Source organism: Pseudoflavonifractor phocaeensis, from assembly GCF_038439875.1.
GTDB lineage: Bacteria > Bacillota > Clostridia > Oscillospirales > Oscillospiraceae > Vermiculatibacterium.
Genome location: NZ_JBCDMT010000003.1, coordinates 51,903 through 275,702, shown reverse-complemented (window position 1 = coordinate 275,702; position 223,800 = coordinate 51,903). Strand labels below are relative to the sequence as shown.

The window sequence follows — 223,800 nt, the reverse complement described above, 5'->3', positions numbered from 1 at the left end:
ATCTTCGGCGGCAACGCGGAGAAGGACCCGCGCGGCCAATACATCACCCTCACCGACGACGTCACCCTGGGGCAAGAGGTGATGTTCAGCGGCGGCGACTGGACCTTGGACCTGAACGGATACACCCTTTCCCTGGCGGAAGGGCTGTTGGTGTCCCACGCCGTGAAGTGCGTGGACGGCACCCTCACCATCACGGACGGCTATGGCGGCGGCGGAGTGGACGGCGGCGAAGCGGGCGCGGTCTTTAGCACCGGCACCAGCCTGACCATCACCGGCGGCGCGTTCAAGGGCGAACCGGCGCTGGGCACCCTTGGCGCGCCTACCCTCACCGGCGGCGTGTTCGAGAGCGCCGGCGGTCCGGCCATCGTCTCTGAAACCGAAACCCTCCCGGCCCTCCTGGGAGACGGATGCCAATACGTGGACCAAAACGGCGACCCCGTGGCCGACGGCGATTTGGCCTCGGCCACCTACCTGGCGGTGAAGGATTCCATTACCGTCCCCGGCGGGAGCATCAACAACGACAGTACCGCCGATGAGATTCAGACCGTGTTCGGCAACAAGGTCACGGTGAGCGCCGACGGCAAGACGGTCACCCTTACCGGCAACATCCAGGTGAGGAGTGAAGTCGAGTTCGAAACCGGGACGTGGACCCTGGACCTGAACGGCCACACCCTCCTGGGGACGGGGGCCAGCGCCGCCTTGTCCCTGGACGGCGGCGACCTGACCCTGAAAGGGCCGGGGGCCGTGACGGGGGGCTCGGGCGAAGCGGCGGGCCCCGCCGTGTCGGTGGGGAACGCCAGCGAGCTCACCCTGGAGGGGAAATTGACCCTGACCGGCGGAGAAAGTACCGACGGCGCGGGGGGGAGCGGCCTTGCGCTGGTGTCCGGCTCGTTGCTGAACCTGTCGGAGGGCCTGGACCTCACCTGCGTCGGCGGAAACGGCACGGACAACGGCGGGATGGGGGTCAGCGGCGACGCCGCCGAGGTCGAGGGCACCCTCACCAAGGGCTACTTCCAGTGCGGCGACGGCTGGAACGGCAAAGCCTTCAGCGGGAACCCCCTTCCCCTGGAGGCAGGCTGTGGCTACTTCGAGCCGGGGGCGGACCAGGAGTATTTCTTCGGTCTGGGCGTCGACGTTCCCCCCGTCCTGGAGGTCCGGGCCTTTGACAAGAACGTTCAGGTGGACTACGAGGACCCGGAGGGGACCACCGCCTCCCGCTATTTCAGCAGCCTAAAGGACATGAACACCTATTTTGACTATGACTACGACGGCAAGGTCATCAATCTGCTGGCCAACCTGTCGGGGAGCCTGTCGGGCAAGGACACAAGTTATGGCGAAAGCGGCAAGAAGGGCTTATCCGGCTCCTTTACCGTGGACGGCGGGGATCTATACACCTTGTCCCGGGAGATGTGGGAGTTTGTGCCGCTGGTACAATTAGCGGGAGAAGGCCCCATTACCTTGAAAAATCTAACCCTGGACGGCACCGCCCCGGAAGAGCCGGGACCGTCCCAACGTCCCTTTGCGGTGGTGTACAGCGGCGAAACCAGCGGCCCGGAGGCACTCCTGGAGAACGTGGTGGTTCAAAACAACGGCGTCATTGCCCAGCCCCCGGCGGAGCCGGTGGAAAAGCTTCCCGAGGCAGCCATCACGTATACTGACAGAATGACCGTGAGGGACAGCACCATCCGAAACAACTTCGGTATGACGGGGGGCGTCTCGATAGATAATATTCTCGTCGAGAACAGCGAAATAAGCGGCAATACCGGCATCATGACGGGCGGCCTGGAGAATAACTTTGAGGCGATACTGAACGGCGTCACCGTGAAGGGAAACACCGGCGTTCTAACGGGCGGAATCGGGGTGATGGATGGAGATTCACTTACCCTCTCCGGCACGGCGGAACACCCCACCCTTATTACCGGGAACCGGGCCGCCGTGCCCCAGTTCCCGGCGTATTACGGGTTTGGTTCGGAAGAGTTGTCGAGGTTCCCCAACCTGGCGGGCGGTGTGTCCGCGAGGGAGTGCCCAGTCTACCTCTCCGGGGACGTGACCATCAAGGGCAACTACATCGGCCAGGGAACAGGCACCCCCTCCAATCTGGTGCTGGTGGGGGAGACCCCGCCGGACTCCAGACCTACTGGCTCCCCCGAGGGTAACTGGTGGGAACCGCAGCCAGCCGTGGTTACCGCCCCCCTCACCGGCGGGGCGGGTTCCATCGGCGTCAGCCGGGTACAGATAACGGACGACGAGCAAATTCTTCCCGCCCCCGGCGTGGTGGCCCGTGGGGCCACCGAGGAGGACGGCTTGACGCCCTATACCCTCACCCAAGCCGACCTGGCGGCCTTCTTCTCCGACAGCCCGGACTACGCGCTGACGCTGGACGAGGGGAACAACGCCATCGTCCTGACCTCCAAAGGCGTGGCAGAGGCGGGGGGCAGGTACTACCCCACGGTGGACAGAGCCCTGGACGCCGCCCCGGACGGCCAGTCCGTCCGGCTCTTGCAGAACTGTGTTCTGCAAGAAGCCCTGGTGATAAACAAGAAGGTGACCCTGGACCTGAACGGCTGTACCATCACCGCCGGGGCGGCGAAGAACGCCATTGAGGTGACCACCGGCGGCGTGCTGACCCTCCACGACGACAGCGGCGCGGGGGAGGTCATTGGCGGCGCGGGACAATACTCCGGGGTGTCGATAGAGGATGGCGGCAAGCTGATTTTGTCCGGGAAGGTCCGGGTCACCGGCGGCGCGAATGAGAGCGAGAACGGGGACGGCGGCTACGGTGTGTTCTGCGATGACGGCGGCACCCTGGCCCTGGCCCCCGGAGCGGAACCCACCCTCACCGGCGGCAGCGGAAAAGGGGCCGGCGGCAGTGCGCTTTGCCTGGAGGAGAACAGCGCGGTGGAGGGTTTTCTCACCGGCGGCACCTACGTCGGCGGTCATGGGGATTTAGCCACGGGCGTTGGCCTGGATATTGATTGGAAAGATATCCATGACGCCATCCCCCCGCTCCTTACCGGGGGCTGTTACATGGGGATCACGTTAAGAAGTGCCGCAAGTACATACCTGCCCGCCCTCCTGCCGGACTACTGCTACTACTCGGACGAGGACGGCGAAAAGCTGGACGACCTGACGGGGCAAATGAGCACCGCCGACACCGTCTACGTCGCCCGCCTGGGCGGGCCGGTGCGTAACATCTACGAGTTCCAGGCCGCCCTGGGCGGGGCGGACTACGCCCTTATCGACCCCCAGACCAACACCGTCACCCTGGACGACGATGTGGACCTGATGCTCCCCGTGGAAATCGCGGCGGGGACCTACACCCTGGACCTCCGCGGGTACAGCATCACCGGCGCGCCGGGGGTGGTTCTGGAGACCAGTGATATCGCTGGCGTCTCCAACGGCAAGCCCGCCCTGGTCCTGAACGGGGCGGACGCGGCCCTCACTGTCACGGACAGCTACTATGGTGGCCATGATGGGAACAACGCCGTCATCGGCGGCGCGGCGGGGACCTATTATCAATTCGAAGCGACGAAAAACGCCACCGGCGGGGCGGGCATCCTGGTGGAGGCCGGGGCCCTCACCGTGACGGGAGACGCCCACGTGGTGGGTGGAGATGGCACGGGGGACGCAAATGGCGGCTCCGGCGGCGCGGGCGTCCAGGTGTCGGGCGGCAGCCTGACCCTCACCGGGAAACCCTATATCACCGGCGGCTACGGGAAAGGCGGCGGCGGGAGCGCCGGCGGCGGCGACGGCATCCAGGTGGGGACGGAGGGGACCCTGCGGGTCCCCCAGGGGGCTTGGCCCACGGTGTCCGGCGGCGCCGGCCCTTCGGAGCTTTTTAGCGGGGACGGAGTGAGTCTGTCGGGAACGGCCCAAATCGCCGGCGGCAGCTACTCCGGGCGTACCGGGGGCCGCTTGTCAGACACGACGTCTGGCGCGGTCACCATTACCGGGGGGAGCTTCACCGGTACCCTCTATTCCGGGTTCCAGGCTGTGTATTATAAGAGCCTGGCGATTTCGGGCGGCGCTTTCAAAGGGAAGGAGGGACAGGCGGCCCTCTGGGTCATGCCGTTGGGAAGCGGCGCGTACAAGGGCATCCTCTCCGGCGGCAGCTTCCTGGGGGGGAAGGCCATCGAATTGAATACAAGTATTGAAGGGGACGAAACCGCCGTTCCGGCCGACCTGCTGGCCGAGGGCTTCCACTTCTACGACGGGGACCAGGACATCGCGGAGGGCCAGACGGGCGAAACCCTGACCGGCCCCGTCACCGTGGGCCGGGCCCGGTGGACCGAGTTCGCCGACACCGCCTGGTACGACGGGCAGAAGTCGGAATTCACCCTCACCACCGCCGAACAACTGGCGGGGCTGGCGAAGCTGGTGAACGGCGGGAACGACTTCGATGGAAAGACCGTCAAGCTGGGGGTGGACATCGACCTGAGCGCCCATGACTGGGCCCCCATTGGCATGTTCTTTGGCGAGTTTGACGGCCAGGGCCACGCCATCACCGGCATGAACGTGACGGGGGACTGGGAGTACGCCGGACTGTTCAGCGTGTGCAGGAGCACGATCCACGACCTGACCCTCTCCGGGAACGTGTCCGTCGCCAGGACCTCGGGCACGGCCTGCGTGGGCGGCCTGGCCGGGTTTGTATATGGCGGCGCCATCGAGGTCTACAACGTCCTGTTCACCGGCACGGTCTCCCTGGCCGGGCGGGATGGAATGGTGGGCGGACTGGTGGGCGAGATGGAGGCGTCCGACACGACCCTGAGCAACTGCGCCGCTCTGGCGGAGGTGTCCGTGGGGCCCGTCGGCAGTCCGGCCGGCGTCCGCAACGTATATATTGTGTACGCCGGGGGCCTGGTGGGCGGCGTGTCGGGTTTTGATGGTGACTCGAAGGTGGACCTGAGAAACTGCTACGCGGCGGGGACGGTGACCGTCCAGCCCGGCGTCAGACCTGTCCGCACCGCCGCTCTGGTGGGTGACGCGGAGGAGGCCGCCGGGGTCACCGGCCCGCTCTACTACCTGAACACCATGGGCGCTCCCTCGGGTTACGGCGCCTTCGACAACGTCCCCACCGCCATGACGGCGGAGGAGATGCAGTCCTCCGCCTTCGCCGACACCCTGAACGTCTGGGTGACCGCCCAGGACGAGGGCGCGGACTACGCCGCGTGGTACGCCCACGCCGGGGCCTACCCGGACTTCACCAAGTCCGGCGGCGGAAGTTCGGGCGGCACGGGCGGCTCCAGCGGTTCCACCACCACGACCAAGACGGAGACCAACCCGGACGGGAGCAAGACCACCACCGTCACGGACCAAAAGACCGGCACGGTCACCGAGACCACCAAGGGGGAAACGGGGTGGAGACCGTGGTAAAGACGGAGAAGGACGGCACGGTGACCGCCGCCGTCACGGTGCCCCAGACGGCGCTGACGCCGCCGAAGGAGGGCGGCGTGCCTCTGGTGGAGATCCCCGGCCAGAGCATTCCCACCGGTGGGAGCGGGACGGGGGAGGGGTCCACCGCCATTGCGGTGGACCTGCCCGGCGCGCTGGACACCCCGGTGATCGTGGCCATCCCCGTGACCGACGGCACGGTGGTGCTGCGGGGGGATGGCACTCCCGTCGCCCTGTCACTGGTGGAGGACGGCAAGGCCTACGTAGTGCTGGAGGCCTCGGAAGAGCTGAGGATCGTCACCGCCGGGGACTTCTTCGACGACGTGGAGGGGGCGGCCAAGGCGGCCGCCGACTTCGGCGCGGCCCGGGCCCTGTGGACGGGCACCGGGGAGCGGGAGTTCTCCCCGGAGATGATTATGAACCGGGCCATGCTGGCCACGGTGCTGTGGCGTCTGAACGGGGCGGAGGACCCGAATGGGCTGGAGCTGTTCCCTGACGTGCCGCCGGAGGCCTGGTTCGCCTCCGCCGCGGCCTGGGGTGGCGAGACCGGCGTGGTCCAGGGCACGGGGGCGGGCTTTGCCCCCGACGTGGCCCTCACCGCCGAGCAGATGTTGGTGATGCTCTACCGCTACACCACCTACGCCGATCTGCTGGTGCCCGTGGCGGACGACACCGGGGCAGGGGCGCCGGAGGGGACCTCCTCCTGGGCGGCGGAAGCCGTGGCCTGGGCCATCAACGCCGGTCTGGTGCGGCCGGGGGAGGACGGGGACCTGACCGCCCCCATCACCCGGGCGCAGGCCGCCGAGATCATGCGGGGCTACGTGGGGTATCTGGTCAGACGGTGATACCCCCGGGCTTCCGCCCCGGCGGAGGGATTGCCGGGCAAAGCGGTTGCGCGGCCGGAGAAAACTTGCTACACTGGGGCTGAGGTGAGCCCTATGGAATTTTTATACGAACCGGACCGTATCTTTGCCCAGGACCCGGAGGGAAAGCTGCTGGCGGAGGTCACCTTCCCCGCCGCGGACGGCGTGGCCACCATCGACCATACCTTCGTGGACGGCTCCCTGCGGGGCCGGGGGGTGGCCGGACAGTTGGTCTCCGAGGCGGTGGGGCGGATCAGGAAGGCCGGGCTCAGGGCCAGGCCCACCTGTCCCTACGCCGTCAAGTGGTTTTCGGAGCATCCTGAGGAAAGCGACCTGCTGTAAGGCGGAGCCGCCCCAGAAATGGGGCGGCTCCCAGTCTGTCGAAAAAGTCCTTCGGCCTTTCTCGACAGACTAAAAATGCCGTGATTTTTGCCCCGCCACGGCGAGCCAAAAGTCTGCCGCTGTGCGGCTCAAATGCCTGCTGCGCAGGCTTTTTGACGGCATTTGATCCCATTCGAGGCGGGCTGCCGCCCCCTCGAGCTTCCCCGCCCCGCTGGGGATGTTTCCTGCTTTTTTGAACAGACGAGAGCCACCCCAGAAATGGGGTGGCTCTCGTCTGTTCAATGGAAAGAAGGCGGTTCCAGCCCGGATTTGGCAGAGCCGCTCATTCCGTCATTTTATTTTCTCTTTTTTCCTGGTATAGCCGCCGTCCGCCGGTGGAACACTGGCAGAAAAGAAAGGGGAGAGCGCGTCATGATGAAGGAAGAAGAGCTTCTGCAATATATCCACAAAACCGCCGACATGGGATGCGAGGGGATCGTGGCCGTGCTGGACTATGTGGAGGACCAGCGTTTGAAGGATGCCTTGAAGGAGCAGATGGAGGAGTACCGGGAGTTGAAGGACGAGGCCCGGCGGCTCCTGGAGGAGAAGGGCGCGGAGGCCAACGGAGTGGGGGCCATGGCCAAAATGTCCACCGAGGTCATGTCGGCGGGAAAGCTGCTGATGGATCGCTCTCCCTCCAAGATCGCCGAGATGACCATCCAGGGGAACAACATGGGGGTCAGCAAGACCCTCCAGCACCTCCACGACTACCACGGCGGCGGGCCGGCCAAGCAGCTGGCCCAGCGGCTTTTGGCCACTGAAGAGGCCGGGGCCGAAGAACTCAAGGCATTTTTGTGAGGTGAGAGGGATGGAGACTTACACCGACCAGTATGCCCCGCTTCCCATGGATCCCAGGGCGGAGGCCTATTTCAGAAGCCTTCCGGGCCATATCCAGGCCCAGATCAACAACCGGAAGCACCGCCCAGCCACCTATGAGGAGATGGTAAAGGCAGCGGAAGAGGCGGAGCACATCTATTGAAAAAGCGGCGGGACACCCCGCCGCTTTTTCCTTGCGTCCCTATCTGTGATGTGGTATGATAGGCAAAAATGGTAGGACAAATTTTGACATAGGAGGGTGTTTCACATGTACACACCGGCAACCCTGGAGGCCCTGAAACGGGCGGAAAAAGAGTTCGTGTTCGACAAATTCGACCTGACCGACGCCCACGACCTGGGGGAGCGGCTCTGGCGGGACGGCCAGACCGAGCCCAAGCCCACCTCCATCCGCATCGTCCTGGACGACCTCATCGTCTACCAGGCCTTCCTCCCCGGCACCGGCGAGGACAACAACGGCTGGATGAACCGCAAGTGCGCCACCGTCAGCCGCACCCATCACTGCTCCCTCATGGCGGGGGTGGAGCGGGAGCTCTTCGGCGCCAAGGAGACCTGGCAGAACGACGAGGAGCATTACGCTTTTAAGGGCGGCGCTTTCCCCATCGTGGTGAAGGGGGAATACCGGGGCCTCGTGACCATCTCCGGCCTGCCCCACCTCCAGGACCACCGCCGCCTGACCCAGACCATCGCCGAGTACCTGGGCAAGGAGCCCATCCTTATCCCCGTGGAGGACTGAAACAAAACAAAAAGAGCGACGGGACAGTTGTCCCGCCGCTCTTTTCGTTTATCGGTAATGTCCCGTCAGGAGGGCGTTTTGCAGAATATGGCCCTCCATGGCGGCCAGCAGGTCTTTTTTTCGGGCTGTGGGCGGCAGGTCCAGGACACAGTCCAGCGCGTAGACATTGAAGTGGTAAAGGTGGGACCAATGAAAGGGCGGCTTGGGACCCCGGTAGCGGTTCCGTCCGTAGCCCCGCCCCTGTACCGCTCCGCCCAGGGCTTCCACCCGCTCGCCCTGGGGGATGCCCCCGGGAATGACGGGCTGGGGCGGCAGGTTCCAGATCGTCCAGTGGTTGTAAGCCGGGATGGGGTGGCCCATGTCGTCCAGAATGACGGCCAGGGACAGAGCCCCGGCGCACAGTCCCTCCAGCCGAAGCTCGGGGGAGCGGTCCGCCCCGAAGCCGGTATGCTCCACCGGGATGAGGCCGCCGTCGGCAAAGGCGGGGGAGGTGACACGCAGCGTTTCCATACCCTTACACCACCTGGAAGAGATAAAATTTGAGGTAGCTCGTCTCGGGCACGCCCCAGAGGATGGGGTGGTCGGGGGCCTGCTGCCGGGCCTCAATCTGCCGCAGCTGCACCCCCGCGTCCCGGGCCGCCGCGGCCACCACCCCGGCGAAGCGGTGCTCCTCCATGAAGTGGGAGCAGGAGCAGGTGGCCAGGTACCCGCCCCGGGGCAGCAGCTTCATGGCCCGGTAGTTGATCTCCTTATAGCCCCTGGCCGCCTGGTCCGCCGTCCGGCGGGACTTGGTGAAGGCGGGCGGGTCCAGGATGATGAAGTCCCAGTCCCGCCGTTTCTCCTGGGCCAGCCTGGGCAGCAGGTCAAAGACGTCGGCGGCCACGCACTCCATCCGGTCGGATACCCCGTTGCGCCGGGCGTTTTCCCGGGCCAGGGCCACGGCGGATTCGGACACGTCCACGGCGGTGACCTTCGCCGCCCCGCCCAGGGCGGCGTTGAGGGCGAAGGAGCCGGTGTGGGTGAAGCAGTCCAGAACCCGCTTGCCCCTGGCCAGCCGGGCCACCGCCCGGCGGTTCAGCTTTTGGTCCAGGAAAAAGCCGGTCTTCTGCCCGTTTTCAAAGTCCACGGCGTATTTGACGCCGTTCTCTACGATCTCCGTGACCGTCCCGGTGGGGGACTCCTCCCCGGGCAGGGGGAAGAAGCCCTTGCCCTGGGGCAGGCCCTCCTTGTCCCGGAGAGCCTCGTCATCCCGCTCATAGACGCGCCGGATGTCCTGCCCGTCCTCCCGGAGGGCCTTCACCAGCAGGGGGAAGAGCCGGGCTTTCCGCTGTTCCATCCCGTAGGAGAGAGTTTGGGTCACCAGCACGTCCCCAAACCGATCCACCGTGAGGCCGGGGAGGGCATCCGCCTCCCCAAAGACCACCCGGCAGCAGGCCAGGTCCTCCGGCGCCAGCACGGTCTTGCGGTAGGCCCAGGCGTACTGGAACCGCCGCAGCCAGAAGCCGTCGTCAAAGGCGTCGTTGGCGTTGCGGGAGAGGAGGCGCACCCGGATCTTGGACTGAAGGGAGAGCAGTCCCGCCCCCAGCCAGGTTCCCTTTTCTCCCAGTACGTCCACAATAGCGCCGTTGGGGGCGTCCGCGGGGCAGGAGAGGACCTCCCCCTCGTAGACCCAGGGGTGGCCTCCCTCAATGGCCCGCTGGCCCTTTTTGGTGATGGTGATGATGGGATAGTTCCGCTGTTGTTTCATCGCTTACTCCGTTGTGTAGTTGTCGAAATAGCCCTGGATGTAGACGATGGGCGTGCCCTTGTCCCCCGACCCGGAGGTCAAATCGCACAGGGAGCCGATGAGGTCGGTGAGCCGCCGGGGGGTGGTGCCCTCGGAGGCCATATTGCCCTTCAAGTCGGCGTCCTTCTTCTGGATGGCCCCGGCGATGGCGTCCCGCAGGGCGGCCCCGGAGAGGTCGGCGAAGTCGTTGTCGGCCAGGTACTTGAGCTTGAGCTCGTTGGGGGTGCCCTCCAGCCCGGGGGTGTAGGCGGGGGAGACCACCGGGTCGGCCAGCTCCCAAATCTTGCCCACCGGGTCCTTAAAGGCCCCGTCGCCGTAGACCATGACCTCCACGTGCTTTCCGGTGAGCTCCAGCAGCTTGGCCTGGATGGCCTCCACCAGGGCGCTGGGGTCCCGGGGGAAGAGCTTCACCTTGTCCTCGGTGGCCTTGTTGGAGCCCAGCAGGCCGTAGGAGGGGTTATAGCCGCTGCCGTTCACGGGCGCGGTGAGGATATCGTCCAGGCCGAAGACCCGCTCCCCGCCGGCGGCCTTTAAGAGCCGCTTGGAGCGCTGGCGGGTATGGATATCGCAGGTGAGGACGTCCTTGGTGTAAGCCAGCACCGCCCGGGGGTCGTTGGCGAAGATGATCTCCACCTGGGCGCCGCAGTCCCGGATCAGGTTTTCGTAGTACTCCACATAGTCCACGCCGGTAAAGGGGTGCTTCTCATAGCCGAAGAGCTCCCGATAACGCTCCAGGGTGAGCACGTCCTTGTAGGGGTCTACGCCCTTGGCGTCCACGGCGTCGGGAGAGATAAGGTGGTTGCCCACCTCGTCGGAGGGGTAGGAGAGGACCAGCACTACCTTTTCACAGCCCTTGGCAATGCCCCGCAGGCACACGGCGAAGCGGTTGCGGCTCAGAATGGGGAAGACCACGCCCACGGTGCCGCCGCCCAGCTTGGAGCGCACGTCGGCGGCGATGTCGTCCACGGTGGCGTAGTTGCCCTGGGCCCGGGCCACGATGGCCTCGGTCATGGCCACAATGTCCCGGTCCCGAAGGGCGAAGCCGTCCTCTTTGGCGGCGTCCAGCACAGACTGGGTGACGATGGAGACCAGGTCGTCCCCCTCGCGGATAATGGGGGCACGCAGGCCCCTGGAAATAGTGCCGACCATACGGCTCATAGAAAGCACTTCCTTGTTCTTTGATTTGCGGTTTTGGTCAATTAACACTTTATTATATCGGAAATAGACTGGATTGTAAATAAAAAGGTGAACGGGCCGCGGAGGGAAGAAAAACAGCCCCCGTTCCCCACAAGGGGAACGGGGGCTGCCATGTTTCAGTGCAGGTCGATGATCTCGTGGCGCTTGGGGCCGGTGGAGACGATCTTGACGGGGACCTCCAACTGCTCCTCGATAAACTTCACGTAGTCCCTGGCGGCCTGGGGCAGCTTGGCGAAGTCGGTGACCCCCCGCACGTCGCTCTTCCACCCCGGCAGGGTCTCGTACACCGGCTTGGCGGCGTCCAGCTTGGCGGAGACGGGGAAGTCCCTGGTCACAGTGCCGTCCACCTCATAGCCCACGCAGACCTTGATCTCATCCAGATAGCCCAGGCAGTCGATGGCGGTGAGGGCGATCTCGGTGGCCCCCTGGACCATACAGCCGTAGCGGCTGGCCACGGCGTCGTACCAGCCCACCCGGCGGGGCCGGCCGGTGGTGGCCCCGAACTCCCCGGCGTCGCCGCCCCGGCGGCGCAGCTCGTCAGCCTCGGGCCCGAAGAGCTCGGAGACGAAGGCCCCGGCCCCCACGGAGGAGGAGTATGCTTTGGTGACACACACCACGTCCTTGAGGGCGGTGGCGGGCACCCCGCCGCCCACGGTACCGAAACCGGCCAGGGTGTGGGAGGAGGTGGTAAAGGGGTAAATGCCCAGGTCCGGGTCCTTCATGGACCCCAGCTGGCCCTCCAGCAGGACGGTCTTGCCGTTTTTCAGGGCGGTGTGGACAAAGGTGACGGCGTCCCCCATGTAGGGGGCGATGGCGTCCCGCATGGGCATGAGCTGATCGAAAAGGACCTTGGGGTCCAAGGGCTCCTTGTGGTAGAGGTGGACCCAGAGCACGTTTTTCAGCTCGCACACGTGCTCCAGCCGCTCCATGAGCCGCTTCTCGTCGAAGAGGTCGGCCAGCTGCACGCCAATCTTGGCGTATTTGTCGGAATAGAAGGGGGCGATGCCCGACTTGGTGGAGCCGAAGGCCTTCCCGGCCAGCCGCTCCTCCTCGTAGGTGTCCTGGAGGACGTGATAGGGCATCATGATTTGGGCTCGCTGGTCCACCAGCACGTGGGGGGCGGGGACGCCGCCGTCAGCCAGCTGCTTGAGCTCGGCCAGGAATTTGTCCACGTCCAGGGCCACGCCGGTGCCGATGACGTTGGTGGTGTGGGGATAGAACACGCCGGAGGGGAGCTGGTGCAGGGCAAATTTGCCGTAGTCGCAGATGATGGTGTGGCCCGCGTTGGCCCCGCCCTGGAAGCGGATGACCACGTCGGACTTCTCCGCCAGCAGGTCGGTGATCTTGCCCTTGCCCTCGTCGCCCCAGTTGGCGCCCACGATCGCTTTGACCATGTTCGTTACCTCCATGTCCGGGATTCGCAACCCGTGGAGCGGGTTTGCCTTTTCCGGGACGTTATAACGAATGGATACATAGTAATTATAATCGGAACAAGGCTGGGACGCAAGGGCTTTTGAAAAAAATCCATACGGCTGATAACGGCAAAAAGCGACCCGGGGAGGAAAGACGGAGAGCTCGATATTGATTCGCGGGCGCGAATTTCAAAAAGAGGTGCTTTTGAAGCCGATGTCCCAAAACTCGGCCTTGTCAACGACAGGCCGAGTTATTATAATAATTTAAAAAAGGCCCCTAATGAGGGCAAGAAAAAAGAAAAGAGGAGTGTTTGGGGATGGACAAAGAGACCCTCAAATCAGTCAGGGAAAACATTCAGGAGAAGAGCGGGATAGGCCGTGATGAATTCTTGAAATTGATCGATTGTCCTAAAAGCACGTGGTATCGGATCGAAAAAGGTGAGACACGGCTGACGGTGGAACTGCTCAACCGCATTGTCGGAGCATTTGGGGATCAATATATTGACATACTCAGGCGCTGCTGTGGAGGAATGGAATAATGGCAAATATTATATTGGCTACGTTTGGGGCGACGAGTGAGAAGGAGCTGGATCTGATTCAAAGGCCAATCGTTTACCAGTCCGCGAAACGGTTTTCCCTCAGCAAGAAGGAGCCCTCACAGCTTCCTGGCAGCGCTGAAGAAATCCCTCGAGATTTGACAAAAAAGGTAGAAGAGATCCAGGGGAAATTTCTCCTGACACAATACAAGAGGAAGTATCGTAACATCAACGTCTATTCCAGGGACGCGGTGACGGTGGATGGGCTCAACCGCTTGTGTACGCTAAAATACGACAAAGAAGAAGCTGCTTTGTATCTGATAGAGGCAGGAAACCGGAGGAATTCAGGGTATAGCGGGCTTTATCGAGAACTATCCGAGCGATTGGAGGAGGCTGGGCTTGAGCGAAAAGAGGGCGGTTTCCTGATTCGGAGAGCAAGGATGGATTCATTTGTCGGCATTGTCAACCAGCTCATTAGGGATAAGGAGAACGGTCTGTTGGAGCTGATGCCGGTGGATGAGCTTGATGTTATGACCTTTGGAGGCGGGGAAGGCCACGGTACACCGTATTATTACTATAAGGCATACTGGAAGAGAAAGAGTGTGCTCCAACCGGTGCCTGCGCTGCCGGCCGAAGCTGTGCAGGAAGAGAAGCTGGAGGGCGATCTGCTGTTTCAAAAGATAGAACAGGCCATTCGGGCATATGCCGAGTACAGCTTGGCCAATAATGATATGGAAACCAGCAAAAAGATTCAAAGGCGGGTGGAAGAGCTTCGAGAAAAGATTGACAAGCTTGGCCAGCTGAATCAAGCAAAGATGGAGGCCTTGACACGGCTCAAAGAAATATAAACGGAAAGGGGCGGCGTTATTTTGGCGCGGCCCCTTTTCTGCCGCTATGATTGCCCTCTCTTTCCGGCGCCTGACCTTGTCATTCCCAAGGCCTTGTGTTACAATATAAAATCAAGCATAAAATGGAATCATCATGGAAATATGGGAGGGTCATCCCTTTGAAAATCGTAGTTTTGGCTGGGGGACTGTCGCCGGAGCGCAACGTCTCCCTCTCTTCGGGCACCAAGATCGCCGAGGCCCTGCGGGGCCTGGGGCATCAGACAGCCCTGATCGATATGTTTTTCGGCCTGGAGGATTATCCCGGGCTCACCGGGGAGGAGCTGTATAAAGCCCCCGCCCCCGAGCGGTGGCGGAAGGTGGACCGGGCCGCCCCGGATCTGGAGGCCGTGCGGAACAGCCGGAAGTGGGACGGCAAGGGGGACTTCGGCCCCGGTGTGCTGGAGCTGTGCCAGGGGGCCGATATCGTGTTCCTGGCCCTCCACGGCCAGTGCGGGGAGGACGGCCGGGTCCAGGCCGCCTTCGATCTGATGGATATCCCCTATACCGGCTCGGGCTACCTGGGCAGCGCGGTGGCCATGGACAAGGATATGACCAAGAAACTGGTGAAGGGGCTGGTGTCCACCCCCGAGTGGAGCTATGCCGAGTACACGGAAAGGGACGTGGACCGGCTCACCAGCAAGACCCCGGTGCCCTGTGTGGTGAAGCCGGTGGACTCGGGCTCCTCCATCGGCGTGGCCATCGCCAGGGACAAAAAGGAACTGAGGGCCGCCCTGCTGGAGGGCCTCAAATTCGGGGGGCGGTGCGTGCTGGAACGGTATGTCTCCGGCCGGGAGATCCAGGTGGGGGTGCTGGACGGCAAGGCCCTCCCCGCCATCGAGATCATCCCCAAGCAGGGTTTTTACGACTACGAGAACAAATACCAGGCCGGGGCGGCGGAGGAGATCTGTCCCGCCCCCATCTCTCCCGAGGCGGCCCGGCAGGTGGCCCGGGCGGCCGAGGCGGTGTACGCCGCGCTGGACCTGGGGGTCTATTCCCGGGCCGATTTCATCCTGGACGAAAGCGGGACGGCCTGGTTCCTGGAGATCAACACCCTGCCCGGCATGACCCCCACCAGCCTCATGCCCCAGGAGGCCGCCGCCGCCGGGCTGGATTACCCCACCCTGTGCCAGCACATCGTGGATGCTTCGCTGCGCCAGCGGCGGAAGCCTTGAAGGAGGACTCCCACATGGAAGCCTTGACCATCCGAGAGATCCTGGAGGCGGTAAACGGCCGCCTGCTGGGCGACTTCAACGACCTGGACGCCGCCGTCACCAAGGTGGAGACCGACAGCCGGACCATCTCCGACGGGGCCCTCTTCCTGCCCCTGAACGGGGAGCGGTTTGACGGCCACGCCTATATCAACGCGGCCCTGGAGGGGGGCGCCGCCGGGTGCCTGACCCAGCGGGAGCGGGAGAGCTATCTGCCGGGGAAGTTCTATATCAAGGTGGACTCCACTCACAGGGCCCTGCGGGACCTGGCGGTGTGGTACAAACACCGTTTCGACATCCCCGTGGTGGCCATCACCGGCAGCGTGGGAAAGACCACCACCAAGGACATGGTGGCGGCGGTGCTCAGCGAGAAATACGAGGTCCTCAAGACCGAGGGCAACAAAAATAACGATATCGGCCTGCCCCTGACCCTGCTGCGTTTGGAGAAAAAGCACCAGATCGCCGTGCTGGAGCTGGGCATGAACCATGCCGGGGAGCTGGATTACCTCTCCGCCATCGCCCAGCCCGACGTGGTGCTCATCACCAATATCGGGGATTCCCACATCGAGAATTTTGGCTCCCGGGAGAAGATCTTTGAGGCCAAGTGCGAGATTTTCCACTATGCCAAGCCCGGGGCCTACGCCATCCTCAACGGGGACGACCCCCTGCTGGCCACGCTCCGGGGCCACACCCCCGGCGACGCCGTGTTCTGCGGCAGTGGAGAGGGCCTGGACTACCGGGCCAGTGAGCTGGAGAGCGACTGGCGCAGCCAGGTCTCCTGCCGGGTGGACACCCCCCGGGGGACCTGCCGCATGGACATCCCCGCCCTGGGCGAGCACATGATCTACCCCACCCTCATGGCCGCCGCCGTAGGGGAGCGCTTCGGCATGAAGCTGGAGGAGATTGCCGCCGGGGTGCGCAACTTCGCCCCCACCAAGATGCGGATGAACATTCTCAACCGGGCCGACAATATCACAATCCTGGACGATGCTTACAACGCCAACCCCCAGTCCATGCGGGCGGCCATCGAGGTGCTGGACGGCTACACCGGGGATTACAAGATCGCGGTGCTGGGCGATATGTTCGAGCTGGGGCCTCTGGCCTCGGTGCTCCACACCGGCGTGGGGGAATTCCTGGGCCGCAGCCACGTGGACTGCCTGGTGGCGGTAGGGGAGCTGGCCAAACACATCTATGACGCCGCCGCGGCCCAAGACGTGCCCGAGTGCCACTACTTCGGGAGCAAGGAAGAGGCTTTGCCGGTGCTGGAGAAGCTCCTGCGGCCCGGCACCACCGTGCTGGTGAAGGCATCCCGGGGGATGGAGTTTGAGAGCATTGTCGGGTATTTGAAGTCCATCACCCGGGAGGGGTAGGACGGGGCCCCGCCTGCGGGCGGGGAAGCCAAAGAAAAAAGCCGCAACTAAATTTAGAGTTGGTAGCTTCTATCGACCGGTGCTCACGCCTGTCAACTCCTGCTCCTCTTAGCGCCACTGCCGCTGGGTACTGCTGTACAGGCAGGCTTTGCAACTCATTGGTGTGCCTGGGTAAATGGAAATTAGGCTTCCCCTGGGGGAAGCTGTCTGCGAAGCAGACTGATGAGGGGAACTTTTCTCTTTAGCAGAGCCTTTGCTGTTATCCCCAGTTCCCCTCATCCGTCAGCCCTCCGGGCTGCCACCTTCCCCCGAGGGGAAGGCTAAGGACCAAGCGGTATCAAGCACGTGTCAGCGGCAGCGGCGCAAGGGGGGCCACGTGTCGCACAGATGCTCCCGTGCTTTTCCCCCTAGCTTCGGGCAGTAGACCTTCTACGAAAGAGGGAATCTGCAGGCAGGTCAGCACCCAAGACTTTTCTTTGGGGGCCTGGGGGATGTTTCTTTTCCTCGGGAAAAGAAACATCCCCCAGAATCACGCACGTTTGACGTGCAATCAGCCGCCAATCAAACGGACCCCACTACACAAAACGAGGAAAACACCATCATGATCGACATCACAGTCACCGGCCTGTCAAAGGAATTTGAGGTCGGCAAGAAAATTTTAGACGGCCTCACCTTCCAGGTGGACCAGGGCGAGCGGGTGGGCCTGCTGGGCCGCAACGGCGCGGGCAAGACCACCCTCTTTAAAATCCTCACCGGCGAATTGGACGCCGACGAGGGCGAGGCCCGCACCGCCCCCGGCAAGGGGGTGGGCCTCATCTCCCAGATCCCCGTCTACCCGCCCGAGTACACCGTGGAGGACGTGCTGGCCACCGCCTTCGACCACCTGCGGGCCATGGAGCGGGAGATGGCCCAGCTGGCCGAGCAAATGGAAGAGGCCACCCCCGCCCAGCTCAAGCGCTACGACGAGCTGAGCGCCGCCTTCGAGTCCGGCGGCGGCTACCACACCGACATTGAGCTCAATAAGGTCTGCAACGGCCTGGACATCCCTCCCGCCATGCGGGCCCAGCTCTTCGACCAGCTCTCGGGCGGGGAGAAGACCCGGGTGAACCTGGCCCGGCTCATCCTCCGGGACACGGAGATTTTGTTGTTGGACGAGCCCACCAACCACCTGGACCTCCACGCCACCGAGTGGCTGGAGGACTACCTGTCCCGCTACAAGGGCACGGTGCTGGCCATCTCCCACGACCGCTGGTTCCTGGACCGGGTGGTCACCCGCTGCGTGGAGATCCAAAACGGCAAGGCCGAGTTCTACTCGGGCAATTACAGCTTCTACGTGGAGGAGAAGGAGCGCCGCTTCCAGGAAAAGCTGCGCCAGTACGAAAAGGAGCAGGCCAAGGTGGAGCAGCTCCAGGAGGCCGCCGAGCGGCTGCGGCTGTGGGCCTTCCTGGGCAACGATAAGCTCTTCAAGCAGGCCTTCTCCATGGAAAAGCGCATCGAGCGCATCCAGACCACCGACCGGCCCACCAAAGAGCGCAAGCTCACCATGGGCTTCGGGGAGCGGGAGTTCCGGGGGGACGAGGTGCTGGAGGCCAAGGACCTGGGCATGGCCTTCGACGGCCGGACCCTCTTCTCCGGGGTGAACCTGGAGGTGGCCGGCGGCGAGCGCATCGCCCTTTTGGGGGACAACGGCACCGGCAAGTCCACCTTCGTCAAGATACTGCTCGGAGAGCTGGCCCCCACCGAGGGGAAGCTCCGCTTCGGCCCCACGGTGCGGGTGGGCTACCTGCCTCAGCTGGTCACCTTCGACCACCCGGAGCGCAATCTAGTGGACACCCTCCTTTACGACCTCAACTGCACCCCCCAGGAGGCCCGGGACCGGCTGGCCGCCTTCAACTTCCGGGGAGAGGACGTGTTCAAGGTGGTGGCGAGCCTCTCCGGCGGGGAGCGAAGCCGCCTGAAGCTGTGCGAGCTGATGAGCCAGCAGATCAACCTGCTGATCTTGGACGAGCCCACCAACCACCTGGACGTGGACAGCCGGGACTGGATCGAGGGGGCGGTGTCCCAGTACGAGGGGAACCTCCTCTTCGTCTCCCACGACCGGTACTTCATCAACGAGTTCGCCGGACGCATCTGGATGCTGGAGGACGGCAAGATCAGCGATTTCAAGGGCACCTACCAGGAATATCTGGACTATCAGGACCGGCAGAAGGCCTTCGCCAAGGGGGCCCCGCCCCCGGTGAAAGAGGAGCCCAAGAAGGAGAAGCCCAAGCGCCCCGGCGGCACCAAGGAGCTGGAAAAGCAGGTGGCCGCCGCCGAGCGGGCGGTGGCGAAGGCGGAGGAGCGGCAGTTTGAGCTGACCCAGCGGGCGGAGGAGGTCGCCTCCAACTATCTGGAGCTGCAAAAGGTCTGCGACGAGCAAAAGGCGCTGGAGGAGGAGATCGCCCACCTGTACACGGTGTGGGAGACCTTGGCCGCCGAGCTGGAGGAGGCGAGAGGATGAGCGACAGACGGGTCTGGGACGGGCGCAGCGGCTACGCCGGGAAGCGGCACCCCCTGCGCAACACCCTGCTGCTGTTATTGGCGGCGGCAGTGCTCTTTTTCGCCGCACTGGAAATTTACATCGGCGTCCACAGCCGCACGAGGGTGGCCGGGGAGCCCGGCGTGATGGTGGTTTTCGGCTGTAAGGTGGAGACCTGGGGCCCCTCCATTCTCCTTCAAGACCGGCTGGACACCGCCCTAACTTATTTGAACGACCACCCGGACACGCTGGTGGTGGTCACCGGCGGCCAGGGGGACGACGAGCACGTCACTGAGGCCAGGGCCATGTACGACTACCTCACCGCCCACGGGGCGGACGGGGAGAACATCCTTCTGGAGGACCGGGCCAGCAACACCTGGGAGAACGTGAACTACACCCTGGACCTGCTGGCCGAGCAGGGCCGCGATACCACCGGCGGCGTGCTGCTGGTGTCCAGCGGCTTCCACCTCTCCCGCATCGGCCTGCTCTGGGACCGGGCCGGGGGGCCTACGGACAACCTGTCCACCCTGGCCGCCCCGGTGAGCCACGCCCCCTCCGCCGTCCAGATGTTCTTCCGGGAGCCCCTGGCCCTGGTGAAATCTTTCGTCTTTGACCGCGCCTAAAAAGGCTTCCCCTGGGGGAAGCTGTCAGCGCAGCTGACTGATGAGGGGAAACCCATTGTCCCGGAAATACCCCTAGGAAAGGAGTTGCCCCCATGCTGGACAAGCTGAAAACCATCGAGCAGCGCTACCAGGAGGTGGAGGCCCGGCTGGCCGACCCCGCCACCTACGACGACCACGCCCTGGCCGCTAGGCTCAACCAGGAGCAAAAGGAGCTCTCCCCGCTGATGGAGGCCTACCGGGCCTACGAGAAGGCCCAGGCGGACATGGCCCAGGCCCAGGAGCTCTTCTCCGACCCGGAGCTGGCCGAGATGGCCTGGGAGGAGTACGCCCAGGCCAAGGCCGCCCTCCCGGAGCTGGAGGAGCGGCTAAAGGTCCTGCTCCTGCCCAAGGACCCCAACGACGGCAAAAACGTCATCGTGGAGATCCGGGCCGGGGTGGGGGGGGAGGAGGCCGCCCTCTTCGCCGGGAGCCTCTACCGCATGTACTCCATGTACGCCGAGGGCCGCCGCTGGGGCGTGGAGGTGGACTCCGCCAGCGAGACCGAGCTGGGCGGCCTCAAGGAAATCTGCTTCACCATCCAGGGGGACGGGGCCTACTCCCGGCTCAAGTTTGAAAGCGGCGTCCACCGGGTCCAGCGTGTGCCGGAAACCGAGTCCGGCGGCCGGGTCCACACCTCCACCGTCACCGTGGCGGTGCTCCCCGAGCTGGAGGACGTGGACGTGAGGCTGGACCCCGGCGACATCGAGATGCAGGTCTTCCGCTCCTCCGGGGCGGGGGGCCAGCACATCAACAAGACCTCCTCCGCCGTGCGGCTCATCCACAAACCCTCGGGCATGGTGGTGGAGTGCCAGCAGGAGCGCAGCCAGTTCCAGAACCGGGAGAAGGCCATGCGCATCCTGGCCTCCCGGCTCTACGAGCAGGAGCGGGAGCGGGTGGAGGGGGAGCACTCCGCCCAGCGCAAAAGCCAGGTGGGCACCGGCATGCGCAACGAGCGGGTGCGCACCTACAACTTCCCCCAGGGGCGGCTTACCGACCACCGGGTGGGCCTGACCCTCTACAAGCTGGACGCGGTGATGGACGGGGACCTGGACGAGATCATTGACGCCCTGGTCACCGCCGACCAGGCCCGGCGCTTGGAGCAGGAGACGGCGGGCGGATAATATCCGCCCCTACAAGCTCCGTGTCATACCCCAAACCACACCGGCCCCGCCAATGCCCCACGGGACACCGGGAAACGATATCGGCCCACGCATTAATGGCGGGGGATACTAACCGCCTCGCCAATGCTCTGCGGAATACCGGGAAACAATACCGGCGCGCGCTACTGTAGGGGCGGATATCATCCGCCCGCACCCCCGTCCCATCTTGAAACCACCAACCGAAAGGAGCACACCCTCTTATGGAACTTCGCATCGACTTTCCCGCCCTTCCCCAGGGCAAGGACCTGGACCAATTCAAAAGTGACCTGGACGCCGTCCTGGAGGACGACGGCTGGCTCCTCTCCTCCGGCCGGACCGGCGAGGCCGGCTTCGTGGAGCTGGAGCTGGAGGACGAGAAGATGAACCCCAAGTACGGCATCATGGCCGTCCGGGCCTACCTCCAGCGGGAGGGTTTCGACAAGGGCACCACCATCGAGCTGGCGGGGACCCGTACGCCAATCTATTGAGAAATCGGGTGACCTGATTTGGAAACGAAGCGCCTGACCCCGGCCGACGCTGCCGCCGCCGCCCGGGTCATCTCTTCCGGCGGCCTGCTGGGCATCCCCACCGAGACGGTTTACGGCCTGGGGGCCAACGGCCTGGACGAGGCCGCCGTGGGGGCCATCTTCGCCGCCAAGGGCCGCCCCCAGGATAACCCCCTCATCCTCCACGTGCCGGACGACGGCTGGCTGGAGCGCTACTGCGGGGACATCCCGGCCGTGGCCTACGCCCTGGCCGACCAGTTTTGGCCCGGTCCGCTGACCATGATTCTGCGGCGGAAGCCCCTGGTGCCCGACGCCGTCACTGCGGGGCTGGACACCGTGGGGATGCGCTGCCCCGACTGCGCCGTCACCCGGGAGATCATCGCCCTGGCCGGCGTGCCGGTGGCCGCCCCCTCGGGCAATGCCTCCGGCCGCCCCAGCCCCACCACGGCGGCGGCCATGCTGGAGGATATGGACGGCAAAATTGACGCCATCGTGGACGCCGGCCCCTGCCAGGTAGGGGTGGAGTCCACCATCGTCGACCTTACCGTCACGCCCCCCCGCCTTCTCCGCCCCGGCGGGGTGACCCTGGAGGAGCTGGAGGACGCCCTGGGGGAGGTGGCGGTGGACGAGGCGGTCCGCCGCCTCATGGCCCCCGGGGAGCAGCCCAAGGCCCCCGGCATGAAATACCGCCACTACGCCCCCCAGGCCCCCGTCACCGTGGTGAAGGGCGACCCGGACGAGACGGCGGGGTACATCGTGGCCCGGATGGGAGACAAGAGCGGCGTCATCTGCTTCGACGAGTACGCCGGGTACTTCCGGGGCCACTTGGTGGAGGCCATCGGCCCCGCCGCCGACCAGGCCCAGCAGGCGCGGCGCATCTTCGACGCCCTGCGGGCCTTTGACCGGGCCGACGTCAACGACATCTGGGCCCAGTCCCCCACGGACACCGGCCTGGGCCTGGCGGTGACCAACCGCCTCAACAAGGCCGCGGGCTTTCACATCATCGAGTTATAAAAAGGAGTTTGACCAAAATGAAACTGGAACCGCTGAGCAAGACCATCACGGCGGTTCGGACCGACGAAATCGTGATCCGTTCCGCCCAGGACGCCCTGGACCTGATCGCCTCCGCCCGGTACGGGACGGAGTGTCAGGCCCTCATCCTCCCCAAGGAGGCCCTGGACGAGGACTTTTTCCGCCTGCCCACGGGGTTGGCGGGGGACGTGCTGCAAAAATTCGTCAACTACCAGACCCGGCTGGCAGTGGTGGGGGACTTCTCCCGCTACACCAGCAAAAACCTGCTGGATTTCCTGGGCGAGAGCAACCGGGGCAGAAGCGTCTGTTTCGTCCCCACCGAGGCCGAGGCCTTGGCGTGGCTGAGCAAATAAAGAGAAAGAGGGAAGCATGATGAGCACATTGTCCGCCGGAGTGGGCCGGGAAGAGGCCCTCAAGCTGCTGAAGGAGTACAATTCCGAGGCCTTCCACGTCCGCCACGCCCTCACCGTGGGGGCCGTTATGGGCTGGTTCGCCCAGGACCTGGGCTATGGGGAGGACGCCGAGTTCTGGTCCCTGGTGGGGCTGATGCACGACGTGGACTTCGAGAAGTGGCCCGAGGAGCACTGCGTCAAGGCGGTGGAGCTGCTCACCCAGGCCGGCTTCACCCCCGAGTTCGTCCACGCCGTGACGAGCCACGGCTGGGGCATGACCGGCGCCGCCGCCCAGCCTGAGCTGGAGATGGAGAAGGTCCTCTTCGCCTGCGACGAGCTCACCGGCCTCATCGGCGCGGCCGCCCTCATGCGCCCCTCGGGGAGCGTGTCAGATATGGAACTCAAGAGCCTCAAAAAGAAATTCAAGGACCGCAAGTTCGCCGCCGGCTGCTCCCGGGACACCATCATCCAGGGGGCGGAGCAGCTGGGCTGGGAGCTGGACACCCTGCTGGACAAGACTTTGACCGCCATGCGGGAAAAAGAGGCGGAGATCGAGGCGGACGTGGCCGCCAATACCTGAGAGGGCAGGGCGGTGAAAAAGAGCGCCTGGAAGCTCCTGCTGGCGGGCCTGGCGCCTGCGGCGGTGGGCTGGGTGTACAACGTCACATTTATGATATGGGCCACAATCCCTGTGCTGGGCATGTTCATTTGGTATGGCGTCCCCCTTGCGGTACTCGCTTTCTGGGGCCTGCTGGGTTACAACTGTCGGGCCAAGGGCCGCCGCTACCTGCCTACCCTGGCGCTGACCCACTGGGTGATGGCGGCGGAGGTGGCGGTCTACCTGTGGCAGTTCCTCCTGGTGGGAGACGAGGCCAGGAGCATGCTTCTGGCGGGGTTCAGCCAATGGTTCAACGTTTTCGCCATTTTTACCACCCGGCTGGCGCTCCTCTTTGAAAGTCAGGCCAACTACATCGGTCAGGCCACTATGACGGCCTCGGAGGTCATAGCCCTGGCGCTGATGGTCCTGGCCTTTTCCCTGGGGTGGCTGTGGCCCCACAGAAAGCCCATGAAGGTCATCGGCATCACCGGCCCCACCGGGGCGGGGAAGACCACGGCGCTGAACGCCCTGCGGGAGCTGGGGGCGGAAATCATCGATGCCGACGCCGTCTACCATGACCTGCTGGAGAGCAGCGATCTCCTGCGCCGGGACCTGGCCCGGGTCTTTGGGGACGGCATCCTGGACGGGGCGGGACAGGTGGACCGGAAGGCTCTGGCGGCGGCGGTCTACCCGGACGGGCTGGAGCGGCTCAACGAGATCACCCATCCCTATGTCATGACGGCCATCGACTACCGCGTCGCCGCCGCCCGCCGGGCGGGCCGCCCCGCCGCCGCCATCGACGCCATCGCCCTTATCGAAAGCGGGGCGGCGGCCAAGTGCGACACCGTGGTGGCCGTGCTGGCCCCCCTGGAGCTGCGGGTGAAGCGCATCATGGCCCGGGACGGCATCGACGAGGCATACGCCCGCCGCCGTGCCTTGGCCCAGCCGGACGACGGCTTTTTCCGCTCCCACAGCGGCCACGTGCTGGAAAACACCCAGGAGGACACCCCGGAGGAGTTCGGGAAACGGGCGAGGGCCCTCTTTGAGGAACTGCTGCGCTGAGGAGAAAATTTCCTTTTGGCAGTAGAAAAGTTCATAATTACATGGTAATTTGGAGACAGTGAAACTATAAGGAGGTATGTTCCATGGAAGAAAAGGAAAAGACTCCGGCCCAGCTGCGCCGGGAGGCGCTGATGGATGACCAGAAGAACGGGTATGACTGCCTGACCGCCGAGGATGAGGCGGCCATGAAGTCCTACTGCGAGGACTATAAGAAGTTCCTGGATGCCGCCATGACCGAGCGGGAGGCGGTGGACGAGGTGGTGCGCCAGGCCCAGGCCCGGGGGTTCGTCCCCTTCACCCGGGGCATGACGGTGAACCCCGGAGACAAGTTTTACCGGGTGAACCGGGGCAAGGCCGTCATGCTGGCGGTCATCGGGGAGAAGTCCCTGGCCGACGGCGTGTCCATCGGCGCGGCCCACATCGACTCCCCCCGGCTGGACCTGAAGCCCCAGCCCCTCTATGAGGACGGGGAGCTGGGCTTCCTCAAGACCCACTACTACGGGGGGATCCGCAAATACCAGTGGGTGACCATCCCCCTGGAGCTCCACGGCATCATCGTCAAGAAGGACGGCTCCACCGTGAAGGTGGCCATCGGCGCGGGGGCCGGAGACCCGGTGTTCACCGTGGACGACCTGCTGCCCCACCTGGGCGCCGAGCAGGGGAAGAAGCCCCTGAACGAGGCCATCCCCGGCGAGAATCTGAACCTGCTGGTGGGCTCCCGCCCCTTCAAGGACGACGAGGGCTCTGACCGGGTGAAGCTGGCCATTCTGGATATCCTCAATCAAAAGTACGGCATCGTGGAGCGGGACTTCATCTCCGCCGAGCTGGAGGTGGTGCCCGCCTTCCGGGCCAGCGACATCGGCTTTGACCGCTCCCTCATCGGGGCCTACGGCCAGGACGACCGGGTGTGCGCCTACGCCTCCCTGGCGGCCCTCTTCGATATCGAGCGGCCCGCCCACACCGCCGTGTGCATGCTGGCGGACAAGGAGGAGATCGGCTCCGAGGGGGTCTCCGGCATGAAGAGCGCGGCTTTCGATACCTTCATGAGCGATCTGTGCGACGCCCAGCGGGTGATGCTCAAGACCTGCTACGAGCACTCCTTCTGCCTCTCCGCCGACGTGACGGCGGCCTATGATCCCAACTTTCCCGAGGTGTTCGAAAAGCGCAACAGCGCCCGGGTGAACTACGGCATGGGCTTCTGCAAGTACACCGGCGCCCGGGGCAAGTCCGGCGCCTCCGACGCCTCCGCCGAGGTGGTGGGCTTCGTCCGCCGGACCCTGGACGCGGCGGGGGTCATCTGGCAGATGGCGGAGCTGGGCAAGGTGGACGCCGGCGGCGGCGGCACCGTGGCCGTCTATATGGCCGAGCGGGACATCGACACCCTGGACGCCGGGGTGCCCGTGCTTTCCATGCACGCCCCCTTTGAGGTCACCGGCAAGCTGGACTGCTATATGACCTACAAGGGCATGAAGGCGGTCTATCTGGCCCACTGAGCGGCAGAAACATCCGGCGGCCCTCCCCAATCAGGGAGGGCCGCTTTTTTTCTTGATATTATCGATATTCGATAATATACTGTAATTACGATAATCGATAATAAAAAAAGGGGGGAGGGGTATGGCCCGGGAAAAGTTCGGCACCCTGACGGAGCAGATGTTTTATATCCTGCTGTGCCTTCAGTCGGAGTGGTGCGGCATGGACCTGATGGAGCGGGTCAAGGAGATGACCGCCGGGCGGGTGGCCATCGGCCCGGGGACTCTTTACAATCTGCTGGAGAGCTTCCAGGAGGCGGGGATGATCCGCCAGACCAAGGTGGAGGGGCGCAGGCGCAGCTACCGCATCACCCAGAATGGGCTGAGGGCTTTGGATGAGGAGTACCGTCGGCTGACGGAGCTGGCGGGGGACTACCGCAGGTACCGGGAGGGGGGAGAGGCATGAGGAAAAAACGGGAGATGTGGACCTACTGCTTTTACGATTACGCCGGGGTCACGGCCCATTTGGAGCGGATGTCGGAGAAAGGCTGGGTGCTGGAAAAGGCGGGAACGGTTTGGTGGACCTACCGTCAGGCGGAGCCGAAAAAACGGGGGGTCGCCGTCACCTATTTTGCCGGGGCCTCCGAATTCGACGCCGGTCCAACTCCGAAGCAGCGGACCTTTTTGGACTACTGTGAGGAGGCTGGGTGGCATATGGCGGCCCAGTGGCTCCAGATGGATATCTTCTATTCGGAGGACCCCGGCGCGGTCCCCCTGGAGACCGACGAGGGGGTCAAGCTGAGCACGATCCATCAGGCCATGAAAAAGAACTTCCTGCCCTCCCAGGCGGTGATGGTGGTCTTGTCCATCTTCCAGATCTGGATGCAGACCCACAACGTCGGCGGAAGCGTGATCCAGGTCTGGTCCAACGGCATGGGGCTGTGGGCGGCGGCCATGTGGGCCCTGCTGCTGGCGAACTATGTCATGAACCTGGCGGGCTACGCCCTGTGGTACCGGGCCTCTCAAAAATCGGTGGAGCGGGGCGGAGCCTGCGTGGTGAGAGGGGCGGTCGTCCGGAGGACCAGCCTTGTCCTGATGGTGGTGGCTCTGGGTTCTCTGGCGGTATGGCTGGTCTATGTCGCCGGAATGGGCAATGGGTGGATCGCGGGGGCCGCCTTCCTCTACGTGGCCGCCGTGCTGGCGGCGGCGCTGGGGCTGAAAAGCCTTTTGAAGTGGTGCGGAGCCAGCCGGAGGACCAACCGGATCGTCACCTGTACCGGGTGTATCCTGGTGGCCGTGGTCGGCGTCTTTGCCATGGTGCGCTATGTGTCTGTCGCGGCCCTGGAGAGGAATTTCTCGGGGGCGGACGGGGAGACATACTCCGTTGAGATCGCCCCCGGAGAGACCAGAAGGTGGGTGATCCACCGCGATCCCCTTCCGCTGCGGGTGGAGGACCTGCTGGAGACGGACTATGAATACTATACCTATCAACAACAGCTGACGCAGAACTCCTTCCTGCTGGGCTACACGGCATATGACCAGCGGCAGACCGTCCTGGATGAGCCGATGGCCCCGGAGCTGAGCTATGAAGTCGTGGACGTGAAGTTCGGGCCGCTCTACGACGCCTGCAGGGCGGAGCTGCTGGAGATCACCGACTACCAAAAAGAGGATGGGGACCTTTGGCGGACGGTTTCCGCCGGGGATTGGGGGGCGGAGGAGGCCTACCAATATGACCGGGCGGGGGAGCCCAGGCAGGTTTATGTCCTGTGCTGGCCGGGCCGGCTGGTGAAGCTCCGGCTGAGCTGGGAGCCCACCCGGGGGCAGAAAGCCGCGGCGGGGGAGAGGCTGGCGGGCTGAAGAGGGCCTCAGAGCGGAAAGAGGACGGCCGTAAGGCCGTCCTCTTTCTGGTTCACTCTACCGCCCTGAGCTCAATGTAGCCCCGGGAGCCGACGGGCTCCAGCTGGATGCGGGGGCTGTCGTCGTCCCAGCGGCGGCCGATGACCGACGGGTCATAGCGGTCCATGGCGGTTTGAAGGGCCTGGATGGCCTGGCAGTAGTCCTCCTCGGCAAAGGGCTCCCCCTGGAACATCAGATAGTGGCAGGCGGGCAGGTCGATGACGTCGAAGCCCTCCGGCACCGGGCCGTCATACCCGGCGTCCACCTCCACCCCCTGTACATACTCCGAGGTGCCCGGCTTCCGGTAGCGCCGGGGCAGCCACAGACACACCGGCTCCCCCGAGATAGATCTCATGCTGGTGAGGATGCCCCACACATCGCACCCCACCTCCTGGCAATAGCTCCAGTAATCCGCTGCCCGGACGCCCCGTTTGCAGATGACCTTCCGGGCGGGCTTGTCCACCAGCTGGATAAATACGCTTTTAACCTCTTCCATGTGGCTCGTCTCCTTCCATAATTCCCTGAACTTGACGCCGTAGGGGGTGAAGAGAGGCAGGGGGCCCGGCTCTTCGGCGTAGGCCCGGGGGTTGCGGCCAAATTCCCGCCGGAAAGCCCGCTGGTAACCGTCCACACTGCCGAAGCCCATCTCGTAGGCCACGTCGGTGATCCGGCACCCCTCGTCCCGCAGCCGCAGGGCGGAGCGGGCCAGCCGCAGGCGGCGGATGTAGTCCGCCGGGGCCAGACCCGTGTGGGTCCGGAAGAGCCGGGCGGAGTACCAGGGGGAGAAGCGGGCGGACCCGGCCAGGTCCGCCAGGGTGATCTCCTCGGCCAGGTGGTCCTCGATATAATCCTGCATCCGCTGGACGGCCTCGATCTGATCAGTCATCTCTGTCACCTCCTGTGGACGTTCTCATCATAGCGGATCGGGGAAAAAGACGCTCGACCATTCTTGCTCAGTTGGGAGAGAGAGGAGGAGGGTGCCGGCAAAAATCGGAGGGGAAATGTGGTCTCTCCCTTTTTGAATTTTGCTGTTTCAAGCATTGTTTGCAGACCTGCCGTGGAAATGCGCAAAGCAGACGGGCACCCTCGCGGGGCCGCCTGCTGTTTGATGGCCTGCATCAATGAATAATTGCAGTTCAGGATGCGCACTTCATTTCCAGCATCTTTTGTATGTCACAGAAATGAGCCTCGCTGGTCACTCGGTAATGTAGCCAGCCGCCGTCACCACAGGGGTATCTGCTGTCGATGCAGGCCTGCGTTTCTTTTTCCATCTGGTCATATACCATATGAAATTGGTTATTTGACAACCGAATCATAACGGTAAAGGCGCCATTCTCTGCAAACACGTTGCAGATCAGCTTTTTCTTTTTTCTGTGAGCAACTGCCCAGCCATAGTTGTTTCCATAGGGAAAAGAAATCTCCTGGGTCGTGTGACACACATTTGACAGCCACTCATTGATTCGGACAAACAGCTCCATACCCTTGCCGCAGTATGCGGCCATATCATCAAAGGTTGGCCTGGTCTGCTTATCAAGCATTCTTTCATACATAATAATTCTCCCATGCGCATTTCCGGTTTGCCGCGTGTGCTTTTTCTGCCGGGGATGATGTTTGTTTCACTCAATACTAACATACAAACGGATTTCCCACAATGGACGGATTCAAACCGCCGGGGCTTTATCAGCGGAAAATATCGGGAAAGAAAGGGCGGTTTTGTCCGGTTGTCACCGGGAAAAAAATGTGATATGATAATATATCTCAATTTGTAGAAATAAGGGGGAACCCTCCATGAACGAGACAGAGCTGCAGTTCCGCACGGCGGCCTTCGGCGGCTTCCAGAAGCAGGACGTGCTGACTTATTTGGAGACCAGCGCCCGGGAACAGGCGGAGAAGCTCTCCGCCCTCCAGCGGGAGCTGGAGGAGGCCAAAAAGGGGAAGGCGGAGGCCGAGGAGAAGGCATCCGCGGAGGAGAAGCGGCTGTCTACCCTGGAAGAGGAGAACAAGCGTCTGGCCGCCGACCTGGCGGACCGGGAGGCCTCTTTGTCCAAGCTGAGCGCCGAGCGGGCCGATCTGGCCGCCCAGGTGGCGGGACTGACCCAGGAGGTCAAGAAGCTGACCCCCGCCGCCGCCTCATATGAGGCCATCAAGGACCGCACCGCCGGCATCGAGCTGGAGGCCCACGGCCGGGCTCAGGCCATCGAGCAGGAGGCCCAGGCCAAGGTGAAAAAGACCAAGGCGGAGATGGAGTGCTGGTTCGGCAAGCTCCAGTCGGCGTACAGCCGCCTGCGGGCTGATTTGGACGCCACCATCACCCACGCCTCCGGGGAGCTGGACCGGGTGAACCAAAGCCTGGAGGGCATTTCCCGGGAGTTCGATGCCCATGACGCGGCCCTGAAGGCCCTGCAGGAGACTGTGGAGACCCTGTCCGGCCCCAAGGCCCCCCAGCCCCTCCCTTTGGAGGAGAAATGAGCGGGGAGGCAAAGCGCCTGACCACCGCCGGGCTCCGCGCCGCCCTGCCCGCCCTCCGGGCCGGAGACCGGGTGCTGCTGTCGGGCGTCATCTATACGGCCCGGGACGCCGCCCATAAACGTTTTTTTGAGCTGTTGGACGCCGGCAGGCCCCTGCCCATCGACATCAGGGACGCCGTCATCTATTACGCCGGCCCCACCCCCGGCCAGCAGGGGATGGCGGTGGGCGCCTGCGGCCCCACCACGGCGGGCCGGATGGACGCCTTCGCCCCCCGGCTCCTGGACCTGGGTCTGGCGGCCATGATCGGCAAGGGGGAGCGGGATCAGGGGGTCATCGACGCTATCATCCGCAACCAGGCGGCCTATTTCGCCGCCGTGGGCGGGGCGGGGGCCCTTATCGCCAAGTGCATCCAGGCGGCGGAGGTGGTTGCCTTCGACGATTTGGGGTGCGAGTCGGTGAAGCGGATGAAGGTGCTGGATCTGCCCCTCACCGTGGCCATCGACGCCTCCGGCGCCAACCTTTACGAGAGCGGAAAGGCGCAGTACCGCAGAGTTTGAATCAGAGGGAAAAAGAGAGGACGCCCCGGACATCTGTCCGGGGCGTCCTTTGTGTCATTCCTCTCCCAGAGGGGGTTCCGCCTCCATGAGGGGGTCGTAATATCTGGCTTTGGCGGCGGCGAACATGAGCTCAAATTCCGGGTTGTGGCCGTGGTGGAGCTCGTGGGTATAGGCGTGGGTGTCGGTAAGGACCAGGTTGCCCTTGGGGGCGGTCTGGTGAAGGATGCCGATGGCGATGTTGGAGCAGTGGTCGGAGATACGCTCCAGATTGATGAGCAGCTCCAAAAACTGAGTGCCCAGCTCGATGGTGCAGGCGCCGGATTTGAGCCGTTCGATGTGCCGGGCCCGCAGGTCGTCCCGCATCAGGTCCACCACCTCCTCCAGGGGCTCCACCTGGAGGGAGAGGTCGTAAGAGCGCTCCCGGTAGCACTCCAGGGCCTTTTCAATGGTCTCGTCCACCGCGTCGGTGAGGGCTTTCAGCTCCCGCTTGGCGATGTTGGAGAAAACGATGCCCTTGTTGTGCAGGGCGGTGGCGCACTCGGCCACGTTCACCGAGTAGTCGCCGATCCGCTCGAAGTCGGACAGGGTGTGCAGCAGCTCGGAGATCTTAATGTTCTCCTGGGGGGTGAGGGCACGGTCGGTGAGCTTCACCAGATAGTTGTCCAGGGCGTTTTCCATCTTGTCCAGGGCGATCTCAGTCTCGTTGAGCCGCTCCAGCTTTTTGAGGTCGTAATGGCCCAGCAGTTCCACGGCAGTACGGTAATTCTCCTGGGCGTAGAGGCCCATCTGGATGACGGCGTCGTGGGCCCGCTCCAGGGCCAGGGAGGGGGAGGCGAGGAAGCGCTCGTCCAGGACGGAGACCTCCCGCACCTCGGAGCCGCCCGGGATGATCCGCTCCACCAGCCGCACCAGGACCTTATTGAAGGGGAGCAGCAGGGCGGTACAGGCCACGTTGAACAGCAGATGGAGGTTGGCGATGGAGCCCATGTCCATCACGTTCTCCCAGAAGGGAAAGGCCAGCATGGCGTTCCCGGCGTAAAGGACCACCAGGAAAAAGAGGGAGCCGATGATGTTGAAAAACAGGTGGATCATGGCGGTCCGCTTGGCGTTTTTGCTGGCCCCGATACTGGAGAGCAGGGCCGTCACGGTGGTGCCGATGTTCTGGCCCATGATGAGGGGGATGGCGATGTTGAAGCGGACCACGCCGGTGGTGGAGATGGCCTGGAGGATGCCCATGGAGGCCGAGGAGCTCTGGAGGAGGGCCGTGACCGCTGCGCCCACCACCACGCCCAGCAGGGGATTGGAGAAGGCGGTGAAGAGGGACTGGAACTCCGGCAGGTCTTGGAGGGGGGCCACCGCCACGGTCATGGTGTTCATGCCGATGAACAGGATGCCCAGACCCAGCACTATCTGCCCGATGTTCTTTTTCCGGCCGCCCTTGATGAACATGTAAAAGACCACGCCGACGATGGCCAGGATGGGCCCCAGAAAGGAGGGCTTCAAAAGGGCCATGAAGGCGTTGTCCGAGGAGATGTTGCCCAGACGGAGGAGCTGGGCTGTGACGGTGGTGCCGATGTTGGCGCCCATGATGATGCCCACGGTCTGCTCCAGCTTCATGATGCCGGCGTTGACGAAGCCCACGCACATGACAGTGGTGGCCGCGGAACTCTGGATGAGGCCGGTGACCAGGGCGCCCAGGAGGACCCCCTTGAACACGTTGTTGGTCAGCTTCTCCAGGATCCCTTCCAGCCGGCCGCTGGAGAGCTTTTCCAGGCCGTCGGTCATCGTAGACATGCCGAAGAGGAACAGCGCGATGGCTCCCAACATGGAGATCACATTTGAAATGTCCAAGAGCTAGCCTCCAGAACTGACAAAAATGTCAAGATTTGGTATGGTTCTTGTAAACGGCTGGAAATGCCGTTCACGCTAATTATATACGGCAAAGCCCGGTTCGTAAACAGGCGAAAGAAGGAGAAAATTCAAAATTTATGTTTTAAACAAAAAAGAGGAAGAACTTTCGGCGTTTTTGGCGAACGCGTGGGGGTAGAAAAGAGAGAGGGCGAAGCCCTCTCTCAAATTTCTTTTTCCAGCAGATCCAGAGGGACCCTGGAGCCGGGGGCCTGGCCGATCCGCACAAAGCCGTAGCGCTTGTAAAAACGCTGGGCCAGGTGGTTGTCGGGGGCGCAGCGCAGCCGCAGGCGGTCCCGGCCCAGGGCCCGGTAGGCGCAGACCGCCTCTCCGATGAGCTGGACCCCGATGCCCCGGCGTCGGAAATCGGGCTTCAGGTAGACGAAGGGGACGTAGCCCACGCCCTGGTCCGCGTCCCGCAGGGTGGCCATCTGGAGGACGCCGATGACCTGGTCCCTCAGCATGACGCACTCCACTGCCCGGCGGTCGGCGTCCCACTGGCCCCGGGCCTCCGCCAGGAAGCCGGGGCCGTCGAAGTTTTGAAGGCTGCCGTGGATGTCCTGCCAGGCGTCTTTCCTGGCCTCGAAATAGATTTGGGCCTCCCGGTCCATGTCCAGGGGGCGGAACCAGCACACGAGAGGGAAGGAGCCGGTGGACATGGCCCGCTTCTGCCGGGCCATGGTGGCGATCTCCTCGGGCAGGTGGGAGGCGTCGTTCTCGAAGAGGACGCTGACCCGCTCCCCGTCGGTCTCCAGGCAGGAGACGCCGGTGTTCTCACAGTGGCCCAGCTCCGGGGTCTCGTGGGGGTGCTTGCCCCGGAGGGAGGAGAGGAGGCAGCGGATGGCGGTGCCGTGGCTGAAGACCGCCACCGTCTGGTCCGGGTGGGCCCTGGCGATGCGGAAAACGGCGGTGGTGACCCTCTGGGCCACCTGGGCGAAGGTCTCTCCCCCCTGGGGGTCCCACTGGGGAGAACAGGTGACGAAAAGCCGCTGTCCCTTGGGATCGTGATAGGCCAGATCGCCGAAGGTCTTGTCCTCGTAGATGCCCATACCGATCTCCCTGAGGTCCGGCTCGATATGGAGCTCCAGCCCCTTGGGCCGGACCACGGCCTGAGCGGTGGTCTGCGTGCGCCGCAGGTCGCTGGCGTAGGCGGCGTCGATGTGGATGGACTGGAAGCGGTGCTCCAGGGCGGCGATCTGCCGCTTGCCGTTTTCTGTGATGCGGCTGTCGTACCAGCCGTGGATCCGGCGGTAGAGGTTGCCCTCGGCCTCCGCGTGGCGGATGATGTAGATTCGGGTCATTGCTTCAGGTTCCTCTCTGTGTTTGGATTGGCGCGGCCCTACCAGGGCTGTACGGCCCCGGTGAGCTCCGTGACGCTTTTCAGTCCTTGGGCGTCACAGATGGCCTCCAGCTCCTCCAGCACCCTGACAGGGGCGAAGGGATCGGCAAAGGTGGCGGCCCCCACGGCCACGGCGGAGGCCCCCGCCAGCATCATCTGGGCGGCGTCGGACCCGCTGGAGATGCCCCCCATGCCCAGGATGGGCACCTTCACGGCATTGTGGACCTCCCAGACCATCCGCACCGCCACGGGCAGCACGGCGGGGCCGGAGAGGCCGCCGGTGTTCATCTTTAAGATGGGGCGGCGGGTCTTTACGTCGATGACCATCCCCCGCAGGGTGTTGATGAGGCTGACGGCGTCCGCCCCCGCCCCCTCCACCGCCCGGGCAATCTCGGTGACGTCGGTGACGTTGGGGGAGAGCTTCACCATCACGGGCACGGCAGAGTGGGCCTTGGCCACGGCGGTGACCTCGGCGGCCAGCTCGGGCCGGGTGCCGTAGGCCAGCCCCCCCGCCTTCACGTTGGGGCAGGAGATGTTGACCTCGATCATGTCCACCCCCGCCGCCGACAGCTTTTCGCACATCTCGCCGTACTCCTCCGGGGTATTCCCGGAGATGTTGGCGATGACGGTGATGTCATGCCGCCGCAGCTCGGGCAGCTCGTGGGCGATAAAGGCGTCCACCCCCGGATTCTGCAGTCCCACGGAGTTGAGCATCCCCATAGGGGTCTCGGCGATGCGGGGGGAGGGGTTGCCGTTCCGGGGCAGGGGGGTCAGCCCCTTGACGCTGATGCCCCCCAGCCGGGAGATGTCGAAGAACGCCCCGTACTCCCGCCCGAAGCCGAAGGTGCCGGAGGCCACGGTGACGGGGTTTTTCAGCTCCACCCCGCAGAGGTTCACCCGCATATCAGCCATTCCAGTCCACCTCCGAAGCGTCAAAAATCGGCCCGTCCTTGCACACGTGCTTCATGGTCCCGTCGGCCATCTGGACCGCGCAGCCCAGGCAGGCCCCCACGCCGCAGGCCATCCGCTCCTCCAGGGACACCTGGCAGGGCACCCCGTGGGCCTTGGCCAGGGCGGCGGCCGCCTTCAGCATGGGCTTGGGCCCGCAGCAGAGGACGGCGTCATAGGAATGGGCGGCCAAAAGGGCCTCCATGGGCCCGGTGACGAACCCCTTTTCCCCCAGGCTCCCATCCTCCGTGGCCACGGCCACCGTGGGACAGTGGGCCTGGAACTCCTTGACCAGAAGGGCGTGGCCGGTGTCCCGGAAGCCCAGGACGGCGTCGCAGTTCCCGTTGGCGTACTGGGCGCAGCCCAGCATGGGGGGGACGCCGATGCCGCCCCCCACCAGGAGGCAGCGGCTCTTGGGATCCATCTGGAAGCCGTTGCCCAGCAGGCCCAGCACGTCCAGGGACTCTCCCACCTCCCGCCGGGCCAGCCATTCGGTGCCCTCTCCCCGGACCTCAAAGACGATGGTCAGCAGGTCGGCGGGATCGTCACTCTGGCAGGTGCAGACCGAAATGGGGCGGCGGAGGAGCCGGGAGTGGCCGCACTTGATATGGACGAACTGGCCGGGGGAGCGGAAGGATTGGGCCACCATCCGTCCCACCTCCAGCTCCATGCGGACGGCGTGGGCGCTGGGGGTATCTTTATAGACGATGGGGCATTTGGTTTCCACGATCAAAGGGGATCACCACTTTCCGAAGGTTTGTTGGGGAATGGGCCGGGGCTCAGAGCTCCCAGCCCGGCTTATCTTTGTCACGGCGGAAGAAGCCCTTCTTTTTGGGGGCGGGCTTCTCCCCGGAGCCCTGGCCCCTGGCCATGGTCTCGATCTCGGCTTCGGAGGGCAGTGGGCCGTCGGGGATCTCCGAAAAGGCCCCTTCCTCCGTCTCGGGCAGATAGAGCTCCACCTTCCCGCACTTGGGACAGGCGTATACGTCCACGGTGAGGCTTTCCGAGAGGACCGCCATCAGAGGGCTCCAGCCGTCGCTGCCCACATCCAGCTTTTGAAGCTTCAAGTTCAGCGCCCCGCCGCAGGCGGGACAGGTTTTTGTTTCCATAGAGACCTCCCAATCGGCGGTATGGGCTCAAAACTCCCAATCCGGTTTCTTTTTCCTGCGGAACGGCCCGCCCTTGTCCCAGGGGTCTCTGCCGGGCCGGGGCTTGGGTTCCGGGGCGGGCTCCGCCTTTCCTCCGGGCTTGTCTTCCCGAAGGGAGGCCATCACCTCGGCCTCGGTAGGGAAAAGGCCGTTGGGGACGTTGGGGAAGGGATCGTCAAAGGGGTCGTCAAAGGATTCCGCCTTCTGAAAGACGGCCACCGCCTTTTGGCAGGCGGGACAGTACCAGGCATCTGCCTGTGGGAAAGAGGAGAAGAGCTGCTCTGCCAGAGGGCGGGCATCCGCCCGCGCCTCCAAAGTTCCGCTCAAGGTGATGGCGGCATCCGCGTCCCAGGGGGCATATCCGGCTCCGTCAGCCGGGACCCAGCGGATAGGCTGGGGACGCAGGGGGAGATACAGCCCTCCGGGACGCATTTCCCCGCCGCAGAAGGGACAGGCTTGATGTTCCATACCGTTTCCTCCTCACAGCTCCCAGTCCGGCTTGTCCCCCCGCCTGCCCAATGGGCCGCCCTTGTCCCAGGGGTCGTTGCCGGATTTTCGCCTGGGCTTGGATTTTGGCTTGGCCGGCTCCTGATCGGGAGGCCTGTCCCAGGTCTGGGACAGGAGTTCGCCCTCGGTGGGCAGGGGGCCGTCTGGGGTGTCGGGCGTGGAGACAGGCTCCTGTATGTAGGGACCGAAGGCCTCAAAGACCGCCAGAGCCTTTTCGCACTTGGCGCACCTCCAGGCCTGGGCAAAATAGTCGCCCCCGGTGAGGAGCATATCCTTCAGGGCTTTCCGATCCTTTAAGGTCCGGGTCAGGGAGACGGCCTTTTTGTCGTCCCATTTCTTCTGGGTCCAGAGAATGTGGAGTTTGTCGTCCTCCGGCGGGTCCGCCGCCGGGGGCACAAAAGCGAAGTCGCTCTCATACCGCCCCCGGGACCGCAGGGCGCCCGGCTCCATCTCTTCCCCGCAAAATGGACACTTCATCGCCTTACAGGATGGTGACGAACTGCTTGATGTCGTCCCGCATGGCCTCGGCGGCGGCCCGGGCGGCGTCCTGGTAGTCCTGGCCGTCGTGGCCGGTTTTCTGCCAGGCGCACATGATGGAGCGGGAGGCGTTGATGATGGCCCCCCGGCCGTATTTGTCGAAGGCGAAGCGCACGTCCTCGGCGGTGCCCCCCTGGGCGCCGTAGCCGGGGACCAGGAAGAAGGTGTGTTCCAGCCGCTTGCGGAGGGCCCGCAGGTCGGAGGGGTAGGTGGCCCCCACCACCGCGCCGCACCGGCTGTACCCGTACTTGCCGATATCGTCCTTGCCCAGCCGCTGCACCAGATCGCCCATGACCTGATAGACCACCCGGTCCCCGGCCACCATGTCCTGGAGCTCCCCGGAGCCGGGGTTGGAGGTCTTGACCAGGGTGAACAGGCACTTGTCCTCTACCCGGCAGGTCTCCAGGAAGGGGAGGATGGTGTCCGAGCCCATGTAGCCGTTGATGGTCAGGCAGTCGGCGTCAAAGACGGGCAGGTCGGCGCTCCCCACCCGGGTCTTGCCCAGCCAGGCGTCGCTGTACGCCTGGGCGGTGGAGCCGATGTCTCCCCGCTTCACGTCGGCCATGACGAAGAGGCCCTTCTCCCTGGCGTAGCGGATGGTTTCCTCCAGGGCCCTCATGCCCTGCCAGCCCAGCCGCTCGTAGTAGGCCGACTGGGGCTTGACGGCGGGGACCACGTCGCACAGGGCGTCCATAAGGCCCTTGTTGAACTGGAGGATGGCGTCGGCGGCCCCCTCCAGGGTCTCGCCGTACTTGTCCAGGCTGGCGCGGAGGATATGGGGGGGGACGTATTCCGGCTTGGGGTCCAGGCCCGCCACGGTGGGGTTTTTCTTGGCTTTGATGAGCTCCTGCAGTTTGTCGAAGGACATAAAATCATTCCTTTCTATCCTTTTTTATGATGATAAAGAAACAAGAGAACGATGAGCGCGATGAGGGAGAGGCCTTGAACGACCAGCAGGGGAAGGCGGGCGGCAGGCCAAACAGAGGGCAAAAAGGCGCCGCACAGCTCGATTGGGCACAGGCACAGCATGGCAAGGCTAAGGCACTGCCGGACACGGGGCGGCGGGCAGTCCGCTTTCTGGGGGAAAAAGCCCAGCAGGTGGGCCAGCCCCATCCACCCCCACAGCAGGCCGGCGGCAAAATGGATGCCGTTGCCTTTGGGGAAGCGGGGGCCGAGGACCAGCCACCACAATGCCGCGCCCCCCGCCAGCAGCCCGGCGAAGGGGAGCCAGAAGAGAAGCCGCTTTTGGGTTTGCGTCATATATCTTCCTCCTTCTTGCTCTGGACCCACAGGAAAAGGCCGAACAGCACAAACAGCATGGGCAGGACCATCAGCTCAAGATAGAACAAAAGCCAATAGACGCCAAAAACCAGCATCAGGACGCCGTTGGCCCTGCGATAGTCCTTGGACCAGGACCGTGCCTTTTTGCTGGGATGGAAGTCCAGCAGGTAGGCCAGCCCCACCCAGAAATAGCCCGGGGCGAAAGCCAGATAACACCGGTTGTAGGGCCATTGGTCCGTAATGCTCCCGAGGAGCAAAAGAACGCTGATGATGAGCACAGGGGTCAGCACGGGCCAAAAGAGACGCCGCATGTTTGTTCGGACCACGTCAATCCGCCTTCTCTCTATCCTTCAGCGAATGGAGTTTCCTTTTTTGGTTATTGCCGTCACTGCGGCGGCGGAGAGCAGCGCCAGCAGCGCTGTGCCCAGCCCTATGGCCGTATAGCGGCGGTCCGAGATCACAAAGAAAAAGTAAAGACAGCCCAGAGCCAGGTTTATCACACCGGAGAACCAGCGTGTCCCCAGGGATTTTGACTGGACCGATCGATAGGGATGAAAATTCAGTAATTCGGCCCAGCCGACCCAGATCAGCAGCAGGCCGAGAACAAAATAACCCCCGTCCCTAGACCACCGGTTTTGGAAGGAGCCCAGAAGCAAAACGCACCCGGTGACCGCCAAAACCGCAGAGACCGGCCAATAAAGAAGGCGCCGTTTCCTTTGGCTCATGCCCCCGCGCCTTCTTCCCCCCGGTAGATGATCTCACCGTTCAGGACGGTATACCGCACCTTCCCCTTGAGGGTCTTCCCGGCGAAGGGGGTGTTCCGGGCCATGGAGCGGAACTGTTCGGGGTCCACCACCCACTCCTGGTCGGGGTCAAAGATGACGAGATCAGCGTCCGAACCGATGGCCAGACGGCCCTTGCCGGGGATCCGCAGGATGCAGGCCGGGTTGATGGTCATTTTCCGCAGGATATCGCTGAGGCTCATCTGTCCCGTGTGGTAGAGGGCGGTGAGGGCGGCGGCCAGAGCGGTCTCCAGGCCGATCATGCCGCTGGGGGCCTCGGTGAGGGGACGGGCCTTTTCCTCGGCGGAGTGAGGGGCGTGGTCGGTGGCGATGGCGTCGATGGTGCCGTCCTTCAGCCCCTCGATGATGCCCTCCACGTCCACGGGGGTGCGCAGGGGGGGATTCACCCGGGCCAGGGAGCCCTGCTGGAGCACCTCGTCCTCAGTAAAGGTGAAGTACTGGGGGCAGGTCTCGCAGGTGATGGAGACCCCCTTCTTCTTGAAGCGGCGGACGATGGCCACCGATTTGGCGGTGGAGATGTGGCAGATATGGACCGCCGCGCCGGTCTCCTCGGCCAGCATGGCGTCCCGCATGACCTGGAGCTCCTCGGCGATGGCGGGGCGGCCGGGGATGCGCAGCCGGCGGGAGACCCGGCCCTCGTTGACGGCGAAGTTCTGCACCATGTCGGCGTCCTCGCAGTGGGAGAGGATGGTCAGCTCCTGCCGGTGGGCCAGGATCATGGCGTCCCGGAGGAGGTTGGCGTTCTGCACCGGAACCCCGTCGTCGGACAGGGCCACCGCCCCGGCGGCCTTGAGGGCCTCAAAGTCGTTGACCTCCTGGCCCTTCTGGCCCTTGGACACGGCGGCGATGGGGAAGACCTGGGCGCCCCCCGCCTGGGCGGATTTCTCCTTGATGAAGACCACGCCCTCGGGGATGTCGATGACGGGCCTGGTGTTGGGCATACAGGCGATGGCGGTGAAGCCGCCCGCGGCGGCGGCCCGGGCGCCGGTGGCGATGGTCTCTTTGTATTCAAAGCCGGGCTCCCGGAGGTGGACGTGCATGTCCACAAGCCCGGCGCAGACGGTGAGGCCCTTGGCGTCAATGATCTGGGCGCCGGGAGAGCGCAGGTCGCTTCCGATGACGGCCACCTTGCCGTCCTCGATGAGGATGTCCAGCACCCCGCCGATGCCGCCGACGGGATCCACCAGACGGCCCTGGCGAATGAGCAGTTTCACACGGCTTCGCTTCCTTTCCCTGGGGAATTTTCAAAATAAATGAAGAAGTTTCTATTTGCAAAAAAGGGCCGAGGCCCATGCCCCCGCCCCTTCCAATTTACCTTTTTTATTATAAAGGAGAAGGCGGTTTTTAGCAACGGTTTTTTCCCGTTTCAGGGCAATAATAAAACCGGGAGCGAAGGCTCACTGAAAAAAAGAGAGGTGGAAGGTATGAAGGATCACGAATTTGCCAAGGGCATGGGACTGGGCGTCCTGGCGGGGGCTGCGCTGGGCGCGGCCATGATGCCCCGGAAGAAGCACTCCGTGAAGAAGGCCGCCGGAAAGGCTATGAAGACGGTGGGCCAGGTCATGGAAAACCTGTCCGAGGACATGGGATTTTAAAAACAGCGTGGGACGCTGTTTTCGGCGCGCATCCGTTCACTCCGTGAACGGGCGCTGAGACCCCAAGGCCGCGGACCGGAGAGGGCCCGCTTGGCCGTCTTGATGGCACTGTCGCGCAGAGCAATAAAGAATGGGAAGCGGCCTTCAAAAGACCGCTTCCCATTTTTGCGGGAAGGTCAGGGCTCGGCGGCGGTGACGGTCCCCTCCAGTGCCCCCTTCAGTTTCTCCAAGGCTTTCTTTTCGATGCGGGAGACATAGGAGCGGGAAATGCCGCATTTTTGGGCGATCTCCCGCTGGGTGAGGGGAGTCTGCCCCTTGAGGCCGTACCGCAGGGTGACGATCATGGACTCCCGCTCGTCCAGGCATTTGGCCACGCAGGAGCGGACCTTGGCGCAGGCATCCCGGGTGTCCAGCTCCTCCAGCATGTTGTCGTCCACCCGGATAACATCCATGAGGGAGAGGGAGTTGCCGTCCCCGTCGGAGTCCAGGGAGTCGGAGAGGGAGACCTCACCCTGAAATTTCCGCTGGGAGCGGAAGTGCATCAGGATCTCATTTTCGATGCATCGGGAGGCGTAGGTGGCCAGACGGACGTTCCGGTCGGGCTTGAAGGTGGAGATGCCCTTGATGAGCCCGATGGTGCCGATGGAGATCAGGTCGTCCTGGTCCCCGGTCTGGGTGTAGTATTTTTTCACGATGTGGGCCACCAGGCGCAGGTTGTGCTCGATCAGGGCGTCCCGGGCGGCCATATCTCCGGCGGCGTAGCGGTCCAGATAGTCCCGTTCCTCCTCCGGTTTCAGAGCCCGGGGGAAGGAGCCGGTGGCGCTGGACAGGCGCAGGGGGAAAAAGAGGGAGTGGAGCATCAGGACGAGCCAGGCGGAGAGCATGGGCGGGGCCTCCTTTATCAACGTTCTGCCCCTATCCTATTCTCCAAGGTGTTGTCCCGATACAAAATGGAGCGTTTTCCCGAGAAAAAGCCCCCAGAGCCTATGGCTCCGGGGGCAAAAGGCCCTCTGATCAAAGAAATTTTTCCTCGTACTCCCCGATGGGGATGGGCCTGCTGAACAAAAAGCCCTGGCCCAGGTCGACGCCGCAGGCGCGCAGGACGGAGAGCTGATCCTCCGTCTCGATCCCCTCTGCCACCACCTGGATCTCCAGCTTTTTGCAGGTATTGACGATGGACTCCACCACGTCCCGGGCCCTGGGGTTGACAGCCACGTCCTCCACCAGGCTCCTGTCCAGCTTGAGGACGTCGAACTCCGCCTTGGCGAGGAGGGCGACGTTGGCGTATCGGGTGCCGAAGTCGTCGATGGAGACGGTAAAGCCCGCCTGGCGCAGCTCTTGGATCAACCCATTGAGGTCGACGGTGTCCGCCTCGTGAGAGGTCTCGGTGAGCTCGATCTCCAGATAGCGCTGCTCCACGCCGTGCTTGCGGCAGAGCCGGACCAGGCTGTCCACGAAATCGGGCTGGGACAGGGAAGAGCGGGAAAAGTTGACCGAGATGGGAAGGAGCTGCTTTCCCTGCTCGATCCAGGCGTTGATCTGGAAGCAGACGCACTCAAAGACGTAAAAATCGATCTGGCTGATGAGCTGGCTCTCCTCCAGCATGGGGAGGAAGTTGCCCGGCAGGGTCAGGGAGCCGGAGCGGGACTGGTAGCGGATTAGGGCCTCGGCCCCCACCGTGGAGCGGTCGGAGGAGGAGAGCTTTGGCTGGAGGTAGACCACGAAGCGCTTTTGCCGGATCTCCTCCCGCAGCACCTCCGGGTCGGACAGGCGAAGGGCCTCGTCGCTGAGGTGGCGGTAGCGGTTGGAGACGGGGTTCTGGCGGTAAAAATTCTTCTTGTCCTCGTACATCTCCGCGTCGGCGGCGGCGATGATCTGATGGATATTGGCGAAATGCCCGGCCCACTGGGCGCCGATGGCGGCGCGGCAGAGCCCCCCGGCCTGAAAGCGGCGGCGCAGGGCCGCCAATTTCGTCTCGAAGCTGGACTGGGAGACCCCGGGGCAGAGGATGACGAACTCATCGCCGCCGATGCGGTAGAAATCCGCGTTCTGGAAAGCCTCCCGTATCATCTGGGCACACTCCGCCAGCACACGGTCCCCGTAGGCGTGGCCCCGCTGGTCGTTGATGTCCTTGAGGCCGTTCACGTCCAGATACACTACGCCCACCGGACCGGAGGCGCCGGTCAGGGCGTTGGAATCCTCAATGAAGCGGTTGCGGTTATAAAAAGAGGTCAGGGAATCGTAGTAGCTCAGCTGGGCCAACTGCTGCTCGCTCTCCAGCCGGCGGAAGGTCAGCATGAGGAAATAGCAAAGCGTCTGCAGGAGGGGGGCGATGCTTTGAATCCGCTCGGCGGGCGGGTTGATGACCACCAGGAAGCCCTTCAGGCGGCCGTCCTGGTCCAGGGGGGCCACCACAAGGCTGTGGGCGTTGTGGGAGAGCAGCAATCCGTATTCCTCCGGGTGGGCCTCCCGGAGGCGCTCGATGTTGTCGTAGGAGATGCACCCCTCCTGGCCGAAGGCGGCCCGCCAGCGCTCCAGGGTTTGGGGGGAGATATCTTCGATGGACAGCTCTTTGGTCTCCGACGCTTGAAGGGACCACTCGTAATCCGTGCAGAGCCTCCCGTCCCGGGCTACGGCCAGGTAAGCGCGGTCCGCCGAGAGGAAACGGCCCAGCTTTTCCAGCACCACGGGAAAGGACTGGGACAGGTCGTGGCCCTGGTACAGGGTCCGCACACACTCCATCACCATCTGTTCCACGTCCAGCGTGTGCCTGATCGCCTGCTTTTCCGCCTCCGCCTCGGTGATGTCGAAGGCGATCTCCAGCCGGGCGGGGCGGCCCTCCCACTGGATCAGCCGGTCCTTCAGGAGATAGTGCCGCTTGGTGATTTGGTTGGAATGCTCCCAGGTATAGGTCTCCCCGGGGACCAGGTGGGGGGTGGAGCAAAATTCGCAGGGGTGGTCCAGGCCTTGGAGGACCTCATAACACATCTGTCCGCAGGCTTTGGGAAGGTTCAGGGTCCGCTGCCCCGTCTCGTTGATGAACAGAAGCTCGTGGGTCACGATGTCGGATACGTAGATAAGCTCGGAGATCTCGTCCATGGGGGCCCGCAGATCCTCGGAGAGCTGGGCCAGCTGTTGGCGCTCCAGCAGGTTTTTTTCCTCGGCCTCCTGGAGAAGCCGCTGTCGCCGGGTCTGGGCCGCCGTGAACCAGGCCAGGGCGGCAGACAGCAGCAGGAAGAGGGCGGAGAGGAAGATCAACCCCAGTTCCGCGGTATGTACCTGCCGCTCGGAATAGTCCTCGGCGGCGGAGACCGTCAGGTCGGCCAGCGTGAAATAGTCCTCGCTCTGCTGATAGAGGCGGGCCCCGTCGGCGCCCGCCCGCACCCGTCCGATCTCCTCTTTTATCTGGGTCCACTGGGCCTGCATCTGGGAGATCAAATCCTGAAAGCTGTCGTCATCCAGCCGGACCAGGCCGTTTTGCCCGTCCCCGGTCTCCAGTTCCGCCAGAATGCCGTCCAGCCGCCGGATCAGCTCGTCGTCCGGCTGGCCGTTGAGCTCTTTTTTGATCAGCCTTTGGGTGGCGCCCCGGACCACGCCGGCGTAGTTGATGACCCGGGCGTTCCCCTGAAGGCCGTGGATGGATATGATGGAGATCACACCCGTAATCAACAGCGCTGCGGCCATGAGTGCGGGAATGATTCGCTTCTGCATGCCATTACCCCCTGATCCGGCCGATGGGCGTAGATCATTTTTTATTTCAAGTTATGCTATTATAGCATTTTTAGACGGGATATTACAATCTCTGTTTTCCGCGCTTGGCTGGAAAAGGATGGCGGACGGCAAAAAAAGACCGGACCGGGGTCTCCCGCGGTCCGGTCTTTTTCCGTTAATGGACGGCGTTCTTGACGCCGTTGCCCACGTCCCGGGCGGCATTGCCTACGCCGTCGAGGACGTCGCCCACGCCGTCCACAGCGCCCCGGGCCACGTCGCCGACTCCATCCACGGCGCCCCGGGCTACGTCGCCCGCGTCGTGAAGAGCGCCCCGCATGGCGTTGTCGCCGCGGTGGGCGGCGGTGCTGCCCTCGGTGGTCTCAGGCGAGGCCGCGGGCGTTTCCGCCGGCGTTGTCGCCTCAGGGGTGCTGGTGGCGGCCGGGGTGGGCGTCACCGCGGGGGCCTTGGTCGTGGAACAGCCCGCCAGAACCAGAGTCATCGCCATGGCCAGGGCGAACAAGCTGATGTTTCGCTTCATTCCCTCTCCTCCTGAACTTACATGGTTTTTGGCATGGTCGTCGGAATCTCCATCCGAGGCTAGTATGCGTCAAAACGGGTTTGGAAACCCCGGAAAAAGGCACCGGGAAAAAGATGAAAAAAAGGGTTGATTTTTTCCTAGCGGCATGGTATTCTAATAACGAGAATTATTCCTGTTATAAGGAAAGGAGGCGCCTATGGTAGGCAAACGATATTCCAGGCAGCGTGAGATGATCTATCAGGCGGTCTGCGGTACCGACCAGCACCCCACCGCCGAGATGGTCTATCAGTGGCTCAAACCGGCCAACCCCAATCTGAGCCTGGGAACGGTATACCGCAACCTGAACCTGCTGGCCGACGAGGGGATCATCATGCGCATGCCCTTCCCGGTGGAGCGTTACGACGCCAACACCGAGCCCCACACCCATTTCCGCTGCCGGGGCTGCGGCGGGGTTTTCGATCTGGAGCTGGCCTACGACCCGGAGATCGACGCTTCGGCCTGCGCCGCGGAGCCTGGCTTTCGGATCGAACGGCATGATCTGATCTTTACCGGCCTGTGCCCCCACTGCGGGGAACAGGAGGAGCGCGGGGAAGAATTGGTTTGATTTCCCAGGTCTTCCGTGATAAAATAAACAAAGATTCCGATCTTGAATTAGAAAGGAGAAATACATATGGAACTCAAGGGGAGCAAGACTGAGGCCAATCTGTGGAAAGCATTCGCGGGGGAGAGCATGGCCCGCAACAAGTATACCTTCTTCGCCAGCAAGGCCAAGAAAGAGGGCTACGAGCAGATCGCGGCCATTTTTGAGGAGACCGCCGGCAACGAGAAGGAGCACGCCAAGCTGTGGTTCAAGGAGCTGAGCGGCATCGGCGACACCGCCGCCAACCTGAAGGCCGCCGCCGCCGGGGAGAACGAGGAATGGACCCAGATGTACAAGGAGATGGCCGAGACCGCCAGGGAAGAGGGCTTCACCAAGCTGGCCTTCCTCTTTGAGGGCGTGGGCAAGATCGAGAAGGAGCACGAGGAGCGTTACCTCACGCTGCTGAAGAACCTGGACGAGGGAATGGTCTTCCAGCGGGGGGACGAGTACGTCTGGAAGTGCCGCAACTGCGGCCACATCCATGTGGGCAAGAGCGCCCCCGGCGTATGCCCCGTCTGCGCCCATCCCCAGGCCTATTTCGAGCTTCTGTCCAAGAACTACTGAGAGGGCTGGGGCCATGGCGAGCCCGGAGGAATTGGTCAAATTCGTCGGCCACCTTTATGAGATGGAGCGCTTCCTGCGGGAAAACATGAGGCACGCCCGCTACCACGACGGCGTGGAGCTGTTCGAGGGGGAGATCCACACCCTGCGGGAGATCTCCCTGCGGGAGGGGATCTCCCAGGCCGAGCTGTCCCAGCGGATGGTCCGCACCAAGGGTGCCACGTCTACCGTGGTGGACAAATTGGAGGGGAAGGGGCTGGTCCGGCGGGTCCGGAGCGACACCCGGTGCCTTCTCTACCTCACGGATCTGGGCCGGCAGGTCCAGCGGGCCCGGGAGATCCAGGAACAGCGGGAGGCGAACCGGGTGGTGGAAGAGCTGCCCGTGGAGCTGGAGGATCTGGCCGTGGCCAACGAGGTGATAGAGGCGCTGCTCTCTTATTGCAGGGACCGCTGCCCTCCCGGCGGCGGGGAGACCAGAAAATAAAAAAGGCGCCCGCCTGGTCCTTCCGGGCGGGCGCCTTTTTATACCTGCCTTCTTCGGCCCGGCGCTTCGCGGCGCTGTGATGTGTCAAAGGATTAGAAATGCGCTTGGCCAAAACTTGCAGGATTGTGAGTTCTGACAAAATGTCGGCGGGCGGGCGAAAAGCCCTTGACAGCGGCGGCCAGTTGGCGGTATACTCCACACAACAGTTGAGAACAAAGGCGTTCCGCTCCTTAAGGGAGGGAACGCCTTTGTTGCGTTTTACAGCTGCGGATTTTGGACGCTTTTGCAAGAAGAAAGGGGTAATCCATCATGGCGTACAGCAAGGAAGACATCGTCCGCATGGTCAGAGAGCAGGATATCGAATTCATCCGGCTCCAATTCACCGATATTTTCGGACAGCTGAAGAATGTGGCCATTACCGCGTCTCAGATCGAGAAGGCCGTAAACAATGAGATCATGTTTGACGGCTCCTCCATCGAGGGATTCACCCGCATCAATGAGTCCGACCAGTACCTCTATCCCGACCTGGACACCTTTGTGGTCTTTCCCTGGCGGCCTCAGCAGGGAAAGGTGGCCCGGCTGATCTGCGACGTATATAACCCCAACGGCACCCCCTTTGACGGCGACCCCCGGGGGGTGCTGAAGCGGGTGCTGAAAAAGGCAGAGGCCATGGGCTACGATTCCTTCTGCGTGGGCCCCGAGGCGGAATTCTTCCTCTTTCAGACCGACGAGGAGGGCAAGCCCACCGTCAAAACAAACGACGAGGCCGGCTACTTTGACCTGGGCCCCCTGGACCACGGGGAGGGCACCCGCCGGGAGATCTGCCTGGCCCTGGAGGAGATGGGCTTCGAGATCGAGGCCAGCCACCACGAGGTGGCGGTGGGCCAGCACGAGATCGACTTCAAATACACCGACGCCCTGCGTACCGCCGACAACATCATGACCTTCAAGCTGGCGGTCAAGACCCTGGCCCAGAAAAACGGGCTCCACGCCACCTTCATGCCCAAGCCCATCTTCGGCATCAACGGCTCCGGGATGCACACCAATATGTCCCTCTTTAAAAACGGAAAGAACGTTTTTTACGACCCCAACGGCGAGAAGGGGCTCTCCAGGGAGTGTTACAGCTTTATCGCGGGGCTCCTCCACCACGTGAAGGGGATGGCCGCCGTCACCAATCCCCTGGTGAACTCCTACAAGCGGCTGGTGCCCGGCTACGAGGCCCCCTGCTACCTGGCCTGGTCGGCCTCTAACCGCTCCGCCCTCATCCGCATCCCCGCCTCCCGGGGGCAGGCCACCCGGGTGGAGCTGCGCTCCCCCGACCCGGCCTGCAACCCCTACCTGGAGCTGGCGGTCTGCCTGGCGGCGGGGCTGGACGGCATCGAGAAGGGCATGACGCCCCCGGCGGAGATCACCGAGAACATCTTCAAAATGGACGCCGGGGCCCGGTCGGCCCACGGGATCGAGGCCCTGCCCGGCACCCTGGAGGAGGCCATCGCCGCCCTCCGGGAGGACCCGCTCATCCTCTCCGCCCTGGGAGAGCACGTGGCGGAGAGCTACATCGAGGGCAAGGAGAAGGAGTGGGACGAGTACCGCACCCGGGTCTCCTCCTGGGAGCGGGAGAAGTACATCATCAACTATTGAGTGCCGCCCGGATTCCGGCCGCTCCTTGGGGAAAAGGAGTTGAAACGTCATGATGGAAAAGGTCATCGTCGCCTTCGAGGGCGACAAAAGCTGCCGGCGGGTCCGGGAGATCCTGGAGTCCGGCGGCGCCGCCTCCTGTATCGTCTGCCGCAGCGCCGCTGAGGTCCGGCGGACGGCAAATAAGCAGCGGGTCACGGTGGTGGTCTGCGGCTACAAATTTCCCGACGGCTCCGCCGAGGAGCTGCTGGCCGACCTGCCCCCCTCCTGCGCCATGCTGATGGTGGCTGACCAGAGCATGCTGGACCTGTGCGGCAGCGACGATATTTTCAAGCTGGCCGCCCCGGTGCGGCGGGAGGACCTGACCGCCTCGGTGCGGATGCTCCTCCAGATGGGGCGGCGGCTGGAGCGGTTCTCCCGCCCCCACCGCAGCGGGGAGGAACGGGCCCTTGTGGAGCAGGCCAAGGCCCTGCTGATGGACCGCAACGAGATGACGGAGGAGCAGGCCCACCGTTTTTTGCAGAAGAAGAGTATGAACAGCGGCGTAAAGCTGGCCGAGACCGCCCGGATGGTCCTGGACAGCCTTTGAGAAAAAGAGCACAGATCACACGGCACTGGACAAGGCGGTCCTGCGGCTGAAAGCGGCGGCTGGGCCAATAGGGCCCGGCCGCCGCTTGTTCTGTTCCCCGGCGGGCCGCTCAGAGAAGGAGAGACTGGAATATGGAGAAATACGGACAAGAGGGGTTCCGGCCGGAGGGGCTGTACCGCCCCTGCTTCGAGCACGACGCCTGCGGCATCGGCGCGGTGGTGGACATCAAGGGGCGCAAAAGCCACCAAACGGTGGACGACGCGCTGAAGATCGTGGAAAAGCTGGAACACCGGGCCGGCAAGGACGCGGAGGGCCGGACCGGCGACGGCGCGGGCATCCTCCTCCAGGTCTCCCACCGCTTTTTTGCGAAGGCGGCGAAGGCGGCGGGCATCCCCCTGGGCGGGGAGCGGGACTACGGCGTGGGGATGTTCTTCTTTCCCCAGGACACCCGGCGGCGGAGCCAGGCAAAGCGGCTCTTCCAGGTGATCGCCGCCAAGGCGGGCATGGACTTCCTGGGTTGGCGGAGGGTGCCGGTGGAGCCCGGCATCCTGGGGCGCAAGGCCCTGGACAAGATGCCCTGCATCGAGCAGGGCTTTGTCCGCCGCCCGGCGGGGGTGGCTCGGGGCCTGGATTTCGACCGGAAACTCTACGTGGCCCGGCGGGAGTTCGAGCATTCGGCGGGGGAGGACACCTACGTCTGCTCCCTCTCCAGCCGCACCGTGGTCTACAAGGGGATGTTCCTGGTGGACCAGCTGCGGAGCTTTTACCGGGACCTCCGGGACGAGGACTACGACAGCGCCCTGGCCATCGTCCACTCCCGCTTCTCCACCAACACCAACCCCGCCTGGGAGCGGGCCCACCCCAACCGGCTGCTGGCCCACAACGGCGAGATCAACACCATCCGGGGCAACGCCGACCGGATGCTGGCCCGGGAGGAGACCATGTCCTCCCCCCTGCTGGAGGGGGAGCTGGAAAAGATCTACCCCGTGGTGGACCCCGGCGGGTCGGACTCGGCCATGCTGGACAACACCCTGGAATTTCTGATGATGGCGGGGATGGAGCTGCCCCAGGCTGTGATGGCCGCCATTCCGGAGCCCTGGGCGGGGGACAAGACCATCTCCCGGACCAAGCGGGATTTCTACCAGTACTACGCCACCCTCATGGAGCCCTGGGACGGCCCCGCCGCCGTCCTGTTCTCCGACGGGGACACGGTGGGGGCGGTGCTGGACCGCAACGGCCTGCGCCCTGCCCGGTGCTATATCACCGACGATGACCGCCTCATCCTGGCCTCCGAGGTGGGGGTGCTGGACCTGCCCCCGGAGCGTATCGTGAAAAAGACCCGGCTCCAGCCGGGGAAAATGCTTCTGGTGGACCTGCGGGAGGGGCGGGTGGTGGACGACGAGGCCCTCAAGGAGGGGTACGCCGCCCGCCAGCCCTACGGGGAGTGGCTGGACGGGAACCTGCTCCACCTCTCCGACCTCAGCATCCCCAACCGGCGGGCCCCCACCTGCGGCCCGGAGGAGCGGCGGCGGCTCCAGACGGCCTTCGGCTATACCGGGGAGGAGATCCGGGGGGTCATCCTGCCCATGGCCCGGGACGGGGCGGAGCCCACGGCGGCCATGGGGGCGGACATCCCCCTGGCGGTGCTGGACCGGGCGGACCGGCCCCTTTTCGAGTACTTCCAGCAGCGCTTCGCCCAGGTGACCAATCCCCCCATCGACGCCGTCCGGGAGGCCTGCGTCACCGACACCACCGTCTATCTGGGGGACGACGGCAACCTCCTGCGGGAGACCCCGGAGAACTGCCGGGTGCTCCAGATCCACAACCCCATCCTCACCACCACCGATATGCTGAAGATCAAGGCCATGGACCGCCCCGGTTTCCGGGTGGAGACGGTGTCCATCCTCTACTACAAAAACACCCCCCTGAAGGGGGCGCTGGAGGCCCTCTTCCTGGCGGTGGACCGGGCCTACCGGAACGGGGCCAATATCGTAGTGCTCTCCGACCGGGGGGTGGACGAGACCCACGCCGCCATCCCCTCCCTCCTGGCCGTGTCCGCCATCGAGCAGTACCTTGTGCGTACCAAGAAGCGCACGGCGGTGTCCATCCTGCTGGAGTCCGCCGAGCCCAGGGACGTCCACCACTTCGCCGCCCTCCTGGCCTACGGGGCCAGAGCGGTCAACCCCTACCTGGCCCAGGAGACCATCGGGGCCCTCATCGACGAGGGCCTGCTGGACAAGGAGCCCCAGGCCGCCGTGGACGACTACAACGCCGCCGTGCTCCACGGCATCGTGAAGATCGCCTCCAAGATGGGGGTCTCCACCCTCCAGTCCTACCAGTCCGCCCAGCTCTTTGAGGCCGTGGGCATCCGAAAGGATGTGGTGGACGCCTATTTCACCAACACGGTGTCCCGGATCGGCGGCATCGGGCTGGAGGAGATGGGGGCCATGGTGGACCGCCGCCACTCCCGGGCCTTCGACCTTTCTGACCCGGAGGAGGGGGGCTGGACGGGGAAGGAGGACCACCTCTACGACCCCCAGACCGTCCGCCTGCTCCAGGAGTCCGTCCAAAAAGGAGAATACGGGCTGTTCAAGCAGTATACCGCCCTGGTGGACGGCAAGGAGAAGCGCCACACCCTGCGGGGCCTGCTGGAATTCCGCCGAGGGGCGGCCCCGCTGCCCCTAGAGGCGGTGGAGTCCGTGGAGTCCATCGTCCGCCGCTTCAAGACCGGGGCCATGAGCTACGGCTCCATCTCCCAGGAGGCCCACGAGTGCCTGGCCCAGGCGATGAACGGGCTGGGGGGCGGCTCCAACTCCGGGGAGGGGGGCGAACCGGCCCGGCGGGCGGGGACGGATCGGAACTCGGCCATCAAGCAGGTGGCCTCCGGCCGCTTCGGCGTGACGGGCGCCTACCTGCTCAGTGCGGAGGAGATCCAGATCAAGATGGCCCAGGGGGCCAAGCCGGGGGAGGGGGGGCACCTGCCCGCTGGGAAAGTCTATCCCTGGATCGCCCGCTGCCGCCACGCCACCCCCGGCGTGGCCCTCATCTCCCCGCCGCCCCACCACGATATCTACTCCATCGAGGACCTCTCCCAGCTCATCTACGACCTCAAGTGCGCCAACCGCCGGGCCCGCATCTCCGTGAAGCTGGCCAGCGAGGCGGGGGTGGGCACCGTGGCCGCCGGGGTGGCCAAGGCGGGGGCCCAGGTGATCCTGATCTCCGGCTATGACGGGGGCACCGGCGCCGCCCCCAGAAGCGCCATCCAGGGGGCGGGCCTTCCCTGGGAGCTGGGCCTGGCCGAGGCCCACCAGACCTTGATGGCCAACGGCCTGCGGTCCCGGGTGGCCCTGGAGGCCGATGGGAAGCTCATGACCGGCCGGGACGTGGCTGTAGCCTGTATGCTGGGGGCGGAGGAGTTCGGCTTCGCCACCGCCCCGCTGGTGGCTCTGGGGTGCGTCATGTGCCGCTCCTGCGCCCTGGACACCTGTCCCGTGGGCATCGCCACCCAGGACCAGGCCCGGCGGGAGCGCTTCCGGGGCAGGCCGGAATACGTGGCGAATTTCATGGGCTTCGTGGCCCAAGAACTGCGGGAGATCATGGCGGAGCTGGGAGTGCCCACGGTGGACGACCTGGTGGGGCGGGCCGACCTGCTCCGCCCCCGTCCCGGCACAGGGGGCAGGGTGGACCTGTCCGCCCTGCTGGAAAACCCCTGGCGGGGTGGCGGGGCGAAGGAGCGGTTCGACCCCGCCGACGCCTTCGACTTCCATCTGGAGGAGACGGCGGACCTGCGGGTCTTGAAGCCGGCGCTGGGCCCCGCCCTGGAGCGGGGCGAGCCCGCCGCCGCGGCCCTCCGGGTGTCCAGCACCGACCGGGCCCTGGGGACGCTGCTGGGATCCGAGATCACGGCCCTCCACGGCGATTCCCTGGCGGAGGATACCTTTGTGGTGAACTGCGCCGGGGGCGGGGGACAGTCCTTCGGAGCCTTCCTTCCCAAGGGGCTCACCCTGGTGCTGGAGGGGGACGCCAACGACTACCTGGGCAAGGGCCTCTCCGGGGGCAAGCTGGTGGTCTATCCGCCCCGGGGGAGCCGGTTCGAGGCGGAGGAAAACATCATCGCCGGCAACGTGGCCCTCTACGGGGCCACCTCTGGGAAGGCCTTCCTCCGGGGGACGGCGGGGGAGCGCTTCTGCGTGCGCAACTCCGGCGCCTGGGCTGTGGTGGAGGGCGTGGGCGACCACGGCTGCGAGTACATGACGGGGGGCAGGGTGGTGATCCTGGGCCCCACCGGGCGCAATTTTGCCGCCGGGATGAGCGGTGGCGTGGCCTACGTGCTGGATGAGGACCGGGACCTCTACCTGCGGCTGAACAAGGAGCTGGTCTCCATGGAGCCCGTCGCCGGAGCGGGGGACGCCGCCGAGCTGAGGGCCCTCATCGAAGAGCACGTGGCCGCCACCCGGTCCCGGCGTGGCCGGGAGATCTTGGAGCGGTTCGAGGAGTACCTGCCGAAGTTCAAGAAGGTGGTCCCCTTCGACTACGCCCGGATGCTGCGTGCCATCGCCCGGCATGAGGCGGAGGGCCTGTCCCGGGAACAGGCCGAGATGGAGGCGTTCCGTGAGGCGGCCCAGGGCCATACCCATGACCGGGACGGCGAACCGGATGCCCGTGGAGGGGTTCGGGGATGACGGGGCGGAAGGCCGAAGGGTTATGACTCTATGGAAGGATTGATTAGGCCCGCGATTCGCAAAAATTCATCCGCCATGGCTTCCGGCGTTTCCTTCGTTCCATGTTCCAGCCAGTGGAGCATCATGTTATAAAAGGCCCCTGAAAAATAGTAAAGCTCGTATTTCGATATGGAATTGACCGGCATATCTCCATAGGCGTCGATCTCACAGTCGGTAATGATGTCCAACAGCGTGACCGACATCTTGGCGCGGTGAAAGGCCAAAACGATCTCGGCGTTTTCCCGGTAGAACCGGAATTTGTACAGCATGGCCTCCCGGCTGTGAAAATCCTCGCTCCGGCACCCGTTTCCCTCATGGTAGCGCGCCGCCATGCACTGGATGCCATAATCGATCAGTTCTTCCACAGACTTGAAATTGCGGTAAAAGGAGGCCCGGGCGACGCCCGACTTTTCAATCAGCTCCGTAACGGTCAGCTTGGACCAGTCCTTGTGCCCCGCAAACTCGATCAGCGCGGAAAACAGGCGGTCCTTCACTCTTTCATTGGCCGCTTTTCTTTTGTCCATGATACAATTCCCCTCGATTTGTCTCAGGTTGGCGCATTGACAGCCAGACAATATATGATACAATATGTATCATATTGGACGGTTTCTTTTTTGTCAAGCGTCAAGAGGAGGACAATATGGTTTTGTATTTCAGCGGGACCGGAAACAGCCAGTTCGCGGCGCTCCGGCTGGCGGAGGGGATCGGGGACAATGAAGTGGTTTCGATCAACCGCCATTTGAAAGAGGGAAAGCATGCAGCCCTTCGCTCGGAGCGTCCGCTGGTCTTTGTGGCCCCGACTTACTGCTGGCGCATGCCCAAGGTTGTGGAGCGGTGGATCATGGACACCGGTTTTGAGGGCTGTCAAGACGCCTACTTTGTATTGACCTGCGGCGGCGACTGCGGAAACGCCGCCGCTCACGCGGAAAAGCTGTGCGCAAAGAAGGGCCTGCGGTTTTGCGGGCTGGCTTCGGTGGTCATGCCGGAGAACTATTTGGCTCTTTTTCCCACGCCTGATGAGGCGGAATGCCGGTCGATCATGGGCCGCGCGCTGCCGCAGATCGCCGGGGTGGCGGAACGGATCAGGGCCGGCCAGTGCTTTCCCAAGCCCTCCGTGTCCCTTGTAAGCAGGTTGGAAAGCGGCCCGGTCAATCCGCTGTTTTACGCCTTTTGCGTACATGATAAGGGGTTTGCCGTTTCAGAGCGATGTGTTTCCTGCGGAAAATGCGCCGCCCGGTGTCCCTTGAACAACATCGAACTGGTGGCGGGGAGACCCACGTGGCGGGGGAACTGCACGCACTGCATGGCGTGTATCGGCGGCTGCCCCACAGCGGCAATCACATACAAGGCAAAATCCGGGGCGCGGAATCAATACTATATCATGGACGATACCTTGTGCTGGGAAAGCGGGGAACAGGAGCGTTGAAGAAAAAACACATTATCCGGATCGACTCTGAAAAATGTATTGGATGCGGCCTGTGCCGGGCGGACTGCCCGGCGGGCAATCTTTTGGTGAAAAACGGAACGGCCAGGGTTTTGACGCAGGACTGCATCCTGTGCGGGCACTGCGTGGCGGTCTGTCCCAAGGCCGCCGTCTCCATCACGGGCTTTGACGCGCCGCCGGAGGAGATCGGGGGGCCCGCCCCGCTGGATCCCGGGGCGCTGCTTGACGCCCTCAAGACCAGAAGGAGCATCCGGCAGTTTACGGCCCGGCAGGTCGAGCCGGATCTCATCGCGCGGATCATCGAAGCCGGACGCCTGACGCCGACCGGCGGAAACGCCCAGGACGTCTCGTTCCTTGTGCTGAGGGATGAGATGGAACAAATGGAGCGGTTGGCGGTGCGCCTGTTTCGGCGGATTCTTCCACTGGCGAAACTGGCGAGCGCCATGGCTGGGCGCATGACGATTGACGACCACTTCTTCTTCAAAAAGGCGCCTGCGGCAATCGTCGTTGTGTCGCGGGATAAGGTGAATGGAGCCCTTGCCGCGGCCAATATGGCGCTGATGGCGGAGGCCTGCGGACTGGGCGTGCTGTACAGCGGATTTTTCTGCATGGCTGCCGGTCATTCCCGCCCGCTGCGTAAGGCGCTGGGCCTGGGGCGCGGGGAGAAGGCCGTTGCCACCTTGGTGCTTGGCTATTCCGGCGTCACCTATCACCGCACCGCACAAAAAGAGGCGGCTTCCATCCGGTGGTTTTGATTGGAACAGCGTTTTCACGATCTGCTTTTGTCATAGGATAACTGTCAACCCGGCGGCCGGGCTGTGACAGAGAAGGCCCCCGCCGCCTGGATTGAGGTCCGGGCGGCGGGGGCGCTTTTATTCCGTGATCTGCTCCATGGTTACGCTCTCGATATGGTGGCCCAAATCTTCCAGCTTCCGCTGGATCTTGTTCTGCGTCACGCCCGTATCGTCGAAGTCGACGGATATCTGGTTCTTCGCGCTGTTTATGCTGACAGACATAACGCCCGGAAGGGCATCCAGACCGCGCTTCAGCTCTTTGGAATCGTGCTTGCCGGCAATTTTGCCCACCGAAAAGTAAGCGCTGCTGTGTGACATGATTTTCACCCCGGAGTTAGTATTTCCGGGATGGGCCGACTTTTATGACACCAAAAAACGTTTCGTTTCAGCGGTGACGGCGTAGCGGGCATAGATCTCCGGCCGCTCCTCTTTGAGAGACTTCGTGTCCAGACGGACGCTGGACACCGTCTGCCAGGAGATTTTGTAATCGGTGGTCATGATTTGCTCCACGCCGCGGCGCAGCATCTCCTCCTTCACTTCGGATTGGATGGCGTCAATGTTGTGCTGAAGTTCTTCCACCTCCCGTTTATACTTTTTCAATTCCTTTATTTTTGAGTTCAACACCTCGTCAGTCACGATACCAACTCCCATCAGTTTCAGATGCTAAACTGTATGAGGGGGCCCGGCCTTTGATGCGAACTGGCGTGCTCCGAAGGACCGAATAGGGGAAAGCGCATACTCTGTCCCCGTGTTCAGCCCCGGAGCCGGGGCCGTCAAAGAGACGCAGACGGAGCTGGACAGGGAAGAGAAACGATGAAACAAAAAGCCCCCCGCCGCCTGAAAGAGAATCCAGGCGGCGGGGGCTTTTTGCTTCATTCCTGCGGCGTGGGGAGCATATGGCGGCAACGCCTGCCGCAAAGCATGGAAAAACCCTTGCTGCCACTCATTTCCTTAGTGACAGCAAGGGTTCCGGTTCTGGCGGAGTGGGAGGGATTCGAACCCTCGAGCCGTGTTAGCGGCTACACGATTTCCAATCGTGCTCGTTATGACCACTTCGATACCACTCCAGATATTTACGTGGACAGCGAAAATTATTATAACAGATTTCCGGGAATAGTCAAGGCCTAAATCAAAAAAAGAGGAATTGACAAGAAAATACAGTATAGTTATAATTATAACGGTTTTATTTGAAACAGGAAGTGAGCACATGCGGGAAATGCTGCAATATGCCAGCCGGTTCCGGCGGCTGTACCAAAAGAGTTTTCAACCTCTGGGGGAGGAGTGGGGGCTGTCCCAGCTGGAGATGGACATGCTCCTTTTTCTGCACAACAACCCGGAGCGGAACACCGCCCGGGATATGGTGGCCCTGCGAGGCTTCGCCAAGTCCAACGTCTCCACGGCGGTGGACGCCCTGGAGCGGGACGGCTGGCTGAGGGTGGCCCCCGATCCGGACAGCAGGCGGATGAAGCGGCTCTTCCTTCGACCGGAGCGGCAGGCGGCGGTGACGGCCATGGCCCAGTGCCAGGAGCGGTGCTTTTCCGCGGTCCTGGCGGGCTTTACCAAGGAGGAGCTGGCGGGGCTGCGGGAGCTGATGCTCCGGCTGGACGCCAACGTCCGGCATGCGCTGGGAGAGCTGGAACAGAAGGGCGGCCGCTGAGATGGGATACACCTTTGTCATCTGTTTCATCGCCGGTATCGGGGCCGGGCTGGGCACCGGCTTTGCCGGGATGAGCGCGGCGGCAGTGATCAGCCCCATGCTGATCACCTTTCTCCACATGGAGCCCTATACGGCGGTGGGGATCGCGCTGGCCAGCGACGTGCTGGCCAGCGCCGTATCGGCCTATACCTACGGCAGGAACAAGAACCTGGACGTGCGCAACGGCCTTGTGATGATGGCCTCCGTCCTCTGCTTCACCCTGGTGGGGAGCTATGTTTCCAGCCTGGTGCCGGGGACCGCCATGGGGGGCTTTTCCACCTGCATGACCCTGCTGCTGGGGATCAAATTCATCGTGCGGCCCGTTATGACCACCAAGGAGAACATGAAAGCGGTGGAGCCGAGGAAGCGGTTTATCCAGTCGGTGCTCTGCGGGGCCGTGGTAGGCTCCATCTGCGGCTTTGTGGGCGCGGGGGGCGGCATGATGATGCTCCTCATCCTCACCAGCGTTCTGGGCTATGAGCTGAAGACCGCCGTGGGGACCAGCGTGTTCATCATGACCTTTACCGCCTTTACCGGGGCTGCCAGCCATTTTGCCATCGGGGGCGCCCCCGACCTGTGGAGCCTGGTCTTCTGCGTGCTGAGCACCCTCCTGTGGGCCAGAGTGGCCGCCCGGTTTGCCAACAAGGCTGATCCCATCGTCCTCAACCGGGCCACCGGCGTAGTCCTCACCGTCCTGGGCGCGGCCATTTTGGCGGTGAACTATCTGAGCTGAGAGATACGAAAAAGAGCGGGAGGCCCATATGGGCCTCCCGCTCTTTGCGCGCCGGGCGATGGGACCGGCGGCGGTCAATCATCGTCGTCGTCATCCTCGTCCCGGCCGTGGCGGTCTTTTTTTCCGTTATCGTCGTCCTGGCCGTCCCAGCCGTCGTCTCTATCCTCGTCGTCATCATCCCGGTCATCGTTTCTGTCCTTATCGTCATCCTCCCTGTCATCGTCCCAGTCTTTCTCGTTGTCGTCCTGGTCATCGTCTCTGTCCTCATCATCGTCATCCCGGTCGCCGTCCGCATCCTCCAGCCGCTCTTCCAGGTCCTCCGCCAGGTCCCGCAGCTGTTTGACGCTCATCGTCTGGAGCCTGCCGGGATCCAGGGTGGGGTCAAGGGAGAGCAGGTAATTGATCCAAAAATTCTTGCCGTTGGAGGGATCCGGCCTGGGCGTCGGCGCAGGTGAGGGAGGCGGCTCCGGCGCAGCGGTGGGCCGGGGCGTCGGGGTGGGCTGGGGTACCGGGGTGGGAGCGGGCGTTGGCGCGGGGGTGGAAACGGGGGCCTGAGTGGGGACGGGCGTGGGCATTGGCACGGCCTCCTGAGAGGAGGCCGGCGGGGCGGGAGACGGAGAGGCGGGTGTGGTGGAGATGGTGACGCTCTGATCCTCCGGAAGGGCGCTGAGCACGTCCTGGGAGACCCGCTCCTCCAGGGAGAGGGCACGGCTGGCGCTGGCGGCGGATACCGTGATGTGGACCGTGCCGGTGCCGTCCACAAAATAATCGTGCTGTACGATGGAGCCGATGATGGCGCTGACGGCGGTGTCCAGATCCACGTTTTTCAGCTCCAGCGTGCTGAGAATGGCTTCCCCGTCGGCATTGAGGGCCTTCGCCTCCAGGACCCGGTCCAGCAGATTGGTGGTCAGCTCAATGCTGGGGTTGACCTGGATCCCAATGCGGGCGGCGGGGTGGTAGTAACCCGCCACCCCGCCGCACAGGAGGGCCAGGCAGAGCCCGGCGGCCACGGCCAGCCGCCGCGGGACGCCGGAGCGGCGGACGGCGGGACGTTCTTCCCGCGGGAAAAGGCTCTCGTAATAGGCGGGGGAGGTGAGGGGGGCCGAGGCGGCGGCCTGGCGCAGATCGGGGAGGGATTGGTCCACCCCCCGGGCGAGCAGCTCCTCCAGCGCCCGGTTATTTCGTTTTTTCACGCAGGTCCACCTCCTCGTCTGCCGCCTCCAGCTGGCGGCGCAGTTTTCGCAGGGCCCGGTTGTACTTGGAGAGCACGGTGGACAGCGGCCGCCCCAGCATCGCGGCGATCTCCCGGTGCTTCAGGCCGGAGACGGCGTGGAGGAGCACGATCTCCCGCTCCTGCCCGTCCAGGATCCGCAGGGCCTCCCGCAGGGCCAGGGCGGCGGTGGGGTCGCTGTCGTCGGCCAGCTCCAGCGGGGGGAGGTCCTCCAGAGGGGCCTCCCGCCCCGACCGGCGCTGCTGCATCCGGACGGCGTTGCGGGCGATGGTGAAGATCCAGGCCAGGGGCTTGCCCTGGGGGCGGTACTGCCCCGCGCAGGTGCGGATGGCCAGATAGGTGTCCATCATGGCGTCCTGGGCGTCCTGGGAATTGCGGGTCAGGGAGAGGGCGAAGGCGTAGAGGGAGCGGGCGGTCAGGCGGTAGAGGGCGTCAAAGTCCTCCGCCCGCCCCTGGGCCACCCCCAGGAGGAGCCGTTCACAGGCCCCGTCGGAGAGGGCATCCCGCGCCCGGGCGGAGGCGGATTCCATGGCCAGCCAGAGCATCACGCGCGCATCCCTCCTCAAACAACTGACTTTTTCTCAGTGTATCAGAATCGGGACGCCTCCGCAATCCCCCGCGCGCTTGGAAAGAGGGCGGGCCGCTGTGGGCCCGCCCCCATGGCGCGGAGGGATCAATCGTCGTCTTCGTCGTCCCAGCCCTTGTGCCAGCCGCGGTCGTGATGGTCGTCGTCCCAGTCGTCGTCGATGCCCGCCTTCTCCAGGAAATCCTCGGCCTTATCCAAGGTGTCCTCGGCCTTGTCCAGATCCCGGAGCAGCTCCCATCTGGCCTGGCGGCCCAGCTTGGAGCTGTCCTCAATGGCGTCCTCCAGGTGGTCGATCTCATCGGAGAGGGCCTCCACCTGGGACATCAGGGCCCGGCCGGAGTCGGTGTCGCCGGAGTGGGAGGTGAAGTGGTCCCGGCACTGGACGAACAGGGCGTCGGTGCGGTCCCTGAGGGCGGCGATCTGGTTGGAATAGGCCTCGGTATCCTGATTGGCCCAGCTGTCGTCGGGCTTGGACTGGGAACCGGTCCAGCCGGCCTGGGCCTGGTCCAGGGTCGCCTTATAGTCCTTGCAGGCGATGTCCAGCACGTCGGCGGCGGCCACCAGCTCGTTATACTCCGCGTAGCTGATGGCGGACTGGCGCAGGCTGTCGTTCAGGGCGATCTGGAGGGCGGTGACGTCACTGCGGAAGGTTTTCCAGTCCTCCCGGGCGTTGGCGTCGGCGGTCTTCCAGGCGTTGTAGTCCTTGGCGGAGGCGGCGGAGTCCACCAGCCTCTTCAGCGCGGCCCGGTCCTTCTCCAGATGGTCGGCCTCGGCCCGAAGGGTCTGGTAGGTGCTTCCGGCGTCAATGCCGTACTTGGAGATCAGGTCCTTGGCCAGCGTGACCAGACGGCTGTCCAGGGTGTTCATCCGGTCGTTCAGGGCGTCCCGCTGGGCCTTGGTCAAAAGCTCCAGCCGGTAGGCCTCGCTCAGGTCCACCTGCATCTCCCGCAGGTCGTCCACCAGGGACAGGCGGCGGTCCTCCAGGCGGCGGTAGATGGTCAGGTTCTCGCCGTAGGTCCCGGCCTTATCGGCGGCGTCACGGTCGGCGATGAGATTGACGTAGCGGGCCTCCAGCTTCTCCGCCCGGCGAGTCAGGGCGCCGGCGGTCAGCTCCTCGGGCGGGGTCTCGGTCTTGGGGCTCAGGGATACGGTCTGGGTCTTGGAATCCCAGAGGACCTCCTGGTCCAGCAGCCCGCCGATGGCCCGGATGGGCAGGTAGGTGGAGCCGCCGTATTCGATGGGGTAGACCACGTCGCCGTTTTTGTCGTACATGGTCTGTTTCTCGCCGTTGACTTCCACGCTGATGTCGGGACGCAGGGTGGCGGTGATGGACTGGATGCCGGTGGCCGCCGCGGCGCCCAGGGTCAGGGCCCCGGCCAGCAGGCAGACGGCGGCGGGGGTGCGCATAGAGATCCGTTTCATAGTGATACCATCCTTTCAGATCGTGTGGTTCGTGTGGGGAGCCGGTTTTCCGTCTCTGCCCTGATAATGCGGGAGGGGGCCCTTTTATCGCGGGTATTTGAAAAATATTTTAAAGTTTTGCGGGACACAAAAAAGACCGCCCGAAGGCGGTCTTTTCAAAGGGGGATCAGCCGGGACAGCCGGACTCCCGTTTCTCCCGGTTTTTCCGGTCGATCCAGCCGGTGGAGGCATCCATGGCCGCCCGGCAGGCATTGGTCTGGTCCAGGGCGTTGAGCATGACGAAGTCGTGGATCATCCCGCGGAAACGGATGGAGGCCACGTCTACCCCGGCCAGACGGAGCTTGTCGGCGTAAGCCTCCCCCTCGTCCCGCAGCACGTCGCACTCGCCGTTCAGGATCATGGCGTCGGGCAGGCCCTCCAGGTCTTGAAGGGAGGCGCGCAGGGGGGAGGCGGTGATCTGGCGGCGGGCGGCCTCCGAGGGGGCGTACTGGTCCCAGAACCACTGCATCCCCGCCCGGTAGAGGTAAAAGCCGGAGGCGAACTCCCGGTAGGAGGGTGTGTCGAAGGAGGCGTTGGTGACGGGGTAGTAGAGCAGCTGCTTGTGGATGGCGGGGCCCTGGCGGAATTTGGCCATGAGGGTCATGACAGCGGCCATGTTCCCGCCCACGCTGTCCCCGGCCACAGTGAGGGTGGCGGGGTCGAACTGGAATCCGGCCAGCTCGGCCAGCCGGGGAAGCTGACAGAGGATGGAGTAGCACTGTTCGATGGCGGTGGGGTACCGGGCCTCGGGGGAGAGGCTGTACTCCGGGAAGATGACGATGGAACGGGTCCGCCCGGCCAGCTCCCGCACCAGCTTTTCGTGGGTGCGGAGATTGCCGAAGACCCAGCCCGCGCCGTGGATGTAAAAGATGACGTCCGCGGGGGTCCGGGTCTCCTCCGGGGTGACGACATACACGGGCAGACGGCCCCAGGGTCCGGTGTCCGCGTGATAGCTGTCGATCTTGGCGGGCCACATGGGGACCGGGGAGGCCTGGGCGGCGTCCAGGGCGGCCCGCCCCTGCTCCGGCGGGAGCTGGAAGATGAGCGGCGGCTTGGCGTTCTCCACGCAGACCTGCACGGCGGCCGGCTCCAGGAGCGCGTATTTTCGGATATTCAAGACGGTTCCCTCCCGATTTCAAATCACAATGACATACCCATTGTATTCCGGGAAAAGGGGAGGGGTGTTTTGAAAATGCTGGCTCAGAAGAGGGCCGAAATGCCCTTGGCGATCCGCTCCGGGACGTCTTTGAAATGTCCGCCCTGGTTCCACTCCAGGGTCACGGGGACGCCTTGGGCCTGGAGCAGCCCGGCGGCCTGGCGGGTGCGCTCCTCCACCGACGCCAGCCGGGGGTTCCCGGCCGCCTTCTCCCGGTCGCCCAGGGAGAGGACCACTTTTTCCAGCGGCCTGGGAAAGGTGTGGGTCTCCATGTACGTCACAAATCCGTCGAACCAGAGGGAGCCGGACAGGCTGGCCGCCCGGTCAAAGAGGTCCCCCTGGTAGACCGCCCACAGGGCGAACAGCCCGGCCAGGGAGTAGCCCGCGATGCCCCGGGAGCGGGGGAGGAACCCCAATTCCCCCTCCACGGCGGGGAGAAGGCGGCGGGTCAGTTCCTCCAGAAAGAGAGGGGCGCCCCCGCCGAAGTCCTTTCCCCCGCGAAAGGCCCGTGGGGCGGGCCAGGGGGAGAGGTCCCTCTCCCAGTCCATGCCGCTCACCGCGGCCAGGGCGGGCCTGGGCTCCGGGAGGAGCCGCCAGACCTCCTCCGCCTCCCGGGGAGAGAGAGGGCAGTACACAAGATCCCGGCTGTCGGGAGCCTGAAAAAGGCGGACCGTATAGGGGGAGAGCTCCATCATTTTTTCCATATCAGATCAGCACCCCGTCACAGTGGTCGATCTCGTGCTGGATGATCTGGGCCGTCCAGCCGGTGAAGGTTTTCAGCCGGATCTGGAAATCCTCGTTCTGGTACCGCACCTTGATGGAGCGGTACCGCCTGGCCCGGCGGACGCCGGGGAGGGAGAGGCACCCCTCCTCCGCCTCATAGGGGCCGGAGCGTTTGACGATCTCCGGGTTGAACATGAGGAGATAGCTCCCCTCGTTGTCGAAGGCGATGATGCGCCTGGATACCCCGATCATATTGGCGGCCATCCCCACGCATCCTCCGGCGTTGGAGCGCAGGGTATCCAGCAAATCCTCCGCCGCGGCGCGGTCCGCCTGGGTGGCGGGGGAGGAGGGGAGGGCGAGAAAAAGGGGGTCTTTCATGATGTCTCTGACCATGGCGTTTCCTCCGTTTGTCTGGTATGATATCTGATTCTACCACATATCCCGGATTTGGGGTAGGGCCGTCCCCCGGCGGCCCGCCCTTCTCTTTCCGGCGGTTTTGTGGTATGATATCCACCACGAGAGAAGGAGCTGATCGCCATGGAGCAGGAGCACAAGCGCCGCGTCCGCTATCAGGGGACCCACCCCCGGAACTTTCAGGAGAAATACAAGGAGCTGAACCCCGAGAAGTACCGGTCCGACGTGGAGAAGATCATCCAAAGCGGTAAGACCCCCGCCGGGATGCATATCCCCATCATGGTGGAGGAGATTTTGGACGTGCTCCAGATCCAGCCGGGCATGACGGGCTATGACGCCACCCTGGGCTACGGCGGCCACACCCGGAAAATGCTGGAGCAGCTCCAGGGGCAAGGCCATCTCTACTCCACCGACGTGGACCCGGTGGAGTCGGAAAAGACCCGGGCCCGTCTGGCGGAGCTGGGGTACGGCCCTGAGATATTGACCATCCGCCGCATGAACTTCTCCCAGGTGGATCAGGTGGCCCCCGGTGAGGCCTTTGATTTCGTCCTGGCGGACCTGGGGGTCTCCTCCATGCAGATCGACGATCCCGGGCGGGGCTTTACCTTCAAGCGGGACGGCCCCCTGGACCTGCGGCTGGACCCCACCACCGGCATCACCGCCGCCCAGCGGCTGCGGGAGCTGGACGAGGAGGAGCTGACGGCCCTGCTGGTGGAGAACGCCGACGAGCCCTACGCCGAACGGATCGCCAAAGGCGTCCTGGGGACCCTCAAGGGGGGCGGGCGCGTGGAGACCACCCGGCAGCTGGCGGCCATTGTGGAGGAGGCCCTCTCATTCCTGCCCCAGGCGGAGCGGAAGGAGGCGGTGAAGAAGTCCTGCCAGCGGACCTTCCAAGCCCTGCGCATCGACGTCAACAGCGAGTTCGAGGCGCTGTACGCCTTTTTGGAGAAGCTGCCCGGCGTGCTGAAGAGCGGGGGCCGGGCGGCGGTGCTGACCTTCCACTCCGGAGAGGACCGGCTGGTAAAAAAGGCCTTCAAGCAGCACTTGCGGGAGGGGCTCTACCGGGAGATCGCAGGGGACGTCACCCGCCCCTCCGCCCAGGAGTGCTTTCAAAACCCACGGGCCCGTTCCACCAAGCTGCGCTGGGCTGTCAGGGCATAGGGGCAAAAAGAAAAGGGGCCCGGAGCGAGATGCGCTCCGGGCCCCTTTTTTGAGGCGGCTTTGATGGGATGCCCCGGCATGAGCCGAAGCCCCGCCCGGGAGCGGTCTCAGGGGGTTTCGTCCAGAAGCCGCTCCAGAGTCGCGGCGAAGGCGCGGTCCTGGTCCGGCCCACGGCGGGCGGGGCCTTTCAGGCGCCCGCCGGCACGGCTGATCTTTTGAAAGGTGTGCCGGGCCAGCAGCAGGGCGTCGATGTTGCCGGAGGTATATTCCATGCCGTTCTGGTCCAGGGCCCTGGCCCGCCGGGCCAGGCACATGGCCGCCAGGCCGTGATCCTGGGTGACGGCGATATCTCCGGGCCGCAGGAGGTTTACCAGGGCGAAATCCACGCTGTCCGCCCCCTTGGATACGGTGAGGGTGGCGGCCCCGGGCTTTTCAAAGACGTGGGAGGTATCGCAGAGGATGAGGCATTCCACCCCTCGTCTGCGGGCGATGGACAGGGTCAGGTCCACCACGGGACAGCCGTCGGCGTCGATCAAAATGCGCATGGGCCTCATCCTCTCCTGAAAATCCGGGTCAATCCAGTTCATCCAGCCGGTCCAGGATCTCGTCGGCCAGATCCTCCAGCTCCTCGTGGCGGTCGCCCCAGATCTCGTATTCCTCACTCTCCATGTCCCCGGGCTCCTCTTCGTCCAGCCGGGCGATCTGGGCCCGGACATCCCGCAGAAAAGCGGACAGCCCCTCCCTGTCCATGCTGTCCAGGCCGGGGGTCTGAGCGTATTGGCTGAAGTCGATGATGTCTGCCATGTTGGCGCCTTCCTTTCCCTGAGTGGAAATGTGTCCCTATCATAATACCACAGGAGCGGGGAAAAAGGGCCCCGCCTCTTATTTCCGTGAAACGGGTTATACTAAAGTCTGTCTTTAAGGCAACTGAGCGGAAAGAGAGGACCGGAAAATGAAAGAAGGAACCGTCCACCCCAAATCCCTATGGAGCGCTTCCGTCACGCCGCGAAGGTTCGAAAGCCTGAACGGGGACCTGAAGGTCCAGGTCCTTGTGATCGGCGGAGGCATGGCGGGAGTCCTGTGCGCCTATATGCTCCAGCGGGCCGGGGTGGCCTGCGCCCTGGTGGAGGCGGACACCGTCTGCGGCGGGGTCACCAAAAACACCACCGCCAAGATCACCTCCCAGCACGGGCTCATCTATCACAAGCTGGTCAAGCGGTTCGGCCCGGAGACGGCGGCGCTGTACCTCCGGGCCAATCAGGAGGCCCTGCGGGCCTATGGAGAGCTCTGCGAGGGCATCGACTGCGATTTTGAGCGGCGGAACGCCTTCGTCTATTCCCTGGACGATCCCCAGGCCGTTGAGGACGAGATGGAGGCCCTCCGGCGGCTGGACTTTCCCGCGGAGTTTGTGGGCCAGCTCCCCCTGCCCTTTCCCGTGGCGGGCGCCGTCCGGTTCCCGGATCAGGCCCAGTTCAATCCGCTGAAATTTGTCCACGGGATCACCGAAGGGCTGGAGATCTACGAGCACACCATGGTGCGGGAGGTGGCGGGACACAGGGCGGTCACGGACCGGGGCACCATCACGGCGGAACAGATCATCGTGGCGACCCACTTTCCCTTTCTCAATCTGCGGGGCAGCTACTTTTTGAAGCTGTACCAGCACCGCTCCTATGTGATTGCCCTGGAGGGCGCACCGGACGTGGGAGGCATGTACGTGGACGACGCCCTCAAGGGGATGTCCTTCCGCAATTTTGAACATTTACTGCTCATTGGGGGCGGAGACCACCGCACGGGGAAGAGCGGGGGGAACTGGGAGGAGCTCAGCCGGTTCGCCGCCCGCCATTATCCCAACGCCAAGGAGCGGTACCGCTGGTCCACCCAGGACTGCATGACGCTGGACGACGTGCCGTATATCGGCCGCTATTCCAAAAATACGCCGGGGCTGTATGTGGCCGCCGGCTTCAACAAATGGGGCATGACCTCCTCCATGGCGGCCGCCCTGGTGCTGACCGATCTGATCACGGGGAAGGAGAACCCCTATGCCGGGGTGTTTTCCCCCTCCAGGAGCATGCTCCGGCCCCAGCTGGCGCTCAACGCTATGGAGGCCGCGGTGGACCTGCTGACCCCCACGGCCCCACGCTGTCCCCACATGGGATGCGCGCTGAAATGGAACGGGGCGGAGCGCTCCTGGGACTGCCCCTGCCACGGCTCCCGCTTCAGGGAGGGGGGAAAACTGATCGACAACCCGGCCACGGGCGGCATCCGGCCCCGCCGCCCGTAAGGGCCCTGGGGGGAACCCTCAGCGGGCCCTCAGCTGCCAAAAAGCCACGGCGCTGGCCGCCGCCACGTTTAGGGAATCCACCTGGTGGGACATGGGGATGCACACGGTGTAGTCGCAGGCGGCGATGGTGCGCTCCGACAGGCCGTCCCCCTCGGTGCCCAGGACGATGGCCAGCTTTTCCTCCGCCATGAGCCGGGGGTCCTCGATGCTGACGGCGGTATCGCTGAGGGCCATGGCGGCTGTCTGGAAGCCCAGCGCCCGCAGGCGGTCGATCCCTGGCCGGGGCCAGTGGGCAGGCTCGCTGCCGATGCGGGTCCACGGGATCTGGAACACGGTGCCCATGCTGACCCGCACCGCCCGCCGGTGCAGGGGGTCGCAGCAGGTGGGCGTGACCAGCAGGGCGTCCACGTGCAGCGCCGCGGCGGAGCGGAAGATGGCGCCCACGTTGGTGGGGTCCACGATGCCCTCCAGCACCGCCACCCGGCGGGCCCCGGCGCACAGCGCCTCAACGCCGGGCAGCGGGGGGCGGCGCATGGCGCACAGCACGCCTCGGGTCAGGGGGTAGCCGGTGAGCTGGGCCAGCAGGTCCCGCCCGGCGGTATAGACGGGGGCCTCTCCGCAGCGGGCCAGGATGTCCCGGGCCGGTCCGTCGATCTGCCTGCGCTCCATCAAAAGGGAGACGGGTTCGTACCCGGCGTCCAGGGCGTGGCCGATCACCTTCGGGCTCTCCGCGATGAAGAGGCCCTTCTCCGGCTCCCGGCGGTTGAGCAGCTGCGCCTGGGTAAGACGGGCAAAGATGTCCAGCTCCGGCAGAGAAAAGTCGGTTATTTCTATGATATTGGGCATGGTGGGCTCCTTTCGGGGACATGGGAGTTTCGAACCGCCCGCCCCTGTGCCGGGGGGAAGCGGCCAAAGGGCTGTACGGATATAAGGGAAAATCATGGGGAGACGGGTCGAGTTCCCTGCGCTTCCACAGCGGCGGCAGAACTTGCCGGTGTCTTTGGACGGCCGCTCCCGAGCGGGTTTCCCCGCCAGGCGATCTTAAATGGATTATGAATAACTATACCATTTATCCGAAGAGCTGTCACCCCGTTTTGACGGGGCCGGCCTCACAGCCTCCGCGGCGTGCGCGGAACGGACAGCCCGCCGAAAATACAGGAACCAGAAAAGGCCGCCGGGGTACCCCGGCGGCCTTTGTGTTTTTCGTCGGGTGGAGAGCCCAAATCCGGGCTCTGTCCGGGCTTGCGGGCACGCCGTTTCTGTTTCCACATTTTCCGCCAATGTGTTGCTATTTGCACCTGATTTTGCTATACTAAACAATAAATATGTATGTAAACAATTAGAGCTCCGTTCAGATAACATGGCTGTGCGTGCAGGCCCCCCAAAATGGGGGACGATTATCACGGATCGGACAGAATAGGTGGTCAAATCATGGAAAACAAACATGTGACGGAGCGGGGCGGCGGAGAGAAAGCAATCCAGTGTCCGGCGGCGCTGGACATGCTGAAAATCGGCGTGATCTGCTGCCTTCCCGACGATGATCTGACCTTCTGCTGGGGAAATTCCAGCTTTTTCCGCCGTGCTGGGTATTCCCGGGACGGCTTTTGCGGCCGGTTCCATGATCTGCGGCAATACTACGCAGGATTCCCCGACGATTTTGACGCCATCCGGCAGGCGTTGTCACAGGCCGCCGAAACCGGCGGCCGCGAGATCGAGGCGACCCTCCGCCTGCCCCGCCAAGAGGGCGGATTCACCTGGGTCCGCCTCTATGGGACCCTTGTGGAGGACCCGGCGGCGGGCGGACCGGTGCTGCGGGCGGAGCTTGCGGATGTGGACGCGCTGGCCGCGGAAAAAGAGGAGCAGGCCCGGCTCTACCGGCAGAAGCTGGGTTATTTTCACTGGATGCTGGATTCCTATGAGGGCAACGTCTACATCAGCGACATGGACACCTATGAGCTGCTGTATCTGAACCAAAATTCCTGTGAGGTCCTGGGGGCCCCCGCGGTCCAGCTGGTGGGGCGGAAATGCTACGAGGTCATCCAGGGGAGAACGACCCCCTGCCCCTTCTGCACCAACAGCAAACTGACCGAGGACGACTTCTACGAGTGGGAATTTGAGAATCCGGTCCTGGAGCGGACCTTTCTGATCAAGAACCGGATCATCAACTGGGAGGGCCGCCGGGCGCGCCTGGAGCTGTCCCACGATATGTACAGCGCCGAGTACAAGCTGGCGAAAAAAGACCAGGAGCGGGACGCGCTGATCCGCAGCGTCCCCGGCGGACTGGCCCGGGTGGACGGCAGGGACACGCGCACCGTCCTGTGGTACAGCGGCGGCTTTTTGGATTTGATCGGCTATACCAAGGAACAATTTGAACAGGAACTGCACTCCCGGTGCGACTATGTGTATCCGGACGACGTGGCGCGCGTCGAAGCCGCCATGGGGCAGGCCAGGGAGACCGGCGAGCCGGCGGCGGCGGAGTGCCGCGTGGTCAGCCGGACCGGGGCGGTCAAGATCCTGATGCTGACGTACAGCTATGTCGCCGGCGGGGACAGCTGGGACGGGATCCCCTCCTATTACAGCGTGGGTGTGGATGTGACGGCGGAGCGCACGGAGCAGGCCCGTCAGCGGCAGGCCTTGGAGGACGCCTGCAAGGCGGCCCAGATCGCCAACGACGCCAAAACGAACTTCCTCTCCTCCATGTCCCACGATATCCGTACGCCCATGAACGCCATCATCGGCATGACGGTCATCGCCCAGGCCAATATGCACGCCCCGGAAAAGATACAGGACTGCCTGAACAAGATCAACGTCTCCAGCCGCCATCTCCTGAGCCTGATCAACGAGGTGCTGGACATGTCCAAGATCGAGAGCGGGAAGATCGACCTTATCTCCGAGGCGGTCTCACTGCCGGAGCTGATCGAGGACGTTATGGACGTCTTCCGCCCCCTGGCGGCGGAAAAGCATCAAGAGCTGCAGATCAACGCCGACCACGTGCGGCACGAGACCGTGGTGACGGATCAAAGCCGCCTTCAGCAGGTCTTGGTGAACCTGCTGTCCAACGCCGTCAAATATACGCCCGAGGGCGGCTGTGTGGGGCTGCGGGTCCGGGAGGTGCCGTCCTTCGCCAAGGGCAGGGGACAGTATGAGTTCATCGTCACCGACAATGGCATCGGGATGTCCGAGGCCTTCATCCCCCATATCTTTGAGCCCTTTTCCCGGGCGGAGGAGTCCAGGGTCAATCAGATCCAGGGCACGGGGCTGGGCATGGCCATCACGCAGAATATCGTGCGGATGATGAACGGCACCATTGAGGTCAAAAGCGTCCTGGGCGGGGGGAGCCAATTTATCGTCGCCGTCTCCTTCGAGCTGTGCAGGGAGGCCGAGGGGGATAACGGGGAGCTCTCCGGCCTGCCGGTGCTGGTGGTGGACGACGACCGGATCGTCTGTGAGAGCGCCGCCGAGATCCTGGACGAGCTGGGGATGCGGAGCAGCTGGGAGCTGTCCGGGGAGGCGGCGGTCTCCCGGGTGACCCGGGCCCATGAGGCCAGGGATGACTTTTTCGCGGTGATTCTGGACTGGAAAATGCCCGGAATGGACGGGCTGGAGACCCTCAGGGAGATCCGGAAACGCCTGGGCGCGGACGTGCCCGTCATCGTCATTTCGGCCTACGACTACTCCGAGATCGAGGAGGAGTTCCGCCGGGCCGGGGCTGACGCCTTCCTGACGAAGCCGCTGTTCAAATCAAAGATTGCCCATACCTTCCACCAGCTCCGCCAGAGCGGGCGCTCGGCCGACGCCGCGCCCCTTCCCGCCGGGGAGGCCTCCTCCTGCCTGGAGGGGAAGCGGATCCTGCTGGTGGAGGACAACTGGCTCAACCGTGAGATCGCCACCGAGCTGCTTCAGATGCACGGCTTTTTGATCGAGGGGGCCGAGAACGGCCGGCTGGCGGTGGAAAAATTTGAGGCTGCCGGGCCGGGGTACTACGACTGTATCCTGATGGATATCCAGATGCCGGTGATGGACGGCTACCAGGCGGCCGAGGCGATTCGGGCCCTGGACCGGGCCGACGCGAAGACCGTCCCCATCCTGGCCCTGACGGCCAACGCCTTCGCCTCGGATATCGGGAAGGCTCACAGCGCCGGTATGAACGACCATGTGGCCAAGCCCATCGAGGTGGACAGGCTCATGGAAGCGCTGAAGAGATGGATCAAATAACTGAATTCCAATATGGAGAGGCCCGGACCCGCCCCATGGGGCTCCGGCTTTCAAATCGTGAGGGAGATAGACGTGCAAAGACTGTTGAAAGGGCTCAGCCCTGAGGGGGAGGCCCTGCTGGACCTTATACCCGGGGGCGTCATGCAGTGCAGGAACGACGGGAATTACACCATCGTGGAAGTTAACGAGGGCTTTCGCGGCATGTTTGGATTCACCGCGGAAGAGCTGGCCCAGCGGTTTCAAAACCAATTCCTCGCGATGATCCACCCGGCGGACCGGCAGAATTTCCTCATCGAGGTGGACCGGCAGCTGGGCCGGGGGGACCGGCTCTCCCTGAGTTACCGGGTGGTCTGCAAGGACGGCGGCTATAAGTGGACCGCCAGCAGCGCCAAGCTCTTCGGAGACGAGCGGGAGGAGCGGTTTTTCTGTATCCTTCTCGATCTCACCGAGGTGCGGGACACCCAGGAAAAGCTGAGGCTCTCCCTGGAGCACCTGGAGATCATCATGAACCAGTCCTCCGACATTATTTTTGAGTGGGATTTCGCCTCCGACGCCATGTCCTTTTCCCCCAACTGGCTGGACAAGTTCGGCTACGCGCCGCACTATGACGGCAGCCTGTCGAAGGAGGAGACCTTCCGCCACTTCCATCCCGACGACGTGGACCCCATGGCCGAGTTTTTGAAGGCGGCTAAAGAGGGCGCTCCGGGCTCTGTGCTGGATGTGCGGATCCGCAATTCGAAGGACCAGTACGTCTGGTGCCGGATCCGGGCCGCCACCCAGTACAGCGCGGAGAACGTGCCCCTTCGGGCCGTGGGCACGATTTCGGACATCGACGAAGAGAAGCGGATGGTGGAGGACCTGCGCCGCCGGGCGGAGCTGGACGCCCTGACCGGGCTCTACAACCACGCCGAGACGGAGCGGCGGGCGGGGATGTACCTGGACGGCATGCCGGAGACCATCTGCGCCATGTTCATCATCGACGTGGACAATTTCAAGCTGGTGAACGACGGGCAGGGGCACCTTTTCGGGGACGCGGTCCTGGCCGAGCTGGCGGCGGGCATGAAGAAACTGACCCGGAAATCCGACGTGATCGGACGGATCGGCGGGGACGAGTTCGCCATATTTCTGAAGGACATCCCCTCCTCCCAAATCGCCGAGGAGAAGGCGCGGAAGCTTTTGGAGATCTTTCAAAACCTGTTCCGGGGGGAAAAGAAGCCCATCGAGGTGACCTGCAGCATCGGCCTGGCCATCTATCCGTGGGACGGACTGGATTTCCAGACGCTATACCACTGCGCGGATCTGGCCCTTTACCAGGCCAAGAGTCAGGGGAAAAACAGGTATGCCCGGTTTGACCCCAAAAGCATGGCGGCGGTGGATCGGATCGGATACTCCTCCCTGGGCGCGGTCATCGATTCCGACCAGAATACGGGCGGGAACAAGGGCAATCTGGTCAACTACGTGTTCCAGATCTTGTATGACAGCGAGGATATCAACGCCGCCGTGGAGGCGATCCTGGAGATAATCGGCAGGCGCTTCGATGTGAGCCGGGCCTACGTGTTTGAGAACAGCCCCGGGGGAGAATATGTGGACAACACCTATGAGTGGTGCAACGAGGGCATTCCGCCCCAGAAGGAGTTCCTGCAGCACTATCCTCTGGAAAAGGTGGAGGGTTATCGGGAACTGTTTCGGGATAACGCCATCTTTTACTGCCGGGACATCCACGCCCTCACCCCGGCCCAGGCCGCGCTTTTTGAAAGCCAGGGCATCCGCTCCACGCTCCAGTGCGCGCTGCACGACGGGAAGGAGTTCCGGGGGTTCGTCGGGTTTGACGAGTGCACGGGCCTGCGGATGTGGAACCAGGAGGAGATCGGCATGCTCTCCCTGGTGGCCCAGCTTTTGACCACCTTCCTGCTGAAAAAGCGGGAGTCGGACCGCAACCAACAGATCATGGTCCAGCTCAACGCCATCCTGGACATGCAGGACTCCTATATCTACGTCATCCGTCAGGACAACTACGAACTGCTGTACCTGAACCGCAAAACCCTTCGGCTCGACCCCTCCGCCAAGGTCGGCATGACCTGCCACAAGGCGTTTTTCGGACAGGACACCCCCTGCGAGAGCTGCCCGCTGTCCGGGGACACGGAGGTCTATAATCCCCGGTACGGCGTCTGGACCCGGGCCTGGTATTCCACGATGAAGTGGGAGGACAAGGACGCGTATCTGATCAACTGCACCGACATCACGGAACACAAGCAGCCGCGGGACCAGGAAAAGAATTAGCTCCCATCCCTCTGGGACAGTGGCGCCATGACCACCGGCGCCCATGCTGCCCCGGCGTGCTCCTTTGAACCCATCAAGGCCCTGTGGAAACATCCACAGGGCCTTGATGGGTTCAAGTTATGCTGTCACTGGAGACCAGAAGGTGCTCCACGCCCGGAACACCGAGGCTGGACAGGGAATTCACGGTCCTGCGAAGCTCGTGAAGCATGAGCTCCTCCAGCTTGGCGGAGAACCGTGGGTAATCCGCCCCCTCCAGGGCCGCGATCAGCGCGTCAAAATAGGGATCGGATATGGCGTTGAGGGCCTCCGGGCTTTCCAGCAGGCCGTGGAGCGCGTACCCCCAGAAAAACTGCCGCAGCAATTCGGAGTAGACGGTCCGTATCGCCTGACAAGGGGCGTGCCTTGTGATCAGATCCAGTACGAAGTAGGATAAGATATCGCCGCGCCGCCACTGCTTGCGCGCCTTCAGCTCCCCGCACAGCGCCGCCACCGAACCGGCGTCGAGGGAGGAGAGGGTCAGCAGGGAGACGTCTTTGCAGGACAGGGCGAAGATCTGAAGGCTCTCCGCCATATCCAGGAGCCGCCGCTGGAGGACGGGCTTGGTGAAATCACTGTTCTCCGTGGCCTGGTCAAAGGGCAGGACCCGCGTGCCCACATATTTCGCGGACCTGATCGCCCCCACGCTGCCGAGAAGCTCCAGCGACCTGCGGACGGTGCTTACCGACACCCCTTTTTGCCCGGCCAGCTCCTCCTGGGAGGGGAGCAGGCTTCCGGCGGGGTATTCCCCCCGGCTGATGGAGATGAGAAGGTCCATGGCGAGGGAATAACAGAGCTGCCGGCTTTTTTTGTAGGAACTCCAGGCAAAGGCTTCCTCCTGCTCTGGGGGGAGGGCGGTGATCCTGGAGTCATAAAACCGGACGAGGGCCAGAGACAGCTTTTCGGTGGACCGCTCCAGCGCGGTGCGGAGGGCGGACCAGTCCCTATTTTGGCAGAGGGTCAGGACCTCCGGCAGGTAGTCGGCGGATTGGTCGAAGTACTGTAAATTTTCCTCCAGGCTGAAAAAGGGGCCGTGCAGGAACATAAAGGTCTGCCAGACAAGGCGCATGAGGAGGGAGTTGCCGAGGCCGCCGTATTTCTGATTGAGATGCTTCAGCATCGCGTAGGGTGCGGCGGCGCGCCCTTCCTTCAAAAGCGCCTCCATCGCCCGCAGCGTCTCCGCCGGGGCGCTTTTGAGGCCCACCCACTGGGCGTTGGCGAACAGGGGCCGCATGGAGCGGCCCAGGTCGAGCATCGCGTGTTTGCGCCGGGAGAAAAAGGTCTGGATGAACTGTTCGCTTTCCTGGGGGCCGTAGTTTATTTTTACCGTGGCGCCCACGTTCTTTGAAAGGGAGATATAGCCCTTTTCCTTGAGCCGCAAATAGGCGGCCCGGGCCGTATCAATGGACACGCAGAGCCGCGCGCCGGTCTCCTCTATGGTGGGCAGCTTCTCCCCCCGGCGGTAGGTGCCGAATTGTATCTGGTCAAGCAAAATGTTGTAGACAACGCTGCGCAGTTCAGTACTGTTTTCCAATTCCGGCGCCTCCTTTTTTCGTGAAGATCCGACCGGCGGCGGATTCAGTATACCATTTTTTGCGCCGGTTTTCCACAACCTGGCGGTCTTTGTCAAAAGGTTGCTATTTTTGCCGCAATTTGCTATACTGGGACATATATATGGATGTGAACAATTATATTTTTCCGTCAACCGGGTTAAAGAGGGGTAAGGCGCCATGGCCGCGAAAAGAAAGATCCTAGTGGTGGAAGACAACGCGCTCAACCGCAGCCTCCTGTGTGAGATACTGCGTCCCGGCTACGACGTGGTGGAGGCGGAAAACGGCCGGGAGGCCCTGGACTGTCTGCGGCGGGACGGGGGCGGCTTTGACCTGATACTGCTGGATATCGTCATGCCCGTCATGAACGGCTATGAATTTCTGGCCGAGGTCAAGAAGGACCCCGCCCTGTCCGCCATCCCGGTGATCGTCACCACGCAGAACGACGGGGAGTCGGAGGAGGTGACGGCCCTGTCCTGCGGCGCCGCCGATTTTGTGGCCAAGCCCTACAAGCCGCAGATCATCCTGCACCGGACCGCCAACATCATCCACCTGCGGGAGACCGCCGCCCTGGTCAACGAGTTCCGGTACGACCGGCTGACCGGGCTTTACAGCAAGGCCTTTTTCTGCCGGCAGGCGAGGGAGCAGCTCCTTCGGAACCCGGATAAGGAATACGACATCATCTGCTCCGACGTGGTCAATTTCAAGCTGATTAACGACGTGTTCGGCATCGCCGCCGGAGACCGGCTCCTAAAGACCATCGCCCGAAACTATGCGGAGAATACCCAGGAGAAGGGGATCTGCAGCCATTTCCATGCCGACCAGTTCGCCTGCATGATCGAACGTGGCTGGGAATACACCGAGGCCATGTTTCAAAGCGCCTGCGCCCGAATCAACGCGCAGTCCCAGACCCAGGATATCGTGATGAAGTGGGGGGTCTACCACGTGGAGGACCGGGAGGTCCCGGTGGAGCAGATGTGCGACCGGGCTCTGCTGGCGGCGCAGAGCATCAAGGGGCAGTATAAGAAATATTTCGCCTGCTATGACGACGTGCTGCGCAGGCGGCTGCTGCTGGAGCAGGAGATCGTGGACGGCATGGAGCCGGCGCTGGCGGCAGGGCAGTTTGAGATCTACCTGCAGCCCAAATACAGGATCGCGGACCGGCAGATGGTGGGCGCCGAGGCGCTGGTGCGCTGGAACCATCCCAAGTGGGGCCTTCAGTCCCCTGCGGCCTTCATCCCGCTCTTTGAGCGCAACGGCTTTATCACCGGGCTGGACCAGTATGTCTGGGATAGGGCCTGCGCCGTTCTGCGGGACTGGCGGGAGAGAGGCCTGCCCTCCGTTCCCATTTCGGTGAATGTGTCCCGGGCGGATATCTATAACATGGACCTGGCCGGGATTTTGACGGGGCTTCTGCAGCGGCACGGCCTGCCGCCCTCCAGCCTTCATCTGGAGATCACGGAGAGCGCCTACACAGAAAATCCCCAGCAGATCATTGACACGGTGAGCCAGCTTCGGCGGCTTGGCTTCGTCATTGAAATGGACGACTTCGGAAGCGGCTATTCCTCTCTGCACATGCTCCACAAGATGCCGGTGGATATCCTGAAGCTGGACATGAAGTTCATCCAGAGCGAGCCGGTGACCCCGGTCAACCAGGAGATCATGAAATTCGTCATCAACCTGGCGCACCTGATGAAGCTGGGCGTGGTGGCGGAGGGCGTGGAGACGGCGGAGCAGCTGGAGCGTCTGAGAGTGATCGGCTGTGAGTGTGTCCAGGGATACTATTTCGCCCAGCCGATGCCGGTGGGGGAGTTTGAGCGGCTCCTGGCGGAAAACACCGGGGGGCGGGAGCTCCGCCGCGGGTATCCGGCGGGTATTCAGCCATGACGGGTATGCGGCTGGGAGACGGGGAGTTAAAAATCATGAAGAAAAACGCGGAGCCCCAGGAGCGGTCCGTGATCAGGAGCCAGCGGTTCAGCGTGGTCAGCACGGCGGTCCTTATTCTGCTGATGCTCTGTTACCTGGCCATGACCATCCACAATTCCGCCAGCCTGGCGGCGCAGACGGAGATCATCTCGAACCATCCCTTCGAGGTGGTGATCTCCGCCGGGGACGTGAAGCTCTATGTGTCGGAAATGAGCCTGCGGACCGGACGGCTGGAACGCCATTTCAGCGCCGACGACGTGGAGTACGCCAGGGGAAAGCTGGAGGAGCTCGACCGCCTGCTGGAGGCCCCGGTGGCCCGGATCAAGGAGCTGTATCTGGGCGACGCGGAGGATGTGCGGGAGCTGGAAGAGACATTGTCGCGCCTGGAGACGGAGCGGAGGGACTATCTGGCCTTTTGCGGGCGGGCGGACACCACGGCGGGGGACATCGAAGCCTATTCCGGGGAACGGTTGGAGCCGCTCTATGACGAGGCGCTTCGCCGGACGGAGGAGATCATCTCCACCGCCCAGGCAAAAAAGGTGGGCTACGGCGAGACCGCGGAACACCTGCGGCGCACCAGCCTGATCGGCTCCGTCGTGCTGATGGGCCTGATGGTGGTGGTGCTGTTGGTGTCCCAGTACGTCCTTCACCGCCAGCGCAAAGAGCTGGCCGACCGCAGCAGGCTTTTTGACAACCTGTCGCTGAGCATCGACGACGCGTTCGTCATCCGGGACGCGGAGACCGGCGTCATCAATTACCGGGGGCTCAACCTGGAGCGGATCCTGGGCATTCACATGGCGGACGTGGAAAGCCTCTACCGGGGCCTGCGTGAGGAGGATGCCCGTGCCTTCCGGGAGGAGCTGGGGAATCCCCGGTTTCCCTCGCCGGTTGAGAAGCTGGTGGAATACACCAAGCCCAATCATGAAAAACGGTGGATGCTGATCCGGGTCTACCGGGTGGAGGACCTGAACACCCCCCAGCTCATCACCGTCTTTTCCGACCGCACCGAGGAGGTCCGCTCCCGCCAGATCCTTCAGGAGGCCATGCTGGCCGCGGAGCACGCCAATACGGCCAAGAGCGAGTTCCTGTCCCGGATGAGCCATGAGATCCGCACACCCTTAAACGCCATTATCGGCATGACCACCATCGCGGCGGCCTCGGTTGAGGACCCCGCCCGGGTGGAGGACTGCCTGTCCAAGATCACATTCTCTTCCAAGCACCTGCTGATGCTCATCAACGACGTGCTGGACATGTCCAAGATCGAGAGCAGCAAGATGGTGCTGATGGACGAACCCTTCGACATCTTTGAAATCGTCAACGGATATGTCTCCACCGTCTACGCCCAGGCCAGGGAGAAGGGCGTCGAATTCACGGAGACCATGGAGGGTTTCGGGGAGGACACCGTCTTTATCGGTGATTCGCTGCGGCTCAACCAGATCCTTTTGAATCTCGGCTCCAACGCGGTGAAGTTTACCCCGCCGGGAGGCCATATCCATTTGGCCGTCTCCCGGCACAAGAGCGGAAGCGAGACCGACGTGCTGCGGTTCATCCTGTCCGATACCGGGATCGGCATGACCCGGGAGGCGGTGGAGCGGATCTTCCAGCCCTTTGAGCAGGCCGACGCCTCTATCGCCAAGCGGTTTGGCGGCACGGGGCTGGGCATGTCCATCACCCGGAACCTGGTGGCCCTGATGGGGGGCCAGATCCAGGTCGAGAGCGCGCTGGGGGAGGGGACCACCTGCATTGTGGACCTGCCCTTCCAAAAGGGGGAGGGGAGCGCTGTGCCGGAGCCCGACTTTGAACGGCAAGGGCTGCGGGCGCTGATCGTGGACGACGAGCAGCCGGTGTGCGAACAGACAACCCTCCTTCTGAAAAAGATCAAGATCGCCGCGGAGTGGCGGCTGTCCGGCGCGGAGGCGGTAGAGCGGGTCAAGGAGATCCACCGGTCTGGCCGGGACATCGATCTGTGTCTCATCGACTGGAAAATGCCGGACATGGACGGGATCGAGGTGACCCGCCGCATCCGACGGGAAGTGGGCAGCGACGTGCCCATCGTGATGATCTCGGCCTATGATATTTCCGAGGTGGAGGAGGAGGCCCGGGCGGCGGGGGTCAACGGGTTCCTTCCAAAGCCCCTCTACCGCTCCTCCGTCTACGCCGCCGTCAAGGCAGCGCTGGAGCACAGGGGGCGGCCTTTTGCCGTCGGGGATGGGAAGCCCGCCGGGAACCCCCTGGAGGGCTTCCGCCTGCTGGTGGCGGAGGACAACGCCCTCAACCAGGAGATCGCGGCCACGCTGCTGCGCATGAACGGGGGCACGGGTGGATTGTGTGGAGGACGGCCGGCAGGCGTTGGAGGCTTTCCTGGCCTCCAAGCCCGGTGATTACGCCGCCATCCTGATGGATGTCCAGATGCCGGTGATGGACGGACACGAGGCCGCGCGGCGTATCCGCTCCTCCGGCCATCCCCAGGCCAGCGCCATCCCCATCATCGCCACCACGGCCAACGCCTTCAGCGACGACATCTCCGCCGCCCTGGCGGCCGGGATGAACGCCCACGTGGGCAAGCCGCTGGATGTGGCCCAGCTTTGCAAAACACTGTCGGATTGTATTCGAGGAAACGGTCACGAATAAGCGGGCGCCCGCGATCCGCTTGGAGGAGTACGGATGGCCATGGGAAAACGACTGAAGAATTGGATCAGGCAGGGGAGCGCCGTGCTTTTGGCCGCACTTCTGACCGCCGTCTCGGGATTGGACGCTCTGGCGGCGGAGGCGCCGGCCCGTGTGCTCAGGGTCCCTTTCCCAGAGGTGACGGGGATCTCCGAGACGTTGGAGGACGGCACCCGCCGCGGCCTGGTGGTGGATTACCTCAACGAGATCGCCAAGTACACCGGCTGGGAGTATGAGTACATCGACACCGACGGCGACCATATGCTCGGGGAGTTCAGAGAGGGCAAATACGACCTCATGGGGGGCAACTACTACGCCCCCGGCTTTGAGGAGTTCTACGCCTACCCGGATTACAACATCGGGTACAGCAGAGCGGTGCTCATGGCCCGCCTGGATGACGAAAGCATCAACAGCTATGACCTGCGAAGCCTGAACGGCAAGACCATCGGGGTCTACGAGCGGGCGGTGGAGAATATCCGGCGGCTGCGGGAATACCTGTCCATGCACGACCTCGATTGTGAGATCCGCGCTTACAGATTCGACCAGCTCACTGCGGATGGGAACCTCTACCGCTACCTGGAAGAGGGCGAGGTGGATCTGCTGCTGGGAAACGGGTTTGAGGATCCCCCGGAGTTCCGCGTCGTTACCTCCTTCGAGTCACAGCCATATTACATCGTGACCAATGTGGGGAACCAGGAGGTCCTGGACGGGTTGAACATGGCCCTGGAAAAGATCGCGGACTCCAATCCCAACTTCAGCGCGGAGCGGTATGAGGCAAACTTCCCAAGCGGGAGCAGCGTGGATATCCGGCTCAGCAAGGCGGAGCGGGACTATATCCAGAGCAGGGGCACTGTGACCGTGGCGGTGCCAGAGAGCTACCATCCGCTGTTCTGCCTCAACACGGAGGAGGATCTTCACGACGGGATCGTGCCCGATGTCCTGGCCGGGGTGTCCGGATTTACCGGGCTCTCCTTTGCCTACATCCCCGCGGACAGCTATGGCGACGCGGTCCGTATGGTCCAGGAGGGGGAGGCGGATCTGCTCTGCTTTTATATGGGGAGCGAGGAGGAGTCGGTTCGGAATGGGCTGCCCCTCACGTCTCCCTATGTGGATATGAACAACATCGTGGTGCGTAATAAAGCGTCCACCTATCCGGACGACGGATTGGTCTGCGCCCTCGTCGCGGGACAGGCGATGCCCGCCGGGATTTCGGCGGCCGAGGTGCGAAGCTATCCCACCGTCACCGATGCCCTCATGGCGGTGAACAGGGGGGAGGCCGACTTTATCTATGGCCTGGCCAGCCGGCTGGAGCTGGATATCCAGCGCTACCATTTTGCGAATTTGGTGCCCGTGACTCCGGTCAACGACCGCAGTGACCTCAGCTTCGCGCTGAGTCGGCCCGCGGACCCTGACCTGCTGACCGTTCTCAACAAGGCCATCAACAGCCTCTCCGCCAAAGAGCGCTCCACGATCCTGGACCGGAACATGGTCTCCATCGGGACCAGCAATCTCACGCTGATGGAACTCATCTACGCAAACCCCGTGACCTTTATCGCCGTGCTGACACTGTTTCTCCTGGTGGTGGTGGCGGCTGTGCTGGGGATTTACCGGGCTCGGATGCGCGCGGCCGTCATACAGAGCGATTTGGAACGGGCGGAGGCGGAGAGCCGGGCCAAAGGGGAGTTCCTCTCCCGCATGAGCCACGAGCTGCGCACGCCCATGAACGCCGTGGTGGGCCTCACGGACCTCACCGGCATGATGGAGGGGGTCCCGGAGGATGTGCGGGAGAACCTGGACAAGCTGCGGGCCTCTGCCCACTACATGCTGGACCTGATCAACGATATCCTGGACATGAGCCGGATCGACAACGGGAAGCTGTCCCTGGCCAGCGAGCCCTTTTCCCTGGACGGTATGCTGGGCGAGATCCAGGCTATGATGGGCCCGGAGGCCCAGCGGCGCGGCCTTGCGTACACACTGGAAAAGGAGATCGTCCACAGCAGCGTCACTGGTGACGGCATCCGCCTGCGTCAGGTGCTTACCAACCTGCTCTCCAACGCGTTCAAATTCACTCCGGCAGGGGGGAGCGTCCTCCTGCGGGTGACGGAGGAGGAGATGGGCGGGGCGTCTGTCTTCACCTTCCGGGTGATCGACAGTGGAGTGGGCATTGCGCCGGAGGATCAGAAGCGTATTTTTGAAAGCTTTGAGCAGGTGGGAAACAGCCGGTCCAAGAGCCAGGGGACCGGGTTGGGCCTGCCCATCAGCAGCAGTATCGTCAAGATGATGGGTGGAACGCTGGAGGTCAGGAGCGGGCCGGGGCGGGGGAGCGAGTTCCGCTTTGCCGTCGCTCTGCCTCCGGGCGAACCGGGGGAGGAGCTTAAAAAGGCCCCGGATGAGCTGATGGGTGGCAAACTGCTGGACGGCGTCAATATCCTCCTGGCAGAGGATAACGATCTCAACGCGGAGATTGCGGCCCGGCTTTTGGAGATCCAGGGCGCGGATGTGACACGGAGCGTAAACGGCAGGCAGGCCGTGGAGCGGTTCGCCGGGAGCCGGCCGGGGGAGTTCCAGGTGATTTTAATGGATATCCAAATGCCGGAGTTGAATGGCCTGGAGGCCGCCCGCACCATCCGGGCCCTTGCCCGCCCTGACGCGGCCGCCATCCCCATCGTGGCCATGACCGCCAATACCTTCCAGGAGGATGTGGACGCGGCGACGGCCGCCGGTATGGACGGGTTCCTCCCAAAGCCGCTGGATGTGAATGCCCTCTACCGCCTACTGCGTGACCTGCTGCATAGCGGCAATGCCCCGTGAATTGGGTTTGGGCTCCAAGAAGCAATGAACGGCCATCGCCGGTCGAACAAGCCTGTGAGGCTTGCGCAACCGGCAATGGCCGTTCGTGGTATCATAGGTTGTTTTGATAATAATAAGTGTTGGTGTCCCTGCCGCTGAATGCTTCGATCACTTCGCCGCGCTGTATCACCACAAGGTTGGTCGGTTGTTATACAGCAATATAAATCGGGACAGGGTGCCTTATTAGGCACCCTGCCCCAGATTCCTCTGGTCCGAGTAGTGCGACTCGAACGCACGGTCTCCTGGTCCCAAACCAGGCGCGATACCAACTTCGCTATACCCGGATATTTGATTTTGCCTGTGGCCTATTACGTGTCCCAAATAACATTTTATGTCAGCGTGGTTTGGGTACAGGCACAGCATTTTCCAAGTGTGACACACCGCCAATGGGGGGCTCTCAAAACGCCTATTTATTATACGTTAAAAATGCCAGGATTGCAAGAGTTCTTTCGGTGTGGTATCCTAAGAACAATATCTGGGAAATGAGGAAACTGCCATGCGAATGAGAAAGAAACCCAATTTGATCCCCCGTCTGGAAGCCTGTGGAGAACTGGTAATCACAGACCCCAAGGAGCACAGAGGCCGGTGGCGGGAGCTGATGCCGGGGACCGGGGCGCTCCGGGTGGAGCTGGGCTGCGGCAAGGGACGTTTTACGGTGGGGACCGCCCAGGCGGAGCCGGATGCGCTTTTGATCGCCGTGGAGCGGGTGCCGGACGCCATGGTCATCGCCGCCGAGCGGGCCAGGGAGCTGGAGCTGAACAACGTCTTTTTCCTGGACGCCGACGCCGCCGATCTGGAGGCGTATTTTGCCCCCGGCGAGGTGGACCGGATCTATATCAATTTTTGTGACCCGTGGCCCGGGGCCCGGTACGCCAAGCGGCGGCTGACCCATCCGGGCTTTCTGCTGCGCTACCGCAAGGTGTTGTCTCAAGGGGGGCAGATCCATTTTAAGACGGATAACCATGACCTTTTCGAGTGGTCTCTGTTTCAGTTCCCCAAGGCCGGGTTCACGCTGTCCGAGGTGACGCGGGATCTCCACGCCGGCGGCCCTACGGGGATCATGACCGACTATGAGGAGAAATTCTACCAGCTGGGGACACCCATCAACCGCTGTGTTGGCACCATGGAGGCCCTGCCGCCGGAGACGGCGGAAAAAGAAACCGGCGGGGAGTGACGCACCACCGGGGGAGTGCCGCATAAGATGAAATGGAGACGGACAGGAAAGACCTGCCGGACTTCAAATTCTCTTTTTGGGAGGTACTTCTTATGGGGTGCTGCAATAATGGTTGTGGCGGCGGCTGGGGCGGCGGTTGCCTGTGGATCATCCTGATCCTCATCATCATCTGCTGCTGTGGCGGCGGCTGGGGCGGCAATAGCTGTGGCTGCGGCTGTGGCTGCAACAATGGCTGCGGCTGTAACACCGGCTGTGGCTGCTGAGCTGCAATACCAAAGCAAAACATAAATGGCGGGTGGAACCTCTTGGGTTCCACCCGCCATTTTTTATCAATCAGCCCACGGCGTCCGTGGGAGGCTCGGAGGGGAGGGCGTCATCGGAGGACAGGCTCTCCTCGGGAAGCGGAATGACGGGGGCCACAGAGGGAACTGCGGCGCCGTCGCCCTTTTGGTTCAGGGTCACGGAGTAGCCGCTGAGGATGGAGGAAGGGGCGCCCTCTCCGGCGGGGGCGTGCTCAATGGTCACCGTGTCGCCCACGTTGAGGATGACGGCCACGTTGTTCTTTGCGGCGGAGATGGAGTAGAAGACCTCTTCGTTCTCCAGGCGGATAAAGTAATAGGTGTTGCCGTCCAGCACGGCGGAACGGAGCTCGGCAATGACGCCGGAGGCGGTGGTCTGGGGCAGGGCCTCCGGGAGCGTGATGCCCTTTTCGGCCAGGAGGGAGATATACTTCTGCTCGCAACCGGAGACCGTGGTGTCGGTGGCCACGATCTGGTACTGCTCAACGTTTACCATGGCGTACATTTTGACGAGCTGGGTCTTGTCTTTTAGGGGGATGAAGTAGGTGGGTTCCCCGGAGATGTTCAGCAGCAGGGGGAAGGTGGCGGTGTAGCCAAGGTCCTGGACCACGCCCATGGCGGAGTTCATGGCCGACTGCTCGGTGGCGCCGGGGGCGGTGTAGTACTTGGTCTCCTTGGTCCGCTGGTTGGACAGGAGGAAGCCCAGGTTGGACTGGTCGCTGGTGGCGGAAGTGATGCCGGTGTACATATAGACGTCGTCGTTTAACGCGATATAGTTGGAGTCCCGGGTCGTTACCTTCACGTCCCGCTGGCCGAATACGGAGTTGATAAAGCCATGGACCAGGGTGCCGTGATAATCGTACTGCTGGGCGATGAGGGCGGGGTTATAGACGTTATCCACCCAGTTGGGGACCTCTTCGTAGTACTGGCTCTCCCCGGTGATGGCGTTGACCATGACGGCCCCGTTGATGTCGGTGCCGCCGAACAGGCCGATGGTCTTGACGATCTTGGGGGCGATCCACCAGGGGTTGCCCTGGTCATCCACCTCAAAGACGGGGGTGCCGAACATAAAGGTAGGATACTGGAAGCGCAGGTGGCGGGCGATGTTGCGGTTGAGGGGCTCGGAGGGGGAGTACTTTACGCCCTGGCCCTCGGGCAGACGGATGACGTCGGCCTTCTGAGTGACCATGTTTACCATGACATAGGCGGGCAGGCCCTCGGAGCGGTTGGTGAACCACTTGATGAGGTCGGCGTACTCCAGCGCCGCCACCCGGTAGGGCTGGCCGTTGTAGTTGATCTGGGTATATGCGTCGGAGACCTCAAACTGGCTGACCATGTCGGAGAGAGTGCCCATCTGCCGGTCGCCCAAATACTGGGCGGAGGCCAGATCCAGGGTGGGGATCTCGCTGAAGGAGATCTCGCTGACGTCCTTGGAGAAGTCCTCGGCGTTCATCTCCTGGACATCCAGCAGATCCCGGTAGGCGCCGGCCCGGAAGATGGGCATGGACACTATCTGGCCGACAATGGCGATCACGATGAGCCCCGCCAGCAGGATGCCGATGGGCATGCACTGTGATTTGATGAACTTGAAGTACTCCTTCAGTCCGCTGGCACCCTTCACATCGAAACCGGAGGTTACCAAGGCGGAGAGGATGTATACGACGCACAACAGCAGCACAAAGCCGTAGAATTCCTCGGACTGGAGGTTAAGGGCGGGGAGGGAGATGTAGAAATAGACCGCGCCAACCACCAAAGTGACCAGCAGATTGATGAGGATCTTTCCCATTTTTCCCTTTGGGCCGTGGCCCTGTTTGACCGCTTCGTTACTCAATATGACCATTCTCCTTTGTGCGGACGGGAAAGGCCCGTCCGTGTTTGCGTTGCCAACTGTGGGTATTATAGCCTAAAAATGCCTATTTAGCAACCGAAGGAGGGAAGGAAGGGGTGAACAGATTGTAAACTTATATTAAGAAGTGAAAAAGAAAAGCTCCAAGGTCAATGACCTTGGAGCTTTTGGGCAGTAGTTGCAGGACTCAAGTCCAAGACTGTCTTAGCTGATGATAACTCCATGGGTAAATTTGTCTAGGTCAGCCAGGGGCATGGTTTCAGCACTTCGATTTCCCTGGGGGGTTCGGATGCCCAAGCCGTTCTTTTGGGGAGATGCAAATTTGTCCAGCATCGTCGCCATCTGTGATGAAAACAGCGGCACGATTAGCCGATCAGTGTACCTAACGCCAGCGAAAGCTGGGGGAACAGGAGCAGCAGGAGCTCTGCAGCCAACATGATCAGCAGGAATGGCATGGTTGATTTCACTACTTCACCCATACTGCTCTTCGAAACCTTCATAGTGACGAAAAGGCAATAGCCAAAGGGCGGCGTCAGGAAACCGATCTGAGACATCATGATAGCGCTGATGCCAAACTGGACCAGGCTGATGCCGAAAAAGCTCAAGACAGGCTTGATCAGGGGGCCAAGAATGACGCAGACGGTCATTACGCTAGTAAAGCAGCCCACGAGCAGGAACAGCAGCGCCATTACGATCATCAGTACGGTGGCGGAGGTAAAGGAGCCTGTTAAGGCGTTATAAATTTGTGTGGTAACCTGCGACGTGGTCAAATACCACACAAATACCTGTGCGGCGGCAATCGTAAGCGTCAGCGTTGCGGAGCTGATCATGGACTTGACCAGAAGCCTGGGAATATCCTTCAGCTTTACCTTTTTGTAAACAAAGAGTTCCACAAGGATTACATAGAACAGGGAGATCACGGCCGCTTCCGTGGGTGTGGCCAGTCCGCCGTAAATGCTCCCCAACACAATGACGGGAAACATGATGGCCCAGATACTGCGTACAAGAGCTTTCATTTTTTGCTTGAAGGTCAGCGCTTCTCCAGTGATGGGAATGTTCTTGCGGGCGGCGATCACATAGACATATAAGCAGAACAGTCCGGCGGTCATAATACCGGGAACGAATCCGGCTGTGAACATGTCCCCTGCGGAGACGTTCATCGCGAGGGAATAGGTCAGCATGGGAATGCTGGGCGGGATCATGACGCCCAAGGTTCCGGCGGCCGTAATGATACCCAGCACCAGGGTTTTGGGGTATCCGCTTTCCAGGAGCTTCGGCATCATAAAAGCGCCGATGGCGACCACAGTGGCGATGGCCGACCCGGTAATGGCCCCGAAAAACACACATGCGATCACGGTAGCAATGCCCAGACCACCTCTGCGCCGGCCCAAAAAGGCGTTGATCAGATCAATAATGCGTGATGAGGTCAAGCCCTCTGCGGCGATATCACCCGCCATGATAAAAAATGGAATGGATAGGTATGTAAAGCTGTTCATTCCACCAAACAGCTGTTGTACCATCATCATGGGGTTGGTACCCATGGCCATGATGCCCACACCAGAAGCGCCAAGAATGACGAAGCCGATCGGCATGCCAATAAACAGCAAGACAAAGAAGAGGATCAGTACAATAGAGATCGTCATTGAGGATTTCCTCCCTCCTTATTCCAAAATAAAGGGCCCTGTGAGAGAAACCGTTGGGGCTGGCCGTCCTTGTTCTGAAACACGCACAGCCGCCGCAGGACATTCATTTTGCAGCATCCAACGCATTATTTGTCTCCTGCAGAAAGGTAATATACTCCTTCACCCGCTTGATAAAAACAAGGAGAAAGCGAACCGTCATTGTTCCCATGCAAATTAGGATCGGGAGCCAGACCACAGTCATCTTGACGGCGCTCATACTTTCCGTGCTGGTTCCCATGCGGGCAAGGAATAAATAGTACTGCCAGGTGCAGTAAAGCATGAAGCCGGATACCGCGATCATCAGCAGGTCCACAAAGCACTGAAGCGGCTTGTGAAATTGGGCCGGTGTGATGCGGTACAGCATGTCCATGTTCAGATGGTCGCCGGAGGAGACGGCCCGGCTGCAAAAGATAAAAATTGAGATGATAAACATGTACTGACTAAATTCCTGCAGCCAGGAAAGACCGGGGAATCCCAGCGCACGGGCAATAATCTCATACATAATGAAGAGCCCAAAAACCAGCATTCCACCGATGCCGACAATATTTTCGAGCAGGCGGACCGCCTTCCCTATATACTGCGCCGCCTTGCGAGCATGTTCCATAAAACGCCCTCCCTTTTAAAGCGGGGTCTGGACGCACAATGAACATCCAGACCCCGCATGGTACAATGATCAGGACATGGTCCAGGTATAGCCATTTTTCTCCCAAGCGGCTTTCATGCTTTCGCACCACTTGGCGTAAAAATCAGGGTCCATATTTTGGATGTACTTGTCCCAAACCGGCATTACAGCATCCTGGAAGGACTGTCTCTCCTCCTCGGTCAGTTCGCTATTGCGGATCACTTCGATTCCCGCATCCGTAAACTTTTGATAGAACTCGTCAAGACGCTTGTTGTATTCAGTTTGGGCCACCACCGGGTGTTCTCTGCACGCACGCTGGAAGATCTCCTTCTCGCTGTCGGTCAGCTTGTTCCAGGTTTCAGTGGCCATGAAAAGCTGGGCGTTGGAGTTGACGCAATTCAGCTCCGTGGCATACTTGGCGCACTCATAGATGCCGTTGTCATAACAATAACCGACGGGATTCTCCTCGGCGTTTACGACGCCCTGCTGGAGCGCCGCGTAAAGCTCTCCGGCGGCGATGCTGGCGGTGCTGGCGCCCATGGCGGCAAAAATATCGGCATAGATCTCGCCGGCCTGGACGCGGAACTTCAAGCCCTGAAGATCACTGGCGCTCCGGATAGGATGCTGGTTGTTCTGGCAGCCGCGGTAACTGGCGGAGCAAACCCCCAGATAGACAGCCTTGCCAGCGGTGACGCCGTTCAAAAGGTCGTACATGGTATTATCAAGCATGCTGTCCCAATAGACCTGAAGATCAGGATAGGCAAAGGGAAATACCAAGACATTGAATTCCGGCCAAATTGCCGCGGCGACGTTGGGCTGGAGCGCGGCAATGTCCAACGTACCCATCAGGACCTGATCGAGCATGGAAGTAGCACTGCCCAACTGCTGGCTGGGGTAGTACTCAAACGTGATCATCCCGTTGGTCTCTTCTTCCACCTGGGCGATGATCTCCCGGTTCGTCAGCCACTGGTTGTCATCTTCGTTGCCGGAACCGGTCGCGCCGAATCGGAGGACCAGAGGCTCCGTGCGTTCGGAAGCGTTGGACGGCTCGCCGGTACTGGGAGGATTATTGGCATCTGGGCTTGCGCTGGAGGGGGGGCTGCCGCACCCGCTCAGGCCCAAAAGCATCGCCGCGCACAGGAAAAACGAAAACAGTCTCTTTTTCATTTTGTCATCTTCCTTTCTTGTACACTTTTTCTGAAATGTAGTCCGCAAAGGCCGAGATCAATTACGCCTTTTCGTGAAAATGGGCCAGGGGATATTACAAACACTTTGCGTCTGCAGATGCTCCGACCGCTGTCCAGGAGCACCCCGCTTTTGACGGACACAGTAGTCCCCCTGCGATTCCAAAATTAGTATTAATGCTTTATCTCTAAGTAAAGCTGGCGCAGATAAATGTTTTTCCACACTGATGGGAGGTTTCAAACCAGGCTTTTTAGATCGCTGTTTTTATTTTCATAGGCCTGGAATTTGCAGTCCCCCTTCTTCATGGCCATTTTGTGTCCGGCCCTGGACGCACTTTCAGGTGCCGGACAAGGTGTGGACTCCTGCTTTTGATGTCAGTTGCACCGAACACAAATTATTCAGTGCAAAAACCATGCCAAAAACACTTTTCTGACTGCTGGATCGGATTCCCCTGAATTTGTGTGAAATGCTGTTTTTCCTGGATGTACGTGAATGGTAAAGACCTTGTGCGGTTTTGACACATTTATGTCATTATGTCACAAATGTGTCAATTCGTCACGCATATATGTGCAAAAATTTGTTGGAAATTTTTGGGCAAACTGTTGCCGAGCAGGTGGAAAACGCGGAGCGGTACAACGCTGAAGAAGTTTGCTGAAAGGAGCGCTGCAATTCTTTGGGCAATAAGGTTCTGGCAAATCTGCACCGGCCTGCCAAAATGCCTCTTGCTGCAATTTTGCCCTGCGTTAGAATCGATTTTGGCATGATTTTTGCTTAAGTAATAGGCGGTTGATGCAGTTGCTGCCAGAACGAATACTGAGGTGTCCTGCCCTTGTTGGCTCATCCGGAGGCGCACCCGGACCGGGCCGCGACACGGAGCATGGATCCATGATTTTTGAACAAAGGAGTTTGTTTCATGAAAAGAAAAAATGTTATTTCCCGTGTCACCCCGGCTTCTGCGTCCCATGAGGCCCTGCGGGCCATGGCGGATCATAAGGCAAAGGGGTTCCGCATCACCAACATGAAGGAGATCCTGTGCCACAATGCCACCGCTTTCATCGCGCTTGAGGAGGGCACCTATGCCGTTAAGACGGAGCTCATCTCGAAAATCGGTGACCGAGCCGTACAGATTTTCGGCTACGCTGCCTCCAATGCCAATGAGTGCCTGATCTGCGGCAACTATTTCAAGAAAGCCGTCGTGGACATGGGCATCGATTGGGATACCTTCAGCTTCACCGAGGAGGAGCAGGATTTGATCAGCTATGCCGAAGCCCTCCACGAAGATCCCAACCATGTGCCGGATGATATCTATGAGGCCCTGCAGTCTCGTTACGATGAGGAAACCATGGTTGTGCTGGTCACATACAGCTGCATGCTTCTGGCAAACAACTATTTCAACAATATCGTGGGAACCGAGATCGACGATTATCTGAAAGCCTATCTGGACAGCTGAGTCCGGCTGCCCAAAACCTCCTTCCGCATGGACCGGGAAGCAGGCTTCTGCTTTTCCGCAATAACGATACAGCGGCCTCCCGGGGGCGGAGGACGAGGGACAGCTCGTTCCCGGGAGGCCAAAAATAAGTGTGGGAGACGGTCTGTATGAGTAAAATCTATGATGTGATCATCTTGGGCGCGGGACCAGCCGGCCTTGCGGCCGGCCTGTATGCGGGCCGCGCGCGTCTGTCCACACTGGTCCTGGAAAAGGGACAATATGGCGGGCAGATCGCTACGACGAGTGAGATCGAAAATTATCCCGGCCAGCAGGTGGAATCGGAGAGCGGCTCTTCTCTGGCGGCCAGGATGGCGGTCCAAATGCAGAGGTTTGGCGCGGAGCGCGTCAGCGATACGATCAGGTGTGTGGAGCTGACGGGAAATGTGAAAAAGCTGACAGGCACTCGGGGAACCTACCTGGCGAAAACGGTGATCCTGGCCACGGGGGCTTTCCCCAGGCCCATCGGGTGTAAAAATGAGTCCCGGTTTGTGGGCAGGGGTATTTCCTTCTGCGCCACCTGCGACGGGTCCCTTTTTGAAGATCTTGAAGTCTATGTGGTGGGCGGCGGCGACAGCGCGGTGGAGGAGGCCATATATCTGACCAAATTTGCCCGGAAGGTCACTATTATCCACCGGCGCAATGAACTGCGGGCCGCCAGGTCCATCCAGGAAAAGGCATTTTCCAATCCAAAGCTTGCTTTCCTATGGGATACCGTTATAGACGAGGTCTTTGGGGATGAGCTGTTGGAACGTATGGTGGTGCGCAATGTCAAGACTGGAGAAGTGACCACGGTTGAAGCCGATCCGGAAGACGGTACCTTCGGCCTTTTCGGCTTTATCGGCTTTCAGCCGAATTCCAAATTGTTTGAAAGTGTCGTTAACACGGAAAACGGATATGTCGTTACCGATGCTTATATGCGCACCAACATCCCCGGCGTATTCGCCGCAGGGGATATTCGGGTCAAGCCCTTGCGGCAGGTGGTGACCGCCGTTTCCGACGGCGCCGTTGCGGCCACCCAGGCGGAGAAATACCTTACAGGGTGAGGGCACCGCGGCAGCGGTATCCAAAATCTTGGCGGTGTTGAGCGATCTCCTGCCACTGCGCCCGCCTCTCACCATTTCAAATGCATTTGTTTGGAGATTCCGCTATGCCCATCCCAAATTGATAGACAAGGAGATTTGCACATGTTAGAGCTGGACAAGAATACGTTTGAAGCGGAGGTCTTGCAGGCCTCCGGCATAGTCTTTGTGGATTTTTACGGGGAGGACTGTGCGCCCTGTATTGCTTTGATGCCTCATATTCACAATCTGGAGGCGTCTTATGGTGACAGAATCAAGTTCTGCGCCATTGACATCGGCCGGGCCCGGCGTCTTGCCTTCTCCCAAAAGATTATGGGTATGCCGGCGGTTGCCCTCTATGAAAATGGTGTCAAGGTGGACAGCCGCATCAAAGATGAGGCCACTCCCGAGAATGTGGAGGCCATGATCGTCTGCCACATCTAAATTCGGACAGTTACAATAGTTTCTCCGACCACATCTCCCAAAAACTTGCCATTGCGGTTGAAAAGGCACTTTAGAACGCATGGTATTCTTTGTGGACAAAACCCAAAGAATACCATGCGTTCTAAAGTGCCTCGTGCTTTTCTGTCTGAAAATGAGAACCATACCCCGGAACCTGCTTATATTTGATCGAAAGAGCAGCTTGCCCGGAAACACCGGGAAAAAGGGACATAGCGAAGCAATCTCCGGCAGTAGGAAAAATAATCTCTCACACGTTCATTTGCTGAACTCTTTTTGATTAATGTTGTATTTTTCCAGCTTTCGATATAATGTTCGTCTGTTTACTTTAAGCAGATCGGCGGCTTTTTCCACACGCCCGTGGCATGTCAACAGGGCATTTTCGATCTGCTGTTTTTCCATATCCAGAAGGGAATACCCCCTCGGACAAGCGGGCTCCACAATGTTTTTTTGTGCACCTAATTCCGGGGACGACTGGTGCTGAAGAATAGCGGTGGGCAATGCCTCGGCCTCGATATATTCGGACTTTGCGAGATAGACCGCCCGTTCAATCGCGTTTTGCAGCTCCCTGATGTTTCCGGGCCAAGAATATGTTGTCAGACGTTCGATCGCCTCCGGACAGAATCCTTTGATTGAAAGGTCCGTGCGCTTGTTGGCGTATTTTCCCAAAAAGTAGTCAATAAGGATGGAGAGATCTTCTTCCCGTTCGCTCAAAGAAGGGATCTTGATACAAAAGATATTTAACCGGTAAAAGAGATCTTTCCGAAAGAGCTTTTGCTCGACCAGTTTGGACAATTTTGTATTTGTGGCGGCAATAATGCGCACATCTACCTGGATGCTCTTTTTGCCTCCGATCCGAAAAACCTCCCTGCTTTGAAGGGCCCTAAGAAGAGTGGCCTGGATATCAAGCGGCATTTCGCCGATTTCATCCAGAAAGAGCGTTCCTCCATTTGCCTGCTCAAATTTTCCCGCGTGTCCTTCCCGCTTGGCGCCTGTGAAACTGCCGCTGTCATAGCCAAACAGTTCGCTTTCAATCAAGCTTTTGGGCAGGGCACCGCAGTTGATTGGGACAAAGGGCCCACTGCTGCGGGCGCTGTCGTTGTGGATGGACTGGGCGAACATTTCCTTTCCGGTGCCGCTCTCGCCGGTAAGCAGAATGTTGCTGTCATTTTGGGAGGCAATCTTAGCCATTTCAAGGGTGCGGAGCAAAACCGCCGATTGTCCAATGATATCGTCAAAGTGAAAATAAGCAACTGAGCCGGCCATCGGCTTCTTGACCCTCGGGGAGGCGTCCCCGGCCGGTTCAATAATCAAGAGGATGTTTCTTGAGCTACTTTCCCTTGAGGTGACAAAGAGCCTTCGTCCCTCTTTCCCCGTGGTGATAAGGTGTGCCTTAACACCCATGCGCACCTCAGATTCTGAAAGCTGATTTTTGTCGATGAGCTCAAAGAGTGGGATGTCCAGGGGCTGAGCCATAGAATCCGAAACCCCTAAAAGCTTGAGTGCCGCTTGATTGAATTGCCGGATACGCAGCTCAGGGGTCAAAATAAGGATCCCGACTGAAGCGATTTCCAGCAAGGCCATGAAGTCTTTTTGCAGCTGATCAAGAAGGACCTGACAATTTCCGCCAATCGATTGCTGACGCATTCATTTCCCTCCCTCTTAACAATAATCCAAACGTGGCCGCCGATGGCACAAAACAGGTGGTTTTCCGCTGCCCCGTTCCAATTAACCCGCAATAAGTTTAAATTTACCATAGCACAAATAATGCATTCTTGCAAGGTTGAGGGTCCATGGCTATGGTGCGGCGGCAAATAAAACCAGCTATCTTGCCAAGCCAGCCTCAAAAACGTTAATGTTGCAGTCAAGATAATCTACGAACATCTTTGCGCATGGAGAAATCTTGTTTTTTGCCCAATAGGCAACCTGTGTTGAGTCTCCCTCTGAAGGCAGGGGGAAATACTTGAGTTTACGGTTTTCAAACCATGCGTTTTGATCGGAGATGGCAAAGCCTTCGTTCATTGACAGCCAGATATAAAGGGTGGAGTAGCTGGGAGCCAGGCGGATGCTCTTCGGGTGGATGTTCAGCTTGCCGCACGTTCTTTTTACAAAATCGACTCCATCTGTGGCGACATCCGGGCAGGTAATCATTAGCGTCTCATCGCTTAACGCCTCCAAGTCAAGTTTACCGGAGCGCGAAAGACGATGATCCTGGTTCAATATGATATAGCTCTGCCGCTGTCTCAGGAATCGGCTTCCCAAATTTCTGAATTCATTTTTCTCGTTGAAGCAAATTGCGATCCCTACATCCAGCTTATTAAGCGACAAGCTCTCAAGAAGCGCTTTGTGAGAGAGAGAAACCACCTCGACGGCAATGTCCGGATGTTCATTTCTGAAGTTATGTATGATGTCAATCAACGAATCATCCACGTCATGCCCTTCTTGTATGCCGATCTTTACATAGCCGATCTTTCCGGCGTTGGCGCTTTGGGCCTCCGACAATATCTGATCGTACCGGACCTGCAGCTTTTCGCATTCCTGAAAAAACAGATTTCCACCCGGGGTCAGACGAAGCCCGAGAGGCTCCCTGTAAAAAAGGGCAAACCCCAGCTCACTCTCCAGATTGGAAATCTGCCGGGAGATGGCCGGCTGTGAAACATAAAGATGCTCCGCAGCTTCAGAGAGGGTTCCGCGTTTTACCACTTCGAGAAAGTATTCGTATGCCAACTTATTCATAAAACTCAGTCCCTTAACCTTTCTGTTAAGCATCAATAAACATATCTATAATTTACTTTCTTGTAAAATTCTCATAAAATATGTAATGCAATGGTACCATTGTATTTATAAAAAGTCAATAAAACGGGGAGTGGTGTGGCTTGGAGCTACATGATGAATTTGTTATTGCAAAGCAAACGGTTCCTGTTGTAAAGAACTGTGATGTGGTCGTCGTAGGAGGCGGGATCGCGGGAATTTCCGCCGCCGTAAGCGCGGCGAGAAACGGCATGCATGTGGTTTTGATAGAAAAGAGCATCGTCCTGGGCGGCCTGGCGACCTTGGGAAACGTCTGCATCTACTTGGCGCTTTGTGACGGCTGCGGGAACAAAGTATATGGCGGCCTGGCAGAAGAACTGCTGCATGAAACGATTCGGTATGGCTACGATAACCTTCCTGACTGCTGGCGCGGCCGCCCTTCCCGCCTGGAGGCCCCCGCCGGGAGATACCGAACCCAGTTCAACGTGCCCGCCGCCATTTTTGCCTTTGATGAAATGATGGAACGCGAGGGCGTGGAGGTCGTATTTGACACGGTGTTTTCTGAGCCCATTCTGGAGGGCAGGGAATGCAAGGGCGTAATTGTGGAAAATAAATCCGGCAGGACCGCCTACATGGCTAAAATGGTGGTTGACGCATCCGGTGACTGCGATGTATTTGCCCGGGCGGGGGCGGATTGCGTCACCGCGGAAAACCTGGTTTCCTTCTGGTGCCATGAATTGAACTTTGACGTCATGCGGAAGGGAATTTCCCGGGGAAGCATGATAGACGCCGTACGGATCAGGTGGATCGGCCAGAATGCCTGTTCCGATAATTCCGGCACCGAGCTGCCTACGTTCACTGGCTGCGACAGTGAAAGCCGAAACGAATACATCAAGCTCAGCAGGAGACTGGCGCGGGAGTATCTGAAAGCGCATAAGAGGGCGGACTACGCCATGCTCACCATGCCGTTTACGCCGCAGTTCCGCACCACCAGATCCATCCGCTCAAAGGTGCCCTTTGTACCTGTGCCCGAAAAGTACGAGCCGAACTCCGTGGGCTGCGTCGTGGATTCCATCAAGCCCCATGCCCCGGTGTACGAGCTGCCCTATGAAGCGCTGCTCAGCGGTCAGTTTGACAATATGATTGCAGCGGGCAGGACGGTGGGCGGCAGTAAAGAGGCCTGGGAGCTTACGCGCTTTATCCCCGCGTGCGCGTTCACCGGCCAGGTTGCGGGCCTGGCCGCGGCGCTGGCGGTCAAGCGTGGGAAGACGCTTCACGATCTTGAGGTCGGCACGCTCCAGGACATGCTGGCAAACAGTGGGATCATCCTGCATCTCACCGAGGCGATGAGGCTGGAGAATAAGACCAAACGGCAATATGTGAACGATGCGTTGGGAGATCAAAATATCGTTTCTGAATCGGTCATTTTGAGAGAGAGCCACCACTGACTTTTAGGAGGGGTTATCGTGAGCGCAGGTACAAAAAATAAATACATACGCGTCTTTATAGCGGTCCTGATTTTTCTCGCGATCAAGCTGTTCTTGCCGGAAATCAACGGGTTAACTGCCACAGGCGTAAATATTATCGCGATTTTTGCGGCGACCATCTGGCTTTGGGTCTTTGCCAGCACCGTTTGGCCCTCGTTGCTGGCCTTCGCTCTGGTCATCATGTTCGGCATTTCGGATCCCAATTCCCTTGCCGCGGTGACCTATGGCCATTGGAGCTTCGGATTTATCCTTACCGCAATGCTGCTGAACACCGCGTTGATTGAGACCGGCGTCATCGACCACATCTCCACCTGGTTTATCAGCAGGAAAATATGCAAAGGGCGGCCCTGGGTGTTTATCACGATGTTTCTTCTCTCGGAGTTCATCGTCGCCCTGTTTCTGGACTGTGCGCCTGTCACACTGGTCTATATGACTATGGTTGATTCCATCTGCAAAGAACTGGGGTATGAGAAGGGCGACCGCTTCGGAAAAGTTCTGACCGCCGCCACCCTGTGGCTTGTCGTGATTGGATACACCTCCACTCCGATCTCGCATCCGATCGCCATGGTCATGCTGGGCCAAATGTCCTCCGCTGGGGCCCCGGTTTCGATGCTGGACTTCTGCAAAATTGGGATTCCGTTTGGCGTACTGTTTTTCATTGCGACCATCGTTGTTCTGCGGCTTCTCTGTAAGCCCGACTTCACCAAGTTTGAAAAATATGATCCCGATGCGAAGGCCGCGCAGATGAAAACGCTCTCCCCGGAAGCGAAAATCAGCATCGGTGTATTTGCCGCGGTCGTCGTCATGTGGCTCGCTCCCGACCTGCTCAGCGGCGTGTTTCCCGGGGTAGCGGCCTATTTCAGCTCGATCGGTACCACCTGTGCTCCGCTGCTCGGCATTGCCATCCTGGCGATCGTCCATGTCAAGGGAAAGCCTGTTTTCGACGTCGCAAAGGGCCTTACCCAGATCTCGATGCCTACGCTCATTTTTGTAATGGGTATTCAGGTGTTCTGCAATACCATTACCAGCGACGCCACGGGGGTGAATACCTTCCTGGGCAACGTATTCACCCCCATTGCCTCTTCGCTGCCTCCCGCGCTGTTCATAGCGGTTATCCTGGTGGCCAGCGTAGTGCTTACACAATTTTTATCCAATATGGTCGTGCAGTCTTTGTTTTTCGCGGCCTTTGTCCCTGTGATCCAGGCAACCAACGCCGCCGGAGTTACCAACTTCAGTATCGCCGCCTTTGGCATGGTTTTGACCATGGCCGTAAATGTATCGTTTATGTTTCCATCCTCCTATATGTGCGCTCCCATCTGCTACGGCTCCGGTTACCTGGAGATTAAAGACGGCCTTAAGCTGGGCCTTCCCATGGCGGTTATCGGTACGCTTCTTTTGTTCTTTATCTTCTGGCCTATGGCAAATGCCTTGCTTTAACAGCCCTGGGACTTTAGGTCTCCGCCTTTCTCATGACAGTGGCAGTTCATATGCAACAAGAAAGGACAGCATCTTTTGATGCTGTCCTTTCTTGTTGCATATTTTGCGGTTATGCATGTGAACGTTAACTGGAAACGAAATATAAGAATTCGTATATCAGAAGAAAAGATAAGTGGTGCCTAGCCCCTTGGCAGAGTTAGACACCCGCTTATCTTTCGTTTTGGCAGAGGGAGTATAATTCGGTTTTTTGGGCGTATTTAGAATATATGTGGTGTGCCTTTATCCATGATTCCGCCAGCGGAAGGTTTGCTGGAGACTATGGCAATCTTAGACGAAAGACAGGCAAGGACCTGGTGCTTTGCCTGGAAAGCGATACTATAGTAAAATATCTGTAATTATTTAACTGGGCCGTGTCCTTCGCGGGGGCTGGACGGGGCTGTAAGCATTGTCGGACGAACCCTGTTAACCATGAGGTGGCGACGATATACGCACTCATGTGTGTCCTGGGATGTATCAAACCTAGCACCAAGGGGTGGAGAGATCCAACTATGGTGCCGTAGATGGCGGATGGAATTACTGCCTGCCATAAAATGTTGACTCCCCAGATTGAAACAAAAAGCAAGTGGATGCTTAGCTACTTAAAGTAACCAAGCATCCACTTGCCTTTTGTTTTGGCAGCGGGTGAAGGATTCGAACCCTCACATACAGAGTCAGAGTCTGCTGTGCTACCCTTACACAAACCCGCTATCTTGCGCTCGCTACCGCAAACGCAAGAATTATTATACCAAATACCGGCGGATTGTCAATAGGTTTGTCCGAAAAATTCCGGATTTAATTTCCCGTGTTGAAGAAGGGGGCCAGGGAGGCGGCGAAGCCGCTGACAGGCATGGTCTGGAGCACCACCCGGCCCGGCCCGGTGACCACCGTGTTGAAGAGCCCCTCGCCGCCGAAGAGGACGTTCTTGACCCCCTTGACGGTCTGGATATCAATGGAGCAGGTGGCGTCGCACATGGCCAGGTTGCCGGTGTCCACGATCATCTGCTGGCCGGCCGCCAGCTCATACTCCACGGCGTAGCCGTCGATCTCGATGAAAGCGGTGCCCTGTCCGGAGAGCTTCTGCATGATGAAGCCCTCGCCGCCGAAGAAGCCGGCACCGGCCTTCTTCTGAAAAAAGATGGACAGATCCACGCCCTGCTCAGAGGCCAGGAACCCGGCCTTCTGCACCACGATGGGTCTGTCGGGGGTGATGTCAAAGACCCGGATGGAGCCGGGGAAACTGGAGGCGAAGGCGATCATGCCGGGGCCGCCCTGGGCGGTGTATGTATTCTGGAACATGGACTCCCCGGAGAACATGCGGCCAAAGGCCTTACCGATCCCACCCGCGCCGGTGGCCATTTGCATATTGGGGCTCATCCAGCACATGGAGCCCCGCTCCGTGATCATGCTCTCGCCGGGGTTGAGCTGGCATTCCACAACGGGCATGGGCTCACCAATGATTTTATATTCCATTTTCTCTGCCTCCTGTTTTTCGGATTTCGAAATAACGCTGACTTTATTTTACACGTCTCCGGGGCTGGAGGCAAGTAAAATATGACAGGATATCCCATGTTCCGGCGGGGGAACCTAAAGCCGAGGTGAGATGAAATGTCAAAAAGAAAAGAATATCGGGACCTGAACACCCTGCTGGCGAAGGATCCCAGGGCGTCGGCCCTCTTCGACCAGATCCCCCAGTACGCCAAGGACCAGATCATGAGCCGGGGGGACAACGTGGGCTCCATGGACGCTCTCGAGGGCTATGTCCACAACGTCCTTCGGGGCGACGGCTGAAAAGAAGTCCCCGGTACGATACGTACCGGGGACTTCTTTTATTCGTCTTTGGAAAGTTTGTTCAGCGTGAGGATGGCCCACAGGTCGGAGCCGCCCTGATAGAGGAAGGCGGCGCCGATGACCCGCACCAGCAGAAGCTGGGTGGCGAAGGGGTTCCAGAGGATGACGGCGCCCAGGACCAGGGAGATGATGGAGAGGACCAGCGTGGCGGTCCAGCCGGCGTAGCCGAAGGCCCGCATGTCCAGCCCCCGCTTCAGATTCACCAGGCCGTCGATGAGGATATAGAGGCCCAGAATGGTGGGGAGGATGGAGAGGATGATGCTGGGCCGGGCCAGGAAAAAGACGCCCACAATGGCGGAGATGACCCCCAGGATGAGCTCGGCCTGGAAGCTGAAGCTGCGGCTGCTGCCCTGGTGGACAAAAAAGCTGGCGATGGTGATGCCGCCGTAGACCAGGAGAAGGACCCCCACGGCGGTGCAGAAGATGCCGGTGGTAAGACCAGGGAAGAAGATGAGGACCAGCCCCAGGATCAGGTAGACCACGGAGGCGGTGAGCAGGCTGTTTTTCCCTTTCATAGCGGCTCCTTTCCGTTCCAGTTTTTGCACACGTCCACCCAGCCGGCACAGCCGGAGAACTCCGCCAGCTCGTCCAGGGTGAGCTCAATGGCGGAGTTGGCGCTGCCCGCGGCGGGATAGACGGTCTCGAACCGGCGAAGAGATTCATCCAGATAGGTGGTGACGGCGGGATTGTCAATGGCGAAGGGACACACCCCGCCCACGGCGTGGCCGGTAAAAGCCACCACCTCGTCGAGGCTGAGCATTTTGGCCTTGGTGTGGAACTGGGCCTTGAATTTGGCGTTGTCCACCTTAGCATCCCCCGCGCAGACCACTAATACACATCCGCCGTCCACGGCAAAGGAGAGGGTCTTGGCGATGCGCTCCGGGGGGCAGCCCACGGCCTGGGCGGCCAGCTCCACCGTGGCGGAGGAGACGTCGAATTCCAGAATGTCGCCCTCCCGGCCCCGCTGGGCGAAGAAGGCGCGGACTTTCTCGATGGACACGGCGGCTCAGCCCTCTTTCTTCTTCAGGGCTTTGCCCATGAATTTTTCATTTTGGATGATAAAACGCTGGTGGACACCCTTGCCGATGGGGCCTGCCTCATCATATGCGGTGACGGAAAAGGTGAGCGCCCGGCCGTCCACGGCGGTGAGCTGGGCCTTGGCCCAGACCTTCAGTCCGATGGGGGTGGCGGAGTCATGGGAGATATCCATATGGGTGCCCACAGAGCCCTCGCCCTCGTCCAGATGGCCGATCAGGGCGTTGACGGCGGCGTTTTCCATAAGAGCCACCATCATGGGGGTGGCGAAGACGGGCAGCAGGCCGCTGCCCACGGCGGCGGCGGTGTTCTCCTGGACGACGGTGGTTTCGGCACGGCCGGTGAGACCGATGGTCAATGACATGGTTAAAACCCCTTTTTGTACAAGTGTCGGGAATCGAATATTAGTTTAGTCTATTTTTAGGTTTTTTGCAAGATGAAAGAGGAAGGGATCGAAAAAAGGGGCCGGACGGAGCTTTCCCCCGCCCGGCCGCGGAAAACACGGGATAAAATTTTGCGCTTCATTTTCGGCAGAAAACAAAAACGCTGACACTCTGTGTCAGCGTTTTTGCGAAAAGATATTTTGGAGTCTCAGGACGCGTTCATCAGACGCACCCACTGGTCGTTATAGAGGGCGCGGATGTCGGCGGGGAGGCAGGCAAAGGTTTCGCACTGCTGGGCCATAAAGGCCTCGTCGGGGTAGGCGAAGGGGTCGTCCACCACCTCGGGGTCCAGGGCCTCCCGGACGGAGAGGAGGGGGGAGGAGTACCAGGTGGCCTCCACGTTCTTCACACCGGCGTCGGTGGAGCACATGAAGTTGATGAAGGCCTCGGCGTTCTCCTTGTTCTCCGAGCCCTTGGGGATGCACATGGCGTCCACATAGCGGTTGGTGCCCTCCCGGGGCAGGGCGAAGGCCAGGTCGGAGTTATTCTCCTCCATGGTCAGGTAGTCGCCGTAGTAGTAGACCCCGATGGCGGCGTTGCCGCCCTCCAGCTTTTGGAAGATGTCGTCCATCACATAGGCCTGGACCAGGGGCTTCTGGGCCACCAGCTCATCCACGGCCTGGGTGACCTGGGCGGGGTCGGTGGTGTTATAGGAATATCCCAGCTTTTTCAGGGCGATGCCGATGGTGTCCCGGGAATTGTTGAACATGAGGATGTCGTTGGAATACTTCTCGTTCCAAAGCACGTCCCAGGTCTCCATGTCCTCTCCCTCGTCCACCAGGGTGGTGTTGTAGATGATGCCCAGGATGCCGAACATGTAGGGCACGGAGTAGAGGTTCTCCGGGTCGTATTCCGGGTTCTTGAGGGAGCCGTCCACGTCGCTGAAATTGGGGATGTTGTCAAAATTCAAGGGTTCCAGCATGTCTTCCTCGATCATCTGGCCGATCATGTAGTCGGAGGGGATGATCACGTCGTAGCCGGTGGCGCCGCCGGCCAGCTTGCCGTAGAGGGCCTCGTTGGACTCGTAGGTCTGATAGTTGACCTGGATGCCTGTCTGGGCGGTGAACTCGTCAAAGATGGACTCGTCGATGTACTCGCCCCAGTTGTAGACGTTCACCTCACCCTTGGCGGCGGTGGTCCCGCCGCCGCAGGCGGCCAGGCTCAGGAGGCTGGCTCCGGCCAGCGCGAGAGAGATCAACTTCTTTTTCAATTCGATTCAGTTTGCTCCTTTCGGTTATCATATCCCTTCAAGGCCCGGGGGCCCCAAAGCCGGGTCAGGAGGCGGTGAGGTTCTCCCGCCGCCGCTTGGCCTGCCGCTCCTGGCTGGCCTGCCGCAGGTTGACCACCACCATCAGCGCCACCACGGTGACAAACATGATGGTGGACAGGGCGTTGATCTCCGGGCTGACCCGCTTCTTGGCCATGGAGTAGACCACCATGGACAGATTCTGGGTCCGGGGCCCGGCGGTGAAATAGCTGATGACAAAGTCGTCGATGGAGAGGGTGAAGGCCATGATGAGGCCGTTCACCACCCCGGGCATGATCTCGGGCAAAACCACCCGCCGGAAGGCGTGGAAGCCGTGGTCTCCCAGGTCCTGGGCCGCCTCATAGATGTTGGGGTCCAGCTGCCGCAGCTTGGGGCTCACCGACAGGATGACGTAGGGCACGTCGAAGGTGATGTGGGCGATAAGAAGGCTCCAAAAGCCCAGATTGAGCTTGGGAAAGCCGAACATCTTGACGAAGCTGCCGTTCCACATCCCCACCGCCAGCATAAAGAGGAGCATCATGGATACGCCCGTGATGATGTCGGCGTTGGTGAGGGGGATGTTGTTCACCGTCATGCACACGTGGCGGGTCCGGCGCTTCAGGTTGCGGAAGCCGATGGCCGCCGCCGTGCCGATGACGGTGGAGATGACAGCCGCCAGCACCGACACCGCCAGAGTGACCCACAGCGCGTCCAGAATGGTCTTGTTCTGGAAGAGCTGGACGTACCAGTTCAGGGTGAAACCGGTCCACACGGCGCTGGACTTGGCGGCGTTGAAGGAAAAGACCACCAGCACCAGGATGGGGGCGTAGAGGAAGAGGAAGCACAATCCGAGAAACAGCCGGCTGGGGATGCCGTTCTTTTTCACAGTACCGCCACCCCCTCTTCGCCCTCGCCAAAGCGGTTCATCAGGGCCATACACACCATGACGATGACCATCATCACCAGGGAAATGGCGCTGCCTAAATGGGGGTTATAGGCGTTGCCCAAGAACTGCATGTCGATGAGGTTGCCCAGCAGCAGGATCTTGCCGCCCCCCAGCATGGAGGAGATGGCGAAGGTGGACACCGAAGGGATGAACACCATGGTGATGCCGCTGAGGACCCCGGGGAGGGACAGGGGAAAGGTCACCCGCCGGAAGACGGTGAGGCTGTCGGCCCCCAAATCCTGGGCCGCCTCAATGACCTTGGGGTCGATTTTCTCAATGACGGAGAAGATGGGCAGGATCATATAAGGAAGGAAGTTATACACCATCCCCAGCACGATGGCCCCCTGGGTGTCGATCATCTGGAAGGGCCCTACCCCCAGGAAGCCCAGCAGGGTGTTGATAAGGCCGTTGCGCTCCAAAAGGAACTTCCAGGAATAGGTGCGCAGCAGGAAGTTCATCCACATGGGCAGCATAATAAGCATGGTGGCCATGCGGTGGACCCAGCCGGTCTCCCGGGCCAGGAAGTAGGCCAGGGGGTAGCCGATGAGCAGGCAGATAACGGTGGCCACGGCGGCCAGCAGGAAAGACCGGCCGAAGGCGGAGGCGTACTGGGCCATGTCCTTGAAGTTGTCCAGAGTGAAGCCGCCGGCGGCGGAGGTAAAGGCGTAGACGGCGATGATGAGGATGGGCGCCACCACAAAAAGCCCCATCCACCCCACGTAGGGGTAGGCAATCCCCTTACTCTTCATCTTCCGCCTCCGTATCCTCGTTGAGCTCGTCGTACTCGGAGGAGTAGGAGCTGTAATCGCCGAACCGGCCGGAATACTGGCTCTTCTTCATGATGTGGAAGCCGTCGGGGTCGATCTTCACCCCGATCCTGGCCCCCTCGGGGGAGTAGTCCGTGGTCTGGATAAGCCACTTGAAGCCCTGGAAGTCCACGATGATGTCGTAGTGCATCCCCTTGAAGGTGACCTCGGTGACGGTGCCGGTGAGCTGGCCCTGCTCCACGGGGACGATATCGATGTCCTCGGGGCGGATGACCACGTCCACCGGCTCATTGGGGGCGAAGCCCCCGTCCAGGCAGGGGAACTTCTTGCCGTACATCCGCACTACCTTATCCTCGGGCATGGTGCCGTCGATAATGTTGGACTCCCCGATGAAGTCGGCCACAAAGGCGTTCTTGGGTTCGTTGTAGATGTCCACGGGGGTGCCCACCTGCTGGATATTGCCCTTGTCCATGACCACCACCGTGTCGGACATGGTGAGGGCCTCCTCCTGGTCGTGGGTGACGTAGACGAAGGTGATGCCCACCTCCCGCTGGATGTTTTTCAGCTCCACCTGCATGTCCTTCCGCAGCTTCAAATCCAGTGCGCCCAGGGGCTCATCCAGCAGCAACACCTGGGGGCGGTTGACGATGGCCCGGGCGATGGCCACCCGCTGCTGCTGCCCACCGGAGAGGGAGTCCACCCCGCGCTTACCGTAGCCGGGCAGGTTCACCAGCTCCAGCGCCTCCTCCACCCGGCGGGTGAGGTCGGCTTCGGGCACCTTGGCGATGCGCAGGCCGAAGGCCACGTTCTCGAAGATGTTCATGTGGGTGAACAGGGCGTACTTTTGAAAGACCGTGTTCACCTTCCGTTTATGGGGCGGCACGTCGTTGATGCGTTTGCCGTCAAAAAACACGTCCCCGGAGGTGGGCTTTTGAAACCCGCCGATGATCCGCAGCGTGGTGGTCTTGCCGCACCCGCTGGGACCCAGGAGCGTGAGGAATTCCTTGTCATTGATATAGAGGTTCAGGCGATCCAGGATCACCTCGTCGTCGAATTTCACAACGCAATCCGACAGGCGGATCAGCTCCTTGGACATTTATCCTCCCCCATTCCTTTTCGTGATTTTTATAAAAGATAGCAAACTACAATATATATGTTGTACCCCCAAAAGTCAACGGATTTCCAGTAAAAATTTCAGGGGGCGCCGGGACGGCGGAAGGCCCTGCCTACACAGCCGTTCCGGGGAACCACTCCCGGACAAAATCGATCTGCTCCGGGGGGACGGTCAGGGTCCTGCCATGGAGGTGCTCCAGGCATCCGGCGGGAGTGGGGAAATCGAAGGTAAGCTTGTAGGACCATAGGGCCTGGCCCTTACGCTCGGTCCTTTGGTTGTCGGAGCGGCGGCCGTACTTGCCGTCCCCCGCCAGGGGGTGCCCAGCGGCGGCAAACTGGGCCCGGATCTGGTGGGTGCGGCCGGTGAGCAGCTCGCACTCCACCAGGGACAGCCCTCCCTGGACGGCCAGGGTACGGTACCGGGTGGCGGCGGACTTGCCCCCGGGCACCGGCTTGCGGTAGACGGTCACCTGCTTTTTGACCTCATCCTTTAATAGAAAGCCCCGCAGCTCCCCCTGGGGCGGGTTCATTTTCCCCACCACGGCGGCCAGATAGAACTTGGAGATCTCCCTGCCCTTGATTTTGTCGTTCATGATCCGCAGAGCCTCGGCGGTCTTGGCGGCGATGACCAGCCCGCCGGTGTTCCGGTCGATGCGGTTGCACAGGGCGGGGGCGAAGGCGTTTTCCCACCGGGGGCTCCACTCCTTCTTCTGATAGAGGTAAGCCTGGATGTGGGTGATGAGGGTGGAGACGTACTCGTGCTCGTCGGCATGGCACAGGAGGCCGGGGCGCTTGTTACACACCAGCAGGTGCTCGTCCTCGTAGACGATGTCCAGCTGGGGCTGGAAGATGGAGAGGAAGGCGTTGTCCTCGGTGGGGGTGTCAAAAAACTCGTCGTTGATGTATAATTGCAGCAGGTCTCCGGTCTGGAGCCGGACGTCCCGCTGGGAACCCCTGCCGTTGACCTTCACCCGTTTGAGGCGGATGTACTTCTGGGCCAGGGGGGCGGGGAGGAGCGGCACGGCCTTGCCCAGCCAGCGGTCCAACCGCTGTCCAGCGTCGTTTTTTCCAATGGTAAATTCCTTCATGAGAGGCCCTCCTGTGCGGATTTACCACTATTCTACCACAGAAATGAAAAAAATGAAAAAGTATTTGACACGGCCCCGAATTTTCGATATAATGTCCGCTGTACCGTTGCGAGGAGAACATTATGCGTTTGGATTTACGAGACATCATCCATACCCCTGGCGCCAGCCGGGATTTCGCCTACGAGCTGGACCTGTCCCAGGTGGAGTTGTTTGGGGAAAAGCCCTTCGACCGGCCCATCCAGGTCTCCGGCACGGTGCGGAATATGGCGGGCGCCCTGGAGCTGGAGGGCGCGGCGGAAACCACCCTCGATACCCGCTGTGACCGCTGCCTGAAGCCCCTCACCGAGGCCTTCTCCGTCCCCGTGACCACTCTGCTGGCCGAGGAGCTGGAGGACGAGGAGAGCGACGAGATCGTTCTTTTAGAGCACGGCGAGGTGGATTTGGACGAGGTATTCTCCACCGCCTGCATCCTCTCTCTGGACGGCAAGCACCTGTGCGGCGAAGACTGCAAGGGGCTGTGCCCCACCTGCGGCGCGGACCTGAACGACGGGCCCTGCGGCTGCAAAAAGGAATTGGATCCTCGCTTTGCCGTTTTGGCGAAGCTTTTGGATAAGGACCCGGAAGGGCCCGACGAAGAAACATGAGCAATCAAATGCCCCTGTCACGTTAAGGAGGTGTCATAGATGGCAGTCCCTAAGAGTAAAGTTTCCAAGCAGCGCCGGAACAAGCGCCGTTCTTCGGTGTGGAAGCTGGAGACCCCCGGCGTCACCACCTGCCCCAAGTGCGGGGCCTACCGCCTGCCGCATCGGATGTGCAAGTCCTGCCTGACCTACAACGGTCACGACTTCAACAAGGCCGAGGCGCCCGCCGCCAGCAACTAAGACGGAACCGGAAAAGAGCGAGAGGGGAATTTTTCCCCTCTTTCTTTTTGCCCAAATGGGAAGAGTAATCAAGAGAGCGGAACCAGTGGCGCGGGCAGACCGGCCAGACGGACACCTGTCGTTGACTTCTGCTCCGGAACGTGTAATAATACCGATGAGTATAAATTGAGAAAAAGGGAGGGGTTTCCATGGCGAGACCTCTGGTGGCCATCGTAGGCCGGCCCAACGTGGGCAAATCCATGCTCTTCAATAAGCTGGTGGGCCAGCGGTTGTCCATCGTGGAGGACACCCCCGGCGTCACCCGGGACCGGCTGTACGCCCCCTGTGAGTGGCGGGGCCGCAAGTTCGACCTGGTGGACACCGGCGGCATCGAGCCGGACACCGACAGCGAGATCCTCCAGTTCATGCGCCAGCAGGCGGAGATCGCCATCCAGAGCGCCACGGTCATCGTCTTTGTCTGCGACATCCAGACCGGCCTCACCGCCTCCGACCAGGAGGTGGCCTCCATGCTGCTGAAATCGGGCAAGCCGGTGGTGCTGGCGGTAAACAAGATGGACCAGACCGGCATGACCAACCCCGATATCTACGAGTTTTATAACCTAGGCCTGGGCGACCCGGTGGCCGTCTCCTCCATCCACGGCCACGGCACCGGCGACCTGCTGGACGAGTGTTTCAAATATTTCCCCGAGGCCGACGACGAGGAGGAGGACGACGACGTCATCAAGGTCGCCATCATCGGCAAGCCCAACGCGGGCAAGTCCTCCCTGGTCAACCGCATCCTGGGCCAGGAGCGGGTCATCGTCTCCGACGTGGCGGGCACCACCCGGGACGCGGTGGACAACTACTTTGAGAACGACAAGGGCAAGTACCTCTTCATCGACACCGCCGGGCTTCGGAAAAAGTCCAAGGTGGACGACCGGGTGGAGAAATTCTCCGTCCTCCGGGCCACCCTGGCGGTGGAGCGGGCCGACGTGTGCCTTATCATGATTGACGCCAACGAGGGTGTCACCGAGCAGGACACCAAGGTGGCGGGCCTGGCCCACGAGGCGGGCAAGGCCTCCATCATCGTGGTCAACAAGTGGGACGCGGTGGAGAAGGACGACAAGACCATGGACCGCATGTGCAAAGACATCCGCCGGGACCTGGCCTATATGGATTACGCCCCCATCCTCTTCATCTCCGCCCTCACCGGCTCCCGGGTGGACCGGCTCTTCGACGCCATCAACCAGGTGGCCAACCAGGCCTCCATGCGCATCACCACCGGGATGCTCAACGACGTGCTGGCCGATGCCACCGCCCGGGTCCAGCCCCCCACGGACAAGGGCAAGCGGCTGAAGGTCTACTACATGACCCAGGTGGGCATCCGCCCGCCCCATTTCGTCATCTTCTGCAACAGCCGGGAGCTCTTCCACTTCTCCTACCAGCGGTATATCGAGAACCAGATTCGGGCCACCTTCGGCCTGGAGGGCACTCCCATCAAGCTCACCGTCCGGCAGAAGGGCGACAAGGAGGGCGCGTGACATGCCGATTATCTCCTACCTGTGTAGCCTGACGGCCCTGGGGCTGAAAAGCGTGCTGATTGTCTTTGCCATGGTGGCGGTCCCGACGGCCCTCGCCGCCTATTTCCTGGGCTGTTCCAACGGCGCGGTCATCATCTCCAAGTATATCCTCCGGGACGACGTGCGCACCCACGGCAGCGGCAACGCCGGCCTGACCAACTTCTTCCGCACCTTCGGCGGGCCGCTGACCCTGGTGGTCATCCTGATCGACGTGCTGAAAGCGGTTTTGGCGGTGTGGATCGGCGTGGCGATTTTTGGGGTGCTGGGGAGCAATCTGGAGTGGCTTCCGGTCCTGGCGAAGTATTGGGCCGGCCTCTTCTGCCTCCTGGGCCACATGTTCCCCTGCATGTTCGGCTTCAAGGGGGGCAAGGGCATCCTCTCCGGCGGCACCATCGCCATCATGATTGACTGGCGGCTGGCCCTGCTGGTGTGGGGCGGGTTCCTCCTGCTGACTGTTTTGACCCGCTACGTCTCCCTGGGCTCGGTGTACGCCGCGGCCTTCTTCCCGGTGGGCACCTGGCTCTTCGTTGGCCATGACCCCGTCATCATGGTCCTGTCTGTCCTCCTGGGCGGCCTGATCCTCTGGAAGCACCGGGGGAACATCCAGCGTCTTCTCAAGGGCGAGGAGAGCAAGCTCTCCTTTCATAAAAAGAAGGGGGATTCTAGTACATGAATATCGCTGTCTTGGGCTCCGGCGGCTGGGGCACCGCCCTGGCTCTCCTGCTGTTGGAAAACGGCCATGACGTGACATTGTGGTCCTACCGGGAGGAGGAGTGCGCCAATCTGCGCCAAACCCGGGAAAATCCCGTTCTCAAGGGGGTGCCTCTGCCCGAGGGGCTGAAGCTCACCTCGGACCTGGCCTGCGTGAAGGGCAAGGGGCTGGTGCTGCTGGCTACCCCCTCCTTCGCAGTCCGGGGCACCGCCGCCCAGGCCAAACCCCTGCTGGACCCGGGCGCGGTGCTGGTGAGCGTGTCCAAGGGCGTGGAGAAGGACACCTCCCTCACCCTCACCGAGGTCATTGCCCAGGAAGTGGGTGAGGACCACCCGGTGGTGGCCCTCTCCGGCCCTTCCCACGCCGAGGAGGTGGGCCGGGGCGTGCCCACCGTGGTGGTGGCCGCCTCCCAGGATAAGGCCGCCGCCCAGCTGGTGCAGGACAGCTTCATGAACAAGCGCTTCCGGGTCTACACCACCGACGACGTGGTGGGCGTGGAGCTGGGGGCGGCGCTGAAAAACGTCATCGCCCTCTGTGCCGGGACCTGTGACGGCCTGGGCTATGGAGACAACACCAAGGCCGCCCTCATGACCCGGGGCCTCTCCGAGATCGCCCGCCTGGGGGAGGCCATGGGGGGCCGGAAGGAGACCTTCGCCGGTCTCGCCGGCCTGGGCGACCTCATCGTCACCTGCACCTCCATGCACTCCCGCAACCGCCGCTGCGGCATCCTCATCGGTGAGGGCGTGCCCCCCGCCAAGGCGGTGGAGCAGATCGGCATGGTGGTGGAGGGCTACTACGCCGCCGCCAACGCCAAGGCCCTGGCCGACAAAATGGGGGTGGAGATGCCCATCACCCAGGCGGCCTACCAGGTGTTGTACGAGAATAAGGACCCCAAGGCGGTCATCGTGGAGCTGATGACCCGGGACAAAAAGCACGAGAGCGAGGAAAGCTGGGTCTGACCCTCGCAAAGAAGCGCCGGACGGTAAAAAACCGTCCGGCGCTTTTCGTGTTTGTGTCAATCCTTTGTAAGTACCACAGCAGTCTCCCCGGTGGCCAAATCCACCGTATAGGTGTACGTCCCCGCGTCATGCAGCATAGTATCCCCGTCGGAAAGCGCCTCATCAAAGTGGTAGGTATAGACCAGCGCGGCCCCGTCGTCACTAAATCCCAGCGAATCCGGCGCCCGGTCCGTGGGGACGGTGGAATAGCTCCGTACGGTGGAGGTGCTGGGCAAAATCATCCGCTGGCGGACCGTACCGGCCAAGGGGCTGTCCGCCCGGTAGGCCAGATAGAGCTCGTAGTCTTTTACCGGCTCCACGAAGTTGGCGTCCTTCCACCGCAGCACCGCTGTGCAGGCGGGGCCTTCCAGCTGCTGTTCCACAGTGTACACCGGGTTTTTGACCAGGCTGGCCATGGCCCCGTCATAGGATGGGGGCGTGATGGTCTCTGTGGTCTGCCCGGTCATCAGGTCTGTGGTATAGGTATAAGTACCCGCCTCATGACAGACGATGGGCTCATCCACAACGGGGGGCCCAAGGATAAAGGGCTCATCAAAGTAGTAGGTATAAGTGAAGGTGCGTTTGTCCTCGCTGAGCTCCCGGGTGTCGGCGGGTGTACACGTCCACAGGGTGCCCGGCTTGGGGTAGGGCAGAACGATGACCGTTCCCACCCCTTTGGCGGAGCCGGGCTTGTAAATGAGCTCGGTCATACCCAGCGGGGCGTTCATAAAGCCGCCCCGGTCAAAGACAAAAATCGTACACTGGTCGGTTTCATAGGTTTGCCTGCTGCGATAGCCGGGACTGTTTTGCAGTTCGGCGACGGCCTCGTCGTAGGCGGGGGAGGAGATGGTCTCGGTGACCGCCCCGCTGGCTAGGTCCACCGTGTAAGTATACGTCCCCGCCTCGTGAAATACGCCCCAACTGGGCCCCTGCGCCGAGTTGACCAGCAGTTGGTCGTCAAAGCGATAGACGTAGGTCAACGTGGCTCCGTCGGCGCTCAGTTCCAGGCTGTCCGGCGCCCTGCCCGTGCCGTAGTTGTACGTGGCCGGCAGGGGCAGTTCCTTCCGCAGGCCCTCCTGTACGGTCCGGCCCGGCTTGTAGACGAGGTAGAGGAAGAAATCCTCCTCGCCGGAACCATAGGACTTCGTGCCCAGCAGGATGGTGGCGTCGGCGCTCTCCAGAATTTGTACCGGCGTGAAGCGCTCCAACTGGAGTGTCCGCTCCAGCACGATGTCGTAGGGGATGGGTACGATCTCCAGCGTGTTTTTCCCGGTAGTCAGGTCGGCGGTGTAGAGATACTGCCCGGCCTCGTGGAACACGAGGGCCTCCGGGTCGTCCGGGTTCTGGGCGCTGCTGGTGAGGCGCTCCTCAAAGAGGTAGGAGTAAGTGAGGATTTTCCCGTCGGCGCTGAGGGCCATCTCATCCGGGGAAATGGTGGTATGCACCATATAGGAGGTCCGCGGGGTCTCCAGCCGGAGGGCTGTGCCGTCCGGATAGAGCAGCTCCACGGTGTGGTTCCCGCCGTGGGGTGTGCTGTAAATGCCCAGGATGACCGTGCACAGCGGGGACTCCAGGATGCGGGGGAACTCGATTTCTTCTTTGAAAATATAATCCGCCACCATATCCTGGTGGAGGGCGGCGGCCTCGTCCATCTGAGGGATGCCCGCAAAGGGGTCGGCGGGGAAGGCGGCGGAGAACTGTTCGTCGGTAAAGACGCCCTCCTCCGCCAGCCGGCCGGCAAGGGTGGTTTCCGTCCCCCGCAGGGGGGCAAACAGGGCGGCGGCGGTCACCGTCACCGCGTCCGCGCGGGTGAACAGGGCGCAGTCAACGCCCTCGGGCAAAATGCCGCAGTCGATGGCCAGCACCCAAGGGGCGTCCCAGGTGAACTGCCCGTCCGCCTGGTCGGAGTAGCCCAGGGCCCGGAGCATGAACGTGAGGTACATGGCCGCCCCCGCGTCGCCTCTGGCGTTCAGCCAGGTCTCCGACGCGCCCTTGGTCAGGCCGTGGGCATAGGCGTAGCTCACATACCCGTCGGCCCACTCGGGCACGTCGGTAAAGGGGTGGCCGGTGGGCAGAGTCTTGGCCTCTTCCTCCTTGCCCAAGGCCCGCACCAGCATCACCACCGCCTCCGCCCGGGTAGGGGCCCGGTCCAGGTCGAAGTCCCCAGTGCCATTGCCCAAAAACAGCCCTAGGCTCTGGAGCTGTCCCGCCAACACCTCCGGCGCGGGACTGCCGGAGCCTGCTTCGGCAGGGCCGTCCTCCGCCGCCCACACCGCCGGAGCGGCGAGGCATACCGCCAGCAAAAAGGCCAAGACCCGTTTCATATCAATCCCTCCCGTATTCCTTTGGTAAGTCCATCATAGGCCCGACCAGAAAAAATGTCAACCAGCACGGATTTATTGTAATTCGATAAATAATAATTGATTTTTAATAAGGACTGTGATAGGATGTGGAAAAAAGGAGGAGACCGCCATGCGCCTTACCGCCGTTCAAAAAGCCGCCAAAGCCCTGAACGTCCTCATCCTGTTTGCCCTGGCCTGCAACGTGGCCCTTTTGTATCTGGTGCCCACAGCCGTGATGTTCAGCCAGGGGGGCTTCCTGGAGGGGGCAAGGGGCTACCTGTCCGGCCTGCTCCACCCCGATGAGGACGACATCGTCATGGCCGGCGTGGCGGGCAGCGTTCTGGCCTGGTTCTGGTTTTGGGGCGACGCGGAGACCCTGGTCCCCGTCCTGTCCCTCCTCCTCTCCGGCGGCTGCACCGCCGTCATCCTCTGGCAGGCCCGGCGGGTGCTGGGGGCCATCCTCCGGGGGGAGCCCTTATCCCTGGAGAACGCCGCCGCCCTCCGCCGGGCGGCGGGATGCTGCTTCCTGGTGTCCGCCGGGGCGCTGGCCTACGTGGTGTGGGGGATCTTTGTCCGCACCTTCCAGTTGAGCCTGGCCGCCGCCCTCTTCGTCCCCGTCTTCTTCGCCGGGGGCCTTCTGTGCCTGGTCATGTCCGCCCTCTTCCGCCAGGCGGCGGAGCTGAAGGCGGAAAACGACCTGACGATTTGAGGTGAGGGGCATGGAAGGAACTATCGTCTTTCGCATCGACGTGCTGCTGGCCAAGCGGAAAATGAGCGTCACGGAGCTGGCCGAGCGGGTGGGCATCACCCTGGCTAACATGTCCATTTTAAAGACCGGCAAGGCCAAGGCGGTAAAGGTGTCCACCCTGGCCAAGCTCTGCGCCGCCCTGGACTGCCAGCCCGGCGACCTGCTGGAATACTGCCCGGGGGCGGGGGAGGAGGAACGGGACGATGAAGGGGAGCTTTGAGGCGTTCATGGTCTTTTTCTCCGCGGGGGGCCTTATCGCCCTGCCCTCCGTGTGCCTGTCCGCCCTCTCCGGCGTCCTGTGCTGGGCGGCGAAGGCCCGCGGCTGGACCCGGTGGAGCCGGGTGTTCTCCATTTTGTGGAAGGTATGCCTGGGCATCTGGGCCGTGTGGCTGGCGCTGACCTTCCTGTGGCTGTTTCTTCTGCGTGTCTCCATGTGAAAGGGGGGATGACGCGTGGCGCTTGCCGATTCCCTGTGCAGGGGTCTGCTGGACCTGTGGGCGTTTTTTTATATGACGGAGCTGGCCGCCCCCCTCTTTCTCCTCGCTCTCCTGACCCTCTTTTTCGCCGGCTCCTTTTCCTACATGGCGGGGACCCATGGCTGGAGACGGACGCACCGGGTGCTCTCCGTTTTATGGAAGGTGAGCCTGGGCTATTTCCTCGCTTTCTTCGCCCTGAGTTTTATGATATTTTTATTGCTTCCTTTCGCACGCTGGTGAGGCGGGTCTATGACCCGCCTCCTTTTTTTCATTCATAAAATGGTCCAAGCCCTCATAGAGATAGGCCAGTACCAAAGAGGAGGGATGACGATGGCGGGATTTGACGACGCGGTCATACTGCTGCCCCCCAGGCTCCGGCGGCGGGCGGAGGAGCTGCCCGCGCTGGTGAAGCGGCAGGTGGAGGAGTTTCGCCTGCGGGCGGGGCGGCCCCCCACCGTGACGGTGGGGATGGACGAGCTGGGCCTGCCCGGCGGGGAGCCGGTTACGGTGCGGGATCTGGAGCTGACGGTGGAGATCGCCACCCAGGCCAGCGCTCACGCCGCCCTGGAGCGGGTGCGGCAGGGCTACTTCACCGTCCGGGGGGGCCACCGGGTGGGGCTGTGCGGCAGCGTGGCGGCGGAGGGGGGACAAGTCCGCAACCTGCGGACCCTCTCTTCTTTGAATATCCGGGTGGCCCACGCCGTCCCCGGCTGCGGGGCGGAGGTGCTGGCGGATCTGCTGGCGGCGGGGAGCCTGCCCAACACCCTCCTGCTGGCCCCGCCGGGCGGGGGAAAAACCACCCTCCTCCGGGACCTGGTCCGGCGGATCTCCGACGGGGAGGGGGCGCCCCCCCTGCGGGTGGGCCTGGCCGACGAGCGGGGGGAGGTGGCCGCCCTCTGGGAGGGGGTGCCCCAGTTCGACGTGGGGGCCCGCACCGACGTGCTGGACGGCTGCCCCAAGGCGCAAGGGCTGATGATGCTCCTGCGGGGGATGAACCCTCAGGTTTTGGCCTGTGACGAGATCACCGCCCCCGCCGACTGCGCCGCCCTGGAGCAGTGCGCCAACTGCGGGGTGAGGCTGCTGGCCACCGCCCACGGCGCCAGCCTGGAGGACCTGCGGGGGCGGCCGGTGTACCGGGACCTCCTGGCCCGGGGGCTCTTCCAGCGGGTGGTGTACCTGGACCGGCGGGGGTTCGGCCCCCGCTGCCGGGTGGAGGAGCTGCCATGCTGAAGCTGCTGGGAGCCCTCCTCCTCACGGGGGGCGGGCTGGCCCTGGGGCTGGGGGCCGTGGGAACGCTGGACGCCCGGGCAAAGGGGCTGACGGCCCTGACGGCGGCCCTGGGACTGCTGGAGGGGGAGCTCTCCTTCCGCCTGCCGGCCATGCCCCAGCTCTTTGCCTCCCTGGCCCGGCGGGCCCCGGAGCCCGCCGGAGCCTTTTTTGCCGCCTGTGCCCGGGGGATGGACACGCTGGGGGAGCGGCCCTTCGAGGAGATCTGGGCCGGGGCGGCGGAGGAGACCCCCATGGGTCTGGCCGCCGAGGACCGGGAGATCCTGCTGGAGCTGGGCTCCGTTCTGGGCCGCTATGGGGCCGAGGACCAGCGCCGGGCGGTGGAGGGTGCCAGGGCCCGGCTGGAGGCCAACGCCCAGCGGGTGCGCACCGAGCGCAGGCGGCAGGGCAGGGCCTACGGCACCATGGGACTGGCCCTGGGGGCCTTCCTTACCATACTGCTGATTTGACGGGGGAACGACTATGGACGTGGATTTTATTTTCCGCATCGCGGCCATCGGGATTTTGGTGGCGGTGCTCAACCAGGTGCTCTCCCGCTCCGGCCGGGAGGAGCAGGCCATGATGACCACCCTGGCGGGGCTGGTAGTGGTGCTGATGATGGTGGTGCAGAAGATCAGCGACCTCTTCGTACTGGTGAAGGGGCTGTTTGGGCTGTGACGGCGGATGGATATTTTAAAACTGGCCGCTTTGGCGGTAACGGCCGCCCTCTGCGCCCTGGTGCTGCGCAAGCGGGTGCCCGAGCTGGCGGTGGTCCTGGTCCTGGCGGCGGGGGTGCTGATCCTGAGCCAGGCCATGGAGGCCCTGGCGGGTGTGCGGGGGCTGATGGACTCCCTGGCCCGCACCGCCGGGCTCTCCCCCGAGATCTGGAAGCCGGTGGTCAAGACGGTGGGCATCGGCATCGTGGCCCGGCTGGCCGCCGCCGTGTGCAAAGACGCGGGGGAGGGGGGCGTGGCCGCTTTTTTGGAGACGGCGGGGGCCGCCCTGGCCCTCTTTACGGCCCTCCCCCTGGTGGAGACCGTCTTCGACACCCTGGGGGCGTTATTATGAGAGCGGTGGGAAGGGGCGGGCTCCTGTTTCTCCTCCTTCTCCTTCTCCTGCCCGCCGCCCGGGGGGCGGACCTGCGGGACGCGGTGGGGGCGGACAAGCTCACCGGGGCCGCGGAGGAGTATTTGGACGGGTACTTAAAGGTGGAGGACCTGACGGGGGACGATTTCGCCGCCGGGGCCGCCGCCATTCTGGACACGGGGAACGGCCAGCTGACGGGGGCCCTCCGCCGGGCGGGGCGCAGCGGGGTACTGCTGCTGGCGGTGGCCCTGCTGTGCGGTCTGGCCGAGAGCCTGCGGGGAGAGCTGGGGGGCGGCGGGCTGGACCCGGTGCGGCTGGCGGGGGCGGCGGCGGTGGCCGCCATCGCCGTGGCCGACGTCAACGCCCTCATGGGCATGGGGCGGCAGGCCATGGAGCAGATGGACGGCTTTTCCAAGCTGCTGCTGCCTACCGTGACGGCGGCCTGTGCCGCCGCCGGGGCCCCTGCCGCCGCCGTGGCCCGGCAGGGGGCCACCCTCCTCTTTTTCGCCCTCCTGCTGACAGTGGCCGACCGGCTGCTGATGCCCCTGGTCTACGCCTACGTGGCCGCCTCGGCGGCCCACGCGGCCATTGACAACGACGGGCTCAAGCGGGTGGCCGCCCTCCTCAAGTGGGCGGTGACGGGGCTTCTTTCCATCCTCCTCACGGTCTTTGTGTTCTATCTCACCCTCTCCGGGGCGGTGGCGGGGAACGCCGACGCAGTGACCCAGAAGGCGGCTAAGACGGTACTGTCGGGGATGGTCCCCGTGGTGGGAGGCATCCTCTCCGACGCCGCCGAGACGGTGGTGGCCGGGGCGGGCATCCTGAAGGGTACGGTGGGCGTGGTGGGGCTTTTGGTAGTTCTGGCGATCTGCCTGGCTCCGTTTTTGCAGCTGGGGGCCCACTATCTGGTCTATAAGTGCGCCGCCGCCCTCACGGCCACGGTGACACCAGGGCCGGTTTCAGCCCTCATCGACGCCATCGGTTCGGCCTTTGCCCTGGTGCTGGGGATGACGGGGGGCTGCGCCCTGATCCTGTACGTGGCCCTGATTACCTCCATCAAGGCGGTGAGCGGATAGTGGAATGGTTTCGTTCCTGGCTTTTGGGCGTGGTGGCCGCCGCCCTGGCGGTGGCTCTGGCCCAGGCCTTGACCCCGGAGGGGACGGTCAAAAAGGTGGGGAAGCTGGTGGGAGGGCTGGTCCTCTTGCTGGCGGTGGCCCGGCCCATCCTCCAGCTGGATCCGGGGGATCTGGCGGTGACCGCCTCGGCCTATGCCGCCCTGGACCCCCAGGCGGCGGCCCAGGGCGGGGAAGATGTGATGAAAACCCTCATAGCCCAGAAGGCGGGCGCATATATTGTGGACAAAGCGGCCCAGCTGGGGTGCGTGTGCACCGCGGCGGTAGAGGTGGAGACCGGGGAGGCCGGCTGGCCGGTGCCCTGGTCCGCCCAGGTACAGGGCAGCTGGACGGCGGAGCAGAAAAACCAGCTGTCCAAGGCCCTGGCCCAGGAGCTTGACATCCCGGCGGACCGCCAGAGCTTTAAGGAGGACGTGGAATGAGCGGGAATGGAAGGGCGTGGGCGGAAAAGCTGCTCAAGGCCCTGGGAAAGTACAAATACGTCCTGCTGGTGGCGGCGGTGGGAGCCCTGCTTCTGCTGCTGCCGGAGGGCGGGGGCGGACAGCCCGCGGCCCAGGTCCCGGAGGGGCGGAGCGACCTCTTTCAGGTCGGCGAGATGGAGGACAAACTGGAAAAGGCCCTCTCCCAGGTGGAGGGGGCAGGGGAGGTGACGGTGGTGCTGACCCTCCGGGAGGGGCCCCGGCAGGTGTTGGCCCAGGACGGGAGTGCCCAGGAGGGGGACAGCGAGAAGCGCCGGGAGACCACCACCGTTATGGCCTCCAAGGGCTCGGGGGCCCAGGAGCCGGTGACGCTTCAGGAGCTTGGGCCCGGTTATCAGGGGGCGCTGGTGGTGGCCCAGGGGGGAGACGATCCCCAGGTGCGCCTGGCACTCAGTGAGGCGGTCTCCGCCCTGACGGGGCTGGGGATGGATAAAATCTCGATATGTAAGGGAAAGTGAGGAAATTGGTATGAAACTCTGGAAACGCAACGCAGTGGTGGCCGCCATCGTCCTGTTCGTGTGTGTGGCGGTCTATCTGAACTGGTCCTACCAGAAGGAGGGGACCACGGACGTGGGGAAGACCCTGGGCCAGGCGGCCCTGGTGGATGGAAAGACCAACGACCCCCTGCTGGCCGCGGCCTCCGCCACCCCCGCCCCCGGTGAGAGCGCCCAGCCCGGCGAAACGGCCAAGACCGGCTATTTCGCCTCCGCCCGGCTCAACCGCCAGCAGGCCCGGGACAGCGCCCTGGCCATGCTCCAGGACACCCTGTCCAGCGACTCCGCCGAAGAGGCGGTGAAGGCGGATGCCGGGACAGCCATCGAGACCCTGGCCTCCGCCACGGTCTCCGAGGCCCAGATCGAGAATCTGGTGGTGGCCAAGGGGTACACCGACTGCGTGGCCTTCATCAGCGACGGCGGCGTGTCCGTGGTGGTCTCCGCCACCGAGAACGGCCTCCAGGATACCGACGTGGCCCGCATCACCGAGATCGTCACCGGGGAGACCGGTGTGCCCGCCAGCCAGATCAAGATCATCGAGGCGGAGGGGTAAGGCCCGGCGGGCCGGAAGCGCCGTACATACCGGGAGGGGCGGGGTTTGACCCCGCCCCTCCTCCCCGCGCCCGTGAAAAATTCCGGTTGTATTTTCCCTTTTTTGTGGTACAATAGCCTTACTCAATCCCTTAGGGCGCGGCTGGAACAGCGCCGTGTCCGGGGCTAGGTATCCATACCGGAAAACTGTCCCATAGGAAAGGAAGCGTGAAGCCAATGGCCGACGGAAAAGAATACATCTCCTGCCCTGATGAGCTGGGCTGCATCCATATTTCGGAGGACGTGCTGGCGGTGACCGCCGCGGCCGCCGCCCTGGAGGTGGAGGGCGTGGGAAGCCTGGCCGCCAACCTGGGCAGCGATATCGTGGAGATGCTGGCCGGCCGGAAGAACCTGAGCAAGGGCGTGCGGGTGACCGTCACTGAGAACTCCGTCACCGTGGATATCTCCATCCTGGTGAAGTACGGCTCCACCATCCAGGAGGTGGCCAAGGCGGTCCAGGACGCGGTGTTCGGCGCCATCGAGAACGCCAGCGGCTTCACCGTGGAAGGGGTCAACGTCCACGTGGCCGGCGTTACCTTTGACCATGCCAGAAAGCCCAAGCAGGGCTGACCCGGCCCCCACAGCCTGGAGCGAGTTTTCTCGCTCCGGGCTTTTTTGCCGTTTTGGCGTCGATTGGGGGTTTATTTTTCCGGCGTAATTGTGTATACTAAGCTGTATATAATGGATAAGCTGGGCCGATAGGCCCTATGGAGGGAACCGCATGACCAGAAGTAACGCCCGAGAGATCGCCGTCCACTTTGTTTTCGAGCTGGGTTTTTCCAACCAGAGCGCCGACGAGCTCCTGTCCGAGGCCCTGACCCGCTCCGCCTTTGAGCAGATCGGCCAGGAGGAGCCCCTGTATGCCGAGTTCCCCAACGTGGGGCAGCGGGAGTACATAGAGACGCTGGTCCGCGGCGTCTTTGACCACGGCGCCGAGCTGGACAGCTATATCACCAAGTACGCCATCGGCTGGAACTTCCAGCGCATCCCCAGGGTGGTGGTGGCCATCCTGCGGGTGTGCATGTACGAGATCCTGTACATGCAGGACATCCCCAACGCCGCCGCCATCAACGAGGCGGTGGAGCTGACCAAGCACTATGAGGAGCCGGAGCTGTCGGCCTTCGTGAACGGCATCCTGGGCTCCTTTGTCCGGACCGAGCACATCCCCGACCCCGTGGGGAAGCCCGGGCAGGACGAGGCCCCTCAGACCGGCGGGGACGAGGGCTGATATGACTACCCTGGGCCTGGACACCAGCAACTATACCACCTCCGCGGCGGTCTTCGATGGGGCGGACGGCGTCAATGCCGGCCGCCTTTTGGAGGTACGCTCCGGGGAGTTGGGCCTTCGCCAGTCGGAGGCCCTTTTCCAGCATGTGAAGGCCCTGCCGGGCCGGCTGGAGGAGCTGGGCCGCTCCGGCCTGCTCCGAGACATCTCCGCCGTGGCCGCCTCCACCCGCCCCAGGGCGGTGGAGGGGTCCTATATGCCCTGTTTTCTGGCGGGGGAGAGCCAGGGACGGACCCTCGCCTCCGTACTGGGCATTCCCTTTTTTGCCGTCTCCCACCAGCAGGGGCACCTGGCCGCCGCCGCCTGGGGCGCCGGGCGGATGGACCTGCTGGACGCCCCGTTCCTGGCCTGGCACCTGTCCGGGGGCACCACGGAGCTGCTGCGGGTGGAGCCGGAGGGGGTCAACGTGAGGGCCGAGAAGGTGGGCGGCACCACGGACATCTCCGCCGGGCAGCTCATCGACCGGGCGGGAGTGCTGCTGGGGCTGGATTTCCCCGCGGGAAAGGCGCTGGATGCCCTGGCGTCGGAGGCGGCGAACGGCCCCAAGCCCTTCCGGGTCAAGCTCCGGGGCCTGGAGTTCTCACTCTCCGGCGTGGAGAACCAGGTAAAGGCCTTGGCGGCCGAAGGGGCGCCGGAGACAGTGGCCCGCTTTGTCCTGGATACGGTGGCCGACGTGGTGCGGCGGGCCACCCTGGCGGCGATGGAGGAGCATCCCGGCCTGCCGGTGCTCTGCTCCGGGGGCGTGGCCTCCAATACCCGCCTGCGGCACGTGCTCACAGAGGCCTGTCAGGCCGTTTTCGCCCCGCCCCAATACTCTGCCGACAACGCCATGGGGGCGGCCATCCTGGCCCACCGGCTGGCGAGGCGATAAAGAGGGCGAAAAGCCGGGGCACCGGCCCAAAGGGGCCGGCTTGCGCGGCGGCATTGATTTTTTAGAGGGGAGGCCCTGCCAATGGAATATCCCGTCTATTCGGTCTCCCAGGTCAATGGGCACATCAAAGACCTGCTGGACGCCGATCCGGCCCTCTCCGGGCTCTTCATCCGGGGGGAGCTGTCCAACTATAAAACCTATCCCTCGGGTCACCACTATTTTTCCATGAAGGACGAGGGGGGCGCCATCCGGTGCGTCATGTTCCGCCGGGAGGCCTCGGCCCTCCGGTTCCGGCCCCAGAACGGCATGAAGGTGGTGGCCTTCGGGCGGGTGGCGGTCTTCCCCCGGGACGGCCAATACCAGCTCTATGTCAGCAGCCTCACCCCCGACGGGGTGGGGGACCTCCATGTCGCTTTCGAGCAGCTCAAGGCCAGGCTGGCGGCGGAGGGGCTCTTTGATGAGGGGCATAAGAAGCCCCTGCCCAGGTTCCCGGCCCGCATCGCCCTGGTGACCTCCCCGGCGGGGGCCGCCGTGCGGGATATGCTCCGCATCCTGAACGCCCGCTGGCCCATAGCGGAGGTCTACGTGGTGCCCTGCCGGGTCCAGGGGGCGGAGGCCCCCGCCGAGATCGCCGGGGCCATCGCCTGGGTCAACGCCCAGGGGGCCGCGGACCTCATCATCACCGGCCGGGGGGGCGGGTCCATGGAGGACCTGTGGTGCTTCAACGACGAGGGGGTGGCCCGGGCCATCTACGCCTCCCGCATCCCCGTCATCTCCGCCGTGGGCCACGAGCCCGACGTGACCATCGCCGATTACGTGGCCGACCTGCGGGCCGCCACCCCCTCCAACGCCGCCGAGCTGGCGGTGCCCGATCAGAATGAGCAGTACGCCCTGCTCTCCCACTTGGGCCGCCGGATGGGCAAGGCGGTGGAGCGCCAGCTCCAGACCTCCCGGGCCGCTCTGGACCGGGCGGGGCGGAGCCGGATGCTCCGGGACCCCATGAGCTGGGTGGACGACCGGCGGATGCTGCTGGACCGCCAGCGGGACCGGATGGCCCACGGCCTCACCCTGAGCCTGGGCACCCGCCGAGCCGATTTCGCCCGTCTGGCCGCCTCCCTGGACGCCCTCAGCCCCTTGAAGGTGCTGGGCCGTGGCTACGCCATCGCCAAGGGGCCCAAAGGCGTGGTGAAGTCGGCGAAGGACGTGAAGCCGGGGGATCCGGTGTCCCTCCGGGTCGCCGACGGCGAGATCGCCTGTGAAGTGTTGTAAGGGCCGGACCCAAAGGCCTTGTTTCCAAGAAAGGAGAGACGCGGCATGGCGCAGAAAAAACTGACCTTTGAGGAGGCCATGGCCCGGCTGGAGGTCATCGTGGCCCAGCTGGAGAAGGGGGATGCCCCCCTGGAGGAGGCCCTGGCCCTTTTTGAGGAGGGCACCGCCCTCATGAAGCAGTGTTCCTCCGCCCTGGACAAGGCGGAGCAGAAGGTGGCCAAACTGCTGCCCGGCGCCGACGGCGGCGCGGTGGAGGCCCCCATGGAGGGGATGGAGCCGTGAATTTTGAAGCGCGGCTCGCCGCCGACAAGGCGCTGATCGAAGAGGCCCTGAAGGGGGCCTTCCGGGGGCGGACGCCCCGGGCCGATATCTATGACGCCATGAATTACAGCCTTCTGGCCGGGGGCAAGCGGGTGCGGCCCATCCTGACGCTGGAGACCTGCCGCATGTGCGGCGGGGACCCCGCCGCCGCCCTGCCCTTCGCCTGCGCCGTGGAGATGATCCACACCTATTCCCTCATCCATGACGACCTGCCCTGCATGGATGACGACGACCTGCGCCGCGGGCGGCCCACCAACCACAAGGTGTACGGGGAGGCCACTGCGGTACTGGCCGGAGACGGCCTGCTGACCGCCGCCTTCGAGATCGCCCTGGAGGGCCGGGGAGACCTGGCCCCGGAGCGGGTGGTGGAGGCACTGGACTGCCTGGCCCACGCCGCCGGGGCCGGCGGCATGGTGGGCGGCCAAGCCCTGGATATGGCGGGGGAGGGCCGCTCCCTGACCCAGTCGGATGTGGAGGAGCTCCAGCGGTTCAAGACCGGGGCCCTTATCTCGGCCGCCGCGGAGATGGGCTGCATTGTGGCCGGGGGGGACGAGGAGGACCGCCAGGCGGTCCGGCGCTACGCCGGGAAGCTGGGGCTGGCCTTCCAGATCCGGGACGACATGCTGGACGTGACCGGGGACGAGGCGGACTTGGGCAAGCCCACCGGCTCGGACGCCCGGGGGGAAAAGACCACCTTCGTCACCCTCAAGGGGCTGACCGGGTGCGCCCAGATGGTGGAGAAGCTCACCGCCGAGGCGGAGGAGGCCCTGTCCCGGTTTGAGCACCCGGAATTCCTGACGGCGCTGGCCCACGAGCTGGTAGACAGAACGAACTGAGGAGAGGCCCCCATGAATGTAGTGGATTTTCTCACCGGAAACCTGATATTGAATCTGGCCATCCTGGCCTGGGCCGTCGCCCAGGTCATCAAATTCGTGGTGGTGCTTGTCACGGAAAAGCGGCTGGACTGGCGGCATATCGTCTCCAGCGGGGGGATGCCCAGCTCCCACTCCGCCTTCGTCTGCGCCTGCGCGGCGTCAGTGGCCTACCTTTACGGCTGGTCGTCGCCTCTCTTTGCCATCGCCGCGTCCATGGCCATCGTGGTCATGTACGACGCCTCCAACGTCCGCCGGGCGGCGGGGGAGCAGGCCAAGATATTGAACTACATCATGGAGCACTGGACCCAGATGAAGCCGGCCATGTTCGGCAAAGAGCTCAAGGAGCTGCTGGGCCACACCCCGCTCCAGGTCTTTATGGGGGCCCTGCTGGGCATCGCCGTGGGCTGGGGCGGCGGCTGGTTTTTTACCCGGTAGAATGTCCTTCCGGGGGCTCTGCTGATGGTTCCCCAGAGGGGGACAGCGGGATACCCCCCGTGGATCGATTTTTCCTGCGTTTATCCCCACACGGGTGGGAGGCGCGAATTTCTCGAGAAAGGAGCGAGGGCCTTTGCTGAACGTACCGAACAATCTCCATCTCATCACCGATCCGGAGGCCGAGGCTCTCTGCGCCGACCTGCGGGACCGGCTGGTGGAGGTGGTCTCCCGGACGGGGGGGCACCTCTCGGCCAATCTGGGGGCGGTGGAGCTCACCGTGGCCCTCCACCGGGTCTTTGCCCCGGAGCGGGACCGCATCGTCTTTGACGTGGGCCACCAGTGCTACTGCCATAAGATGCTCACCGGCCGGGACGGGGCCATGGACACCCTGCGCTCCTTCGGCGGGCTGTCCGGGTTCCCCAAACCGGGGGAGAGCGTGTGCGACGCCTTCTCCGTGGGCCATGCCTCCACCTCGGTGTCGGTGGCGGTGGGGATGGCCCGGGCCCGGTCCATCCTCCGAAAGGACTACCACGTGGTGGCCCTGCTGGGGGACGGCGCTCTCACCGGGGGCCTGGCCTACGAGGGCCTCTCCGACGCCGGGGACAGCGGCGAGCCCATGATCGTCATTTTGAACGACAACGGCATGTCCATCACCCAGAGCGTGGGTGGGGTGGCGGAGCATTTGGCCCACCAGCGGCTCAAGCCCCAATACCTCAGCTTCAAAAAGGGCTACCGCCGGGTGATGAACGGCTTTTCCCTGGGCCGCCACATCTATAAGGTGACCCATAAGATCAAGACCGCAATCAAGGAGACCCTGCTGCCCTGCTCCCTCTTCGAGGACATGGGCTTTACCTACCTGGGGCCCGTGGACGGCCACGATGTGCGGGGATTGACCCGCCTGCTCCGCTACGCCAAGGATCTGGAGGGGCCGGTGCTCCTCCACGTGCGGACGGTGAAGGGGAAGGGGTACGCCCCCGCAGAGGCCGACCCCGGCCGGTTCCACGGGGTGGGGAAGTTCGACCCTGCCACCGGCCTGTCCCTGGCCGCGCCCGGGAGGAATTTCTCCCAGGTGTTCGGGGAGACCCTATGCGCCCTGGCGGAAAAGGACCGGAGGATCTGTGCCGTCACCGCCGCCATGCAGCCGGGCACCGGGCTGGACGGCTTCGCCCAGCGGTTCCCGGAGCGGTTCTTCGACGTGGGCATCGCCGAGGGCCACGCCGTCACTATGTGCGCCGGGATGGCGAAGCAGGGGCTTGTCCCCGTCTTTGCCGTCTACTCCTCCTTCCTGCAGAGGGCCTATGACATGCTCCTCCACGACGTGGCCATCCAGGGTCTTCACGTGGTATTCTGCGTGGACCGGGCAGGGCTGGTGGGGGAGGACGGGGAGACCCACCACGGCATTTTCGACGTGGGTTTCCTGGACACCATCCCCGGCATTCAGGTCCTCTGTCCGGCCAGCTACGCCGAGCTGGCCGACATGCTGGAATACGCCGTCAAAGGGTGCAGGGGCCCCGTGGCGGTCCGCTATCCCCGCGGCGGGGAAGGGACCTGCCGGATGTCCTTCGGCCACGCGCCGGCCGCTGTCCTGCGGGAGGGCCGGGACCTGACTCTGGTGGGCTACGGCACCCAGATCAACGCCCTTTTGGAGGCGGCGGAGCTTTTGGAGGAGAAGGGCGTATCGGCTGAAATTGTAAAGCTGAACAGCATTACACCACTGAACGCTGCCCCGGTCCTGGATTCGGTGAAAAAGACCGGGACCCTTTTGGTAGCGGAGGAGAGCGCCGCCGCCAACTGCGTGGGGATCCGCCTGGCGGCCGCCCTAGCGCAGGCCGGAATTGAGACAAGGAATATTGCCTTACAGAACTTGGGGAGCGGGTTCCCGCCCCAGGGCAGCGTACAGCAGCTCCGCAGGCTCTACGGCCTGGATGGAGCGAGCATCGCCGGGAAGGCGTGGGAGGTCTGCGGACATGGGGAAAAAGCGGCTGGACATCCTGCTTTTTGAGCGGGGACTGGCGGAGAGCCGGCAGAAGGCCCAGGCTGTCATCATGAGCGGCCAGGTCTATGTGAACGGCCAGAAGGTGGACAAGGCCGGCGCCCCCACGGGGGAGGACGCCTCCATCGAGGTGCGGGGCGGCGGGCTGAAGTACGTCAGCCGGGGGGGCCTCAAGCTGGAGAAGGCCATGGAGACCTGGCCCATCACCCTGGACGGCGCCCTCTGTGCCGACATCGGCGCCTCCACCGGCGGCTTCACCGACTGCATGCTCCAAAACGGGGCGGCCAAGGTATACGCCGTGGACGTGGGGTACGGTCAGTTCGCCTGGAAGCTGAGGAGCGACCCACGGGTGGTCTGCATGGAGCGGACCAACGCCCGCTACCTCACCCACGAGCAGGTCCCCGACGAGCTGGACTTTGCCAGCGTGGACGTGTCCTTCATCTCCCTGAACCTGATCCTGCCCCCCCTCCGGGGGCTGATGAAGCCCGCCGGACAGGCGGTATGCCTCATCAAGCCCCAGTTTGAGGCGGGAAAGGACAAGGTGGGGAAGAAGGGGGTCGTCCGGGACCGTGAGGTCCACCGGGAGGTGCTGGAGCACTTTTTGGACCACGCCGCCGCCGCGGATTTCTCCGTCCGGGGGCTGACTTATTCCCCCATCCGGGGCCCGGAGGGGAACATCGAGTACCTGGGGTGGATCTCCGCCCAGGCGAGGGAGCCATGGGAAGGGGACCTGGCCGCCCTGGTGGACGCGTCCCACGCCACGCTGGAGGAGGGAACGTAAATGAAGATCGTTTTAAGCCCCAATCCGTACCGGGACAAGGGCCTGAAGGCCGTCCAGACCGCCGAGCGGGTCCTCCGGGAGGCGGGGGCCGAGACCTGCATGAGCCTTCCCTTTGCCCTGGAAAAGGGGAGCGGCGTGGAGTTGCCCGCCCATTTGAAGTTCCTCTCCGCCGAGGAGGCCATGGAGGGGGCAGACCTGCTGGTGTGCTTCGGCGGGGACGGCACCATCCTCCACGCGGCCAAGGACGCGGAGAGCCACCACATACCCGTGCTGGGGGTGAATCTGGGCAGCGTGGGCTTTATGGCCGAGCTGGAGGTGTCCGAGCTGAACCTCCTCTCCCGGCTCACCGAGGGGAAGTACACCCTGGAGGAGCGGATGATGCTGGACGTGACCGTCCGGCGGGAGGGGCGGACCATCTTCCGGGATACCGCCCTCAACGACGCCGTCATCACCAAGGGGGCCGTGGCCCGGATCATCGACCTGGACGTGAAGTCGGACGGGGCCCTGGTGGGCCGGTTTTCCGGCGACGGGGTGGTGGTGGCCACCGCCACCGGCTCCACCGCCTACTCCATGTCCGCGGGTGGGCCCATCGTGGAGCCCACGGCGGAGAACATCATCGTCAGCCCCATCTGCCCCCACGCCCTCCACGCCCGCTCCTTCGTGCTGGACGGCCGCCGGGCCATCGCGGTGAAGATGGGCAAGCTCTCCCGCAAGACGGCCTACCTGTCGGTGGACGGGGGCAAGGCCTTCCGCCTGGGGGGGAGCGACCAGGTGGAGCTGCGCCGGTCCAAAACCAAGGCCAAGCTGGCCAAGCTTACCAACCGCAGCTTTTACACGGTGGTGAACCAAAAACTGGGGAGGATGTGACCCATGAAGAGCAAACGGCAGCAGGAGATCCTGGATATCGTGGCCCAGAGGGACATCGAGACCCAGGAACAGCTTTTGGAGGCCCTCAAGGAGCGGGGGGTGGCCACCACCCAGGCCACCATTTCCCGGGACATCAAGCAGCTCCACCTGGTAAAGGAGCTCACCGCCGGGGGCATTTACAAATACACCGTCTCCCAGCGCAAGACCGCCCTCAATTTCGCCGGACGGCTGCGGACCATCTTCAAAGAGGGGGTCACCTCCTTCGATGTGGCCCAGAACATCGTGGTTTTGAAGACCATGCCCGGCCTGGCCCCCGCGGCGGGGGCGGCCATCGACGGCATGGATATCCCGGAGCTGGTGGGGTCCCTGTCGGGGGACGACACCGTCATCCTCATCATGCGCAACGGGGAGGCGGCGGAGGAGTTCTGCGAGGAGATGCGGGAGATGCTGGGCTGAGGCCCGGATGGGCCCCGCCATCTGTGCGTAAGGAGTGATATGATGCTCTCCGTCCTTCACATCGAGAATATCGCCGTCATCGAGTCGGCGGACATCGTTTTCGGCGGGGGCTTCAACGCCCTCACCGGTGAGACCGGCGCGGGCAAGTCCATCGTGGTGGACGCCATGGGGGCGGTCACCGGGGAGCGGGCCAGCCGGGACCTGATCCGCACGGGGGCCAAGTCGGCCCTGGTGACGGGGGCCTTTACCCAGGTAAAGGCCCTGCCCTGGTTTGCCGAGAACGGGACCGGCCCCGACGAGAACGGGGAGCTTCTCCTCCAGCGGGAGATCCTGCCCGACGGCAAGAACCTGTGCCGGGTCAACGGCCGCCCTGTGACGGTGGCCCAGCTCAAGGCCCTGGGCCGGCAGCTTTTGAATGTCCACGGCCAGCACGACGGCCAACAACTGCTGGACGAGAGCTGCCACCTGGAATACCTGGACCGCTTTGGGGACACGGCGGTTCCCCTGGCCGACTACCGGGCGGCCTACGGCCGGCTGGCCGAGCTGGACGAGCGGATGAGGGCCCTGCAAATGGACGAGTCGGAGAAGGCCCGGAAGGTGGATACCCTCCAGTACCAGATCGGCGAGCTGGAGCGGGCGGAGCTTACGGCGGGGGAGGAGGAGGAGCTCCAGGCCCGTCGGGACCTCCTCCGCAACGCCGCGGATCTGGCCGAGGCCGCCGAGGCGGCCCACTTCGCCCTCTCCGGGGACGAGGACAGCGCCGGGGCGGCCGCCCTCCTCATGGAGGCGGAGCAGGCCTTGGAGCGAATGGCGGGGGTGAGCGGTGAGCTGGATGCCCTGCGTACCCAGCTCTCGGAGTGCCGCTGTCTGGCCCAGGACGCCGCCGAGACCGCCCGGGACATCCGGGGCAGCTTTGACTTTGAGTTTGGGGAGCTGGACGAGCTGGAGGGGCGGCTGGACCTCCTCTACCGGCTGAAAAAGAAGTACGGGGCCACCGTAGAGGATATGCTGGACTATCTGGAGCGGTGCCGCAAGGAGCTGGACGAGATCCAGTTTGCCGACGATACCCTCCTGCGCCTGGAGGGGGAGCGGGCTAAGGCCCTGGAGGAGGCCCGGAAGCGGGCCGAGACACTCTCCCAGGCCCGGAAGGCGGCGGGGGAGGCCCTTCAGACCCGCATCCAGTCGGAGCTGGCCCAGCTGGATATGCCCAGGGTCCGTTTTCAGGTGGCCTTCGCCCCGGTGGAGGGGGAGACCGGCCTGAATGGGGAGGGGATGGACACGGTGCGCTTCCTCATGTCGGCCAACGTGGGGGAGGACCTGAAGCCCATCCAGAAGATCGCCTCGGGGGGCGAGCTGGCCCGCATCATGCTGGCGCTGAAAAACGTGCTGGCGGAGAACGACGACGTGGCCACCCTGGTCTTTGACGAGGTGGACACCGGCGTCTCCGGCCGGGCCGCCCAGAAGGTGGCCCAGAAGCTGGCCCAGGTGGCCCGGCACAAGCAGGTGCTGTGCGTCACCCACCTGCCCCAGATCGCCGCCATGGCCGACGTCCACTTCTCGGTGGAGAAGGGGGAGAAGGCCGGCCGCACCTACACGGCGGTGGAGGCCCTGGACCGGGGGCGGCGGCAGGCCGAGCTGGCCCGCCTCACCTCGGGGGACCAGGTGACCCAGGCCTCCCTGGACAGCGCCGGAGAGCTGCTGGACGGGGCGGAGGAATATAAAAAAAGTCTGTAAGTTCAAGGCCGCTTTGGCATACACTGACCCAGAGGAGGGATACCGTGGATAAATGGGATGCGTTGGAACAAGCGCTGCGTGAGGCCTGCCCCGGCCTGGAGACGCGGCGGGGGGAGCCCATGGCCCGGCATACCTCATTCCGGGTGGGGGGGCCGGCCGCCCTGATGGCCCTGCCCAAAACCCTGGGGAAGGCGTCGGTGGTCCTCAAGGCAGCCTTTGACGCGGGGATTGAGCCCTTTTTCCTGGGCAACGGCTCCAACCTGCTGGTGGCCGACACCGGGTATGACGGCCTGGTGATCAAGCTGGCGGGGGAGCTGGAGGAGATTCGCTATATTCCCCCCGAGAAGCCGGGGGCCAACGCCCGCCTGGAGGCGGGGGCCGCCGCTCTGCTGTCCCGGCTGTCCAAGGCCGCCCTGGAGCACGGTCTCACCGGCCTGGAATTTGCCCAGGGCATCCCCGGCAGCGTGGGGGGCGCCGTGACCATGAACGCCGGTGCCTATGGGGGTGAGATCGCCCAGGTGCTCCTGCGGGTGGTGTGCCTGGAGCGGGATGGCACCAAGCGGGTCTATTCCGGGACCAACTGCGATTTGCGCTACCGCCACAGCCGTTTTTCCGGGGGCGGAAGCCTGATTTGCCAGGCGGTATTCGCTCTGACGGAGGGGGACCGGGAGGAGATCAGTGCCCGGATGGAGGATTTCGCCGGCCGCCGCAAGGCCAAGCAGCCCTTGGATCTTCCCTCGGCGGGCAGTACCTTCAAGCGGCCCGAGGGGCACTTCGCCGCCGCCCTCATCGAGGAGTGCGGCCTGAAGGGGTTCCGTGTGGGGGGGGCCCAGGTCTCGGAAAAACACGCGGGGTTCGTAGTGAACACCGGGGGCGCCTCCTGCGCCGATATCCTCACCCTCATCGGGGAGGTCCGGCGGCGGGTGAAGGAGCGGACAGGGGTCACGCTGGAACTGGAAGTCAAGACGCTGGGCGTTTTGGAATAGGAGGGGGGATTTTATGGAATTCATTTTGATCTCCGGCCTCTCCGGGGCGGGAAAGAGCCAGGTGGCCTCCTTTATGGAGGACATCGGCTACTTTGTGGTGGACAATATGCCCGCCCCCCTCATCCCCAGATTCGCCGAGCTGTGCATGGCGGGCCAGGCCAAATACGACCGGGTGGCCATTGTCAGCGACATCCGGGGCGGACAGACCTTCGACGGGCTGTTTTCCGCCCTCTCCGATCTGACCGAGATGGGCTGCGCCTATAAGATCCTGTTCGTGGAGGCTGGCTCCGAGACTATCATCAAGCGCTACAAGGAGACTCGCCGCCGCCACCCCCTGGCCCAGAACGGCCGCTCCCTGGACGAGGCGGTCCACCGGGAGCGCACCATCCTGGAGCCGGTGCGCAAGCGGGCCGAGTACATCGTGGACACCACCGCCCTCTCCACCGCCAAGCTGCGGGGGGAGATCCTGCGGCTCTTCGGCTCCGGCGGGCCCCAGCAGGCCATGAGCGTCAGCGTCATCTCCTTTGGCTTCAAGTACGGCATCCCCATCGAGGCCGACCTGGTCTTTGACGTGCGCTTTCTGCCCAACCCTTACTATATCGCGGAGCTGCGGCATTTGACGGGGCTGGACAAGCCGGTCTTTGACTTCGTATTCGGCAATCAGCAGACCACGGACTTTATGGCCCACCTGGAAAACCTGATGGGCTTTCTCCTGCCCCAGTACGTGGAGGAGGGAAAGGCCGCCCTGGTCATCGCTGTGGGCTGTACCGGCGGCCAGCACCGCTCGGTGGCCGTGACCCGGGCCCTGGCGGATTTCATCCGGCAGAAAGGGTATAACGCCTCCGACAACCACCGGGACATGACGAGGGCCCAGTGATGGAGATGGGGAAGAACGACCGCCGCTGGGAGCAGGGCCCCCGGGTGGTGGCCATCGGCGGGGGGCACGGGCTGTCCACCCTCCTGCGGGGGCTGAAGCTCCACACCCGGAACCTGACCGCCATCGTCACCGTGGCCGACGACGGGGGCGGATCGGGGATGCTCCGCCATGACCTGGGGATGCCCCCGCCGGGGGATATCCGCAACTGCATGGAGGCTCTGGCCAACACCGAGCCCCTCATGGAGGAGCTGCTGTCCTACCGCTTTACCGAGGGGAGCCTGGCGGGCCAGTCCTTCGGCAACCTGATCCTGGCGGCCCTCAACGGCATCTCCGGCTCCTTTGACGAGGCGGTGGCCAAGATGAGCCAGGTCTTGGCCATCACCGGCCGCATCCTGCCCGTGACCAACGCCAACGTGGCCCTCCAGGCCACCTTTGAGAACGGGGCCACGGTGGTGGGGGAGTCCAAGATCGCCGCCTTCAAGAAGGCCCAGGACTGCCGCATCCGCCGGGTGGAGCTTCTGCCCGGGCGCCCCCCCGCCCTGCCCGCCACCCTGGAGGCCATCGCCGGGGCCGACCTCATCCTGCTGGGGCCGGGGAGCCTCTACACCAGCGTCATTCCAAACCTGCTGGTGGAGGGGGTGGCCGGGGCCATCTGCGCCTCCGGCGCCCCCAAGGTGTATATCGCCAACATCATGACCCAGGACGGGGAGACCGAGGGCATGACCCTCTCCGACCACGTCTCTGCCCTGCTGGACCACGGCGGGCCCTGCCTGCTGGACGTGTGCCTGGCCAACTCCGCCCCCGTCCGCCCCGGCCTTCTGGAGCGTTACCGGGAGGAGGGTGCCGTGCCCATGGAGATCGACGTGGACCGGGTGAACGCGCTGGGGGTGGACGTGGTGGAGCGGCCTCTCACCTCGGAGGAATCCCCCTTCGCCCGCCACTCCTACGAGCGTTTGGCCCAGGCGGTGATGGACCTCTACGAGGACCGGGCCCACACCAAGATATTCTGACAGGAGGGGGCGGACATGTCCTTTTCCAGCGAGACCAAAAGGGAACTCTGCCGCCTGCCCATCACCCGCAAGTGCTGCGCCCAGGCGGAGTGCTACGGCGTTTTGCTCTACGCCAACCGTTTCGACCAGGGGGAGGCCCGGATCGTCACCGAGTCGGCGGACTTCGCGGCCCGGCTCCCCCTGCTTTTGAAAAAGGGGTTTCATATCGCCTTTGACCGCCTGCCGGACCCGGGGAGCGGCAAGCGGGTCTTTTCCATCACAGCGGCGGACAAGCTGGCCGTTCTTTCCGCCGCCTTTGGCTATGATCCCGGTTCCTCGGTGGCCCACCACATCAATTTCGGGGTGCTGGAGGAGGAACACTGCCGCTCCGCCTTCTTCCGGGGCGTCTTTCTGGCGGGGGGCTCGGTCACCGACCCGGCCAAGGGCTACCACCTGGAGCTGGCCACCTCCCACTACTCCGTGAACCGGGAACTGTTGACCCTTCTCCGAGAGGCGGGCTTCGACCCCAAATCCGCCGCCCGGGGGGCCAATCATATGGCCTATTTCAAGCGCAGTGAGGACATTGCCGACTTTCTCACCGCCATCGGGGCCCCTCTGGGGGCTATGGAGCTGATGAACGCCAAGGCGGAGAAGGACCTGCGGGGGGGCGTGAACCGCAGGGTGAACTGCGACGCGGCCAACCTGGACAAGGCGGTGGACGCCGCCCAGGCGCAGCTGGAGGCCATTCGCCGGCTGGAGGCGCGGATGCCGCTGGACGAGCTCCCCCCCAAGCTGGCGGAGGCGGCCCGGCTCCGGATGGAGAATCCGGACCTGACCCTCACCGAGCTGGCGGCGCTGTGCGAGCCGCCGATTACCAAGTCCTCCCTCAGCCACCGGCTGAAAAAGCTCTCCGAGCTGGCGGAGCAGTAAGGCCCGCCCACGAGGCGGCGGCGGGCGGCTGATAGCCGCCCCTACAAGGAAAGCCCGAGTTATGTGTGGTACAACATGATTGGTACCACGTACCCGTAGGGGCGGATATTATCCGCCCGAACCCACCCCCAATCAAGCACACGTCAGCGGCAGCCCCCTCTCAGTCAGCTCCGCTGACAGCTCCCCCGGAGGGGGAGCCCTTGGCAAAGCCAAGCACACGCCAGCGGCAGCGGCGCCAGAAAAACCACAAGTTGACAGACGCACCCGTGCTTATACCCCTATCAACAAGCAGTAGACCTTCTACTAAAAAGGGAAACTGCGACCAGGTCAGCACCAGAGACTTTTCTTTGGGGGTCTGGGGGATGTTTCTTTTCCTCGGGAAAAGAAACATCCCCCAGAAGGCCGCACGTCCCGACGTGCAATCAGTGAGTACACAAACACCCGCCCGCCATCTCCGCACGAAAGAAAAAAGGAGGTCCCACCATGGCTTTTGCCCACCTACATATCCATACTGAATACAGCCTTCTGGACGGGGCCTGCCGTATCCCTAAGCTGGCCAAGCGGGTCAAGGAACTGGGCCAGACCGCCGTCGCCATCACCGACCACGGCAACATGTACGGCGTCATCGATTTCTACCGGGCCTGCAAGGCGGAGGGGGTCAAGCCCATCATCGGCTGTGAGGTCTACGTGGCCCCCCGCACCCGGTTCGACCGGGTCCACGAGCTGGACAGCTCGGCCCGCCACCTCATCCTGCTGTGCAAGAACGAGGTGGGCTACCGCAACCTCTCCCACATGGTGAGCCAGTCCTACACCGAGGGCTTCTATATCAAGCCCCGCATCGACCTGGACCTCCTGCGGGAGCGCCACGAGGGGTTAGTCTGCCTCTCCGCCTGCCTCGCCGGGGAGCTGCCCCGCCGCATCCGAAACGGGGACTACGAGGGGGCCAAGGCCCACGCGGTGGAGATGGACGCCCTCTTCGGCCGGGGGAATTACTACCTGGAGCTCCAGGACCACGGCCTCCAGGACGACCCCGCCGTCATCGCGGGCCTGGCCCGCATCCACGAGGAGACCGGCATCCCCCTGGTGTGTACCAACGACGCCCACTACCTGGAAAAGAAGGACGCCCGGACCCAGGACATTTTGATGTGCATCCAGACCGGCAAAGTGGAGGACGACCCCAGCCGGATGCGCTTCGAGACCGAGGAGTTCTACGTCAAGAGCGAGGCGGAGATGGCCGCCCTCTTCCCCCAGTACCCCGAGGCGCTGGAGAACACCCAGAAAATTGCCGACATGTGCCAGGTGGACTTCGAGTTCGGCGTCCACCACCTGCCGGAGTTCCACCTGCCGGAGGGGGAGAGTGACCCGGACGCCTATTTTGAGAAGCTCTGCCGCCAGGGCTTTGCCCGCCGCTACCCGGACAGCCCCCGGGAGTACGTGGAGCGGCTGGAGTACGAGATGGGCGTCATCCGGCAGATGGGCTTCGTGGACTACTTCCTCATCGTCTCCGACTTCATCGGCTACGCCAAAAGCCACGATATCCCCGTGGGGCCGGGCCGGGGCTCCGCCGCCGGGTCCATGGTGGCCTACTGCATGGCCATCACCGAGATCGACCCCATGAAATACGGCCTGGTGTTCGAACGGTTTTTGAACCCGGAGCGGGTCACCATGCCCGATATCGACGTGGACTTCTGCATCCGCCGCCGTGGCGAGGTCATCGAGTACGTCCAGGACAAGTACGGCGCCGACCACGTGGCCCAGATCGTCACCTTCGGCACCATGGCCGCCCGGGGGGGCATCCGGGACGTGGGCCGGGTGCTGAACATGCCCTACGACCGGGTGGACCAGATCGCCAAGCAGGTGCCCACCACCCTCCACATCACCCTGGACGACGCCCTGAAAATCTCCAAGCCCCTCAAGGAGCTGTACAGCGAGGACGAGGACGTGAAGCTCCTCATCGACACCGCCCGGGCCATCGAGGGGATGCCCCGCCACGCCTCCACCCACGCCGCCGGCGTGGTCATCACCCGCCTGCCGGTGGCCGACTACGTGCCCCTGGCGAAAAACGACGAGTCGGTGGTCACCCAGTTCCAGATGACGGTACTGGAGGAGCTGGGCCTTCTCAAGATGGACTTCCTGGGCCTTCGGAACCTGACGGTGCTGGACGACGCGGTGAAGCTGGCGCGGAAGACCGACCCCGCCTTCACCCTGGAGTCCATCCCCGACGGCGACCCCGAGGTCTTCCGGATGCTCTCCGAGGGGCGCACCTCCGGCGTGTTCCAGATGGAGTCGGCGGGCATGACCGGCGTCTGCGTGGGCCTCAAGCCCAAGGACATCGAGGACATCACCGCCATCATCGCCCTCTACCGCCCCGGCCCCATGGAGTCCATCCCCCGGTTCATCGCCTGCAAACAGGATTCCAAGCTCATCCGCTACAAGCACCCCTCCCTGGAGCCCATCCTGGCGGTGACCTACGGCTGCATCGTCTACCAGGAGCAGGTCATCGAGATTTTCCGCAAGCTGGCGGGGTATACTCTGGGACAGGCTGACATGGTGCGCCGGGCCATCTCCAAGAAGAAGCGGGCCCAAATCGAGAAGGAGCGGGCCTCCTTCGTCCACGGGGACCCGGAGCGGGGCATCGCGGGCTGCGAGGCCAACGGGGTGGACGTCAAGACCGCCGAGGCCATCTACGACGAGATTGAGGCCTTCGCCGAGTACGCCTTCAACAAGGCCCACGCCGTGGCCTACGCCGTGGTGGCCTACCAGACCGCCTGGTTCAAGTGCCACCACACCAAGGAGTACATGGCGGCCCTCCTCACCTCGGTGCTGGATTTCAGCGAGAAAGTGGCCGAGTACATCGGCGAGTGCAAGAACTGCGGCATTGCCCTGCTGCCCCCCGACGTGAACCAGTCCGGGGCAGACTTCACCGCTACGGCGGAGGGCCTCCGGTTCGGCATCGCCGCCATCAAGGGGGTGGGCCGGGGCTTCGCCCTCCAGATGTTGGCCGAGCGGGAGAAAAACGGCCCCTTCGCCTCCTTCCCGGATTTCTGTTCCCGGATGTTCGGCAACGACTGCAACAAGCGGGTGGTGGAGAGCCTCATCAAATGCGGCGCCTTCGACAGCCTGGGGGCCAGACGTGCGCAGCTCCTGGCCGTGAGCGAGCAGGTGATGGACGCCATCGCCAAAAGCAAAAAGAACACCCTGGAGGGGCAGTACGACCTCTTCGGCGGCGGGGAGGAGGGCCCCGGCCAGGCCCCTGACGTGCCCCTGCCGCAGATTCCTGAATTTTCCCGTCATGAATTGATGAAAATGGAGAAGGACACCACCGGCCTCTACCTCACCGGCCACCCCATGGACGAGTACCGGGAGCAGGTGAAGAAGCACAAGGCCGCCCCCATCGGCTCCATCCTGGCCGACTTTGACCAGCCCCAGGGCCCCCAGACCTATCAGGACGGCCAGCGGGTGCTGCTGGCGGGCATCGTCAGCTCCTCCAAGACCAAGACCACAAAAAACAACACCCTTATGGCCTACGTGGGCCTGGAGGACGACACCGGCGCCATGGAGCTGCTGGTCTTTGCCCGGGCCCTGGCTGAGTGCGGGCCCTACCTGAAGGAGGGCTCGGCCCTGCTGGTGGAGGGCCGCCTTTCCGTCCGGGACGAGAAGGCCCCCCAGCTCATGTGTGACCGGGCCCGTCCCCTGGGGGAGGCCGACGGGACGGCTCCGCCTCCGGCGGCCGCCCAGGCCCCGGCCAGCGTGGGCAGCAAGGTCTATGTCAAGATCCCCGGTGCGGGGGACCCGAGGATGCGCAAGACCAAGCTGGTCCTCAATATGTTCCCCGGCAGTCAGCAGATCATCTTTTACTGCGCCGACACCCAGAAGCGCCTGGGGGCTGCGGGGCAGCTTCATCCGGCCCTGGTGGGCGAGCTCAAGGAGATTTTCGGCGCGGAGAACGTCGTGGTGAAGTGAGGAGGAGCAGGTATGGAAATTCCCGCGCGGACGGTCCCGCTGAAGGGGGGCCGTCAGGCTGTGTTGCGAAGCCCCGCCCCGGAGGACGGGGCGGAGATGCTGGCGTTTTTGAAGCGCTGCTATGGGGAGACGGAATTCCTCCTGTGTTACCCTGAGGAATTCACCCAGAGTGTGGAGCAGGAGGCGGCCTTCCTGGAGGGGATCCTGGCCGACCCGGACACGGTGATGATCTCCTGTGTGCTGGATGGGGAGATCGTGGGGAACTGCCAGATCTCGTTCCAGCGGCAGATGAAGATAAGGCACCGGGCCTCGGTGGCCGTCGCCGTCCTAGAAAAGTGCTGGGGCCTGGGGATCGGCACCGCCATGTTCAACCTCATGATAGAGCTGGCCCGGGAGCGCCAGGTCCTCCAGCTGGAGCTGGACGTGTTCGAGGGGAATGGACGGGCCAGGGGGCTCTATGAGAAGATGGGATTTCACGTGGTGGGGGAAAAGCCCAACGCCGTCCGGCGGAAGGACGGGACCATGCTGAAGGAATACTCTATGGTACGGGAGCTGTCATAAGCTAAGCCAAGCAGAAAGGAGGCGGCCTCATGTCGCTGAAAAAAATGGCCTCGGTCATCTTCCACCGCACGGTGCTGGTGGCCGTTCTTCTGGTGGTGCAGGTAGGGCTTCTGGCGGCCATGGTCATGCGTTTTTCCGACTACTTTGTCCAGTTTTATCTGTTCTGCGTTGTGATCTCCGTCCTGGCGGTGCTCCATGTCATCAACAGCAAGGGGGATCCGGGCTACAAGATCGCCTGGCTCGTCCCCATCCTGCTGGTGCCCGTGTTCGGGGGGCTGGTATATCTGCTGTGCGGCGGCAACCGGCTCTCCCCCAGGGTCCAGCGGAAGATGGAGGGCATGGACCACCGCCTGATGGAGGTGCTGGACCAGGACCGGAAGGCGGAGGCCCTGGCCCCCTTCGGACGGGACGCGGTGAACCAGTCCCGCTATCTGGAGGCGTACGCCCACTGCCCCCTCTACACCAACACCTACACCAAATATTACCCTTTGGGGGACGACGCCTTCCAGCCCATGCTGGAGGAGCTGCGCAAGGCGGAAAAGTATATCTTTCTGGAGTATTTCATCATCGCCCCGGGAAAGTTCTGGGACAGTGTGCTGGAAATCCTGGAGGAGAAGGTCCGCCAGGGGGTGGACGTGCGGGTCATCTACGATGATGTGGGCAGCCTCTTCACCCTCCCCAAAAACTTTGACAAAGAGCTGGAGGCCAAGGGAATCCCCTGCCGGGCCTTCAACCGGTTCGTGCCGGTGCTGTCGGTGCGGCTCAACAACCGGGACCACCGGAAATTCTGCATCGTGGATGGCCACACCGCCTTTACCGGCGGCATCAACCTGGCCGACGAGTATATCAACCAGGTGGTCCACTACGGCCACTGGAAGGACAGCGCCATCCTCCTGAAGGGGGAGGGGGCCTGGTCCATGACCGTCATGTTCCTCACCATGTGGGAGTATATCAACTCTGTCACGGAGGACTACGCCGCTTACCGTCCCACAGCCCTGCCGCCCGAGGCGGAAAAGGGCCGGGGCCGCTGGGTCCAGCCCTACGCCGACAGCCCGCTGGACGGGGAGCCGGTGGGGGAGACGGTATACCTGAACCTCATCACCAAAGCCAAGGATTACGTCTATATCATGACCCCCTATCTCATCATCAGCGACAGCGTCAACACGGCTTTGTGCAACGCCGCCAAGAGCGGGGTGGACGTGCGGATCCTGACCCCCCACATCCCGGACAAAAAGACGGTCTTTGAGCTGACCCGGGCCCACTACGGTCCCCTCCTGGAGGCGGGGGTGCGGATCTTCGAGTACACGCCGGGTTTCCTCCACGCCAAGAGCTTCGCCGTGGACGACCTCTATGCCACGGTGGGCTCCATCAACCTGGACTACCGGAGCATGTTCCTCCACTTCGAGGACGGGGTGTGGCTGTGCGGGGATCCCACCGTGCTGGATGTGAAGCGGGATTTCCTGGCCACCCAGACCATCAGCCAGGAGATCACCCTGGAGGAGGTACACAGCCAGAGCTGGCTGCGCCGTCTTTTCCGCTCCATCCTCCGGGTCTTTGCCCCCCTGATGTAACCCCATTTCCAAAGGGTGCCGGGCTTCACCTATGAGAGCGATTTGTGGCGTAGCCCTCTACACTTCCGACATGGTTCTCCGAAGAAAGGGATTGTAGTCCTCTGGCATTGACTTTGACATCTAGGGCGTGAGGAGCATTAGAAGACTAAGGACTTGGTGTGGCCGCCAAATAGGGAGAAAATACCGTTGCCTCTAGAACTGGGAAAGATGTATAAAGTGTGTATTGAATAAATTAAAAGTCCTAGAGCTATTACAGCTCTAGGACTTTTTTGGTCCGAGTGACTGGATTCGAACCAGCGGCCTCTTGAACCCCATTCAAGCGCGATACCAAACTTCGCCACACCCGGATATGCAGTTGTCACCCTCAAAGGGCTTGATTATATTATCATGTTTTGCAGGAAAAGGCAAGCCCTTTTTTGAAATTTTTTGCCCTCCTCGGGAAAAATAACCTACGCCTTGCAATTTTGGCTGAAATGTGGTTAGATAGACCCATTCAATCCAAAGAATGGAGGCACCGCCATGTTTCAATTCTTCCAAAGCCACAAGGAGGAGAAAATAGAGATTAACCGCCTGATGGATGAGGCTTACGCCAAGGGTCTGCCCGCATATCAGCGGGAAATCGGCCAACTGCTGGACGAGGCGGAAAGCGCCGGAAAAAACGACCTGGCCCAGGAGGCGGAGATCGCCATGGGCCACTATCTGGAGCGGGTGGCCGTCTCTCTGGACAGTGCCTTACGCAAGGCGGAAAACGAAGAGATCAAAGACCGCTATGCCAAGGCTAAGGCAGAACCCGCCCTGGCCGGCGTGGAGGCCAAGGAAAAGCCCGTCCCCCTAAGCGCGGGGGATCTTTTCCGCATCCTCTATTACGCCTATACCGGCAAAAAGGCCGGCGGACAGGATGCCCAGCGGCAGGATTTCCTGCTGGGGGCCTATGTGGACCGGGCGCTGAAACAGCTGGAACGACCCATTTGAATCGAAGAAAGGAACCCACCATTATGGAATACGAGCACTGCTGCCACGATCACGACTGTCATGACCACGGCTGCGGAGGGTGCGGGGGCTGTTCCCCCGCCGAGATTACCCTGACCCGGCCCCAGGCCGTTTTTCTGGCCCGTTTTGACCAGACCCCGTTTCTGCCCCTGGCCCGCTTTTTGTACCTCTCCTCCCAGGAGGATGAGCTGGAATCGGTGGGTCTGGCCGCGGTCCATCTGACCGGCGGCGAGGATCTGGAGGCCGCCAAAGCCACGGGAACTCTATTGGAGCAGCTGGCCGGGATGGGGCTCATCACCCTGGATTATGATATCCCCCTCTCCAATTATGATTACGCCGAGTACGAGGCCTCCCCCATCTTTGCCCAGTTTCGGCAGGCGGTGGCTGAAGGGGCGGGGCGGCCCGGCTTCCTATTCGACACCGCGGCTCTGGAAAAGGGCAGCATGGCCCTCACCGATCTGGGGCTGGCCGTGCTGGAACGGGTCATGGAACTGCTGTAAAATGGAAAAAGGGAGCGCCTTTGGGCGCTCCCTTTTTTGCGTGTTACCCGCAGCAGCCGCAGCCGCCCTGTCCGGGGACATCGGGCGGGAAGAACTCGTCGACGGGGAACTTGACGTGGCGGAAGATCTCGCAGGGGTCATCCTCACAGTGGCCGCTGTCGCAGGTGCACTCCTTCTCGGGCATACAGTAGTCGTAGACCGGAATGAGCAGCTGGGTGTCCCGCTCCAGACGGATGAGGGAGAACTGGCCCAGAGAGACATAGAGCCGCTTGCCCTCGCCGCCGAAGCACAGGTCGCTGCCGAAGCAGGCGCAGATGCAGGGCGGGACGTCGGTGAGCTCGCAGTCGCAGGGACGGCACTCGCAGGGATCCACCAGCTTGAGGCCCAGGACCAGAGGATCCACAGCCTCCACAACCGCAGTGGGCTGGTTGACCTTGGGCAGGTTCTGGATATCCAGGCCGTCCAGGACGGTCTCGGAGGAGAAGGTCTTGGAGCTGCCTTCGCTGCCGAAGAGGATGACCCGCTTGTCAAAGACAGCCAGGCCGCAGACCTCCACGGGCCGGGCGGCGCCCACGAAGGCGTCGGCGGTGATGCGGTAGAAGTAGCGCACATCTACCGTGTAGAAGCCCCGGTTGAAGCTGATGGGCTCCACATCGGTGGATACATAGATGAGCTCCGCCTTGCCCGCCTTGACGCAGATGGCGCGGTCAATGGCGCACTGGGAACTCTGGGTGGGATAGACGCGAAGGTCTTCGACGCAGTCCTTATCACGGCATGAGTCGATGATCTTCTTGGTGTGTACACAGACGGCCTCTCGGATGCACGCGGCATCCTGAACAGGGCCGGGCATGACCTTTTCAGGCATGTTGGTTACCTCCCGAATGAAAATGGGGAAAGACTGGGCCTTCCAATCCCATTGTATGACCGGGAGGAAAAAGGGTGCCGCGGCAGGAGGTAAGCGTATGTCGATGTACACCTGCCGGATATGAGCTGTATGAGTGAACCTTCTCTTGCACTGCATTAGGTGCTGTTAATTGTACAGGTAACTATGTGTATAGTTTTTATGGACGGGCGGCTTTCTTCCGGCGCTGTTTCAAGGTTCACTTTATTGGGCTTGTTCAGATCATGTTTTTTACATAGCCAGCCAACGCCTGGAAATCTACCTGGGTATCATGGCTCCATGAAATCCGAACTGCCTGGTTGATCCTGTCCTCTGGGAGTCCCATGGCGGTGAGGACGTAGCTGGGCGCATGACTGCCAGAATTGCAGGCGGAACCATTTGAAAAGGCATAGTTTTCTTTGACTGCCAGAAAAATGCCTTCCGCATCGATTCCGTGGAAGCTGATGTTTACCGTTGATGGGATACAATATTGGGGATCACCGTTCAGAGAGTAACCTAAGCCAGCTATAGACGTAAAAAATTGATCTTTGATCTTTTTGCAAGCCATCATATGCTTTTCCGCTTCTTTGTCGCATAATTGTGAAGCTAAAGCAAATCCGGCTACCAAAGCTACCGGTGTGGTTCCGGGCCGAAAACCCCGCTCTTGCTGTCCACCATACATGAGGGGCCTGACGGGAGGCCGCTGGTAATTCGGACCGCGCTTTATCACAAGAGCACCAACACCCTGTGGTCCACCCAGCTTGTGGGCGGTCACACTTAACATATCGTATTTCGTCTTTCGGAGTGTATCATTCAGTTTACCAAAGCCCTGGGTGGCGTCGATGTGGAAGTAGGCCGGCGTTTTGGAAAGCGCCTCTCCTACTTCCTCAATAGGCTGGATAACACCGGTCTCACTATTCACGTGCATCATTGAGACAAGGAGGGTCTGCTCTGTCACTAATGAGAGAATCTGCTCCGGTTTGATCCGACCGCTTTCGTCCGGCGATATGATGTCCACTTTGCAGCCCTTTGTTTGGAGATACCTCATGGCCTCAAGAACAGATTTGTGTTCTATGGCGGTGGTGATAAAATGATTTTGCCCACTCTTCACAGCGTACTCCAACAGTCCCAATATAGCCATATTGTTGCTTTCGGTAGAGCCACTGGTAAAAACGAGATCGGTGCTGTCAATCCGGAGAATTTCCGAAATCTGCTCCCTGGCACTGGCCACGATAGCTTTGGCATCGGTGCCAAACGTGTGGGTGCGGCTGTCCGCATTACCATAATGTGCGCGGTATACCTCCATCATGCATTCCAACACTCGTTGGTCTACCGGGGCGGAAGCGTTGTAGTCAAGGTAGACAGCCATCAAATCTCCTCCTTTGGCACTGCGGATCTCAGCAGATCCTGGCAGCTTTGTAATACATCCCGGGCACTATAATGGTTTATGCCACGATTGAGATGAAGCCGAAAATATTTGGCGCATGTTTTCTCATCGTCTCCCAGCTCGTCATTGATGCAGCGCTGACGGATAATTGCCTCGTATATTTCGGCATACTCTCCGGCAAAAGTGGACCAGTCCATCTCCACATTACTATCCGATAAGGGGTCGAGTCCCCCGGGAACAGTAGGCTCGGCAAGTGACCAACATAGAGCCCAGCGGCAGAGAATGTTCCAGTTTTGGATACCAGTCTTAGATTTGATTCGAATCAACCGCTCTTTTTCGGGCTGAGATAGTTTAAAGTGCTTTACAATCACCGGATAACGCCTCCCCAAAGTAACCGTGGATGATGGATGTGCACTGCTCTTCTTCCTGGTAGAGCAGGGTATAGGAGTCGACCACGTTGTCTCGGATCAAACTAAGGTATTGTCCGTTGATTTCCTCGTCAGTAGATAATACTAGGACCTGCGAGCTGGCAGCGGGGAGGTACTTTGTCACAAAATTAGCCCGATGGGAAGAGTCGAGACGTGCCATGGGTGTATCGATGATGACCGGCGCCTTGTATCCTGAGGTCAAGGCCAGGGCCCATACAATGGAAATGGCGAACATCTGCTGCTCCCCGGCAGAAAGCTGACTTTTCAACAGCTCTTTTCCATCGCTGCCGATAATGGTGACGTCCAGTGTCTCTGGATGGATGTCAATTCGCTGGATAAATGTATCCTTTTCCACCAAAGCGCGAAAGCACTGGGTGACGGCTTCGGACAGAGCTGCTACTTTCTCGCTTTGGAGTTTGCCTTTAAATCGAGATAGGACCTCCATCGACATAGCCGCGTACTTGACGATTCGACCGTTATTACTGTTATCATTCTGCTTTTCTGCAATTTTTCGGATCAAATTGATGCGCCTTTTATCCAGTGTATTCCTATACTGCTCCATGTTCTTGATGGCTTCCTTTTGATGATCGTGCTCGTTCTCAGCGGCCTTTTTCTTATTGTCTACGTCTTGTAGTGCATCATAGAGTTGCATGGCCACCGTTTTCTCATCAAATTCATCTAAATGAGTGTCCAGGTTCATGTGACGGTTTTCCTGTTCCTCCATGTATTTGGTTAGATTGTTAATTTGGGCGTCTAGAACTTGGAATACTTCGGCGGTGAGACGCTCCAACAGCTGCAAGCTGGTACGGGAAAGCGGCTCAATGGGCAGATTGTTTTCGCTGCCTATTTGACTGATCAACTCATCTGTGACAATTTTTTTCACCATGCCATAAACCTCGGCGGGTATCTCACTGTTGTCCAACCTTGCGATGATGCGTCGGTAAAGCTCTGCCCGCACTTTGTTTGAATAGCGCTCGGCATCATCGTTGCGCAGGGCCAGCTCGGACTCATATACCTGACCCACCAAATAGCGGCACATATACAACGGGGTGGCTGGATCGGCGGCTATTTTCAGCATCTCGGAGTTGATATCTTCAACTTCTGCGGTGATTCTTTTCATCTCCGCTTTAATGGCGTCCCGGTGCTTTAACAAATCCCCGCCGGCAGACCAAAACTTTTTGTCCGCGGCCTCGTAGTCGGCCTCGGCACGTTCCCGGTTGCGCTCTAATTCCTTCTCTCGTGCGATAGCCTCCGCCAGCTTTTTATCTAACTCAGCTATCTGCTCTTCTACTTCGCGATAACCCTGGTTCTCTTCGCTGTTTTCAAACTCCAGAATAGCTTTTTTCTTACGCCGGATTACCTCGTCCAGGTGAAAGATAGTCTTTTCAATCGTAGAGATTCCAATGGCCGACTTTATGGAGCCCTTGATTTGTTCAAAGGATGCGTCCTCAGCCAGCTGGGTGATTTTTTCATTGTTGAAGAAAAAGAACTTGGCGATACCAAAAGGGAGGATCTCCTCAATATAAAAATTCCAGTTTTCCCCCAGGTATTCGTCTGCTACACCGTTTTTTTCCACGGTCAATACTTGATTCAGCTTCCCGTCTTTCTGCCGCCACTTCCGCTCAACCCGCAGGGAGATTCCGTCATCTAAGGTGAGGGAGACTGCAACATAGGTTTCATCATCGGCAGCGTGCTTATTGATGTGGTCCAGGAGCAGTTTTTCATAAGAGCGGGCACCCTCCTGGATGTACTTGAGAGCTTGCTTGCCATACAGCGCAATCAGGATGGAATCGTGGAAAGTGGTCTTACCCCGCCCGTTCAATCCACCGATCAATGTAATGTTGCGTTCGCCGTTTTGGTTGGAGAGAGACATCTCGTGGCTGCCTTTATAGATCCCAAAATTGTGAAGCTCTATTTTTGTAAAATACACCCTATACACCTCACACTTCTGGGGAATCGCCGGCAAGCGCATCGACCATTTCGGTTATTTTGTGTTCCTGCCGTGTGATCAGCTGGATGGCATCATCTTCATCCCGGTAAAATGCTTTCTTGATTTCCGCTTCAAGGTTGACAATGACGTTTCGTTTGTTGGACATGGCATTGGCTTTGGCTTCTACATCCAGCAGGGCCCGCTGCATATCAAACAAAAGCGTTTCACCCTCGTCATACTCGGTACAGACTTCTTTCAAAAGCGTGGCCTCTTTTTTACCAAAATATTTGTTCTTACTGATGACGCCGTCGTCATATTTTTTCCCAGTCTCTTCCTCGTATATTTTAGGAAGCAGATCCTCAAATTCATGTTTTTCATCCAGCCAGATCCGCCGAATGACTCGCAGTTCGTCCATAGTAATTAAGGGAGTATCTTTGATCTCCTCAGGCCCAAGCGCATGGACCAGCTTTTCTGTTCGCAAGAGCTCCCGCAAAAATTTTTCCCTAGTTTCCTGATTGTAGGGACCATGGACTAATCTTTCGTTGCGATAGGTCAGATGTCCGTCGATCCGGCGGAAGTCCCGGCGCCTTCGGTCGTCCTCCCATTTAGCCACGATCACATTGTCCCGAAAATTCAGCATTGGCAGCATCCAAGATTTTTCTTCATCATTTTTGATCATGGCCGCCATGGACTTGTCCTGAGCCACCATAGTGCAGACCCAGCAGCCAAAACGGCTGTTTCCGCAGCTGGGCGTAGATGTGTCCAGCACCAAGGGACACTCGCCATCTGCGCTGGCTCCACTATACATGGCTAGCAAATCCTTGTTGGAGTGCCCCCAAGGATTTGGATACTGGACAATATACTGCCATACGTTGTCGTTGCTCCAGTTTTCAATGGGGGAGAAAACATAAGAGTTGGGAAAAGACCCATTGGGGCTTAAATGGGCTCTGTACTGCTTTTTTTCGTAGCCCTCCATTACTGCTTTACGGGAGGCACTTTCCGCCTTCCTGGTCCCCAAAACCAAAATGGCCTCGCTTTCCGCGTCGAGGATCTCTTTAATAAATCGGTTGGAGGGGTCAATCTTCAACCGGCTGGTGCACCAACGAAAATTTTTTTTGGGAAAGGGGTAACCGCGGCCGATCAAGCTGACCCAGAAAGTGTTTTCTGTGACAGGAGTGAGCCGGTGGGGGATAATAGGCAGAGCCTCTCGTTTTGCCGTCTCCTCCATTTTTCGCAGCGACTGCGAAGCCCAGAGCGCCACTACAGGAGATTCAACCAAAGTATCGGTATTGATTACATGGACAGGCTTGATCAGCTTATCCTTTGGAAGCTCTGATATGGCGGTCCAAACAAGCTGGACGACGGCGGTGGAGTCCTTGCCGCCGCTGTATCCACATATCCAGGGGATTTTATCCTCAAGATAAAGCCCCTTAATTGTTTCAATAACGGCTCGAATATCGGCCTTGGTCAGACTACTCATATTTGATCACCTGTATTTCCCATCAAAACAGATTTGATATATTCGGACATGGCCCGCTGCGCGCTTCGGTTTGCGGCCACTTTTCCGTTGATAAAAACTAATTTCTCCCACTGGGGATTATCTTTTTTCCAATCAATACGATCAAGCGCCTTAAGGTGCTTGATCCAATCTCTGGGATATGCTGCAATCAAAGCGTTGCCGCCATAACCCAATGCTGCCAAAGTAACGCTGAGAGAACATATGTATTCTTTGCGTACATCGGAGGACTTCATCGCACCGCATTTGACGGCACTCCACTCGGTGATGTGAGCGGACACCTGAGACCAAAATTGGATCGCCAGGCTTATCTTGTCTTCAATACTAGAATCTACGTTTTTCAACAGTTCTTCTGTGGCCGAACAAACTGCGCTGAGTGTAAAAAGAGCCTTGGAACGGTTGGAAATAGTGGTTTTCTCCTTTTCAACTAAACCGTTGAAAGTAGGGACGCTTTCGATCACGCGTTTGGCAATGATGGAGGATTCCTCACGAGAATTAAATAAAATATTGATGGATTTTGTGGGACGAATGGCATAACGATTGAGGTCCGAAAACATCTGCTGTGCACGCAGCAACCCTTCATCACGATAAAAAACCACAGAAATATGTTCCGATTTAAGCGCTGGATTCTGCTTAATGGCCTCCGCAATCGCCGCACGCCGGTGTTGACCGTCATTGATCAAAAATTGTGAACTCATAGAGATAGCAATATATCCTACATAAGGATTATTCTCATTAAAAGGCTGGAACTCCATATCACCATCTACCGAAACTGTCAAAGAAGAAAAAACATAGTTGTCTGGGTTGTTTAATATGTAATTGCATATATCAGGGATTCTAGCTTTATTCAAAACCCGTTGGGCACGGATTTCCAGCGGCAGCTCCTCATCCTCGAATTGAAAGATGCGCGGAATAATTTCAAGAGGCACCATAGCGGCAAAATAATCCCTCTTGGCCTGGACCCCTTTGACCGCAGGAAAAAGAAACGCAGCACTGTTCATATTCAGCACCCTTTCACTCGACAAAATTCTTTGTATTATATGGTATTATACTAGCAAAAGGAAGTCTTGTAAATAACTTTGGAAGTCTTTGTTTGTTGACTTGTTTGCTTGGGGGAATGGAAATCATTATAAATTTTGAAATCAAACCGATTTGGCGACGTATCTTGAAAGCAAAACAGTTGGGGGTCAAAGCGCCTCTGCCTCAGAGGAGAAACTTGTTACAGAAGGTGTATATCGATTCGATGATTCTTATAAGCATAAAAGGACCAGCCTCTGATGCCACGGCATCAGAGGCTGGTCCTTTTATTCCTGGTTGGCCGGTAAAACGGCCAAAATGCCGGGAAATCAATCTGCTTTCGACGGGGATTTCCTTTATCCTTACTATGTAAGGAGGGGAATGTCATGGACTTGACACAAAACCTGTCAAACAATTTGAGGGCTATCCGCGGCGGGCGGTCGCAGGTGGAATTCTCGAAAGAAATTGGGATCACCAAATCCACGCTGCAGGCGATAGAGAAGCAGGCATCCGCGGCCCGGTTGGACACCCTTGAACTGATATCTCAAAAGCTGGGGATACCGGCTTCGGCTTTACTCTCGGAAGATTTGGCGCAAACCAAGCCGGACCGTGAGGAGAAGGTGCTCCAGGGCTTGGGCTGGTTTGTCACGCTGCCCGAGGCTGACCGGAACATGCTGGCCGATTGGATCCAGGAATCGGCGGAAGTCCTGCGCAGGCTGTCCGACGCGCTGGAGGGCCGCTGATGGACCGCCGGAAACTTTTGCGAAACCTTGGCATCACGGCAAATTACGAAGGGTTTCACCATTGCCTTGCCGCGCTGGAAGTGATCAACAGGGAGCCGGAGGCCCTGATGCAGGTGACCAAACGGCTCTATCCTGCTGTGGCGGAACGGTACGGCATTACATGGAAGGCCGTGGAGATCGGCTTGCGCAGGACGGTGAAGCGGGCGTGGGACAGCAATCCTGATTTTTTGAGGGAACTGAACGGCCGCCCGCTGCCTGACAGACCCACGGTCTCACAGTTTTTGGACATCCTGGCCGCAAATGTGGATTAAGAAGTTCGGACAGCCGCCCCCCGGCGTTTGAGACGCCGGGGGGCGGCTATATGTTCAATATCCGTTTGCCTGAGCGCCGTAGACCGCTTGGTCGTGGGTATAGCCCTCAAATTCCAGCTGATCGATGAGGCCGTCACGGGAGAAGGACATGATGTCCAAATAGCTCTTGGCGGATTTTGCCGCCTGCTCATACCAGTCGGCGCCGCAGTGGTCCGCCGCGTAGACGGCGTCCTCGTGGGAGTACTGCTCAAACTCCAGCTGCTCAATCAGCCCCTCACGGGAAAAGGGCATGATGCTCAAGTAGCTGTTTGCGGATTTAAGCGCGTTTTTTTGCCCAATGGTTTCACCGGAAGCGGGCGGGGTGCTGGGATTGCCCGTCTGATTTGCGGGAGTTTGGGCGGCTGTGGTCAGCTTTACGGTCTGCGTTGTGCCGTCCCACTCCACACCCAGACCGAGGGCGTTGGCGATGCCGCGGACGGGGAGATATGTGGTGCCCTTAATGGCGAAGGGCTCCACGGCGCTGCCGTTGGCATCCGTAGGCGTGACCGGCTGTCCGTCCAGGGTGATCTGTATCCCGGTGTAGTCCAGGGTAGCCTGCTTTTGGTAGCCGGACGCCAGCGAGGTCCCAACGATGCCTCCCAGCAGGAACGTAACGATGATGCCTGCGATAAACCCTTTCCACTGCCTTTTCATAATGACTGCCTCTCTTTCATATTTTCCACCCCGCGGTGGTTTTGACGTGATTGGAAAGCCGCTGTGCAAGGCGGTCACTGGCGGTAAAGCGTTTTCAGTTCCGCCTCGGTAAACTGGGTGTGAAAGGCCCGGTTGATGAGCCTGCGGGCCATATTCCAGGACCAGCCGTAGTCGTCGATGTAACGGTGGATGGCGATGATAATACCGTGAACCATGAAGGATACCTCTTTGGCCGCGCGTGACGCGGTTATTTTGTCCGGCAAAGCGGGCTGCGCCGCAGCGGCCGGGTGTGCTTGCCCCGCAACTGATAAGACCGGGACGGTATCGACAATCCCGTGATGCGGCAGGATGGCAGAACAGAAAAATGGTTCTGCTGAAGCGGGGAAGGAGCGGGGAAAACATCATAATCGCGCGTACAGCGTTTTCTCCGGTGAAAGAACTGGCCTGGGTATGGGACCACCGGGAGGCTGCCCCTCAGACCACAAAGCGGTAGCCCAGGCCCCGGACCGTCTGGATATACTTGGGGCTGGAGGGGTCCTCCTCAATTTTCTGGCGCAGGCGGTTCACGTACACCATGATGGCGTTTTCGTCGATGATGGCCTCCCCCCAGATAAGATCGTAGAGCATGTCCTTGGAAAAGATGCGGTTGACATTGTCGATGAAGAGCTTCATCATGGCGTTTTCCTTGGAGGAGAGGGGGATCTCCACGCCGTTTTTATAGAACCGCAGGGTGCTGGTATTGTATTGGAAGGGGCCGGCGGTAATGAGGGCGTTCGCCCCGGGAAGATTGTCCCGGCTGCGGCGGATGAGGGCCTTGACCTTGGCCCCCAGAGTAATGGGGTTGAAGGGCTTTGTGACGTAGTCGTCAGCCCCGATATCCAGGCCGTACAGGGTGTCGTAATCCTCTTTCCGGCCGCTGACGATGATGATGGGGGTCTTCAGCCCGCGGCGGCGGATGGATTGGACAACGGCGAAGCCGTCCATGCCGTGCATGTTCACGTCCAGGAGGATACAGTCGTAAGCCTCGTGGGCCAGCAGCTCCAGGGCCTCTTCGCCGCTGGAGGCGGTGTGGGCGTCGATGCCGTTGCTTTTGACTACCTTATACAACATGGTGAGGACGGACTGGTCGTCGTCTACGATGAGTACGGTGTCGGCCATGATTCTCCCCCTTTACAGGCTGAAAACAATCGTGTATGGTTAGTATAGACAAAAACCGGCGGTTTGACAAGGGGGCGGGGCTGTGGAGTCGATCCAGAAAAGAAGAAGGCGGTTTTTTGCGGCTCTGGGGCCGATCCTGGCCCTTATCATCACCGGCATCGTCATGGTGGGGCGGGTCTTTACCAAATATGAGGACATCATCCTCGCCAGTGAGGACGAGAAGCTCTTCAGCCTGGCCCGGTCCGTGGACCGGAGCGTGGCCAGCTATCTGAGCCGGTATGGGGAGAGCCTGGACGACACCGTGGAGCGCTGGGGCTTCCGGTCGGCGGAGATCCGCTGGCGGACCGAGGGAGACCCGGAGACTTTGCTGAACCATATGAGGGAGAACGTTCTGGCCCAGGATGAACTCATTACGGCCATGCTGGCCATTCAGGACGGGCAGGTCCTTCTCTCCACCAGCGGCACGACGGATTACGTGATCCCGCCCAATGCCGGGCGGGAGGTGGGCAAGGGCGCCGTCCGCCCCTGCCTGGACGGGGCGGGGAACATCTATCTGGCCTTTGTCCGGGAGGTGGGGGGCGGCCTGAGCTACGCCGCCCTCATGGATCTGCCCGGCTTTTATCAGCGGGTGGCGGGGGATCTGACCTCAGGCACCCAGGACCGTATCCTTCTGCTGGACGCCGGGGGGCAGACTTTGCTCCACCGCGTCCGGGAGGGGACCCGGGTGGACCTGGTGGAGGCGCTGGACGGGACGAGCTGCGATTACGGGGGCCTGACCTTCCTGCTGGAGCGCCAGCGGGCGGGGGAGGAGGGGACTGCCTTTTATGACACCGCCGACTGCCTGGAGGGGAAGCGCTATACCGCCCGGATAGCGGTCCTCCCCGCCGGGGAGGGGAACAACGGATTTTTTGCCGTAGGGGTGTCGGTGGACTACGACGGGGTCATCAGGCCTCTCCATACGGCGGCCATCCGCCTGCTGGCCTATGGCGGGATGGTGGTGGCGGGCGTGGTGCTTCTGGTGGTCCTGACCCTGCGGACCCGGCGGCGCAGCGAGCGGGAGTTCCGGGAGCTGGAGGTCCTGCGCAGGAAAAACGAGGCCATGGAAGAGCTCAACCGCAAGACCCAGGAGCTGGCCCACCACCAACGGCTGGAAACCATCGGCACACTCACCTCCTCCATCGCCCACGAGTTCAACAACCTGCTGACCCCCATCATGGGGTACAGCATCCTTACGCTGGAAAAGCTGCCCGCGGAGGAGACGGAGCTCTACGACAACGTTCTGGAAATCTACAACTCCTCCCGGAAGGCCAAGGAAATTATCTCCCGGCTCTCCGACCTGTCGAGAAAAAACAACGCCCTCACCTTCCAGTTTGTCTCCCCGGACGAGCTGGTCCAAAAGGTGCTGGGGGTGGTGGCGCCCGCCCAGCCCCCCGGTGTGACGGTGGAGACCGAACTGAACTGCCGCCACCTGTGGCTCTACGGAAATGAGACCCAGCTGTCCCAGATGCTCCTCAACCTGATGCTCAACGCTTTCCAGGCCATGGAGGAGCGGGGCGGGACGGTGACGGTGTCCACCTGGGCGGACGGCGCCCATATTCGGCTGCGGGTGTCCGACACCGGGCCGGGCATCCCGGAGGAGGCCCGGGAGCATATCTTTGAGCCCTTTTATACAACAAAGGAGGCGGGCCGGGGCACCGGACTGGGCCTGGCCATCGTCCGGCAGGTGGTGGAGGAGCACCAGGGGTCCATCGAGCTGGGCACCGCCCCCGGCGGGGGCGCGGCGTTTACCGTCACGTTCCCCCTGCGGGACAGGGCGGGAGAGGAAGATTGAATAAAAGTTTCCAGGAATGTCGTGAAACACCATGTTTCACGACATTCTTTTTCGCTTTTTACACAACCTAAATGAATATTAAGGCACCATCTATCTGGCATTAAGGTTTTACAGTTACACTGCGATTGTGAGAAATTTCACAAAGGGGGGAGCGGGGTGGTCATCACCATCGGGCGCAAATACGGAAGCGGCGGCAAGGAGATCGGCCAGCGGTTGGCCCGGCGGCTGGGCATCGCGTGCCACGACGCCGATTTGGACGTGGATGGGGACGACCGCCAGCGCTTCGCCGCCATCCGGGCCATGGCCCAGGCGGGGCCCTGCGTCATCCTGGGGTTCTGCGCCGACCATGTGCTCTCCGGCACCGAGGGGCTCATCCGGGTCTTTCTCCACAGCGACATGGACCACCGGGTGGAGCGGATCGTCCGCCAGTACGGGCTTCCCGAGGGGGAGGCCCGGCGGGAGGCCCTGCGCCAGGACAGGGAGCGGTCCCGCCGCTACGGCGTGTGCACCGGGGGCAAGTGGGCCGACCTGGCCCGCTATGACCTGACGGTGGACTGCGGCCCTCTGGGCGTGGAGGGAACGGTGGAGCTGCTCAGCCAGTTCGTGGCGCTCAAGGTCATGCGGGGGCGGAGGAACGTCCCCACACTCTCACAGGAGGTATCCCATGCTGGAGAACGTGATTGAATGGGTCCTCTCCTTTCTCATCCCCCTTTGTGAGATGATGGGCATTTTCGTGGTGGGGGTCTCCTCAGCGGCCGCCTTCGGGCGGTATCTGAAGGGCCTTGTCACAGGGAAGCCCAGCGACATCAAGTTCCGCCTGGCCAACGGCCTGGCGCTGAGCTTGGAGTTCAAAATGGCGGCCGAGATCCTCAAGACCGTACTGGTCCGGGATCTCAAGGAGCTGACCGTCCTGGGCGCCGTCATCGCCCTGCGCGCGCTTCTGTCCTTCCTGATCCACTTCGAAATGAAGCAGAACGAACACACAGCCGAATGAAAAAATGGAGGTACATCAAGATGAACATGAAGAAACTCTCTCTCGCCGCCCTGTCCCTGAGCCTGACCGCCGGCCTGCTGGCCGGCTGCGCCGGGAAGCCCGCCGCCAGCACGCCCGCTCCCTCCGAGGCCCCCGTGGAATCCGCCGCCCCTTCCGCCGCCGTCACTGAGGGGGCCGTAAAGACAGGCCTGTCCGTGATCACCGGCGTGAAGAGCAGCAAGGACGCCTCCGCTGAGGGCGAGGGCCTGGCCCAGGCCGACATCGCCCTGGTGGCGGTCACCGTCACCGACGACGGGGTCATCGACTCCTGCGTCATCGACGCCGTCCAGGCCAAGATCAACTTCGACGCCGAGGGCAAGCTGGTCACTCCCCTGGACACCGAGTTCGCCAGCAAGAACGAGCGGGGCGATGACTACGGTATGCGCAAGGCCAGCGCCATCGGCAAGGAGTGGGATGAGCAGGCCGCCGCCTTCGCCGAGTACGCCGTGGGCAAGACGGTGGAAGAGCTGAAGGGCATCGCCATCGACGACAGCGGCAAGGCCGCCGACGCCGACCTGGCCTCCTCCGTCACCGTCACCGTGGGCGGCTTCCTGGAGGGCATCGAGGCCGCCGTGGCCAACGCCGCCCATCTGGGCGCCCAGGCCGGGGATAAGCTGGCCCTCACCACCGTCACCAATATGAGCAAGAGCAAGGACGCCACCGCCGAGGCCGACGGCCTGGCCCAGGCCTATACCACCGTGGCCGCCGTCACCCTGAATGGGGACACCGTCACCAGCTGCTCCATCGACGCGGTCCAGGCCAACGTGAACTTTGACGCCTCCGGCGCCATCACCACCGACCTGGCCGCGCCCCAGGCCAGCAAGAACGAGCTGGGCGACGCCTACGACATGCGGAAGGCCTCCTCCATCGGCAAGGAGTGGAACGAGCAGGCCGCCGCCTTCTGTGAGTATGTCACCGGCAAGACCGTCAGCGAGATCACCGGCATCGCCGTGGACGACCACGGCAGCGCCACCGACGCCGACCTGGCCTCCTCCGTGACCATCGGGATCACCGAGTTCCAGGAGTTGATCGAGAAGGCCGTCTAAGGACTGGTTTTGATCCGTGATGCGGGAAAGGAGGACCGGCATGAACAAAAAGCGATGGCTGTCCCTGTCCCTGGCGGTCCTCCTTACCCTCGCGGGCTGCGGGGCCCGGGCGGCGGAGGAGCGGACACCCAAACGGTACGAGGCCAGCTTCCTCACCCTATTTGACACGGTGACCACCGTGGTGGGCTACGCCGAGCGCGAGGAGGACTTCCGGGCCGTCACCCAGCGCTTCCACGACGAACTGCTGGAATACCACCAGCTCTTTGACATCTACAACGACTACGAGGGCATTGTGAACCTGAAGGCCCTCAACGACAGCGCCGGAGGCGGGGCCGTGGCGGTGGACGGACGGATCGTCGACCTGCTGCTCTTCTGCCGGGAGCTCTATGAGAGTACCGGCGGCCGGGTGGATGTGACCATGGGGAGCGTGCTTTCCCTGTGGCACGAGGCCCGGGAGGAGGGGGTGGAGGACCCGGAACAGGCCGCTCTCCCCGATATCCAGGCCCTCCGGGCCGCGGCGGAGCACACCGGCTTCGACCGCGTCGTTATCGATGAGGCGGCCGCCACCGTTGAGATCACCGACCCGGACCTCCGGCTGGACGTGGGGGCGGTGGCCAAGGGCTACGCCGTGGAGCGGGTCTGCGAGGGCCTGCCCTCCGGACTGCTGGTCAGCGTAGGAGGCAATGTCCGGGCCACCGGGTCCAAGCCCCAGGGGGACGCCCCCTGGGTGGTGGGGGTCCAGGACCCGGACGGCGGACGGGAGGACTACCTCCACACCGTCTACGTCACCGACGGCTCGGTGGTCACCAGCGGCGACTACCAGCGATACTACACGGTGGACGGAGTCCGCTACCACCACATCATTGACCCGGACACCCTGTTTCCCGCCGGGTACTGGCGGGCGGTGACCATCCTGTGCGGCGACTCCGGTCTGGCCGATGCCCTGTCTACGGCCCTTTACACCCTGCCCCGGGAGGCGGGGCAGGCGTTGCTGGACCGCTGTGGGGCAGAGGCCCTGTGGGTAGACGGGGACGGGAACGAGTTTTACAGCCCCGGTTTCTCCAAACTGCTTCGGACATGATTTGTTGAGGTGAGAAAATGAGACACCTGTTTTTTGGCGGCGTCCATCCGGCGGGCCGCAAAGAACTGACCGGCCGGAACGACCCCGTCCCGGCCCCCATCCCCCGTGAGGTGGTCATCCCCCTGCGCCAGCATATCGGCGCCCCCTGCGAGCCCCTGGTGAAGCCGGGGGATCTGGTGGGCCTGGGCCAGAAGATCGGCGACGGCCCCGGCATGTGCGTGCCGGTCCACGCCTCGGTCTCCGGCAGGGTGCTGGCCGTGGAGCCCCGGCCCCATCCCGGCGGCGGGACGTGCATGGCGGTGGTCATTGAAAACGACTACCAGGATACCCCGGCCTCCGCGCTGACGCCCCACCTGGATCCGGAGGGCCTCTCCGCCGAGGAGCTGGTGTCCATCATCCGGGAGGCGGGCATCGTAGGCATGGGCGGCGCCACCTTCCCCACCGATGTGAAGACCATCACCGGCATGGGCAAGGTGGATACCGTGATCGCCAACGCCTGCGAGTGCGAGCCTTACATCACCGCCGACGACAGCCTGCTGTGCACCTATCCCGAGCAAGTCCTGCGGGGGATGGGGGTGCTGATGCGGGTGCTGGAGTCCAAACGGGCGGTACTGGCCGTTGAGGACAACAAGACCGAGGCCATCGCCGTGCTGGAGGGACAGCTGAAGGACTTCCCCGGCATCGAGCTGAAGGTGCTGCCCACCCGCTATCCCCAGGGGGCGGAGAAACAGCTCATTCAGTCGGTCACCGGCCGGGAGGTGCCCCCCGGCGGCCTGCCCAAGGACGTGGGGTGCGCCGTGTTCAACGCCGCCACCTTCGCCTCGGTCTACAAGGCGGTCTACGAGGGGGAGCCGGTGGTGAAGCGCATCGTCACCGTCACCGGCGAGGCCGTCAAGGAGCCCAAGAACCTGATCGTCCGCATCGGCGCTTCCTTTGAGGAGGCCGTGGCCGCCGCCGGCGGCCTGACCGACGACGTGTGGAAGGTGGTCTCGGGCGGTCCCATGATGGGCGTGGCCCAGACCGACCTGAGCGCTCCCCTGGTAAAGGGCGTCAACGCCGTCCTGTGCCTGTCCAATGCCCAGAACGGGGAGAGCGGCCACCCCCACTGCATCCGCTGCGGGAAATGCACCGAGGCCTGCCCCATGCTCCTCCAGCCCTTGTACCTCTACCGCTATGAGCAGGCGGGGGATCTGGCCGAGCTGGAGCGGCTCCATCTGGCCGACTGCATCGAGTGCGGCTGCTGTGCCTATGTCTGCCCCGGCAAGCTTCCTTTGGTGGAGCGGTTCCGGGTGGGAAAACGAACTTTGAAGGAGGGGAAGCAGGCATGAAACTGACAGTGACATCCTCTCCCCATATCCGGGGGAAGGAGAGCACGGGCACCATCATGCGGGACGTGCTCATCGCCCTGATCCCCGCCCTGGTGGCCGGGACCGTGGTCTACGGCCCCCGGGCCCTGCTGGTGACGGCGGTATGCGTGGCGGCCTGTCTGGCCGCCGAGGGGCTCTACCGGGCGCTGACCCATCAGCACAACACCCTGCCCGACGGCTCCGCCGCCGTCACCGGCGTCCTGCTGGCTATGACCCTGCCCGCCACCGTGCCCTATTGGCTGGCGGCGGTGGGCGGCGTCTTTGCCATCGTGGTGGTGAAAGCCCTCTGCGGCGGCATCGGCCAGAACATTTTCAACCCCGCCCTGGCCGGCCGGGCCCTGCTGGTCCTCTTCTGGCCCGCGGCCATGACCCGGTTTGCCGCCCTGGGGCAGGACCTGCCCCTCTTGGGCTCCGCCGCCGACGCGGTGACCGCCGCCACCCCCCTGCACCATATGCAGATGCCCGCCCTGCCTGAGGCGTCCCTGCTGGACATGTTCCTGGGCAACGTGGCCGGGTGCATCGGGGAGGCCTCGGCCCTGGCCCTGCTCCTGGGCGGGGCCTACCTGGTGGTCCGCAAGGTCATCTCCCTGCGGATCCCGGCGGCCTACCTGGGCTCCGTGGCGGTGCTGTCCCTGCTCTTTTCCAAGGGGCAGGACCCCATTCAGTGGATGCTTTACAGCATCTTCGGCGGCGGCGTGATGCTGGGGGCCATCTTCATGGCCACCGATTACGCCACCTCTCCCACAAATCCCAAAGGCCAGCTGCTCTACGGCCTGGGCTGCGGCGTTCTGACTGTGGTTTTCCGCTACACCGGCCTCTTCCCCGGCGGGGTGACTTACGCCATCCTGCTGATGAACGCCGCCGTGTGGGCCATCGACCGGTACACCGCGCCCCGGCGCTTCGGCGTCCTGAAAGGAGGGGCGGCATGATGAAAGACCTGATCAAGCCCATTGCCGTCCTGGCTGTGGTCGCCGCCCTGGTGGGCGGGGCCCGGTTCGGGCTGGCGGGCACCGCGGCGGCCAACGCCGAGGCGGAGCAAAATGAGATGATGTCCATTCTCCTGCCCGGGAGCGCCGCCTTTGTCCCGGAGGAATACGACGGGGAGGACGAGAACATCACCGCCGTCTACAAGGGGGACACGGGCTACGTGGTGGAGACCCTCACCGACGGCTACGCCGGGGGCATCCGGCTCCTGGTGGGCGTGGACAACGAGGGGACCGTCACCGGTGTGGTGGTCCGGGCGCTGACCGAGACCTTCGGGCTGGGCCATGAGGCCCTCACCGATACGGCCTTTTTGAGCCAGTTCTTGGGCACCGCCGGGGAGGCGGCCGTGGGGGAGGACGTGGACGCCCTCACCGGGGCCACCGTCACCTCCAAGGCCATCGCCAAGGGGGTCAACTCCGCCGCCGCGTTTGTCACGGGGGCCGACGTGTCCTCCAGCGCCACGGAATGGGGGGGCTGAACATGAAGAAGAGCGTTTTGGTGAATGCCGTTCTGGCCGCCCTGCTGGGGCTGTCCTGCCTGATCACGGTGCTGGTGAAGGTCTTTTCCCCGGCGGCCGTGCTCCCCAAGCTGGATGTGGCCATGCTGGCCTTCTTCTCCCTGGCGGCCCTGGCGGTGGAGAATTACCTCTCGCCCAAGGCTCAGCGGGCCTGGGTGCCCAACCTTCTGCTGGCGGGGGCCTCCTTCGCCCTGCTGCCCTGGTGCGCCGGACTGGCGGGGGCGGAGGAGATGGGCCTGCTGTTCCTGCTGGGGATGGTGGTTTTCGGCGTGTCCGCCTTCCTGTACGGCTCCATGGCCCGCCGCATGGCCTCCGGCCCGGCGGGGAAGGCCGCCCCGGCCCTCAGCGCCTTTGTGCTGTTCCTTGCGGCCCAAAGCCTGAGCGGGCTGCCGCTGTAAGACGCTGCTACTGTTCAAAGAGCGCCGCCCTCCGGGGCGGCGCTCTTTTTTCGCTCCTCATTCAGACTTTGCGGGGGCGTTTCCCTGCGGTTTCCAGATCGCCGCCCGCCAGAAGATTGGAGCGGTGGCCGTGCTTAAAAAAACGGGCGGGTTTGCGTCCGTTGGGAAAATCATTTATCCCTCCCGCTCCCCGGCGTCATCCAGCGGAGCTTCTTCCGGTATGAAGTCCATGATGCTGCATTGATACAGCCGCGCCATTCGGTAAGCCATGCTGATCTTGGGCTCCCGGAGCCCCGCCTCGATGTACTGCAGGTTCCGGGTGGAAATCCCCAGCTTTTCCGCCGCTGCCTCCTGGATCAGATTGGCCTCTTTTCGCTTCTCCTGGTAAGCGGTAGGATGGCGTTTTCGTTTCATCGTTTTCCCTCCCTCTGCTGGAAGGTTATAGCAATTACGCATCAATGTCCCCGAATGATCGTGCGCATTTGCAAAAAATGTTTCTTTGTTTTATATTATGATGAAATCGCGGTGAAATAAAAGATTATAAGGGAATAAAGTCCGAAAAGTCGAAAAGTGTCGAGCGTGAATATACACATGGAACACTGGATGTGTGCCTGACCTGGGAAAAAAGAACAGCAAAAGGAAGCCCCCGGCCCATTGGGCCGGGGGCTTCCTTTTGCTGTTTACCGATCAAGCGCGGGGAGGGCGGCGCGGATGGAAAGGCCGCCGCCGGGAAGATCGAAGGCCGAGACGGCGCCGCCGTGGGCGGTGATGATGCTCTTGCAGATGGACAGCCCCAGGCCGGAGACCTTGCGGCCTCGGTCGGAGGTGTACAGCGGCTCGAAGATCTGGTCCAGCAGCTCCTCCGGCACCCCTTTTCCATTGTCGGAGAAGAGAAAGACCACCTGTCCGCCCTCCCGCCGGCAGGTGAGGGAGAGGGAGAGCCGCTCCGCCCCGGCGTGTTGGATGCTGTTGCCGATGAGGTTTCCGAAGAAGCGGCGCATGTGCTCCCAGTTGCATAAGAGCCTGTCCCCGGGACACTGGCATTCCACCCGGAAGCCCACCCCGGTGTCGGCGAGCTCCCCCTCGTACTCCTGGAGGAGCCGGGCGCACAGCTCTTCCGCCGTCATGAGCCCCATGGGGGCGGTATCCCGGAGCCCCACGTCGATGTAGTCGTCGAACTCATCCACGATGGACTGGATGGCCACGGCCTTTTCATGGACGCTCTGGAGATAGCTGCGTTCCTTTTCCGGGGGCAGTCCGGGGGAGAGGAGGCGCTCGGAGTACCCCAGCACCGAGGTGAGGGGGGTCTTGATGTCGTGGGAGATGGAGGCGATGAGCTGCCGCTCCGCCTTCTCCTTCCGGTCCACGATGCCGGCCAGGTCGGCGAAGGTGTTTTGAAGGCGTCCGATCTCGTCGGCCCGGTCGGTGCGCTCCGGCCGGGTTCCGGATTCGTAATAGCGGCGCATGGTCTTCCGAAGCCGGACGATGGGAGCCACCATCAGGGAGAAGATCAGGAGAGCCGCCCCGGCAAAGACACACAGGTTCAAGAGGAGCAGCCCCAGGAAGGCGGAGTGGGTGACGGACCGTGTCAACTCCTGGCGGGCCATGGCGGGGACCTGGACGGCCACCCGCACCGTGCCCCCCGGCAGGGAGGCGGGGGCCCAGGCCCCGGCGGTAAGGCCGTGGGAGAGGCCCGCGGGGGCCTGGTCAAAGAGGCGTTCCCCTTCCTTGGTCTGGACCGAGGCGCCGAAGCCCTCGCCGGAAAGCCAGGTGCCGAAAAGCTCATAGTCCCCGCCGCAGCCCTCCAAATAGGCGGCCGCCCGAAGGGCGGTGTCCTGGGCGCTCTCCACCATCCCGTCGTAGGCCTGTCCGGTGTACCGGCCCAGGTAGGCTAGGAAATAGGCGCACATGGCCAGCCAGCTGGCCACGGCCAGGACCAGGATGAGGGCGATGAGCTTCCGGCTCAGGCGGCTGGAGAGCCAGCCCACGCCGGAGAACCGCTGTTTTTCCTCCATGTCAGCCCTCCTCCGTAAACCCGCTCTGGGTGACAAAGCGGTACCCGGAGCCCCAGACCGTCTTGATGTAGCGCCAGTCCGGGTCCAGCTTGGCCCGCAGGTTCTTGACGTTGATGGCCACGGTGCCCACGTCTCCGAAATCGGTGCCCCACACGTCGTGGAAGATGCGCTCCCGGGAGAGGGTCTGCCCGGCGTGGCCCATAAGGTAGGCCAGAAGTTCAAACTCCCGGGTGGAGAGGGGGATGTTCCGCCCGTCCTTGGTGACCGACAGGGCGGCGGGGTCCAGGGTGACGCCGCCGATGGTGATGGGCCGCTCCGCGGAAGCGGCGGGGGAGGAGCGGGCCTGGCGGCGCAGGTGGGCCCGGACCCGGGCCACCAGCTCCTCCAGGGCAAAGGGCTTGGTGAGGTAATCGTCCGCCCCCAGGCCGAGCCCCGCCACCACGTCCTTCACGCTGTCCCGGGCGGAGAGGAAGAGGATGGGGCAGGCCACCCTGTCCCGGATGGCCCGGCACACCTCCAGGCCGCTCATGCCGTTCATCATGATGTCCAGGATGATGAGGTCGAAGGGGGCCTCCTCCGCCCGGCGCACGGCCTCCTCCCCCGAGGGGACCGCCGTAACGGCCATGCCCTCCTCGGTGAGGAGGTCTGTGACCAGAGCCAGGATGGAGGCGTCGTCATCCGCCAGTAAGATCCGTTCCGCCATGGGCCGTCCCTCCTTTGTCTGCCCCTATTATACACCACCGCTCCCTGTCTGTGGGATTAAGAATTATGAAGCCCGCGGAGGGCCCGGCCCCTTTATTAAGAATTATGAGAGTTGCCCCCAAACCGTTGACATTTCAGGGTTTTCAAACCTAAGATAAGGGCGGAAAGACCCCATAAGACCAAACGTTTGGAAGGTGACGGCCTTGCTGGAAAAGATCGCCCGGGGGCTGACCCGGAAGCCGAGGCTGGTGGTGCTGGCGGCGGTGCTGCTGCTCATCCCCAGTGTCCTGGGCTCCGCGGCCACCCGCATCAATTACGATATCCTGACCTATCTGCCCCCCGACCTGGATTCCTCCAGGGGGGAACAACTGCTGGAGGAGCCCTTCCACATGGCGGCTACCACCATGCTCATCGTGGAGGATATGCCCCCCGCCTACACCGACCAACTGCGCAGGGAGATCGAGCAGGTGCCGGGGGTGTCCAGCGCGACATGGGTCTCCAGCCTGGTAGGCATCCAGATTCCCACCGAGATGATCCCGGAGGACCTGCGGGACATCTTCTTCTCCGGGGACTCCACCATGATGATCGTCCAGTACGATATGCCGGGGGCCTCGGAGCAGACCATGGAGGCCATCGGCCAGGTGCGCAGGCTGTGCAACGAGCGGTGCTTCCTGGCCGGCTTCTCCGTCCTCATCAAGGACACCAAGGAGCTGGTGGACCAGGAGCTGCCCCTCTACATCCTGCTGGCGGTGGCCCTCTCCTTCGTGGCCATGTCCCTCACGATGGAATCCTGGCTGCTGCCGGTGGCCTTCCTCCTGAGCATCGGCATGGCCATCCTCTACAACTTCGGCACCAATTTCTTTTTCGGCCAGATCTCCTACATCACCAAGGCCATCGCCGCCGTCCTCCAGCTGGGGGTGACCATGGACTATTCCATCTTCCTCTACCACCGCTATGAGGAGGAGCGGGCCAATTACGAGGACAAACGGGACGCCATGGCGAAAGCCATCGTGGCCGCCTTTACCTCCCTGTCGGGGAGCTCCCTGACCACCATCGCCGGCTTTGGGGCGCTGTGCTTCATGCGGCTGCTGCTGGGGCGGGACATCGGCCTTGTGATGGCCAAGGGCGTGGTGCTTGGGGTGGCCACCGTGGTGCTGGTGCTGCCAGCCATCCTGCTGGTGCTGGACCGGGGCATCGCCAAATACCGCCACCCCACCCTGAACCTGGATTTCGGGCGGGTCAACGATTTTATGGTCCGCCACCGCAAGACCTTCGTGGCCCTCTTCGCCCTGCTCTTCATCCCTGCGGTGTACGCCCAGAGCCACGCCGCGGTCTACTACAAGCTGGACCGGGCCCTGCCCCAGGATATGCCCTCCATCGTAGCCACCAATAAGCTCAAGGAGGACTACGACATGGCCTCCACCCACTTCATCGTATTCCGGGACGACCTGAGCCACGTGGAGCTCAAGGAGATGGAGGAACGGGTGGAAGGGGTGGAGGGCATCACCTCCGTGGTGGCCTACGATAAGCTCATGAGCCCCGCCGTACCCGACTTCTTCGTGCCCCAGGAGGTGAAGGACCTGTGCAAGAAGGACGGCCTTCAGCTCATGATGGTGAACTCGGCCTATCCCGCCGCCTCCGACGAGGTGGCGGCCCAGCTGGACCAGGTGGATGCCATCGTGAAAGCCTGTGACCCGGGGGCCTATATCACCGGGGAGGCCGCCCTCACCAAGGACCTGATCTCCACCGCCGCCGTGGACTTCAAGGTGACCAACTACATCTCCATCGCCGCCATCCTGGTCATCGTGGCGGTGCTGTTCAAGTCCCTGACGGTCCCGGCCCTGCTGGTGGCGGCCATCGAGCTGGCCATCTTCATCAACCAGGGCATCTCCTATTTCACCGGCACCGAGGTGCCCTTTATCGCCCCCACCATTATCGGGTGCGTCCAGCTGGGGGCCACGGTGGACTACGCCATCTTGATGACCACCCGGTTCCGGGAGGAACTGAGAAACGGCCTGGACCGAAAGGAGGCCATCCACGTGGCGGCCACCGCCTCGGATACCTCCATCCTCACCAGCGCCCTGGTGCTCTTCTGCGCCACTCTGGGGGTGGGGTTTGTCTCCAGGATCGAGATCATCAGCAGCCTGTGCATCATGCTGGCCCGGGGGGCCATCATCTCCGCCGTGGTGAGCATCTTTATCCTCCCCTCCATGCTGGTGGTTTTCGAGCCGGTCATCCACAGGACTACCCTGTGGTGGAGAAGGGCTAAGCCGCCCCGGGAAAAGGGCGCGGGCAGGGTGCCGGCCCCGGCGGGTGGACAAGGAAAGGAGCAGGGTTGAGATGAAACAAACATGGAACCTGGGGAAACGGCTGGGGGCTCTGGCCCTGGCGCTGACCCTTGCGGCGGGGCTGGCCCTTCCCGCTTTTGCGGCGGGGGAGGCCCAGGCCCCCGTCTGTGATGAATCCTACTACGCCACCCTGGACTATTACGGTCAGCTCATGGACTCCAGCGTGGTGAAGAGCTACCGGCTCAACGGCAGCACCGCCATCACCGACTACGGCGTCTACGACCGGGTGGTGAATCTCACCGACGGCATCGTCCCCACCGTCTCCGACGGGGCGGTGACCTTTGAGCTGGGCGAGGAGGCCCCCCAGCGGTTCTATTTCGAGGGCAAGACCCGGCAGCCCTATGAGGACCTGCCCTGGACTTTCTCCCTGTCCTACCGGCTCAACGGGGTGCCCACCCCCGCGGAGGAGCTGGCGGGGAAGAGCGGCCTTATCGAGATCGGGCTGGACGTGTACCCCAACCCGGGCGCTTCGGAGTATAACCGGAACAACCTGGTCCTCACCGCCGCCACCGCCTTCAACGCCGACGATATCCTCTCCCTGGAGGCGGAGGGGGCGGAGGTCCAGCTGGTGGGCAACCTGCGGGCCGTCCTGTTTATGGTGATGCCGGGGGAGGAGCGGCATTTCACCATCCGGGTTGGGAGTGAGGACTTTACCTTCTCCGGCCTGGTGCTGCTGGCGGTCCCCGCCACCCTGGCCCAGCTGGACCAGATCGCGGACCTGCGGGAGGCCAAGGAGAAGACGGAGAACTCCTATGACGCCATCAACGACAGTCTTGACGTGATTCTGAACAGCCTGGACGGCATGAGCGGCAGTCTGCGGGCCACCGCCAACGGCCTGGATCAGCTCAACAGCGCCCGGGGCACCGTTTCGGCGGGAAAGGGGGGCGTCTACGACGGCGCCGACCTGGCCCTGGCCGACCTGGACGCCCTGTCGGGAGCGCTGGGGAGCATGGACGGGTATTTCGACACCGCCACCCAAGCCGCCGCCGACACTACGGCGGTTCTCAACCAGCTCAACGGCACGGCCCAATCCCTCCGGCCGGACCTGGAAAAGACCCGGCAGACCATCACCGCCATCCAGAAGGATACCAAAGCCCTGCGGGAGCTCCTCACCGACGTGGAGGGCTATAACAAGAAGGCCACCGCCATCGCCGCCAGCCTGGCCAGCGAGCTGGACGACCTGGAGGACGAGACCGGCGGCCTGCGCTTCAGCCTGGACCGGCTGGAGGGGGCCCTGCGGAACCCCGGAAAGATCTCCACTGTAAAGGCATCCGAGCTCCCCTTGGATGATATGAAAGTCACCATTGGGGGACGGGAGATGACGGTGGCGGAGGTCAACCGGCAGGTGTCGCTGGCCACCGAGATCGCCACAGCCTACGCCGCGGCCGCGGGGGGCGATATCGCCACCGCCGATCCGGCGGCGGTCCAGGGGTTCCTTATGAGCTATTACACAGGGAAGGGGATCACGGACCCGGCGGAACTGACAGCCAAGATCACCGCGGCGGCGTCCGCCCTTCAATTTGTCGGCGGGAACCGGGCGGAGCTTGAGGCGATGCAGAAGAAGCTGGACGCCCTGAACTCCGCGGTCGGGTCCGTCAACACGCGGATCAAAGAGGCCAACAATATCATCTCCAATCTCACCCGTCCCACCGCCGACGTGGTTGGCCAGCTCTCCGACCTGTGCGGGGAGCTGGGGGACACCGGCGTCACCGACGACCTGTCCGCCCTGGCCGGGCTGTGCCGGGACCTGCTGAAAACCATGAAGGCCCACGAGGGGGAGGGGGGCGCCCTGCTGACCGACGTGGACACCCTGGGCTCCGTGGCGGGTCAGGTGGCTCAGACCGCGGAGGACGCCCTGGGCCAGCTGGACGGCCTCAATGATATCCTCAACGCCTATGAACCCCAGGTCCAAACCGCTCTGGCCGATGCCCAGACCCTCTCCGGCTCTCTTCAGTCCACCCTCCGGGACACCAGGTCGGCCCTCTCCGCCGCCGAGGCCCTGGCCCATCAGAGCGGCCCGGACCTGGATGAGGGCACCCGCCAGACCCTCGGCGGACTGGCCGACTCCCTTCGAAAATCCACCTACGGCCTGGACCGGACCGACACCATCCGAACCGCCAAAAGCACCATCACAGACCTCATTGACGATGAGTGGGACACCCATACGGGGGGAGAGAACAACCTCCTGCTTATGGACGCCGGAGCGAAGCCTAGCTCCCTGACCTCCCTCCGGAACGGGACGCCCAACAGCGTGCAGTACATTATGCGCACCCAGGAGATCAAAGTGAGGGAAGAGGACAGCCAGGCGGCGCAGGACGGGGAGCAGAGAGAAAAGGGCTCTGTTTGGAGCCGGATCAAGGCTATGTTCACGGATTTTTGGAAGGCAATCACCGGGTTGTTCCGACACTGAGAAGCAAAATGGGGGGAGGCGCCCCGGCCCATGTGGGCCGGGGCGCCTCCTTTTGGAAAGAAAACGAAAAAATCTCTTGCATCTTTTTGCAGGATATGCTAAGATATATAAGCCGTTCGGAACGGCGGGAGATCATGCGCAGGTGTAGTTCAATGGCAGAACGTCAGCTTCCCAAGCTGAACACGAGGGTTCGATTCCCTTCACCTGCTCCAATGTGAAAAAGCCCGGAATCATTGATTTTTCAATGGTTCCGGGCTTTTTGCTTTTCTGCTGGCCCACGCTTTCGCAGGAGAAAAGAGGGGGATTTTAGGAGTGTTGGTGCTGAAAAAGGGGCAATACCTTACAAACGGCTGGCGTTGAATGTCTCGGAAGGGCCCCCTCTCCAGGAGAGGGGGCAAGGGCAATTAGGAGATGGCTTTGGGCGACCCTTAAAAGGGGCGAGGGCGCTTCTCTTTGAAGAGCGCTATTTTTTGAACAGCGGCAAAAGAGACTCAAAATCGACACTTTTCGACGAAAAGTCGTAATTTTTTTCATTGCGAACCATATAATCGTGTACTAATTAGTAATATTGGGATAACATTCCTCTGTCGAGGAGAGTGAAACTATGTCGCTGAATGAAGTCTTTTCCCGAAAGGTCCGCCGTGCGAGGGAGAAAAAGGGATATACCCAATCCCAAGTCGCTGAGATGGTCTCCGTTTCCGTCCGCTGGTATCAGGAAATCGAGCGGGGCGGCAATATGCCAAGCGCCAAGGTGCTGCTCCGGCTCCTGATCCTGCTGGAGATCGATCCCATGGAATTTGAGAAGGAGGCGGGCATCAATGACCAGGTTCCGCTATCGTCCCGTTAAACAATTCCTGTCCTCGCCGGAGCTGGGGCCCTATGTGTCTTACGGGATCCACGCGTTCCTCTATACGGACTCGGGCTGCCGGGAATTTGCGCTGCTGTTCGACATCTCCTGCGACGGGGCCTTGGTCACGGACCTGGCCGAGGAGTTCACCCGTCACCAGCTCCACCCGGTCCACCTGATGGATGCGGTCATGGACGCCATCAGCTGAACAGGAAAAGGGCGGGCAGGAACGTTCCTGCCCGCCCTTTTCCTGTTGATTCAGCCCGCCGGAAGGGGGGCGGGGGAGGGGGTGAGACTGACGGCGCCATCCGCTTCCTCCACAGTGAGAGTACTGCCGGGGGGGAGGGCGCCGGAAAGGAGGAGCTCCGCCGCGGGGTCCTCCACCTGGGCGCGGATGGCCCGGCGAAGGGGCCGGGCGCCGTAGTCGGGGTCGAACCCGGCCTTGGCCAGGGCCTCCTCGGCCTGGGCGGTCACCGACAGGGTCACGCCCAGAGGCTCCAGCCGCCCCGAGAGCTGGTCCAGCATCCGCCGGGCGATGGCGGACAGCTCCTCCCGGCCCAGCTGGCGGAAGACCACCGTTTCGTCCAGCCGGTTCAAAAACTCGGGGCGGAAGGTGCGGCGCACGTCCTCCAGCACCGCCCGCTCCACCTGGTCCCGGGGCCGCAGGCCCCCCTCCTCGCTCTGGGCGGAGAAGCCCAGCCGCCCCTTGGCGGTGATGCGCCGGGCCCCCACGTTGGAGGTGAGGATAAGCACGCAGTTGCGGAAGTCGGCCTTCCGGCCCTGGGCATCCGTGATCTGACCGTCCTCCAGGGCTTGGAGAAGGACGCTCCACACGTCCTCGTGGGCCTTCTCGATCTCGTCGAAGAGGACCACGGAATAGGGACGGCGGCGCACCGCCTCGGTGAGCTGGCCTCCCTCCTCGTGGCCCACGTAGCCCGGAGGGGAACCCAGCAGCCGGGAGACGGTGTGCTTTTCCATATACTCCGACATATCGAAGCGGATGAGGGCGTCCTCACTGCCGAAGAGGGCGGCGGCCAGGGCCTTGCACAGCTCGGTCTTGCCCACGCCGGTGGGACCCAGGAAAAGGAAGGAGCCCACCGGGCGGCCCGGCTCCTTCAGCCCCACCCGGCCCCGGCGGACCGCCTGGGCCACCGCCTTTACCGCCGCTTCCTGTCCGATGACCCGGGCGCGGAGGGTGTCCTCCAGGGCCAAAAGCCGCTGGCTCTCGGCCTGGGTGAGGGAGGTGACGGGGATGCCGGTCCAGCCCGAGACCACGGCGGCCACGTGCTCGGCGCTGACCGAGACGGGGGGCCGCCGCTGGAGGAGGGCCGCCTTTTCGTGTTCCAGGTTCCGGCGGAAGTCCCCCTCGGCGTCCCGGTACATGGCGGCGGTCTCGAAGTCCTGGTCCCGGATGGCCTCCTCCTTCCGCTTCCGGGCGTCGGCCACCTTGCCCTCCAGGAGCTTGAGGGCGGGGGGGAGCTCCACCACCGCCAGCCGGGCCCGGCTGGCCGCCTCGTCCATCAGATCCACCGCCTTGTCGGGGAGGCGCCGGTCGGGGAGGTAGCGCACCGACAGGGACACGGCGGAGGAGAGGGCCTCGTCGGTGATGGTGAGGCGGTGATGCCGCTCATACCGGGGCCGCAGACCGGTGAGGATGGATCTGGTGGCCTCCGCCGTAGGCTCGGCCACCGTCACGGGCTGGAAGCGGCGCTCCAGGGCGGCGTCCTTTTCGATATATTTGCGGTATTCCTCGGTGGTGGTGGCCCCCACCACCTGAAGGTCTCCCCGGCCCAGGGCGGGCTTGAGGATATTGGCGGCGTCGATGGCTCCCTCGGCGCTGCCCGCCCCCACGATGGTGTGGAGCTCGTCGAGAAAGAGGATCACGTCTCCCGCCCGGCGGACCTCGGAGAGGATGTTCTTCACCCGCTCCTCAAACTCTCCCCGGTATTTGGTGCCCGCCACCATGGAGGACAGGTCCAGGGACACCAGCCGCTTGGAGCACAGGTCGTCGGGGACCTCCCGGTTGGCGATGGCCAGGGCCAGGGCTTCGGCCACGGCGGTCTTGCCCACGCCGGGCTCCCCGATGAGGGCGGGGTTGTTTTTCCGGCGGCGGGCCAGGATCTCGATGACCCGGTGGACCTCCTTTTCCCGGCCGATGACCGGGTCCAGCTCCCCGGCGGCGGCCAGGGCGGTCAGGTCCCGGGAGAACTGGTCCAGAAGCTTGGTGGAAGAGCCGGGCCGGTCCTCCCGCTCCGGCCGCCGGCGCTCCAGGGGACGGGGGTCGGAGGCGCCGAAGGAGGCGGTCAGATCCCCCAGAAGCCGCCGGGGGTCCTTGCCGGCGGCGATGATGACCCGGCCGGCGGCGCTGTCGCTCTGCCGGAGAAGGCCGGTGAGCAGGTGGCCGGTGTCCGCCCGCTGGGCCTGGCATCTTCTCGCCTCGGACAGGGCCAGTTCCAGGCACTCCTGGCACCGGGGGGTGAGCCCCTGGGTGGGAAGGCCCCCCGCCGCCCCCAGGCCGATGAGGCGCACCAGCGCGCCCCGGAGGGCCTCCGCGGTGAGGCCCGCGGCGGCTAGGGACTTGGCCCCCGGCCCCCGCCCCTCCCGGGCCACGCCCAGCAAAAGGTGCTCGGTCCCCACGTAGCTGTGGCCCAGTTCGGCGGCGCTCTCCTGGGCCAGACGGAGGGCGGTCTCCGCCCCCGCGGTAAATTCAATGGCGCTCATGGGTCTTTTCCCCCTTTTTCTTTGCCTGGGCGTCCCCGCCCCGCCGGGGGTGGCGCCCGCTGCGGGACGCCCCCTCCAGCTCAGGGGTCAGGCTCCCCGCCGCCTCCATCCGAAACGGCCCCGACGGTCGTGCCATACTGCATCTGCTCCTCTCCTGAAACGGTCTCGTTGTAAGTTAGTGGCGGATAACTGCGAAAACGCCCGAAAGCCTGTGCCCGTACAGTTTGCCGCGCTACTAAAAATATACCCAGGGTCGGCGTAAATTAGCATTGCAATTTGAAAAACTTATGTTATAATAGGGTCACATTCAGTGACTTGGAGGTGTAACCAATGGCTTATGTGATTAGCGACGCTTGCGTCAGCTGCGGCGCCTGCGCCGACTCCTGCCCTGTTTCCGCGATCTCTCAGGGCGACACTCAGTACGTGATCGACGCCGGTACCTGCATCGACTGCGGCTCCTGCGCCGGCACCTGCCCCACCGGGGCTATCTCCCAGGGTTGATCTTGGGCGTACATGAATAGCGGCACCGTCTGACGACGGTGCCGCTATTTTTGCGCTCTTTTTCAGTTCCGGGGGCGATGGTGAGAAGGGTTCAAGACCAATGCCCCGGTCATCAGGCTTCGTCAGAGAATAAGGGCTCGATGTGGGTTTGGATCAGGTCGATCCTGTCCCCGGTCTCCGGGGCCATGAGGGAGGTGATGGCGACGGCCAGCCCCTTCTCCCGGTCGGCGTAGATCACGTTTCCCCCGTCCCCCATGGCGGCAAACCCGTGCTCCATGACCCACCAGAGGTAGCCGTAGGGCAGGTTTTGTTCCGCCCAGCGGACCTGTTCCCGGGTGCTCTCCCGGATCCACCGGGCGGATACAAGCTGTGTCCCGTTCCAGCGCCCGCCGTCCAGACAGAGCTGGCCGATTTTGGCCATATCTCCGGCGGTCAAGGTGAGCCCCCAGCCCGCCGTGTTGACGCCCTTGGGATCCGCGACCCAACAGCTGACGCCCGTGCTCTGGTAAAAGGCCATTTGCTCCGCCTGGTCCCGGAAGGTCAGACTGTCCGCCACGGAGATCCCCAGGGGGGAGAAGAGGCGTTCCCTCGCGAAGTCCAGCACAGAACGTCCCGTGGCCCTTGTGAGGATGCCGGAGAGGATATCCGGCCCGACAAGGGGCCGGTAGCGAAAGACCCCGGGGGGTTCTGTCCCTCCCAGCAGAGAGAGGGCGGAGCGGACCCAGTCGCCGCTGGAAAAATACGCCTCGTAGGGCTCTTCCTCATATTGAAACGGTGCGGTCATAGTCAGCAGGTCCCGGAGGGTGACGCCGCGGGCGGTTTCCTGGCCCGGCCCCGGGATATACTCCGGGAAGAAATCCAGTACTTTCTGCTCCACGCCCCGGATCATCCCCTCGTCGATGGCGATGCCGATGAGGAGGGAGAGGACGCTCTTGGTGACGGAGAACACGTGGGTGGGGCTGTCGGCCGTACAGCCGTTGAAATAGCGCTCGTAGCGGACTTCTCCGTTTTTTCGGACCACGATGCCCGTGATGTTGCCGCAATCGTTTCGAATGTGCTGTTCCAACGCTTCGATTTTTGTGGGATCCATAAGATCGCCTCCTATGCTTTCACGATAAGTCAATTAAAAATGAAAGTCAAGAAGTGATTTAAAATATAATAAATAAAGATAAAAATACATATTTGCAATAAAAAAATTCTATTTTTGCAAAAGACACACCGGGGGGCGCCTTGCAAGAAACGCTGCATTTTGGTATACTGACCGACAGTATCATTCAGACGGGAGAGGAAGAGAGATGAAGAGACTGCGGGGTAAGGACCTTTTATTGGTGGGGCTGACCCTCTTTTCCATGTTTTTCGGCGCCGGGAACCTGATTTTTCCGCCCTTTTTGGGGGCCCAGGCGGGGGGGAACACCTGGAGCGCCATGGCGGGGTTCCTCATCTCGGCCATCGGCTTTCCCGTGCTGGGGGTCATCGCCGTGGCCCGGGCCGGAAGCCTGCCCATTCTGGCGGGGCGGGTGGGGCCCCGGTTCGCCACGGGATTCGCCGTGCTCATTTACCTCTCCATCGGCCCCTGTCTGGCCATTCCCCGCACCGCCAGCACCTCTTTTGAGATGGCGGTGACCCCCTTCCTGGCGGCAGAGCAGCTGGCGCTGCTGCCGGTGTTGCAATTCGCCTACTCCCTGCTCTTTTTCGCGGCGGCCCTCCTGTTGGCCCTCCGGCCGGAGAAGCTCAGCGACCGGCTGGGGAAGATCCTGTGCCCCTGCCTGCTGGTCCTCATCGTGGTGGTGTTCGTCGGCTGCGTCATCTCCCCGCCGGGGGGCTATGGCCCGGTCCAGGAGCTCTACACCGCCCACCCCGTGACCCAGGGTTTCCTGGACGGTTATCAGACCATGGACACCATGGCCGCCCTGGCCTTCGGCATCGTCATCCTCCTGAATATCCAGGCCAGGGGGGTGGAGGACGAGAAGGAGGTGGTCCGGGGCACCGTGGGGGCCGGAATCATCGCCGGGGTGGTGCTGCTGGCCGTCTACTCCATGATGGCCCACGTGGGGGCTCTGTCGGGGGATGCCTTTCCCGGCGCCGAGAACGGGGCCCAGGTCCTCACCCGGGTGGTCTCCGCCCTCTTCGGACCGCTGGGGGCCATTATCCTGGCCGCCATCTTTGTTATCGCCTGCTTCAACGTCTGCGTGGGGCTCATCAGCTCCTGCGGCGAGTATTTCCACGGCTTGGTCCCCCGGATCTCCTACCGGGTGTGGGCGGTGATCTTCGCTGTGGTGAGCATGGCCATCGCCAACGCCGGGCTCAACCTGATCCTGAAGGTTTCGGTCCCCATCCTCAGCGCCATTTACCCCGTGGCCATTGTCCTCATCGTCCTGTCCTTTTTCCACCGCTGGCTGAGTCGGTGGATGGCGGTCTATCCCACCGCCATCCTGTGTACCGGTGTGGCCAGCGTGGTCTTTGCCGCGGCGGACTACCTGCCGGAGCTGAAAAATGCCCTGTCGGGGCTGCCCATGGCCAATCTGGGCCTGGGCTGGGTCCTCCCGGCGGCGGCGGGTATCGTTCTGGGGCTTGTGCTGTCCCTGTTCTGGCGGGAGTGAATGATGAAAAGCCCCCGGCGGTCGTCAGACCGCCGGGGGCTTTTTCGTTACAGCTCTTCCAGCAGGAAGCGTCCCACACTCTCCATGGCCTGGTCGGCGGTCTTCATGGGGAACATCTGGAACACGTGCCACATGTCCTTCCATACCTCCAGCCGGCAGGGGACGCCGGCGCGGACCAGCCGGTCCCGCAGGCGGACGGAGTCGGAGTACAAGATCTCGTTGGTGCCTACCTGGATGAGGGCGGGGGGAAAGCGGCTCAAATCCCCGAAGAGGGGAGAGAGGAGGGGGGAGGTCAGGTCGGCCTCCCGGGCGTAGACCTGCCGCACCGCCTGGATATAGTTCATGGTGATCATGGGGTCGATGTCGCGGCGCTGGCCATAGGACTGGCCGCTGGCGGTCATGTCGGTCCAGGGGGACATGAGCACCAGCCGGGCGGGGAGCCGCCGCCCCGCGGCCTTGAGCCGGTGGCAGAGCACCAGCGCCAGGTTGCCCCCGGCGGAGTCCCCGGCCACCACCACGTCCCGGGCCCCGTAGCCCAGGTACATCAGGTAGTCCCAGGCCTTCATGGCGTCGTCGGGGGCGGCGGGGAAGGGGTGCTCGGGGGCCAGGCGGTACTCGAAGCAGAGGACCTCGTACCCGGTGACCTCCGCCAGCTTGGAGGCCAGAGGCCGGGAGTAGCCCAAATTGCCGCTGGTGTAGCCGCCACCGTGGCAGTAGAGGATGACCTTCCGCTTTTCCCAGCACCGGCCGGGCCGGGTCCAGGCGGCGGGCATCCCCTGGAGGTCAAAGGGCTCCCATGCCACCCCCAGCCGGGGGGCCACCAGCCGCCCCAGCAGTTCTTGACCCGCCCGCTGGCGGTCCAGGTCCTCCGGGTCCATGGACTCGGGCGAGGTAGCCGAGTGGACGGCCTTCAAGGCCCGCATCACCGGCTCCAGCCGCCGGTTTTCCGCCATGCGCTTCTGCTCGGTGGTGGGCCGGATCAAATTCATGTGCCGCCGCTCTTCCATGGACGCCTCCTTTTGTTGTGTGGTGAAACTAAGTTTGATGTTCCTGCATTGTATCACGGGGGCGGGGAAAAGTAAAGCGGGTTGCGCCCCGCGCGCCGGAGTGGTAAAATAAACCCAATGTGATGTGAAGACAACAAGGGGAAGGGGGGAGAAGATGGCCAGGAAGAAAAAGCCCGACTGGTACACCCTGGACAACGCGGGCATCCTATACTCTGCCCTCCAAAAGGAGGAGTATTCCGCCGTCTACCGCTTCTCCGCCGTCCTCACCGAGGGGGTGGACCCCGCCGCCCTCCAGCGGGCGGTGGACGAGTGCGTCCCCCGGTTCCCCGGCTTTTCCGTGCGCATCAAGAAGGGGGCCTTCTGGTACTACTTCGAGCCCAACGACGCCCCCGGCCCCTTCGTCCAGCCCGACATCGCCAACCCCTGCCAGCCCATGCGCTTCCAGGAGGACAACGGCTGGCTCATCCGGTTCTACTACTATGAAAAGCGCATCTCCCTGGAGGTCTTCCACGCCCTCTCCGACGGGGCGGGGGCCCTGGTTTTCTTCCGCACGGTGCTGGCCGCCTACTTTCGGGAGGTGGGCCACGACGTGCCCTACTCCGGCCCCGGCCTGCTGGATTTGAGAGAGCCGCCGCTGAAAGAGGAGCGGGAGGACGCCTACGCCCGCTACGCCGGGAAAAAGGTCCTGCGTGGGAGCATGAAGGGGAAGGCCTATCAGAACAAGGGCACGGCGGAGCCCTTCTACACCCTCAACGTCACCATGGGCTTCCTGCCCCTGGACAAGCTGCGCCAGGTGGCGAAGGGCCGGGGGGTGACGGTGACGGAGTATCTCACCGCCGTCCTTCTGAAGGTCCTCATCGACAAGCAGCGCCGGGAGCGGCCGGTGCGGGAGAAGCCGGTGGCCCTGGCCATCCCCATCAACCTGCGGCCCTGGTTCCCCTCGGCCACCCTCCGCAACTTCATCATCACCATCCGCCCCGTCATCGACCCCTCCCTGGGGGACTACCCCTTCGAGGACGTGCTCCACTACGCCCACCACTTCATGCGCCTGGAACAGGACAAGGCCCGGATGCGGGCCACCTTCACGGGGAACGTCCACTTCCAGACCAACAAATTCCTGGGCGTCATGCCGGTGTTCCTGAAAAACCCCGTCATGTCCCTGAGCTACCGCCTGGCGGGGGTCCGGCCCTACTCGGGGACCTACACCAACCCCGGGGCCTTCAAGGTCCCCCACGAGATGACGCCCCTCATCGACCATATGGAGGTTATCCTGGGCCAGGCCACCATGCCCCGGCCCCACTGCGCTTCCATCAGCTACGGCAACACCATGGAGATCACCTTCGCCGGCACCCAGAGGGACGCGGAGACCGAGCGGGACTTTTTCCGCTTCCTGGTCAAGGCCGGCATCCCGGTCAAAGTCACGTCGAATCGAAAGGAGGAGAGGTAAATGTCCTACTGCGTCCACTGCGGGGTGGAGCTGGACCCCACCGCCGGGGCCTGTCCCCTGTGCCAGACCCCCGTCCACGACCCGGCCCAGCCGGTGGATACCGTCTCCCCAAAGCCCTTCCCCACGGACCGGGGCGAGGTGAAGCCGGTGTCCCGGTGGGAGGCCGCCCTCCTCATCTCGGTGCTCCTGGCCTCCATCTCGGTGGCCTGTGGGGTGCTGAACCTCTTCCTGCGGGCGGAGCACGTCTGGTCGCTCTATATCATCGGGGCCGCCGTGATGCTGTGGCTGTGGTTCGTGCCCCCACTGGTGGAGCGCAAGCTCCACCTCCTCCTGCGTCTGGTCATCGACATGGCGGCCATCGCCATCTACGTGCTCCTCATCGCCCTGGCCAACCACGGCCTGGACTGGTACGTGGGGCTGGCCCTGCCCATCATCCTCTCCGGCGGCGCCATTGAGCTGTTTTTGGGCCTCTTTGCCCGGGGCCGGTCCATCCTGACCACCGTCACCCTCTTCATCGGGGCCATCGGGGCCTTCTGCTTCTTCATCGAGCTCTTCGTGGACCGCTATCTGTTCCAGGTCTGGTCGCCCACCTGGTCCCTGGTGGTGCTGGCCATCTGCGCCGCCATCATCGTCCCCCTGGTCATCGTCCGGCGGGTGCCCTCCCTCCGGGAGGAGGCCCGGAGAAGGTTCCACATGTGAAAATGGCTGGGGCGGGCGGAGGCTTCTCCGCCCGCCTTTCTGCATATAATCATAAATATTCATATAATTTTGAATAATATTCAAATACACCGAAAAAAATCCGGCTTACCTAGAATAATTATGCGAATTGCCCCTTGCCTTTTTTGCTTCGCCGTGGTAAACTGTCTCCAACATCAAAAAACGGAGGTCTTTTCCATGGCTGACATCAAAAAAGTGGTGCTCGCCTATTCCGGCGGGCTGGATACGTCCATCATCATCCCCTGGCTGAAGGAGAACTACAACAACCCCGAAATCATCGCCGTCTCCGGCGATGTGGGCCAGGGCACCGAGCTGGACGGGCTGGAGGAGAAGGCCATCAAGACCGGCGCCTCCAAGCTGTACATCGAGGACCTCACCGACGAGATGGTGGACGAGGTCATCATCCCCTCCCTGAAAATGGGCGCCAAATACGAGCAGTACCTTCTGGGCACCGCCTTCGCCCGGCCCATCATCGCCAAGCGGCTCGTCGAGATCGCCAAGAAGGAGGGGGCCGACGCCATCTGCCATGGCTGCACCGGCAAGGGCAACGACCAGGTCCGCTTCGAGCTGGCCATCAAGCGCTTTGCCCCCGAGATGACCATCATCGCCCCCTGGCGGGAATGGGATATCAAGGGCCGGGACGAGGAAATCGACTACGCCGAGGCCCACAACGTCCCCCTGAAAATCTCCCGGGAGACCAACTACTCCAAGGACAAGAACCTCTGGCACCTCTCCCACGAGGGCCTGGACCTGGAGGATCCCGCCAACGAGCCCCTCTACGAGAAGGAGGGCTTCCTGGAGATGGGCGTCAGCCCCGTCACCGCCCCCGACAAGCCCACCTACGTCACCATCGACTTCGTCAAGGGCGTGCCCGTGGCCGTGGACGGGGAGAAGATGAAGGCCAGCGACATCGTGCGCAAGCTCAACGTCTTGGGCGGCGCCAACGGCATCGGCCTTCTGGACATCGTGGAAAACCGCCTCGTGGGCATGAAGGACCGGGGCGTCTACGAGACCCCGGGCGGCACCATCCTCTACCACGCCCACGAGGTGCTGGAGATGATCACCGTGGACAAGGATACCGCCCACATGAAGGCCAAGCTGGCGGTGGACTTCGCGGACCTCGTTTACAACGGCAAGTGGTTCTCCCCCCTGCGGGAGGCCCTCTCCGCCTTTGCCGACGCCACCCAGGAGCACGTCACCGGCACGGTGAAGCTCAAGCTCTACAAGGGCAACATCATCAACGCCGGCGTCACCTCCCCAGAGAGCCTCTACTCCGAAAACCTCGTCACCTTCGAGGAGAGCGACTACGACCAGACCGACTCCAAGGGCTTCATCAACCTCTGGGGCCTGCCTGAGAAGGTCCAGGCGCTGCGGGAGCAGGGCAAGCTGTAAGTTCAAATACAAGGGGCGGGCCGGTCTGGGACCGGCCCGTATCCCATATCAAGGAGCGATTCTATGAAACTCTGGGCAGGCAGATTCCAGAAGGAGACCGACACCCTGGTCAACGACTTCAACTCCTCCATCACCTTCGACGCCCGGCTCTACCGGGAGGACATCGCCGGCTCCATAGCCCACGCCGCCATGCTGGGCAAACAGGGCATCATCGAGCCCCACGAGGCGGAAAAAATTATCGAGGGCCTCCAGGCCATCCTGGCGGACGTGGAGGCCGGGCAGGTGGAGTTCTCCCTGGACAACGAGGACATCCACATGAACATCGAGGCCGAGCTCACCTCCCGCATCGGGGACACGGGCAAGCGCCTCCACACCGCCCGCAGCCGCAACGACCAGGTGGCGGTGGATTTCCGCCTCTACGTGAAAAAGGAGATTTCCAAAATCATCGGCATGGTCCTGAACCTGGAAGGGGTCCTGGTGAAGAAGGCGGAGGAGACCCTGGACGCGGTCATGCCCGGCTATACCCACCTTCAGCGGGCCCAGCCCACCACCCTGGCCCACTACATGATGGCCTACGCCAACATGCTCCGCCGGGACGTGACCCGCCTGGAGGACTGCCTGGAGCGGATGGACGAGTGCCCCCTGGGGGCCGGCGCCCTGGCCACCTCCACCTACCCCGTGGACCGCTTCCAGACCGCCCAGGCCCTGGGCTTTCGCAAGCCCACGGAAAACTCCCTGGACTCGGTGTCCGACCGGGACTTCGCTCTGGAGTTCCTCTCCGCCTGCTCCATCCTCATGATGCACCTCTCCCGCTTCTCCGAGGAGCTGATTTTGTGGTGCTCCTGGGAGTTCAAATTCGTGGAGCTGGACGACGCCTACTCCACCGGCTCCTCCATCATGCCCCAGAAGAAGAACCCCGACGTGGCCGAGCTGGTCCGGGGCAAGACGGGCCGGGTCTACGGCTCCCTCATCACCCTTCTGACGGTGATGAAGGGCCTCCCCCTGGCCTACAACAAGGACATGCAGGAGGACAAGGAGCCGGTCTTCGACGCCATCGACACGGTGGAGATGTGCCTGCCGGTCTTCACCGCCATGCTGGACACCCTCACCGTCCGCCGGGACAACATGCGCAGGGCGGCCTCCGGCGGCTTCATCAACGCCACCGACTGCGCCGACTACCTGGTCAAAAAGGGCCTGCCCTTCCGGGAGGCGTACATGATCGTGGGCCGTCTGGTGCACATGTGCCTCAGGACGGGGGAGACCCTGGACACCCTGCCCCTCAAGGACTTTCGATCAGTCTCCGCCCTCTTCGACGCCGACGTCTATCAGGCCTTGGAACTCAAGACCTGCGTGGGCGGCCGGAAGGTCTACGGCGGTCCCGCCCCGGACGCCGTCCAGGCCCAGATCGACCACATCAAGGACTTTTTGAAGGAGCGGGGGAAATGAGCAAGCCAAAGGTTTTCATTGACGGCCAGGAGGGGACCACCGGCCTTCAGATCCATGACCGGCTGGCCCAGCGGAACGACATCGAGCTGTTGACCATCTCATCTGACAAGCGTAAAGGCTTGACGGAGCGGAAGGCCATTATGGATGCCGCCGACCTGGTGTTTTTCTGCCTTCCCGACGCCGCCGCCAAAGAGGCCGCGGAGCTGGCGGACAATGGGCACACCAAAATCATCGACGCCTCCACCGCCCACCGCACGGCCCCCGGCTGGGTCTACGGATTCCCCGAGCTGCACGGCCAGCGGATGGCTGTGGCCCAGGCCTCCCGGGTGGCCAACCCCGGCTGTCACGCCACCGGCTTTCTGGCGGCGGCGGCCCCCCTGGTGCGGATGCGGGTCCTGCCTCCCGACTACCCTCTGACCTGCTTTTCCCTCACCGGATACTCCGGCGGCGGCAAGAAGATGATTGCCCAGTATGAGGAGGGGGAGAAAGGGGAGGAGCTTTACAGTCCTAGGCTGTATGGCACCACCCTCCAGCACAAGCATCTGCCGGAAATGAAGGTGGTGGCCGGGCTGGAATTGCCCCCTATCTTCTGCCCGGTGGTGGACGACTACTACAAGGGCATGTCCACCACGGTGATGCTCTATAACCGCTATCTGAAGGGCCAGCCCACGGCGGAGGAGCTGCGGCTCATCCTGTACGCCTACTATGCCGGGGAAAAGCTGGTGACAGTGGCCCCCTTCAACGAGGCGGGTGACACTTTGGCGGCCAACACCTTCGCCGGGACGGACAAACTGGAGCTGACGGTGTCGGGCAACCACGACCAGACCATCATCACTGCCCGGTTCGACAACCTGGGCAAGGGGGCCTCCGGCGCGGCGGTGCAGAACATGAACCTGATGCTGGGCCTCCCCGAGACGGCGGGTCTCCAGCTTTCCTGAACGAAAGCCGGGCAAAGAACTTTTATAAAAGGGTGGATGAAGAATGAAGCAGGTTTCAGGCGGCGTCACCGCCGCAAAGGGCTTTACCGCCGGCGGCGTCCGCTGCGGGGTGAAACAGGGCTTGGCCGACGGCAACCAGCCGGTGGTCTCCTCCATGGCCGACTATCTGTCGGGGAAGAAGGACCTGGCCATGATCCTCTCGGAAAAGGAGTGCGTGGCGGCGGCTACCTACACCCTCAACCGGGTGAAAGCGGCTCCCCTTTACATTACCATGGAGCACCTGGAGGACGGGGTGTGTAGGGGCGTCATCGCCAACTCCGGCAACGCCAACGCCTGCGCCCCGGAGGGCCACGAGAACGCCAAAAGGATGTGCGAGGCGGCGGCCAAGGCCACCGGATTGAAGCCCTCCGACTTCGTGGTGGCCTCCACCGGGGTCATCGGCCAGACCTTGAACATCGCCGCCATCGAGAAGGGCGTGCCGGTGCTGGCGGAGCAGCTCAAAAAGGAGGGCGGCTCCGACGACGCGGCCCACGCCATCATGACCACCGACACGGAGAAGAAGGAGTACGCCGTCAGCCTCACCATCGGCGGCAGGACGGTGACCATCGGGGCCATCGCCAAGGGCTCGGGCATGATCCACCCCAACATGGGCACCATGCTCTGCTTCATCACCACCGACTGCGCCATTACCCAGGAAATGCTCCAGGATGCCCTCCACGCCATCGTCCCCCGCACCTTCAACCGGGTGACGGTGGATGGGGACACCTCCACCAACGACATGTGCGTGGTCCTGGCCAACGGCATGGCGGAAAACCCTCTCATCGAGTGGAAGGACGACAACTACACCCTCTTCGCCCAGGCCCTCCACGGGGTGTGCGAGTATATGGCCAAGCATATCGCCGCCGACGGCGAAGGGGCCACCCGCCTGGTGACCTGCACCGTGAAGGACGCCCGCAGCGAGGAGGTGGCCGAGCGCCTTGCCAAGGCGGTGGTGGGCTCGTCCCTTGTCAAGGCGGCCATGTTCGGCGCCGACGCCAACTGGGGCCGGGTCCTGTGCGCCATGGGCTACTCCAAGGCCCCCTTCCGCCCGGAGTACGTGGACGTGCGCTTCACCTCCGACCTGGGGGATATCCTGGTCTGCAAGGACGGCGCCGGGGTGGACTTCGACGAGGAGCGGGCCAAGGCCATCCTCAGCCGGGACGACGTGGAGATCCTGGTGGACCTCCACGAGGGGGATCACACGGTCTCCTGCTGGGGCTGCGACCTGACCTACGACTACGTAAAAATCAACGGGGATTACCGGACCTGAGCGGCGGGCCCGGTCCGGCCAAAGGAGTTTTGAATATGTCCTATACCCACGTGGAGCGGGCCGAGGTGCTGGCGGAGGCCCTTCCGTATATCCAGAAGTTTTACGGCAAGACCATCGTGGTCAAATACGGCGGCAACGCCATGATCTCCGAGGACCTCCGAAAGGCCGTCATCTCCGATATCATCCTGCTGTCCCTGGTGGGCATCCGGGTGGTGGTGGTCCACGGCGGCGGGCCGGAGATCTCCGCCATGCTGAAAAAGATCGGCAAGGAGTCCCGATTCGTGGACGGCCTTCGTTACACCGACGCTGAGACCATGGATATCGTCCAGCAGATCCTCTGCGGCAAGGTGAACAAGGACCTGGTGGCCACCCTGAACCGCACGGGGGGCCGGGCCGTGGGCCTGTGCGGCATGGATGCCGGACTCTTCCAGGCCAGGCGGCTGGACGAGAAATACGGCTTGGTGGGGGAGATCGTCCAGGTGGATCCCCAGCCGGTGGAGGACTGCCTGGGCAACGGCTACGTCCCGGTGGTGTCCACCGTGGCTCAGGGGGTGGACGCGGAGACGGCCTACAACATCAACGCCGATACCGCCGCCGCCAAGCTGGCGGTGGCCCTCCACGCGGAAAAGCTCATCCTCCTCACCGACGTGCGTGGCCTCCTGCGGGACGCCCACGATGAGTACACCCTCATCCACGTGGCCCATCTCCACGAGATCCCCGGCCTTGTGAAGGACGGGGTCATCTCCGGTGGGATGATCCCCAAGGTGGACTGCTGTGTAGAGGCGGTGCGCCAGGGGGTGCCCCGCACCCATATCCTGGACGGCCGCATCCCCCACTCCATTCTGATCGAGATGCTCTCCGACAAGGGCATCGGCACCATGATTCTTTGAGAGAGGTGAACAGATATGACCCATGAGGAACTGGTCAAGCTGGACCATCAATACACCCTTCAGACCTACGGGCGTTTCGACGTGGACATCGACCACGGCAAGGGCGCCAGGCTGTGGGACCTGGCGGGGAAGGAGTATGTCGACTTCACCGCCGGCATCGGCACCGCCTCGGTGGGCTACGGAAACGAGCGCTGGGCCAAAGCCATCACCGACCAGGCCTTGAAGCTGGGGCACATCTCCAACCTCTTTTACAACCAGCCCTATGCCCGACTGGCCCAGACGCTTTGCCAACGCTCCGGCATGGCGGGGGCCTTCTTCGGCAACTCCGGGGCCGAGAGCAACGAGGGGGCCATCAAGCTGGCCCGGAAGTACTCCTTCGACAAGTACGGCAAGGGGCGGGGGACCATCCTCACCCTGAAAAACTCCTTTCATGGCCGGACGGTGACCACCCTGGCCGCCACGGGTCAGGACGTGTTCCACAACTACTTTTTCCCCTTCACCGACGGCTTCCGTTACGCCGAGCCCACCATGGACGGCATCTCGGAGGTGGCGGGCCACGACGTGTGCGCCGTGATGCTGGAACTGGTGCAAGGGGAGGGGGGCGTATTCCCCATGGACAAGGCCTTCGTCCACGACCTGGCCGTCCTCTGCGCCGAGCGGGACTGGCTGCTGCTGGTGGACGAGGTGCAGACCGGCGTGGGCCGGACGGGGACGCTGTTTTGCTTCCAGCAGTACGGTATCCTGCCCGACGCGGTGACCTTCGCCAAGGGCATTGCCGGGGGGCTGCCCATGGGCGGCTTCCTGGTCAGTGAGCGGTGCAGGGGGGTACTGGGGCCCGGCACCCACGCCTCTACCTTCGGGGGCAACCCCGTGTGCGCCGCCGCGGCGCTGGAGGTCCAGGAGATTTTGGACGACGCCGCTTTGGAACAGGTGGCGGAAAAAGGGCAATATCTGCGCCGCGGGATCGAGGCCCTGGAGCTGCCCTGCCTGGGCAAGACCCGGGGGCTGGGACTGATGATCGGGGTGGAGGTGGCCGAGGGTCACACCAATAAGGAGTTGGCGGCCAAACTGATGGACGCCGGGCTGCTGGTGCTGACGGCGGGGCATAATGTACTGCGGCTGCTGCCGCCGCTGACCATCACCAGGGAGGAAATAGACGAGGGCCTTGCCATCATGGCCCGGGTTTTCGGGGAATAAGGAGGAACGACGATGAATGATCTGTTGAAGCTGCTGGACCTGACCGGCAAGGACATCGACCACATCCTCAACGTGGCCGACCAGATGAAATACAACCAGAAGCACGGCCTGACCCACAACTATCTGGAGGGCAAGACCCTGGCCATGATCTTCGAGAAGAACTCCACCCGCACCCGGGTGTCCTTCGAGGTGGGCATGTACCAGCTGGGGGGTCATGCCCTCTTCCTCTCCGGCAAGGAGAGCCAAATCGGCCGGGGGGAGCCCATTGAGGACACCGCCCGGGTCCTCTCCCGGTACTGCAACGGCATCATGATCCGCACCTTCGGCCAGGACGAGGTGGAGGAGCTGGCCAAGTACGCCGATGTCCCCGTGATCAACGGCCTCACTGATTTTGCCCACCCCTGCCAGGTGTTGGCCGACCTGATGACCATCCGGGAGAAGATGACCCGGCTGGAGGGGCTGAAGCTGGCCTTCATCGGCGACGGCAACAACATGGCCAACTCCCTCATCGTGGGCGGGCTGAAGTGCGGCATGGAGGTGGCGGTGGCCTGCCCCGAGGGCTACGATCCCGACCCCAAGGTGCTGGACTTCGCCAAGGGTCAGAAGTTCACCCTTTGCCGGGACCCCAAGGAGGCGGCGGCGGACGCCGACGCCGTCTTTACCGACGTCTGGGCCTCCATGGGCCAGGAGGGGGAGAAGGAGAAGCGGGAGAAGGCCTTCGCCGGGGTATTCCAGGTGAACGAGGATCTCATGAAGCTGGCCCACCCCGGCTGTATGGTCCAGCACTGCCTGCCCGCCCACCGGGGGGAGGAGATCACCGCCGAGACCTTCGAGGCCCACGCTGAGGAGATCTTTGACGAGGCGGAGAACCGCCTCCACGCCCAAAAGGCCGTCATGGCCATCCTGATGGGGGAGGGGAAGCTGTGATGCTGGAATGTGTCTCGGTGCCCTTCCACGCCTGCGTGCGGCTGGCAGGGGAGGCCGTGGTTTACACGGACCCCTATGGCTTGACGGAGGCCCCCCACGACGCCGACGTGATTTTGGTGACCCACAGCCACTACGACCACCTGTCTCCGGAGGATATCCAGCGGGTGCGGAAGCCGGAGACCGTGCTGGTCCTGCCCGCGTCCGAGGCGGACAAGGCCGAAGGCCTGGGCTTTTCCCGGGAAAAGGTCGTCACCCTGTCCCCCGGGGAGCGGGGGAAGGCCGGGGCCGTGACGGTGGAGGCCGTAGCGGCCTACAATGAGGGCAAGCCCTTCCACCTCAAGCAAAATGGGTGGCTGGGGTACGTCGTCACCCTGGACGGGGCGCGCTATTATATCGCCGGGGACACCGACGATACCCCGGAGGCTAGGGCCGTCCGGTGCGACGTGGCCCTGGTGCCCGTGGGCGGCACCTATACTATGGACGCCAAGGCGGCGGCGGGACTGGTGAACGCCATCCGGCCCAAGGCGGCGGTCCCCATCCACTACGGCAGCGTGGTGGGAAGCCGGGCGGACGCGGAGAAGTTCGTGTCCCTCTTGGACGCTGGGATCGAGGGCGCCATTTTGATGTAGGATTGAATATAGAAAAGCGGAGGACCGGCTTAAGCCGGTCCTCCGTTTTCTTTGTCGTCAGATGGGCAGGGCACCGGGGAGGGGGCCTCCGGGGGCTCTCTGCGGACCCAGCGGCGGAACACCGTCCACAGCTCGGAAAAGCTGTCGTGGTGGACGGTTTTCGGGTCATAGTGGAACAAGGCGAAAACCGCCTGGAGGGCGGGGCCGATGGTGAGCGCGGCGATGATGGTGCCTACGCCGATCTTGGCGCCCATGAAATAGCCCAGGATCAGCGCCGTTATCTCAATGACGGTGCGGCAGACACCCACCTGCAAATGGAGCGGGCGGGAGACGGCTACCATGAGGGCGTCCCGGGGCCCGGCCCCCATGGCGGCGGCCATGTAGAAATAGGTGCCCAGGGCCAGCATGACCTGCCCCAGCAGCATCAAGGCCACGCCGCTCCAGAGCCCCTGCATCTGGGGGATAAGGCCCATCCCCTGGAAAAGGTCCACGAAGATGCCTGGGGCGATGACGCTGACGATGGTGCCCACGCTCAGGGGTTCCTTGAGCAGGGCGGAAATGAGGATGGCCAAGGCGCCCACCAGGATGGTGCAGATACCGAAGGAGAGCCCGGTGACGTTGCTCAACCCCTGGTGAAGAGCGCCCCAGGGATCCAGTCCGATATTGGCCTGCACCAAAGCGGCCACGCCCAGAGAGGAGATGGGCTGGCCGATGATCAGAAAAAATACACGCTTTCGATAACTCATTTCATGATACCTCGTTGTGGGAGATAACAGGGAAGAGGAAGCTCAAAAGGACTCCTCCTTTTCACTGCGGATCCGGGTCAGATAGCGATAGATGCTGGCGGGGGAGCTGCGCAGAGCCTTGGACACGTTGTCCACCGCCCCCCGGAGGCGGAAGACTCCCCGCTGTTCCAGCTGGGAGACGATGCGGATCTTCTCCGCCTGGGTCAGCCGGTCCACCGGCACCCCGTCCTCGCTCAAAACCTCCTGGATGACGCTCTGGGCCACCGAGGTCACGGAGTCGTTGAAGCGCTCCGTTTCGGGCGCGTCCTCTGTCAGCTCCAGGATGTCGCTGCGGATGGCGATGTTGTTCTCCACGTAGTTGTCCGGGTGGATGAGCTGGAACAGCTGGCTGGAGAGGGCCTGGAACTTGCTGTCGTCAAAGTTGATGCACAGCATGCCCACCAGATTCCCGCCGCTGTCCTTGATGTAATAAGTAGAGGAGCGCAGAACCTTATTCCCCCCGGCCAGACCGTTGTAGTTGATCCGGTAGTCCCGCCCGGCGGCGTTTTCCGTGATGGCCCGCAGGGCCATGTCCGTGGGAGGGGAATCCAGGTTCCGGCCGCTGATGTCGCCATTGACGATGGCGATGATGGAGCTGTTTTTGCCGCTGACGTCATGGAGCGTGATCTCATAGCTGGGGCCCAGGGTCAACCCCAGAAATTCCACGAGCTTTGTATACTGTTTCAGCATGGCGCGGTTCATTACTTCACCCCATTAGCTTATTGAAATAAGATAAAAATTGATACAAACGGCGAAAAAATTCTTATCGTGGTGGAACCATCATAACATGGTAAAAGAGAAGAAGCAAGAGATAAAATGGGTAAAGGCAATAGAAATTTTCTCAAAAAGCGTGGTATAAGTTAAGAAGTATATAAAATGCACAGGATTTGAGAGAGATTTTCGGTCAAGATTTCACAAGAACAACTTGACATGAGAAGAAAATGATGATAGCATAATTCTCGCAAGGTACTGTCCGCTAGTCGCAAAGGTCCGGGAATGAAAGCCGACCGCCGACGACCGGGGTATCCTCTAAATAAAGACGATAAACGTCTAATGGAGGTAATAAACATGGAAAAGTACCCGCTGAGTGTTCCCACCCCCCATCATTTCACCTTTGCGGTGCGCGATCTGCCCGAAGTCACCGTAGAGCAGCGTGAGCGCGCGCTGAAGGCCACCCACTACAACGAGTTCGCCTTCCCCGCCGGCATGCTGACCGTCGACATGCTGTCCGACTCCGGCACCACCGCCATGACCAACCACCAGTGGGCCTCTCTGTTCCTGGGCGACGAGGCCTATGGCCGCAACACCGGCTACTATGTCCTGCTGGACACCTTCCGCGACATCTTTGAGCGCGGCGGCGAGAAGAACTGGAAGAAAGTCATCGACCTCGTGCGGACCGACTGCCGGGACGTGGAGAAGATGATGGACGAGATGTACCTGTGCGAGTACGAGGGCGGCCTCTTCAACGGCGGCGCCGCTCAGATGGAGCGTCCCAACACCTTCATCATCCAGCAGGGCCGTGCCGCTGAGTCCGTCCTGATGGAGATCGTGAAGAAGATCCTGGCCGCCCGTCATCCCGGCAAGGTCTTCACCATCCCCTCCAACGGCCACTTCGACACCACCGAGGGCAACATCAAGCAGATGGGCTCCATCCCCCGCAACCTGTACAACAAGGACCTGCTGTACGAGATCCCCGAGGGCGGTACTTACGCCAAGAACCCCTTCAAGGGCAACATGGACATTGAGAAGCTGGAGCAGCTGATCCAGGGCGTGGGCGTTGAGAACGTGCCCCTGATCTTCACCTGCATCACCAACAACCCCATCTGCGGCCAGCCCGTCTCCATGGCCAACCTGAAGGAGATCCACAAGGTTGCCGCCAAGTACGACATCCCCCTGGTCTTCGACGTGGCCCGCTGGGCGGAGAACTGCTACTTCATCAAGATGAACGAGGACGGTTACGCCGACAAGTCCATCGCCGAGATCGCCACCGAGATGTTCTCCCTGTGCGACGCCTTCTGCATGTCCGCCAAGAAGGACGGCCACGCCAACATGGGCGGCATGGTTGCCTTCCGCGACAAGGGCCGATTCTGGAAGAAGTTCTCCGACTTCAATGAGGACGGCTCCATCAAGACCGACGTGGGCGTGCTGCTGAAGGTTAAGCAGATCTCCTGCTACGGCAACGACTCCTACGGCGGCATGTCCGGCCGTGACATCATGGCTCTGGCCGTGGGTCTCTACGAGAGCTGCGACTTCAACTACATGGACGAGCGCGTGAAGCAGTGCGAGTACCTGGCCCAGGGCTTCTACAAGGCCGGTGTCAAGGGCGTCGTGCTTCCCGCCGGCGGCCATGCCGTGTACATCAACATGGACGAGTTCTTCGACGGCAAGCGGGGCCACGATACCTTCGCCGGCCAGGGCTTCAGCATTGAGCTGATCCGCCGCTACGGGATTCGTACCTCCGAGCTGGGCGACTACTCCATGGAGTACGACCTGAAGACTCCCGAGCAGCAGGCCGAGCTGGCCAACGTGGTCCGCTTCGCCATCGACCGCAGCCGCCTGACCCAGGAGCACCTGGACTACGTCATCGCCGCTGTGAAGGCTCTGTACGAGGATCGGGAGAACATCCCCAACATCCGCATCGTCTGGGGCCACAACCTGCCCATGCGTCACTTCCACGCCTTCCTGGAGCCCTACCCCAACAAGTAAGACGCTCCCGGAATGTGAGAAACACCCTGTCAGGGAACTGACAGGCCAGCGAAAATTGTAACGTACCTGTACCACGGAGAAGCGTACAGCAGAGAAACGGGCGTCCGCAAATTGATATATGTATCGATTCCCGCGGACGCCCGTTTTTTGTCCCTTTGGCAAAGAAACGGCAAAGAGAGGCGTTTGGAGAGAGAGTCAACAGCACGATTTTTAAGAGAGAGGTGGATTTTTATGGCAGCTCCTGAGACAACTGTGGAAAAACGCGATGGCTTCCAAAGCAAGTGGGGCTTTATTCTCGCGTGTATCGGTTCCGCCGTCGGCATGGGCAATATCTGGCGTTTCCCCATCATGGTCTCCACCTATGGTGGCCTGACCTTCCTGATCCCCTATTTCCTGTTCGTGGTCCTGATCGGCGCCACCGGCGTGATCGGCGAGTTCGCTCTGGGCCGTTCCGCGTCCGCCGGCCCCATCGGTGCCTTCGGTAAGTGTACCGAAGTCCGTACCGGCAATAAAAAGCCCGGCGAGATCATCGGCTGGATTCCCATCCTCGGTGCCATGGGCCTGGCCATCGGCTACACCGTGGTTCTGAGCTGGATCTTCAAGTATGCCTTTATGTCCATCACCGGCCAGCTGTTCAACCTGGGCACCGACATGGGCGCTATCGGCGGCATGTTCGGCGCTACCGCTCCTGAGACCGCCAGCATCGGCGAGAGCGTCTCCGTGGTCCTGGGCGGCGCGGGCAATGCCCTTTGGCTGGTCATCGGCCTGGTGGTCAGCCTGGTCATCATGGCCCTTGGCGTGGCCGGCGGCATCGAGAAGGCCAACAAGATCATGATGCCCGTCCTGTTCTTCCTGTTCGTGGCTCTGGGCATTTACATCTTCACCCTGCCTGGTTCCGGCGAAGGCTACAAGTACATCTTCACCCTGCAGCCGGGCGGCCTGGCCAACCCCAAGGTTTGGATCTTCGCCTTCGGTCAGGCGTTCTTCTCCCTGTCCGTGGCGGGCAACGGCTCCGTGATTTACGGCTCTTACCTGCCCAAGAACGAGAGCATCCCCAGCTCCGCCCGCAACGTGGCCTTCTTTGACACCCTGGCCGCCATGCTGGCCGCGCTGGTCATCATCCCCGCCATGGCGGCCGGCGGCGCCGAGCTGTCCAAGGGCGGCCCTGGCCTGATGTTCGTCTACCTGGTCAACGTGCTCAACGGCATGCCCGGCGGCCGGATCGTGGGTATGATCTTCTACATCGCCGTCCTCTTTGCGGGCCTGTCCTCCATCGTCAACCTGTATGAGGCCCCTGTGGCCATGCTCCAGGAGCGCTTCAAGGTCAAGCGCGTTCCCGCTGTGGCCATCATCGGTGTGATCGGCGGCATCGTCGCCTTCCTGATTCAGGGCTATACCTCTCAGTGGATGGATATCGTCTCCATTTACATCTGCCCCCTGGGCGCCTTCCTGGCTGGTGTCATGTTCTTCTGGGTGGCCGGCAAGGATTATGTCCTCAAGAACGTCAACGAGGGCTCCGCGAAGCCCATCGGCAACTGGTTCTACCCCCTGGCCAAGTATGGCTACTGCATCCTGGCCATTGTGGCCCTTGTCGCCGGCGCGGCTCTGGGCGGCATCGGCTGATTCCCGCTCCAAAAAACGATCTTATTTTCTCTCCAACCAGACAGGGTGCGGCTTTTTGGCCGCACCCCGTCTGCGCTTTTCCAATAAAAAGGCGCTCCCGCTTTTGGGCGGGAGCGCCTTTTTATTTCGTTTTCTTTTTCAGACGGGCGGGCGTGATGGCCTCCTTGCCGAATTTGTCCCGGATGCCGTCCATGGCCCGCTCCAGTTTTTCCACCTTCTCCCGCCTGGGAGCGGCCTGGGGGGTGAGCAGGTCCAGCTGTTCCCCCGCCTCCTCCGCGGGGATCAGGTTTTGGGCGGTGACGGTGAGGGCCCGGACCGGTGCTTTCGGGTTCCAGGCGCCGTAGAGCAGCTCCATGGCCCCCTGGCTGATCTCCCGGGCCAGGTAGGTGGGCACCGTCAGCGCCTTTTGTCGGGAGATGTCCTTGAAGCTGGGGTCCCGGACGGCGATGTTCACCGTGGCGCATTTCATATTCAGCCGCCGCAGCCGGGCGGCCACCTCGTCGGACAGGAGGGAGACACCGGCCTGGAGCTCCTCCCAGCCCAGCAGGTTCCGGGGAAAAGTGAGGCCGTTGCCCACCGATTTGGGGGGTGGGAGCTCCCGGGCGGGGATGACGGGGGAGTGTTCGGCGCCCGTGGCGTAGTCGTGTAGGGTGGCCCCCTGCTTGCCCAGCATAGAGACGAGGGCGGCGGGATCGAAGCGAGCCAGGTCCCCGATGGTCTGGATGCCGTATTCTCCCAGGGTCTTGGCCGCCGCCCGCCCCACAAAGATCAGCTCGGTGACCGGCAGGGGCCAGAGCAGGTCCCGGTAGTTTTCCCGGGTGATGAGGGTGGTGGCGTCCGGCTTTTTGTAGTCGCTGCCCATTTTGGCGAAGATCTTGTTGAAGGATACCCCCACGGAGATGGTGAGCCCCAGCTCCTCCCGGACCGTCCGGCGGATCTGGTCGGCCAGCCCACGGCCGTCGGTGCGGAACAGGTGGAGGGTGCCCGTCACGTCCAGCCAGCTCTCGTCGATGGAGAAGGGCTCCACCAAATCGGTAAACCGCTCATAGATGGCGTTGACCTTCTTGGAATAGAGGTGGTATTTCTCGTGGTGGGCGGGGAGGAGAACCAGGTCGGGGCACTTCTTCCGGGCCTGCCAGACCGTCTCGGCGGTCTTGACGCCGAAGGCCTTGGCGGGCTCATTCTTGGCCAGGATGACGCCGTGCCGGCTCTCAGGGTCGCCGCATACCGCCACCGGGCGGCTCTGGAGCTCCGGGTGGTCCAGCAGCTCCACCGAGGCGTAAAATCCGTTCAAATCACAGTGCAGGATGACCCGGTCCATCTCCCCGCCTCCTTTTCTTCAATATAGCACACCTGTTCTATAAAAACAACCCCCACACGGAAGTGTGGGGGTTGTAATATCTGGAGGTCAGATTTTGCCCGCCAGCACCAGTGCCAGAAGGATGGTGGTGGCCAGGACAATGATGCCGATGATGGATACGCTGGCTTTGGAAATCCCCTTCTTGGCGGTGTTGGCCGCCTGCCCCTGGCTCTCGGGAGCCAGCCGGGCCCGCCGCAGGGCTGTGACCACAGGCTTATAGAGGACCATGGTGAGGGCGCCGTTCATGGCCGCCTTGATGAGGTTGAAGGGGAGGAAGATGGGGAAGAGCATCTCCACGACCTTCCCACGGGGCACGTTCATATAGAGGGGGGTGATGAGGTAATTCCACAGCAGCATGGCGGCGGTCATGATGATCCCGCCCAGCACCAGGCCCGCCACGGCGCCCGAGACCTGATGGCGGCGGCGGTAGAGGAAGGCGGCGGGGCAGACAAAGGCCACGGTGGAGAGTACGTTCATGAGCAGGCCCACGGGGCCGGTGCCGCTGACCGTCACCATCTCGATGAGGGAGACCACCACCGACACCACAAAAGCGGACACAGGCCCAAAGAGGAAGCCGCCGATGGCGATGACTACGTCCTTCAAATCGAAGGTGAGAAAGCCGGCCACCTGGATGGGGGCGAAAATGACCTTGGACAGGTACATCACCAGATAGGCCACGGTGCAGAGCATGGCCATACAGGCGATCTGCCGGGTGGAGTAGGCGGAGCGGGAAGAGGCGCGGTCGGAGGCAGTGAGTTCAGACATAATAAAACACTCCTTTTTTTGTCGGTAACACCTGAAAGGCCCATGTCTTTCAGGTGTAAAACAAAAAGGAGCGTGCATTTGCTTCACACATCTTCTTTCATCCAGACTTCGCACCCCATAGAGACGCGTCACTGTCGGTCCCGGAGTTTCACCGGGTCAGTGGCCGTTAGGCCAGTCGCGGACTTTACCGCCGATCGGGATTTTCACCCTGCCCTGAAGACATTTTTCATTCAGTTGTTCCGCTTACTATTATAGCGGCTTTTGGGCAAAATGCAATAGGAAATTTGTGATGGAGATCTTGCTTCTGGATTTCGCACAAACGTTCTATTTCCTCTTGACTTCATTGGGACAACTGGGTACAATAAAAGCACCAGACAGAGAGAGGGGACGGGGCCCGTGAAGCGGGAGACCAGCTGTTGTTTTACGGGGCACCGCCCCGATAAGCTGCCATGGCACGGCGACGAGTCGGACCCGCGCTGCGTCCGGCTCAAGGAGGAGATCTCCGCCCAGATCCGCCTGGCCTATGAGAGAGGATACCGGCACTTTATCTGCGGCATGGCCAGAGGGGCGGACTTCTATTTCTGCGAGGCGGCCTTGGCCTTCCGGGAGGAGCGGCCCGGCGTCACGGTGGAGGCGGCCATCCCTTGTGAAACTCAGGCCGCCCGCTGGCCGGAGCGGGACCGGGACCGGTATTTTGACCTGGTGGCCCGGTGCGACTATGAGACCATGGTCCAGCGCGGCTATGACCAGGGATGTATGCTCCGGCGCAACCGGTATATGGTGGACCACGCCTCCTTGCTCATCGCCGCCTTCGACGGCACTCTGGGCGGGACTATGTATACCATCACCTATGCCATCCGCCAGGGCCTTGAAGTGGTGACCCTGGATGTGGAGGCTTAGAGGCGGGCGTGTCCCGCCTCTTTTTTGTTTGTCATCGGAAGAGGTCCGCGGCCCGGCGGACGGCACCCCGGGTCCCGGCGGTGATGATCCGCCCCACAAAATCTCCCCGGGAAAAGGTGATGGCGGACAGATACCAATCCCCGTCGAAGGGGAGGGCCGGGATGGGGAAGGACCGCTGGTCCCCGGCCAGGCTGTCCGGGAGGAGGGGGGCGGTTGACTGAGTCTCCATGGAAAAGGGGAAATTGCCGGTCTCCTCCAAGTCGGTGGCGGTGGGGAGCAGGAGGGCGGCGGTTAGCGCCAGGGCGGCGGCTCGGGCGGTGAGTTTCATGGGGGCACATCCTTTCCTTTTTCCTGTCCTTATTTTCCCATAGAAAGGAAAAGAGGAAAAGAAGAAAACCTTAAGAAACGATAAAACCGCCCGGGGCCAGATGGCCCCGGGCAGTTTCCTGCTTCTTTAGTTGCTCTCCACCGTCAAGGTCTCGCCGTCGGAGACGGCGGTGATGTGGGTGACGGGCTCCATATAGCTGTCGATGATCTTGGAGGCAATGGGGTCCTCCAGGTCCTTCTGGATCTGACGGCGCAGGTTCCGGGCGCCGTAGGTGTTGGAGAAGGACTTCTTCACCAGGTAATTCATGAGGCCCTTGTCGTAAGAGAAGACGATGCCCTTTTCCTTCAGGTTCTCGGTCAGCTCCTTGAGCATGATCTGGGCGATGGCCTTGAAGTTCTCCTCGGTGAGCTTGTTGAAATAGACGATCTCATCCACCCGGTTGATGAACTCGGGACGGAGGAAGCCCTCCAAAGCCTTCATGGCCTTGGCCTTGCCCTGCTCGTCCTCGGTCCGGCCGAAGCCCACGGCCCCGGTGGAGCCGGTGGTGGAGCCGGCGTTGGAGGTCATGACGATGACCGTGTTCTCGAAGTTCACGTTCCGGCCCTGGGCGTCGGTGATGTGGCCGTCGTCCAAAATCTGAAGGAGGATGTTCAGCACGTCGGGGTGGGCCTTCTCGATCTCGTCAAAGAGGATGACGCAGTAGGGCTTGCGGCGCACCTTCTCGGTGAGCTGGCCGGCCTCGTCATAGCCCACATAGCCCGGGGGGGAGCCGATGATGCGGGAGACCGAGAACTTCTCCATGAACTCGGACATATCCAGGCGGATGAGGGACTCGGGGGAGTTGAACATGTCCTGGGCCAGCCGCTTGACCAGCTCGGTCTTGCCCACGCCGGTGGAGCCCACGAAGATGAAGGAGACGGGCTTGCGCTTGGAGGCAATGCCCACCCGGCCCCGCCGGACGGCGGAGGCCACTTCCTTCACGGCCTGGTCCTGGCCCACGATGTGCTCCTTCAGCCGGTCCTCCAGATGGGCCAGGCGCTCATACTCCTGCTCCTGGATCTGGCTGGCGGGGATTTTAGTCCACAGCTCGATGACCCGGGCCAGGTGCTCCATGGTCAGGGGCGGGGCGGACTGGGCCTCCAGCTTGGTCAATTCCTCCTGAAGCCGGGCTTCCTGGCTCTTGATCTCGGCCAGCTGCTCAAAGCTCTGCTCCTGCGGGGCGGAGAGGAGGCGGGTGCGCTCGGCGCCCAGACGCTCCAGCTCGGCGTTCAGGCCGGCCTGCTCTCGCTCGTTGTCCTTGAGGCCGGGGGCCTGGGCGGGGTCCAGGGACAGGGCGGCGTGCTCCCCGGCCAGGGTGGAGAGCTTCCGGCGGATCTCGGCCTGGCGGGCCTCGTTGGCCTTCAGGTCGTTCTGGCGCTTATAGTCCCGGTTGTTGCTCTCGTTAACCATGGCCTCCCGCTTGGCGGCCAACTCCTCCAGCTCCTTTTTGACCTGGCTCTCCCGGGCCAGGGCCTTGTTGTGGAGGTTCACGTCGGAGCAGGCCTCGTCGATGAGGTCGATGGCCTTATCGGGGAGGTAGCGGTCGGTGATGTACCGCTCGGACATGGTCACCGCCGCCCGGCACATGACGGGGGAGATGGAGACAAAGTGGAATTTCTCATAGTAGGGGGCGATGCCCTCCAAAATCTTCACGCTGTCCTCGATGGAGGGTTCGTCCACCATCACGGGCTGGAAGCGCCGCTCCAGGGCGGAATCCTTCTCGATGTACTTGCGGTACTCGGTGAGGGTGGTGGCGCCGATGACCTGGATCTCGCCCCGGGAGAGGGCGGGCTTGAGGATATTGGCGGCGTTCATGCTTCCCTCGGCGTCGCCGGCGCCCACGATGTTGTGGACCTCGTCGATGACCAGGATGATGTTGCCCAATTTCTTGACCTCGTCGATGAGGCCCTTCATCCGGCTCTCGAACTGGCCCCGGAACTGGGTGCCCGCCACCAGGGCGGTCAGGTCCAGAAGGTAGACTTCCTTCCCCTGGAGCTTATAGGGCACATCCCCGGTCTGGATACGCAGGGCAAGCCCCTCGGCGATGGCGGTCTTGCCTACGCCGGGCTCGCCGATGAGGCAGGGATTGTTCTTCTGGCGGCGGTTCAAGATCTGGATGGTCCGGGCAATCTCCTCATCCCGGCCCACGATCTTGTCCAGCTTGCCGTCGGCGGCCTTCTGGGTCAGGGAGATGCAGTAGTTCTCCAGGAACTTCCGCTTGCCCTCTTTACCCTTACCGTTCTTTTCCTCCTTGCCGCCGGTGCGGGCGCCGTCCCCCTTCTCGGGGGCGGCGGGGTCGGGGGGCGTGGCGGCGGAAGCGGCGGCGCCTGAGCCGCCGAAGAGCTTGTTGAGGAAGGGGAAGGTGGCGGTCTTGCCCTCGTCCTCGTCGTCCTCGTCGCCGCTCTGATCCTGCTCGGTGATACCTTCCATGCCCTCGGCGCCGCCGAAGGCGGACATCATCTCATTGGTGAGATTGGCCACGTCGTCGTCAGAGAGGCCCATCTTCTGGATCATATCGTCTACGGGCTTGATGCCCATCTCCCGGGCGCAGTTGAGACAGAGGCCCTCAGTCTTGGTCTCCCCGTTCTCGATGCGCTGGATGAAGACAACCGCCACATTCTTATGACATTTGGAACAAAGTGTAGGCTGCATATTTGGTCACTCCTTTTCGGCCACAGACCGTCCGCCCAGGCCGCCAGAGGGCATACATACCCCTCTGAGCGTTTCATTCTAACCCGAAATTATGAACTGCGTGTGAAAATTACAAATTATTTTGCATCATTTTACGGAAATTCATGGCGTAACTCACGAGCGCCGCCACGGTGAGGGCCAGGGCGAAGGCGATGAGGCCGGTAGCCCAGGGCCGGGGAACGGGGAAGAGCACCAGGGCGGCCAGCACCACGAAAAAGACCCCGGTGGAGGTTTTGCCCAGCCAGTTGGAGGGGATCACGTCCTTGGTGCGGCGGAGCATGAGGAAGCCGCCCACGCCCATGGCCAGCTCCTTGCAGAAGAAGATGACCACCGCCCACACGGGGATGATGCCGTCGGCGGTGACGCAGATGATGACGGTGAAGGTCATCAGCTTATCCGCCAGGGGGTCCAGTACCCGGCCCAGCTTGGTGATCATGTCGAAGCGCCGGGCGATATAGCCGTCGGCAATATCGGTGGCGAAGGCCACGGCGTAGATGAGGGCGGCCCATTGGTGGGCCGAGGGATCGGGGAGAAAAAAGACCACCGCAAACACCGGGACCAGGCAAAGCCGGATCAGGGAGAGCATATTTGGGACATTCATGGACTTCACCACTCTTTCGTAAAGGGCCCGCTCATACCAGCATCAGCATATCGAAGGGGCTGTGCTCGGTGAGGAACCGCAGCAGATGGGTCTCCTGGATGGTGGCCGGCGGGATGAAGCCGGTGAGGCCGCACAGGACCCAGGCGGCCAGATAGACAATCACCAGTCCCTTGACCAGACCCAGCAGGCCCCCGGCCAGCTTGTTGAGGCCGCTGAGGCCCGGCAGCTTGGCCACCAGGTCCAGTGCGTGGCTCAGAAGGGTCCAGGCCAGCAGCACCACGAAGAAGGCCAGGAGGAAAAGGAGGCTGTGGGCGATCTGCTCCGCGATGGCCGCGGCCGCGGCGGCGGCGGTCTGAGCCGCCGTCTGGGCGATGCCGGCTCCCAAAGTGTCCTCCAGCTTGTCGGCGGCCCACTCGTAGAGCCCCCCCTTTTCCTTGAGGGCGGCCAGCACCTCGGTGACGGCCAGGCCGTCGCCGGTGGTGCCCGCCTCCAGGGCCCGCTGCTCCAGGCTCTCCTGGATGGTCTGGGCCATCCGGGGCTCCAGGGTGTCCGCCAGCTTGGGGGCCAAGGCGTCGGCGGCAAAGTTCGCCCCCACTAGGGCCACGAGGACCGCCGCCAGGGAGCACAGGGTGAGGATGAACCCCCGGTGGGCCCCCAGGCCCAGGAAGAGGACCAGAACGGCCAGGATGATGATATCGATGATCACGGGCACAGTCATAGTTTACCTTCTTTTCGTGGGAGAGATACCTTTGATTTAATCGGGCAGGTACAGCCGGGCGGTTTCTCCGGCGATGAGCATCACCGAGCCGTCGGGCCGCTGGAGCACCTTCCGGGCCCCCTGGCCCCCCTCCAGAGTGTGGTAGGGGGTCAAGTCCTGGGTGTAGATGGTCAGGCCGTCGGCGGTGAGCACGGAGAGATAGCGCCCCGCGGCGGAGAGGGAGAGGATCTGATAGTCGAAGGAGCGGGCGGCGGCCTCCTGCCCGGTGAGGTCCACCGTCACAAGATCGGCGGAGCTGCCCGCCCGGTACTTGCCCAGCAGGAGAGCGGCGAAGCCGTCGGCGTCCAGGGAGTAGCCCTTGAGATACCGGCCGCCGTAGGAATAGGAGCCGGTCAGGGTCCCGTCGGCGGAGACGTAGCACAGGGCGTTTTCCCCCAGCACCCGGAGGGGCTGGGAGGGCCAGCTCAGCTTCAAAACGGCGTTGTTGCCCAGGGAGCAGATCTTGTCCGGCTCCCTGTCGTCGGTGGTCCGGCTGAGAGAATAAAAGGCGATCTGGCTGTCATAGACCCCGCCCGTCTGTCCGGCGGTGGCCAGGGCCAGGGTTTTCCCGTCGGGGGAGAGGATGGCGTCGGTGATGAAGCGGGAGGAGAGGTTGACCCCCAGCACCGGCTGATAGGCGGCGTCGTAAACCGTGACGGCGCCCTTGAGCCCGCTGGCCTGGGTCACCACGGTAAGCTGGCCCTGGGCGCTGAGGCTGGCTGAGAGGATGGAGTAATCCTTTTCCACGGTGAGGGAAAAGACCAGCTCCCGGTTGGCGTAGACATAGAGGTCGGTGCCCCCGGCGTCGTAAACCAAAGCGGCGTTTCCGCCCACCGACACCACCGGGTGGTCCAGATGGCAGGTCTGGTCCACGTAGGCCGCCCCGCTGGCGGAATAGAGCCGGATGCCGCTGGCCGAGCAGACCAACAGGTCGTCCCCCAGACGGGCAAAGGAGCTGGAGATGCCCCCGTCATAGGAATAGGACTCAGCCTGTCCGCTTTCGTTTTTCACCAGGGAGCGGTAAGTAAAGTAGCGCTTCACCGCGTCAAAGTTCAATTTCTGCCAGTTGGCCACCAAAAAGACCGCCCCCAGCACCAGGGCCAGGGTGACGAGGAAGGCCAGAAACCGGAGGAACGGGTTTCGCTTTTCCTTCTTTTCCTCTTCCATCCTATGTCAGCTCCTCCTCGGTGAGACCGGGTTCGTTGTACCAAAGCCTGGACATGTACAGCCCTCCCGGCGGGGCGGTGGGGCCGGCGTCGGTGCGGCAGCGGCCCTCCAGGATATCGGTGACCGCCTCTGGGGGGAATTTCCCCTCGGCGGCGTAGATGACGGTGCCCACCATGGCCCGCACCATGTTGTAGAGGAAGCCGTTGGCGCACACCTTGCAGTCGATGACGATGCCGGAGCGCCGGATGTCGAAGTAGTGGACCGTCCGCACGGTGGTCTTTACATCGGTGCCCACGCTCTTCACGGCGGCAAAGTCATGGGTGCCCACAAAACGGTCCGCGGCAGCCTGCATGACGGTTTCGTCCAGGTATTTGGGGTAGAACCAGGCCCGGTCCACGAAAAAGGCGTTGCGGATGCGGGAGTTGTAGATGCGGTAGGTGTACTCCTTCTTCAAGCAGGAGCTGATGGCGTTGAAGCCCTCGGACACCTCCACCGCCCCGGTGACCACGATATCGTCGGGCAAGCGGGTGTTCACCGCCAGAGGCAGCCGGTCGCAGGGGATGGAGGAGGTGGTGCGGAAGTTGGCCACGTAGACCTTGGCGTGGACCCCGGCGTCTGTGCGGCCCGCCCCGGTGCACTTCACCGGGTGGCCCACCACCTTCTCCAGGGACTTTTCCAGAACCTCCTCCACAGTAACGGCGTTCTTCTGGATCTGCCAGCCGTGGTAGGCGGTGCCGACGTACATTAACTTTAGCGCAATATTTCTCATAAATCATGAAACCCGTCTAAAGATTTTCTTAAACTTGCAAGAGCCGCGGGCGGATGCTGTCCGCCCCTACAAAAGAAGCCCCCCGTAGGGGCGGATAGCATCCGCCCGTCCGCTGTGTTTTAGAACACGCCCAGGAAATTGAGGCCCCAGACGCCGAAGCAGAGGGCCAGCCCCAACAGCAGGGCGGCGTAGTCCCGCCCGGCGTACCTGAGCACCCGCATCCGGGTCCGGCCGTCCCCGCCGTGATAGCACCGGCACTCCATAGCCACCGCCAGCTCATCGGCCCGGCGGAAGGCGGAGATGAAGAGGGGCACCAGCAGGGGAATGAGGGCCTTGGCCTTCTGGATCAGGTTGCCGGTATCGAAGTCGGCCCCCCGGGCCTTCTGGGCGGACATGATCTTGTCGGTCTCCTCGATAAGGGTGGGGATGAACCGCAGGGCGATGGACATCATCATGGCCAGCTCGTGGACGGGGACCTTGATCTTCTTCAGGGGCCCCAGCAGATTTTCCAGCCCGTCGGTGAGCAGGATGGGGGAGGTGGTGTAGGTCAGCAGGAAGGTGCAGGAGATGAGCAGCATGATCCGAAGCACCATGAAGATGGCGGAGCGCACGCCCTCCTTGTAGATGTTGATGATCCAGAAGGAGACCAGGGGCGCCCCCTTACCGGCGGTGTAGAGAAGGTTCAAAACGGCGGTGAAGAGCACGATGAAGAAAACCGGCTTCATCCCCCGGAATACCGCCTTGAAGCCCACCTTGGAGATGAGGATGGCGGCGATGAGGGTCACGGCCAGCAGGCCATAGCCCAAGGCGTTTTTGGCCAGGAAGAGGGCCACGATATAGAGGACGGTGAGCAGCAGCTTGCACCGAGGGTCCAGCCTGTGGAGCACGGTGTCCCCGGGGAAGTACTGGCCCAGGGTAATGTCTTTCAGTGCCATTTATACCGCCCCCTTCCGCTTCAGGGCCGCCAGGACGGCCTCTTTGGCCTGGGGGATGGTGTAGACCGAGGGGTCCACGTCGGCCCCCATGGCCTTCAGCCGGTGGAACACCCGGGTGATCTGGGGCACGCCCAGGCCCATGGCCTCCAGCTCCTCCCCGTGGGCAAAGACCTCCCGGGGCGTGCCCTGGAAGGGGATGCGGCCGTCGTTGATGACCACCAGCCGGTCCACCGTCCGGGCCATCTCCTCCATGGAGTGGGAGACGATGATGATGGTGGCGTTTTTGGCCTCATGATAGTCCCGGATGTTGCTCAAAATCTGCTCCACCCCCACCGGGTCCAGCCCGGCGGTGGGCTCGTCCAGGATGAGGACGGCGGGCTCCATGGCGATGACCCCGGCGATGGCCACCCGCCGCTTCTGCCCACCGGAGAGCTCAAAGGGGGAAGCGTCCAAAATGGCGTCGGACAACCCCACGAAGGCGGCGGCCTCCCGCACCCGGTGGTCGATCTCCCTCTCGTCCAGTCCCATGTTTTTGGGGCCGAAGGCGATGTCCTTGTAGACCGTCTCCTCGAAGAGCTGATACTCGGGATACTGGAACACCAGGCCCACCTGGAAGCGGGTGGCCCGGGTGGCCGCCTTGCTCTCCCAGATGTCCCGCCCCTCTACCAGCACCCGCCCCGAAGTGGGCTTCAAAAGGCCGTTCAAGTGCTGGATCAGGGTGGATTTCCCCGAGCCGGTGTGGCCGATGACCCCCAGGTATTCCCCCCGGTAGGCGGTGAAGTCCACGTCGATGAGGGCCCCGTGCTCGAAGGGGGTGCCCGCGGAATAGATGTGGCACAATTTTTCCGTTTGAATGATCGGTTCCAAATGGCGTCAGTCCTAACGTTAAGTGGTACACGCCCCTGGGGGTCGCGTCCGGAAAAGTTCCAATCGGAGGGGAGAGCGGCTCACTCCGCGCTGAGCCGGTCAAGCCGCTCCTGCAAATAGGCGGTTTTATCTTCCAGCACATTCAGCCGTTGGCGCAGGCGGAACAGAACGCCGCCCGTCACGCCGGCGGCCAGGCTGAAGAGCATGAGGGGGCCGGGTTCCAGATAGAACCCCAACAAGCGGCACAGAGGGCCGATGACAAACCAGCCGCACAAGAAGGCGGCAAATCCTACACCCGTACAGGGGAGGTAGGGGTTATCCTTTTTCATGGCCTTTGCTCCTTTCCGCTACTGAGACAACAGCGTATTCAATACCTGGGCGCAGGCCTCGTCGGAGAGGGCGTCCAGGGGCACGTCCAGCCCTTCCTGCTTCAGCTCCCAGAGGAGGGAGACGGTCTCGGGGACGGTGAGGCCCACGGCCCGGAGTTCCTCCACCTTTTGAAAGACCTCCTTCGGGGGGCCGTCGGCGATGACTCTTCCCTTGGCCATCACCACCAGCCGCCCGGCCTGGGCGGCCTCGTCCATGTGGTGGGTGATGAGGACCACGGTGACCCCCTGGGTCTCGTTGAGCTTCCGAATGGTTTCCAGTACTTCTTTGCGTCCGATGGGGTCCAGCATGGCGGTGGGCTCGTCCAGCACCACGCACCGGGGCTTCATGGCCAAGATGCCGGCAATGGCCACCCGCTGCTTCTGCCCGCCGGAGAGGAGGTGGGGGGCGTGTTCCCGGTATTCGTACATGCCTACGGCCTTGAGGGCCTCGTCCACCCGCCGGCGGATCTCGTCGGGGGGAATGCCCAGGTTTTCCGGCCCGAAGGCGGCGTCCTCTTCCACCACGTTGGCCACGATCTGGTTGTCCGGGTTCTGAAAGACCATGCCCACTGTGCGGCGGATATCCAAAAGCAGGGCCTCGTCGGCGGTGTCCATGCCGGAGACGTACACCTTGCCCCCGGAGGGGAGGAGAATGGCGTTCAGGTGCTTGGCCAGGGTGGACTTGCCAGAGCCGTTGTGGCCCAGCACGGCCACGAAGGACCCGGCCTCGATCTCCAGGCTCACCCCGTCCAGGACCACCTTGGGGGTCTCCTCTCCGGAGTAGGAAAAGCGGAGGTCTTCTGTTTTGATGATGGCGTCAGACATTTTCATTCCCTCGTTTAAACAGCCTGGGGGCCAGATAGCCCCCGGTGAAGAGCAGGTGGGGCGCCAGGGCGGAGAGCCAGATACCGGGCGCGCTCACGTCCCAGGCGTACTGATAGTCGCCCAGCAGAAGGGCGGCGGGGAGGTCCAGCCGGGCGTACCACATCCCGGCGGGGGTCTGGATAAGGCTGAGGCCCCAGGTGACGTCGCTGGCCTGAGCCAGCATCCCCCAGACAAGTGCCCCGGAGAGGGCGCAGAGGGCGGCAAGGCCAATCAAGGGGATGGCCGCGCTTCCGAATCTGCCCCAGCGGGCGCCGAAGAACAGGCCCAGTCCCAGGCAGAGGAGGGCGGCCAAAATCAGATAGGCCCAGAGGGGCAGGCCCCTGCCATCGGAACGGGAGCGAAACGCGAAGGCGAAGCCCACCAGGAAAATCAGCATGGACAATATGGCCTGAGTGGTGACCCAGCCCCACGCCCAGCCCGCGGCGGGATTGGGCGCGCCCTCCTTCCTGCGGGAGAGGAAGAGGCACACGACGAGGCCTGGCAGGGCGCAGAGGAGCAGGGACAGCCCGCCGATGGCTGCGGTGAAGTTGTCCCCGCCGAAGAAGCCGCCGGAAGAGGGGAGAAAGGCCCAGGTCCCGGTGAACCAGACGGCGGAGACGTTGTTGGCTGCCGTGCCCAGTGCGGCCAGGAAAAAGAGGGTGGGCCAGGGGAGCACGGTGGGCCGCAGCCCCCGAAGGAAGCACAGCAGGGCCGCCGCCGCGGCGCCCGTGAGCATGGGGATCAGCAGAAAGACGACGATCTCCATGGCTGCGGCTCCTTTCTTGGGCGGATCAGTCGGCCAGCCAGCGCCCCGTGGCGCCGCAGGGGAGTGCCAAACCGTTGGAGGACACTGCCAGCCCCAATTCCTGGCTCTCGGTATGGCCGCCGTAGCGCTTGGTGACCAGGGTCTCCAGGATATAGGTCAGCACCGAGGGAGCAAGGCCCGTGGTGTAGGAGTTGATGAGGAAGAAAAGGGGCTCGTCGGAGAGGAGCTTGGAGACCATCTCCACGAAGGGCCAGAGGTTCTCCTCCAGCTTCCAGATCTCTCCGGAGGGACCCCGGCCGTAGGAGGGGGGGTCCATGATGATGCCGTCATAGGTCCTGCCCCGGCGGATCTCCCGCTCGGCGAACTTGCCGCAGTCGTCCACGATCCAGCGGATGGGCCGCTCCTCAAGGCCGGAGGACCTGGCGTTCTCCTTGGCCCAGGCCACCATGCCCTTGGCGGCGTCCACGTGGCACACGGAGGCCCCCGCGGCGGCGCAGGCCACGGTGGCCCCACCGGTGTAGGCGAAGAGGTTCAGCACGTTGATGGGCCGTCCGGCGGAGCGGATGGCCTTCTGGCAGAAGTCCCAGTTGGCCGCCTGCTCGGGGAAGAGACCGGTGTGCTTGAAGTTCATGGGCTTGATGTTGAAGGTCAATTCGCCGTAGTCCACCGTCCACCGTTCGGGCACGTCCTTCTTGGCCCACTGGCCGCCGCCGGTGGCCGAGCGGGCGTACCGGGCGTCCGGCCTGCGCCAGCGGGGGTCGGTGCGGGGGGTGTTCCAGATGGCCTGGGGGTCGGGCCGCACCAGGATGTATTTTCCCCACCGCTCCAGCTTTTCCCCGCCGCCGCAGTCAATGAGCTCATAGTCTTTCCAACGCTCGGAAATCCACATATTGCACCTCTTACAAGCAAATACACAAAGTTATAATATTATATCACCGGCGGGAAAGGCAGTCAATGAGAGAAACGGGAAAGGGCATGTTGAGAATGGGGTTTGCGCCGGGTGGGAAAAGGTGGTATACTAACTAAAATAGAATGTGAACGCGGAGGAAGCGAATCAGACATGCGGAAATTCACCAACCCGGACGAAAAATTCCAGTGGATCACCACAGCGCCCATCCCCGGATTGGTGGGACAGCTGGCGGTGCCCACCATCATCTCCATGCTCATCACTTCCATCTACAACATGGCGGATACCTATTTTGTGGGCGGCCTGGGAGAGAGCGCCCAGGGGGCGGTGGGGGTGGTGTTCTCCCTCATGGCCATTATCCAGGCCCTTGGCTTTACCTTTGGGAACGGCTCGGGCAACTATGTCTCCCGGCTGCTGGGCCAAAAAAACCAGGAGGAAGCCGAGCGGGTGGCCGCCACAGGCTTTTTCTCCGGCATCTTCGGGGGCCTTGCCGTGGCGGTGCTGGGGCTTTTGTTTCTGGACCCCCTGGTCAGCGCCCTGGGGGCCACGCCCACCATCCTGCCCTATGCCCGTGACTACGCCCGGTACATCCTCCTGGGCGCCCCCTACATGGTGGGTTCCCTGGTGCTCAACAACCTGCTGCGTTTTGAGGGGAGCGCCACCTACGCCATGATGGGCATCACCACCGGCGGCATCCTCAACATGATCCTGGACCCCATCTTTATCTTCGGCCTGAATATGGGCATCGGCGGGGCGGCCCTGGCCACTATCCTCAGCCAGCTGGTGAGTTTCTGCATCCTCCTGTTCAACACCGGCCGCGGCGGGACCCTCCCCATCCGCTGGAAGCGGTTCACCCTCAAGGGCGGCATCCTGGGCAACATCATCCGGGGTGGCCTGCCCTCCTTCTACCGGCAGGGCTTGGCCAGCGTGGCCTCTATCCTCCTCAACCGGGCGGCTGGCCCCTTTGGGGACGCGGCCATCGCCGCCATGGGCATCGTCAACCGCTTCGGCATGTTTTCCGGCTCCGCCCTCATCGGCTTCGGCCAGGGCTTCCAGCCGGTGTGCGGCTTCAACTACGGCGCCGGGCTCTATGGCCGGGTGCGCCAGGCTTACTGGTTTTGTGTAAAGGTGGGCACCGCGGTTTTGACGGTGATCGCGGCGCTGGGGATCTGGTTTGCCCCGCAGATCGTCCATTTCTTCCAGCCCAACGCCCCTCTGGTGGTGGAGCTGGGCACCGCCGCCATGCGCTGCCAGCTGGTCACCCTTCTGGTGATGAGCTACGTGATCTTAAACAATATGATGCTCCAGACCGTGGGGGAGAACTTTCGGGCGTCGGTGCTGGCCCTGGCCCGGCAGGGGCTATTCTTCATCCCCCTGATCCTGATCCTGCCCCCTCTCTTTGATTTTACGGGGGTCATGCTGGCCCAGCCCATCGCCGACCTGCTGGCGACGGTGCTCACCGTCCCCTTGTCGGTGAGCTTCCTGAGGAAGATGCGGGCCATGGAAGAGGGACAAAAAGACTTGAAAAAATGAGCCTGACGTGGTATTCTTGAAAAAGAGGCGGAAGATCCGTCTAAAATAGAGATTAAAGGAGGAACAGTCAGTGGACATCTGCGGCCGAAGTACCAGACAGGACAGCGATGTTCCCTTATGGGCGGTAAATCGCCCCCCGTTCCTCCTGAGGCAGGCGCGGGGCTAGATTTCCCGTGCCCATGATCGGAATGTCGCCGCGCTGGTAAAGCAACTGCTTTACCAGCGCGGTTTGCTGTCCTTACGTACTTCCTCGCTGTATCAAAAGACAGGAGGAAAGAAGTATGGAAGAAATGGAGCGCAGGGACCTGCTCCTGGTGTGGGAGACCATGCTGACCGAGCGGGACTACCGGACCTTAAAGACCCAGCTGGCCGACGCCAACGAGGTGGACGTGGCCGAATTCATGGCGGAACTGCCGCCGGACAAAACGGTGCTGGTTTTCCGCATGCTGCCCAAGGAGATGGCCTCCGACGTGTTCGCCAACCTGGAGCCGGAGGACCAGCAGCTCATCATCTCCTCCGCTACAGACCGGGAGGTCTCCGAGCTGGTGGAGGATCTGAACGTGGACGACGCGGTGGACATGCTGGAGGAGCTGCCCGCCAGCGTGGTCAAGCGGGTGCTTAAGACCGCCCGGCCCGACACCCGCAAGCTCATCAATCAGTTTTTGAACTACCCCGACAGCTCGGTGGGCAGCATCATGACCGCCGAGTTCATCGACCTGCGCAAGTCCATGACGGTCAGCGAGGCCATCACCCGCATCCGCCGCAGCGGCGACGAGAGCGAGAGTATCTACACCTGCTACGTCATCGACTCCCGTCGCGTCCTGGAGGGGGTGGTGACCCTCCGGGAGCTGCTGGTGGCCGAGGACGACACCATCGTGGAGGAGCTGATGGAGACCGACCTCATCACCGCCCTCACCACCGAGGACCAGGAGGAGGCCGTCAACAGGATGATGAAGTACGACTTCATCTCCCTGCCCGTGGTGGACCAGGAGCACCGGCTGGTGGGCATCGTCACCGTAGACGACGTGATGGATGTCATGGAGGAGGAGGCCACCGAGGACTTCGAGAAGATGGCGGCCATGGCCCCCTCGGAGAAGCCCTACCTCAAGACCAGCGTCTTTTCCCTGGCCAAAAACCGGATCGTGTGGCTGCTGGTGCTGATGGTCTCCAGCATGGTCACCGGCGGCATTTTGGGCAAGTACGAGGCGGCCTTCGCCGCCGTGCCCCTTCTCGTCACCTTTATCCCCATGCTCACCGACACCGGCGGAAACGCCGGCAGCCAGAGCTCCACCATGATCATCCGCGGCATGGCGGTGGGGGAGATCGAGATGGGGGACTTCCTGCGGGTCCTCTGGAAGGAGCTGCGAGTCAGTATCCTGGTGGGGGTGATCCTGAGCGCGGTGAACTTTGTCCGCCTTCAGATCCAGTATCCGGGCAACACGATGGTCTCTTTCACCGTGGCCGGGGCCATGCTGGTGACGGTGGTGATGGCCAAGACCATTGGCTCCATGCTCCCCATCCTGGCCAAGCGCCTCCACGTGGACCCCACCATCATGGCCGCCCCCCTGATCACCACCATCGTGGACGCCGTGTCCCTGGTGGTCTACTTCACGCTGGCCCAGCGGCTTTTGGGCCTGTGAGGACATCTTTGCGATACCTTAACATTGCCTTTGCGGAGAAAATGTGGTATGATCATACCATAATTTGAGGAAAAGAGGGCGAAGGACATGGGCAAACGGCAGGCGCTGGCGGAGTACCACCGGGGATCCATCCTGGCCGCGGCGGAGCGGCTGTTCTCGGAAAAGGGCACCGACCGCACCACCATGGACGATATCGCGCGGGAGGCTGAGTACAGCAAGGCCACTCTTTACGTCTATTTTCAGAGCAAGGAGGAGATCGTGGGCGCCATCCTCCTCAACGGCATGGCCATGCTGAAAAAGCGGGTCCACCAGGCCATCGAGGGCCACACCGACTGGCTCGAGGCCTATGATGCCGTCTGCCTGGCCATCACCGGCTTCTATGAGGAGAACCCCACCGCCTACGAGGCGGTGATGGGCGGCTCCCTCACTGGGGCGGAGGGGAGCAAGAGCGACCAGGACATCAAGCGGGTGGCCGGAGAGTTCTGCCGGGAGCTGGCGGATTTCCTGGAGCGGGGAATGACCGCCGGGACCATCCGCTGCGCCATGGCTCCCATGGAGACGGTGATGCTTTTCTGGGCCAGCGTATCCGGCATGATCCACATGGCCGACCGAAACGCCGACAGCCTGGAGCGGCAGGTGGGCCGCAGCCGGGAGGAATTTCTGGAGGATGGCTTCCACATGATCCTCCGGGCCATCGCCCAGAGTTGATTTCAAAGCATTTGAAACAGCGGCCATACCCGATTCGGGTATGGCCGCTGTTTTGTCGCGGGGAGAAAGGATCAGGGGATGATATACCAGTCGCCCCAGATCGTGTCGTTTCCGTCCCTGGTCCGACGGACGAAGCCGTCCAGGCCCCAGGCATCCTCGAACACCGACCAGTCGGCGGCCATCACGCCGTTTTGATAGGCCGGGGCCTGGAGCAGGGTCACCGGCTGGCCGTCCACCAGGGCGGTGGTGCTGCCGGCGGTGAGGACGACGGTGACGCCACGGTAGACGCAGGTGACGTTCCCGGTGGCGGCGTCCCAGTTACAGGTGCCGCCCAGAGTCTCCGTCAGGGCCCGGACGAGAAGGGGGTAGCCGGCGTCCTCGGTCAGAGGCGTCCCGGCGGGGACGGTGACGGGGTCCAGGGCCGAATCGTGGGCCACGGGGGTGGAGGCCGAGCCGTCCAGGGGATACTCCTGGTCAAAGACGATGACAGACCGAATGTCCGCCAGGTCCTGCACAGCCTTGAAGCGGTAGTCGTGCTCCACGCTGGACAGGGTGATGTCATCCTGTCCTAAGTGCTCAGAGTTTTCCACCGTGCTTCCGCTGGTGCTCTCCATCATCTGGCTCTGGGTGCGGATGGAGCCGTCCGCCATGCGGAAGAAGATGCGGGGGTTGGTCTCGTAGCCGCGGCTCCGGGGCTCATCCGCCGTCAGGATCTTGCAGGTGAGGGGGGTGAGGATCACCCGCTCCACGGTGAGGGTGCCGGCTGTGGTGGTCTCAAAGTCCAGAACACCCACCCCGGAGGCGTTTACTTCCACGGTGACGGAGGGGGCGGGGTTCAGCGGCACCCTGACCTCCTTATCCTCGCCCATGTAGTCCAGCCGGATGCGGATAAAGGCGGCGGGGCCGGTGAGGTCGGCGTCGGCGTACCAGCTGATGGAATTTTCCGTCCGGGCCTCCTTGAGCTCGCCCATGCCGAAGCTGCTGATGCCGTGCTCCGCCCGGGTGCCGTCGGCGTTCAGGGTCCCCACGTGGAAGGTGTCCATCCCGGTAAACTCCTTGGAGAAAAGGAACTGGCGGCTCTCTTCGTTGAGGGCCTTCACCGTCACCACCAGATAGGCGGTGTTTTCGTCCGCCACCGAGCTCTCCACGGTGAGGGTGTAGTTTTCGTCGCTGACGGACCGCACGGTGCTGTCCATATATTCCTGGGCGGGGGAGGTGTCCCCCTGGAAAAACGCCTGGAGTACGTCCAGGTTGGCGCTCACTGCCAGGGCGCTGCCGGTAACGGCCACGGCCAGCGCCGCCGCCGCCAGGGCGAACCTTGTTTTCTGTCTCATATAAACCTTCCTCTCTGCGGGGTCGGCGTCCAGCGCGGCGTGGACCCTTGCCTTCACCGCCCGGGCGTCCGCCGCCGGCGGCGTATCCGTTCTGCCCATGTCCTTCCAAAGCTCATCCATCCGGTTCAAGTGCCGACCCTCCTTTCGTCAATCGCTCTTTCAAATCCCTGCGGGCCCGGCACAGCCGGGTCTTGGCCGCCGGGGCGCTGAGGCCCAGGCGCTTTCCGATATCCTTGAGCTTTTCGCCCTCGTAGTAGTAGCCGATGACCAGCGTGCGGTCGGGATCGTCCAGGGCCTCCACCGCCAGCCGGAGGCGTTCGGCGAACATGTGCCGCTCCACCAGCTCCTCCGGCCCGGGCCTGGGCTCCGCCTCCCAGTCGGCGAGGGGGAGGGGAGCGGGCCGGGCGGCGCGGAGGCGGTCGGTGGCCTTGTTCCGGGCGATGGCCGACAGGTAGGACTTGACCCCTTGGGCCGGGTCCAGCGCGGCCCGGTGCTCCCACAGGGCCAGGAAGGCGTCGGAGACCACCTCCTCCACGTCCTCCCGGGAAGCGGAGGCCCCCAGGGCCCGCCACGCCACGGTGGAGAGATAGGGGGTGTAGGCTTCGATGGCGCGGTCGAGGGCCAGACGGTCGCCCCTGCGCAGCTTTTGGGTCAGCTTGCCCTCGTCCACGGCGTCACTTCCTTTCCAGAACCGGTTCTGACAGTAAATACGGAGAATGGAGAAAAAGGTTACAGAGAAAATGAAAAAAGAGGTGCCCCAACGATTGTCGGGACACCTCTTTTTTGACAAAGGGAAGGAAGCTTACTTCAGCTCGACCTTGGCGCCGACCTCTTCCAGCTTCTTCTTGAGCTCCTCGGCCTCGTCCTTGCCCACGGCCTCCTTGATGGCCTTGGGAGCGGCCTCGACAGCGGCCTTGGCCTCGGCCAGGCCCAGGCCGGTGATCTCGCGGACGACCTTGATGACCTTGATCTTCTCGGCGCCGATCTCGGCCAGAACCACGTCGAACTCGGTCTTCTCCTCGGCGGCGGGGGCGGCGGCGCCACCGGCGGCGGGAGCGGCCATGGCGGCGGCGGAAACGCCGAACTCCTCCTCCAGAGCCTTCACCAGGTCGTTGAGCTCCAGGACGGTCAGGGACTTCACTTCTTCGATCAGAGCAGTGATCTTCTCGCTAGCCATAATAGTATACCTCCTAAATTTGGTTTAAACGTTTTGTTTTTGATTACTCAGCGGGGGCCTCGGCGGCAGCCTCGACAGGGGCCTCCTCGGCGGGAGCGGCCTCGGCGGCGGGAGCCTCCTCAGCGGGGGCAACGGCCTCCTCGGCGGGCTTGTCGGCGGGGACGCCGCCCTTCTCGGCGATGGCCTTGATGACGATGGCCAGGCTGGTGATGGGGGAGAGCATCATGCCGAGCACCTGGCCCACCAGCGCCTCCTTAGAGGGCAGCTCGGCCAGAGCGGCGATGTCGTCCATGGGAAGGACCTTGCCCTCCATGAAGCCGGCCTTGATGACGAACCGGTCGCCGTTGAGCCCCTTGGCAAACTTGTGGATGACACGCATGGGGGCGATGGGGTCCTCCTTGCTGACAGCCAGGGAAGTGGTGCCGTGGAGCACGCCGTCCAGCTCGGAGAGCCCGGCGTCGTCCAGAGCGCGGCGCACCAGGGTGTTCTTCACCACGGAGTACTCCACGCCGGCCTTGCGCAGCTCATTACGAAGGGTGGTGTCCTCGGACACGGTGATACCCTCGTAATTCACCAGCACGCCGCTGGCAGAAGACTTCAGGGTTTCGACCAGCTCGGCCACGATGGCCTGCTTCTCGCTCAGAACCTTTGCGTTAGGCATATTGGGAATTCACCTCCAGAGTTTTTGGTAGCGACAAAAAAATGCCGCTTTCGTGTTCGGCACGAAAACAGCACAAAAAGACATTCTTGTTGGCTGCATTCTCGGCGGGGGACGAATGTCGTTAGAGCCGAAGGCTCCCCGCTGTCTCTGAACACGAAAAGTATAATATCATCCCGGGCGGGTTCTGTCAAGCAAAACCCGCCCGAAATGGATATTACAAAGGGAAAGCTGTCATGCTGCGGGTTGGGCGCATGGCCGGGCGTCTAAGCCCCTCCGACTGCGCAAGCCGTCGTTCAGCCCTTTGGGCTGCCCGTCCGTTTGCTCCGCTGCGGGTCTTACCCGCCCTATGCGCCTACCCTCCGCACTTCTTTTTACACGAACTTGGCGGCGTTGAGCTTCACGCCGGGGCCCATGGTGGAGGCGGCGACACAGCTCTTGACGTAAGTGCCCTTGGCGGCGGAGGGCTTGGCCTTGACGATGGCGCCCATGAGGGCGTTCAGGTTCTCGGTCAGCTTCTCGGGGCCAAAGGAGACCTTGCCGATGGGGCAGTGGATGATGTTGGTCTTGTCCAGACGATACTCCACCTTACCGGCCTTGACTTCCTGGACGGCCTTGGCCACGTCGGGAGTCACGGTGCCGGCCTTGGGGGAGGGCATCAGGCCCTTGGGTCCCAGGACCTTACCCAGACGGCCCACCACGCCCATCATGTCGGGGCTGGCGACCACCACGTCGAAGTCGAACCAGTTTTCCTTCTGGATCTTCTCGACGAGGTCCATCTCGCCCACGTAGTCGGCGCCGGCGGCCTTGGCGGCCTCAGCCTTGTCGCCCTTGGCGAAGACCAGCACCCGCTGGGTCTTGCCGGTGCCGTGGGGGAGGACGATGGCGCCGCGGACCTGCTGGTCGGCGTGGCGGGAGTCGACGCCCAGCTTCACGTGGAGCTCCACGGTCTCGTCGAACTTGGCGGGAGCGGTCTTGACCACCAGGTCCATGGCCTCGGTGACGTCGTAAGCGGCGTTCTTGTCGATGAGCTTGGCGCCGTTCTGATATTTCTTACCTCTAAACATCTCTGATTCCTCCTTGCCTTAGTCGCCCACCAGGACGCCCATGGAGCGGGCAGTACCGGCGATCATGCTCATGGCGGCCTCGATGCTGGAAGCGTTGAGGTCGGGCATCTTGGTCTCAGCGATCTTGCGGATGTCTTCCTTGCTGATGGTGGCAACCTTGTCCTTGTTGGGCACACCGGAGGCCTTGTCCAGACCGCAGGCCTTCTTGATGAGGACGGCGGCGGGAGGGGTCTTGGTGATGAAGGAGAAGGAGCGGTCGGCGTAGACGGTGATGACCACGGGGATCAGCAGGCCGCCGTCGTTCTTGGTCCGCTCATTGAACTCTTTGGTAAAAGCGGCGATATTGATGCCGTGCTGGCCGAGGGCCGGGCCCACAGGGGGGGCCGGAGTCGCCTTGCCGGCGGGGATCTGCAGTTTCACGTAACCGGTAATTTTCTGTGCCATTTGAAACAGCACCTCCTACATAAATGTGGTATGGACGGGACCCAATGCGGTCCCTCCCACGTCGCGGGGGATGAGCCGCCCGAAAGCGGCCGGATGTCAATCGCTGACAGGTTCCACCTGGTCCAGCTCCAGCTCCACGGGAGTTTCCCGGCCGAACATGGACACCACGACCCGGACCTTGCTGTGGTCCATGTCGATCTCTTCCACCGTGCCGATGAAGGACTCCAGGGCGCCGTCGGTGATCTTGACGCTGTCACCCAGGGCGTAATTGACCACTACCTCGTGCTTCTCCACGCCCAGGGCCGCTATCTCCTCTTCAGAGAGGGGAATGGCCTTGTTGCCGGAACCCACGAAGCCGGTGGAGCCGCGGATGTTGCGCACCAGGTGCCAGGTGTCGTCGGTGAGCACCATCTTCACCAGCACATAGCCGGGGAAGACCTTGCGCTCCACCGTTTTGGGACCGTTGTCCGTGATCTCGGTGACGGTCTCCATGGGGATGTTGACCTCTTGGATGAGGTCGCGCATGCCGCGGTTTTCCACAGCCTTCTCAATACTGGCCGCGACGGTGTTTTCGTAGCCGGAGTAGGTGTGGACCACGTACCATTTCGCCTCTTCCATGCCGCGCCCCTTAGACTTGGTGGAAGAAGGAAATGAGGGCGCTGAAGAGATGGGTGGCGACCAGATCGAACAGCCAGATACAAACGCCGATCACCACGCAGAAGGCGATGACGATGAGGGTGTTGTTCAAGGTCTGCTTCCAAGTGGGCCACTGGACCTTCTTCAGTTCGGCCTTCATCTCTTTGAACCAATGACCCATCCGCGCGAAGATGCCGGGCTTGGACTTCTTTTCCGTCTTCTTCTCGGCCTTTTCCTTCTTGGCGGGAGCCGCGGGGGTCTCAGAGGCGGCAGCGGTCACTTCCGCTTTTTCCACGTTCTCGTTTTCAGCCATTCAGTGATACCCTTCTTTCTTGTGAGCCGTTTTTGTAGGAGGGGCTCATTACTTGGTCTCGGTATGGACCGTGTGCTTTCTGCAGAAGGGGCAGAATTTGTTCATCTCCAGACGGTCGGGATCGTTTTTCTTGTTCTTCTTGGTATTGTAATTACGCTGCTTGCACTCGTTGCAGCGCAGGGTGATCTTCACCCGGTTGCCTGCCTTTGCCATAACGTCGGCACCTCCTTAATTCTTGACCGTTTCCGGCATAAAAAAAGCCGGGTCCGGTCTGTTCGCCGGATCCAGCCAAAAGAGCCGCAATGGGCCCTTGGACATGGCGGTGTGGATCCGGCATGATCTGCCTCCCTATGACCTCAGAGAGGAAAAGGGTTTCACGTCCCGTCACACCGTAAAAACGGACATAAAAAAAGAGCCCTTTTCATAGGTGATGGTATTCTATCACGGCCCCAGGGACAAGTCAAGGGAATTTTTCGAAAATCTTCCCGCTCTTTAAGACGTTTTTTGAAGGTCGTCTCTTTTATAATGGGCAGGCAGGAAAGGGGAGGGGACGGGCGTGACGGTGGTATACATAGATGAGGTGTTCCTGCTGAACGCCGTCATCGACTATCTGCTGCTGCTCTCCGCCGCCAAGCTGGCGGGGGAGCCGCTGTACCGGGGGCGGATGGCCCTGGGGGCCGTCCTGGGTGGGCTGTACGCCGCCGGGGTGTTCCTGCCCGGACTCGGTTTTTTGAGCCATCCGGCCTGCAAGGCCGCCGCCGCCGTGGGGATGTGCCTGCTGGCCTTCGGTTCCTCCCGGCGGCTGCTGCGGGTGAGCCTGGTGTTTTTGGGGGTGTCCGCCGCCTTCGGCGGCGGGGTGCTGGCCCTCCAGCTCTTCTGGGGGGCCCCGGCCGTCCTGGATCTGAAGACGGTGCTGCTGTCGGCGGCGGGGTGCTACCTCTTTATCACCCTGATCTTCCGGCGGACGGCCAGGCACACCGGGGGGGAGCTGGCCAGCGCCGAGCTGACGCTGGGGGGGAAGCGGTGCCGCCTCACCGCCCTGGTGGACACGGGCAACACCCTGACAGACCCCGCCACGGGGCGGCCGGTGATGGTGGCGGAGGGGGAGCGGGCCACGCCTCTCTTTCCCGCGGGAGAGGCCCCCGGGCCCGAGGAACTCAGCGACCCGGTGGCGGCCCTGGCCCGCCGGGAGAAGGACGGCCGCCGCTGGCGGCTGCTGCCCTACCGGGCGGTGGGGGTGGACCACGGCCTGCTGCTGGCGGTCCGGGTGGACCGGGCCATGGTGGGGGGCGAGGACTACGGCCCCATCCTGGTGGCCCTCTCGCCCACCCCCCTGTCCGACGGGGGCGGTTATCACGCGCTGATTGGAGCCTAGTAAAAGAGCCTTCCCGCCGGAGGGGGCCTATCAGAAAGAGGAGGAAGAGAAACATGGGGGAAAAGCTCAGGCGTATGTGGTGGGCCTTCCGGGCCATCCTGACCCGCTGGGGGGTGGCCCTGCCGGGAAAGATCATGTACATCGGGGGGAGCGACACGCTGCCACCGCCGCTGAAACGGGAGGAGGAGGCCGCCCTCATCGCCCGGCTGGGGGAGGGGGACGAGGACGCCAAGAGCACCCTCATCGAGCGCAATCTCCGGCTTGTGGTCTATATTGCCAAGCGGTTCGAGAACACCGGCGTGGGCATCGAGGACCTCATCTCCATCGGCACCATCGGCCTCATCAAGGCGGTGAGCACCTACAAGGCGGAGAAAAACATCAAGCTGGCCACCTACGCCTCCCGGTGCATTGAAAACGAGATCCTGATGCACCTGAGAAAGACCTCCAACCAGCGGGGGGAAGTCTCCTTCGACGAGCCGCTGAACACCGACTGGGACGGCAATGAGCTGCTGCTGTCCGACATCCTGGGCACCGAGGGGGACGTGGTGATGAAGCCCCTGGAGGAGGACGTCGACCGCCAGCTCCTCTCCCAGGCCATGGACCGGCTGGAGGAGCGGGAGAAGGTCATCATCACCATGCGCTTCGGCCTGGACGGGCGGACGGAGCGGACCCAGAAGGAGGTGGCCGACCTGCTGGGCATCTCCCAATCCTATATCTCCCGGCTGGAAAAGCGCATCATCCAGCGGCTCAAGCGGGAGATCCTGAAAATGATGTGAAAAGGAGGGCGGGCGGGTCATTGACCCGCCCGCCTGTCTCAAATCAGCCCCAGTTCCCGCTGGGCCGCCTTGGTCAGCTTCGCCGTCACCAGGGCGTAGGACTGGTCGCACATCTCCCGCAGGACGTCCTCCGGCACGGCCCCGTCCAGATAGACGGTGTTCCAGGTGCGCTTGTCGGAGTAAAAGCCGGGCACCACGTCGGGGTATTCCGCCCGGTAGAGCTCGGCCAGCCGGGGCTCGCACTTCAGAAGGACCATGGTCCGCCCGGCGTGCTCGGCGTACTTGGGGTCGGGGGTGCAGATGGCGGCAAACTGCCTGCCCCGGACCAGATAGCGGTCCCACTGCCACTCCAGCTTATACTCGTGCTCCGCGCCGGACTTGCCCAGCAGATAGGCCTCCAGCCAGGGATAACGGTTCATTTTCATCACCTCTTGCCCTCCAGTGTACCATCCGGGCGAATGGCTGTCCAGGAGAAAAGAAAAGTTTTGCTTACATGGAAGGGCTAAAATGTGGTATACTATATTAAATAATGAGGTGATTGAGTGTATCAAGCGGGAGACTTGGTCCTGTACGGGCGCACCGGCGTGTGCCGGGTGGAGCGGATCGAACACCGGGACGGACAGGATTTTTACGCGCTGAAGCCCCTGTACCAGTCCTGTGATATCTTTGCCCCGGTGGACAGCGTCAAGGTTTTTATGCGGCCCATCATCTCCAGGGAGGAGGCCCAGCGGTTGGTGGACCTGATCCCCTCTCTGGAAGTGGAGGCCTATGAGAACCGGGCGATGCGGGAGCTGACGGAGCACTATCAGGCGTCCATCGACACCCACGAGTGCCAGGATTTGATCGAGATGACCATGTCCCTTTACGCCAAGAAAAAGACGGCCCAGGGGCAGAAACGCAAGTTCGGCGCCGTGGACGAGCGGTTCATGAAGTGGGGCGAGGAGCTCCTCTTCGGAGAGCTGGCCGCGGCTTTGGAACTTCCGCTGGAAGAGGTGCCGGAGTACATCGGCTGGCGGGTGAAGCAGGCCGCGCAGGCCTAAAATAAGGCAAAGAGAGCGCCGGGACGTTGGTCCCGGCGCTCTTTTCCTGCCTGGGGAAAAATCCATCGAAAGCGGTCCCACGATAAAAAATATAGCCCGGTCCCGCGCCGTATGAAAGCCCCTGCCGGGGAAATACTGAAACCAGTATTTTGAAGGCGGGAGGGATCGTGTGTGCAGGGCAAGGTGGAGATCTGCGGGGTCAAAACCTCCAAATTAAAGGTCCTCAAGAACGAGGAGACCATGGCACTGCTCCGCCGCACCAAGGAGGGGGACATGGACGCCCGGGAACAGCTTATCGCCGGGAACCTTCGTCTGGTGCTGTCGGTGATTCAAAAATTTGACCGTCGGGGGGAGAACGCCGACGATCTGTTCCAAGTGGGCTGTATCGGCCTCATCAAGGCCATCGATAACTTCAACATTGACCTGGACGTGCGCTTTTCCACCTACGGGGTGCCCATGATCGTGGGGGAGATCCGCCGCTACCTCCGGGACAACAGCGCCATGCGGGTGTCCCGGTCCATGCGGGACACGGCCTACAAGGTTCTCCAGGCCAAGGAGAAATTCATGTCCGAGCACCAGCGGGAGCCCACCATCGAGGAAATCGCCAAGATGCTGGAGACGAAACGGGAGGATGTGGTCTTTGCCCTGGAGGCCATCACCGACCCGGTGAGCCTTTACGAGCCGGTCTACTCCGACAGCGGGGACGCGGTGTGTGTCATGGACCAGGTGAAGGACAGCAAGAACACCGACGAAAGCTGGCTGGAGCATATCGCCCTGAAAGACGCGGTGGACAAGCTGCCCGAGCGGGAGAAACGGATTTTGAGCCTGCGGTTTTTCCAGGGCAAGACCCAGATGGAGGTTTCCGCCGAGGTGGGCATCTCCCAGGCCCAGGTGTCACGGCTGGAGAAGAGCGCGCTGGAACAGATCCGAAAAAGTTTGTAAAAAAGCCCCGGCGTTACATTGGTAACACCGGGGCTTTTTTGCCGTTCATGCCCGCTCCCGGAGGGTGACCAACACCGTGTCGCCGGGCTGTTTGCCGATGGCGGAACGGATGTCCTTTCGAAGGCCCAAAATGTGGCCCGACGTCCCCATGCGGACCAGGCTCCCCCGATAGGGCACTCCGTCAAAGGCGGCGTCCACCTTGACCCGGCCCTTGCCGAACTCCGACTGGACATCGTAGGGGAACTCCACATAGGCGCCGTCTATGCCGGGCACTTTTTGGATGACAGCCCGAAAGCGGTATTCCTTTTTATTCAAGACAAGTCCCTCCGCATCTTTTGGAACTGGGACTATCTTATCCTCTGCCGCCGATCTCATCCGCCAGCCGGGCAAATTCCTCGATGCCCAGCCGCTCCCCCCGGACGTCGGCGGGGAGGCCGGCGGCCTCGATGCAGGCCCGCAGGTCGTCCTTGGAGAGGGGAAAGGCGGAGGTCAGGGCGTTCAAAAGGGTCTTGCGCCGCTGGCCGAAGGCCCCCCGGACCACCCGGAAGAACCGCTTTTCGTCGTGGACGCAGGCCGGGGCGGACTTGGGGGTGAGGCGCAGGACGGCGGAGGTCACCTTGGGGGCGGGAAGGAAGCACTCGGGGGGCACCTCGAAGAGGAGCTCCGTCCCGGCGTGGTACTGGCAGAAGACGGAGAAGGCTCCGTAGTCCCCGGTGCCGGGTGCGGCGCAGATGCGCTGGGCCACCTCCCGCTGGATCATCACGGTGATGGAGGCGAAGAGCCCGCTCTCCAGGAGAAGGGTGAGGACGGGGGTGGTGATGTTGTAGGGCAGGTTGGCGCACACCAGGGGGGTGAGGCCGGCAAACTGCTGGGCCACCAGGGCGGGCAGGTCCAGCTTCATCACGTCCCCGGGGACCACGGTGACGTTGGGGCAGCCGGCCAAGGTCTCGGAGAGAATGGGGAGGAGGGCCCTGTCCAGCTCCACCGCCGCCACCTTGTCGGCCCGCCGGGCCAGTTGGACGGTGAGGGGGCCGATCCCGGGGCCGATCTCCAGCACCCCGGTGCCCGCCCCCGCGCCGGAAGCGTCGGCGATGTCCTGGGGCACCCAGCTTTCGATGAGAAAGTTCTGGCCCATGGATTTGGAAAAGCGGAAGCCGTGGCGGCCCAGCAGTGCCTTGATCTCCTCGATATTACAAAGATCCATCGCCGCTCACCTCATACCCCAGATCACACATGACTTGAAAGACCGCCTGAGAAGGCCGGACGGTCTTTTCCCGGACGGGAAAATTCCCGTCAAAGGCATCCAGCCCCTCCGGATCGTAACGGAAGCCCTCGCGGAACCGTCCGCCTCCGGCCAGGGCGCCCCGGCGCAGCTCCAGAGCCAGCAGGCCGGGCAGGTACATCCCGTTTTCCAGCTTGAGATCGAAGCGCTCACAGCCGTGGAAGCCGAAACGGCCGTAATACCGGGGGTCCCCCAGGATGACGGCGGCGGCATGGCCCTCGTCCGCCGCCCGGGCCAGGGTGTCCCGTATCAGGGCGCCGCCCACCCCCCTGCCCTGGTATTCGGGCAGGACGCCCAGGGGGCCGAAGGTGACGGTATCGACGGCGGAGCCGTCAGGGCGAACCACCTGGCTCCGGGCGTAGTAGATGGCGCCCACCAGAGTGTCCCCGTCAAAGGCCAGCCGGGCCAGGGGGGGGAGATAGGCCGGGCTTTGGCGCAGCTGGTGGAGGAAGTGGTGCTCCATGCAGCCGGGCTGGTACACGTCCCAGAAGGCCGCTCGGGTCAAGGCCTCGCAGGCGCGGAAATCGGCGGGGGTCTCCGGGCGGAGGGTCAATTCCATATCGTTACCTCACAATGAGAAATTTGGGTACAGTATAGCATCCCCGCGGGGAAAAGGCAAATCAGGCCGTCTCCTGTTTGCTCCGGCGGTGGAGATAGAAGAAGTATGCCCCGCACAGGGCGATCTGCACCAGGGAGGAGCAGGGGGTGGCCAGGCCCACCAGGAAGAGGGAGACGGGGGTGATCCGGCTCATAAGGAAAGAGACGGGGATACGGACGCCGAAGGCCCCGACGATGCCCTGGAGCATGACGAAGGCGGTGCGGCCCCGGCCGTTGAAGTAGCCGATGAAGGGGAAGAGGAAGGAGGTGAGAAGGCAGTCCACGGCGTAGGCCCGCAGATAATCCGCCCCCGCCGCCGCCACGGCGGCGTCCGGGGTGAAAAAGCCGGTGAGGAGGATGCCGCGGAAAAAGGCGAAGCAGCCGATGACCAGGCCGAAGGAGAGGGAGGCGAGGATGCCCCGGCCCAGGGCCTTGCCCGCCCGGTCCAGCCGCCCGGCCCCCACGTTCTGGGCCACGAAGGCGGACATGGACTGCATGAAGGCGGAGGGCACCAGCATAATGAAGCCGCAGAGCTTCTCCGCCACGCCCATCCCGGCGGAGGCGGTGAGGCCCAGGGAGTTGACGATGGCCAGGATGACCAGGAAGGAGACAGACACCAGCCCGTCCTGGAGGGCGATGGGGGCCCCCAGCCGGAAGATGCGGCCCACGTGGCCGCCCCGGAAGCGCAAGTGCTTCCGGGAGAAAGGGAAGGGCAGGCCCCGCCGCCTGACCACCAGCAGGGAGACCGCCACGCTCACCCCCTGGGCGGCCACCGTGGCGATGGCGGCCCCCAGGGCCCCCAGGCCGAAGACCCGCACCAGGATGTAGTCCCCGATAATGTTTACGATACAGGCGATAAAGACGGTCAACAGCGGGGTTTTGGAGTCCCCCAGCCCCCGGAAGATGCTGCCGAAAACGTTATAGGCCGTGATGAACACCAGCCCGCCGGCGCAGATTCGGATGTAGGACACAGTCTGGGAAAAGGCGGCCGCCGGGGCCTGGGTGACGGTGGCCAGTCCCCCGGCCCCAAGGAGGGTCAGGCCGGTGAGCAGGGCGGCCATGGCGGCGAAGAGGCAGATGCCGCTTCCGATGACCGGACCGGCCTCCTCCTTCCGCCCCTCCCCCAACGTCTGGCCAAGCAGGACGGTGGCCCCCATGGTGAGGCCCGCGATGATGGAGGTGATGGACTGCATCAGCTGGCTGCCGGTGGACACCGCCGACACGTCGGCGGAGGTTGCGAATTTGCCCACCATCCAGAGGTCCACGGCCCCGTAGGCCGTCTGCAGGGCCAGGGCCATGAGGATAGGCAGGGAAAATTTCAGCAGGGGCAGAAAGATCCTCCCCCGGGTAAAGTCGGCGGTGTCTTGCTGCATAAGAAGGCCTCCCAACAAAAAACTCAAAAAAGCCGGATAAGAGGGGGACCTCTCGGTCCTCCATCTTATCCGGCCAACGCGCCTCTTGATGCCCTGGGGCGCGCGTCCTCCGATGAACAGTACTATTTTAATGATTTGTGGGAATTTGTCAAGAGGGGGCCTTTTTGGTTCTCATTTGCGGATAAATGTGTATGGTAAAAGCTTTGCCGTTTCGCCAAACGACCTTGAGGAGAACAGGCCGATATGATAGTATATAAAAAGATTGCAAATCACACGGAACGGAGAAGGCGCATTTGATAAAATGGAAATTACAGGAGAATGAAAAGGAGTCGGGATGGAACATATCATTCAAGTCGGCATCGGAGTATTGATCGTCAGGGGAAATAGGGTCCTGCTGGGACACCGGGTCAGGAAGGGAAAGGATACGGGCGGAATCTACGAGCCCGGCACCTGGTGCCTGCCCGGAGGGAAGCAGGAGTACCGCGAGACGATCCTGGAAGGGGCCAAACGGGAAGTGCGGGAGGAGACCGGCCTGGAGGTTTGGGATCTTCAAATTTTCAGCGCCGTGGATGATATCCAGCCGGACAAGCATTTTGTGACCGTCCAGGTGATCGCCAACGGCCACGGCGGGGAGGCCCGGGTGATGGAGCCGGACAAGCAGGACGAGTGGAGATGGTTCAGCTTTCACGATTTGCCGGAGAAGCTCTACTCCCCGTCGGAGAAATTTATCCGGGCGTACATGCGGGCGCACCTGTAAAGGCCGCCGGAAGAGGCCGGGCCCCGTTTTACGGCGGAGCCGGTCAGGGCTTGACCGCGATATAGAGGAAGCAGCGGTCCTTCCCGTCCTTGGTATAGGCTCCGGGGACGGTGCTCTCGAAGTCCTCGGTAAAGGCCCGGCAGAGGACCCCCGACTGCTGGTCGGCCCAAACCAGAGCCCAGGCGTTCCGGGCGCAGGCGGACAGATCCTCGCCCTCCGCCTCATACTTCCGGTAGGTCCCCTGGGCGGCTTTTTCCTCCAGAGCGGCGAAGAAGCCGGAGGAAGCCGCCAGAATGGTCAGGTCGTAGTCCCCGCGCTCATCTCCGGCGTAATTGTGGTAGAGGGAGACAGGGGAGACGCCGGGCTGAAACTGTCCCTCGCTGTCGAAAAGCAGGGGGAGCTTGCCGGAGGTGACGTCCCCCCAGAGAGCGCCGACAGCGGCCAGACCCTCCGCGCTGTTGTTGGCGCGGAGGGTCACAGAGGAGAGAGAATAACTCATTT

The 223,800-nt window shown here is 62.5% G+C and carries 225 protein-coding genes, 5 tRNA genes and 1 riboswitch (2 of these 231 running past the window's edge); of the genes, 127 read left to right on the top strand and 103 right to left on the bottom strand.

Features of this window, described 5'->3' with window-relative positions; translation table 11 throughout:
- The 6 genes from AAEU42_RS06030 to AAEU42_RS06005 form a co-directional block, all read left to right on the top strand.
- Nucleotides 1-5,373, top strand: partial view of a hypothetical protein gene (locus tag AAEU42_RS06030; protein ID WP_342232637.1) — the 3' portion only. The gene continues 864 nt to the left of window position 1, outside the view; the window shows 5,373 of its 6,237 coding nt (coding positions 865-6,237); its start codon lies off the left edge, out of view; the stop codon is at nt 5,371-5,373.
- On the top strand, nt 5,358-6,236 hold the full coding sequence (locus AAEU42_RS06025; RefSeq protein ID WP_342232636.1) for an S-layer homology domain-containing protein: 879 nt from the start codon (nt 5,358-5,360) through the stop codon (nt 6,234-6,236). Before AAEU42_RS06030 ends, AAEU42_RS06025 begins: the two co-directional genes overlap by 16 nt.
- A gap of 93 nt (nt 6,237-6,329) precedes the next feature.
- Entirely contained in the window at nt 6,330-6,596 is a 267-nt protein-coding gene (locus AAEU42_RS06020; RefSeq protein WP_342232635.1) for a GNAT family N-acetyltransferase, read from the top strand.
- Nucleotides 6,597-7,007: 411 nt separating this feature from the next.
- Nucleotides 7,008-7,433 carry a hypothetical protein gene (locus tag AAEU42_RS06015; RefSeq protein ID WP_342232634.1) on the top strand — a complete coding sequence of 142 codons (426 nt, stop codon included), beginning with the start codon at nt 7,008-7,010 and terminating at the stop codon, nt 7,431-7,433.
- Between the two features lie 10 nt (nt 7,434-7,443).
- Nucleotides 7,444-7,614: a hypothetical protein gene (locus tag AAEU42_RS06010; RefSeq protein ID WP_342232633.1), complete on the top strand. Its 171-nt coding sequence runs from the start codon at nt 7,444-7,446 to the stop codon at nt 7,612-7,614.
- Between the two features lie 105 nt (nt 7,615-7,719).
- Nucleotides 7,720-8,205 (top strand): heme-binding protein, encoded by a 486-nt coding sequence (locus tag AAEU42_RS06005; protein WP_342232632.1) that lies wholly within the window; start codon nt 7,720-7,722, stop codon nt 8,203-8,205.
- A gap of 48 nt (nt 8,206-8,253) precedes the next feature.
- Here AAEU42_RS06005 and AAEU42_RS06000 read toward each other — a convergent pair whose 3' ends face one another.
- The 4 genes from AAEU42_RS06000 to AAEU42_RS05985 form a co-directional block, all read right to left on the bottom strand.
- Nucleotides 8,254-8,715 carry a YbhB/YbcL family Raf kinase inhibitor-like protein gene (locus AAEU42_RS06000; protein ID WP_342232631.1) on the bottom strand — a complete coding sequence of 154 codons (462 nt, stop codon included), beginning with the start codon at nt 8,713-8,715 and terminating at the stop codon, nt 8,254-8,256.
- Between the two features lie 4 nt (nt 8,716-8,719).
- Complete coding sequence (locus AAEU42_RS05995; protein WP_342232630.1) at nt 8,720-9,952, bottom strand: class I SAM-dependent rRNA methyltransferase; 1,233 nt, start codon at nt 9,950-9,952, stop codon at nt 8,720-8,722.
- 3 nt (nt 9,953-9,955) lie between these two features.
- Nucleotides 9,956-11,149 carry a coenzyme F420-0:L-glutamate ligase gene (locus AAEU42_RS05990; protein ID WP_342232629.1) on the bottom strand — a complete coding sequence of 398 codons (1,194 nt, stop codon included), beginning with the start codon at nt 11,147-11,149 and terminating at the stop codon, nt 9,956-9,958.
- Nucleotides 11,150-11,304: 155 nt separating this feature from the next.
- Nucleotides 11,305-12,582 (bottom strand): adenylosuccinate synthase, encoded by a 1,278-nt coding sequence (locus AAEU42_RS05985; protein WP_342232628.1) that lies wholly within the window; start codon nt 12,580-12,582, stop codon nt 11,305-11,307.
- A gap of 335 nt (nt 12,583-12,917) precedes the next feature.
- Between AAEU42_RS05985 and AAEU42_RS05980 the strand changes: the two genes are divergently transcribed.
- The 15 genes from AAEU42_RS05980 (at nt 12,918) to AAEU42_RS05910 (ending at nt 27,836) form a co-directional block, all read left to right on the top strand.
- A complete protein-coding gene (locus tag AAEU42_RS05980; protein WP_342232627.1) occupies nt 12,918-13,139 on the top strand; it encodes a helix-turn-helix domain-containing protein in 222 nt (73 codons plus the stop codon).
- Nucleotides 13,139-13,984, top strand: coding sequence for a hypothetical protein (locus AAEU42_RS05975; protein WP_342232626.1), 846 nt, complete (start codon nt 13,139-13,141; stop codon nt 13,982-13,984). The genes AAEU42_RS05980 and AAEU42_RS05975 overlap by 1 nt, the downstream gene beginning before the upstream one ends.
- Nucleotides 13,985-14,142: 158 nt before the next feature.
- Nucleotides 14,143-15,195 (top strand): D-alanine--D-alanine ligase family protein, encoded by a 1,053-nt coding sequence (locus AAEU42_RS05970; protein WP_342232625.1) that lies wholly within the window; start codon nt 14,143-14,145, stop codon nt 15,193-15,195.
- Between the two features lie 14 nt (nt 15,196-15,209).
- Nucleotides 15,210-16,601 carry a UDP-N-acetylmuramoyl-tripeptide--D-alanyl-D-alanine ligase gene (locus tag AAEU42_RS05965; RefSeq protein WP_342232624.1) on the top strand — a complete coding sequence of 464 codons (1,392 nt, stop codon included), beginning with the start codon at nt 15,210-15,212 and terminating at the stop codon, nt 16,599-16,601.
- Between the two features lie 601 nt (nt 16,602-17,202).
- Entirely contained in the window at nt 17,203-19,101 is a 1,899-nt protein-coding gene (abc-f, locus tag AAEU42_RS05960) for a ribosomal protection-like ABC-F family protein (RefSeq protein ID WP_342232623.1), read from the top strand.
- Entirely contained in the window at nt 19,098-19,742 is a 645-nt protein-coding gene (locus AAEU42_RS05955; RefSeq protein WP_342232622.1) for a YdcF family protein, read from the top strand. The genes abc-f and AAEU42_RS05955 overlap by 4 nt, the downstream gene beginning before the upstream one ends.
- Nucleotides 19,743-19,834: 92 nt before the next feature.
- Complete coding sequence (gene prfA / locus AAEU42_RS05950) at nt 19,835-20,902, top strand: peptide chain release factor 1 (RefSeq protein ID WP_342232621.1); 1,068 nt, start codon at nt 19,835-19,837, stop codon at nt 20,900-20,902.
- A 239-nt stretch (nt 20,903-21,141) separates the two neighbouring features.
- Nucleotides 21,142-21,408, top strand: coding sequence for a hypothetical protein (locus AAEU42_RS05945; protein ID WP_342232620.1), 267 nt, complete (start codon nt 21,142-21,144; stop codon nt 21,406-21,408).
- Nucleotides 21,409-21,426: 18 nt separating this feature from the next.
- Nucleotides 21,427-22,440, top strand: a complete 1,014-nt coding sequence (locus AAEU42_RS05940) for an L-threonylcarbamoyladenylate synthase (protein WP_342232619.1) — start codon at nt 21,427-21,429, stop codon at nt 22,438-22,440.
- A 17-nt stretch (nt 22,441-22,457) separates the two neighbouring features.
- Nucleotides 22,458-22,811, top strand: a complete 354-nt coding sequence (locus AAEU42_RS05935) for a DUF4180 domain-containing protein (RefSeq protein WP_342232618.1) — start codon at nt 22,458-22,460, stop codon at nt 22,809-22,811.
- 16 nt (nt 22,812-22,827) lie between these two features.
- Nucleotides 22,828-23,430, top strand: a complete 603-nt coding sequence (locus AAEU42_RS05930) for a hydrolase (protein ID WP_342232617.1) — start codon at nt 22,828-22,830, stop codon at nt 23,428-23,430.
- Between the two features lie 12 nt (nt 23,431-23,442).
- On the top strand, nt 23,443-24,510 hold the full coding sequence (gene coaE, locus AAEU42_RS05925; RefSeq protein ID WP_342232616.1) for a dephospho-CoA kinase: 1,068 nt from the start codon (nt 23,443-23,445) through the stop codon (nt 24,508-24,510).
- Nucleotides 24,511-24,593: 83 nt separating this feature from the next.
- The gene (locus tag AAEU42_RS05920; RefSeq protein WP_342232615.1) at nt 24,594-26,003 is read left to right on the top strand and encodes an aminopeptidase; all 1,410 of its coding nucleotides are present in this window, start codon (nt 24,594-24,596) and stop codon (nt 26,001-26,003) included.
- Nucleotides 26,004-26,124: 121 nt separating this feature from the next.
- Nucleotides 26,125-26,445 carry a PadR family transcriptional regulator gene (locus AAEU42_RS05915; protein ID WP_342232614.1) on the top strand — a complete coding sequence of 107 codons (321 nt, stop codon included), beginning with the start codon at nt 26,125-26,127 and terminating at the stop codon, nt 26,443-26,445.
- Entirely contained in the window at nt 26,442-27,836 is a 1,395-nt protein-coding gene (locus AAEU42_RS05910; RefSeq protein ID WP_342232613.1) for a DUF2812 domain-containing protein, read from the top strand. The genes AAEU42_RS05915 and AAEU42_RS05910 overlap by 4 nt, the downstream gene beginning before the upstream one ends.
- Before the next feature lie 52 nt (nt 27,837-27,888).
- On the opposite strand, the gene AAEU42_RS05905 is transcribed toward AAEU42_RS05910, so the two are convergent.
- Complete coding sequence (locus tag AAEU42_RS05905) at nt 27,889-28,761, bottom strand: helix-turn-helix domain-containing protein (RefSeq protein ID WP_342232612.1); 873 nt, start codon at nt 28,759-28,761, stop codon at nt 27,889-27,891.
- A gap of 250 nt (nt 28,762-29,011) precedes the next feature.
- Nucleotides 29,012-29,425: a DUF3788 domain-containing protein gene (locus AAEU42_RS05900; protein WP_342232611.1), complete on the bottom strand. Its 414-nt coding sequence runs from the start codon at nt 29,423-29,425 to the stop codon at nt 29,012-29,014.
- Nucleotides 29,426-29,663: 238 nt separating this feature from the next.
- Between AAEU42_RS05900 and AAEU42_RS05895 the strand changes: the two genes are divergently transcribed.
- Together AAEU42_RS05895 and AAEU42_RS05890 are read left to right on the top strand one after the other, a co-directional pair.
- Nucleotides 29,664-30,344: a hypothetical protein gene (locus AAEU42_RS05895; protein WP_342232610.1), complete on the top strand. Its 681-nt coding sequence runs from the start codon at nt 29,664-29,666 to the stop codon at nt 30,342-30,344.
- Entirely contained in the window at nt 30,341-30,901 is a 561-nt protein-coding gene (locus AAEU42_RS05890) for a Fe-S-containing hydro-lyase (protein WP_342232609.1), read from the top strand. Before AAEU42_RS05895 ends, AAEU42_RS05890 begins: the two co-directional genes overlap by 4 nt.
- A gap of 54 nt (nt 30,902-30,955) precedes the next feature.
- Here AAEU42_RS05890 and AAEU42_RS05885 read toward each other — a convergent pair whose 3' ends face one another.
- From AAEU42_RS05885 to AAEU42_RS05830, 12 genes are all read right to left on the bottom strand, one after another.
- On the bottom strand, nt 30,956-32,752 hold the full coding sequence (locus tag AAEU42_RS05885; protein ID WP_342232608.1) for a Na/Pi cotransporter family protein: 1,797 nt from the start codon (nt 32,750-32,752) through the stop codon (nt 30,956-30,958).
- Nucleotides 32,753-32,973: 221 nt separating this feature from the next.
- A complete protein-coding gene (locus AAEU42_RS05880) occupies nt 32,974-34,110 on the bottom strand; it encodes a GNAT family N-acetyltransferase (protein ID WP_342232607.1) in 1,137 nt (378 codons plus the stop codon).
- Between the two features lie 38 nt (nt 34,111-34,148).
- A complete protein-coding gene (locus AAEU42_RS05875) occupies nt 34,149-35,060 on the bottom strand; it encodes a dihydroorotate dehydrogenase (protein ID WP_342232606.1) in 912 nt (303 codons plus the stop codon).
- Nucleotides 35,053-35,823: a dihydroorotate dehydrogenase electron transfer subunit gene (locus tag AAEU42_RS05870; protein ID WP_342232605.1), complete on the bottom strand. Its 771-nt coding sequence runs from the start codon at nt 35,821-35,823 to the stop codon at nt 35,053-35,055. The genes AAEU42_RS05875 and AAEU42_RS05870 overlap by 8 nt, the downstream gene beginning before the upstream one ends.
- A 52-nt stretch (nt 35,824-35,875) precedes the next feature.
- Nucleotides 35,876-36,205, bottom strand: a complete 330-nt coding sequence (locus AAEU42_RS05865; protein ID WP_342232604.1) for a hypothetical protein — start codon at nt 36,203-36,205, stop codon at nt 35,876-35,878.
- A 27-nt stretch (nt 36,206-36,232) separates the two neighbouring features.
- A complete protein-coding gene (locus AAEU42_RS05860; RefSeq protein ID WP_342232603.1) occupies nt 36,233-36,712 on the bottom strand; it encodes a PF20097 family protein in 480 nt (159 codons plus the stop codon).
- A 12-nt stretch (nt 36,713-36,724) separates the two neighbouring features.
- On the bottom strand, nt 36,725-37,228 hold the full coding sequence (locus tag AAEU42_RS05855; protein ID WP_342232602.1) for a PF20097 family protein: 504 nt from the start codon (nt 37,226-37,228) through the stop codon (nt 36,725-36,727).
- Between the two features lie 4 nt (nt 37,229-37,232).
- On the bottom strand, nt 37,233-38,156 hold the full coding sequence (gene pyrF, locus AAEU42_RS05850; RefSeq protein ID WP_342232601.1) for an orotidine-5'-phosphate decarboxylase: 924 nt from the start codon (nt 38,154-38,156) through the stop codon (nt 37,233-37,235).
- Between the two features lie 14 nt (nt 38,157-38,170).
- Nucleotides 38,171-38,548 (bottom strand): hypothetical protein, encoded by a 378-nt coding sequence (locus tag AAEU42_RS05845; RefSeq protein WP_342232600.1) that lies wholly within the window; start codon nt 38,546-38,548, stop codon nt 38,171-38,173.
- The gene (locus tag AAEU42_RS05840; protein WP_342232599.1) at nt 38,545-38,880 is read right to left on the bottom strand and encodes a hypothetical protein; all 336 of its coding nucleotides are present in this window, start codon (nt 38,878-38,880) and stop codon (nt 38,545-38,547) included. Before AAEU42_RS05840 ends, AAEU42_RS05845 begins: the two co-directional genes overlap by 4 nt.
- A 39-nt stretch (nt 38,881-38,919) precedes the next feature.
- The gene (locus AAEU42_RS05835; protein WP_342232598.1) at nt 38,920-39,294 is read right to left on the bottom strand and encodes a hypothetical protein; all 375 of its coding nucleotides are present in this window, start codon (nt 39,292-39,294) and stop codon (nt 38,920-38,922) included.
- Nucleotides 39,291-40,586 (bottom strand): dihydroorotase, encoded by a 1,296-nt coding sequence (locus AAEU42_RS05830; RefSeq protein ID WP_342232597.1) that lies wholly within the window; start codon nt 40,584-40,586, stop codon nt 39,291-39,293. Before AAEU42_RS05830 ends, AAEU42_RS05835 begins: the two co-directional genes overlap by 4 nt.
- 210 nt (nt 40,587-40,796) lie before the next feature.
- Here AAEU42_RS05830 and AAEU42_RS05825 point away from each other — a divergent pair, with 210 nt between their 5' ends.
- Nucleotides 40,797-40,967, top strand: coding sequence for a hypothetical protein (locus tag AAEU42_RS05825; RefSeq protein ID WP_342232596.1), 171 nt, complete (start codon nt 40,797-40,799; stop codon nt 40,965-40,967).
- Between the two features lie 176 nt (nt 40,968-41,143).
- Here AAEU42_RS05825 and sigK read toward each other — a convergent pair whose 3' ends face one another.
- The 3 genes from sigK to AAEU42_RS05810 all read right to left on the bottom strand — a co-directional run bounded on the left by sigK (nt 41,144) and on the right by AAEU42_RS05810 (nt 45,216).
- Entirely contained in the window at nt 41,144-41,851 is a 708-nt protein-coding gene (gene sigK / locus AAEU42_RS05820) for an RNA polymerase sporulation sigma factor SigK (RefSeq protein WP_342232595.1), read from the bottom strand.
- Between the two features lie 130 nt (nt 41,852-41,981).
- The gene (locus AAEU42_RS05815; RefSeq protein ID WP_342232594.1) at nt 41,982-44,678 is read right to left on the bottom strand and encodes an EAL domain-containing protein; all 2,697 of its coding nucleotides are present in this window, start codon (nt 44,676-44,678) and stop codon (nt 41,982-41,984) included.
- A gap of 175 nt (nt 44,679-44,853) precedes the next feature.
- On the bottom strand, nt 44,854-45,216 hold the full coding sequence (locus AAEU42_RS05810) for a hypothetical protein (RefSeq protein WP_342232593.1): 363 nt from the start codon (nt 45,214-45,216) through the stop codon (nt 44,854-44,856).
- Nucleotides 45,217-45,412: 196 nt separating this feature from the next.
- Here AAEU42_RS05810 and AAEU42_RS05805 point away from each other — a divergent pair, with 196 nt between their 5' ends.
- The 6 genes from AAEU42_RS05805 to gltB all read left to right on the top strand — a co-directional run bounded on the left by AAEU42_RS05805 (nt 45,413) and on the right by gltB (nt 53,810).
- On the top strand, nt 45,413-45,820 hold the full coding sequence (locus AAEU42_RS05805) for a Fur family transcriptional regulator (protein ID WP_342232592.1): 408 nt from the start codon (nt 45,413-45,415) through the stop codon (nt 45,818-45,820).
- 66 nt (nt 45,821-45,886) lie between these two features.
- The gene (rbr, locus tag AAEU42_RS05800) at nt 45,887-46,420 is read left to right on the top strand and encodes a rubrerythrin (protein WP_342232591.1); all 534 of its coding nucleotides are present in this window, start codon (nt 45,887-45,889) and stop codon (nt 46,418-46,420) included.
- 13 nt (nt 46,421-46,433) lie between these two features.
- Nucleotides 46,434-46,901: a MarR family winged helix-turn-helix transcriptional regulator gene (locus AAEU42_RS05795; protein WP_342232590.1), complete on the top strand. Its 468-nt coding sequence runs from the start codon at nt 46,434-46,436 to the stop codon at nt 46,899-46,901.
- A gap of 306 nt (nt 46,902-47,207) precedes the next feature.
- Nucleotides 47,208-48,542 carry a type I glutamate--ammonia ligase gene (gene glnA, locus AAEU42_RS05790; protein WP_483145451.1) on the top strand — a complete coding sequence of 445 codons (1,335 nt, stop codon included), beginning with the start codon at nt 47,208-47,210 and terminating at the stop codon, nt 48,540-48,542.
- 49 nt (nt 48,543-48,591) lie between these two features.
- Nucleotides 48,592-49,128, top strand: coding sequence for an ANTAR domain-containing response regulator (locus AAEU42_RS05785; RefSeq protein ID WP_342232588.1), 537 nt, complete (start codon nt 48,592-48,594; stop codon nt 49,126-49,128).
- Nucleotides 49,129-49,259: 131 nt separating this feature from the next.
- Nucleotides 49,260-53,810, top strand: coding sequence for a glutamate synthase large subunit (gene gltB / locus AAEU42_RS05780; protein WP_342232587.1), 4,551 nt, complete (start codon nt 49,260-49,262; stop codon nt 53,808-53,810).
- Nucleotides 53,811-53,830: 20 nt separating this feature from the next.
- Here the strand turns inward: gltB and AAEU42_RS05775 are convergent, their stop codons facing one another.
- Nucleotides 53,831-54,373, bottom strand: coding sequence for a TetR/AcrR family transcriptional regulator (locus tag AAEU42_RS05775; RefSeq protein WP_342232586.1), 543 nt, complete (start codon nt 54,371-54,373; stop codon nt 53,831-53,833).
- A gap of 116 nt (nt 54,374-54,489) precedes the next feature.
- Here AAEU42_RS05775 and AAEU42_RS05770 point away from each other — a divergent pair, with 116 nt between their 5' ends.
- Both AAEU42_RS05770 and AAEU42_RS05765 read left to right on the top strand, forming a co-directional pair.
- Entirely contained in the window at nt 54,490-55,275 is a 786-nt protein-coding gene (locus AAEU42_RS05770) for an EFR1 family ferrodoxin (protein WP_342232585.1), read from the top strand.
- Nucleotides 55,272-56,048, top strand: a complete 777-nt coding sequence (locus AAEU42_RS05765; RefSeq protein ID WP_342232584.1) for a nitroreductase family protein — start codon at nt 55,272-55,274, stop codon at nt 56,046-56,048. The genes AAEU42_RS05770 and AAEU42_RS05765 overlap by 4 nt, the downstream gene beginning before the upstream one ends.
- Nucleotides 56,049-56,165: 117 nt before the next feature.
- Here the strand turns inward: AAEU42_RS05765 and AAEU42_RS05760 are convergent, their stop codons facing one another.
- From AAEU42_RS05760 to AAEU42_RS05750, 3 genes are all read right to left on the bottom strand, one after another.
- The gene (locus AAEU42_RS05760; protein ID WP_342232583.1) at nt 56,166-56,405 is read right to left on the bottom strand and encodes a heavy-metal-associated domain-containing protein; all 240 of its coding nucleotides are present in this window, start codon (nt 56,403-56,405) and stop codon (nt 56,166-56,168) included.
- A 42-nt stretch (nt 56,406-56,447) separates the two neighbouring features.
- On the bottom strand, nt 56,448-56,666 hold the full coding sequence (locus AAEU42_RS05755; protein WP_342232582.1) for a hypothetical protein: 219 nt from the start codon (nt 56,664-56,666) through the stop codon (nt 56,448-56,450).
- A 397-nt stretch (nt 56,667-57,063) separates the two neighbouring features.
- Nucleotides 57,064-57,154: transfer RNA gene (locus AAEU42_RS05750), tRNA-Ser, on the bottom strand.
- Between the two features lie 140 nt (nt 57,155-57,294).
- Between AAEU42_RS05750 and AAEU42_RS05745 the strand changes: the two genes are divergently transcribed.
- Both AAEU42_RS05745 and AAEU42_RS05740 read left to right on the top strand, forming a co-directional pair.
- Nucleotides 57,295-57,744 carry a MarR family winged helix-turn-helix transcriptional regulator gene (locus AAEU42_RS05745; protein WP_342232581.1) on the top strand — a complete coding sequence of 150 codons (450 nt, stop codon included), beginning with the start codon at nt 57,295-57,297 and terminating at the stop codon, nt 57,742-57,744.
- Between the two features lies 1 nt (nt 57,745).
- On the top strand, nt 57,746-58,516 hold the full coding sequence (locus tag AAEU42_RS05740; RefSeq protein ID WP_342232580.1) for a sulfite exporter TauE/SafE family protein: 771 nt from the start codon (nt 57,746-57,748) through the stop codon (nt 58,514-58,516).
- Between the two features lie 74 nt (nt 58,517-58,590).
- Here the strand turns inward: AAEU42_RS05740 and AAEU42_RS05735 are convergent, their stop codons facing one another.
- From AAEU42_RS05735 to AAEU42_RS05710, 6 genes are all read right to left on the bottom strand, one after another.
- The gene (locus tag AAEU42_RS05735) at nt 58,591-59,709 is read right to left on the bottom strand and encodes an anti-sigma-I factor RsgI family protein (RefSeq protein ID WP_342232579.1); all 1,119 of its coding nucleotides are present in this window, start codon (nt 59,707-59,709) and stop codon (nt 58,591-58,593) included.
- Nucleotides 59,693-60,292, bottom strand: coding sequence for an RNA polymerase sigma factor (locus tag AAEU42_RS05730; RefSeq protein WP_342232850.1), 600 nt, complete (start codon nt 60,290-60,292; stop codon nt 59,693-59,695). The genes AAEU42_RS05735 and AAEU42_RS05730 overlap by 17 nt, the downstream gene beginning before the upstream one ends.
- 128 nt (nt 60,293-60,420) lie before the next feature.
- Nucleotides 60,421-61,755, bottom strand: coding sequence for a stalk domain-containing protein (locus AAEU42_RS05725; RefSeq protein WP_342232578.1), 1,335 nt, complete (start codon nt 61,753-61,755; stop codon nt 60,421-60,423).
- A gap of 166 nt (nt 61,756-61,921) precedes the next feature.
- Entirely contained in the window at nt 61,922-62,911 is a 990-nt protein-coding gene (locus tag AAEU42_RS05720) for an alpha/beta hydrolase (RefSeq protein ID WP_342232577.1), read from the bottom strand.
- A gap of 83 nt (nt 62,912-62,994) precedes the next feature.
- A complete protein-coding gene (locus AAEU42_RS05715) occupies nt 62,995-63,654 on the bottom strand; it encodes an alpha/beta hydrolase (protein ID WP_342232576.1) in 660 nt (219 codons plus the stop codon).
- Between the two features lies 1 nt (nt 63,655).
- Nucleotides 63,656-64,066: a peptide deformylase gene (locus AAEU42_RS05710; RefSeq protein ID WP_342232575.1), complete on the bottom strand. Its 411-nt coding sequence runs from the start codon at nt 64,064-64,066 to the stop codon at nt 63,656-63,658.
- A gap of 144 nt (nt 64,067-64,210) precedes the next feature.
- Between AAEU42_RS05710 and rsmH the strand changes: the two genes are divergently transcribed.
- Nucleotides 64,211-65,248, top strand: coding sequence for a 16S rRNA (cytosine(1402)-N(4))-methyltransferase RsmH (gene rsmH, locus AAEU42_RS05705; protein WP_342232574.1), 1,038 nt, complete (start codon nt 64,211-64,213; stop codon nt 65,246-65,248).
- A gap of 107 nt (nt 65,249-65,355) precedes the next feature.
- Here rsmH and AAEU42_RS05700 read toward each other — a convergent pair whose 3' ends face one another.
- Both AAEU42_RS05700 and AAEU42_RS05695 read right to left on the bottom strand, forming a co-directional pair.
- The gene (locus tag AAEU42_RS05700; RefSeq protein WP_342232573.1) at nt 65,356-65,793 is read right to left on the bottom strand and encodes a YaiI/YqxD family protein; all 438 of its coding nucleotides are present in this window, start codon (nt 65,791-65,793) and stop codon (nt 65,356-65,358) included.
- A 28-nt stretch (nt 65,794-65,821) separates the two neighbouring features.
- Entirely contained in the window at nt 65,822-66,052 is a 231-nt protein-coding gene (locus AAEU42_RS05695) for a hypothetical protein (protein WP_342232572.1), read from the bottom strand.
- Between the two features lie 148 nt (nt 66,053-66,200).
- On the opposite strand from AAEU42_RS05695, the gene AAEU42_RS05690 reads away from it, so the two are divergent.
- Nucleotides 66,201-67,529: an FAD-dependent oxidoreductase gene (locus AAEU42_RS05690; RefSeq protein WP_342232571.1), complete on the top strand. Its 1,329-nt coding sequence runs from the start codon at nt 66,201-66,203 to the stop codon at nt 67,527-67,529.
- Between the two features lie 18 nt (nt 67,530-67,547).
- Here AAEU42_RS05690 and AAEU42_RS05685 read toward each other — a convergent pair whose 3' ends face one another.
- Nucleotides 67,548-68,375, bottom strand: coding sequence for a TrmH family RNA methyltransferase (locus tag AAEU42_RS05685; protein WP_342232570.1), 828 nt, complete (start codon nt 68,373-68,375; stop codon nt 67,548-67,550).
- A 585-nt stretch (nt 68,376-68,960) separates the two neighbouring features.
- Here AAEU42_RS05685 and AAEU42_RS05680 point away from each other — a divergent pair.
- Together AAEU42_RS05680 and AAEU42_RS05675 are read left to right on the top strand one after the other, a co-directional pair.
- Nucleotides 68,961-71,744, top strand: a complete 2,784-nt coding sequence (locus tag AAEU42_RS05680; RefSeq protein WP_342232569.1) for a PAS domain-containing hybrid sensor histidine kinase/response regulator — start codon at nt 68,961-68,963, stop codon at nt 71,742-71,744.
- 84 nt (nt 71,745-71,828) lie between these two features.
- Nucleotides 71,829-74,024 carry a sensor domain-containing diguanylate cyclase gene (locus tag AAEU42_RS05675; RefSeq protein ID WP_342232568.1) on the top strand — a complete coding sequence of 732 codons (2,196 nt, stop codon included), beginning with the start codon at nt 71,829-71,831 and terminating at the stop codon, nt 74,022-74,024.
- A gap of 112 nt (nt 74,025-74,136) precedes the next feature.
- On the opposite strand, the gene AAEU42_RS05670 is transcribed toward AAEU42_RS05675, so the two are convergent.
- Complete coding sequence (locus AAEU42_RS05670) at nt 74,137-75,594, bottom strand: GntR family transcriptional regulator (protein WP_342232567.1); 1,458 nt, start codon at nt 75,592-75,594, stop codon at nt 74,137-74,139.
- Between the two features lie 196 nt (nt 75,595-75,790).
- Between AAEU42_RS05670 and AAEU42_RS05665 the strand changes: the two genes are divergently transcribed.
- From AAEU42_RS05665 to AAEU42_RS05650, 4 genes are read left to right on the top strand one after another with little or no spacing between them, the layout of a single operon-like run.
- Complete coding sequence (locus tag AAEU42_RS05665) at nt 75,791-77,497, top strand: two-component system response regulator (RefSeq protein ID WP_342232566.1); 1,707 nt, start codon at nt 75,791-75,793, stop codon at nt 77,495-77,497.
- Between the two features lie 35 nt (nt 77,498-77,532).
- Nucleotides 77,533-79,917, top strand: coding sequence for an ATP-binding response regulator (locus AAEU42_RS05660; protein ID WP_342232565.1), 2,385 nt, complete (start codon nt 77,533-77,535; stop codon nt 79,915-79,917).
- Complete coding sequence (locus AAEU42_RS05655) at nt 79,856-80,167, top strand: response regulator (protein WP_342232564.1); 312 nt, start codon at nt 79,856-79,858, stop codon at nt 80,165-80,167. The genes AAEU42_RS05660 and AAEU42_RS05655 overlap by 62 nt, the downstream gene beginning before the upstream one ends.
- A 39-nt stretch (nt 80,168-80,206) precedes the next feature.
- The gene (locus AAEU42_RS05650) at nt 80,207-83,014 is read left to right on the top strand and encodes an ATP-binding protein (RefSeq protein WP_342232563.1); all 2,808 of its coding nucleotides are present in this window, start codon (nt 80,207-80,209) and stop codon (nt 83,012-83,014) included.
- Nucleotides 83,015-83,261: 247 nt separating this feature from the next.
- Here the strand turns inward: AAEU42_RS05650 and AAEU42_RS05645 are convergent.
- Nucleotides 83,262-83,337 (bottom strand) — tRNA-Pro (locus AAEU42_RS05645).
- 218 nt (nt 83,338-83,555) lie between these two features.
- On the opposite strand from AAEU42_RS05645, the gene trmB reads away from it, so the two are divergent.
- Together trmB and AAEU42_RS05635 are read left to right on the top strand one after the other, a co-directional pair.
- Nucleotides 83,556-84,227 carry a tRNA (guanosine(46)-N7)-methyltransferase TrmB gene (gene trmB, locus AAEU42_RS05640; protein ID WP_342232562.1) on the top strand — a complete coding sequence of 224 codons (672 nt, stop codon included), beginning with the start codon at nt 83,556-83,558 and terminating at the stop codon, nt 84,225-84,227.
- 92 nt (nt 84,228-84,319) lie between these two features.
- Nucleotides 84,320-84,490 carry a hypothetical protein gene (locus tag AAEU42_RS05635; protein ID WP_342232561.1) on the top strand — a complete coding sequence of 57 codons (171 nt, stop codon included), beginning with the start codon at nt 84,320-84,322 and terminating at the stop codon, nt 84,488-84,490.
- Nucleotides 84,491-84,560: 70 nt separating this feature from the next.
- Here the strand turns inward: AAEU42_RS05635 and AAEU42_RS05630 are convergent, their stop codons facing one another.
- From AAEU42_RS05630 to AAEU42_RS05610, 5 genes are all read right to left on the bottom strand, one after another.
- Nucleotides 84,561-86,312 (bottom strand): CvpA family protein, encoded by a 1,752-nt coding sequence (locus tag AAEU42_RS05630; protein ID WP_342232560.1) that lies wholly within the window; start codon nt 86,310-86,312, stop codon nt 84,561-84,563.
- A 425-nt stretch (nt 86,313-86,737) separates the two neighbouring features.
- Complete coding sequence (locus tag AAEU42_RS05625; RefSeq protein ID WP_342232559.1) at nt 86,738-88,015, bottom strand: TRAP transporter large permease; 1,278 nt, start codon at nt 88,013-88,015, stop codon at nt 86,738-86,740.
- Nucleotides 88,016-88,118: 103 nt separating this feature from the next.
- Nucleotides 88,119-88,658 (bottom strand): TRAP transporter small permease, encoded by a 540-nt coding sequence (locus AAEU42_RS05620; protein WP_342232558.1) that lies wholly within the window; start codon nt 88,656-88,658, stop codon nt 88,119-88,121.
- 69 nt (nt 88,659-88,727) lie between these two features.
- Nucleotides 88,728-89,843, bottom strand: a complete 1,116-nt coding sequence (locus tag AAEU42_RS05615; RefSeq protein WP_342232557.1) for a TRAP transporter substrate-binding protein — start codon at nt 89,841-89,843, stop codon at nt 88,728-88,730.
- Nucleotides 89,844-90,408: 565 nt separating this feature from the next.
- Nucleotides 90,409-90,702 (bottom strand): hypothetical protein, encoded by a 294-nt coding sequence (locus AAEU42_RS05610; RefSeq protein WP_342232556.1) that lies wholly within the window; start codon nt 90,700-90,702, stop codon nt 90,409-90,411.
- A gap of 72 nt (nt 90,703-90,774) precedes the next feature.
- On the opposite strand from AAEU42_RS05610, the gene AAEU42_RS05605 reads away from it, so the two are divergent.
- The 3 genes from AAEU42_RS05605 to trxA all read left to right on the top strand — a co-directional run bounded on the left by AAEU42_RS05605 (nt 90,775) and on the right by trxA (nt 92,852).
- Nucleotides 90,775-91,311, top strand: coding sequence for a carboxymuconolactone decarboxylase family protein (locus AAEU42_RS05605; protein ID WP_342232555.1), 537 nt, complete (start codon nt 90,775-90,777; stop codon nt 91,309-91,311).
- Between the two features lie 146 nt (nt 91,312-91,457).
- Nucleotides 91,458-92,393, top strand: a complete 936-nt coding sequence (gene trxB / locus AAEU42_RS05600) for a thioredoxin-disulfide reductase (protein WP_342232554.1) — start codon at nt 91,458-91,460, stop codon at nt 92,391-92,393.
- Nucleotides 92,394-92,534: 141 nt separating this feature from the next.
- Complete coding sequence (gene trxA / locus AAEU42_RS05595) at nt 92,535-92,852, top strand: thioredoxin TrxA (protein ID WP_342232553.1); 318 nt, start codon at nt 92,535-92,537, stop codon at nt 92,850-92,852.
- A gap of 273 nt (nt 92,853-93,125) precedes the next feature.
- On the opposite strand, the gene AAEU42_RS05590 is transcribed toward trxA, so the two are convergent.
- The gene (locus AAEU42_RS05590; protein WP_342232552.1) at nt 93,126-94,514 is read right to left on the bottom strand and encodes a sigma-54 interaction domain-containing protein; all 1,389 of its coding nucleotides are present in this window, start codon (nt 94,512-94,514) and stop codon (nt 93,126-93,128) included.
- A 177-nt stretch (nt 94,515-94,691) separates the two neighbouring features.
- Entirely contained in the window at nt 94,692-95,603 is a 912-nt protein-coding gene (locus AAEU42_RS05585) for a LysR family transcriptional regulator (RefSeq protein ID WP_342232551.1), read from the bottom strand.
- 140 nt (nt 95,604-95,743) lie between these two features.
- Between AAEU42_RS05585 and AAEU42_RS05580 the strand changes: the two genes are divergently transcribed.
- Nucleotides 95,744-97,066 (top strand): FAD-dependent oxidoreductase, encoded by a 1,323-nt coding sequence (locus AAEU42_RS05580; protein ID WP_342232550.1) that lies wholly within the window; start codon nt 95,744-95,746, stop codon nt 97,064-97,066.
- Nucleotides 97,067-97,084: 18 nt separating this feature from the next.
- Nucleotides 97,085-98,542 (top strand): SLC13 family permease, encoded by a 1,458-nt coding sequence (locus tag AAEU42_RS05575; RefSeq protein WP_342232549.1) that lies wholly within the window; start codon nt 97,085-97,087, stop codon nt 98,540-98,542.
- A 672-nt stretch (nt 98,543-99,214) separates the two neighbouring features.
- Here AAEU42_RS05575 and AAEU42_RS05570 read toward each other — a convergent pair.
- Both AAEU42_RS05570 and AAEU42_RS05565 read right to left on the bottom strand, forming a co-directional pair.
- Nucleotides 99,215-99,288 (bottom strand) — tRNA-Gln (locus AAEU42_RS05570).
- A gap of 85 nt (nt 99,289-99,373) precedes the next feature.
- Nucleotides 99,374-100,051, bottom strand: a complete 678-nt coding sequence (locus AAEU42_RS05565) for a TIGR00266 family protein (protein ID WP_342232548.1) — start codon at nt 100,049-100,051, stop codon at nt 99,374-99,376.
- Between the two features lie 135 nt (nt 100,052-100,186).
- Here AAEU42_RS05565 and AAEU42_RS05560 point away from each other — a divergent pair, with 135 nt between their 5' ends.
- Nucleotides 100,187-100,369, top strand: a complete 183-nt coding sequence (locus AAEU42_RS05560; protein WP_342232547.1) for a hypothetical protein — start codon at nt 100,187-100,189, stop codon at nt 100,367-100,369.
- A gap of 38 nt (nt 100,370-100,407) precedes the next feature.
- Here AAEU42_RS05560 and AAEU42_RS05555 read toward each other — a convergent pair whose 3' ends face one another.
- The 8 genes from AAEU42_RS05555 to AAEU42_RS05520 all read right to left on the bottom strand — a co-directional run bounded on the left by AAEU42_RS05555 (nt 100,408) and on the right by AAEU42_RS05520 (nt 107,067).
- Nucleotides 100,408-100,944 carry an HdeD family acid-resistance protein gene (locus tag AAEU42_RS05555; protein ID WP_342232546.1) on the bottom strand — a complete coding sequence of 179 codons (537 nt, stop codon included), beginning with the start codon at nt 100,942-100,944 and terminating at the stop codon, nt 100,408-100,410.
- Nucleotides 100,941-101,429, bottom strand: coding sequence for a YbaK/EbsC family protein (locus AAEU42_RS05550; RefSeq protein ID WP_342232545.1), 489 nt, complete (start codon nt 101,427-101,429; stop codon nt 100,941-100,943). The genes AAEU42_RS05555 and AAEU42_RS05550 overlap by 4 nt, the downstream gene beginning before the upstream one ends.
- Nucleotides 101,430-101,435: 6 nt before the next feature.
- Entirely contained in the window at nt 101,436-101,828 is a 393-nt protein-coding gene (locus AAEU42_RS05545; protein WP_342232544.1) for a thioesterase family protein, read from the bottom strand.
- 227 nt (nt 101,829-102,055) lie between these two features.
- The gene (locus AAEU42_RS05540; protein WP_342232543.1) at nt 102,056-103,117 is read right to left on the bottom strand and encodes an ABC transporter substrate-binding protein; all 1,062 of its coding nucleotides are present in this window, start codon (nt 103,115-103,117) and stop codon (nt 102,056-102,058) included.
- A gap of 64 nt (nt 103,118-103,181) precedes the next feature.
- A complete protein-coding gene (locus AAEU42_RS05535; protein ID WP_342232542.1) occupies nt 103,182-104,039 on the bottom strand; it encodes an ABC transporter permease in 858 nt (285 codons plus the stop codon).
- Nucleotides 104,036-104,848, bottom strand: a complete 813-nt coding sequence (locus AAEU42_RS05530; RefSeq protein ID WP_342232541.1) for an ABC transporter permease — start codon at nt 104,846-104,848, stop codon at nt 104,036-104,038. Before AAEU42_RS05530 ends, AAEU42_RS05535 begins: the two co-directional genes overlap by 4 nt.
- Nucleotides 104,838-105,962: an ABC transporter ATP-binding protein gene (locus AAEU42_RS05525; protein WP_342232540.1), complete on the bottom strand. Its 1,125-nt coding sequence runs from the start codon at nt 105,960-105,962 to the stop codon at nt 104,838-104,840. Before AAEU42_RS05525 ends, AAEU42_RS05530 begins: the two co-directional genes overlap by 11 nt.
- A 130-nt stretch (nt 105,963-106,092) precedes the next feature.
- Nucleotides 106,093-107,067, bottom strand: a complete 975-nt coding sequence (locus tag AAEU42_RS05520; RefSeq protein ID WP_342232539.1) for an RluA family pseudouridine synthase — start codon at nt 107,065-107,067, stop codon at nt 106,093-106,095.
- A gap of 122 nt (nt 107,068-107,189) precedes the next feature.
- Between AAEU42_RS05520 and AAEU42_RS05515 the strand changes: the two genes are divergently transcribed.
- The 5 genes from AAEU42_RS05515 to AAEU42_RS05495 all read left to right on the top strand — a co-directional run bounded on the left by AAEU42_RS05515 (nt 107,190) and on the right by AAEU42_RS05495 (nt 111,178).
- Nucleotides 107,190-107,711 carry a YceD family protein gene (locus AAEU42_RS05515; protein ID WP_342232538.1) on the top strand — a complete coding sequence of 174 codons (522 nt, stop codon included), beginning with the start codon at nt 107,190-107,192 and terminating at the stop codon, nt 107,709-107,711.
- 39 nt (nt 107,712-107,750) lie between these two features.
- On the top strand, nt 107,751-107,948 hold the full coding sequence (gene rpmF, locus AAEU42_RS05510) for a 50S ribosomal protein L32 (RefSeq protein WP_342232537.1): 198 nt from the start codon (nt 107,751-107,753) through the stop codon (nt 107,946-107,948).
- 188 nt (nt 107,949-108,136) lie between these two features.
- Nucleotides 108,137-109,468 (top strand): ribosome biogenesis GTPase Der, encoded by a 1,332-nt coding sequence (gene der / locus AAEU42_RS05505; protein WP_342232536.1) that lies wholly within the window; start codon nt 108,137-108,139, stop codon nt 109,466-109,468.
- Between the two features lies 1 nt (nt 109,469).
- On the top strand, nt 109,470-110,180 hold the full coding sequence (gene plsY, locus AAEU42_RS05500) for a glycerol-3-phosphate 1-O-acyltransferase PlsY (RefSeq protein ID WP_342232535.1): 711 nt from the start codon (nt 109,470-109,472) through the stop codon (nt 110,178-110,180).
- Nucleotides 110,177-111,178 (top strand): NAD(P)H-dependent glycerol-3-phosphate dehydrogenase, encoded by a 1,002-nt coding sequence (locus AAEU42_RS05495; protein WP_342232534.1) that lies wholly within the window; start codon nt 110,177-110,179, stop codon nt 111,176-111,178. The genes plsY and AAEU42_RS05495 overlap by 4 nt, the downstream gene beginning before the upstream one ends.
- Nucleotides 111,179-111,234: 56 nt before the next feature.
- On the opposite strand, the gene AAEU42_RS05490 is transcribed toward AAEU42_RS05495, so the two are convergent.
- Nucleotides 111,235-113,541: a hypothetical protein gene (locus AAEU42_RS05490; protein ID WP_342232533.1), complete on the bottom strand. Its 2,307-nt coding sequence runs from the start codon at nt 113,539-113,541 to the stop codon at nt 111,235-111,237.
- A gap of 148 nt (nt 113,542-113,689) precedes the next feature.
- Here AAEU42_RS05490 and AAEU42_RS05485 point away from each other — a divergent pair, with 148 nt between their 5' ends.
- The 30 genes from AAEU42_RS05485 to cls all read left to right on the top strand — a co-directional run bounded on the left by AAEU42_RS05485 (nt 113,690) and on the right by cls (nt 140,596).
- On the top strand, nt 113,690-114,268 hold the full coding sequence (locus AAEU42_RS05485; RefSeq protein WP_342232532.1) for a DUF2975 domain-containing protein: 579 nt from the start codon (nt 113,690-113,692) through the stop codon (nt 114,266-114,268).
- Between the two features lie 10 nt (nt 114,269-114,278).
- A complete protein-coding gene (locus AAEU42_RS05480) occupies nt 114,279-114,527 on the top strand; it encodes a helix-turn-helix domain-containing protein (RefSeq protein ID WP_342232531.1) in 249 nt (82 codons plus the stop codon).
- Nucleotides 114,511-114,744, top strand: a complete 234-nt coding sequence (locus tag AAEU42_RS05475) for a hypothetical protein (protein WP_342232530.1) — start codon at nt 114,511-114,513, stop codon at nt 114,742-114,744. The genes AAEU42_RS05480 and AAEU42_RS05475 overlap by 17 nt, the downstream gene beginning before the upstream one ends.
- A 369-nt stretch (nt 114,745-115,113) precedes the next feature.
- The gene (locus tag AAEU42_RS05470; protein WP_342232529.1) at nt 115,114-116,013 is read left to right on the top strand and encodes a stage III sporulation protein AB; all 900 of its coding nucleotides are present in this window, start codon (nt 115,114-115,116) and stop codon (nt 116,011-116,013) included.
- The gene (locus AAEU42_RS05465; protein WP_342232528.1) at nt 116,007-116,519 is read left to right on the top strand and encodes a stage III sporulation protein AB; all 513 of its coding nucleotides are present in this window, start codon (nt 116,007-116,009) and stop codon (nt 116,517-116,519) included. The genes AAEU42_RS05470 and AAEU42_RS05465 overlap by 7 nt, the downstream gene beginning before the upstream one ends.
- Nucleotides 116,520-116,532: 13 nt before the next feature.
- Nucleotides 116,533-116,727: a stage III sporulation protein AC gene (spoIIIAC, locus tag AAEU42_RS05460; protein ID WP_342232527.1), complete on the top strand. Its 195-nt coding sequence runs from the start codon at nt 116,533-116,535 to the stop codon at nt 116,725-116,727.
- Nucleotides 116,728-116,733: 6 nt separating this feature from the next.
- Nucleotides 116,734-117,117 (top strand): SpoIIIAC/SpoIIIAD family protein, encoded by a 384-nt coding sequence (locus AAEU42_RS05455; RefSeq protein ID WP_342232526.1) that lies wholly within the window; start codon nt 116,734-116,736, stop codon nt 117,115-117,117.
- Complete coding sequence (locus AAEU42_RS05450; RefSeq protein WP_342232525.1) at nt 117,114-118,211, top strand: stage III sporulation protein AE; 1,098 nt, start codon at nt 117,114-117,116, stop codon at nt 118,209-118,211. Before AAEU42_RS05455 ends, AAEU42_RS05450 begins: the two co-directional genes overlap by 4 nt.
- Nucleotides 118,211-118,690: a stage III sporulation protein AF gene (locus AAEU42_RS05445; protein WP_342232524.1), complete on the top strand. Its 480-nt coding sequence runs from the start codon at nt 118,211-118,213 to the stop codon at nt 118,688-118,690. The genes AAEU42_RS05450 and AAEU42_RS05445 overlap by 1 nt, the downstream gene beginning before the upstream one ends.
- Nucleotides 118,687-119,205 carry a stage III sporulation protein AG gene (locus AAEU42_RS05440; RefSeq protein ID WP_342232523.1) on the top strand — a complete coding sequence of 173 codons (519 nt, stop codon included), beginning with the start codon at nt 118,687-118,689 and terminating at the stop codon, nt 119,203-119,205. The genes AAEU42_RS05445 and AAEU42_RS05440 overlap by 4 nt, the downstream gene beginning before the upstream one ends.
- Before the next feature lie 10 nt (nt 119,206-119,215).
- A complete protein-coding gene (locus AAEU42_RS05435; protein ID WP_342232522.1) occupies nt 119,216-119,794 on the top strand; it encodes a SpoIIIAH-like family protein in 579 nt (192 codons plus the stop codon).
- Nucleotides 119,795-120,009: 215 nt separating this feature from the next.
- Nucleotides 120,010-120,402, top strand: a complete 393-nt coding sequence (locus AAEU42_RS05430; RefSeq protein WP_342232521.1) for an Asp23/Gls24 family envelope stress response protein — start codon at nt 120,010-120,012, stop codon at nt 120,400-120,402.
- A gap of 151 nt (nt 120,403-120,553) precedes the next feature.
- Nucleotides 120,554-121,060, top strand: coding sequence for a transcription antitermination factor NusB (gene nusB, locus AAEU42_RS05425; RefSeq protein ID WP_342232520.1), 507 nt, complete (start codon nt 120,554-120,556; stop codon nt 121,058-121,060).
- A gap of 1 nt (nt 121,061) precedes the next feature.
- A complete protein-coding gene (locus tag AAEU42_RS05420) occupies nt 121,062-121,988 on the top strand; it encodes a tRNA (adenosine(37)-N6)-threonylcarbamoyltransferase complex transferase subunit TsaD (RefSeq protein WP_342232519.1) in 927 nt (308 codons plus the stop codon).
- 81 nt (nt 121,989-122,069) lie between these two features.
- Nucleotides 122,070-123,257: an exodeoxyribonuclease VII large subunit gene (gene xseA / locus AAEU42_RS05415; RefSeq protein WP_342232518.1), complete on the top strand. Its 1,188-nt coding sequence runs from the start codon at nt 122,070-122,072 to the stop codon at nt 123,255-123,257.
- Nucleotides 123,258-123,302: 45 nt separating this feature from the next.
- On the top strand, nt 123,303-123,539 hold the full coding sequence (xseB, locus tag AAEU42_RS05410; RefSeq protein ID WP_342232517.1) for an exodeoxyribonuclease VII small subunit: 237 nt from the start codon (nt 123,303-123,305) through the stop codon (nt 123,537-123,539).
- Nucleotides 123,536-124,414 (top strand): polyprenyl synthetase family protein, encoded by an 879-nt coding sequence (locus AAEU42_RS05405; protein ID WP_342232516.1) that lies wholly within the window; start codon nt 123,536-123,538, stop codon nt 124,412-124,414. Before xseB ends, AAEU42_RS05405 begins: the two co-directional genes overlap by 4 nt.
- Before the next feature lie 12 nt (nt 124,415-124,426).
- Nucleotides 124,427-124,888 (top strand): divergent PAP2 family protein, encoded by a 462-nt coding sequence (locus tag AAEU42_RS05400; protein WP_342232515.1) that lies wholly within the window; start codon nt 124,427-124,429, stop codon nt 124,886-124,888.
- A 133-nt stretch (nt 124,889-125,021) separates the two neighbouring features.
- On the top strand, nt 125,022-126,890 hold the full coding sequence (dxs, locus tag AAEU42_RS05395; RefSeq protein WP_342232514.1) for a 1-deoxy-D-xylulose-5-phosphate synthase: 1,869 nt from the start codon (nt 125,022-125,024) through the stop codon (nt 126,888-126,890).
- Complete coding sequence (locus AAEU42_RS05390) at nt 126,856-127,662, top strand: TlyA family RNA methyltransferase (protein WP_342232513.1); 807 nt, start codon at nt 126,856-126,858, stop codon at nt 127,660-127,662. Before dxs ends, AAEU42_RS05390 begins: the two co-directional genes overlap by 35 nt.
- Nucleotides 127,663-128,529, top strand: coding sequence for an NAD(+)/NADH kinase (locus AAEU42_RS05385; protein ID WP_342232512.1), 867 nt, complete (start codon nt 127,663-127,665; stop codon nt 128,527-128,529).
- Between the two features lie 3 nt (nt 128,530-128,532).
- Entirely contained in the window at nt 128,533-128,985 is a 453-nt protein-coding gene (locus AAEU42_RS05380) for an arginine repressor (protein WP_342232511.1), read from the top strand.
- Nucleotides 128,986-129,027: 42 nt separating this feature from the next.
- Nucleotides 129,028-130,719, top strand: coding sequence for a DNA repair protein RecN (gene recN / locus AAEU42_RS05375; protein WP_342232510.1), 1,692 nt, complete (start codon nt 129,028-129,030; stop codon nt 130,717-130,719).
- 44 nt (nt 130,720-130,763) lie between these two features.
- Nucleotides 130,764-131,705, top strand: coding sequence for a UDP-N-acetylmuramate dehydrogenase (gene murB / locus AAEU42_RS05370; protein ID WP_342232509.1), 942 nt, complete (start codon nt 130,764-130,766; stop codon nt 131,703-131,705).
- A 13-nt stretch (nt 131,706-131,718) separates the two neighbouring features.
- Nucleotides 131,719-132,582: an RNase adapter RapZ gene (gene rapZ, locus AAEU42_RS05365; protein ID WP_342232508.1), complete on the top strand. Its 864-nt coding sequence runs from the start codon at nt 131,719-131,721 to the stop codon at nt 132,580-132,582.
- Nucleotides 132,582-133,592, top strand: coding sequence for a gluconeogenesis factor YvcK family protein (locus AAEU42_RS05360; protein ID WP_342232507.1), 1,011 nt, complete (start codon nt 132,582-132,584; stop codon nt 133,590-133,592). Before rapZ ends, AAEU42_RS05360 begins: the two co-directional genes overlap by 1 nt.
- Before the next feature lie 15 nt (nt 133,593-133,607).
- Nucleotides 133,608-134,501 (top strand): DNA-binding protein WhiA, encoded by an 894-nt coding sequence (gene whiA / locus AAEU42_RS05355; RefSeq protein WP_342232506.1) that lies wholly within the window; start codon nt 133,608-133,610, stop codon nt 134,499-134,501.
- Between the two features lie 483 nt (nt 134,502-134,984).
- Nucleotides 134,985-138,464: a DNA polymerase III subunit alpha gene (locus tag AAEU42_RS05350; RefSeq protein WP_342232505.1), complete on the top strand. Its 3,480-nt coding sequence runs from the start codon at nt 134,985-134,987 to the stop codon at nt 138,462-138,464.
- A 12-nt stretch (nt 138,465-138,476) separates the two neighbouring features.
- The gene (locus AAEU42_RS05345) at nt 138,477-139,025 is read left to right on the top strand and encodes a GNAT family N-acetyltransferase (protein WP_342232504.1); all 549 of its coding nucleotides are present in this window, start codon (nt 138,477-138,479) and stop codon (nt 139,023-139,025) included.
- A gap of 29 nt (nt 139,026-139,054) precedes the next feature.
- Nucleotides 139,055-140,596, top strand: coding sequence for a cardiolipin synthase (gene cls, locus AAEU42_RS05340; protein WP_342232503.1), 1,542 nt, complete (start codon nt 139,055-139,057; stop codon nt 140,594-140,596).
- A 270-nt stretch (nt 140,597-140,866) separates the two neighbouring features.
- Here the strand turns inward: cls and AAEU42_RS05335 are convergent.
- A tRNA-Pro gene (locus AAEU42_RS05335) sits at nt 140,867-140,943 on the bottom strand.
- 172 nt (nt 140,944-141,115) lie between these two features.
- Here AAEU42_RS05335 and AAEU42_RS05330 point away from each other — a divergent pair.
- Complete coding sequence (locus tag AAEU42_RS05330; protein WP_342232502.1) at nt 141,116-141,568, top strand: hypothetical protein; 453 nt, start codon at nt 141,116-141,118, stop codon at nt 141,566-141,568.
- Between the two features lie 23 nt (nt 141,569-141,591).
- Nucleotides 141,592-142,086: a hypothetical protein gene (locus AAEU42_RS05325; RefSeq protein WP_342232501.1), complete on the top strand. Its 495-nt coding sequence runs from the start codon at nt 141,592-141,594 to the stop codon at nt 142,084-142,086.
- A gap of 43 nt (nt 142,087-142,129) precedes the next feature.
- Here the strand turns inward: AAEU42_RS05325 and AAEU42_RS05320 are convergent, their stop codons facing one another.
- The 6 genes from AAEU42_RS05320 to dndB all read right to left on the bottom strand — a co-directional run bounded on the left by AAEU42_RS05320 (nt 142,130) and on the right by dndB (nt 149,228).
- Nucleotides 142,130-142,951, bottom strand: a complete 822-nt coding sequence (locus AAEU42_RS05320; RefSeq protein WP_342232500.1) for a hypothetical protein — start codon at nt 142,949-142,951, stop codon at nt 142,130-142,132.
- Nucleotides 142,952-143,204: 253 nt separating this feature from the next.
- On the bottom strand, nt 143,205-144,335 hold the full coding sequence (locus AAEU42_RS05315; protein WP_342232499.1) for a cysteine desulfurase family protein: 1,131 nt from the start codon (nt 144,333-144,335) through the stop codon (nt 143,205-143,207).
- Complete coding sequence (gene dndE, locus AAEU42_RS05310) at nt 144,335-144,724, bottom strand: DNA sulfur modification protein DndE (protein ID WP_342232498.1); 390 nt, start codon at nt 144,722-144,724, stop codon at nt 144,335-144,337. Before dndE ends, AAEU42_RS05315 begins: the two co-directional genes overlap by 1 nt.
- Complete coding sequence (dndD, locus tag AAEU42_RS05305) at nt 144,705-146,711, bottom strand: DNA sulfur modification protein DndD (protein ID WP_342232497.1); 2,007 nt, start codon at nt 146,709-146,711, stop codon at nt 144,705-144,707. Before dndD ends, dndE begins: the two co-directional genes overlap by 20 nt.
- A 10-nt stretch (nt 146,712-146,721) precedes the next feature.
- Nucleotides 146,722-148,191 carry a DNA phosphorothioation system sulfurtransferase DndC gene (gene dndC / locus AAEU42_RS05300; protein WP_342232496.1) on the bottom strand — a complete coding sequence of 490 codons (1,470 nt, stop codon included), beginning with the start codon at nt 148,189-148,191 and terminating at the stop codon, nt 146,722-146,724.
- The gene (gene dndB, locus AAEU42_RS05295; RefSeq protein WP_342232849.1) at nt 148,188-149,228 is read right to left on the bottom strand and encodes a DNA sulfur modification protein DndB; all 1,041 of its coding nucleotides are present in this window, start codon (nt 149,226-149,228) and stop codon (nt 148,188-148,190) included. The genes dndC and dndB overlap by 4 nt, the downstream gene beginning before the upstream one ends.
- A gap of 164 nt (nt 149,229-149,392) precedes the next feature.
- Between dndB and AAEU42_RS05290 the strand changes: the two genes are divergently transcribed.
- From AAEU42_RS05290 to AAEU42_RS05280, 3 genes are read left to right on the top strand one after another with little or no spacing between them, the layout of a single operon-like run.
- Nucleotides 149,393-149,617 carry a hypothetical protein gene (locus AAEU42_RS05290; RefSeq protein WP_342232495.1) on the top strand — a complete coding sequence of 75 codons (225 nt, stop codon included), beginning with the start codon at nt 149,393-149,395 and terminating at the stop codon, nt 149,615-149,617.
- Nucleotides 149,618-149,630: 13 nt separating this feature from the next.
- Nucleotides 149,631-149,987: a helix-turn-helix domain-containing protein gene (locus tag AAEU42_RS05285; RefSeq protein WP_342232494.1), complete on the top strand. Its 357-nt coding sequence runs from the start codon at nt 149,631-149,633 to the stop codon at nt 149,985-149,987.
- Complete coding sequence (locus AAEU42_RS05280) at nt 149,987-150,298, top strand: sporulation initiation factor Spo0A C-terminal domain-containing protein (protein ID WP_342232493.1); 312 nt, start codon at nt 149,987-149,989, stop codon at nt 150,296-150,298. The genes AAEU42_RS05285 and AAEU42_RS05280 overlap by 1 nt, the downstream gene beginning before the upstream one ends.
- A 54-nt stretch (nt 150,299-150,352) precedes the next feature.
- On the opposite strand, the gene AAEU42_RS05275 is transcribed toward AAEU42_RS05280, so the two are convergent.
- The 3 genes from AAEU42_RS05275 to AAEU42_RS05265 all read right to left on the bottom strand — a co-directional run bounded on the left by AAEU42_RS05275 (nt 150,353) and on the right by AAEU42_RS05265 (nt 152,149).
- Nucleotides 150,353-150,991: an Ltp family lipoprotein gene (locus tag AAEU42_RS05275; RefSeq protein WP_342232492.1), complete on the bottom strand. Its 639-nt coding sequence runs from the start codon at nt 150,989-150,991 to the stop codon at nt 150,353-150,355.
- A gap of 74 nt (nt 150,992-151,065) precedes the next feature.
- Nucleotides 151,066-151,206 carry a hypothetical protein gene (locus AAEU42_RS05270; RefSeq protein WP_342232491.1) on the bottom strand — a complete coding sequence of 47 codons (141 nt, stop codon included), beginning with the start codon at nt 151,204-151,206 and terminating at the stop codon, nt 151,066-151,068.
- A gap of 259 nt (nt 151,207-151,465) precedes the next feature.
- Nucleotides 151,466-152,149, bottom strand: a complete 684-nt coding sequence (locus AAEU42_RS05265; RefSeq protein ID WP_342232490.1) for a response regulator transcription factor — start codon at nt 152,147-152,149, stop codon at nt 151,466-151,468.
- 82 nt (nt 152,150-152,231) lie between these two features.
- Between AAEU42_RS05265 and AAEU42_RS05260 the strand changes: the two genes are divergently transcribed.
- The 9 genes from AAEU42_RS05260 (at nt 152,232) to AAEU42_RS05220 (ending at nt 160,406) form a co-directional block, all read left to right on the top strand.
- Nucleotides 152,232-153,980: a sensor histidine kinase gene (locus tag AAEU42_RS05260; RefSeq protein WP_342232489.1), complete on the top strand. Its 1,749-nt coding sequence runs from the start codon at nt 152,232-152,234 to the stop codon at nt 153,978-153,980.
- Between the two features lie 156 nt (nt 153,981-154,136).
- Entirely contained in the window at nt 154,137-154,664 is a 528-nt protein-coding gene (locus tag AAEU42_RS05255) for a cytidylate kinase-like family protein (RefSeq protein ID WP_342232488.1), read from the top strand.
- Nucleotides 154,645-154,974 (top strand): DUF1622 domain-containing protein, encoded by a 330-nt coding sequence (locus AAEU42_RS05250; RefSeq protein ID WP_342232487.1) that lies wholly within the window; start codon nt 154,645-154,647, stop codon nt 154,972-154,974. The genes AAEU42_RS05255 and AAEU42_RS05250 overlap by 20 nt, the downstream gene beginning before the upstream one ends.
- Nucleotides 154,971-156,059, top strand: coding sequence for a hypothetical protein (locus AAEU42_RS05245; protein WP_342232486.1), 1,089 nt, complete (start codon nt 154,971-154,973; stop codon nt 156,057-156,059). Before AAEU42_RS05250 ends, AAEU42_RS05245 begins: the two co-directional genes overlap by 4 nt.
- 40 nt (nt 156,060-156,099) lie before the next feature.
- Entirely contained in the window at nt 156,100-157,140 is a 1,041-nt protein-coding gene (locus AAEU42_RS05240; protein WP_342232485.1) for an FAD:protein FMN transferase, read from the top strand.
- A gap of 17 nt (nt 157,141-157,157) precedes the next feature.
- Entirely contained in the window at nt 157,158-158,468 is a 1,311-nt protein-coding gene (gene rsxC, locus AAEU42_RS05235; protein ID WP_342232484.1) for an electron transport complex subunit RsxC, read from the top strand.
- On the top strand, nt 158,465-159,436 hold the full coding sequence (locus AAEU42_RS05230) for an RnfABCDGE type electron transport complex subunit D (protein WP_342232483.1): 972 nt from the start codon (nt 158,465-158,467) through the stop codon (nt 159,434-159,436). Before rsxC ends, AAEU42_RS05230 begins: the two co-directional genes overlap by 4 nt.
- Nucleotides 159,433-159,969: an RnfABCDGE type electron transport complex subunit G gene (locus AAEU42_RS05225; protein WP_342232482.1), complete on the top strand. Its 537-nt coding sequence runs from the start codon at nt 159,433-159,435 to the stop codon at nt 159,967-159,969. The genes AAEU42_RS05230 and AAEU42_RS05225 overlap by 4 nt, the downstream gene beginning before the upstream one ends.
- 2 nt (nt 159,970-159,971) lie before the next feature.
- Complete coding sequence (locus tag AAEU42_RS05220; RefSeq protein WP_342232481.1) at nt 159,972-160,406, top strand: hypothetical protein; 435 nt, start codon at nt 159,972-159,974, stop codon at nt 160,404-160,406.
- Nucleotides 160,407-160,580: 174 nt separating this feature from the next.
- Here AAEU42_RS05220 and AAEU42_RS05215 read toward each other — a convergent pair whose 3' ends face one another.
- From AAEU42_RS05215 to AAEU42_RS05205, 3 genes are all read right to left on the bottom strand, one after another.
- The gene (locus AAEU42_RS05215; RefSeq protein ID WP_342232480.1) at nt 160,581-160,820 is read right to left on the bottom strand and encodes a helix-turn-helix transcriptional regulator; all 240 of its coding nucleotides are present in this window, start codon (nt 160,818-160,820) and stop codon (nt 160,581-160,583) included.
- Nucleotides 160,821-161,086: 266 nt separating this feature from the next.
- Nucleotides 161,087-162,421 (bottom strand): sensor histidine kinase, encoded by a 1,335-nt coding sequence (locus tag AAEU42_RS05210; RefSeq protein WP_342232479.1) that lies wholly within the window; start codon nt 162,419-162,421, stop codon nt 161,087-161,089.
- 1 nt (nt 162,422) lies between these two features.
- Nucleotides 162,423-163,124, bottom strand: coding sequence for a response regulator transcription factor (locus AAEU42_RS05205; RefSeq protein WP_342232478.1), 702 nt, complete (start codon nt 163,122-163,124; stop codon nt 162,423-162,425).
- Nucleotides 163,125-163,326: 202 nt separating this feature from the next.
- Here AAEU42_RS05205 and AAEU42_RS05200 point away from each other — a divergent pair, with 202 nt between their 5' ends.
- From AAEU42_RS05200 to AAEU42_RS05180, 5 genes are all read left to right on the top strand, one after another.
- The gene (locus AAEU42_RS05200) at nt 163,327-165,462 is read left to right on the top strand and encodes an efflux RND transporter permease subunit (protein ID WP_342232477.1); all 2,136 of its coding nucleotides are present in this window, start codon (nt 163,327-163,329) and stop codon (nt 165,460-165,462) included.
- A 1-nt stretch (nt 165,463) separates the two neighbouring features.
- Entirely contained in the window at nt 165,464-167,881 is a 2,418-nt protein-coding gene (locus AAEU42_RS05195; RefSeq protein WP_342232476.1) for a hypothetical protein, read from the top strand.
- A gap of 138 nt (nt 167,882-168,019) precedes the next feature.
- Nucleotides 168,020-168,093, top strand: a tRNA-Gly gene (locus AAEU42_RS05190).
- Between the two features lie 392 nt (nt 168,094-168,485).
- Nucleotides 168,486-168,728, top strand: a complete 243-nt coding sequence (locus AAEU42_RS05185) for a helix-turn-helix domain-containing protein (RefSeq protein WP_342232475.1) — start codon at nt 168,486-168,488, stop codon at nt 168,726-168,728.
- Nucleotides 168,700-168,936, top strand: coding sequence for a DUF6514 family protein (locus AAEU42_RS05180; RefSeq protein ID WP_342232474.1), 237 nt, complete (start codon nt 168,700-168,702; stop codon nt 168,934-168,936). The genes AAEU42_RS05185 and AAEU42_RS05180 overlap by 29 nt, the downstream gene beginning before the upstream one ends.
- Nucleotides 168,937-168,986: 50 nt before the next feature.
- Here AAEU42_RS05180 and AAEU42_RS05175 read toward each other — a convergent pair whose 3' ends face one another.
- Together AAEU42_RS05175 and AAEU42_RS05170 are read right to left on the bottom strand one after the other, a co-directional pair.
- Nucleotides 168,987-171,449, bottom strand: coding sequence for an ATP-dependent Clp protease ATP-binding subunit (locus AAEU42_RS05175; protein WP_342232473.1), 2,463 nt, complete (start codon nt 171,447-171,449; stop codon nt 168,987-168,989).
- Nucleotides 171,436-171,585: a hypothetical protein gene (locus tag AAEU42_RS05170; RefSeq protein ID WP_342232472.1), complete on the bottom strand. Its 150-nt coding sequence runs from the start codon at nt 171,583-171,585 to the stop codon at nt 171,436-171,438. The genes AAEU42_RS05175 and AAEU42_RS05170 overlap by 14 nt, the downstream gene beginning before the upstream one ends.
- 194 nt (nt 171,586-171,779) lie before the next feature.
- Between AAEU42_RS05170 and AAEU42_RS05165 the strand changes: the two genes are divergently transcribed.
- The gene (locus tag AAEU42_RS05165) at nt 171,780-171,950 is read left to right on the top strand and encodes a DUF362 domain-containing protein (RefSeq protein ID WP_342232471.1); all 171 of its coding nucleotides are present in this window, start codon (nt 171,780-171,782) and stop codon (nt 171,948-171,950) included.
- A 112-nt stretch (nt 171,951-172,062) separates the two neighbouring features.
- On the opposite strand, the gene AAEU42_RS05160 is transcribed toward AAEU42_RS05165, so the two are convergent.
- Nucleotides 172,063-173,040, bottom strand: coding sequence for a serine hydrolase domain-containing protein (locus AAEU42_RS05160; RefSeq protein ID WP_342232470.1), 978 nt, complete (start codon nt 173,038-173,040; stop codon nt 172,063-172,065).
- A gap of 205 nt (nt 173,041-173,245) precedes the next feature.
- Here AAEU42_RS05160 and brnQ point away from each other — a divergent pair, with 205 nt between their 5' ends.
- Nucleotides 173,246-174,550, top strand: a complete 1,305-nt coding sequence (gene brnQ, locus AAEU42_RS05155; RefSeq protein WP_342232469.1) for a branched-chain amino acid transport system II carrier protein — start codon at nt 173,246-173,248, stop codon at nt 174,548-174,550.
- A 47-nt stretch (nt 174,551-174,597) separates the two neighbouring features.
- Here the strand turns inward: brnQ and AAEU42_RS05150 are convergent, their stop codons facing one another.
- Nucleotides 174,598-175,557 carry an alpha/beta hydrolase gene (locus tag AAEU42_RS05150; protein WP_342232468.1) on the bottom strand — a complete coding sequence of 320 codons (960 nt, stop codon included), beginning with the start codon at nt 175,555-175,557 and terminating at the stop codon, nt 174,598-174,600.
- 154 nt (nt 175,558-175,711) lie between these two features.
- On the opposite strand from AAEU42_RS05150, the gene AAEU42_RS05145 reads away from it, so the two are divergent.
- The 10 genes from AAEU42_RS05145 (at nt 175,712) to AAEU42_RS05100 (ending at nt 186,449) form a co-directional block, all read left to right on the top strand.
- Complete coding sequence (locus AAEU42_RS05145; RefSeq protein WP_342232467.1) at nt 175,712-177,004, top strand: hypothetical protein; 1,293 nt, start codon at nt 175,712-175,714, stop codon at nt 177,002-177,004.
- Nucleotides 177,005-177,703 carry a DUF6320 domain-containing protein gene (locus AAEU42_RS05140; RefSeq protein WP_342232466.1) on the top strand — a complete coding sequence of 233 codons (699 nt, stop codon included), beginning with the start codon at nt 177,005-177,007 and terminating at the stop codon, nt 177,701-177,703. It begins immediately after the preceding gene.
- A gap of 195 nt (nt 177,704-177,898) precedes the next feature.
- Nucleotides 177,899-179,113, top strand: coding sequence for an argininosuccinate synthase (locus AAEU42_RS05135; RefSeq protein ID WP_342232465.1), 1,215 nt, complete (start codon nt 177,899-177,901; stop codon nt 179,111-179,113).
- 63 nt (nt 179,114-179,176) lie between these two features.
- Complete coding sequence (gene argH / locus AAEU42_RS05130; RefSeq protein WP_342232464.1) at nt 179,177-180,559, top strand: argininosuccinate lyase; 1,383 nt, start codon at nt 179,177-179,179, stop codon at nt 180,557-180,559.
- The gene (gene argC, locus AAEU42_RS05125; protein WP_342232463.1) at nt 180,556-181,497 is read left to right on the top strand and encodes an N-acetyl-gamma-glutamyl-phosphate reductase; all 942 of its coding nucleotides are present in this window, start codon (nt 180,556-180,558) and stop codon (nt 181,495-181,497) included. Before argH ends, argC begins: the two co-directional genes overlap by 4 nt.
- Nucleotides 181,498-181,540: 43 nt before the next feature.
- Nucleotides 181,541-182,806, top strand: coding sequence for a bifunctional glutamate N-acetyltransferase/amino-acid acetyltransferase ArgJ (gene argJ, locus AAEU42_RS05120; RefSeq protein ID WP_342232462.1), 1,266 nt, complete (start codon nt 181,541-181,543; stop codon nt 182,804-182,806).
- Nucleotides 182,807-182,841: 35 nt separating this feature from the next.
- Nucleotides 182,842-183,696, top strand: a complete 855-nt coding sequence (argB, locus tag AAEU42_RS05115) for an acetylglutamate kinase (RefSeq protein ID WP_342232461.1) — start codon at nt 182,842-182,844, stop codon at nt 183,694-183,696.
- A 15-nt stretch (nt 183,697-183,711) separates the two neighbouring features.
- The gene (locus tag AAEU42_RS05110; RefSeq protein ID WP_342232460.1) at nt 183,712-184,893 is read left to right on the top strand and encodes an aspartate aminotransferase family protein; all 1,182 of its coding nucleotides are present in this window, start codon (nt 183,712-183,714) and stop codon (nt 184,891-184,893) included.
- 12 nt (nt 184,894-184,905) lie between these two features.
- Complete coding sequence (gene argF / locus AAEU42_RS05105; RefSeq protein WP_342232459.1) at nt 184,906-185,820, top strand: ornithine carbamoyltransferase; 915 nt, start codon at nt 184,906-184,908, stop codon at nt 185,818-185,820.
- On the top strand, nt 185,820-186,449 hold the full coding sequence (locus tag AAEU42_RS05100) for an MBL fold metallo-hydrolase (protein WP_342232848.1): 630 nt from the start codon (nt 185,820-185,822) through the stop codon (nt 186,447-186,449). The genes argF and AAEU42_RS05100 overlap by 1 nt, the downstream gene beginning before the upstream one ends.
- A 29-nt stretch (nt 186,450-186,478) precedes the next feature.
- Here AAEU42_RS05100 and AAEU42_RS05095 read toward each other — a convergent pair whose 3' ends face one another.
- Together AAEU42_RS05095 and AAEU42_RS05090 are read right to left on the bottom strand one after the other, a co-directional pair.
- Entirely contained in the window at nt 186,479-187,195 is a 717-nt protein-coding gene (locus AAEU42_RS05095; protein ID WP_342232458.1) for a YczE/YyaS/YitT family protein, read from the bottom strand.
- 42 nt (nt 187,196-187,237) lie between these two features.
- On the bottom strand, nt 187,238-187,936 hold the full coding sequence (locus AAEU42_RS05090) for a helix-turn-helix transcriptional regulator (RefSeq protein WP_342232457.1): 699 nt from the start codon (nt 187,934-187,936) through the stop codon (nt 187,238-187,240).
- 366 nt (nt 187,937-188,302) lie between these two features.
- Between AAEU42_RS05090 and AAEU42_RS05085 the strand changes: the two genes are divergently transcribed.
- Both AAEU42_RS05085 and AAEU42_RS05080 read left to right on the top strand, forming a co-directional pair.
- Complete coding sequence (locus tag AAEU42_RS05085) at nt 188,303-189,940, top strand: tryptophanase (protein WP_342232456.1); 1,638 nt, start codon at nt 188,303-188,305, stop codon at nt 189,938-189,940.
- 252 nt (nt 189,941-190,192) lie between these two features.
- A complete protein-coding gene (locus AAEU42_RS05080) occupies nt 190,193-191,563 on the top strand; it encodes a sodium-dependent transporter (protein ID WP_425288195.1) in 1,371 nt (456 codons plus the stop codon).
- 121 nt (nt 191,564-191,684) lie between these two features.
- Here AAEU42_RS05080 and dinB read toward each other — a convergent pair whose 3' ends face one another.
- Together dinB and AAEU42_RS05070 are read right to left on the bottom strand one after the other, a co-directional pair.
- Nucleotides 191,685-192,884, bottom strand: a complete 1,200-nt coding sequence (dinB, locus tag AAEU42_RS05075) for a DNA polymerase IV (RefSeq protein WP_342232454.1) — start codon at nt 192,882-192,884, stop codon at nt 191,685-191,687.
- Between the two features lie 87 nt (nt 192,885-192,971).
- Nucleotides 192,972-193,688, bottom strand: a complete 717-nt coding sequence (locus AAEU42_RS05070) for an ECF transporter S component (RefSeq protein ID WP_342232453.1) — start codon at nt 193,686-193,688, stop codon at nt 192,972-192,974.
- Between the two features lie 85 nt (nt 193,689-193,773).
- Nucleotides 193,774-193,913, bottom strand: a riboswitch (FMN riboswitch).
- 171 nt (nt 193,914-194,084) lie between these two features.
- On the opposite strand from AAEU42_RS05070, the gene AAEU42_RS05065 reads away from it, so the two are divergent.
- Nucleotides 194,085-194,588 carry an SLOG family protein gene (locus AAEU42_RS05065; protein WP_342232452.1) on the top strand — a complete coding sequence of 168 codons (504 nt, stop codon included), beginning with the start codon at nt 194,085-194,087 and terminating at the stop codon, nt 194,586-194,588.
- A 31-nt stretch (nt 194,589-194,619) separates the two neighbouring features.
- Here AAEU42_RS05065 and AAEU42_RS05060 read toward each other — a convergent pair whose 3' ends face one another.
- The 12 genes from AAEU42_RS05060 to AAEU42_RS05005 all read right to left on the bottom strand — a co-directional run bounded on the left by AAEU42_RS05060 (nt 194,620) and on the right by AAEU42_RS05005 (nt 205,629).
- Nucleotides 194,620-194,916: a hypothetical protein gene (locus tag AAEU42_RS05060; protein ID WP_342232451.1), complete on the bottom strand. Its 297-nt coding sequence runs from the start codon at nt 194,914-194,916 to the stop codon at nt 194,620-194,622.
- A gap of 126 nt (nt 194,917-195,042) precedes the next feature.
- Entirely contained in the window at nt 195,043-197,607 is a 2,565-nt protein-coding gene (locus AAEU42_RS05055; protein ID WP_342232450.1) for an ATP-dependent Clp protease ATP-binding subunit, read from the bottom strand.
- A gap of 109 nt (nt 197,608-197,716) precedes the next feature.
- Nucleotides 197,717-198,247, bottom strand: coding sequence for a CDP-diacylglycerol--glycerol-3-phosphate 3-phosphatidyltransferase (gene pgsA, locus AAEU42_RS05050; protein ID WP_342232449.1), 531 nt, complete (start codon nt 198,245-198,247; stop codon nt 197,717-197,719).
- A gap of 31 nt (nt 198,248-198,278) precedes the next feature.
- Nucleotides 198,279-198,965: a CvpA family protein gene (locus AAEU42_RS05045; protein WP_342232448.1), complete on the bottom strand. Its 687-nt coding sequence runs from the start codon at nt 198,963-198,965 to the stop codon at nt 198,279-198,281.
- Nucleotides 198,966-199,001: 36 nt separating this feature from the next.
- Complete coding sequence (locus AAEU42_RS05040; RefSeq protein ID WP_342232447.1) at nt 199,002-200,171, bottom strand: DUF5711 family protein; 1,170 nt, start codon at nt 200,169-200,171, stop codon at nt 199,002-199,004.
- Nucleotide 200,172: 1 nt separating this feature from the next.
- Nucleotides 200,173-200,940: a tRNA pseudouridine(38-40) synthase TruA gene (gene truA, locus AAEU42_RS05035; RefSeq protein WP_342232446.1), complete on the bottom strand. Its 768-nt coding sequence runs from the start codon at nt 200,938-200,940 to the stop codon at nt 200,173-200,175.
- A gap of 119 nt (nt 200,941-201,059) precedes the next feature.
- Complete coding sequence (locus AAEU42_RS05030; protein ID WP_342232445.1) at nt 201,060-201,875, bottom strand: energy-coupling factor transporter transmembrane component T family protein; 816 nt, start codon at nt 201,873-201,875, stop codon at nt 201,060-201,062.
- A complete protein-coding gene (locus AAEU42_RS05025) occupies nt 201,876-202,742 on the bottom strand; it encodes an energy-coupling factor transporter ATPase (RefSeq protein WP_342232444.1) in 867 nt (288 codons plus the stop codon).
- Nucleotides 202,743-202,822: 80 nt separating this feature from the next.
- Entirely contained in the window at nt 202,823-203,071 is a 249-nt protein-coding gene (locus tag AAEU42_RS05020; protein WP_342232443.1) for a hypothetical protein, read from the bottom strand.
- A gap of 18 nt (nt 203,072-203,089) precedes the next feature.
- Entirely contained in the window at nt 203,090-203,935 is an 846-nt protein-coding gene (locus AAEU42_RS05015; protein ID WP_342232442.1) for an energy-coupling factor transporter ATPase, read from the bottom strand.
- Nucleotides 203,928-204,740, bottom strand: a complete 813-nt coding sequence (locus tag AAEU42_RS05010; protein WP_342232441.1) for a hypothetical protein — start codon at nt 204,738-204,740, stop codon at nt 203,928-203,930. Before AAEU42_RS05010 ends, AAEU42_RS05015 begins: the two co-directional genes overlap by 8 nt.
- A 25-nt stretch (nt 204,741-204,765) precedes the next feature.
- Nucleotides 204,766-205,629, bottom strand: a complete 864-nt coding sequence (locus AAEU42_RS05005) for a class I SAM-dependent methyltransferase (protein WP_342232440.1) — start codon at nt 205,627-205,629, stop codon at nt 204,766-204,768.
- Nucleotides 205,630-205,800: 171 nt separating this feature from the next.
- Here AAEU42_RS05005 and AAEU42_RS05000 point away from each other — a divergent pair, with 171 nt between their 5' ends.
- From AAEU42_RS05000 to AAEU42_RS04990, 3 genes are all read left to right on the top strand, one after another.
- Nucleotides 205,801-207,180: an MATE family efflux transporter gene (locus AAEU42_RS05000; protein WP_342232439.1), complete on the top strand. Its 1,380-nt coding sequence runs from the start codon at nt 205,801-205,803 to the stop codon at nt 207,178-207,180.
- 290 nt (nt 207,181-207,470) lie between these two features.
- Nucleotides 207,471-208,820, top strand: coding sequence for a magnesium transporter (gene mgtE, locus AAEU42_RS04995; RefSeq protein ID WP_342232847.1), 1,350 nt, complete (start codon nt 207,471-207,473; stop codon nt 208,818-208,820).
- 87 nt (nt 208,821-208,907) lie between these two features.
- Nucleotides 208,908-209,528: a TetR/AcrR family transcriptional regulator gene (locus AAEU42_RS04990; RefSeq protein ID WP_342232438.1), complete on the top strand. Its 621-nt coding sequence runs from the start codon at nt 208,908-208,910 to the stop codon at nt 209,526-209,528.
- 71 nt (nt 209,529-209,599) lie between these two features.
- On the opposite strand, the gene AAEU42_RS04985 is transcribed toward AAEU42_RS04990, so the two are convergent.
- From AAEU42_RS04985 to rpmG, 9 genes are all read right to left on the bottom strand, one after another.
- Nucleotides 209,600-210,982: a stalk domain-containing protein gene (locus AAEU42_RS04985; protein WP_342232846.1), complete on the bottom strand. Its 1,383-nt coding sequence runs from the start codon at nt 210,980-210,982 to the stop codon at nt 209,600-209,602.
- Nucleotides 210,975-211,532 (bottom strand): RNA polymerase sigma factor, encoded by a 558-nt coding sequence (locus AAEU42_RS04980; protein WP_342232437.1) that lies wholly within the window; start codon nt 211,530-211,532, stop codon nt 210,975-210,977. Before AAEU42_RS04980 ends, AAEU42_RS04985 begins: the two co-directional genes overlap by 8 nt.
- A gap of 132 nt (nt 211,533-211,664) precedes the next feature.
- Nucleotides 211,665-212,039, bottom strand: a complete 375-nt coding sequence (gene rplL / locus AAEU42_RS04975; RefSeq protein WP_342232436.1) for a 50S ribosomal protein L7/L12 — start codon at nt 212,037-212,039, stop codon at nt 211,665-211,667.
- A gap of 43 nt (nt 212,040-212,082) precedes the next feature.
- A complete protein-coding gene (rplJ, locus tag AAEU42_RS04970; RefSeq protein WP_342232435.1) occupies nt 212,083-212,700 on the bottom strand; it encodes a 50S ribosomal protein L10 in 618 nt (205 codons plus the stop codon).
- A 371-nt stretch (nt 212,701-213,071) separates the two neighbouring features.
- Nucleotides 213,072-213,764 (bottom strand): 50S ribosomal protein L1, encoded by a 693-nt coding sequence (rplA, locus tag AAEU42_RS04965; protein ID WP_342232434.1) that lies wholly within the window; start codon nt 213,762-213,764, stop codon nt 213,072-213,074.
- 18 nt (nt 213,765-213,782) lie between these two features.
- Nucleotides 213,783-214,208 carry a 50S ribosomal protein L11 gene (rplK, locus tag AAEU42_RS04960; protein ID WP_342232433.1) on the bottom strand — a complete coding sequence of 142 codons (426 nt, stop codon included), beginning with the start codon at nt 214,206-214,208 and terminating at the stop codon, nt 213,783-213,785.
- A gap of 96 nt (nt 214,209-214,304) precedes the next feature.
- A complete protein-coding gene (gene nusG / locus AAEU42_RS04955) occupies nt 214,305-214,826 on the bottom strand; it encodes a transcription termination/antitermination protein NusG (RefSeq protein ID WP_342232432.1) in 522 nt (173 codons plus the stop codon).
- Nucleotides 214,827-214,836: 10 nt separating this feature from the next.
- The gene (secE, locus tag AAEU42_RS04950; RefSeq protein WP_342232431.1) at nt 214,837-215,157 is read right to left on the bottom strand and encodes a preprotein translocase subunit SecE; all 321 of its coding nucleotides are present in this window, start codon (nt 215,155-215,157) and stop codon (nt 214,837-214,839) included.
- 48 nt (nt 215,158-215,205) lie between these two features.
- Entirely contained in the window at nt 215,206-215,370 is a 165-nt protein-coding gene (gene rpmG, locus AAEU42_RS04945; RefSeq protein ID WP_342232430.1) for a 50S ribosomal protein L33, read from the bottom strand.
- A gap of 343 nt (nt 215,371-215,713) precedes the next feature.
- Between rpmG and AAEU42_RS04940 the strand changes: the two genes are divergently transcribed.
- Nucleotides 215,714-216,532 (top strand): sigma-E processing peptidase SpoIIGA, encoded by an 819-nt coding sequence (locus AAEU42_RS04940; RefSeq protein WP_342232429.1) that lies wholly within the window; start codon nt 215,714-215,716, stop codon nt 216,530-216,532.
- Between the two features lie 53 nt (nt 216,533-216,585).
- Nucleotides 216,586-217,308 carry an RNA polymerase sporulation sigma factor SigE gene (sigE, locus tag AAEU42_RS04935; protein WP_425288194.1) on the top strand — a complete coding sequence of 241 codons (723 nt, stop codon included), beginning with the start codon at nt 216,586-216,588 and terminating at the stop codon, nt 217,306-217,308.
- A gap of 38 nt (nt 217,309-217,346) precedes the next feature.
- On the opposite strand, the gene AAEU42_RS04930 is transcribed toward sigE, so the two are convergent.
- Complete coding sequence (locus AAEU42_RS04930) at nt 217,347-217,733, bottom strand: MmcQ/YjbR family DNA-binding protein (protein ID WP_342232428.1); 387 nt, start codon at nt 217,731-217,733, stop codon at nt 217,347-217,349.
- A gap of 117 nt (nt 217,734-217,850) precedes the next feature.
- On the opposite strand from AAEU42_RS04930, the gene AAEU42_RS04925 reads away from it, so the two are divergent.
- Nucleotides 217,851-218,348: a CarD family transcriptional regulator gene (locus tag AAEU42_RS04925; RefSeq protein ID WP_342232427.1), complete on the top strand. Its 498-nt coding sequence runs from the start codon at nt 217,851-217,853 to the stop codon at nt 218,346-218,348.
- A 171-nt stretch (nt 218,349-218,519) separates the two neighbouring features.
- The gene (sigG, locus tag AAEU42_RS04920) at nt 218,520-219,290 is read left to right on the top strand and encodes an RNA polymerase sporulation sigma factor SigG (protein WP_342232426.1); all 771 of its coding nucleotides are present in this window, start codon (nt 218,520-218,522) and stop codon (nt 219,288-219,290) included.
- Between the two features lie 45 nt (nt 219,291-219,335).
- Here sigG and AAEU42_RS04915 read toward each other — a convergent pair whose 3' ends face one another.
- The 4 genes from AAEU42_RS04915 to AAEU42_RS04900 all read right to left on the bottom strand — a co-directional run bounded on the left by AAEU42_RS04915 (nt 219,336) and on the right by AAEU42_RS04900 (nt 222,542).
- Nucleotides 219,336-219,605: a DUF1905 domain-containing protein gene (locus AAEU42_RS04915; RefSeq protein WP_342232425.1), complete on the bottom strand. Its 270-nt coding sequence runs from the start codon at nt 219,603-219,605 to the stop codon at nt 219,336-219,338.
- A gap of 37 nt (nt 219,606-219,642) precedes the next feature.
- Nucleotides 219,643-220,494: a 16S rRNA (adenine(1518)-N(6)/adenine(1519)-N(6))-dimethyltransferase RsmA gene (gene rsmA, locus AAEU42_RS04910; protein ID WP_342232424.1), complete on the bottom strand. Its 852-nt coding sequence runs from the start codon at nt 220,492-220,494 to the stop codon at nt 219,643-219,645.
- A complete protein-coding gene (locus AAEU42_RS04905) occupies nt 220,481-221,131 on the bottom strand; it encodes a GNAT family N-acetyltransferase (protein ID WP_342232423.1) in 651 nt (216 codons plus the stop codon). The genes rsmA and AAEU42_RS04905 overlap by 14 nt, the downstream gene beginning before the upstream one ends.
- Nucleotides 221,132-221,192: 61 nt before the next feature.
- Nucleotides 221,193-222,542, bottom strand: a complete 1,350-nt coding sequence (locus AAEU42_RS04900; protein WP_342232422.1) for an MATE family efflux transporter — start codon at nt 222,540-222,542, stop codon at nt 221,193-221,195.
- 334 nt (nt 222,543-222,876) lie between these two features.
- Between AAEU42_RS04900 and AAEU42_RS04895 the strand changes: the two genes are divergently transcribed.
- Entirely contained in the window at nt 222,877-223,299 is a 423-nt protein-coding gene (locus AAEU42_RS04895; protein ID WP_342232421.1) for a nucleotide triphosphate diphosphatase NUDT15, read from the top strand.
- A 43-nt stretch (nt 223,300-223,342) separates the two neighbouring features.
- Here AAEU42_RS04895 and AAEU42_RS04890 read toward each other — a convergent pair whose 3' ends face one another.
- The gene (locus AAEU42_RS04890; protein ID WP_342232420.1) at nt 223,343-223,798 is read right to left on the bottom strand and encodes an AraC family transcriptional regulator; all 456 of its coding nucleotides are present in this window, start codon (nt 223,796-223,798) and stop codon (nt 223,343-223,345) included.
- Nucleotides 223,795-223,800: the 3' end of a zinc ribbon domain-containing protein gene (locus AAEU42_RS04885; protein WP_342232419.1), read on the bottom strand. It continues 1,239 nt past the right edge of the window; 6 of the gene's 1,245 nt are visible here — the last part of the coding sequence; the start codon falls outside the window, past its right edge; its stop codon occupies nt 223,795-223,797. Before AAEU42_RS04885 ends, AAEU42_RS04890 begins: the two co-directional genes overlap by 4 nt.

Excerpts from the sequence above, each read along its gene's own strand:
- AAEU42_RS06020 (WP_342232635.1), top strand. The coding sequence starts at position 6,330 with ATGGAATTTTTATACGAACCGGACCGTATCTTTGCCCAGGACCCGGAG.
- AAEU42_RS06015 (WP_342232634.1), top strand. The coding sequence starts at position 7,008 with ATGATGAAGGAAGAAGAGCTTCTGCAATATATCCACAAAACCGCCGAC.
- AAEU42_RS06010 (WP_342232633.1), top strand. The coding sequence starts at position 7,444 with ATGGAGACTTACACCGACCAGTATGCCCCGCTTCCCATGGATCCCAGG.
- AAEU42_RS06005 (WP_342232632.1), top strand. The coding sequence starts at position 7,720 with ATGTACACACCGGCAACCCTGGAGGCCCTGAAACGGGCGGAAAAAGAG.
- AAEU42_RS06000 (WP_342232631.1), bottom strand. The coding sequence starts at position 8,715 with ATGGAAACGCTGCGTGTCACCTCCCCCGCCTTTGCCGACGGCGGCCTC.
- AAEU42_RS05995 (WP_342232630.1), bottom strand. The coding sequence starts at position 9,952 with ATGAAACAACAGCGGAACTATCCCATCATCACCATCACCAAAAAGGGC.
- AAEU42_RS05990 (WP_342232629.1), bottom strand. The coding sequence starts at position 11,149 with ATGAGCCGTATGGTCGGCACTATTTCCAGGGGCCTGCGTGCCCCCATT.
- AAEU42_RS05985 (WP_342232628.1), bottom strand. The coding sequence starts at position 12,582 with ATGGTCAAAGCGATCGTGGGCGCCAACTGGGGCGACGAGGGCAAGGGC.
- AAEU42_RS05980 (WP_342232627.1), top strand. The coding sequence starts at position 12,918 with ATGGACAAAGAGACCCTCAAATCAGTCAGGGAAAACATTCAGGAGAAG.
- AAEU42_RS05975 (WP_342232626.1), top strand. The coding sequence starts at position 13,139 with ATGGCAAATATTATATTGGCTACGTTTGGGGCGACGAGTGAGAAGGAG.
- AAEU42_RS05965 (WP_342232624.1), top strand. The coding sequence starts at position 15,210 with ATGGAAGCCTTGACCATCCGAGAGATCCTGGAGGCGGTAAACGGCCGC.
- abc-f (WP_342232623.1), top strand. The coding sequence starts at position 17,203 with ATGATCGACATCACAGTCACCGGCCTGTCAAAGGAATTTGAGGTCGGC.
- AAEU42_RS05955 (WP_342232622.1), top strand. The coding sequence starts at position 19,098 with ATGAGCGACAGACGGGTCTGGGACGGGCGCAGCGGCTACGCCGGGAAG.
- prfA (WP_342232621.1), top strand. The coding sequence starts at position 19,835 with ATGCTGGACAAGCTGAAAACCATCGAGCAGCGCTACCAGGAGGTGGAG.
- AAEU42_RS05945 (WP_342232620.1), top strand. The coding sequence starts at position 21,142 with ATGGAACTTCGCATCGACTTTCCCGCCCTTCCCCAGGGCAAGGACCTG.
- AAEU42_RS05935 (WP_342232618.1), top strand. The coding sequence starts at position 22,458 with ATGAAACTGGAACCGCTGAGCAAGACCATCACGGCGGTTCGGACCGAC.
- AAEU42_RS05930 (WP_342232617.1), top strand. The coding sequence starts at position 22,828 with ATGATGAGCACATTGTCCGCCGGAGTGGGCCGGGAAGAGGCCCTCAAG.
- AAEU42_RS05920 (WP_342232615.1), top strand. The coding sequence starts at position 24,594 with ATGGAAGAAAAGGAAAAGACTCCGGCCCAGCTGCGCCGGGAGGCGCTG.
- AAEU42_RS05915 (WP_342232614.1), top strand. The coding sequence starts at position 26,125 with ATGGCCCGGGAAAAGTTCGGCACCCTGACGGAGCAGATGTTTTATATC.
- AAEU42_RS05910 (WP_342232613.1), top strand. The coding sequence starts at position 26,442 with ATGAGGAAAAAACGGGAGATGTGGACCTACTGCTTTTACGATTACGCC.
- AAEU42_RS05905 (WP_342232612.1), bottom strand. The coding sequence starts at position 28,761 with ATGACTGATCAGATCGAGGCCGTCCAGCGGATGCAGGATTATATCGAG.
- AAEU42_RS05900 (WP_342232611.1), bottom strand. The coding sequence starts at position 29,425 with ATGTATGAAAGAATGCTTGATAAGCAGACCAGGCCAACCTTTGATGAT.
- AAEU42_RS05895 (WP_342232610.1), top strand. The coding sequence starts at position 29,664 with ATGAACGAGACAGAGCTGCAGTTCCGCACGGCGGCCTTCGGCGGCTTC.
- AAEU42_RS05890 (WP_342232609.1), top strand. The coding sequence starts at position 30,341 with ATGAGCGGGGAGGCAAAGCGCCTGACCACCGCCGGGCTCCGCGCCGCC.
- AAEU42_RS05880 (WP_342232607.1), bottom strand. The coding sequence starts at position 34,110 with ATGACCCGAATCTACATCATCCGCCACGCGGAGGCCGAGGGCAACCTC.
- AAEU42_RS05875 (WP_342232606.1), bottom strand. The coding sequence starts at position 35,060 with ATGGCTGATATGCGGGTGAACCTCTGCGGGGTGGAGCTGAAAAACCCC.
- AAEU42_RS05865 (WP_342232604.1), bottom strand. The coding sequence starts at position 36,205 with ATGGAAACAAAAACCTGTCCCGCCTGCGGCGGGGCGCTGAACTTGAAG.
- AAEU42_RS05860 (WP_342232603.1), bottom strand. The coding sequence starts at position 36,712 with ATGGAACATCAAGCCTGTCCCTTCTGCGGCGGGGAAATGCGTCCCGGA.
- AAEU42_RS05855 (WP_342232602.1), bottom strand. The coding sequence starts at position 37,228 with ATGAAGTGTCCATTTTGCGGGGAAGAGATGGAGCCGGGCGCCCTGCGG.
- pyrF (WP_342232601.1), bottom strand. The coding sequence starts at position 38,156 with ATGTCCTTCGACAAACTGCAGGAGCTCATCAAAGCCAAGAAAAACCCC.
- AAEU42_RS05845 (WP_342232600.1), bottom strand. The coding sequence starts at position 38,548 with ATGACGCAAACCCAAAAGCGGCTTCTCTTCTGGCTCCCCTTCGCCGGG.
- AAEU42_RS05840 (WP_342232599.1), bottom strand. The coding sequence starts at position 38,880 with ATGCGGCGTCTCTTTTGGCCCGTGCTGACCCCTGTGCTCATCATCAGC.
- AAEU42_RS05835 (WP_342232598.1), bottom strand. The coding sequence starts at position 39,294 with ATGAGCCAAAGGAAACGGCGCCTTCTTTATTGGCCGGTCTCTGCGGTT.
- AAEU42_RS05825 (WP_342232596.1), top strand. The coding sequence starts at position 40,797 with ATGAAGGATCACGAATTTGCCAAGGGCATGGGACTGGGCGTCCTGGCG.
- sigK (WP_342232595.1), bottom strand. The coding sequence starts at position 41,851 with ATGCTCTCCGCCTGGCTCGTCCTGATGCTCCACTCCCTCTTTTTCCCC.
- AAEU42_RS05815 (WP_342232594.1), bottom strand. The coding sequence starts at position 44,678 with ATGCAGAAGCGAATCATTCCCGCACTCATGGCCGCAGCGCTGTTGATT.
- AAEU42_RS05810 (WP_342232593.1), bottom strand. The coding sequence starts at position 45,216 with ATGAAGCGAAACATCAGCTTGTTCGCCCTGGCCATGGCGATGACTCTG.
- AAEU42_RS05805 (WP_342232592.1), top strand. The coding sequence starts at position 45,413 with ATGGTAGGCAAACGATATTCCAGGCAGCGTGAGATGATCTATCAGGCG.
- rbr (WP_342232591.1), top strand. The coding sequence starts at position 45,887 with ATGGAACTCAAGGGGAGCAAGACTGAGGCCAATCTGTGGAAAGCATTC.
- AAEU42_RS05795 (WP_342232590.1), top strand. The coding sequence starts at position 46,434 with ATGGCGAGCCCGGAGGAATTGGTCAAATTCGTCGGCCACCTTTATGAG.
- AAEU42_RS05785 (WP_342232588.1), top strand. The coding sequence starts at position 48,592 with ATGATGGAAAAGGTCATCGTCGCCTTCGAGGGCGACAAAAGCTGCCGG.
- gltB (WP_342232587.1), top strand. The coding sequence starts at position 49,260 with ATGGAGAAATACGGACAAGAGGGGTTCCGGCCGGAGGGGCTGTACCGC.
- AAEU42_RS05775 (WP_342232586.1), bottom strand. The coding sequence starts at position 54,373 with ATGGACAAAAGAAAAGCGGCCAATGAAAGAGTGAAGGACCGCCTGTTT.
- AAEU42_RS05770 (WP_342232585.1), top strand. The coding sequence starts at position 54,490 with ATGGTTTTGTATTTCAGCGGGACCGGAAACAGCCAGTTCGCGGCGCTC.
- AAEU42_RS05760 (WP_342232583.1), bottom strand. The coding sequence starts at position 56,405 with ATGTCACACAGCAGCGCTTACTTTTCGGTGGGCAAAATTGCCGGCAAG.
- AAEU42_RS05745 (WP_342232581.1), top strand. The coding sequence starts at position 57,295 with ATGCGGGAAATGCTGCAATATGCCAGCCGGTTCCGGCGGCTGTACCAA.
- AAEU42_RS05740 (WP_342232580.1), top strand. The coding sequence starts at position 57,746 with ATGGGATACACCTTTGTCATCTGTTTCATCGCCGGTATCGGGGCCGGG.
- AAEU42_RS05730 (WP_342232850.1), bottom strand. The coding sequence starts at position 60,292 with ATGCTCTGGCTGGCCATGGAATCCGCCTCCGCCCGGGCGCGGGATGCC.
- AAEU42_RS05725 (WP_342232578.1), bottom strand. The coding sequence starts at position 61,755 with ATGAAACGGATCTCTATGCGCACCCCCGCCGCCGTCTGCCTGCTGGCC.
- AAEU42_RS05715 (WP_342232576.1), bottom strand. The coding sequence starts at position 63,654 with ATGGAAAAAATGATGGAGCTCTCCCCCTATACGGTCCGCCTTTTTCAG.
- AAEU42_RS05710 (WP_342232575.1), bottom strand. The coding sequence starts at position 64,066 with ATGGTCAGAGACATCATGAAAGACCCCCTTTTTCTCGCCCTCCCCTCC.
- rsmH (WP_342232574.1), top strand. The coding sequence starts at position 64,211 with ATGGAGCAGGAGCACAAGCGCCGCGTCCGCTATCAGGGGACCCACCCC.
- AAEU42_RS05700 (WP_342232573.1), bottom strand. The coding sequence starts at position 65,793 with ATGCGCATTTTGATCGACGCCGACGGCTGTCCCGTGGTGGACCTGACC.
- AAEU42_RS05695 (WP_342232572.1), bottom strand. The coding sequence starts at position 66,052 with ATGGCAGACATCATCGACTTCAGCCAATACGCTCAGACCCCCGGCCTG.
- AAEU42_RS05690 (WP_342232571.1), top strand. The coding sequence starts at position 66,201 with ATGAAAGAAGGAACCGTCCACCCCAAATCCCTATGGAGCGCTTCCGTC.
- AAEU42_RS05685 (WP_342232570.1), bottom strand. The coding sequence starts at position 68,375 with ATGCCCAATATCATAGAAATAACCGACTTTTCTCTGCCGGAGCTGGAC.
- AAEU42_RS05680 (WP_342232569.1), top strand. The coding sequence starts at position 68,961 with ATGGAAAACAAACATGTGACGGAGCGGGGCGGCGGAGAGAAAGCAATC.
- AAEU42_RS05665 (WP_342232566.1), top strand. The coding sequence starts at position 75,791 with ATGGCCGCGAAAAGAAAGATCCTAGTGGTGGAAGACAACGCGCTCAAC.
- AAEU42_RS05660 (WP_342232565.1), top strand. The coding sequence starts at position 77,533 with ATGAAGAAAAACGCGGAGCCCCAGGAGCGGTCCGTGATCAGGAGCCAG.
- AAEU42_RS05650 (WP_342232563.1), top strand. The coding sequence starts at position 80,207 with ATGGGAAAACGACTGAAGAATTGGATCAGGCAGGGGAGCGCCGTGCTT.
- trmB (WP_342232562.1), top strand. The coding sequence starts at position 83,556 with ATGAGAAAGAAACCCAATTTGATCCCCCGTCTGGAAGCCTGTGGAGAA.
- AAEU42_RS05635 (WP_342232561.1), top strand. The coding sequence starts at position 84,320 with ATGGGGTGCTGCAATAATGGTTGTGGCGGCGGCTGGGGCGGCGGTTGC.
- AAEU42_RS05630 (WP_342232560.1), bottom strand. The coding sequence starts at position 86,312 with ATGGGAAAGATCCTCATCAATCTGCTGGTCACTTTGGTGGTTGGCGCG.
- AAEU42_RS05625 (WP_342232559.1), bottom strand. The coding sequence starts at position 88,015 with ATGACGATCTCTATTGTACTGATCCTCTTCTTTGTCTTGCTGTTTATT.
- AAEU42_RS05620 (WP_342232558.1), bottom strand. The coding sequence starts at position 88,658 with ATGGAACATGCTCGCAAGGCGGCGCAGTATATAGGGAAGGCGGTCCGC.
- AAEU42_RS05615 (WP_342232557.1), bottom strand. The coding sequence starts at position 89,843 with ATGAAAAAGAGACTGTTTTCGTTTTTCCTGTGCGCGGCGATGCTTTTG.
- AAEU42_RS05610 (WP_342232556.1), bottom strand. The coding sequence starts at position 90,702 with ATGAGCCAACAAGGGCAGGACACCTCAGTATTCGTTCTGGCAGCAACT.
- AAEU42_RS05605 (WP_342232555.1), top strand. The coding sequence starts at position 90,775 with ATGAAAAGAAAAAATGTTATTTCCCGTGTCACCCCGGCTTCTGCGTCC.
- trxB (WP_342232554.1), top strand. The coding sequence starts at position 91,458 with ATGAGTAAAATCTATGATGTGATCATCTTGGGCGCGGGACCAGCCGGC.
- trxA (WP_342232553.1), top strand. The coding sequence starts at position 92,535 with ATGTTAGAGCTGGACAAGAATACGTTTGAAGCGGAGGTCTTGCAGGCC.
- AAEU42_RS05590 (WP_342232552.1), bottom strand. The coding sequence starts at position 94,514 with ATGCGTCAGCAATCGATTGGCGGAAATTGTCAGGTCCTTCTTGATCAG.
- AAEU42_RS05585 (WP_342232551.1), bottom strand. The coding sequence starts at position 95,603 with ATGAATAAGTTGGCATACGAATACTTTCTCGAAGTGGTAAAACGCGGA.
- AAEU42_RS05565 (WP_342232548.1), bottom strand. The coding sequence starts at position 100,051 with ATGGAATATAAAATCATTGGTGAGCCCATGCCCGTTGTGGAATGCCAG.
- AAEU42_RS05560 (WP_342232547.1), top strand. The coding sequence starts at position 100,187 with ATGTCAAAAAGAAAAGAATATCGGGACCTGAACACCCTGCTGGCGAAG.
- AAEU42_RS05555 (WP_342232546.1), bottom strand. The coding sequence starts at position 100,944 with ATGAAAGGGAAAAACAGCCTGCTCACCGCCTCCGTGGTCTACCTGATC.
- AAEU42_RS05545 (WP_342232544.1), bottom strand. The coding sequence starts at position 101,828 with ATGTCATTGACCATCGGTCTCACCGGCCGTGCCGAAACCACCGTCGTC.
- AAEU42_RS05530 (WP_342232541.1), bottom strand. The coding sequence starts at position 104,848 with ATGAAGAGTAAGGGGATTGCCTACCCCTACGTGGGGTGGATGGGGCTT.
- AAEU42_RS05525 (WP_342232540.1), bottom strand. The coding sequence starts at position 105,962 with ATGTCCAAGGAGCTGATCCGCCTGTCGGATTGCGTTGTGAAATTCGAC.
- AAEU42_RS05520 (WP_342232539.1), bottom strand. The coding sequence starts at position 107,067 with ATGAAGGAATTTACCATTGGAAAAAACGACGCTGGACAGCGGTTGGAC.
- AAEU42_RS05515 (WP_342232538.1), top strand. The coding sequence starts at position 107,190 with ATGCGTTTGGATTTACGAGACATCATCCATACCCCTGGCGCCAGCCGG.
- rpmF (WP_342232537.1), top strand. The coding sequence starts at position 107,751 with ATGGCAGTCCCTAAGAGTAAAGTTTCCAAGCAGCGCCGGAACAAGCGC.
- der (WP_342232536.1), top strand. The coding sequence starts at position 108,137 with ATGGCGAGACCTCTGGTGGCCATCGTAGGCCGGCCCAACGTGGGCAAA.
- plsY (WP_342232535.1), top strand. The coding sequence starts at position 109,470 with ATGCCGATTATCTCCTACCTGTGTAGCCTGACGGCCCTGGGGCTGAAA.
- AAEU42_RS05495 (WP_342232534.1), top strand. The coding sequence starts at position 110,177 with ATGAATATCGCTGTCTTGGGCTCCGGCGGCTGGGGCACCGCCCTGGCT.
- AAEU42_RS05490 (WP_342232533.1), bottom strand. The coding sequence starts at position 113,541 with ATGAAACGGGTCTTGGCCTTTTTGCTGGCGGTATGCCTCGCCGCTCCG.
- AAEU42_RS05485 (WP_342232532.1), top strand. The coding sequence starts at position 113,690 with ATGCGCCTTACCGCCGTTCAAAAAGCCGCCAAAGCCCTGAACGTCCTC.
- AAEU42_RS05480 (WP_342232531.1), top strand. The coding sequence starts at position 114,279 with ATGGAAGGAACTATCGTCTTTCGCATCGACGTGCTGCTGGCCAAGCGG.
- AAEU42_RS05475 (WP_342232530.1), top strand. The coding sequence starts at position 114,511 with ATGAAGGGGAGCTTTGAGGCGTTCATGGTCTTTTTCTCCGCGGGGGGC.
- AAEU42_RS05470 (WP_342232529.1), top strand. The coding sequence starts at position 115,114 with ATGGCGGGATTTGACGACGCGGTCATACTGCTGCCCCCCAGGCTCCGG.
- AAEU42_RS05465 (WP_342232528.1), top strand. The coding sequence starts at position 116,007 with ATGCTGAAGCTGCTGGGAGCCCTCCTCCTCACGGGGGGCGGGCTGGCC.
- spoIIIAC (WP_342232527.1), top strand. The coding sequence starts at position 116,533 with ATGGACGTGGATTTTATTTTCCGCATCGCGGCCATCGGGATTTTGGTG.
- AAEU42_RS05455 (WP_342232526.1), top strand. The coding sequence starts at position 116,734 with ATGGATATTTTAAAACTGGCCGCTTTGGCGGTAACGGCCGCCCTCTGC.
- AAEU42_RS05450 (WP_342232525.1), top strand. The coding sequence starts at position 117,114 with ATGAGAGCGGTGGGAAGGGGCGGGCTCCTGTTTCTCCTCCTTCTCCTT.
- AAEU42_RS05440 (WP_342232523.1), top strand. The coding sequence starts at position 118,687 with ATGAGCGGGAATGGAAGGGCGTGGGCGGAAAAGCTGCTCAAGGCCCTG.
- AAEU42_RS05435 (WP_342232522.1), top strand. The coding sequence starts at position 119,216 with ATGAAACTCTGGAAACGCAACGCAGTGGTGGCCGCCATCGTCCTGTTC.
- AAEU42_RS05430 (WP_342232521.1), top strand. The coding sequence starts at position 120,010 with ATGGCCGACGGAAAAGAATACATCTCCTGCCCTGATGAGCTGGGCTGC.
- nusB (WP_342232520.1), top strand. The coding sequence starts at position 120,554 with ATGACCAGAAGTAACGCCCGAGAGATCGCCGTCCACTTTGTTTTCGAG.
- AAEU42_RS05420 (WP_342232519.1), top strand. The coding sequence starts at position 121,062 with ATGACTACCCTGGGCCTGGACACCAGCAACTATACCACCTCCGCGGCG.
- xseA (WP_342232518.1), top strand. The coding sequence starts at position 122,070 with ATGGAATATCCCGTCTATTCGGTCTCCCAGGTCAATGGGCACATCAAA.
- xseB (WP_342232517.1), top strand. The coding sequence starts at position 123,303 with ATGGCGCAGAAAAAACTGACCTTTGAGGAGGCCATGGCCCGGCTGGAG.
- AAEU42_RS05400 (WP_342232515.1), top strand. The coding sequence starts at position 124,427 with ATGAATGTAGTGGATTTTCTCACCGGAAACCTGATATTGAATCTGGCC.
- AAEU42_RS05390 (WP_342232513.1), top strand. The coding sequence starts at position 126,856 with ATGGGGAAAAAGCGGCTGGACATCCTGCTTTTTGAGCGGGGACTGGCG.
- AAEU42_RS05385 (WP_342232512.1), top strand. The coding sequence starts at position 127,663 with ATGAAGATCGTTTTAAGCCCCAATCCGTACCGGGACAAGGGCCTGAAG.
- AAEU42_RS05380 (WP_342232511.1), top strand. The coding sequence starts at position 128,533 with ATGAAGAGCAAACGGCAGCAGGAGATCCTGGATATCGTGGCCCAGAGG.
- recN (WP_342232510.1), top strand. The coding sequence starts at position 129,028 with ATGCTCTCCGTCCTTCACATCGAGAATATCGCCGTCATCGAGTCGGCG.
- rapZ (WP_342232508.1), top strand. The coding sequence starts at position 131,719 with ATGGAATTCATTTTGATCTCCGGCCTCTCCGGGGCGGGAAAGAGCCAG.
- AAEU42_RS05360 (WP_342232507.1), top strand. The coding sequence starts at position 132,582 with ATGGAGATGGGGAAGAACGACCGCCGCTGGGAGCAGGGCCCCCGGGTG.
- whiA (WP_342232506.1), top strand. The coding sequence starts at position 133,608 with ATGTCCTTTTCCAGCGAGACCAAAAGGGAACTCTGCCGCCTGCCCATC.
- AAEU42_RS05350 (WP_342232505.1), top strand. The coding sequence starts at position 134,985 with ATGGCTTTTGCCCACCTACATATCCATACTGAATACAGCCTTCTGGAC.
- AAEU42_RS05345 (WP_342232504.1), top strand. The coding sequence starts at position 138,477 with ATGGAAATTCCCGCGCGGACGGTCCCGCTGAAGGGGGGCCGTCAGGCT.
- cls (WP_342232503.1), top strand. The coding sequence starts at position 139,055 with ATGTCGCTGAAAAAAATGGCCTCGGTCATCTTCCACCGCACGGTGCTG.
- AAEU42_RS05330 (WP_342232502.1), top strand. The coding sequence starts at position 141,116 with ATGTTTCAATTCTTCCAAAGCCACAAGGAGGAGAAAATAGAGATTAAC.
- AAEU42_RS05325 (WP_342232501.1), top strand. The coding sequence starts at position 141,592 with ATGGAATACGAGCACTGCTGCCACGATCACGACTGTCATGACCACGGC.
- AAEU42_RS05320 (WP_342232500.1), bottom strand. The coding sequence starts at position 142,951 with ATGCCTGAAAAGGTCATGCCCGGCCCTGTTCAGGATGCCGCGTGCATC.
- AAEU42_RS05315 (WP_342232499.1), bottom strand. The coding sequence starts at position 144,335 with ATGGCTGTCTACCTTGACTACAACGCTTCCGCCCCGGTAGACCAACGA.
- dndC (WP_342232496.1), bottom strand. The coding sequence starts at position 148,191 with ATGAGTAGTCTGACCAAGGCCGATATTCGAGCCGTTATTGAAACAATT.
- dndB (WP_342232849.1), bottom strand. The coding sequence starts at position 149,228 with ATGAACAGTGCTGCGTTTCTTTTTCCTGCGGTCAAAGGGGTCCAGGCC.
- AAEU42_RS05285 (WP_342232494.1), top strand. The coding sequence starts at position 149,631 with ATGGACTTGACACAAAACCTGTCAAACAATTTGAGGGCTATCCGCGGC.
- AAEU42_RS05280 (WP_342232493.1), top strand. The coding sequence starts at position 149,987 with ATGGACCGCCGGAAACTTTTGCGAAACCTTGGCATCACGGCAAATTAC.
- AAEU42_RS05275 (WP_342232492.1), bottom strand. The coding sequence starts at position 150,991 with ATGAAAAGGCAGTGGAAAGGGTTTATCGCAGGCATCATCGTTACGTTC.
- AAEU42_RS05270 (WP_342232491.1), bottom strand. The coding sequence starts at position 151,206 with ATGGTTCACGGTATTATCATCGCCATCCACCGTTACATCGACGACTAC.
- AAEU42_RS05265 (WP_342232490.1), bottom strand. The coding sequence starts at position 152,149 with ATGGCCGACACCGTACTCATCGTAGACGACGACCAGTCCGTCCTCACC.
- AAEU42_RS05250 (WP_342232487.1), top strand. The coding sequence starts at position 154,645 with ATGCTGGAGAACGTGATTGAATGGGTCCTCTCCTTTCTCATCCCCCTT.
- AAEU42_RS05245 (WP_342232486.1), top strand. The coding sequence starts at position 154,971 with ATGAAAAAATGGAGGTACATCAAGATGAACATGAAGAAACTCTCTCTC.
- AAEU42_RS05240 (WP_342232485.1), top strand. The coding sequence starts at position 156,100 with ATGAACAAAAAGCGATGGCTGTCCCTGTCCCTGGCGGTCCTCCTTACC.
- rsxC (WP_342232484.1), top strand. The coding sequence starts at position 157,158 with ATGAGACACCTGTTTTTTGGCGGCGTCCATCCGGCGGGCCGCAAAGAA.
- AAEU42_RS05230 (WP_342232483.1), top strand. The coding sequence starts at position 158,465 with ATGAAACTGACAGTGACATCCTCTCCCCATATCCGGGGGAAGGAGAGC.
- AAEU42_RS05225 (WP_342232482.1), top strand. The coding sequence starts at position 159,433 with ATGATGAAAGACCTGATCAAGCCCATTGCCGTCCTGGCTGTGGTCGCC.
- AAEU42_RS05220 (WP_342232481.1), top strand. The coding sequence starts at position 159,972 with ATGAAGAAGAGCGTTTTGGTGAATGCCGTTCTGGCCGCCCTGCTGGGG.
- AAEU42_RS05215 (WP_342232480.1), bottom strand. The coding sequence starts at position 160,820 with ATGAAACGAAAACGCCATCCTACCGCTTACCAGGAGAAGCGAAAAGAG.
- AAEU42_RS05210 (WP_342232479.1), bottom strand. The coding sequence starts at position 162,421 with ATGGAGGAAAAACAGCGGTTCTCCGGCGTGGGCTGGCTCTCCAGCCGC.
- AAEU42_RS05205 (WP_342232478.1), bottom strand. The coding sequence starts at position 163,124 with ATGGCGGAACGGATCTTACTGGCGGATGACGACGCCTCCATCCTGGCT.
- AAEU42_RS05195 (WP_342232476.1), top strand. The coding sequence starts at position 165,464 with ATGAAACAAACATGGAACCTGGGGAAACGGCTGGGGGCTCTGGCCCTG.
- AAEU42_RS05185 (WP_342232475.1), top strand. The coding sequence starts at position 168,486 with ATGTCGCTGAATGAAGTCTTTTCCCGAAAGGTCCGCCGTGCGAGGGAG.
- AAEU42_RS05180 (WP_342232474.1), top strand. The coding sequence starts at position 168,700 with ATGACCAGGTTCCGCTATCGTCCCGTTAAACAATTCCTGTCCTCGCCG.
- AAEU42_RS05175 (WP_342232473.1), bottom strand. The coding sequence starts at position 171,449 with ATGAGCGCCATTGAATTTACCGCGGGGGCGGAGACCGCCCTCCGTCTG.
- AAEU42_RS05170 (WP_342232472.1), bottom strand. The coding sequence starts at position 171,585 with ATGGCACGACCGTCGGGGCCGTTTCGGATGGAGGCGGCGGGGAGCCTG.
- AAEU42_RS05165 (WP_342232471.1), top strand. The coding sequence starts at position 171,780 with ATGGCTTATGTGATTAGCGACGCTTGCGTCAGCTGCGGCGCCTGCGCC.
- AAEU42_RS05160 (WP_342232470.1), bottom strand. The coding sequence starts at position 173,040 with ATGGATCCCACAAAAATCGAAGCGTTGGAACAGCACATTCGAAACGAT.
- brnQ (WP_342232469.1), top strand. The coding sequence starts at position 173,246 with ATGAAGAGACTGCGGGGTAAGGACCTTTTATTGGTGGGGCTGACCCTC.
- AAEU42_RS05150 (WP_342232468.1), bottom strand. The coding sequence starts at position 175,557 with ATGGAAGAGCGGCGGCACATGAATTTGATCCGGCCCACCACCGAGCAG.
- AAEU42_RS05145 (WP_342232467.1), top strand. The coding sequence starts at position 175,712 with ATGGCCAGGAAGAAAAAGCCCGACTGGTACACCCTGGACAACGCGGGC.
- AAEU42_RS05140 (WP_342232466.1), top strand. The coding sequence starts at position 177,005 with ATGTCCTACTGCGTCCACTGCGGGGTGGAGCTGGACCCCACCGCCGGG.
- AAEU42_RS05135 (WP_342232465.1), top strand. The coding sequence starts at position 177,899 with ATGGCTGACATCAAAAAAGTGGTGCTCGCCTATTCCGGCGGGCTGGAT.
- argH (WP_342232464.1), top strand. The coding sequence starts at position 179,177 with ATGAAACTCTGGGCAGGCAGATTCCAGAAGGAGACCGACACCCTGGTC.
- argC (WP_342232463.1), top strand. The coding sequence starts at position 180,556 with ATGAGCAAGCCAAAGGTTTTCATTGACGGCCAGGAGGGGACCACCGGC.
- argJ (WP_342232462.1), top strand. The coding sequence starts at position 181,541 with ATGAAGCAGGTTTCAGGCGGCGTCACCGCCGCAAAGGGCTTTACCGCC.
- argB (WP_342232461.1), top strand. The coding sequence starts at position 182,842 with ATGTCCTATACCCACGTGGAGCGGGCCGAGGTGCTGGCGGAGGCCCTT.
- AAEU42_RS05110 (WP_342232460.1), top strand. The coding sequence starts at position 183,712 with ATGACCCATGAGGAACTGGTCAAGCTGGACCATCAATACACCCTTCAG.
- argF (WP_342232459.1), top strand. The coding sequence starts at position 184,906 with ATGAATGATCTGTTGAAGCTGCTGGACCTGACCGGCAAGGACATCGAC.
- AAEU42_RS05100 (WP_342232848.1), top strand. The coding sequence starts at position 185,820 with ATGCTGGAATGTGTCTCGGTGCCCTTCCACGCCTGCGTGCGGCTGGCA.
- AAEU42_RS05095 (WP_342232458.1), bottom strand. The coding sequence starts at position 187,195 with ATGAGTTATCGAAAGCGTGTATTTTTTCTGATCATCGGCCAGCCCATC.
- AAEU42_RS05090 (WP_342232457.1), bottom strand. The coding sequence starts at position 187,936 with ATGAACCGCGCCATGCTGAAACAGTATACAAAGCTCGTGGAATTTCTG.
- AAEU42_RS05085 (WP_342232456.1), top strand. The coding sequence starts at position 188,303 with ATGGAAAAGTACCCGCTGAGTGTTCCCACCCCCCATCATTTCACCTTT.
- dinB (WP_342232454.1), bottom strand. The coding sequence starts at position 192,884 with ATGGACCGGGTCATCCTGCACTGTGATTTGAACGGATTTTACGCCTCG.
- AAEU42_RS05070 (WP_342232453.1), bottom strand. The coding sequence starts at position 193,688 with ATGTCTGAACTCACTGCCTCCGACCGCGCCTCTTCCCGCTCCGCCTAC.
- AAEU42_RS05060 (WP_342232451.1), bottom strand. The coding sequence starts at position 194,916 with ATGAAACTCACCGCCCGAGCCGCCGCCCTGGCGCTAACCGCCGCCCTC.
- AAEU42_RS05055 (WP_342232450.1), bottom strand. The coding sequence starts at position 197,607 with ATGCAGCCTACACTTTGTTCCAAATGTCATAAGAATGTGGCGGTTGTC.
- pgsA (WP_342232449.1), bottom strand. The coding sequence starts at position 198,247 with ATGAATGTCCCAAATATGCTCTCCCTGATCCGGCTTTGCCTGGTCCCG.
- AAEU42_RS05045 (WP_342232448.1), bottom strand. The coding sequence starts at position 198,965 with ATGACTGTGCCCGTGATCATCGATATCATCATCCTGGCCGTTCTGGTC.
- AAEU42_RS05040 (WP_342232447.1), bottom strand. The coding sequence starts at position 200,171 with ATGGAAGAGGAAAAGAAGGAAAAGCGAAACCCGTTCCTCCGGTTTCTG.
- truA (WP_342232446.1), bottom strand. The coding sequence starts at position 200,940 with ATGAGAAATATTGCGCTAAAGTTAATGTACGTCGGCACCGCCTACCAC.
- AAEU42_RS05030 (WP_342232445.1), bottom strand. The coding sequence starts at position 201,875 with ATGGCACTGAAAGACATTACCCTGGGCCAGTACTTCCCCGGGGACACC.
- AAEU42_RS05020 (WP_342232443.1), bottom strand. The coding sequence starts at position 203,071 with ATGAAAAAGGATAACCCCTACCTCCCCTGTACGGGTGTAGGATTTGCC.
- AAEU42_RS05015 (WP_342232442.1), bottom strand. The coding sequence starts at position 203,935 with ATGTCTGACGCCATCATCAAAACAGAAGACCTCCGCTTTTCCTACTCC.
- AAEU42_RS05010 (WP_342232441.1), bottom strand. The coding sequence starts at position 204,740 with ATGGAGATCGTCGTCTTTCTGCTGATCCCCATGCTCACGGGCGCCGCG.
- AAEU42_RS05005 (WP_342232440.1), bottom strand. The coding sequence starts at position 205,629 with ATGTGGATTTCCGAGCGTTGGAAAGACTATGAGCTCATTGACTGCGGC.
- AAEU42_RS05000 (WP_342232439.1), top strand. The coding sequence starts at position 205,801 with ATGCGGAAATTCACCAACCCGGACGAAAAATTCCAGTGGATCACCACA.
- mgtE (WP_342232847.1), top strand. The coding sequence starts at position 207,471 with ATGGAGCGCAGGGACCTGCTCCTGGTGTGGGAGACCATGCTGACCGAG.
- AAEU42_RS04990 (WP_342232438.1), top strand. The coding sequence starts at position 208,908 with ATGGGCAAACGGCAGGCGCTGGCGGAGTACCACCGGGGATCCATCCTG.
- AAEU42_RS04985 (WP_342232846.1), bottom strand. The coding sequence starts at position 210,982 with ATGGATGAGCTTTGGAAGGACATGGGCAGAACGGATACGCCGCCGGCG.
- rplL (WP_342232436.1), bottom strand. The coding sequence starts at position 212,039 with ATGGCTAGCGAGAAGATCACTGCTCTGATCGAAGAAGTGAAGTCCCTG.
- rplJ (WP_342232435.1), bottom strand. The coding sequence starts at position 212,700 with ATGCCTAACGCAAAGGTTCTGAGCGAGAAGCAGGCCATCGTGGCCGAG.
- rplA (WP_342232434.1), bottom strand. The coding sequence starts at position 213,764 with ATGTTTAGAGGTAAGAAATATCAGAACGGCGCCAAGCTCATCGACAAG.
- rplK (WP_342232433.1), bottom strand. The coding sequence starts at position 214,208 with ATGGCACAGAAAATTACCGGTTACGTGAAACTGCAGATCCCCGCCGGC.
- nusG (WP_342232432.1), bottom strand. The coding sequence starts at position 214,826 with ATGGAAGAGGCGAAATGGTACGTGGTCCACACCTACTCCGGCTACGAA.
- secE (WP_342232431.1), bottom strand. The coding sequence starts at position 215,157 with ATGGCTGAAAACGAGAACGTGGAAAAAGCGGAAGTGACCGCTGCCGCC.
- rpmG (WP_342232430.1), bottom strand. The coding sequence starts at position 215,370 with ATGGCAAAGGCAGGCAACCGGGTGAAGATCACCCTGCGCTGCAACGAG.
- sigE (WP_425288194.1), top strand. The coding sequence starts at position 216,586 with ATGGGGGAAAAGCTCAGGCGTATGTGGTGGGCCTTCCGGGCCATCCTG.
- AAEU42_RS04930 (WP_342232428.1), bottom strand. The coding sequence starts at position 217,733 with ATGAAAATGAACCGTTATCCCTGGCTGGAGGCCTATCTGCTGGGCAAG.
- rsmA (WP_342232424.1), bottom strand. The coding sequence starts at position 220,494 with ATGGATCTTTGTAATATCGAGGAGATCAAGGCACTGCTGGGCCGCCAC.
- AAEU42_RS04905 (WP_342232423.1), bottom strand. The coding sequence starts at position 221,131 with ATGGAATTGACCCTCCGCCCGGAGACCCCCGCCGATTTCCGCGCCTGC.
- AAEU42_RS04900 (WP_342232422.1), bottom strand. The coding sequence starts at position 222,542 with ATGCAGCAAGACACCGCCGACTTTACCCGGGGGAGGATCTTTCTGCCC.
- AAEU42_RS04895 (WP_342232421.1), top strand. The coding sequence starts at position 222,877 with ATGGAACATATCATTCAAGTCGGCATCGGAGTATTGATCGTCAGGGGA.
- AAEU42_RS04890 (WP_342232420.1), bottom strand. The coding sequence starts at position 223,798 with ATGAGTTATTCTCTCTCCTCTGTGACCCTCCGCGCCAACAACAGCGCG.